Source organism: Sphingomonas sp. Tas61C01, from assembly GCF_052567495.1.
The window spans coordinates 3,594,523-3,808,993 of sequence record NZ_CP199583.1 but is presented as its reverse complement, the minus strand read 5'-3'; the positions used below and the strand labels follow the sequence as shown (position 1 = coordinate 3,808,993).

The window sequence follows — 214,471 nt, the reverse complement described above, 5'->3', positions numbered from 1 at the left end:
ATCCGGCAGTCCCGGCTTTCGCCGAAACGACGACCCGTCTAAACGGGCCATCCACGCTTAACGTAATCGACGGTGTCGATCCGCAAGCGCGATTGGGATTTCAAACCCACCGTGGATCGCTTCCGCGATAGCCTTCGAGAGGCGGTGGGCAACCAGCGAACAGTCGGCAGCGCCGCGTCCGTTGGTTCGCCCCATATGTTGGAAGAGCACCGGAGCGTCAACACCTTTTTTCACTTTTTTCGCCCGTCCGACTAGCGGCGGGCCGCGATCGAGAAAGCTTCGGATGCAGCCAGTTAGCCAGGAAACAATGCGGATCGGCCGCGTTGGTCTGGCACCTTCTTCCCCCGAAGGCGACGTAGAGGAATGACCGAATGGCTATCAAATTTGCCGGCACATTGAACGCGATCAACCGTGGTTTGGACGGCGCCAAGCCCGCCAAGGGCGCGGAGATGATCGAGGATTGGGAGGCGGCCCTGTCCGATCTGGACGTTACCGGTTCCAAGGGCATCCTTCGCGATCTCGCCTCGCTCCGCAAGCAGCTCGAGCGCGACGAACCCGATGCCGATCGCGTCCATGCCCTGCTCCACCGGCTCGGCGTTGCGACCACCAAGATCGCTGAGCGCGCCGACAAATCGCAGGACAAGCTGACGTCGCTCGGCGAAGCGCTGACCGAGGCCGGCGAGGATTCGCCGGACGAGGAAGAGGACAAGGAAGCCGCCGCCAACCCGAAGCGCGCGCGCAAGAAGTAACGTCCAGGAGGAGGAGGTCGCCCCGCGCCCTCCTCCCCTCCCCCAAGGCTACATCGGCGGCATCGCCGGATAAGCCAGGGGCGGCACCTCGGCGCCGGGCGAATCGATCGTGACCGCGTCGTACAGCGCGAGACCCACCGGACTGTAGGCGATGAGGCTCATCGCGATCTGCGCGCCGGCGATGGCGCCGATCCCCCACCACCAGCCCGGATGGACCTGTCCGATTGCGCGGTGATCGCGGATCGCACCGGCGATCGGGAACAGCATCACCGCGACGAACACCGCCCAGCTCGCATAGGGGATCAGCAGCGGCATCGGCAGCAATCGCCCGAACCCCGGTCCGATCAGCGCCGCCATCGCGCAGAACAGCAGCCGGCGGTGATATTGTGTCTGGCGACGCAATCTGATGCCGGCCGTGGTCAGCGCCGCGAAGGTGAGGATGTTGATCGGGTTCATCACCAGGAAATAGGCGGGCACGAACACGAACGGCACCGCCCCCCGGCGGACCATCGCGACGGTGACCCAGACCCCCATCACCACCATCGCCGGCGCCCAGATCGCGGCGAACCAGCCGAGCCGCCGATGGGTGGCGACCGAGCCGGTCGACGCCAGCGCCGTCTGCAGCACGTAGAACGCCGCCCAGCCGAAGAACAACACCGCATGGACATGGATGATCGGCGGTACGGCGAAGCTCGATCGACCCGCCACCAGCTGCATCGAAAAGCCGAGCACCAGCACCGCCATCATCAGCAGCGCGCCGATCAGGTAGAAGCGCGCATCCGGCAACACCCGCGGCCGTGCCTGCACCCTCGTCGCCATCACCCGCCCCCATTGCCGTCCGTCCGAGCGAAATCGGGTATCACCACGGCATTCGAGGCGATTGTACGGAAGCGACGCGAATCGCCCGTGACTCCGTCCGCGGTGCGACGGTAGACAGCGGCGACCTTGGAGAGGATCACCATGCGCGCTTCGTTCTTGCTCACCACCGCCCTCGCCTGCGCGCTTGCCGGGAGCGCGATCGCGGCGCCGGGCGATCCGCTGGCGTGGAAGAACCGCGCGCTGACCGCCGACGCGCGCGCCGATCTGCTGGTGAAGGCCATGACCGAGGATGAGAAGCTGGTGGTGATCACCGGGTTCTTCGGCACCCAGCAGGAATGGAACAAGTTCCGCTATCCCGAGGCGCGGCTGCAATCGGCGGGGTTCGTCCCGGGCGTGCCGCGGCTCGGCTTCACCCCGCAGTGGCAGAGCGATGCTGGCAGCGGCGTCGCCACCCAGGGTGAGGCGACACCGGCGCTGGAGCGCACCGTGCTGCCGTCGGGCATCCTCACCGCATCGAGCTGGGACCCGGGCGCAGCCTATGCGGGCGGCAAGATGGTCGGTGCCGAGGCGCGCGCATCGGGTTTCAACGTCCAGCTGGCGGGCGGCGTCGACCTCGATCGCGATCCCGGCAACGGCCGCAACTTCGAATATGCGGGCGAGGATCCGCTGCTCGCGGGGATGATGGTCGGCGCGTTCATGCGCGGCATCCAGTCGAACGGGATCGTCACCACGGTCAAGCACTACGCGCTCAACGACCAGGAGACCGGGCGAAGCACGATCAACGTCCTGATCGACGAGGGCGCGGCACGGACCTCGGACCTGCTCGCCTTTCAATTTGCGATCGAACAGGGCGATCCGGGGTCGGTCATGTGTTCGTACAACCTCGTCAACGGCAAGCATGCTTGCCAAAACGACTGGCTGCTCAACACCGTGCTGAAGCGCGACTGGGGCTATCGCGGTTATGTGATGTCGGATTGGGGCGCGGCGCACGACACCGTCGAGAATGCGCTCGGCGGGCTCGATCAGGAGACGGGCGTCTCGAATGCCGACAATTACGTGTGGCGCGACAAGCTGAAGGCGGCGATCGCGAAGGGCAGCGTTCCGATCGCGGTGATCGACGACAAGGTGCGGCGGATCGCGCGGGCGCTGATCGCCAGCGGCGCGATCGATCGCCCGGTCGCCCTCGGATCGATCGACTTCGCCGCACACGCGACCGTCGCACAGGCCGCGGCCGAGAACGGCATCGTGCTGCTGAAGAACGATGCCGATATCCTGCCGCTGGCGCGCACCGCCAAGCGGATCGCGGTGATCGGCGGCCATGCCGATGTCGGCGTGCTGACCGGAGGCGGTTCGGCGCAGGTCTATGCGCCCGGCGGCAATGCGGTTCGCGGCCTGGGCCCGAAGAACTGGCCGGGCCCGGTGGTCTACGCCAAATCGTCACCGCTCGAAGCGCTGCGCAAGGAGCGCCCCGACGCCGCCGTCGGCTACGAGGCCGGCACCGATCTAGCCGCTGCCGCCGCCGCGGCGAAAGCGGCCGAGGTGGCAATCGTGTTCGTGACGCAGTGGACCGCGGAGTCGCTCGATTTTCCGCTGACGCTACCCGACGACCAGGATGCGCTGATCGCGGCGGTCGCGGCGGCCAATCCCAACACGATCGTCGTGCTGGAGACCGGCGGCGCGGTAACCATGCCGTGGCTCGGCAAGGTCCGCGGCGTCGTCGAGGCCTGGTATCCCGGCAGCCGCGGCGGCCCCGCGATCGCGCGGGTGCTGACCGGCGCGGTCAACCCGTCCGGCCATCTGCCGATCACCTTCCCGCAATCGCCCGACCAGTTCCCGCGCGCCGAGATCCCCGGCAAGGGCCTGCCCGAGAAGCAGGTCTTCGACGTCCGCTACAGTGAGGGTGCGGCGGTCGGGTACAAATGGTTCGACCGCAACCGCACGCGCCCGCTTTTCCCGTTCGGGCACGGCCTCAGCTACGGCACCTCGGCGCTGGACGGATTGCAGGCCCGCGCGGTCGGCAGCGATCTGCATATCGGCTTCCGCGTGCGCAACACCGGCAAGGTCGCGGGCAAGTTCCTCGGCCAGGTCTATGTCTCGCCGGGCGCAGGAAACTGGGAAGCCCCCAAGCGGCTCGCAGGCTTCCGCAAGCTGGCCTTGTCGCCAGGCCAGGCCGAGACGGTGTCGATGGTCGTCGACCCCCGGCTGCTCGCGACCTGGGATCAGGGACGGCATCAATGGCACGTCGCGGCGGGCAGCTACACCGTGACGCTGGCGAGCTCCGCTGCGGATGAGGGGCGCAAGGTTAGCGTAAAGCTGCCCGAGCGCTGGCTACCCGTCGGGTCGCTCGCGCCGCAGCGGTGAGCGGCGAAACCTTGTGCCCCCGCGATCGCGCGGACCCAGTACTGGGCTCCCGCCTTCGCGGGAGCACAAGCGGCGGCGAGCGCGCTCGCACATGTCTGATGCTCGCTAGCGCCTAAACCACCACCTCGTCTCCGCTTTCCAGGTGCCGCAGGTCGCCGCCGCGCGTCTCGCGCCCGAACCAGGCGATCAGTCCCATCGCGAGCGCCACCGGCACCAGGATCAGCAGCGCGACCGCGCCCATCGCGGGCACCAGCGCCGTGATCGACAGAGCTTGCGCGGCGACCCCGCCGGCCTTGGTGCAGGCGGCGACCCAGCCGGTGGCGCGGCCGCGGACGCGCATCGGGAAGCTTTCCGCCGCGTAGGGGAGCAGCACCGACAGCACGCCGTTCGATCCGACGATCAGCAACGCGACCGGCAGCACGGGGCTGCCGGTGCCCGCCACCTCGAGCCGCAACACGAGCACGAGGCCCAGCATGGTGATGCCGAGCATCGTCACCAGCGACCATTTGCTGCTCCAGCGGCTATAGATCAGCGCGCAGAGAAACACCGTCGGGAACGCGATGAGCGCCGATTTCGCGAGCAGCGTGCTCGATAGCGCGATCGAATAGCCTTTCTCCTGGAGATCGCCCGGCAGCCACAGCAGCAGCCCGAAGTTGATCAGCCCCCATGCCAGTGCTGCGATCGACAGTGCGGTGAGCTTGCCCGCGAGATGCATGCCCTGCAGCGCGCCGCGCGACGTCGTCGCCCCGCGCGGGACCGCGGTTGCGCGGCGGGCGATCGCGCCGAAACGGCGCATCACCGCGGCGGCATCGTCGGTCCGCCCGCGGGCCAGCAGGAACTTGGCGGATTCGGGGATGAACGCGCCGAGGATCACCAGCAGCAATCCGGTCGGCAGGTTGAGCAGGAACAACACGCGCCAACTGTAGATCGGCTGCAATACCGCCGCCGCGGCGCTCGCCGCGAAATAACCGCCGACCCCGCCCAGGCCACCGACCAGGACGAGGCTCCAGCCCCGGTGCCGCGTCGGCATCATCTCGGCGAGCAGCGCATAGGTGACCGGCAGCATCCCCCCGGCCGCGGCGCCCATCATGAAGCACATCGCGACGTTCCACGCGAAGGACGGCATCGCGCCGCAGATCGCGGTACCGACGAAGAACACCGCCGACAGCAGGATCGTCGCCTTGCGGCCATAGATGTCGGCCAGCACGCCCCAGGCGACCGATCCGCACACCGTGCCGACCAGCGCGAAGAACGGCAGCAGCGCGCCGGTCGCTTTGCTCACGCCATATTCGCGGCTCAATTCGGGCACCGCGAAGCCGAGCGCCGCCGGCTTCATCACGTCGATCACCAGCGCCAGGACGAGCACCACCATCAGCCCCCAGTGCGCGGGGCCGAGCGCGGCGTCCTCGGGTGCGGCGACTACCAAGTCCACGCTCGCGGCGCGCTGCCCGGCGATGTCGGTCGGCAGCAGCCCCCATGCGGCGACGAACAGCCCGCCGACGATCAGCGCCATGCCGAGATACATGTCCGCCGCCATCGGCATGCCGGCGAGCCGATAGTGCATCCCGCGGCCCATCATGAACATCGGCAGGTGCATCAGCACCCCCGCCGTTACCCCCGCACAACCGAGCCCGAAGGCCCAGGCCGCCTGGCGACCCGAGAGCGTCTTTGCGAACTGCACCGATCTTCCCCTGCCCGCACCCGCCCCGGCGGGTACGCTGTATTCGGGATCAAGTTAGCGGGATCGGTCGCTGCCGGCCAGCGTCGGGGGCGACCAAGGCGGTCAGTTCGTACAGCACGAGGTCGGTGGTGGCCGAGGCGTTGCCGATCGTCACGGTCATCGGTCCGGTGCCCGCCGTCTTCGGCAGCGGCAGATCGACGAAGCGGAATGCCGCCTGCTTGGCATCGTCGCTTCTGACAGTGCCGATCGCGACGCCGTCGACGCTCACCGTCGCCGCCTGTCCGGCATCCTCGCCCCAATAGCCGAGCCGCAGCAGCATCGGCGACGCGCGGCGCGCCAGCCGCAGGGTCATGCTGCCGCCCTTGCGCAGCCGCCGCCCGCTGCGGCCGTTGAGTTGGACCCGCTCGCTGGCGGTGCTGGTGACGCCGTGGTCGACCTCCGGCTGCTGCTCGCCCAGGAAGACCACGTCGACCGTGCGTTCGGCCAGGTCGATGCGCGCGCGTTCGGCGGCCTGGTAGGCGGGGCCTTCCTGCCGCCATCTCTCCGGCGTGAAGGTCGGGAAATAGACCGCGGTGCGACGGTCGTATTGCGCGAAGAAGGGCGAGAGGGTCAGCGCCCCGCCCTGCAGCGAAGTGGCCTCGTAGCGGTGCAGCGCGCCCGCCGGCCGCGGCACGCCGCGCTTGCCGCTTCCTAGCACCGGCGCGGGCGATGCGAACGGCTTGTCGGCCGCGCCGAGATCGGCGGCGAGCACCAGCGGGCCGCTGAGGAACGCCACCATAGCCGGATCGTCGGGGGTGGGCTCGGCCCGCAGCGTCATCGGCAGCGTCAGTGTCACCACGTCGCCCGCAGCCCAGCGCCGCTGCAGGACCGCATAGCCGTCGCGTCGCTCGAACGCTGCCGCCCGGCCGTTCAGCGCAACGGCCGGCGCTGCGCACCAGCCCGGCAGGCGGATCGCCAGGCCGAAGCTGCCGCGCGGCGCCTTTGCGATCGTCAGCCGCACCGTCTCGTCCGCGGGATAGGCGGTGTCCATTTCGAGCCGCAGCCCGCGATCGGGCTCGTCGAGCGTCGAGGCGATGAACAGGTTCACGTAGAGGTCGCGATCGTCGCGCCAGTAGATCGAATCACTGTGCTTGGCGTGGCTCTCCATCCCCGATCCGACGCAGCACCAGAAGCTGTCGGCCAGAGTCGAATAGCTGCGCCGCGCGCCGGACGAGAGCGGCATGAAATAAACGAACCGCCCGGTGTCGGGCCGCTGGTGCGCGAGGATGTGGTTGAGCTGGGTACGTTCGTAGCCGTCGAACCAGGCCGCCTGCGGATCCCAGGCGTAGAGATGCCGCGTCAGCTTCAGCATGTTGTAGCTGTTGCACGCCTCGCACGTCGTCTCCGCGATGTGCGCGGCGATCTCGCCCGGCGCGCTGAAATGCTCGCGGTTGGAATTGCCGCCGATCACGTAGCTGTGGCGATCGGTGACGGTGCGGTGGAAGAATCTGGCGGTCGCGGCGTAGCCCGCCTCGCCGGTCAGTTCGTGAAGCCGCGCGAGCCCGATGACCTTCGGAATTTGGGTATTGGCGTGTTTGCCCGCCAGCTCGTCGCGCCCTTCCGCCAGCGGTTGCAGGATCGCGCGGTGGTACAGCCGGCGCGAGACGCGAAGCCAGCGCGGATCGCCGGTGATCGCGTGGAGCTCGGCGAAGCTCTCGTTGAGGCCGCCATGTTCCGACGCCAGCATCGCCTGAACCTGATCGTCGTCGAGCTTGTCGAAAGTGTCGGCAAGGTAGGTCGACAGCGCGACCGCGACGGTCAGCGCGTGCGGCGTTGCGGCGAGCTGGTGCGCCGCGATCAGCCCGGCATGAACCTTGTGCATCGTGTAGAGCGGCACCCAGCCATCATTGAGGCTAAACCCCGTGGCGCGCACGCTGCCACGGCGCAGTTCGTCGTACACCGTCTTGCCGTCAATGCGGTCGATCTGATCCCAGGTCGTCGTGCCACCGAGGTAGCCGTCCCCCCCGGCGACCTGCGCGCGTCGCAACTCGGCGACGGTGTAGGCCAACCGCCCGCGGATCAGCGGATCGCCGGTGTTCGCGACCAGCAGCGCGCAGGCGGTGAGGTAATGCCCCATGATGTGGCCCGAAATGCTCTGTGCTTCCCAGCCGCCATAGACCTCGCCCTTAGCGGGCAGGCCGGCGGCGCGGACGAAGCGGTTGAGCAGGCGATCGGGCTCGATCGACACGAGATAGGCGCGGTCGGCGCGCTGCGCGTCGGCGAACACCGACGGCTTCAGCCGGACACGATCCATCGCTACGGGCCTGATCCCGGCGTCCGGCTTTGCAGCCAAACCCGGCGTCGAGGCCAGCAACGCGGCGGCTCCCGAACCCGCCAGTAATCCGCGTCTGTCGATCTCCATATCGGATCCTTGCCGTTTCCCGCCCGAGCCGTACGCCAAAGTAAATGTACATCAACTCGTCTGTTGGAATCCACGCTAGTATCGCCTTGAAAACGAACGAAGCACCGATAGATTGTTGCCGAACTGGGGCACCTCCGAGGAATTGATGAGCGGCGATACCAACGATGCCTTCGGAGCATTGGTCCGGAAGCTGGACCATTTGGCGACACTCGACGATGCCGACAAACAGGCGATCGCGGCGCTACCCTTCAGGATCACGACGGCATGCGCGGGGGCGCATCTCGTGCGCGAAGGCGACCGGATCGTCGAATGCTGCCTGCTGCTGCGCGGCTTTGCATTCCGCTACAAGCTGTCCGCCAACGGCAATCGCCAAATCGTGTCGTTTCATCTGCCGGCGGACGTCCTCGATCTGCAGCACCTGCTGCTGCCGGTCGCAGATCACGGCGTCCAGACGCTCGGCGAGGCGAAGGTCGCCTGGATCCCGGTTGCTGCGCTCAAATCGCTGATCGAACAGCGCCCGGCGATCGGCGAGGCGATGTGGCGCGATACGCTGATCGACGCGTCTATCTTCCGCGAATGGGTGTTGAACGTCGGCCAGCGCGATGCCCGTGCGCGGATCGCGCACATGTTGTGCGAATTCGCGATCCGGCGGCAGGCGGCGGGGCTCGGCACGCCCGAGCGCTTCGAACTGCCGATGACGCAGGAACATATCGCCGACGCGACCGGGCTGACCGCGGTGCACGTCAACCGCATGCTGATGTCGCTCGCCAACGACGGCATCATCGAGCGCGAGAAACGCGAGATCAGGATAGCGGATTGGGACCGCATGCGCCGCGTGGCCGACTTCCAGACCGGTTATCTGCACATGGCCGCATAATGCCGGTGTCGTTCCAGGAGGTCAGCTTGGACACCGGCGACGATGACGACCGAGCGGTGCTGGTGATGCGCGATGGCCGCCTCGCCGCCGTGCTGACCCTGCTGAGCGACATGCACGAGGGGATGGCTGGCCAGTGGTTCGTCGAGGCGCTGTTCGCGCCAGCACCGGACACGCGGCGCCGCGTCTTCGCCGATCCCAATGCGTTCGTCGCCTGGCTCGATGGCCTGACCGACTAACGGATCAGCCCAGGTCGCAGCGCTGAAACGCGTGAAGCACGGCGCTGCGATCGAACGGCTTGCTCAACACCGGCTGCACCGGCTCGTTCGGGTGGCAGGCCGACGGCGTTCCCGTGATGTACACTACCGGGATCGCTCCGAGCGCCTCGTGGATCGCGAAGATCGCCTGCGGCCCGGTCCCTTCCGCCAGCTTGACGTCGGAGGTGATGAAGGAGGGCGGTTGCGCCAACGCCATTAAGACCGCTTCGGCCTCCGACTGCGCGAACGCGAACGACGTCGCTCCGACCGATCCGAGCAGCCATTCCAGCTCCAGCGCGACCATCGGTTCGTCTTCGATAATGAGCACGTGGCACATGGAGCAAGCCTTCTTGATCCACATTAACCCTTCGTGACGCGCTTCGGGCCCCTTCAAACTGGGTTTTTGTTCGACGATCGCGGCTAGCCGGCCACTTTTCTTTGCAGCCGACGGCCTCTAGGCAAGGGGCAAGGATGTGGAGAGCATATGGTGACGGAGGAGGACCTGCTCGACGAGGAGGCGGCGTCGGACGGTCGGCGGTACAAGGCGCCGGCGCTGGAGAAAGGGCTCGACGTGCTCGAGCTGCTGTCGACCACCAGCGAGGCGCTGACGCTCACCGCGATCGTGACGCGGCTCGGGCGCAGCCATGGCGAGCTGTTCCGGATGGTGCAGGTGCTGCAGTTCCGCGGCTATCTGAAGCAGGATCCCGCGACCGACGGCTATCGGCTGACCGACCGGCTGTTCTCGCTCGGAATGCAGCAGCCGCGGACGATGGGGCTGGTCGAGGCGGCCCTGCCGATCATGCGCCAGCTGGCGGTCGATGCCGGCCAGTCGTGCCATCTGGCGCTGCATTCGCGGGGCGAGATGGTTGTCGTGGCGCGGATGGAATCGAGCGAGCAGCTCGGCTTCTCGGTGCGCGTTGGCTATCGCCGGCCGTTGAGCCAGGCGGCGTCCGGCGTGGTGCTCTATGCGTTCCAACCGGTCGATGTGCAGCGACGTTGGGAGAGGCTGTTCGCGCCGCCGCTGTCGCGGAGCGAGCTCGCGGCGTTTCGTGCGCATGCCGAGGAAGTTCGCCAGCGCGAGGTGGAACTGACGCCGAGCCGCTTCGTCGGCGGGGTGACGGACATCTCCGCGCCGGTCCTGCGCGGGGGGGCGGCGGCGGCGGCGTTGACGATGCCCTATCTCATCACGCTCGATCCCGCGGTAAGCATCGAGGTCGCAGCGGACGCGGTGAAGGCGGCAGCCGGGCGTATCTCTACCCAGTTGATCGCGGCGGACAGCAGGCTCTGACAGGGTACGCCCCGGTTCACGTCAAGCGGACTATTTACATGTAAAAAGGTCACGTGCAGGTAAATCGCAAAGCTTGCGGACGAATCGGGGGAGCAACGTTGACGACGATCACCCGGCTCGAGGTTCTCGACGTTCGGTTCCCGACATCCAGGTTCCTCGACGGATCGGATGCGATGAATCCCGATCCCGATTATTCCGCCGCCTATTGCATCCTCCACACCGACGATCCCGCGCTGACGGGTCACGGGCTGACCTTCACGATCGGTCGCGGGAACGAGATCTGCTGCGCCGCGATCCGCGCACTGGCGCCGCTGATCGAGGGGCTCGAACTTCACTGGATACAAGCGGACGGCGGGCGGTTCTGGCGACATGTGACGGGCGACAGCCAGTTGCGGTGGATCGGCCCCGAAAAAGGCGTGATCCATCTCGCGACCGGGGCGGTGGTGAACGCGGTATGGGACCTGCTCGCCAAGGCGGCGGGGAAACCGCTGTGGCGCTACGTCGCGGACATGTCGCCCGCGGAGATCGTCCGCTGCATCGACTTCCGGTACATGACCGACGCGGTCACGCCCGACGAGGCGCTGGCGTTGCTGACCGCCCGACAGGCGGGTCTGGCGGATCGGATCGCCGCGCTCGAGGCGCGCGGCTATCCCTGCTATACCACCTCGGCTGGGTGGCTCGGCTATTCGGACGAAAAGCTCGCGGCGCGGTGTCGCGAGGCGGTCGCGGCGGGGTTCCGCCACGTCAAGCTGAAGGTCGGCCGCGACGCCGTCGAGGACATCCGCCGGCTCAGCGTGGCGCGTGCGGCGATCGGCCCCGACGTCGCGCTGATGATCGATGCCAACCAGGTCTGGGAGGTCGACGAGGCGATCGAGCGGGTGCGTGCGCTGGCCTTCGCCGACCCGTGGTTCATCGAGGAGCCGACCAGCCCCGACGACGTGGCGGGTCACCGTGCGATCCGCGCCGCGATCGCACCGATCGGCGTCGCGACCGGCGAGATGTGCCAGAACCGGGTGTTGTTCAAACAGTTCATCGTCGGCGGCGCGCTGGATGTCGTGCAGCTCGATGCGTGCCGGCTCGGCGGGGTCAACGAAGTGCTCGCGGTGCTGTTGCTTGCGGCGAAGTACGATGTGCCGGTGTGCCCGCACGCGGGCGGGGTCGGGCTGTGCGAGTACGTCCAGCATCTGTCGATGATCGACTTTCTCTGCTTCTCGGGCACGACCGAGGGGCGGGTCGCGGAATATGTCGATCACCTGCACGAGCATTTCGTCGAGCCGTGCGTGGTAGTCGATGGAGCATATCGGCCGCCGACCGCGCCGGGCTATTCGATCGAGATGCATGCGCGATCGTTGGCTGACTATGCGCACCGGGCCGACAACCCTCCCCCGCCAGAGGGCGGTGACATCCGTTAGGCCGACGGAGGCAGAGGTAATTTGGCCTGCGTTTGCGGCGACGCCTCTTCCGCCGCTCGCTCCGCGAGCGATCGACCTCCCCCGCTGAAGCGAGGAAGTATTTGCATCCGCAGCACGCGGTCGGACGAAGTCATGAACAGCGTCTTGCCTTGTTCGCCGAGGGCGCAATTGGCGATCGGGCCGTTGGCTTCGACCAGACCGAGCGGGGTCGCGTCGGCGGTCAGGATCATCAGCCCGCCCGGCACCGAACAGAACATCGTGCCGTCGGGCGCGATCTTCATTCCGTCTGGCAGGCCCTTGGCGCCGGGCAGCTGCAGCGGCTTGGCGTCGAGCCAGACGCGCGAGCGGATCGGCATTCCCCGGCGGTCGAGGTCATAGACCATGATCCGCGGTGCGGCCTCGTCGGAGACCGAGACGAACAGGCGGCGCTCGTCGGGTGACAGGGCGATGCCGTTCGGGCGGGTGAGCGTGCCGTCGATCAGGACCGGCTGCTGTCCGTCCACCCAACGATAGACGCCGTTGGCCGGCTGTTCCTTCAACGGCGAGGCGTCGCCCTCGGTCAAGCCATAGGGCGGATCGGTGAAGTAGATCGCCCCGCTTCGGGCGACGTGCATGTCGTTGGGGCTGTTGAAGCGCCGACCCTCGTAGCGACCGACCAGCACGGTGCGCGCGCCGGTGCGCAGGTCGACGCGGTCGATGCTCCGCCCGCCGCTATTGGCGATCAGCAGGCGACCCGATCGGTCGAGCGCGAGGCCGTTGGCGCCGGGCTCGCGGATCTGCCTGGGATCGGTGCCGGGTGCGCCCGACGGCGTCAGGAACACGCTCGTGCCCCCGGCCCGACGCCAGCGACGGATGACGTTGGCGGGGGGATCGGTGAACAGCAACGCGCGCTGCGACGGCACCCACAAGGGACCCTCGGCCCATTTGATGCCGGTGGCGATCACCTCCACTGCCGTGCCCGGCGCGACGATCCGATCCAGCCCGGGCGACAGCCGTCGCAGCCGCGGAGCCCTGTCCGCGGCGAGCGCCGGCGCCGCCACCAGCAGCGCAACCGCCGCGAGCACCGCCCGCCTGCCGATCGACCCGTCGTCACCCATCGCCCGCGCTCCTACAGGCGGACGCTATACAGGGCGTGATGTGCGAGAATGAAGAGGGTGCGCTTGTCCGCGCCGCCGACGATCAGCTGCAACGGGCGTTCGGGCACGTCGATCCGCCCCAGCTCGCGGCCGTCGGCGGAATAGACGAACACCTGCCCGTCCGCGACGAACACCCTTCCCTCGCCGTCCACCGCGACGCTTTCGCCACCGCGATCGGCGAACGGCTTGAGATCGATCAGCTGCCCGCGGTCGCCGACAAGCGCGCTATAGGTCTTGTCCTCGGATTCGTTGCTGACGAACAGCCGCGCGCCCGGCCTCGCCGCGGCGAGGCCATAGCTGTCGAGCGCGTCCGAGAAGCGCCAGCCCTGGAACGTCGCCGGCCCCTGCTGGAAGGTACGATAAGCCGGCATCGCCACGCTGCCATCGGGGGAGAGGTACTCGCGTCCCTTCGCCAACGCCACGTCGCGCGCAAACATCTCGGCGAGCGTGGTGAAGCGATAGGTGTCGGGATCGAGCTGGTCCTTGAACTCGCCATTGTTCCAGTAATTGACCGGCAGCGCGGTCAGCGCGCCGGGATGATCGGAGGCCGGCGTCGCAGGGATCAGGGTCAGCTCGGTCTCGGGGCTGCCGGGCTTGAAGCTGTAGACGGTCCCCTCACGGCCCGCCGACGACAGCACCATCAGCGCGCCCGATCGGTCCGCGACCAGGCTGACCGGGTCGAGCGTGTTCTCGCGCACGATCTCCAGCTTGCGCGCCGAGGACCAGCCATAGATGCGCTGGCGCCAGCGATCGACGAAGTAGAGCTTGCCTGCAGCGTCGACGGTCGCGCCGCCGATCGAGTAGAAGCCGTCGGCGAGCTTCTCGACCTTGCCGTCGCCGAAGGTCGCCGGCTTTACCGGCTGCACTGTGGTGCCGATGTCGAGCGCGGCGAATTCCCGCTCGCGGACCTCCAGCCCGCTGGTCACGTCCTGGATCGCATTCTCGTACGGGAACTTGCTGACCCTCAGATAGGTCCCGCAGCCATTCTCGTCGCAGGTGCCGAGCCCGCTTTCGGCGTTCACATGGACGTTGCGGAACCGGATGTTCTGCGAATTGTAGAGCCGCACCGCCGCAGGCGCGGGCTTCAGCGAGCGGGTGACGCGATAGCCGTGATAATTGGCGATCAGGATGTCGCGGCTGTCGCGGATCTCCAGCGACACCGTCTCCTGGCCCTCGCCCGCCTCTTCCTCGGTCTGGGGCGCCAGGAACTCCCAATTGGAGACCCGGTTGAGCGCGATCTCGGTGCGAACGTGATGCTCGGCCGACATCTCGTATACATGCCCCGGCGTGCTGGTGTCGGAGACGTAGAGACCCGCCTGCGCATAGGTGTTGGGCGTCCAGATATTGTTGAAGGTGCCGCCGCCGCCCCGCGTCACCCACATGCTCGGATATTGCGCGTCCCACCGCTTGGCGGGATCGGCGTCGCCGGTGTGATTGGCGTTGTAGGGATCGAAGCGGGCGCCGTCGCCGAGATCGGTGCCATGCCCGCCCTGGAACTTGACGTCGTCGACCAGCGAATTCGCGCCCGCGGTCCATAGTAGCGCGGTCGCGCGCGGGTTGATGCCGCCGGTGAACAAGCCGAGCCCGGAGACGATCGCGTCGCCGCCGTCGGCGGATTGGACCAACGCCTTGGGCGCGCCGACACCCTGATAGGCGGGGGTGCCGTCGGGGAGGATGATCTGGGTGAGGCTCGGATGCAGCGCCACCAGCACGGTGTCGGCGCGGAGCCGCAACGTGTCCGACACTACATAGCGACCGGCGGGGAAGTAGACGACGTGGTGCATGTCGATCGCACGCTGGATCGCGGCGGTGTCGTCGGTCCTGTCATCGCCCTTCGCGCCGCCCTCGCGGACGTCGTACCAGGCGGTGGTCGCGGGCAGCGCCCGGATCGCGGGCGCACGGCGCGCGGGCAGCGCAGGGAGCGCGACGATTCTAGCGTCGGTCGCGACCTTGCCCGTCCGCCCGAGCGCGGGGATGGTCAGGCCGTGCGTGAAGGCGCCGACGCGGTACGCGCGACCCTTCCCCGCCACCGTCTTGCCGCTCTCGCGGAACCGGGCGAACACCGGCGTGTCGCTGGCGATCGCGTTTTCGAAGCCGACCTGGGTATAGGCGCTGTTCTCGTTCGAGATCACGACGCCGGCCCGCGCGATGCTTTCGAAGCGGACGTCCTTGCCCCACAGCCAGTCGCCATAGCCCTCGTCGATCTCGATCCCGATCGGCGCGTTGCGGAATGCGACGTTGACCAGCGTCAGCCCGGCCTCGTGTTCTCGGATCGCGGCGTCACGCTGGCCGTCGAAGGTCGAGTCGAGCAACGTGAACTGCCACGCCGGCGATGGCTTCTCGGCGAGGATGCCGTAGCGCCCACCGCGGAAGTGCAGGTCCTGCCCGACATTGGCGACATGGTAGAGCCCGGCGAGGCCTGAACCGATATGGAAGTCCATGTGGCTGACATAGGCATGCTGCGCAGCATGGAAGCGGATCGCGGCGGCGGCGGGGTTGCCCGCGCCGATCGCAAAATCGACGTTGCTCATCGCCGAATAGAAGGTGCCGGGATTGGCGTCGGCGATCTTGTCGTCGAACGGTACGCTGCCCGGAGGCGGGAACGGCACCCGCCGCGACGGATCACGCTTGGCACCCGCGAAGATCACCATGTTGGCGACGCCGCGCTGGAATCCGGGGGTCGCGTCGGGCAACATCAACAGCGGCCGTGTCGCGCCGACCCCGAACACGCGCACGCCGGGCCATATGAAGACGGTGCGGGTGATCCGGTAACGTCCCGAGGGGATGAAGACGATCCCGCCGCCGCCCTTCGCCGCCGCGGCGTCGATCGCGCGCTGGATCGCGGCGCTGTCGTCGCTGCGCCCGTCCCGCCGCCCCTGCACGGTCACCGCGCGCGGATCCTTCGGCGCGGTGACGAAGGCCGAGGTGGAGGCGATCGCCGGCGTGCTCGCGAGGAAGGTGGTGCCGACGATCGCTGCGATGCCGGACCAGAGGCTGCGCTGCATGGGAGACACTCCGTCTTCAAGAAAAAAGTCCCGGCGGTTAAGCCGGGACAGTGGGGACCGTGGATAGGGTAGCGGGGCGGGCCGCCGCAATCAGACCTGCACCGCGTAGAGCGAATGATGGGTCAGGATGAAGAGGGTGCGCCCGTCGGGGCCGCCGAGCAGCAATTGCTGCGGGCGTTCGGGAACGTCGATCCGGCCGATCTCACGGCCGTCGGGCGCGTAGACATAGACCTGGCCGTTGGCGACATAGACCCGCCCGCGAGCGTCGGCCGCGACGCTCTCGCCGCCGCGATCCGCGAAATGCTGCAGGTCGGTCAGCGTGCCGCCGGCGCCGATCCGCGCGCGATAGGTGATGTTCTCCGATCCGTTGGTGACGAAGACCGGCTCGCCCGGCTTGGCGCCGACCAGCCCGATCGCCTGCAGCGTGTGCGACCAGCGCCAGCCGACATGGTCGGTGGGGCCCTGCTGCAGCACGCGGAAGGCCGGCAGCACCAGGCTGCCGTCGGGCGAGACGTATTCGCGCGACTTGGGCGCGGAGACGTCGCGGAGAAACAGTTCGCCCAGCGTCGTGAAATGATCGCGGGCGGGATCATATTGGTCGCGAAACTCGCCATTGACCCACCAATTGCCGGGTACCAGCGTGCGCGCGTCGGGATGCGGTACGGTCGCCGTCGCAGCGATCGGCGTGACGTCGGTTTTCGGGCCCGACGGATCGATCGAATAGACGCTGCCCTCGGCCCCGAGCGACGACTGCACCAGCAGCTTGCCCGAACGATCGATCGCGAGATTGACCGGGTCGAGCGAGTGATCGCTGACGACCTCCAGCCCCTTCGCCTTGGTCCAACGATAGATGCGCTGGAAGCGATGTTCGATGAAGTAGAGCGCGCCCTTCGCGTCGACCGCCCCGCCCGAGATCGAGAAGAAGCCGCTTTCGATCTGCTTGACCGGAGTGCCCATCGTCGCGGAAGCGACCGGCGCCGGCGCGGTGCTGCCGATGTCCAGCGTCGCGAATTCGCGTTCGCGGATTTCGAGGCCGTTGGTCCGGTCCTGGATCGCGTTCTCGAACGGGAACTTGCTGGCGCGCAGGAAGGTCGCGCAGCCATTGTCGTCGCAGGTCGCGAAACCGCTCTCCGCGTTCACATGGACGTTGCGGAAGCGGATGTCCGACGAGTTGAACAGCTTCACCGCGCTGACCGCGGGGTGATAATTCCGCGTGACGCGGTAGCCGTGATAATTGGCGAACAGGATGTTGCGCGAGTTGCGGATCTCCAGCGACACCGCGTCCATGCCCTCGCCGACCTCCTGCTCGGTCTGCGGTGCCAGGAACTCCCAGTTCTGGACGTTGTCGAGCACGAATTCGTTGCGGACGTGGTGCTCGACCGACATCTCGTAGACATGCCCGGGGGTGTCGGTGTCGGACACGTAGAAGCCGGATTGCGCGAAGGTGTTGGGGCTCCACACGTCGGCGAAGGTGCCGCCGCCGCCGTCGGTCACCCAGATGCTGGGATATTGCGCATCCCAGTGATTGTCCGCGACCGGATCGCCGCTGCGCCCGGTCAGCGAATTGAGCGGCTTGGCGTCCGAGGTCGGGGTGCCGCCGCCGCCCATGATCTTGACGTCGTCGACCAGGCTGGTCGCGCCCGAGCGCCACAACAGTGCGCTCGCCCGCGGGTTGATGCGGCCGGTGAACAGGCCGAGCCCGGAGAGGATGTTGTCGCCCCCGCGCGGCGTCTCGAGGATCGGCATGACCGCGCCGACCCCGGCATGTGCGGGATTATTGTCGGGGATCACCAGTTGCGTCGTCGCAGGGTGGAGGCCGAGCAACACGGTGTCGGGCTTCAGCCGGAGCGTGCCGGTGACCATGTAGAAGCCGCTGGGAAAATAGAGCACGCGGTGCGTGTCGATCGCGCGCTGGATCGCGGCGGTGTCGTCGGTCTGCGCGTCGCCCTTCGCGCCGAGCGTGCGGACGTTGGTCCATTCGCCGACCGCGGGCAGCGTACGGATCGCGGGCGCACGCGGCGCGGGCAGCGACGGCAACGCGGCGATCTCGACGTTGGTCGCGACCTTGCCCATCTGGCCGAGTGCGGGGATCGCGATGCCGTGGTTGAAGGCGGCGACGCGGTACGCCGCGCCCTTGCCCTTCACGGTGCGGCCGCTGTCGCGGAAGCGGGCGAACACCGGCGTGTTGCTCGCCAGTGCGTTCTCGAAGCCGATCTGGGTGAAGACGCTCTTTTCGTTGGAGACGACCACGCCGGCCCGCGCGATGTTTTCGAAACGGACGTCCTTGCCCCACAGCGAGTCGCTGTAGCCGCCGTCGATCTCGATCCCGACCGGCGCGTTGCGCATCGTCACGTTGACGAGGGTGAGATCGACCTCGTGTTCGCGGATCGCGGCGCTGCGCTGTCCGTCGAAGGTCGAATCGATCAGCGTGAACTGCCAGGCGGGGGACGTCTTCTCGGTGACGATGCCGTAGCGGCCGCCCTGGAAGTGGACGTCCTCCATGACGTTGCCGGCCTGATAGACACCGGCGAAGGCCGAGCCGAGGCGGAAGTTCATGTGCGACAGGAACGCATGCTGCGCCATGCGGAAGCGCACTGCCGCCGCCGCCGGGTTGCCCGCGCCGATCTCGACATCGACGTTCGCCATCGACGAATAGAAGGTGCCCGAATTGGCGTCGCGGACCTGCTGGTCGCGCGGCACCACCGTCGGCACCGGGACCGGGATCTTGCCGACCTGGTACTGATCGCCGCCGGTGAAGACGATCAGCGTGCCGACGCCCTGCTGAAAGCCGGGCGTCGCGTCACCGAGCAGGATCACCGGGCGGGTCGGTCCGACGCCGAAGATGCGGACGCCGGGCGGCACCAGGATGCTGCGGGTCAGGCGGTAGCGGCCGGAGGGCAGGAAGACGATGCCATGCCCGGTCTTGTCGCGCGCCGCATCGATCGCGCGCTGGATTGCGGCGGTATCATCGGCGCGGCCGTCGCCCTTGGCCTTCACCGTCACTGCGCGGGGATCGGCGGGCGCGGACAGCAAGGTCGATGCGCCGCCCGGTTGCGCCGCGGCCGGGGTCACGAGGAACGCGATCAGCGCGGTTGCCGACCCTAAGTGCATCTTGATGCTCACGCTTGTTCCTTCCCGTAGCCGCCCATGGGCTGCCCTGGCGCTGAACTACGGCGGTAGCGTTACCACGACATCCTCGACGAAGGTCGTAGTTCCCCGGTTCCCTCACCCCGGTTAAGCCTGCGCCGCTGGATCGGGGCATGATCCGGCGCATGCCGCATCCGCCGAGCGAAACGTGACGGGGACCTTGTTTGCTGCCGCCAGACCAATCATCCGGGCTCGCGCCGATGGTCGTCATCGTGATGGGCGTCAGCGGCAGCGGCAAATCGACGCTGGGGGCGGCCCTGGCGACGGCTCTCGACCGGCCGTTCCTGGAGGGCGACGCCTATCACGATGCCAGTTCGGTCGCGAAGATGCGGTCGGGGGAGCCGCTCTGCGACGAGGATCGCTGGCCGTGGCTCGACCGGCTCGGCGCGGCGGTGAGCGCGACCGTGGCGGAGCGCGGGATCGCGGTGGTCGCCTGTTCGGCGCTCAAGCGACGCTACCGCGAGCGGCTGATCGCGGCGATCGCGGCGCCGGTGCGGTTCGTACTACTCGACAACAGCCGCGAGGAACTGGAACGCCGGCTTGCCGGCCGGGCGCGCCACTACATGCCGCCGAGCCTGCTCGACAGCCAGCTGGCGACGCTCGAACGCCCCGCCCCCGACGAAGCCGCGGCCAGCTTCGATGCCGGCGCGCCGCTGGACCAGCTGTGCGAACAGACGCTGGCGTGGCTGAGGACCGCCTGACCCGCTAAGGCATCAGCCGCTTGCGGCCTTCGGAGAGATGCCAGCGCATCGCGAGGGCGGCGCCGTCGGCGTCCTGCGCGCGGATCGCGTCGACGATCATCTCGTGTTCGCGCATCATCGCGCCGATCACCTCGGGCGGGCGGGACCGCGAGATGTCGACCCCGGCGCGCATGATCCGGTCGATGTCAGCGGCGAGCGCGGCGAAGGCGACCTCGAAGGCGGGGTTCGCGGTCGCCAGCACGATGCGGCGGTGGAGCTCCATGTCCTCGTCATGCGCGGGGGCGCTCGACAGCAAGGCGGCGCGCAAGCGGACGAGGCCGTCGTCGATCGAGGCCATCTGGTCGGCCGAGCGGCGAACCGCGGCGAGACGCGCGCTTTCCGCCTCCAGCACGAAGCGGACCTCGTAGCTGCCGAGCGTGGTCGACAGATCGGCGAGCTTCATGTGCGCCGACAGCCGGTCCGACGGCCGGCCCTTCACGAAAGAGCCGGCGCCGCGGCGTGGTTCGGTAAAGCCGTCCGACGCCAGCCGCACCAGCGCCTCGCGGATGATCGTCCGCGAGACCCCCACCATCTCCGCCAGCCGCGCCTCCGACGGCAACCGATCGCCGATCTCCAGCCGGTCGACGTTGATCAATTCGACGATGCTCGCATAGGCGCGATCCGCCTGGCGTTCCTCCACCAAGAACCCGTCCTCCCCCTCAGATCGGCCGGCTTAGCACCCGGACCGGCACCGTCTCCAGTACCGATCAGCGATCGACCGTCCCGATCACCCACAAAGCTGTAGGACAGATCCTAGGTTTGATCCACTCCATTGCAGCTGGCACCCATCTATTTCGAAAGTTTCGCTTGAATCTGTCGTACCAATCTCCCTAAACTGCGGTCAGCGAGAGTCGGCGAAGACCGGCAGCAATCGAGGGAGAGATGGCCATGACGAGCACTCAGCAGCATGACGTAATCGGCGACGCGACGTGGTCGACACCGGTGGCGGCGCACCTGACGCCGACCCAGATCAAGGTTTTGGCAGGGGTCCATTCGGGCCTGCTCAACAAGCAGATCGCGTTCGACCTCGGTATCGCGGAGGCAACGGTTAAGGCGCACATGACCGCGCTGATGCGTAAGCTGAACGTCCGCAACCGTACGCAAGTCGCGATCGTTGCCCAAGCGATGACCGCGCATTCGGCCGGGATCGCCTACTGACGTCATGCTCGCCACTCCGATCCGGGGCGGCACAACGAGGAAGCGCTGATGGAACTCGGACGACGCGACCTGCTGGTCTCCGCCGCGGCGCTGGTCGCCGGATCGACCGGCATCGCCAGGGCGGCGACTGGACGCAAGCTCGGCTATGCGATCGTAGGGCTCGGCAATTACGGGCTCGGGCGGATCATCCCCCAATTGCGTGACTGCGAGCATAGCCGGCTGGTCGCGGTCGTGACCGGCGACGCCACCAAGGGCGCGCGGGTCGCTGCAGAGCACGGCCTCGCGCCGGGATCGGTCTATTCCTATGCCGATTTCGACCGGATCCGCGACAATCCCGCGATCGACATCGTCTATGTGTGCCTGCCCAATTCGCAGCATGCCGACTTCGTGATCCGTGCCGCGCGCGCGGGCAAGCACGTGATGTGCGAGAAGCCGATGGCGGTGTCGGTCGCCGAATGCGAGGCGATGATCGCGGCCTGCAAGAAGGCGAACCGCAAGCTGATGATCGGATACCGGATTCACTTCGAGGCGTATAACCGCGAGGCGATCCGGCTCGCGCGGAGCGGCGCGGTCGGCAAGATCCGCTACGTCCAGTCGGAACACGGCTTCGTCCAGCGCGATCCCGAGGCGTGGCGGCTGAAGAAGGCGCTGTCGGGTGGCGGTTCGCTGATGGACATGGGCATCTACAGTCTGCAGGCGGCGCGCTACATGACCGGCGAGGAGCCGATCGCGGTCACCGCTCGCGAATCCACCAATCGCAAGGACCCGCGTTTCCGCGAGGTCGAGGACATGATCGAATGGACGCTGGAGTTCCCATCGGGTGCGATGGCGATGTGCCAGTCGATGTACAGCGCCAACCAGAACCGCGTGCTGACGATGGGCGAGACCGGGCGGATCGAGCTTGAGCCGGCGACGCGCTACGACGGGCAGAAGATGTGGACCGGCAAGGACGGCCGCGAGGACATGGTGACCCCGCCGCCGACGCGCTGGAAGAACCAGTTCGTCGGGCAACTCGATCACCTTCCCGACTGCATCGCCAGCGGCCGCGAACCGATCGTGTCGGGCGAGGAAGGGTTGCGCGACATGCGGATCGTGGAGGCCATATATCGGTCTGCGCGCGAAGGCCGAACGATCCGGCTGGGCGGCCGAGCATGACCGCAATATGGTGCATCGGGCTCACGCTGCTGCTGGCCTCGGCTGGCGCGGGCGCGCAGGAGCCGACGGCCGATCCGACCAGCTTCGCCGCCTCGGCCGAGGTCCGTGCGCAGGTCGTCGCGATGGCGCGGGCGATGAAGCCGGGTCAGGGCTTCGCGTGGCAGCCACTGGTTCGCGACGGCAAGAACATCGCCGCGCTGGAATATTGGAAGAAGCCGGGGCGACCGGCGATCCATCCCGATCAGGCCGAGTACGCGATCGTCATCGAAGGCCGCGGCACGCTGATCAGCGGCGGCACGATGCCCGACGCGGTCACTAGCAAGCCCGACCTGGTGGAGGGCAGCCGCATCGTCGGCGGCAAGACCCGGACGCTGGCGCCGGGCGACGTGATGCTAATCCCCGCCGGCGTACCGCATTATTTCGGGATCACCGGCGACCGGCTGGTGCTGCTGGGCATCAAGCTGCCCGCCGGGCGCTAGAGTCTCGCGGCGGAGCAACGACCGGCCGATGTGTTGCCGCTTCAAAAACTCCTTCGTCATCCCGGACCCTTCGACTTCGCTCGGGAGAGCCTTGTTCCGGGATCCAGCGTTCCGCAGGAGCATAAGCCTTCGATTTCGCGGCACCGTAGACCCCGGAACGAACCCGGGGTGACGACCTGATTTGGTGAAGTCGGCTACCTCCGCGGAGGTCGGCCCGTCGGTGAGCACGGGTTTCGGGCCGGCCGCCCCGTCCGTTTGCGATTGCCCTTCGCGCGTCGGCGCGCCAGAGGGTCGCCCCGCGACTGACCGGAAGCTCATCATGAAGACGATCATCGGCACCGCCCTCGCCGCGGTCGCCAGCCTGTCTACGCCGGCCGCGGCGCAGGACAGCGCCGACCAAGGCGACATCGTCGTCACCGGGCGCGGGTTCGATGCGTCGCCGGCGGACCGGGTCGCGACGGTGGTGACGATCGACCGCGATCGGATCACCGCCAATGCCAGCAGCCGACTGGAAAGCGTGCTCGCCGACGTCGCCGGGCTCCAGCAGTTCCGCCGGTCGGATTCGCGATCGGCCAATCCGACCAGCCAGGGGCTCTCGCTGCGCGGGATCGGCGGCAATGCGTCGAGCCGGGCGCTGCTGATCCTCGACGGGGTGCCGCAGACCGATCCATTCGGCGGCTGGGTGGCCTTTCCCGCCTATGCGACCGACCGGCTGGGGTTGATCCGCATCACCCGCGGCGGCGGCAGCGGCTATTATGGGCCGGGTGCACTCGCAGGCACGATCGAGCTGGAGAGCGCGACGCCGTCACAGCTCAACGCCGTGGACGGCAGGGTGTCGTACGGCAGCCGCGACGCGGTGGAGGCGCAGGGATCCGCCGCGCTGGTCCGGGGGGCGGGGTTCGCGACGCTGTCCGGCGCCTATTCGCGCGGGGACGGGTTCGTACCGACGGTCCCCGAGAGCCGCGGCAGCGCCGATCGCGCCGCGCCCTACGAACAGGCATCCGGCGCGATCCGGGCGGCGATCCGCGTCGCGCCGGACACCGAGCTGCAGGCCAACGTCGCCGCCTTTGCCGACCGGCGCGCTCGCGGCACCGCGTTCACTGCGAACCGCAGCGAGGGCGCGGATGCGAGCGTGCGGCTGGTGGGTCGCGGTCGTTGGGGCTGGTCCGCGCTCGCCTATCTGCAGACCCGCGCCTTCGCGTCGAGCTTCGCGAGCGTCAACGCCGCGCGGACCGCCGCCACCCAGACGCTCGACCAGTACAACACCCCTGCGACCGGCGCCGGCGCACGGCTGGAGATCGTCCCGCCGTTGGGCGAGCATGTCGCGCTGCGGTTCGGCGCCGATCTGCGCGACGTCAGCGGGCGGACGCAGGAGAACTTCACCTATGTCGCCGCAGCGCCGACCCGGCGGCGGCTCGCAGGCGGGGAGAGCGCGACCTATGGCGTGTTCGCCGACGGCAGCGTCGAACTCGGCGCGGTCACGCTGGCGCTGGGCGGGCGGGTCGATCATTGGCGGATCGGCGACAGCTTCCTGAACGAACGCCCGATCGCCGGCGGCGCCGCGCTCACCGATCTGCGTTTCGCGGACCGCAGCGGCGACGAGGTCACGGGGCGCGCCGGACTGGCGTGGCGGGTCGCGGCACCGCTAACGCTACGTACCGCGGCGTATCGCGGATGGCGGCTGCCGACGCTCAATGAATTGTACAGGCCGTTCCGGGTCGGTGCCGACGCAACCGCCGCCAATGCGGCGCTCAGCCCGGAGCGGCTGTGGGGCTATGAGATCGGCGCGACGCTGGCACCCGCTGCCGGAGTCGGCGTCAGCGCCACCTGGTTCGACAACCGGCTCGACGATGCGATCGCCAATGTCACGCTGGGGCACGGCGCGGGGACCTTCCCCGGAGTCGGCTTCGTCGCGGCGGGCGGCGCGTACCGAGTTCGCCAGAACCTCGACGCGGTGCGTGCGCGGGGGTTCGAGATCGACGCCGACGCCGCGCATGGTGACGGGTTCGCGCGGGCGTCGTGGAGCCATGTCGCCGCACGGGTCGTGGCGTCGAGTACTGCGGCGCCGCTGGACGGGCTGGCGCCGGCACAGACGCCACGCGACCAGCTGTCGGGCACGCTCGGGTGGCGGCACGACGGCGCGACGGCCTCGGCAACGCTTCGCCATGTCGCGCGGCAGTTCGACGACGATCAGAACAGCAGCAGCCTCGCGCCGGCCACCACGATCGATGCCTATGCCGCGATCCCCATCGCGACCGGTGTCGCAATCGAGGCGCGGGCGGAGAATATCGGCAACGAGCGGGTCGAAGCGGGGATCAGCGGCGCCGAGATCGTCGAGCGCGCGACCCCGCGGACCCTATGGATCGGCGTGCGCTTCGGGGGCGGCTGACCCGCGGCGCTACTTGCCGCGCCGCCACAGGCCCGGATGCGCGTCGACATAGGTGGCGACGGTCTGCGCGATCCGCTCGTCGTCGGCGACCGACGGATGCGCGTGGCAGCCGGACAGCGCGAGCCCGGCAATGGGCGTGAAGGCGATGTTCGCCATCCCCTCACCGCGCAGCCGATCGACCGTGCGCTTCGCTTCGGCCGCGATCTCACCGTCCGCCATGTCGGTCGCCCAGACCAGGATGTGCGCGGCGGGGCTGTGCGCGCGCAATCGCCGAAGGAAGGCGGCGTAGGTCGTCTCGAAATCTGCGTGCAGCGCATCGCGGCTCGCCCATTTCTCGCCGGCGTGCAGCAGTGTCGTGAAGTCGTTTGTACCGAGCGCGACGACGTAGAGCTGCGGGCGCCAGTGGCGGTCCTCGGCGCGGTCGGCCTTGTCGAACAGGATGTGGGGATAGGCTTCGGGCAGCTTGTCCGCCGCGAACCCGTCATAGTTGCGGACGACGCCGCGGCCGGAGATCGCGTTGACGCGGTAGTCGGCATCGTAGCGCCGCCCGGTGATGCCCGCGATGCCCTTCGAGGTGTCGGTGGACGCCCAGACCTCGGCATCGGTGCAGTCGCTCTTGGCGGACACATCGCCGTAGCCGACGGTGTGCGAATCCCCGACGAACTCGATCTGCCGCACCCGCGCCGGGGTTGGCAGCGCCGCGGTCGCGAAGAAGCCGCCGAACACGGTCGGCGCGGCCTGGCTTTCGCTCGCCACCTCGACGCGGAGGCGATGGGCGCCGGCGGCGAGGTCGCCGATCCGGTAGAGGCCGGGCTTGGGCTTGACGAGGGTCGTCACGAGTCGCCCGTCGACCAGCACGTGGAGCGTGACGTCGCCCGCGCCGAGCTTCATCAGCGCCTCGCGTCCGCGGAACGACGCCTCGAAATAGCTGCCGGGCCATTGCCGCTTCAGGCCCTCGGCCGAGGCGACCACCCTGCCCCCGACATGCAGCGGCAGCCGCTTGGCGGAGCCGACGCCCGCGGTGGCGGGCGTCACCGTGGCCGCTGGCGCCGCAGCGGTCACGCTCAGCGCCAGCAGCAGCGCGGCGGTCCTCATGCCTTGATCCATGCCGGCAGTTCGTCCTTGGTGATGTAGCGATCCGACGCGAAATAGCGCTTGAGCAACTCGGGGGTGTTCTGGTCGCGCCCGGTCAGCCAGCGCGTGTGCCAGGTCATGAACCACAGCCAGTCCGCCTCCGGCCCGAGCAGCGCGGGGTCTGGCACCGGTCCGTTCTCGTGCAGGCAGATCGGCACGCTGTCGCCGACGATCGCCTTCACCTGCGCAAACATCGGCGCGAGGTTGCCGTGATCCTTGGCGTAGATGTCGGCGCCCGCGATATCGACCATGGCCCGGCCGGGATACCAGGCGGGGTCGACATTCTGCCCCGCCCACCCGCAGACCCAGATCAGATTGTCGAGCCCGTGGACGCGGGTGTAGCGGTCGTACATCATCGCCCAGAGCGCCTTCAGCGCGTCCGGCCCGTGCTTGCCCCACCAGAACCAGTCGCCGCTGAATTCGTGGAATGGCCGCCACAGCACCGGCACGCGCCGATCGCGCAGGACGGTGAGCAATCCGGCGACATGATCCAGGTCGCGCATCATCGCGAGGTTGGCGGCGGTGCCGGGCTTCAGCGCGGCGGCGACGTCGAAATCCTTCTTCGAATTGTCGTAGCCGGTGCCGATATCGGGGGCGCCCCAGTGCCAGCAGATGCTGACGACCCCGCCGGATCGCCACCAGGAGGTAGCGCGATCGTTGACCGCGTCCTGATCGCGCGGTTCGATATAGTCGAACCCGACCAGCGCAGGCTGTTCGCCGGTCACCCGCTGCAGATAGTCGAGCTCGACACGCGCACCCGCCGTGGTGAAGTTCTGCTCCTGCTGTCCGGTCAGCGTCTTGCTGCCGTATTGGCTGCACAGATAGGCGTAGAGCCGCTGCGCCTCGCGGCTGGCGCGCGGGTTGCTGAGCGTGTGTGCGGCGAGCGGAGCAGCGCCGGCTGGCAGGGCCAGCGTCGCGGCGGCGCCGGCGATGGCCGTGATGGTGTCGCGTCTGGTCAGCATGTCGATGATCCCGTCACTTGCCGTCACGCTGCGTCATAGGCCGCGACGGCAATTTATGTCGACAGATTACGTTGGACATCAATTGTTTGCACCCAATCGCGTTCTGCCCCGTTACTACACTTACAGGAGAACGATGATGCCCGCACCGTCGATCGAAAAGCCGCTGCACGTCGAAGCCTATGAGGGCATGGTCCTGGTCGACAGCGAAAGCGGCGTCGCCTTCACAATGACCGGCGAGGCCGCGGTGGAGCTCTCCGAACGCCTGACCGAAACTGGACTGCGCGCGATCGGCCAGCGCAAGCAGGCCGAATGGAAGCTGGGCGGACGTGGCGCCTGAAGCGACGCCGCATCGTGGGTGAGTAGTGATTGCCACTGATCTCGCTCAACGCGAATACATTGGGAGCGATACATAAATCATAGCGTGCCCGCGCGGCCCCGTTAGCTTCTTGCCGGGGAGAACGACCATGAACGAGTCGAACACGGGCAGCTATTTCGCCAAGCGCGAACAGAAGGAGCGGGAGCAAGCCGCCAGTGCCGCGGATCCGCGAGCCGCGGCGATCCACACGAAGCTAGCCGACGATTACGCGCAACTGGCGCGGCAACGGACCCGCCCTCGCCTCAGCATCGTCTGATTCAGCCGCGTCATTCGGTCGGGAAGCCGCGCTTCTCCAGCAGCGCCTTCACGTCCGGATCGCGGCCGCGGAACTGCCGATAGGCTTCGGCGCGATCGGACGAGTTGCCTGGCGCCAAGATGTACTTGCGCAGCTTGGCGGCGACGACCGGGTCATAGGGGTTGCCGGTTTCGGTAAACGCGGCGCCAGTGTCTGCGGCCATCGTGTCGGACCACAGGTAGCTGTAATAGCCCGCCGAATAGGCGTCGCTCGAGAACAGGTGGTTGAACTGCGGCAGGCGGTGCCGCATCGCCACCTCGCGCGGCATCCCGATCTCCGCGAGAGTCTCGCGTTCGAACTTGTCGGGGTCGATCACACCGTCGGGCACCAGGTGCATCTTCATGTCGACGATCGCGGACGACAGATATTCGGCGGTGGCGTAGCCCTGGTTGAACTTGGCCGCTGCCTCGACCTTCTTGAGCAGCGCGGCCGGCATCGGTTGCCCGGTCTTGTAGTGCTTGGCGAAGCGGTCGAGCACCGGCCGCGTCAGCACCCAATATTCGTTCACCTGGCTCGGATATTCGACATAGTCGCGCGGGGTGCCGCCGAGCCCGGGATATTTCACCTCCGACAGCAGCGCATGCAATGCGTGGCCGAATTCGTGAAACAGCGTCTGCGCATCGTCGAGCGAGATCAGCACCGGCTCGCCGGGCGCGCCGCGCACGAAATTGTTGTTGTTCGAGCTGAGCACGGTCTTCGTCCCGTCGAACGTCTCGTGGCCGCGATAGGCGTTCGCCCAGGCGCCGGAACGCTTGCCGCCGCTGGCGAAATCGTCGCGGTAGAACAGGCCGCGGAACGCGCCGGTCGCTTTGTCCTTCACCTCCCAGACGCGGACGTCGGGATTGAAGGTCGGCACCTTGCCGGTGATCTCGGTGAAGGTGATGCCGTAGAGCTGCTCGGCGGACCAATAGGACGCCTGAATCATGTTGTTCAGCTCGAAATACGGCTTCAGCTCGTTCTGATCGAGGTCGTACTTCGCCTTGCGGACCTTCTCCGCGTAGTAGAGGTAGTCCCACGGTTCGATGGTCAGCTTGGTGCCGTCCTTGGCGGCGATCGCCTGCATGTCCACGACCTCCTCCCGTACCCGCGCGACGGTCGGCTTCCAGACTCTCAGCATCAGGTCCATCGCCTTGGCCGGATCCTTGGCCATCGTGTCGGCCATCCGCCAATGTGCGTGCGTCGGATAACCGAGCAGCCGGGCGCGGTCGGCGCGCAGCTTCATGATCGCGGCGATCTCGGCGTTGGTGTCGTTCGCGCCGCCGTTGTCGCCGCGATTCTTGAACGCCTTCCACACCTTTTCACGCAACGCGCGGTCCGAAGCGAAGGTCAGGAACGGATCGACGCTGGAGCGGGTGTTGACGATCACCCATTTGCCCGCGAGCCCGCGCTTGTCCGCCGCCGCGCGGGACGATGCCTTCTGGCTGTCCGAAAGCCCGGCGAGCTGTGCCTCGTCGGTGATGGTGATGAAGCTGTTCTCGTCCGCCAGCACCTTCGCCGAGAAGCCGGTGAACAGCGACGCGAGCTGCTGGTTGTACTGGCCGAGCTGCGCCTTCTGCGCGGGGTCGAGCCGCGCGCCTTGGCGAATATAGCTGTCGTAGATCCGCTCGGTCAGTCGCGCCTGTTCGGGATCGAGCCTGGTGCGATCCTTGTAGACCGCCTCGATGCGCGCGAAGAGAGGCTTGTCGAAGGTGATCTCGTCGCTGGCCGCCGCCAGCTTGGGCGACCATAACTTGTCGAGCGATTGGTAGGCGGGGGTCGTCATGTTCGACGTCATCACCCCGAACAGCGTGGCGACGCGCTGCAGGTCGCGGCCCGCGCGCTGCATCGGCACGATGGTGTTGTCGAAGGTCGGCGCGGCGGGGTTCGCGGTGATTTTCGCATACTCGGCACGACGCAGCACGATCGCTTGCGTGAAGGCGGCCGGGAACTGTTCGGGCTTCAGCTGATCCCAGGGCGGCACCCCGCCATAGGCGCCCTTCCATGGCGCGATCGCCGGGTTGGTGGCGTCCGCCGCGGTCGTGCTTGCCTTGTCCTGCGCGATCACACCCGCCGTGGGCAGGAGGAAGCCGACCGCGGCAGCGGTGGCGAGGAAGATGGTGCGCATGATGGCTCCGGAGTCGAGTGCATGGTCGACGCCTTGGTAGGACCTTGCCGCGCCGATGCAAACGCCGGTGTCAGCCCGGCGGCGATCGGCGCAGGTCGGCCGAGCCGAGATGCCAGCGCAATTGGCCGGACGAGGCGCCGTCGACGTCGTTGACCCGGCGGACGGTATAGCGGCCGGCGAAGCGCTGACGCGTACCGTCGTCGAGCGTCGCGTCGACGGTGACCGGCACCGGCTGGTAAATCGATCCCATCGCCGCATCGCCCGGCTCCAGCGGGCCGATCGTCACGCGGACCGCCTTGGTATGCGCGAAGCCTGCGGCGAACGCGTCGTAGCTCTGCCCGGGACGCCCGTCGTCGCCCCACATCTGCCACGCGGTGGCGAAATCGCGCGCGTTGATCGCCGCATAATACCGGCGGACGACGTCGGCGGCGGCGGCGGGGCTCTTCGGCGCCGGTGTGCAGCCGCTGTCGTCGAACAGCGCGCAGCTGCGGGCGATCTCGTCGTCGATCATCGCGCAGCTGTTCGCGACGTTGCAGGGCGGGTGCGTGGCGGGCGACACATTGCGGCAGATGGCGACCCGCTTGGCCGCAGCATCGGCGCCGATGTCCGTCGCGCAGGATATCCGCGACAAGGTAGGTGAGGGCATCGGCTTCGGTGCCGCCGCGACCGTCGTCGGCGCGGGCGACGGTGCCGTCCGGCTGACGGTTGCGGTTTCCGCCGCGCGGTCGGGCGCTTGCCCGCATGCGCCCAGGATCGATGTCACCGCCACCACGGCACAGGTCAGGATCGCTCTCGTCATGCGATCATCATAGCGCCCCGACCTGTACCCGCCATTGCCGTTATCGCGATCAGAAGCCGACGCTGATCGTGCCGAACACCTGCCGCGGCGCCACCGGGAACTGATTGAAGGTCCCCGACGCCGCACCGATGCTGAGCGTCGACGCCGCGCGCTTGTTGGTGATGTTGGTGACGTTGAGGCTGACGGTGGCGGTACGCAGCAGGCCGCCGTCGTCTAGCGGAATCTTCGCACCGATCCGCCCCGACATGGTGAAGTAGCTCGGCACCGACAGGTCGTTGGTGTAGGTCGCGTAGCGCTTGCCGATGTAATCGCCGACTAGCTGGGCGTCGAAAATGCCGTAGTTGGCGGTCGCGACGACCTTGTTGAGCCAGTCGGGCGATCCGGGCACGTTCTTGCCCGCGGTTGCGACCGTAGCGGTGCCGGTCGCGTAATTGTCCTGATAGCGCGAGCGGTTGTACGACACCGCATCGTAGATCGAGAAATGCTCGCCGAAACGCAGCGTGCCGGCGATGTCGATGCCGTCCGTCTTCACGTCGCCGACGTTGGAGAGCAGCGCCGCGCCGCTGACGATGGAGGTGATCACCGGCGTCGGGCTGGTGCCCAGCAGGCGGTTGCTGAAATCGACGTGATAGGCGCTGATCTGCCCGTCGAACCCGGTGATCGGGCCGAGCTGGACGCTGCGGCGGGTGCGCAGGCCGGCTTCGTAGGTCCAGCTGGTTTCGGGTTTCACGTCGCGCTTGAACAGGTCGAACGCGGCCTGGCTGCCGAGCGCGAAGGGTGACAGGCCCGCGGCGGCGCTGGTCTGGAACTGGCGGATGTTCTGCTGCGCATTGGCGAATATCTCCTCGCTGTCGGTGGCGTTCCACAGCAAACCGACCTGCGGCAGGAAATATTTATGGGTGTCGATCGCGCCGACCGGCAGCGCCACCGATCCGGTGAACGATCCGGGGATCGGCTGCACCGGCACCCGCTGCCGCGCATTCTGAAAGGTCGATTTGAACCCTGCGGTCACCGCCAGCGTCGGCAGCACCTGCCAATTGTCCTGGATGTGGGTCTGATATTCGTCGACCCGGATCTCGCTGTGATATTGCGTGATCAGCGGCGTCAGATTGTCGCGGGGGCGCTGGTAGGGCGTCGACGGATCGTTGACCGGCAGCGGATACCAGCGGCGATAGGCGGCCGAGCTCTGCCGTTCGTACCAGGCGCCGAATTCGATCTTGTGGTTGCCGAGATCGAGCTGGAGGTTCGACACCAGTCCGCCGCGATCGATCCGGTATTCGGTGGTGCGGGTCGCGAAGCCGGAGCCGCCGAACACCTGGCTCAACCGCGCGAGGTTCGCGGCCGAGGTCGGGCTGCCGCCGGTGCCGGGGAAGTAGAAGGAGAAGAGCTGCGGCAGGCCGGCGACGTCGATCGGCCCCGCGACCACGCCGACGCCGTCGTCATGATGATAATAGGCCTGGTTGCTCCACGTCACCTTGTCGTCGACGCGCCAGTCGTACTTGGCATAGCCGAGATAATCGGTGCGCTGCGCATCGCTGTAATAATTGCGATAGTTCGAACCCGCGGCCTTGTAGGCGCCCAACGACAGATACTGCAACGCGCCCGCGAAATCGGGATAGAGGAACGGCCGGGCATAGGGCGCGGTGGCGCGGTTGGCGACGGTGATGACGGTCGCGTCCTCGTTCGGTTCGACCTTGTCGGAAAACGCCGCGTAGAGCGTCAGCTTGCCGTTGCTGTCGTCGTGGACGAACTTCGCATTCGCCTGATAGCCGCCCTGGATGCCGTCGAAGTCCCATGCCTTCGCCTTCTGGCGCAGCCCAGCGACGTAGAGCGAATTACCGTTGCCGAAGGTCCCGGTATCGAGCCGCGCGAACAGGCGCGAGGTAGAATAGCTGCCGAGCGTCTGCTGCACCTCGCCACCCGCCTCGGTCCGCGGATCGCTGGAGAAGGTGTCGATCGTGCCGCCGAGATTGCTGGTCGATGCGGTGCCGAGATCGCCCGCGCCGCTTGCCAGCGTCACGCGCCCGACATTCTCCGAGATGATCGCACGTTGCGGCGAAAGGCCGTTGTAATTGCCGTATTGCTGGTCGCCGAGCGGCACGCCGTCGAGCGTGTAGCCGAGCTGTTGCGCGTTGAAGCCGTGGATGAACAGGGAGATATTCTGTTCGTTGTTGCCCCACGGGTCGGCGGTCAGGAAGGTGACGCCGGGCAAGGTCTGCAACGCCTTCAGCGGGCTGACGCCGGGCAGGATCTTCTGGATCTCGATGCCGGTCACCTGGGTGACCGATCGTGTCGTGGTGCCGGTGACGACGATGTCGCTCTGGTTCTCGTCGCCTTCCTCGGCAGCGATCGGCGCGGCGCGATCGGGCGCGGGCGCGACGACGTCGGAGGGCCCCGCCTGCGCGGACGCCGCGGTGGCGTGCGACAGGCACAGGACGGCGGCGGCGGACGACAGGCCCGCGAGCAGTTTCGAGCGCAACTTCATCGGATTTCCCCTGGATGGCGCCCTTGGTGAGCGTCCATGACCAGGCTGCGCCTAGGCAGGCGATGCTACTCGCCGGTGACAGCGGCGTGTCAGTTAGAAGACATCGTCATCAAGCTTCCAGTTCTAGGTGCCCGTTCAACGGCGCCGTTCTGTCCGGTGCGCCGATCGCGCCGGCGCGCAGCCATGATCGACCCATCGTCGCGTCGAGTTCGGGCGGATCGAACCGGTCGAGGCCGGATCCGGGATAGAAGCATATCTCCCCGAACAGGGGCCGTTCCGCAGGCTGGTAGAAATCCACCCGAGCGAACCCGAAGCCGCGCGCCATCTCGCGTGCTGCGTCGATCATCGCGGGCAGCGCCGAAGGTTTCGGCACGACCGCCGCGCCGCCCGACACCGGCCGAAAATCGATGTCGTGAACGATCCAGCGATGATGCGCACCGCGGTCGAGGTGCACTTGCACATGGGTGACCTCACCATCGAAGACGTAGAATTTATAGTCGACCGGCAGCGTGCCTCCTTCGCCGACGAATGGCTCGATCAGCAGGCCGCGCGGGATCTGCGTGTAGAGCCATTCGTCGAGCCACCGCCCATAGGGCCGGCGCAGCCATGCCGCCGCAACATCGCGTATCGATCGCCAGTCCGGAGCAGCGTCGGGAACGAAGATGTTCTGGTTGCACCCGTGCCGCGACTTGACGACCACCGGGCCTTGCAAGGCCGGTTCGTGCGGCAGATCCATCCCGGACCACAGCGTCGGCACTACCCAGTCAGTTCCCAGCCGGTCCGCGACGATCGCCTTGATCGCGATCTTGTCCGCCATGATCGGCATCCGCACGTCGCGGTCGTAGAGCTTGCGTAGTTGGACCAGCTCGGTGAACAGATGCGGGTCGCGCAGGTCAGGCCAGCGCCCGTGTCGCCATCGATAAGCGAGATGGATTCGGAGCAGCGCACCCGGCGCGGGCATCATCGTCGACCGTAACGCATACATGCTCGACCAAGCCACTGGCCACGACGATTGTTCCACCTGCGGATCGATCGCAACATCTTCCGGGGGCGGACGGGCAAGGAACGCTCCTGTCGCTGCTGCGCTATAGCCCCGCCGGGCCGCTCCGGCGCGAGGATCGTGATCATGCCCGACGCCAACAACGCCACTCTGTACCGGATGGTCCTGCCGGATCACGTCTGCCCGTTCGGCGTCCGCGCCAAGGAGATGCTCGAACGCGCGGGCTATGCCGTCGACGATCGCGTGCTGACGTCGCGCGAGGAAGTCGACGCGTTCGAGGAGAAGGAGGGCGTCGCGACGACTCCGCAGGTATTCATCGACGGCGAACGGATCGGCGGCAGCGACGACCTCGAACGCTATCTGGCGGCATGAGCGCGCCGGCGAAGGGGCTGTCGCGCGGCTGGGCGCTCGCGGCGGTGGCGGGCGTGCTCGGCGCGAGTGCGTTGCTCGGACGGCGGAACGCGCCCGATCCGTCGCATCCGGGCATCCGCCGCTGGTACAAGAAGCTCGACAAGCCGAACTATACGCCGCCCGACGCGGTGTTCGGCGCGGTGTGGCCGGTGCTGGAGACGGGGCTGGCGGTGGGCGGCTACCGGCTGCTGCGCCAGCCCGCCGATCGGTCGCGCAACGTCGCGGTCGGGCTGTGGCTACTCAACACCGCGATGATCGGCGGCTGGACCGAATTGTTCTTCCGCAAGCGCGTGCTCGGGCCGAGCGCGGTGGCGTCGGGCGCGATGATCGCGAGCGGCGCGGGCTATGTCGCCGCCGCCGCGCGGGTCGATCGTACCGCGGCCGCGACGGCGGTGCCGTTCGTCGCCTGGCTCGGCTTCGCGACGCTGCTGGCCGAGCAGATCTGGGCGCGCAACCCTGCCCCCGACGATCGCGGCGCATGACCGAACTCACGGTCTGGCATGATGGCGCGTGTCCGCTCTGTCGGCGTGAGATCGCGCTGATGCGGCGGCTCGACCGTGCGGGTGCGATCAACTTCGTCGATGCGAGCGAGCCGGGCTCGGCCTGCCCCGCCGATCGCGACGCGTTGCTGGCGCGGTTCCATGCGCGTGAGGACGGCCGGATGCTGTCAGGTGCGGCGGCGTTCGCGGCGATGTGGCGCGCCATTCCGGTGCTGCGCCCACTGGGGCTCGCCGCACGCAGTCCGCTGGTGCTGGCGGGGCTCGAGCGCGCCTATCGCGTGTTCCTGCGCCTCCGGCCGTCGCTCCAGGCGGTCGCGCGCAAGCTGGAGCGAACGGCATGAGGCCGGTGGCGCCCGATCCGGTCGCGCCGGGACAGGAAAGCGTGTGGGATTTTCCACGCCCGGCGATCGCGGCGCCGAGCCGCCGCCGCATCACGATCGAACACCACGGCATCGTGCTGGCCGATACCCGCAACGCGGTGCGCACGCTCGAGACCAGCCATCCGCCCAGCTACTATCTTCCGCAGTCCGACATCCTGATGTCCGCGTTGCGACGATCCGATCGCGCGTCGTTCTGCGAGTGGAAGGGTCACGCAATTTATTACGACGTCGAGATTGCGGGCGACGTGTTCCGCGACGTAGCGTGGAGCTATCCGGCACCGAGCGCCACGTTCTTGAGCCTGCGCGATCATATCGCGTTCTACGCCGCGCCGTTCGACGCGTGTCTGGTCGACGGCGAACGGGTGACGCCGCAGCCCGGCGGCTTCTACGGCGGCTGGATCACCACCGACCTTGCGGGTCCGTTCAAGGGCATCCCCGGCAGCCGCTACTGGTAATCGGGGCAAGGCGAGCCGCTGGCCCGCCCTGCCCCTATCGATCACTGCGCTGCGGCGGGCGGCGCCACCGGCGCCGGGGCGGCGGCGTCACGGGGTGCGGGCATCGGTGCCGGCCCATAGCGGTCGGGCCCGCGATCGTCGCCGCGCGGGCCTGGACCATGCGGCCCGTGGTGCGGTCCGCCGATCGGCCCGAGCGCGGTGATCTTGTTGCCCGGCGCGACCAGGAACGCCGCGTGGACGACGCCGCGATCGAAGCGACCCTGAACGGTCACCGGCTCGCCGATGGTGACGAGCTTGCCGTCCGCGCCCTCGCGGCCGGTCTCGACCAGCGCTCGGCCGCTGCCGTCTGCCATGACGAACTTGTCGCCGTAGATCTCGGCGACGCGGCCGCGGATGGTGACGATCTCGTCCGACGCCAGCGCCCGGATCGCGATCGGCTGCACCGGCGCCATGGTCACCGATGGACGGGTCTCGGCCATCATCACCGCGCCCGCCGCGCCGCCGAGCGCGAGCAACCCGGCGCCGACGAGGGCGAGCTTGCCGCTGCCGCCGAGCCGGAAGGAACGGCGGGTTGGTTCGTTGTGGTTGATGCTATCGGTCATCGATGATCTCCTCTTGGTGTCGATACGGTGCGTTCTACGCCGCCGCGCCACCGCCTCGCTGAACGTCGCCGTTCAGCTTGCATTGGGGGTCGCGGGATAGGGTCGATGGCGAAGGGACGACGGGTTGCGAATTTTGCTGGTCGAGGACGATGCGACGCTCGCCGACGGCATCGCACGCGCGCTGCGCGCCGAACGCTTCGCGGTCGACGTCGCGGTGAACGGTGAGGACGGCGCGCATCTCGGCGCGACCGAGCACTACGACGTCGCGGTGCTCGATCTCGGCCTGCCGAAGAAGGACGGGGTCACCGTGCTGCGCGAATGGCGGGCGGCGAGCGTGCGGCTGCCGGTGCTGATCCTCACCGCACGCGACGGCTGGTCGGAAAAGGTCGCCGGCTTCAAGGCTGGCGCGGACGATTACCTGACCAAGTCATTCCGGGTCGAGGAGCTGATCATGCGGCTGCGTGCGCTGGTGCGGCGCGCGGCGGGCCATGCCGGAGCGGTCGTCACCTGCGGTCGGCTGGCGTTCGATGCGCAGCTCGGCACCTTCGAGCTCGACGGCCTGCCGCTGAAGCTGACCGCGCTCGAATGGCGGGTGCTGTCCGCGCTGATGCTGCGGGCCGAGATCGTGATCGATCGCGGCGAGCTGATCGAGCGGGTGTACGAAGGCGATGCCGACGTCGATTCCAATTCGGTCGAGGTGATCATCGGCCGGCTGCGCAAGAAGATCGGCGCGACGATGATCGAGACCGCACGCGGGCGGGGCTACCGCGTCACCGCCGGCGAGCCGTGACCATCGTTCCACGCTCGTTGTTCGGGCGGCTGCTGGCGCTGTCGACGCTGACCACGCTCGCCGCGCTGCTGTTCGCGGCGGTCGGCATCGGGCAGGTGCTGGAGCGCTTCGTGATCCGCGGGCTCGACCAGCAGCTCGATGCCGAACTGTCGATGCTGGCACGGGCGCTGCGTCCCGATGCCACGCTGGACCCCGCGCGGGTCGTCGAGCTGCCGGCCTTTGCAGACGGTGAAGCCGGCTGGGGCTGGCGCGTGCAGAGCGTGGCGGGCTCGTGGACCGGGGGCGACCCGATCACGCTGCGCGAGTCCGCGCCCGACCGGCATCACCGCGGCCCGCATCCAAAGCCGCGCGAGGGCGCCGCCGCCTCGGGCGAACCGCTCCACCTGCGCGAAATCACGGTGAACACCGACGCCGGCCCGGCGCTGATCGTCGCCAGCGGCCCGCGCCGCGTTGCGCTGGCGCCGCTGCGCGAGGCGATGACGCCGCTGCTCGGCTCGCTTGCGGTGCTCGGCATCGCCCTGGCGCTGGCGACGGGCTTGCAATTGCGCGTCGGTCTCCGCCCGCTGCGCGCGATGCGGACGTCGCTGGCCGATGTGCGCGAGGGGCGCGCGCGTCATATCCCTGTCGATCAGCCATCAGAACTCGCGCCGCTCGCGCGCGAGCTGAACGCGTTGATCGACCAGAACGAGGCGGGGCTGGCGCATGCGCGCGGGCATGTGGCCAATCTGGCGCACGGGTTGAAGACGCCATTGGCGGCGCTCGGACTGCGGTTGGCGGAGGGCGAGAGCGATCCGGACGGTAGCCTGGGCGTGATGGTTGCCGAGATCGATCGGCGAATCCGGCACCATCTGGGTCGCGCCCGCGCCGCGGCACCCGGTGGATCGACTCGGATGCGCACGCCGGTCGCGGCGGCGGTCGGCGATCTGGTGGCGGTAATGCAGCGGATCCATGCAGAGGCGGCGCTCGGGGTGACCGTCGCGATTCCGCCAAACGCGATCGTGACGGTCGATGCGCAGGATCTGGACGAGATGATCGGCAATCTGCTCGACAATGCGTGGCGCCATGCACGCTCGACGATCGTGGTGAGCACGGCCGTCGCCGGGCCCTCCGTGGAGATCCGCATCGAGGACGATGGGCCCGGCGTGCCGGAGACCGACCGGCTAAAGGCGCTCGCCCCCGGGCGGCGGCTCGACGAGCGCGGGGAGGGTTACGGGTTCGGGCTGTCGATCACCCGCGAACTGGCGGAGCTGAGCGGCGGCACCCTGGCGCTGGCGGAGTCGAGCAAGCTGGGCGGGCTCGCAGCGACGCTGCTCCTGCCGGGCGGTGCCGGCTAGAGCTTCTCCGCATGGGCGTCGGCCCATTTCTTGCCGGCGTCGCCGCCCCAAAGCAGCCATGCGATAAAGCCCGCGGAGGGATCGTCGTCCGAATCCCATTGGTGCGCTGCGCCATCCTTGTCGACCGCGTGACGCGCGAAATAGCTGTGCATCGATTTGACATCGGAGTCGTCGAGATCGTCGCCGTCGACGAGCTGCTTGGCGCGCCGCACGCCGACATCGGTGCCGCCACGCCCGAACTTCTCGCGCAGCTTCAGCCCGCGCTTGGCCGCCGCCGCCATCTGCTGGTTGGGTTTGAAGGTCGCTTTCGCCACGATATGCTCCGTCATTGTCCTGTGACTGCCAACGGCTGCGTCCGGCGAAGGTTTCCGGTGTGCAGGATCAGGAACCCCGCGGGCATCGCGCGGTTGGTTCGTTGTCTCATCGAAAGGCAGGATCATGACCGAGAAGAAGGGCCACGGCAGCGCCACGGCGCAGAAGGCGAACGCCAAGGCGGCGAAAGATGGCGAGAAGAACCCACGCAAGTCCTCTTCCGCGCAGGCCGAGCTCGGCAAGAAGGGCGGCAAGGCTGCCGCGAAGAAATAGGGCAGAAAAAGCGGCGCCCGCCGCAGAACGCTACGCGCGGCGGGCGCCAGTACTAGGACGATCCGGTTGCAGTCGGACCGCCCCGCCCCGCTAAGCCCTGAAGCCTTAACGGTAAGTGCCATCATCGTTCATGGTGGGTTGTTCTTGTCCGATTTCACCGGACCCGGGACAGTCGCTATGATAGAACGCAGCTATGTTCTTCGATTCCACGCTGTGGCCTCCGGCACCAGACGGCGATCCGCCGCCGGAACCGCAGCCGGCGAAGCTGACCGCGCGGCAAGAGCGGCTGATGATGCGGATCGTCGGGTTGTTGCTGCTGGTGCTGTTCCTGGGGCCGTTCGCGGGATCCTCGGTGATCTCCGCCGCGGTCGCGCTGACGCGCTAGAAGCGCACCGCGACGTCGACCCCGCCGCCGCCCGGCATCGACCAGGGGGTGAGGCGAACGCGATCGTCGTGGCGGCTCGTCAGCAACAGCCCGCTCGCGCTGCCGATCACCGCGCCGGCGACGACGTCGTGGACATAGTGTTTGTCGGCACGGACCCGCGCCAGCCCGACGAAGCTCGCCACCGCCAGCGCCGGCAAGCCGACCTGCCAGCCATAGCGCTTTTCCAGCGTCGTGGCCGCGGCGAAGGAGACGGAGGTATGGCCCGACGGAAAGCTGCGGTCGTCACTGCGGTCGGGGCGCCGTTCGTGCACCAGCTCCTTCAGCACGAAGGTCGCGCCGCCTGCCGCCACGATGCTGCCTGCGGCCTGGAGATCGCCGCGCCAATCGCCCTGCACCGCGGGAACGCCGAGCGCCGCGACGACCAGCAGATCGCGCCCCGCACTGCTCGCCCTGCCCCAGCCATGCTTGCTGGCAAACGCTGGCGCCGGTGCGGTAAGTAGAACCATCAACATCGCAGCGGTCGGACATGCTTTCAACGTACGGGATCCTTCTTCATCGGAACCGATCGACGTGAACGTCTACACGATTTCTCGGGTCGCGCATGCGTGCAACCGGTGTGCGTGCGCTGCGATCCGCGACGAAGCGGTCGGCGCGATCGGCCACCGTCGCTGCGGTTGGTAATCGGACTGCCGCTCCGCTGCAACGGACGCGACGACCATCCGTTATCCGCCACGGCAACGAACCGAGGATGACGAATGACCGAACGCGCGCATGTCGATTTTTATGACGTCGTCCTCAAGCCCGATCCCTCCCGCACCGTCGTACGTCCCTTCGAACCAGGCTATCCGCGCGGGTTCGACCATGGCCGCACGCGCACGTCGGAGACGATCGAGATGATCTTGGGGCTCGACGAGGACGAATTGCAGCGCCAATTGACCGGCGTTACCGCATCGCTCGACGAGAACCATCGCGACGTCGATGCGACGCTGCAACGCCGCTTCGACGAGATCGCGCCCCAGGTGCCTGAGGGCTTGTCGCTGTCGGCGGAGCAGCAACGCCTGATCGGCGCCTATTTCAGCCAGGAATATGCGTACGAGGCCGCGGCCCTGTTCAACCCGAGCGCGGTGCCGCATCCCGACCAGAGCGGCGTGGCGGAAGGCGCGGTGCGCTTCGTGCTGGCGCTGCGCGGCGTCGGCGAAGGCCATGTGTCTTCGGTGACGTTCCGGACGGGCGTGTGGGCGCCCGGCGGCGACCTCACGATCGACGATCCGGGCACTACCTCGGTCCCGCCGGTGATCGCCAAGGGCGGCGGCACCGACGATGCCGTGCGGCTCGATTGCGGCGGATCACGCAGCATTTCGGAGACGGTGCTGTTCCCGATCCTGCCGAGCCAGCGTCAGGGGATCGAGGACATGCGCCTCGTCCGCTTCGTCGACGACGACGGCAGCGTCGCCTATCACGGCACCTACACCGCGTTCAGCGGCGCGGAGGCGCGGTCGGAACTGCTGACCACCACCGACTTCAAGTCGTTCCAGATGCGCGCGCTGCGCGGCGACGTTGCGAGTGCCAAGGGCATGGCGATCTTCCCGCGGCGGATCGACGGCCGGTACGTCACGCTCGGGCGGCAGGACAACAAGAACATCTGGCTCAACACGTCCGACGAGCTGCTCCATTGGGACGGCGGCGCCAAGCTGATCGAGCCGCATTTCCCGTGGGAGTTCGTGCAGATGGGCAATTGCGGGTCGCCGATCGAGATCGATGAGGGCTGGCTGGTGCTGACCCACGGCGTGGGCACGGTGCGCAACTATTGCATCGGCGCCTGCCTGCTCGACAAGCGGGACCCGTCGAAGCTGCTGGCGCGCACCCCCCGCCCGGTGCTGGCGCCGAGCCCGCACGAGCGCGACGGCTATGTCCCCAACGTGGTCTATAGCTGCGGCGCGCTGGTCGAGGGGCGGACGATGCTGCTGCCCTATGCGGTCGCCGACAGCTTCTCGGCATTAGGCACGCTGTCGGTGGATAATCTGCTCGGCTGCATGGCGTAGGTTCGCGCTTGCCGGATCGGTGCCAGCGCGCGACACTGCACCGGATAGCAGGAGGACCGATCGTATGCGGATTAGCTGGGCTTCGACGATCGCCTGCGCGCTCGGTGCGTCGTTGATCGCCACCGCGGCGGTGCCGCAGGATGTCGCTGCGCCGGTCGCGTCGCGGCCGGCCGGGCCGCTGCTGGTGGCCGCGGACCTGCGCGAGGCGACCAGTCTCGACGGGCCGTGGCATTATTCCATCGATCCGTTCCGATCGGGCAATGCCGGCTTCCACGGCGATGCGCCCAATCCGAGCGAGCGCCGGTGGTCCGACGTCGACGTCTCGGCAGAGATGCGCAAGGGCAATGGCGCGCTGTTCGAATACGACATGGCGGCGGCGCCGGTCACGACCCTGCCATCGGCATGGCTGATGCACGCCCCCGAGATGCGCCATTATCAGGGGCTGGTCTGGTATCGGCGCGATTTCGTGAAGGTCGCGACACCGGGCAAACGCGCCTTCCTGCGGTTCGGCGCGGCCAATTACCTCGCCAAGGTCTATCTCAACGGCCAGCTGCTCGGCACCCACGAAGGCGGGTTCACGCCATTCGCGTTCGAGGTCACAGGCAAGCTGCGTGGCGGCACCAACCAGGTCACCGTCGGCGTGGATTCGGTCGTCACCGATGCCAGCGTGCCGCCGCCCGTCACCGACTGGGAGAATTACGGCGGCATTACCCGCGACATCACGCTGATCGAGACCCCCATTACCTATGTCGACGATGCGTGGATCAGGCTGAATGCCGACGGCACGATCGCGATCGATGCGCAGCTCGACGGCAAGTCGGCGGGCGGGCAGGCGATCACCTTCGCGATCCCCGCGCTGAAGCTGACCCTTGCCGGCCGCACCGACGCCACCGGCCATTGGCGCGCGAGCGTCACGGCACCGGCGGGAATGGCGCGATGGTCGCCCGATTCGCCGCGCCTCTACGACGTGACGATCGCCGCAGGGCAGGACCGCTGGCGCGATCGCATCGGCTTTCGCACCATCGCGCGGCGCGGCAACCAGATCCTGCTCAACGGCCGTCCGATCTTCCTTCGCGGGATCAGCATCCACGAAGAGGAGTTCGGCGTCGCACCTGCCCGCGCGATGACGCCGCCCGCCGCCCGCGCGTTGCTGACGGAAGCCAAGCAGGGGCTGCACGCGAACTTCGTTCGGCTCGCACACTATCCGCATGGCGAGGTGACGACGCGGCTGGCGGACGAACTGGGGCTGATCGTGTGGAGCGAGGTACCGGTCTATTGGCGGGTGGCGTGGGACAACCCCACGACGCTCGCGACTGCACGCCGAATGATCGCCGAGAACATCCTGCGTGACCGCAACCGCGCCTCCATCGCGATCTGGAGCATCGCCAACGAGACCCCGATCACCGACGCGCGCAACCTGTTCCTGACCACCCTCGCGAACGACGTCCGCGCTCTCGACGACACCCGGCTGGTCGGCGCCGCATTGCTGACCGAGCGGACCACCGAGCAAGGCCACCCGGTGATGACGATGAACGACCCGCTCGCCGCCCGGCTCGATGTGATGGGGATCAACACCTATAATGGCTGGTACGGCAACGATCGGCTGGCGGACGTCGCCGCGATCCGCTGGCGGGTGCCCGACGACAAGCCGCTGATCCTGTCCGAGTTCGGCGCCGGTGCGAAGGCGGGATTCCACGACGACCGCGCGTCGCCGCAGAAATTTTCCGAGGAATATCAGGCCGAATATTTCCGCCAGACGCTGAAGATGGCCGACGCCATTCCGACGCTGCGCGGCATGTCGCCCTGGCTGCTGAAGGATTTCCGCTCGCCACGCCGACAGAACGAATTCCAGCAGGGGTGGAACCGCAAGGGGCTGGTGTCGGAAACCGGACAGCGGAAACAGGCGTTCGGCGTGCTCGCGGACTATTACGGCGCCCGGGAAACACGCGATCGGTGATCGGTCGCGTGGGTCCGGTGCCCCGCCTCAAGGAGCTTGCCCGATGGCCGATCGCATCCTCGTCTTCTACGGATCGTACCGACGCGATCGGCAGGGCATCCGGCTGGCGCGCTACATCGTTCGCGCGTTGGCCGAACGCGGCGCCGAGGTCGAGCTGATCGACGCCAAGGCGCTCGACCTGCCGATACTCGATCGCATGTACAAGGAGTATCCCGCTGGCGAGGCCCCGCCTGTGCTGGAGGAACTCGCGGACAAGATCCGCGGCGCACACGCCTTCGTCTTCGTCGCGGGCGAATATAATTGGAGCGTCCAGCCCGGCCTGAAGAACCTGACCGATCATTTCCTCGAGGAATGGTTCTGGCGACCCGCGGCGATCGCGAGCTATTCGGCGGGGCGGGTCGGCGGCGCGCGGTCCGGGCTCGCCTGGCACGGCATCCTGTCGGAAATGGGGATGGTCGTGATCTCCAGCACGATCCTGGTCGGTGGCATCGGCCACGCGCTCGACGAGGATGCGCAACCGGTCGGCGACGGCGGCGCCGCGCTCGACAAGAGCTTTCCGCGCTTCGCCGACGACCTGGCCTGGTGGACCGAAGCCGCGCGCGCCCAGCGCGAGCGGCGGCCCGTGCCCTACTAAACCGCTCGAGCGCGTTCCTCGACGATGCGCTCCAGCATCGAGAGCGGCATCGCGCCCGATTCGAGCACGTCGTGGAACTGCTTGAGGTCGAACCGTGCGCCGGCGATGCGGCGTGCGTTGTCGCGCGCGCGGAGCCAGGCGGCGTGGCCGATCTTGTAGCTGCAGGCCTGGCCCGGCGAGACGCAGTAGCGCTCGATCTCGCGCTGCGACCGGCCCTGCGCGAAGCCCACGGTGTCGACCATGTAGCGGGTCGCCTGATCGTGGGTCCAGCGCTTGGTGTGGATGCCGGTGTCGACCACCAGCCGCGCGGCGCGGAACAGGAAGGACTGGAGATAGCCCGCGCGCTCGACCGGCGAGGCATAGCCGCCGAGTTCGTCGGCGAGCTGTTCGGCATAGAGCGCCCAGCCCTCCAGATACGCGTTGAAGAACGCAATCTTGCGCAGCGTATGGGTCGGGGCGCGCTGCGCGGTGGAGATCTGGAGGTGATGCCCGGGCACGCCTTCGTGATAGGTCAGGCTCGGCAGCGTGTATTTGGGCCAGTCGTTCACGCTCTTCAGGTTGATCCAGTAGATCGCCGCGCGCGACCCATCGAGCGGCGCGCGGAAGTAATAGCCATTGGGGGCGCCGTCCTGGATATCGGGTGCGACGCGACGAATCTCTAGCGGTGCGTTGGGCGGATTGGTGAAGGCCTGGGGCAGCTTCGCCTGCATCGATCGGACGCCGGCGTTGAGGCTGGCGATCAGCGCCGCGCGCCCGGCATCGGTGTCGGCGAACAGCTGTGCCGGCTGGCGGTTGAGCTGGTTCAATCGCGCGCCGACGCTGCCCTGGGTCAGCCCCTGACCGCGCAGGATCGGATCGAGCTGCGCGGAGAGCTCCGCCACCTGTTGCAGGCCCATCCGGTGGACCTCGTCTGGCGACAGAGTCGTCGTGGTCGCCTGAGCGAGCGCGGCGGCGTAGATCGCCTCGCCCTCGGGGATCGCCCAGACGCCCGCCGCGGCGCGCGCGGCCGGACGCAGCGTCTTCACATAGGCGATCTGGCGATCGAGCGCGGGATAGACCTGGGTCTCGACGATGCGCGCGGCGCGCGTGCCCCAGTCGCCGGCGATCCCCGCCGCGGTAGCGCGACGGGTGAGCGACTCGACGAGCTGGCTCTCCGCCGCCGCGGGGGCGCGCAGCTTGGCCAATTGGCCGAGCGCGAGATCGAGCGAGAAATCGGGGGCGACCTGCCCCTTGGCGGCGGCGCGGCGCTGGCCCGCGGTCTCGTTGTCGAGCTGCCGGCCCATCAGCGACAGCCGATCGAGATACGCCTCGGCATCTGCAGCGGTCTTCACCGGGTGGGTCGAGTCGAGGAAGTCGGGCAGCGAAAAATAGATGCCGTCCTGCTGGGTGATCAGATACGGCCCCTGTGGCGAACTGACGCCGAAGCGCGACGGCCCGACCATCTTCGAATCGATATTGTAGAGCACGACCTCGCGATCGATCCGTGCCTGGGCGGAGAGCGTCGCGGGGTCGACCCGGGCGATCGTGGCGCGTGCAGCGCGGTGGTGCGCCAGATCGGCCGCGATCGCGCCTTCGCCGTTATCGTCGAGCAGGTGGCGTAGATCGGCGTTCTTGCCGGTGTCCAGCCCCAGCGAGGTCGCAGTTTCGGGCTCGGCGCGGATGTCGGCTTCGAGCACCCGGTCGAACGCCGCGGTGAGACGGGCATCGCCGGGGGCGGCCTTCGCCGCCTGCGCGAACCCGGCCCGCTCGCCGGTCAGGGTCAGCCCGGCCGCAGCGGCGCCGGACATGAGAAAGAGCCGACGATCCATGCGCTTGATCCTTGCTTGCGACGATTTGCGACAACGCTTGGCCGGGTCGACGCAGCTTCGCAAGCCTGGGGCACGATATGCCTGCATATGATCGGCCTGGCCGATCGCGGTCGGAACAGCAGCCGCCACCGGCCGTTCAACCCGCGACAATCAGGACAGGAGACGATCATGCCGAGCGACCAGGAAATCGAAGCCAAGTTCTGGAAGGCGTTGCGATCGGACCGCACGATCATGCTCGGGCTCGACGGGGTCGAGGACGGCCACGCCCGGCCGATGACCGCGCTGGTCGACGGCGACGAGAACCACGGGCCGCTCTACGTTTTCGCGTCAAAGGACAACGCCCTGATCGACCTGCTCGCGCAGAACGACCGCGCGATCGCGACCTTCGTATCAAAGGGGCATGACGTCTGGGCGACGATCCACGGATCGCTGTCGGTGCACAATGATCGCGCGACGATCGACCGCCTCTGGAACCCCTATGTCGCGGCCTGGTACGAGGGCGGCAAGGACGATCCCAAGCTGGCGCTGCTGCGGCTCGAAACCGAGAAGGCGGAGATCTGGTTGGACGGATCGAGCCTGGTCGCCGGGGTGAAGGCGCTGCTCGGGGTCGACCCGAAAAAGGATTACCGCGACAACATCGCCGAAGTGACCCTGTAAGGCCGACCACCGCTCCTGGCCGCTAAGCCGCGGTTCAGGAGCGGCGCGGTACGTCGGACCATGTTCAAGACATTGCTCCTCACGGCAGCGTTGGTTGCCTCCCCCGCCCTCGCCGCGCGCGACGATCCCGACACCCAGCTGCGCAAGGCGCTCGCCGGACGGATCGCGGGTACGCCGACGGATTGCATCAGCCTGCCGAACACGCAGTCGAGCCAGATCATTCCCGGCAGGGCGATCATCTACCGCAGCGGCAGCCGGCTCTACGTCAACGAACCCCGGTCGGGGGCCAAGTCACTCCACGACGACGATATCTTGGTGACGCGCGTGACGGGCTCGCAACTGTGCAGCATCGATACGGTGAACCTGATCGACCGCGCGTCGCAAGTGCAACACGGGTTCGTGATCCTGGGTAAGTTCGTGCCGTATTCGCGGCCGGCCAAGGCGAACTAGACCCCTTCTTACCCGTCCATCGACCGAGCTTTTTTGCTGCCACTTACCATTCGCCGGCGCATATAGGCGGTGATGCTGGTCGGTCGCCTGAAGCGGTTCTTCGTCGAGGAAGATTGGACGTTCGCCGAACATGAGCGGCCGGCGCTGCCGGGATCGCCCGCGTCGCCCGAGCATCCGGTCGCTCGCCGCATCGCCTATGCCGCGATCGGCACGCTGCTGGGGATCACGGGGGGGCTCGGCACCGCCCTCGTTTCGGTCAACACCACCGCGCTGCAGGGGTCGCTCGGGCTCGATCCCGCGGAGATTGCGTGGCTGCCGACCGCCTATGTGATGACCAACGTGTCGGTGAACCTGCTGCTGATCAAGTTCCGGCAGCAGTTCGGACTGCGGCCGTTCGCGATGATCTTCCTCGGTATCTATGCCGCGCTGACGCTGGCGCATCTGTTCGTCCACGGCTTCGGATCGGCGATCGCGGTGCGGGCCGCGAGCGGCATGGCGGGCGCCGCGGTGTCGAGCCTGGCGCTCTACTACATCATGCAGGCGCTACCCGCGAAGTGGCGGCTGAAGGGCGTGGTGATCGGCATCGGCATTCCGCAATGCGCGACGCCGCTGGCGCGGCTGTTCTCGCCGGACCTGCTCGCCGCGTCAGAATGGCGGACGCTCTATCTGTTCGAATTCGGGCTGGCGCTGCTCTGCTTCGCCGCGGTCAGCCTGCTGCGCCTGCCCCCGGCGGAACGCCGCGCCGCCTTCGAACCGCTAGATTTCGTCACCTTCGCGCTGTTCGCGGGCGCGCTGGCGCTGGTTGCGGCGGTGCTCGGCCAGGGGCGGATCCTGTGGTGGACCGAGGCGTCGTGGCTCGGCTGGGCGCTGGTCCTCGCGATCCCGATGCTCGCCGCGGCGCTGGTGATCGAGCATGGCCGCGCCAATCCGCTGCTCAACACCCGGTGGCTGGGCAGTGCCGATATCGTGCGGTTCACGATCGTGACGATCATGGCGCGGGTGGTGCTGTCCGAACAGACTTATGCCGCGGTCGGCCTGCTCAACGTGCTCGGGCAGAACAACGATCAGCTGCGGCCGCTGTTCACGATCATCCTGCTGGCCTCGATCGTCGGCGTCGCCGCCAGCGCGATCACGCTCAACGTCGAGAAGCTCGCGCATCCGGTGATGCTGTCGATCGGGCTGGTCGCGATCGCGGCGTTCGTCGACTCGCATTCGACCAGCCTCACCCGGGCACCGGAGCTCTACGTCACCCAGGCGCTGATCGCGTTTGCGGCGACCTTCTTCCTCGGGCCGTCGCTGCTGTTCGGCATGACCCGCGCGCTGCAGCAGGGATCGGGCCACATCATCAGCTTCATCGCGCTGTTCGGCATGATCAATTCGATCGGCGGGCTCGGCGGGTCGGCGCTGCTCGGCACCTATCAGAGCATCCGCGAGAAGGCGCACAGCGCGGCGATCGTACAGACCATCGACCCGACCGATCCGATCGTGACCCAGCGACTCGCCGCCGGTAGCGCCGCGGTCGGCCGCGTCGTCGGCGACCCGGCGCTGCGCAGCGCGGAGGGCGGCGCGCTATTGTCGCAGACCGCGACGCGCGAGGCCAATGTGCTCGCCTTCGACGACACCTTCCGCCTGATCGCGCTTCTCGCTGCGGCGACCACCGCCTATCTGCTGTTCCTTCTGATCCGCAGGGGCTGGCGCGAACGGCGCGCTGCCGCCGCTGGAGTGCCCGCATGACCGATACCGCTGCCTCGTCCGCCCCCACCTCCCCGGTCGCCGCAACCCCCGCGACCGAGGAGCGGCTGGCCGAGGTGGCGCCCATGCCGCCGGTCGCATCGGGATGGCGCCCGCCGGTGCCCGGGCGAACCGCGCTGATCCTCGTACTGCTGCTGACGCTGGCCGGGGTCGCCGCGGTGCTCGCGGCGTGGCAGCTGCCGCCGTTCACGACCGCGCAGCAGCAGACCGACAACGCCTATGTCCGCGGACGGACCACGGTAATCAGCCCGCAGGTCAGCGGCTATGTCGCCAAGGTGCTGGTGCGCGACTTCGATACCGTCGCGGTGGGCCAGCCGCTGGTGGCGATCGACGACCGGATCTACCGGCAGCGGATCGACCAGGCGGCGGCGCAGGTCGCGTCTCAGGAAGCGACGCTGGCCAACACCGCGCAAACCGCGCGATCGCGCACCGCGTCGCTGGCGGTGCAGGACGCCGCGGTGGCGAACGCCCGCGCGCAGCTGATGCGCGCGCAGGCCGACATGAACCGGGTCGACGATCTCGTCACCGACGGATCGGTCTCGCTTCGCGAGCGCGACCAGACGCTGGCGGCCCTGCGTCAGGCGCAGGCGCAGGTGCTGCAGGCGCAGGCCGCGCGCGAGATCGCGCGCCAGGACATTCGTACCGTGCAGGTCGGGCGCGGCGGGCAACAGGCCGCGGTGTCGGGCGCGGAGGCGGCGCGGCGGCTGGCGGAGATCGACCTCGCCAACACCGTCATACGCGCACCGGAGGGCGGGCGGCTGAGCGAGATCGGGGTCCGCGTCGGCCAATATGTCACCGCCGGATCGCAGCTGATGTTCCTGGTGCCGGCCGAAACCTGGGTGATCGCGAACTTCAAGGAGGCCCAGACCGCGCGGATGACGGTCGGCCAACCTGCCTCGTTCACCGTCGATGCGCTCGCCAACGAACGGCTGACCGGACGGGTCGAGCGGATCTCGCCCGCCGCGGGTTCCGAATTCGCGGTGCTGAAGCCCGACAACGCGACCGGCAACTTCACCAAGGTGCCGCAGCGGATCGCGGTGCGTATCCGCATCGATCCCGGGCAGCCGCTCGCCCAGAGGCTGCGCCCGGGCATGTCGGTGCAGGCGCGGGTGGACACCGCGGCGCGATGACCAATACGCGGACAGGCGTTGCGGCGATCGCGCTGCTGGCGGCGTCGGGTTGCGCAGGCCCACGCCCCGCTGCGCCCGCCGCCGCGGGCGTGACTCCACCGCCGGCGTGGCGGACGTCGCTTGCGGCGGGGCAACCGGTGACCGCCGACTGGTGGCGGTCGTTCGGCGACCCGGTGCTCGCCGCGCTGATCGAACGCGCGCTTGCCAACAATGTCGACATCGCGGTCGCCGCGGCGCGGGTCGAGGAGGCGCGCGCTACCGAGCGGCTCGCCCGCGCGCAGCTGTCCCCGCAGATCGGCGGCGCGCTGCCGACCGCGGACGGGCGCGCGCTCAACCCGTTCGGGGTTGCCACCACCAACCTCGCCAGCCAGCCCGCGCTGACCGCAAGCTACGATCTCGACCTGTTCGGGCGCCTCCGCCTGGCGAGCGAGGCGGCGCGTGCGCAGACGCTGGCGACCGCTTCGGCGCGCGACACCGTGCGGCTCGGCATCGTCGGCAGCGTCGCCAGCGGCTACATCACCCTGCGCGCGCTCGACGCCCGGCTGCTCGTCGCGCGCGAGACGCTGGCGGCGCGGGCGGAGGCGCTGCGGATCGCCCGCCGACGCGCGGAGACCGGCTATACCTCGATGCTCGAACTGCATCAGGCGGAGGGCGAATACCGCGCCACCGCGCAGCTCGTGCCGCAGGCGGAGCTCGCGATCACCCGGCAGGAGGATGCGCTCGGCGTGCTGGTCGGCGACAATCCCGGTCCGGTCGCGCACGGGCTGGCGCTCGCCGCGATCGCCGCGCCGCCGATCCCCGCCGGCATGCCCGCCGACCTGCTGCGCCGCCGCCCCGACATCGCGCAAGCCGAACAGACGCTGGTCGCCGCAGACCGATCGCTGGACAGCGCGCGCGCGGCGTTCCTGCCCAACCTCGCGCTGACCGGATCGGCGGGGCTGGTGCTGTCGACCGCGCTGTCCAATCCGGTCGGCGTCTTCTCGCTCGGCGGCAGCGTGCTCGCGCCGCTGTTCGACGGCGGACGGCTGCGCGCACAGGCGGATGCGGCGGCGGCGCGGCGCGACCAGGCGGCGTTCGGCTATCGCCGCGCCGCGCTCAACGCCTTCCGCGAGGTCGACGACAATCTCGCGGGAGTGGTGCGCACCGGCGAGCAGGAGGCCGCGATCGCCGGCCAGCGCGACGCGCTCGCCGCCGCGCTGCGCAACGCCGCGAATCGATATCGCGCGGGCTATTCCTCCTATCTCGACCAGCTCGACACCCAGCGCGGCCTGCTCACCGCCGAACTCGCGCTGGTGCAGGCCCGCGCGGACCGGCTCAACGCCTATGTCGGCCTCTACCAGGCGCTGGGCGGCGGCTGGTCCCCCACAGAGATCGCCGCCACACGGCGCTGACGCTCTCGTTGTTTGGCGAAATCGGATGGCGGCGGTTACAGTAAGCCTACGAATAACCGATGTCGGTCGACTTCCCCTTCCAGAATAATACAGGCCGGGGCTGCGCCGTACTTGACTCTCGATCAAGTTAACGCTTCATTAACTCTTAATGACATCCGAGAGATGTTGAGCGTTACGGGGGTTAGCATGCGCACTAAACTTATAATTACATGGGCAATACTTCTCAGCATGTATGGTTCGCCATCTTATGCTTTGGGCAGCGTACAATCCGGCACGGGTCCGAACGGCCTGAAGTGGACCGCCACCAGCACGATCATCGGCCAGACCTCGACCGGGACGACGCCACCGGACGGCTCTCCCAGTTCGATCGCCGGCGGTGGTGACCCGATCTACCTGGCGCCGAACGGCAACGGCTTCGGCGGCGTCGTCGGCGTGCGAATGAACCTGCGCGGGGGCGGATCCTTCAGCTGCTCGGGGACGCTGGTCGGCGATCGGTCGGTCGTCACCGCGGCCCATTGCCTCAGCGAGGGCAAGGGCCTGGTGGACTATATCGTCAGCACTCAGGTCTTCTTCCAGAATGACGCCAGCAGCGAAGCGGACGAACGGGTCTTCGGCGGCTGGTACGGCGACCTCCCAGCCGGGGTCGATGTGATCCAGGTCTCCGACTACGCGGTCAATGCCGCCTATTCGGGCGCGGCCATCGACCAGAACGATATCGCCGTCGTGACCCTCGCCGAGGCAGCACCCGCCTATGCGACCCGGTACGGCATCTATGAGGGCAACCTGATGGGCGAGCGTTTCACCCTCGCCGGCTATGGCCTACGCTCGAGCTACGGCGGCAAATATGGCGAGAACGAGGTAGGCGGTTTCCGCCGACAGGGCGAAAACATCTTCGATTTATCCTGGGGCGACGACGCGTTCGCCGGCTTCTTCACCAACGAGGATGACGAGGATTGGTTTATCGGCCCAGCCGACATGGTCAGCAATTCGTTTATCGCGGATTTCGACAATGGCGACTGGCAGCAGGACATAAACTGCCGGCTCGCTCAGGTGTCGGGCCTCAGCGGGGCCGCGGCGGATGCGGCTGGCTTCTGCAATCGCGGCGTCGGCGACCTCGAAGCGAACATCGGCAGCGGCGATTCCGGGGGCAGCGCGTTTATCGGCGGCAAACTTGCCGGGGTGATCTCATACGGGATCTCAGTCGGATACGAATATGGTGATTACTCGGGCGGGAATTATCCAGACGGCGGCTGGGGCGAGGGCGCCGGTTACGTGCCGATCTTCCTCCACGGCGACTTCATCCGCAGCGCGATCGCCGCGGTGCCGGAACCCGCGACGTGGGCGCAGATGCTGCTCGGCTTCGGCCTGATCGGCATGGCCACCCGTCGCCGCCGGCGCACCGTCGTCGTTCTCGCCTGATCCGATCCGGCCTCCGCGTCGCCTGTGTTGCGGAGGCCGTCCAGGGTATCTTCACCGTGGTGGTGATGCCCCAGGTCGCCGATCGATCGCTGACTGTCGATCGGACCGCTGCGCGACTGACGTACGGTTCCGGTTTCGGCGATCGGCGACCGCCTTCCCATCATCACCAACGACGCCGGCGCAACGGCCGTGCGATCAAGGGGGCCAACCATGCACATCAAATCGCTGGTCGTATCGACCATGTTTCTCGTGGCCTATGCCGTGCCGTCCCAAGCGGCGCGAACGGTCCAGTCGGGCGTCGGCGCCAACGGGATGAAGTGGACCGCCACCGCCCAGATCGTCGGCGTCACATCGACCGGCAGCACGCCGGCAGAGGGATCGCCGGCCACCGCGTCGGGCGGCGGCAACCCGATCTATCTGGCACCGAACCGCGCCGGCTACAGCGGCGTCGTCGGCTTGTTGATGACGCTCCGTGATGGCTCGATGGACGCTTGTTCGGGGACGCTGGTCGGCAACCGTTCGGTGGTGACCGCCGCCCACTGCGTCAGCGAAGGTGACGGTGTTCAGGCCGACATCGTCCGAACCCAGGTGTTCTTCTACGACGACGCCAGCAGCGATCGGGATCAGCGTTTCTACGATGAATGGACCGGCGACCCCACCCCCGGCGTTACCGCGATCGACGTCTCGAACTACACCATTGCTCCGGGGTATGAAGGCAGATTGTCCGTCGATCAGAACGATATCGCGGTGTTGACCCTCGCCGAAGCCGCGCCGTTGTTCGCCGAGCGATACGGCATCTATGACGTGGACGGCAACGGCGACACGGTCGGAAGCCTGAAGGGCAAGCAGTTCAACGTCGCCGGCTATGGCTACCGGTCCGACAGCGGCGGAGACAATGGCATCACGGGGCCGCACCGTTCGTCGACCGGCTTTCGACGTCAGGGGGATAACGTGTTCGACTTCGCCTGGGGCGACGAGGTGTTCGACGGTTTCCTGATCGACGAAATGGCGGCTTCGGGATCCTACGGGGTCGAATATTCCTATATGGCGGATATGGACAACGGGTTGGCGGCCCAGGACGGATCCTGCGCCTTCGTACAATACTTCAGCCCGCTCAGCGCGGTCGAGGCCCAGGCGCAAGGTTTCTGCACCACCGGCGTCGGCGAACGCGAAGTGAACACCGCTCCTGGCGATTCGGGCGGTGGCGGCTTCATCGACGGCAAGCTCGCGTCGGTGACCTCCTACGGCATGACCATGGCTTCGAGCGACCTGAACGGCGACATCAATTCCGGTTTCGGCGAACTCGCCGGTTTCGTGCCCACCTTCATCCACGCCAAGTTCATCCGCAGCGCGATCGCCGCGGTGCCGGAGCCGGCGACCTGGGCGCAGATGCTGCTCGGCTTCGGCCTGATCGGCATCGCCACCCGCCGCCACCGGCGGGGGGCGGTCGTCGCCGCCTGACCGCACTACGCGACGTCGTTGCTGCACGAAGTCGAAGCAGGAAAGACGGATGTTCTCGCCGAGCAAGCGATGATGCGACCTGTTCATGACGCAGTTCAAGTGCGTTGCGAGCGTGCGTTCCCGACAAAGATCGCCAGGCGAATGACTAGTCTGCAAACACCACTCTCGATTACTCACGCCAGTCAGCAATCTTGTTGACTCTTTTCAAAATCAAGGCATCATTAATGTTGAATTAAGATGTCAATGTTCGTCAACAAAGAGGGCTATCTATGCGTACCAGTCTGCTGATGTCATCGGCTGTTCTTCTATCGATGTATAGTTCGCCATCTAATGCTCTGGGTAACGTACAGTCCGGTATCGGTTCTGACGGAAGGACCTGGACCGCCACGAGTAACGTAATCGGGCGGACGCCGACGGCCGATGGTCAGCAGTACGACGTCCCCTATACGACGCGGGGCGGCGGCAACCCGATCTACATGGCACCGAACAGCAAGGGTTTCAGCGGCGTCGTCGGTATCCAGGTGGAGACCACCTTTGGCTTCACCTATAATTGCTCCGGCACGCTGGTCGGCAACCGGTCGGTCGTCACGGCCGCCCACTGCATCGGCCGCGGCGGCGGCGTCGTGGCGGGGGGCGTCGGCCGGACCCGGGTATATTTTCAGGACGATGCCGCCAGCCTGCGCGACGAGAGGATATATGGCGACTGGAAAGACGCGCTGCCGACCGGGGTGACCGCAATCGATGTGTCCAACTACGCGGTCAATCCCGCGTGGGACGGCTGGGCGGTCGTCGACCAGAACGACATCGCCGTCCTGACCCTTGCACAAGCCGCGCCGGCCTATGCGACGCGATACGAGATCTATGAGGATGAACTCCAAGGAAAGCAGTTCACCCTTGCCGGCTATGGCGGGCGATCGACCGTCGGCGGGGCACAGGGTGATAATGCGGTCTTGGGATATCGCCGCCAGGGCGAGAATGTCTTCGATCTGGCCTGGGGCGATCCTGCGTTCAACGGCTACTTCACCGACAGAGCAGCGAGCAACGGCGACTGGTACGTGGGCCCGTACGACCTGACCAGACATTCCTATATCGCGGACTTCGACGATGGCACGAAGGAACGAGACTCGTCCTGTCGTCTCGTCCAGCTGTCGGGCCTCAGCGACGCCGCCGCGACTGCCAACGGGTTCTGCGGGCTTGGGGTCGGCCCCCTCGAATCGGCGACTGCCGGCGGCGACTCGGGTGGTTCCACCTTCATCGACGGAAAATTCGCGGCCGTCATCTCATATGGGCTATCGTTCGGCGGAGAAGTGGGAGATTTGCCAGGTGACGGCGCCTTCGGCCAGGTCTCCGGATTCGTGCCGACGTCCCTCCACGCCAAGTTCATCCGCGACGCGATCGCGGCGGTGCCGGAGCCGGCGACCTGGGCGCAGATGCTGCTCGGCTTCAGCCTGATCGGCGTGGCGACCCGGCGGCGGTCGCGGCGGGCGGGCGCGCTCGCCTGATCCGGACTGCCGGGGCATGGGCGGCGCGCGTAGCGCTCGCGCCCGCCCGCCCCGATAGAAGGGAGGGCGCCGCAATGGGCGCCCTCCGGCCGTTCAGCGGCAGACCGTCACGCGACGATGGTGACGGAACTCGACATGGCAACGGTCGCGATGGCCACGGCCGTTGCGCCAGCCGTTATGACGGCCATTGTCGCGGCGATAATCATGCCGGTCGTAGCGATCGTTGTCGCGGTAGCCGCGATGATCCGAATAGCCACGGTGCTCCGAATAGCCGCCGCGATCGCGGTAGTTCTGCGCATCGGCGGCGGTCGACGAGACCAGGCCGGCGACGATCAGACCGACAGCGGCGAACATGGGTGCGATCTTCATCTCAGGTCCTTTCACCCGGGTATCGGGCATGCACCCGATCTACGCTCGCCGAGCAACATGGGTTCTGAACCGCATTGTAGGGCTGCGTACATCTTACCGTCGGTGGTGACGCGTGGCATCAGCGCAGGCGGCGCGCGGCCGGCTCGATCGCCGCCAATGCCTTCCCCACCGCCCGCGCCGCCGCGACCCGCCATACCGTGTTGCCGGTGTCGTCCGCGACCAGCAGCGCACCGGTCCGGTCGACGCCGACCCCGACCGGCCGACCCCGCACCTTGCCGTCCTTCACGAAGCCGGTGAGGAAATCCTGCACCATGCCCGCAGGACGCGCATCGGCGAAGGGCACGAAGGCGACCTTGTAGCCGTTCAGCTCGTCGCGGTCCCAGCTACCATGTTCGCCGATGAACGCGCCGCCGCGATAACGCTGCGGCAGGTTCGCGCCGGTGTAGAAGGTCAGCCCGAGCGCGGCGACGTGGCTGCTGAGCGCATAGTCGGGCGGGATCGCGCGCGCGACCAGGTCCGGGCGCTGCGGCATCACCCGCGGATCGACGTGACGGCCGTAATAGCTGTACGGCCAGCCATAGAAACCGCCGTCGCGCACCGAGGTCAGGTAATCAGGCACGAGGTTGGGCCCGAGCTCGTCGCGTTCGTTGACTACGACCCAGAGCGTGTTCGTGCCCGGATAGAAGGTCGGGCTGTTGGGGTTGCGCAGCCCCGATCCGAACACCCGCGACCGCCCGGTCGCGCGATCCACTTCCCACACCGCGGCACGGTCCTTTTCCGCCTCCATGCCGTTTTCGGTAATGTTGCTGTTCGATCCGACGGTCGCATAGAGCAGCTTGCCGTCGGGGCTCAGCGTCAGGCTCTTGGTCCAGTGGTGGTCGATCGGGCCGCCGGGAAGTTCGGTCAGTCGCACCGGCGGCGCGGTGATCCGGGTCTGGCCAGGCGTGAACGGGTAGCGCAGGATCGCGTCGGTCGCGGCGACGTAGAGGTAATCGTCCGCGAACGCGACGCCGAACGGCGCGTTGAGCTTGGCGATCAGCACGCTTCGCGTTTCGGGCACGCCGTCGCCATCGGCGTCCCGCAACAGCGTGATCTGGTTGGTGGGGCCGCTCGGCTTGGCGCCGCTCTGCCCGGTCGCGCGCTTCTGGACGAAGGACACGATCGGGTCCTTGGGGCGGGTGACGGGATCGAGGTTCGGGCCCTGCGACTCCACGACGAGCACGTCGCCGTTCGGCAACAGGACGACGTTGCGCGGGTGGTTGAGGTCGCGCGCGAACGCCTGGACCTGCAGGCCGGCGGGCGCGGTCGGGGTCTCGTTCGTGCCCCAGCCGACGACTTCCGCGACGTGAATCGGCGGCACCAGATATTGCTGCGGTGCCGGGAGTACCGGATGCGGCCCGATCTGCGTCCGCCGGTCGAACCTGGCGCCGCCGTCGTCGCACGCCGCAATCGACAGTGCCAAGCCCATCGCCGCGACGCCGTGGTGAACGCGGCTCAAGGCCGCACCCCGACGCGGTGCTTGTATACCAACGATCCGCCAAGCCAAGCGCTGACCAGCAGCAAGACCACCGAGATCACCGACAGCGTCAGCCCGGTCGGCACCACGCTGGTCCACCCGTCGCGACTGTGGACGAAGGCATTGAACAGCTCGATCACGAACACGCTGAGGTTGATGATCATGTGCGGCGTCGCCGGTCGCGCCTCGCGGACGCGTTTGTCGCCGGCATAGTCGATGATCCCGGTCAGCGCAGCGAGTCCACCCAACACCAGCCCCGCGGTGATCAGCCAGATCGAGAAGTTGCTCCACATGATGTTCGCCGACCCGACATAGGCGAGATCGGTCAGTAGCGCGCCGATGAAGCAGGTGATCGGAAACGGCACCAGCATCGGGTGGATCGGGTGCCCGAACAGCGTGGCGGTCGAGCGCGGATTGCCGGGCCGCGTCGCGTCGCGGGCGGACCTCGTATCTTGGTTCATGGTGGTTAAGCGAGCCGATCGCGTCTCTGTTCCCGTGGGATCCGATAGCTTGCTAAATGGTCGCATGCGGCTGAAGCAGGTTGCCTCGACCGTGTCCGACAGGGCAAGGTCGCTGCTGATGGCGAGCCGCACGAGCTCGCCCGAAGCGAAGAGGGCCCGATGCAGCGAACGACCTTGGCGACACGGGTATCGGCAACGGCGATAGCGCTATCACTTTTCGGAGCAGCGCCGGTTGGCGCCCAGCAGCAGGGCGGCGCTGCCGTCGCACTCACGATCGATACCGGCACGCCGGGTCCGACGATCGACCGCAACATCTTCGGCCAGTTCGCCGAGCATCTCGGCCACGGCATCTACGACGGTATCTGGGTCGGCGCGAACCCCGCCATTCCCAACGTCCGCGGCATCCGCAGCGACGTCGTGAAGGCGTTGCGCGACATCAAGGTGCCCAACGTCCGTTGGCCGGGCGGCTGCTTCGGTGACGATTACCACTGGCGCGACGGCATCGGCCCCGCCGCCAAGCGACCCTCGCGCCTCAACGCGGCGTGGGGCGGCGTGATCGAACCCAACAGCTTCGGCACGCACGAATTCATGGACTTCGCCGACCAGCTCGGCGCCGACGTGTTCGTCTCGGTCAATGTCGGATCGGGGACGGTGCAGGAGGCCGCCGACTGGCTCGAATATCTCACCGCGGACAAGCCGACGACGCTGGCGCAGGAGCGCGCCCGCAACGGCCACCCGGCACCGTACAAGATCAAGTATCTCGGGCTCGGCAACGAGAATTGGGGCTGCGGCGGCGCGATGTCGCCCGATCACTATGTCGAGGCGATGAAGCAGTTCGCGCATTATTCGCGCAACCTGAACACTGCGCAGGTCGGGGCGCAGGCGATGCAGCGCGTCGCGGTCGGTTGGGACAGCGGCAAGAGCGACTATACCGATGCGGTGATGAAGGCGTGGAAGGAAAAGGTCTGGAGCTGGGACATTGAGGGCCTGTCGCTTCACGCCTACACCATCCCCAATAGCTGGGAGAAGAAGGGCCCGAGCGTCGACTTCGGCACCGACGACTATGCCAAGGCGGTGAAGGCGACGCTGCAGATGGAAGGCTGGATCGGCAAGCAGAGCGCGATCATGGACCGCTATGATCCGGGCAAGAAGGTCGGGCTGTTCGTCGACGAATGGGGATTGTGGGCGGATCCCACGCCCGGAACCAATCCCGGCTTCCTCCAGCAGCAGAACACCCTGCGCGACGGCATCCTCGCCGCGCTCAATATCAACATCTTCATGCGCCATGCCGATCGCGTGCGCGGCACCAACATCGCGCAGATGATCAACGTGCTCCAGTCGATGATCCTGACCGACGGTCCGCGAATGGTGCTGACCCCGACCTACCATGTCTATCGCCTGTTCGTGCCGTTCCACGATGCGACGCTGGTGCCGGTCCGCTTCGATGCCGGAACGATCGAGACCGCGGGGGTGAAGCTGCCGCGGGTCGATGCTGCCGCCGCGCGCGATGCGCAGGGCAGGCTGTGGCTGTCGCTGGTCAACGTCGACCCCGATCGTCCGGCGAGTATCCGCACCGCGATCGCGGGCACGTCGGCGCGCACCGCGACCGGGCAGATCCTGACCGGCGCGAAGGTCGACAGCCACAACGACTTCGCGCATCCGAACGAGGTGGCGCCAACGTCGTTCGCCGGGCGCGTGGCCGGCGATCAGCTGCAGTTCGATCTGCCGCCGCGGTCGGTGGCGGTGGTCCAGGTTCGATAGCGGGTAGCGCCCGGCGGTCGAACGCTCAGGCCGATCGGGATCGATCGGGTTCGTGGCCGTCGATGTCGATCTGCAGGCGATCCGCCAGCGCGCCCAGCGCCACCGCATAGGCGTCGCGGTGCTCGGCGTAGCGGCGCCGCGAGGCTGCGACATCTTCCACCAGGTCGAAGCCGGCGGCCGCAAGTCGCTGGCGGTGTTCGTCTAACCGGGCGTGGTCGGGCTCGTCGCGATCCGCGGTGGCGCGGAACTGGCCGCCGACATCGGTGACCAGCCGGGTGCCCGTGCGCAGGAAGAAGTGCGCCCCGGCCCGCGCGCCGCCGGGCGGATCGGCGACCGCGGCGTCGAGCAGCGCCGCGGCATCGAGCACCGCGCCAAGTGCCGCCAGCCATTCGCACCGGCTATCGTTAGAACGGAAGAACACCAGGATCGGGAAGGCCCGATGGCTGATCGCGACCTCCGCGGCCCATTGCTCCCACGCGTCGAAGAACGCGCCGAGCCGCTCGACCACCCGTTCGCGCGCGAAGGTCTCGAGGATCGCGACTCCGGTCGGCGGCAGCGGCACATGCGCCTCCAGCCGCAGCACCATCGCTTCGCGACGCCCGAGTCCGCTCTGCAGCGAGATCAGGAATGTCGCGACCACGGTGACGATGGCGAGCCCGCTGATCGAGCAGACCAGGACCATGAAGCGGGTCAACGGCTCGCGCACCTCGTTGACGATGCCGAGCGTCGAGAAGGCCGATCCGGACGCGTAGATCGCGTCGCCCAGGGTCTTGAAGTGCGGTGTGAAGTTGGCGCGATCGGCCCAGAACACCAGGCCGAAGCCGAGGATCAGCAGCGTCGCCCAGATCACCAGCAGCAGCACCAGCATCAGCGGCGCGAGGCTCGCCCGCATCGTCTGCCGCAGCTGCCGATCGCCGATCCGGCTCGCCGTCGCATGCCAGCCGCCGAACAGCGCGTAGGTCAGCAGCGGCCCGACCCGCAGCCAACGCGCGCTGGCCCGCGGCACCAGCAGCGACCGGAAGATGTCGAGCGCGACGACGGTGACGATCGCTGCGCCGAGGACACCGATGACGCGATCAGGCACGGACGCTCAGCTCCGCCAGCCGCGCGCCATCGCAGACATCCGCAGCCTCGCCTTCCGCATAGCGGAACCAGGCGAAATCCGCCGACAGGCCGGTCCCCGCCATATCCTGGCATGCCATGCCGACGAAGGTGCCGGTGAAGTTCGGCAGCCCCGGCAGGGTCGCCTCGTCGGAGAGGATGCTGGCATCGAAGCACTCCTCGATCCATCGCCAGTGCGGCTCGCCCTCGATCCGGAAGGCGAAGCGTAGCGCCCCGTCGTCGACGTCGACACGCAGTTCGACGGGACCGGGCCCGATCGGCACGCGATCGGTCAGGACGCTGCTTCCCAGCTCCTGAGGGTAGGTCGACAGGACCTGGATCTGCCGGCCACCCTCCCCGTCCGCGGTGACCTGCAGGAAGTGGAACTTGGTGCTGTTGTAATAGCAGACCAGTCCCGCCGCCTGCTGGAAATTGGCGGGCGCGAAATCGAGCGCGGTCGACGCGGTGAAGCGGAACGCCTGCTGCCGCCGCGCGACCAGCGACTGGCAGAATTGACTGCCGATCGATTCGCGACCGAACAGGCGCAAATGGCCCTGCCGCGCCGACAGGCTGAAGAGATCGTCCGGATAGGGAGTACGCAGCCATTGAAATGCCGGCGGCAGCGTCGCCCCGTCAAAGGCGTAATGCTCGTCGACGGGCTGGTCGTTGGACGTCGCGCCGGCAACTTCGAACTCGAGTGTCGGATCGCCGCTTCCGTCGATCGTCCGCAGCCAGCCGTCCCCGCCCCAGCGCATCGGCTGGATCGCGGTCTCGCGCCCCATGATGCAGCGGTCGCTGCCCGGCAGCGGACGGCCGCACAGATAGACCATCCAGGTCTCGCCCGACGGCGTGTCGACGAGGTCGCCATGCCCCGTCCTTACCAGCGGCGTGCCCTGCTTGCCGCGGGCGGTCAGCACGACCTCGTCGGGGTGCACCGCATAGGGGCCGAACAACGCGCGCGATCGTGCCATCACCACGGCATGCTCGCGACCGGTGCCGCCCTCCGCAACCATCAGGTGATACCAGCCGTCGCGCTTGTAGAGGTGCGGGCCTTCGGTGAAGCCGAGCGGCGTGCCTTCGAAGATCACGCGGCGTTCGCCGAGCAGCCGACCGGTCCGCAGGTCCATCTCCTGCGCGACGATCCCGGCGAAGCGGCGCCGGCCCGGCCGGTGATCCCACAGCATGTTGAGCAGCCAACTGCGCCCGTCGTCGTCGTGGAACAACGCTGGGTCGAAGCCGCTGCTGTTCAGATGGACGGGATCGGACCAGTCGCCGTCGATCCGGTCGCTCCACACCCAGTAATTGTGGAAGTCGCGCAACGACATGCCCGACTGGCCGTCGGCGGTGGTGCGGCCATAGCGCTTCACATCGGTGTAGATGAGGTGGAAGCGGCCATCGGCATAGGTGAGATCGGGTGCCCAGACGCCGCAGGAATCGGGATTGCCGCGCATGTCGAGCTGGCTGGCGCGCTCCAGCGGCCGCTTGACCAGCGTCCAGTCGGCGAGATCGCGCGAATGGTGGATCTGCACGCCGGGAAACCATTCGAACGTCGACGTCGCGAGGTAATAGTCGGCCCCGACCCGCACGATCGAGGGATCGGGGTTGAAGCCACGGAGGATGGGGTTGCGCAGCGTCATGCGGGCTTACGGATCATCGTCCAGAGTAAAGCCGCGCCGACCAGATCGAGCAGCCCCAGCAGGATGAAAAACGGTTGGTAACCAACCTGATCGACGAACCTGCCGAGTACCAGCGTCAAGATCAGCACGCCGAGGTTAGCCGCGGTGCCGCCGATCCCGGTGGCGGTGGCGACCTGATCCTGCGGGAACAGATCGGACGACATCGTGATCACCGTCACCGACAAGGTCTGGTGCGCGAAGCCGCCGAGGCAAAGCAGCGCGACCGCGGCGACCGGGCTGGTGGCGCTGCCGACGAACATCATGCCCGTCATCAGCACCGCACCGAGGGTGAAGGCGGCGCGGCGTGCGTCGAGCAGGTGCAGCCCGCGACGCTGCAACGCCGCCGCGACCGCCGGCCCGAACAGGCAGCCCACATCCGCCGCCAGGAACGGCAGCCACGCGAACAACGCGATCTGCGTCAGGTCGAAATGCCGCACCTGGACGAGGTAGAGCGGCATCCACAACGACAGCATTCCCCACACTGGATCAGCGAGGAACCGTGCCGACGCGATCGCCCAGAGATCGCGGCGGGCGAGCAGTTCCTTCAGCGGTGGGCGACCGCGATGCTTGGCGAGGTTCTGTTCCTGGCCCGACAGGATCAGGTCGCGCTCGGCCTCCCCCAGCGCGCGGTGCCGGCGCGGGGGCGCGTACCAGATCACCCATGCGACCAGCCACGCCAGCCCCAGCAATCCAGCGACGAAGAACGCCGCACGCCAATCATGGTTGAGGACCGCCCAGGCCACCAGCGGCGGCGCGAACACCGCGCCGAGCGACGCGCCGATATTGTAGATGCCGCCCGCGGTGCCGCGTTCGCGCGCGGGAAACCACTCGGCGACCACCTTCATCCCCGCCGGCTGTGCCGATCCCTCGACCAGCCCGAGCGCGCCGCGCAGCCCGGCGAATGCGAACCAGCCGGTGGCCAATCCGTGCGCCATCGTCAGCAGCGACCAGACCGCCACGAACAGGCCGAAACCGAGCTTGAGCCCGATTACGTCGAGCACATAGCCGCATACCGGCTGCAACATGACGCCGAGCTGGAAGGCCCCGGTGATCCAGGAATATTGCGCCGACGAAATATGCTGTTCGGCCATGATCGTCGGCGCCGCCACCCCCAGTACGCTGCGGGTCAGGTAGTTGATGATCATCGCGCCGACGAACAGGCCGATGATCGTCCACCGGACATAAGGAAACCGCTTCACCTGCCCCCGGCGCCATTGTTATCGTTACCACCGATCTGGCAGCTTTCGCCGAACAGGGCAACTTGCGTTGCGATGTCGATCATCTAGCAAGGTCGCCGGGGCATGAACGGGAGCATATCGTGAGTAGAGCCGGCGGACGCGCACGCGGCGCGACGATCATCGATGTCGCCGCGCATGCGGGGGTTTCGCCGATGACGGTGTCGCGCGTGATCAACGGACGTCCCGGCGTTCGTCCGGCGTCGCAGGCGGCGGTGCTCGCGGCGATCGAGGCGCTCGCCTACACGCCCAATTTCGCCGCGCGCAGTCTCGTCACCTCCTCCGAACTCAAGATCGGAGTGATCTATTCGAACCCGAGTGCGGCGTTCATGAGCGAATTTCTGACCGGGGTGTTCGAGGAAGCGTCGGCGCGCGGCGCGCGGCTGGTCCTGCTAAAGGGCGCAGACGGGAAGCCGCCATCGGACGCGGCGATCGAGGACCTGGTCGCTTCGGGTATTTCCGGGCTGATCCTCACCCCGCCGCTCGGCGAATCGCCCGCGCTGCTGCGGGTGTTGCGCAAGGCCGGGCTGCCGATGGCGGCGGTCGGCGCCTATGCGTCGGCGGATGCGATCTGCGTGCGGATCGACGATCGCCAGGCGGCCTACGAAACGACACGGCACCTGCTCGACCTCGGCCACCGCCGGATCGGCTTCATCGTCGGCAACCCGGATCAGACCGCGACCTCGGAGCGGATGGCGGGCTTCTACGCCGCGATTCGCGAGGTCGAGGGCGCGGAGGCGACGGTCGCGCAGGGGGATTTCAGCTACGGATCGGGCCTCACGGCGGGTGAACAATTGCTGGGCAACGATCCTGCACCGACCGCGATCTTCGCGAGCAACGACGACATGGCCGCCGCGGTGGTGTCGGTCGCGCATCGTCGCCAGCTCGACGTGCCGCGCGAACTCACCGTCGCCGGGTTCGACGACACGACCGCTGCGGTGATGCTCTGGCCGCCGCTGACCACCGTGCACCAGCCGGTCCGCGATCTCGCCGCAGAGGCCCTGCGCCTGCTCGCTGCGGAGATCGCATCGCGCGCCGCCCCCGCCGATCGCCCGCACGATCACGTGCTCGCGCATCGCCTGATTGAGCGCCAATCCACCGCGCGTTGCCCCTGAAACCCAGCTTTCCGTAATGAAGCTTACGACCTTAGTCGTATATGGTAACGATACCAAAACAGCTAGAACCGTCCTGCCGACAATGGGCCGAGCCGACATACGGCGGCCCGCGTACAACAGGGGAGACGGATGATGGGCATGGCAATGGGCGACCAAGGGGGCAACCACGGGGCCGACCAGGGCACGCTGCGGGTTCTCCGCAGGAGCGCGGTCAGCCTGGCCGTACTAGCGACCGCACTGGCGACGAGCACCGCGGTGGCGCAGACGACCACGCCCGCACCCGATGTCCCCGCCTCGACCCGGTCCGCCGATCCCGCCGCACCCGATCAGGCGATCCAGCCGCAGACCACCGTCGACGGCGTCGCCGGCGACAGCCAGCAACAGTCGAACGGCCCGGAGATCATCGTCACCGGTTCGCGGATCACCTCCAGCGGCTTCAACGCGCCGACACCGACCACCGTGATCGGCGAAGACCAGATCCTCAAGAACGCGCAACCGAACATCTTCAACGCGATCGCGCAGCTGCCGTCGCTGCAGGGGTCCACGGGCGCCGCGACGGGCACGTTCAGCACGTCGAGCGGCACTCAGGGCCTCAGCTCCTTTTCGCTGCGTGGCCTCGGCACGATCCGCACCCTGACGCTGCTCGACGGCCAGCGCGTCGTCGGCGCGAACGTCACCGGCGTTCCCGACATCAGCATGTTCCCGCAGCTGCTGGTCAAGCGCGTCGACGTGGTCACCGGGGGCGCGTCCGCATCCTATGGGTCGGATGCGGTCGGCGGGGTGGTCAACTTCATCACCGACACCCGCTTCACCGGCTTCCGCGCCAACGTGCAGGGCGGCATCACCAACTATGGCGACGATCAGCAGGCGCTGGTCCAGGCGGCCTATGGCACCGCGCTGCTGAACGACCGGCTGCACGTGATCGTCAGCGGCGAATATGATCATGAGGACGGCGTCGGCCCGGGCGATTTCGGCACCGATCTGGCGAAGGGCCGCGACTGGTATCGCGCGACCACGCTGCTCAACACCGGCCAGACCAACAACGGGCTGCCGCAATTCAACTATCGCGACTATGCTCAGCCTTACCAATATTCGCGCTTCGGCCTGATCAACAACGGCCCGCTGCAGGGCATCGCGTTCGACCAGAACGGCACGCCCTTCAACTTCAACTATGGGTCGAACGGCACGCCGACGGGCACCGGCCGCGTCACCAACTGTTTCCCGGGCAACAGCTTCTGCGTCGGCGGCGACCTGTCGGGCGCTCCCGGTTCGGGCGCGTCGCTGAAATCGGCGCTGGAGCGCATCAACGGCTTCAGCCGCGTCGGCTTCGACTTCGCCGAGAACAACGAGGCCTATGTCACCGTCAACGTGGCGCAGGTAAAGACCAACAACCAGCCGAGCCCGGGCTACAACCGCCCGAACCTGACGGTGCAGTGCGCCAATCCGTTCCTGCCCCAGCTGATCCGCGACCGGTGCACCACCGCGGGCATCACCCAGTTCAACTTCGGCACCAGCAACGGCAACTTCCCGGATCCGCGCGTCTACACCGACCGCCGGCAGTATCGCTATGTCGGCGGGCTGAAGGGCCGGTTCGATGTCGGCGGCACGCCCTGGACCTATGACGCCTATTACGAACACGGCATCACCAAGGTGGCGATCGACGTCGAGAACACCGTCCTGCAGAACCGTTACGTCGCCGCGGCCAATGCGATCACGCTGAACGGCGCGATCGTCTGCGCCGATGCGGGCGCACGCGCCGCGGGCTGCCAGCCGATCAACATCTTCGGCGGCACCCCGCCCTCCTCGGCGGCGCTCGCCTATGTGACCCCAGTCAACGGCCCGCTCCAGCGCACGACGCTGAAGCAGGACGTCGCCAGCCTCAACTTCTCGGGCGAGCCGCTCAGCCTGTGGGCGGGGCCGCTCGCAGTCGCGTTCGGTGGCGAATATCGTCGAGAATATTACCGCGTGCACGGCGACCCTTATGGCGCCGGCGTCACACCGCAGAGCCCGAACAGCGCCGCGTATCCGGCGGATCCGCTGCTCAATTCGACGCTCGGCAGCAACTGGGCGGCGGGCAACTACAAGAACGGTCGCGGCAAGTACGACGTGGTCGAGGGCTTCCTTGAGCTCAACCTGCCGCTGTTCGACGGCGGCGGCATCGGCCGCGCCAACCTCAACGGTGCGGGCCGCGTGACGCATTACAGCACCTCGGGCACGATCTGGGCCTGGAAGGTCGGCGGCACCTGGGACACGCCGCTGTCGGGCGTGCGGCTGCGCGCGGTGACATCGCGCGACGTCCGCGCGCCGAACCTGTCGGAGCTGTTCGCGGCACCGACCGTGACGACGTTACCGAACTTCGCCAATCCGTTTCCCCCGGGTGGTGCGGTCCAGGCGTTCCAGAACACCGTCGGCAACCCGAACCTGCAGCCCGAAGTCGCGCGCAACACCGAACTCGGCATCGTGCTGTCGCACCCGTCGTGGCTGCCGGGTCTCGGCCTGTCGTTCGATTACTACCACATCAAGCTGGACGGCGTGGTCTCGACCCTGTCGGCCGACCAGATTGTGCGGTTCTGCTTCGAAGGCAACCAAGCGTTCTGCGGCGGCTTCGAGCTCAACAGCCCGGTCCAAGGCGGCAATTTCATCAACGTCCAGCCGTTCAACCTGGCGTCGTGGAAGACCAGCGGCTTCGACATCGAGGCGAGCTACCAGTGGAAGTCGCCGCTCGGCTTGCCGGGCAACTTCACGGTCCGCGCTCTCGGCACCCATGTCAGCAAGTTCCTGGTCAATGCGGGCATCGCCGGGGTGGCGACTGTCGATCAGGCCGGAGCCAACAACGGCGCAACGCCCGACTGGAAGTGGCTGGCGACGCAGAGCTACGACAACGACACCTTCAGCATCAACTTTCAGCAGCGCTGGTTCTCCGACGGCAATTTCGGCAATCAATACGTCGTTTGCCAGACGGGCTGCCCGGCATCGACCGCCAACAACCCGACGATCGATTTCAACCGGATGAAGGGCGCCTTCTACTTCGACGTCGGCGGATCGGTGAACATGACCAAGCAGGTCAGCCTGTTCTTCAAGGTCGACAATCTGTTCGATCACGATCCGGAGCCGGCGCCGCAGACCAACACCGGTCTCGACGTCAACCCGGCCCTCTACGATACACTCGGCCGCTTCTACCGGATCGGGATGCGCGCGCGCTTCTGATCACGGCTGCACGGACGACAGGAACCCGGCGCGCTCGCCAAGAGCGTCAGCCGGGTTCCGCCATTGCGGGGGTCGCCATGCCGCTGTCGGCGGCCTCGCCTTGCGGCCGCGCGGTGTCGAACAGCCGGGTCTTCCGCCAATTGCCGAACAGATAGTAGAGCGCGGTGAGCACGCTCGACATGATCGTCCCCAGCGGAAAGCTCCACCAGATCGCGTCTGCGCCGAAGCGGGGGATCAGGACCTGCGCGAACGGGATGCGGATCAGGAACATCGCGACGATCAGGATGATCAGCGGCGGCCACACCGCGCCGGTCGATCGCACCACGCCCGACAGCGCGAAGGTTACGCTGAACAGCACGAACGACCACAGCACGATGTTGTTGATGTGGCGCGCGACCGGCAGCGCAATCGATCCGGGCGGCAGGAAGATGTGGAGGCTGAGGTCGCCGAGCAGGTAGATCACGGCCGCGACCGCGCCGGTGATCGCCAGCCCGCTCAACACCCCCGATCGCGCGACCTTGGCGACCCGGTCCCAGCGCCCGGCCCCGACGTTCTGCGCCGCCATCGACGAGACCGCCGCGCCGAGCGCCATCGCGGGCATCTGGATATAGGTCCAGACCTGCGACGCCGCGGTGTAGGCGGCGGCGGTGACGGCGCCGTAGCTGTTGACGAAGCCGATCATCACCATCGCAGCACCCGACATCACCAGGATCTGCAAGCCCATCGGCAGACCGCGCAGGATCAGCGCCTTCAGGATACCGCGATCGGGCTTCAGCAGGTGGAACTCGCCGGGCCGCAGCATCAGCGGACTGCCGCGGCGGTAGAGCAGCAGGATCAGGCAGAACAGGCTCACCCCCTGCCCGATCAGCGTGGAGGTCGCCGATCCCGCGATCGCGAGGCGCGGGAACGGCCCGAGCCCGCGGATCAGCATCGGGTTGAGGATGATGTCGAGCAGCACCGCGAGTAGCATGAAGTAGAATGGCGTGCGGCTGTCGCCGATCCCCCGCTGCGCCATCTGCAGGAAGGCGAAGAAGTAGAGGAAGGGCATCGAGAGGAAGACGATGCGTAGATATGCCTCCGCCTCCGCGACCGAATCCGCCGGCGTACCCATCAGCGCCAGGATGTGCGGCGACAGGCCGTAGCCGAGCGCGGCGACGCCGAGCGCCAGGATCGCGAAGAAGGTGATCGAGGTGCCCATCACCTTCTTCACCGTCGCCAGATCGCCCGATCCAACGCTCTGCCCGATCAGGATGTTGGCGGCCATGCTGACGCCGAAGATCGCGCCGAGCATCAGCATCATCACGATGTTGGCGTTGCCGATCGCGGTGATCGCGGTGACCCCGAGCGAATGGCTCACCCAAAACTGGTTGACGCTGCCGTTGAGCGATTGCAGCGCGTTGCCGCCGAGCACGGGTAGCGAGAAGACCAGCAGCGTGCGGGTGATCGGGCCCTGAGTGAGGTCACGGTTCTGCGCCGCGGGTCGCTTGATCATCGTCCGCTCTCCGTTGCCCGTGGTTCGGTCATGAACAGCAGCAACGCCGCGATCGACAGCACGGCGCCGACCGCCGCGGTCGCGGTCCAGCCGCCATAATCGAGGCTGACGGTCGCGAGCGTCGAACCGAGCGCGCCGGCGAGGAAGACCATGGTCATGTAGACGGCGTTGATCCGCCCCCGCGCTTCAGGGATGATCGAGAACAGCACGCGCTGGCCGAGCACCTGGTTGAGCTGGGTCGCCGCGTCGAGCAGCACCGCCGCCACCGCGAGCAGCAGCAGCGCGTGCACCGCCGCCGCCCAGTCCGCGATCAGGAACGCCGCCAGCGCGGACGCCAGCGCCACCGCGGTGCCCGCACGGATGTGGCCGCGGTCGCCGATGCGTCCGGCGAGCGGCGCCGCCAGCGCTCCGCCCGCACCCGCCAGCGCAAACAGCGCGATGCCCGCCTGCCCCAACCCGAACTGCGTCCCTAGCAGCAGCGGCACCGCGGTCCAGAACAGGTTGAACGCCGCGAACATCGCCGCTTGGTACGCGGTCCGTCGCCGGATTGTTGGGGTCGTCACCAGCAGCGTCAGGCTCGACCGCAACAGCGCGCCATAACTTAGGCCGGTGGTCGGCCGGCGTTCGGGGATCGCGCGCAGGACGAGCAGCGCCAGCACCGCCATGCCGACCGCCGACACCCCGAAGATCGCACGCCACCCCGCCACCGCCGCCAGCCCGTTCGCCAACGGCCGGGCGAGCATGATGCCCGCGATCAGCCCGCCCATGATGTTGCCGACCACTTGGCCGCGGCGCTCCTCCGGGGCGAGATGCGCGGCGAGCGGGACCATGATCTGCGCGCCGACCGAACAGAAGCCGGTCATGAAGGAGAACAGCAGGAAGCTCGTCGCGCCGGTCGCCATCCAGGTGCCGAACTGGCCCAGGCACGCGCCAACGATCAGCAGCACGATCAGCCGCTTGTTCTCCACCCGGTCGGCGAGCGAGACGACGAAGAACAGGCCGGCGCCGTAGCCGAGTTGGGTCAGCGTGACGAGCAGCCCCGCGATACCGCCGCGCAGGCCCAGCGCGGGCGCGATCTCGCCGATCAGCGCCTGCGCGTAATAGAGGTTCGCGACCATCACGCCGCACGCGACCGAGAACACCGCGGTGAGGCCGGGCCCGATGCCGGGTGCATGCTTGCTGCTGCTCATCGTCGCCGCTTACCGCCTCCCGATCGATGCGTCGCCTGATCGTTGAACGATCATATCCGGCGTCGGCAACGATCCCCGGTCGGCGACGTTGACGGACGGACAGCTAGCGCCGTTGCTCAGCAGCGGACGCCCGGGGAAGGTGCGCGGGGGATCCGATGCGTAGACGGCCAGCATCGACACGGACGGGGGCGAGCCTGGTGCTCGCCGGCGCCGTTGCGGCGTGCGCGCCGGCCAGCGTCCTCGCGCCTGCGGGGCCGATCGCCGCCGCCAACCGGACGATCCTCCTCAATTCGCTGACGATCATGCTCGCGATCGTCATCCCGACGATCGTCGCGACCCTGGTGTTCGCCTGGTGGTTCCGGGCCGGCAATACCAAGGCGCGCTACCGACCCGACTTCGTCTATTCGGGTCGAATCGAGATGATCGTGTGGTCGATCCCGATCCTCGTCATCCTGTTCCTCGGGGCGATCATCTGGGTCGGCAGCCACGATCTCGATCCGCGCCGCCCGATCGCGTCGCGAACTCCGCCGCTCGAGGTGCAGGTGGTGTCGCTCGACTGGAAATGGCTGTTCATCTACCCGCGGCAGGGGATCGCCACGGTCAACACGCTGGTGCTGCCGGTCGGCGTGCCGGTGCGATTTCGCCTGACGTCGGCGAGCGTGATGAACAGCTTCTTCGTGCCGCGGCTCGGCTCGCAGATCTACACCATGAACGGCATGGAGACGCAGCTGAACCTGCGCGCGGACAAGGTCGGGCAAGTCTATGGCCAGTCGTCGATGTACAGCGGCGACGGCTTTTCGGACATGAACTTCGCAGTGCGCACCGTGCCGGTGCAGGCGTTCGGCCAATGGGCGGGGCGTGCGCGCGCGAACGGCCCCGTGCTCGACGCGCCCGGCTATGTCGCGCTCGCCAGGCAGAGCCAGGACGTTCGCCCCTACAGCTATCGCGCAGTCCAGCCCAAGCTGTTCGAGGCGATCGTCGCCCAGCGTCTCAAGCCAGCGGCCGGGCCCAAGCAAGGCCGCGGCGGCGACGCGCACGTGTCCCCCGGCACCCCGGAGATCTGAACATGCTCGGCAAGCTCGATTGGTCGGCGATCCCGTTCGACCAGCCCATCCCGCTGATTGCCGCCGGGGTGGTGCTGCTCGTCGTTCTGGGGACGCTCGGCTGGATCACCAGGCGCGGCCATTGGCCGTATCTGTGGGAGGAGTGGATCACGAGCGTCGATCACAAGCGGATCGGCATTATGTACACGATGCTCGCGCTGGCGATGCTGATCCGCGGCTTCGTCGACGCGATCATGATGCGCACCCAACAGTCGATCGCGACCGGCGGATCGCAGGGGTATCTGCCGCCAGAACACTACGACCAGCTCTTCTCCGCGCACGGCACGATCATGATCTTCTTCGGCGCGATGCCGTTAGTCATCGGGCTGATGAATTTCGTCGTGCCGCTGCAGCTGGGCGTCCGCGACGTCGCCTTTCCGACGCTCAATTCCGTGAGCTTCTGGCTGACCGCCTCGGGCGCGCTGCTGGTCAATATCAGTCTCGTCATCGGCGAATTCGCGCGGACCGGCTGGCTGCCTTACGCCCCGCTCAGCGAGACGCCCTATTCGCCGGGGGTCGGTGTCGATTACTATCTCTGGGCGATCCAGATCGCGGGCGTCGGCACGCTGATGTCGGGGATCAACCTGGTCACGACGATCCTCAAGATGCGCGCGCCCGGCATGGCGTATCTGCGCATGCCGATGTTCTGCTGGACGGCGCTCGGATCGAACATGCTGATCGTCGCCGCCTTCCCGATCCTCACCGCGACGCTCGCGATGCTGACGCTCGACCGCTATCTCGGCTTCCACTTCTTCACCAACGATGCCGGCGGCAACATGATGATGTTCATGAACCTCATCTGGGCTTGGGGGCATCCGGAGGTGTACATCCTGATCCTGCCCGCGTTCGGGATATTTTCGGAGATCTTCTCGACCTTCTCGGGCAAGCCGCTGTTCGGCTACCGGTCGATGGTCGCGGCGACGCTGTTCATCGTCGTGGTGTCGTTCTTCGTGTGGCTCCACCATTTCTTCACGATGGGCGCGGGCGCGGACGTCAACGCCTTCTTCGGGATCGCGACCTCGGTGATCGCGGTCGGCACCGGCGTGAAGGTCTACAACTGGCTGTTCACGATGTTCGGCGGGCGCATCCGCTTCCCGACGCCGATGCTGTGGTCACTGGCGTTCCTGGTCGTCTTCGTGATCGGCGGCATGACCGGGGTGCTGCTCGCGGTGCCGCCCGCGGACTTCATGCTCCACAATTCGATGTTCCTGGTGGCGCATTTCCACAATGTCATCGTCGGCGGCGTCGTGTTCGGCGCGATCGCTGGATACACCTTCTGGTTCCCGAAGGCGTTCGGCTTCCAGCTCGACGAGCGCTGGGGCAAGATCGCGTTCTGGCCGTCGCTGTTCGGCTTCGTGCTGACCTTCGGATCGCTCTACGCGGTCGGGCTGGAGGGGATGACCCGCCGGCTCCAGCATACCGAAGTCGAGGAATGGGTGCCGTGGCTGCACGTCGCGCTGGCGGGGGTCGGCTTCATGCTGATCGGCGTCGTCGCGCAGGTCACCCAGCTGGTCGTCAGCATCCGCGACCGCGACCGGCTGCGCGACGTCACCGGCGATCCGTGGGACGGGCGCAGCCTTGAATGGTCGACCGCGTCGCCGCCGCCTGCGTTCAACTTCGCGGTGATGCCCGACGTGCACGGCGAGGAGGCGTATTGGGGCGTCAAGCAGCGCGCGATCGATTCGCAGAGCATCGGGCCCGAACCCGAATACGAGGCGATCGAGATGCCGCGTAATTCACCGACCGGCTTTATCACCGCGTTCTTCGCCTCGCTGATCGGCTTCGCGCTGATCTGGCACATCTGGTGGCTGGCGGCGCTCGGCTTCGTCGGCGCCTATGCGACCTTCGTCGTCTTCGCGTGGCGCGACGAGGAGGACTATCAGATCAGCGCCGACGAGGTCGCGCGGATCGATCGGGCGCGACGGAACGCGCGCGCGGCATGGCTCGCCGAGCGTGGGGAGCAGCCGGCATGACCGCCGCCGCGAAGCCGACCGATCACAGCGCCCGCGCCGACCCGGACGACCCCTACGCGCTGGGCCGCCGCGACAGGAACGGCGGCGACCATGGCGACGCCACCGGTCGTGGCGAAGGCGGCCCCGCATCCAAGCGGATCATCGTCGGCTACGGCTTCTGGATCTACCTGCTGTCGGACATCGTCATGTTCTCCGCCTTCTTCGCCGCCTATGCGGTGCTGGCGCGTGAAACCGCGGGCGGGCCGACCGGCGCCGAGATCTTCGGCCGCGGCCGCGTCGCGATCGAGACGGTCTGCCTGTTGCTGTCGAGCTACGCCTGCGGCCTCGCCAGCATCGCCGCCGCGCGCAAGGAGATGGCAGGCACGCTGCGCTGGCTCGCGGTGACCGGCGTGCTCGGGCTGCTGTTCCTCGGCATCGAGATACAGGAGTTCGCGTCGCTGATCGCCGAGGGCGCGGGCCCGCAGCGCAGCGCCTTCCTTACCAGCTTCTTCGCGCTGGTCGGGCTCCACGGGCTGCACGTGGCGGTCGGCCTACTGTGGCTGGCGACGATGATGGCGCAGATCGTCGTGAAGGGGTTCCGCCCCAATATCGAGCGGCGGCTGCTTTGCTTCACCCTGTTCTGGCACGCACTCGACATCATCTGGGTCGGCGTGTTCTCGATCGTCTACCTGCTGGGGAACCTCGGATGAGCCGCCACGACGAAAGCGACAGCGGCGACGCCGCACCCGGCGAGGAAAGCGTCGGCGAACACGAGCCGATTACCGGCGCCCGCGGCTATACGCTGGGGCTCGGCATCGCGCTGCTGCTGACCGCCGCCGCGTTCTGGGTGTCGACCACCAATCTGGTCTGGGGGCCGGTGGTGCCCGCCGCGATCGTGGTGCTGGCGGTCGCGCAGATGGGCGTCCACCTGGTCTTCTTCCTCCACGTCACGACCGGCCCCGACAACACCAACAACGTCATAGCGCTCGCGTTCGGCGTACTGATCGTGCTGCTGGTGATCGTCGGGTCCATCTGGATCATGGGCCATCTGAATCATAACATGATGATGAGCCCCGACGAGATGGCGCAGCGAATGCGGTAGGCATCGGAAGATCGAGCCGTAGGCCCCTCAGCGCAGCGTCTGCAGTTCGATGTTGCGGAACTCGACGCCGTGGCCCTCGCTCTGCAGTGCGATGTACCCGCGGCGCAATTCCAGCGCCCCGCCTGCGGCGGCAATCACCGGTTGCGCGTCCTTGTCCGCGGGGTCCATCTCGGCGCCGCTGTAGCGCAGCACCGCCTTGCCATCGATGAAGTGCGTGATCTGTCCGTTGGGCAGCACCTCCACCGCCGCATGAACCCAGCGCCCGACCGGCAGCAGCGGCGACGTCGATAGGATGCAATGCCGCGGATCGCGCTTGCCCTCGTAGATCACGATGGTGCCCGGCGTGCAGAGGTTGCCGGTCGGTTCGCGCGTCGGCCGCGGCACGCCGAGCAGCTGCATCTCGAGGCTGACCGGAAACGCCTGGTCGCGGGTCATCGTCGCCGGCGCCTGAGCGTGGAGCATCAGCCCGGAATTGCTGGTCTGCCATTCCTTGATCCCCGGCAGGGGATCGCCAAACAGCCGATAGTCGAAGCGGACCCGGTACGCCGTCAGCGGCGTCTTCCAGAAAAGATGCCCGAACTCGCCGGTGAAGCTCGGATAGCGGGCATAGGAAACCCGGATCGCCCCGTTCGCGACCGTGAACATGTGCAGCGGGTCCTCACCCGCCGCCCGTCCGGTGATCTTGGGGGTCCAGCCCGCAAGCGTCTTGCCGTCGAAGATGCGCTGCCATTTCGGCTCGGCCGCTGGGCCGGCACCGATCAGCAGCAGCATCGGCAGTATCAGCAGCTTCACTGGCCCCTCCTGACGAATGGGGAGGAGCCTGGTCGCCCCTCCCCGTCCGATCAGAAGTTTATCGCGGCCCGCGCATAAAGGAAGCGGCCGTTGAACCCGAACGGCGAGAAGCCGCTGTACGGCAGGAACTGGTAGGTCGCCGGATAGCTGCCGCCGACCGTCGCCGGGCGCAGGCCGAACGGCCGGCGATCGGGATAGACGTCGAACGCGTTGTCGACGCCGAGGGTCAGCTGCACGCCCTGCAGTTCGTAGCTGATCGAGAAGTCGGTCACCCATTTCGGGCTCAGCTTCTGGTCGTCGGGGCCGAGCGCGGTCAGGCTGGTCGCGTCGGCGCCCAGCGGTGCGGTCGTCTCCGGCGAGATCACCGAGCCGTAGCGCGTCGTGCGCGCCGACACGCCGAACCCGGCGATCTTGCCGTCGGTGGCGAGCACCACCTTGCTCTTCGGCTGGCCGCGTTCAAAGCGGATGCCCTCGACCCGGCCGAACAACGCCAGCCCCGGGATCGTCGCCAGCGGGCCGAGATTGTTCAGCCGCTTGTCGATCTTGTTCTGGGTGTAGTTGTACGCCGCCGACAGGTTCCACGCACCGAGCCCGCCGAGGTTGGCGCGGTAGGTCGCCACCGCGTCGACACCCTGCGTCGTGGTGTCGAGCCCGTTGATGAAGAAGCGGGCCGCGCCGACATTGCTGAAGCCGTTCGCCGCCAGCACCGCCTGCACCGCCGCGTTCTGTGCCGCAGTGCCGACGCCCGCCGCACCGAGGTTCTCGGACAGCACGACGCGGTCCTTGATCTTGATGTGGAAGTAATCGACCGTCAGGTTGAAGCCGCGGAAGGGGTTGAGCGTCGCGCCGCCCGACAGGTTGAGCGACTTTTCCGGATCGAGCGGCTGCGAACCGAGCGCGCGGGCGACCGGGCTGCTGACCGGCACCGTCGACACGTCGACCGGCACGCCCGCCAGGAAGTTGGTCGAGGTCGTGGTGAAATATTGCTGGTGCAGCGACGGCGCCCGGAAGCCGTTGGAGACGGAGCCGCGCAGCGCGAAGCCCTGCGCGATCTCGTAGCGCAGCGCGAGCTTGCCGTTCAGCGTGTCGCCGAAGTCGCTATAATGTTCGTAGCGCCCCGCCGCGGTGGCGGTGAGCCCCGTGAACAGGTCCGCGTCGAACTCGATATAACCCGCGAAGCTGTCGCGATTGACGTTGGTGCGCGCCGATTCCGGCAATCCGCCGAAGCCCTGTGCACCCGCCGCCGCGGCGCGACCCGGGAAGGAGCAGATGCCGGTCGTGGCGTTGTAGACGCCGCCGAGCACGGTGCAGTTCGCCGCGGTGGTCGCGCGCGACGGCGTGAAGAACGGCCCGGTCTGGTAGGACTGCGGATCGCCCGGCTTGATCTGGTAAATCTCGTGGCGATATTCGCCGCCGAACGCGAACGAGAGCGGCCCCGCCAGCCCGGCGTCGAACTGCCGCGACAGATCGGCGTTGGCGAGGATCTGCGAGAAGGCGAGATGCCCCGCGTCGAACGACCGCTGGCTGTTCGGCCCGAACGACACGTTGACGCTGTCCTCGGTCCGATAGCTCAGCTCGTTGCGGCCAAAGCCCAGCGAGAAATCGCCCTTGAAGCCCGCGATCTCGGCACGGACGCCGCTGGTCGCGGCCATGTCGTCGATGTTCGACTGAATCTTGGGCAGATAGCCGTCCGGGGTCAGGCCGACGAAATTGCCGTTGGTCGGCGAGGTGCCGGGCAGGAGCGTCGAGAAGTCGCGATTGGTCGCCGCCGATTGCTGGCGGAAGTTCGCCGCCGACAAGCCGTCGCGATGCCCGTAGGTCGCGAACGCGTAGAACTCGGCGGTGCCGAGCGGGACCGCGGTGTTGATCAGGAAGTTGAAGTCTTCGGTTTTCGCGTCGCCGTAGCGGAAGTCGAGCCGGTTGAAGCTCGCCTCACGCGGATCGAAGGTCGTCGTCGACGGGCGGATGTAGTTGGGCCGCAGGTCGTAACCCTGCCGGTTGGTGTAGTTGCGGTCGCGATACTCGCCGGTGAAATTGAAATAGCCGCCTTCGCCGACCGGCAGGCCGACATTGACGCCGAACGTCGTGTAGATGCCGTCGCGCGCCTTGCGCTCGCCCGAACCGGTCGCCTGCAGGTAACGCGGGTCGGTGGTGTCGAGCGCGGGCTGGCCGCCGGTCAGGCCGAGCCCGTCGAAGTCGGACGCGCCGTCGAGCGTGGTCACGTACTTGCCATAGCTGACCTGCGCGCGACCGCCCGAATCCGCGGTCTTGAGCTGGACGTTGATCACGCCCGCAATCGCGTCCGAGCCATATTGCGACGACGCACCGTCGCGCAGCACCTCGATCCGCTCGATCGCCAGCGCCGGGATCATGTTCATGTCGACCGCCGCGGCGCCGCGCCCGACCGTGCCGTTGATGTTCAGCAGCGCCGACACGTGGCGGCGCTTGCCGTTGACGAGCACCAGCGTCTGATCGGGATTGAGGCCGCGCAGCGTCGCCGGGCGGGTGACGTCCGATCCATCGGCGATCGACGGCTGCGGAAAGTTGAACGACGGCACGAGCTGGTTGAGCGCCTTGTTGAGCTCGCCCGTGCCCGAAGCCTGCAGCGCGCTACCGCTGATGACGTCGATCGGAACGGGGCTGTCGGAGACGGTGCGGTTGGCGACGCGGCTGCCGATGATGACGATCTGCTCGCCCGGATCCTCGCTTGCCACATCCTGGGTGTCGGTGGTGGTTTCCTGGCTAGGCGCGGACTGCGTCGTTTGCGCCACGGCCGGTGTGGCGATCGCCAGGATCAGGACCGGCAACGACATGCCGGCGAGCAAGCTTGCACGCTTCATAGATTTACCCCTGTTTCGAGCGGCTTCCCCTGCCGCTACGTTGGGGCCGTTGTGATGCGCACGTGGTGAGCCCGCAAGTATGCGAGCGGATGTTACGGATGTTTACCGGGCGCTGTTGCGGCGCGGCAACAGGAGGCGGGTGTCGCTCGGCGGGATAGCGGCGCCGTCGGAACCGGCCGCCACTATCCCGATCAAGCAATCAGCGCGTCCGGGCGCTGAACGACAGACCGATCACCCGAGGCTCGTTGAACACCGCGGCCATGTAGTTCTCGATCACGCCCTTCAGGTTCTTCTGGTTGGTGATGTTGCGGCCGAACAGCGCGATCTCGAACCGGTCGTCCGGGGTGACGTAGCCGAGCTTCACACCGGCTTCGTGGTTGCCGTTCGCGGTGAACTCCTTGGTCCGGTACAGCACGAACTGCGTGTAGCCCTGGATGTTGAAGTCGCCCGCGACGAACGCCTTGCCGCCATTGCCCAGCGGCTGATCGTAGCGTGCGGTGACGTCGACATTGTATTCGGGTGCGTTCGGCAGCGGCTCGCCGTTGATCTGCGCAAAGGTGTTGGTGCCGACCTTGATCGTCGGGTTCTCGACCGTGCACACGACGACGCCGTTCAGCGCACACACCTGCGCGAAGACGCGCGGGTCCTTGATCTCGCTATGCAGCAACGACAGCCCGACGCCGAATGCTAGATTGGGGATCGGGCGCCAATCGGCCTCCGCCTCCAGTCCGTAGGCCCGCGCCTTGTCGGCATTGAACAGCACGCCGTTGCCGTTCACGTCGTTGCCGTTCAGCTGGATGTCCTTCACCGTGTAGGTGAAGGCGCTGGCGTTGAAGCGCAGCGTGTTGTCGAACAGCTGCGACTTGAACCCCGCCTCCCAGCTGACGTTGGTTTCGGATTCCGCGGTGGTGAAGTCGGAATTGAACACCGCCGACCGCCCCTGGATGGTCGGCCCGCGGAAGCCGCGCGCGACGCGGGCGTACAGGTTCAGCGAAGGCGTCGCTTCGTACAAGGCCGACACGTCCCAGCTCGGCTGGGTGTCCGACAGCGACACGTCGGTGCGCCCGCGATAGGTGATAGCGCCCGCGGCGGTATCCGCGGTCTTGATCAGCCGGGTGCGCTTGTCGTCCTCGGTAACGCGGCCGCCGGCGGTTAGCGTCAGTGCCGGGGTGAAACGGTAGCTCGCTTGGCCGAACACCGCATAGCTCGTGTTGACGTTGCGCAGTCGCACCCAATTGTTCGGATTGCGCGCCGCGGTGGTGAGGAAATAGGCACGCTGATAGAAGTCGGTGGTGTCGCGGCTGTCGAACAGGAAGCCGCCGAACTGCCATTTGAAGTCGGTGTCGCCGTTCGACGCGACGCGCAGCTCCTGCGTCCATTGATCGAGATCGCGCAGATTGCCCTGGCTCTCGCCGAAGCCGTTCGGGACGCCGTTGACCGGGAAGTTCGCCGCCGCGCCGCCGTCGGTATCGCCGCGGCTGTAGCCGTGCGCGGTCTCGTAGGCGGTGATCGAGGTGATCGTCGCGAGATCGAGATCGTAGGCGATGTGCGCCGACCCGCCATAGCTCTTGTAGCGCTGCGGGTTGTTCTGCGCCTCGTCATAGGCGACCTGCCCCCGCGGCTCGGCCGACACGTCGTTGGAGCCCTTCTTCAGCGCCGCACGGTGGAACAGCGTCGAGGTGCCGTCATAGTCGCGGGCGCGGCCCGACAGCAGGATCGACAGCCGGTCGACCGGCGTGGCGAGCAGTTGGAGTCGCACGTCGCGCTCGTCGAAGCCGCCCATCGCGTTCTTCTTGGGGGTCACGGTGCCGTCGGCGCTGGTGCCGGCGAAGACGTTGTCCACCCAGTCGTCGCGGTGCTGGTAGAGCCCCGAGACGCGGAAGGAGAGCTTGTCGGCGATGATCGGCCCACCCACGCCGGCGTCGAAGGTGACGGTATCGAAGCTGCCGTAGGAGCCGGCGGCACGGGCCTGGAACTCTTCGCTCGGCCGGATCGTGTCGAACTTGATGATGCCGGCAGTGGTGTTGCGGCCGAACAGCGACCCCTGCGGCCCGCGCAGTACCTCGGTTTGCGCGACGTCGAACACCGGGTTCGACTTCAAAACGACATGTTCGAGCACGACGTCGTCCTGCACGATCGACACCGGCTGCGACGCGCCGAGATAGAAATCGATGTTGCCGAGACCACGAATGTAGAAGCGCGGGAAGATTCGACCGGTGGTGGTCTCGACGTACAGCCCAGGAACGCGACCCGACAGCGCCAGGATGTCGTCGCCACCCGCCTGGAAGCTGCGCAGATCCTCGCCACGTACGGCCGACACGGACAACGGCACGCGCTGGATGCTTTCCGATCGGCGTTCGGCGGTGACGACGATGTCGCCCAGGCCGTTCTCGTCGGTGGAGGCGGTCGCGGCGCCGGTCACGCCCTGGTCGGACGAGGCCGCAGCGGTGGTCGGCGCGGCGGCGGCGGGGTTCGCCGACGGCGTGGTGTCCTGCGCAGCGGCGGGAACGGCGAAGACGAGGGCGGCACTGGCGAGCAGCGCGCGACGCGAAGCGAAGACGATCAAGATTTTTCCCCAAAACGGCTGTCGTGGCGCTCCGCCTCGTCGGGTCGTTGCCCGCCAAGCGGACGATACGCGTCCACGTCCCAGCTCCCTGGCGACGCCGTTATGCGCCAATGGTGACAGGATTGTGACGCCCGCGCGAAACCGGCGCGCGGCTATTTGCCGGGCGCGGGGGCCAGCGGGGTGGTCGGCAGTTCGCGGCCACGCTCGTCGAGGTCGGTGGTGGGCACTTCGGACATCGGGCTGGAGCTGCCGGTGCCGCGGCCGCGCAGATGGTCGATCTCAGCCTGCCGCCGCCGCAGGTAGAAGCGGCGGGTGTTGGCATAGGGATCGGCGGCGTTGTCGTGGAGCTTGTGCAGCGTCCCGTCGAATTCGGATCGGTGGTCGAGCGCGCCGAGCACCCCCAGTGGTATCGCCACCTCGGGCCGGGTGATACGGCCGCCGAAGGCGATCGGCAGGATCAGGCGATCGATCGTGCCGCCGAACAGATCCCGCACCGTCGTCGGTCCGACGATCGGCAGGAACATGAACGGCCCGTTCGGCACGCCGTAGAAGCCGAGCGTGTCGGCGAATCCGTTGCCGCGCCGCGGCAGCCTGAACGGCTTGCGCTTGGCGATGTCGAACAGCCCGGCAACACCGATCGTGGTGTTGATCGCGAAGCGTCCGACGGTCTCCGCCGCCTTGCCGATCTTGTGCTGCAACAGGAAGTTGACGAACACCACCGGCTCGCGAAGATTGTAGAGGACGTTGTGGACGCCGCTGCGGAACGGCCGCGGTGCCGCCTTGGCATAGGCGCGCGCGAGCGGCCCGACGATCGCGCCGTCGACCGCCTGGGTCGCCTTGAACGAGGTCTCGTTGATCGCGCGCATCGGATCCGGCGCGATCGTCTCGTTGCGCCCGGTCACGACGATGTCGCTCTCGACGACCCCAGCCTCGGCCACCCCGGTCTCGGCTACCCCGGTCTCGGGCTGGGCGGACTCGGGGGGACGCACCCCCCGCATCCGGTCGGGGATCGGCGGCGGGGTCGAGACGATCACCAGCGGCGGCGCGGCTTCGACGCCGGCCTGGCTCTCCATCGTAAGTGATTGCGTTTCCACGACGGTCGGCGGCGTCGCCGTCGTGGCAGCATACGCGGCCACGGCCGTCCACAGCATCAAACTCAAGCGTCCATCCCCATCACCCGCCCGCCTCGCGCTGCTTGGACCAAGCGGATGCGGCTGGGAAGCCGTGTAGCTGGACGCCCGTTACGATTACGACAATGGCGGACCGGCATGGAGCCGGCCCGCCACCGCGATTACAACCCGACGGTGAGCTTCAGATAGCCGAACTGGCCGGGGACATCGTAGGTCGTGGGATCGAAGTTGTTGAGGCTGCAGGTGATGCAGGCCGGCGGATCGGAGTTGAACACGTTGTTGACGCCGGCCGAGATGCCGAAGCGCTTGCCCATGAACAACGGCGTCAGACGGACCTGCACGTCGCCGTAGAAGCGGCTGTTGAGCCGGTTGTCGGCCCCGCTCTCGACGACCCCGTCGATATAGCGGCCGGTGAACGAGGCACCCAGCCAGCCCGACTGCCAATCGATCGTCGCGTTGCCCTTGTACTTCGGGAACGCCTGGTCGGGGCTGCCCCGCTCGGTGCCCTTGCGGTCGAGGACAATAAAGCCGTTCGACGCAGACAGCACGTACTTCAGCAGCCGTGTCGCGTTGAGCGACACGCCGAAGCTGCCGATTCCGGTTTCGGGGGTCCGGTAGTTGGCAGTCAGATCGATGCCGCGGGTGTGGATGCTGTCGAGGTTCTGCAGCGTGCCGGTGATCTGGTTGATGAAGCCGTTCGCGGTACGCACCACCAGCGCGCAGCTCGCCGCGTCGCCGTTCAGCGCGCAGTTGTTAAGCGTCACGTTGGGGTCGAATGCCGCGATCGCGTTGCGGACGCGGATGTCGTAGTAATTGGCCTCGACGTTGAACAGGCTCGCAAAGCCGCCGTTGCGCGCCCATTGCGGCGAATAGACGACCCCAGCGGTGATGTTGCGCGACTTCTCGGGATCGAGATCACGATTGCCCTGGGTCAGCACCGGCAGCTGTCCCGGATCCTCGGCATAGCTGCCGTTGGCGGGCACGCCGTCCGCGATGCAGTTGGCGCGGACCGTCGCGTTGGTCTGGAACTGGCCGGTCGCCGCGCTTGAGCACGGATCGGTGACCGGCAGATCGAAGCGCGACCGGCCGCCGAACAGCTCGCCCAGGCTCGGGGCGCGGAAGCCGGTGGTGTACGACCCGCGGATCAGCAGGTCGGCAACCGGCTTCCACAGGCCGGTGCCGGTGTAGGTCGTGCTGCTGCCGCTGAGCGAATAGCTCGCGTGCCGCACGGCGCCGTCGACCTCGAGCGAGGCGAAGAACGGAACGTCCTTCAACAAGGGCACGCGAAGCTCGGCATAGATTTCGTCGGAATTGTAGCGGCCACGCGCCGGCTGCGCGGGGATGTCCGCGCCTAGACCGGCGGAGACGATCGGATCGGGGGTGAAGCTCGCGCTCTGGATGCGATGCTCGTACCCGACCGCGACCGCGACCGCGCCGCCCGGCAGGTCGAACAGCTCGCCGCTGACGTTGAGGGTGTAGTCCCAGAGATGCTGGTCGCTCTTGTCGCGTTCGGTGAAGCCGATGTAGTTCAGCATCGCCGGGGTGATCGACCCTGCCCCGCCGAACAGGTTCAGCGGCACGCATCCGCCGGTGCAGTTGGCGACCGGACCGATCGCCAGCGCGACGAGATCGGCGCGGACGTTGCCGGTGAAGCTCTGGTGCGCATCGTTGACGCCCAGCGACGCGTTGGCATCCCAGTAGAATTTGCGGGTGCGGACGTTGAACGCGCCGTCCAGCGTGGCGGTGGCCGCGAAGGTATCGACCTGCTGGTTGAAGGTACGCTGCCCGGCCTCGACCAGGCGGCGGGCGATGAAGGAATAATTGGCGGCGCGGCCGTTCGGGGTGCCGTCCGGATTGACCCCGGACTCCAGCGTAACGCCATAAGGATTGAACGGATTGGTCCGGTCGATGCTCAGCGTGTCGAACAGGCTGCCCGCGCCATTACCCGCATCGGGGCCGATGAACAGCGGCTCGAACGCGGCCTGGTTCTGCGAATTGCGTCGGTTGTACGATGCCTTCACGCGCAGGTTGGTGCCGCCGCCGAGCTCCTGCCGGAAGCTCATCCACGCGCCGTAGCGCTCGGACGGGGTCAGCAGATAGTTGAACGGCGCGAAGTTGAACCGGTCCGCGGCGGTGAACGGCCGCAGTTCGGCAAGCGTCGGGGTCGCATCGGGCGGCCCGCTGATCGTCTGGTTGCCGAAGCTGGTCAGGAACCGGCCGTTGACCGCGGCGCTGCTGCACCCGCCGACCGGGTCGGTGCAGGCGGTCTGCCCCGGATTGGGGAATTGCGAGATCCGGCGATCGCCCGAGCGCACCGCCTTCTGGTTCACATAGCTGGCGCCGAACACGACGCTGGTGCCGCTGCTCCGGCTCTGGATGCCGTAGCTCGCATCGAGATTGTAGGTATGGCCGTCGCCCGCGCGGAACGTGCCGAACTGCCCCGACAGGCGAAGCCCCTCCTGCCGCTGCTTGGTGATGACGTTGACCACGCCCGCGATCGCGTCCGACCCGTAGAGCGGCGATGCGCCGGCCTGCAGCACCTCGATCCGGTCGATCATGCTGGCAGGAATGGTGTTGAGATCCACCGTCGACGGAATGCCGCTGCCGCTGGTGCCGTTGACGTAGCGCAGGCCGTCGACCAGCACGAGCGTCCGCTTCGCACTCAGGTAACGCAGGTCGATCTCCGCCGCGCCCGCGCCGACACCGCCGCCGTCGGGCGGATTGCCGAGATTGCCCGAATTGTTGACCTTGGTGTTGAGCCCGCCTGATGCGCTCGGCAGGCGCTGCAGGACGTCGGCGACCGAGGTCAGGCCGGTGCGCTGGATCGCCGCGTCGTCGACGGTGATCACGGGCGACGTCTGCTCGAGCGGATCGCGGCGGATACGCGACCCGGTGATCACGATCTCCTCGCCCGGCTCTTCCGACTGGGTCGCCTGGGTCAACACCGCGCCGGATTCCTGGACGCCGCCGCCCTGCCCGTTCGCGTCCTGCGCGAAGGCCGGCGCGCTCGCCAGCGCAATGCTCAACGCGGCGATCGCGATCCCCGATTGTAGAAGCTTCGCATCGCGCATCATAAAATCCCCCGATAGTCTCGCTGCGAACTGTCCGCTCGCGTCACATTTTGAGACAATCAGGCAATCGCATCGCAAACAAGCCGTTCCGGCTCCGCTACGATAGTGGCGCGGCAGTTTCGAGCCACAGTGTTGCGCGAAGGCGACAGGTCTCAGTCGCGGAACGCTGCGCGCTGTTGCGAAATCATGGTGAAGGCCAGCGAGACGACGATGCACCCCGCGCCGAACCACAGCACCATGCCGACCCGGTCGTCATGCACCAGCAGCGAGGCGAGGAACGGGCCTGCGCTCGATCCGACCAACTGGGCACCACCGACCAGCGCCGCGGCACGGCGGGTAGGGTCGGCCGCGATCACCAGCGGCACCTGGAACGGCATTGCGAACAGCCAGAGGAAGCCGAATGCAGCGGTCGCGGTCACGAAGATCGCAGGCGCCGTGGTGACGCCCATCACCGCCAGGACGATCAGGCTCCCCGCGCTTGCCGCGAGCAGCGTCGGGAAGGACGGCAGGCGCCCCGCGAGTATCGAAGCGGCGCCGGCGCCCAGCACCTGCATCGCCAGCGACAGCGGCGCGATCGCGGCGATCGCGCCCGGTGACACGCCTTGTTCGTGCGCGAGCGGCTCGACATAGACCCACACCGCGACCTCGAAGGCGAGGAACAGCACCACCCCGATCAGTGCCAGCACCCCGCGTGCGGACGGCCGCCCGTCGGCCGCCTCCTCGTGCCCGTCGGCGTCAGTCAACGGCGCATAGGCGGCCGGCAGCCAGAGCAGCGCGATCAACGCCGCAAGGCTGAAAAGTCCCAGCGCCACGAACCCACCGGTGGAGCCGAACCGCGGCAGGATCGCAAAGCCGAAGGCGGTGGCCACCACCAGCTGCGCGAGCGTCTGCGTCATCAGGTAGATGCCCGACCAGCGCGCCGGGTTGGCGGTACGGACGATCATGCCGATCGCCACCCAGATCAGCACGCCCTCCGCCACCCCGGCACCAATCCGCGCGGCGAACAGCGCCGGCGCTCCCGCGCGCGCGGTCAGCACGTCACACGCCGCCGTCGCGATGATCGCGAGCGCGGCGACCAGGCGGACCTTGCCGATCGGCAGCACGAAGCCCGCCACGCCGGCGGCGACGCCCATCGCCAGCAGTTCGACCGTCGCGAGGTTGCCGAGCGCGCCGACCGACAGCCGCCCGTCCGCCGCCAGTGCGCCGAGCAGTTGCGGCTGGAGACCGGCGATCAGGACCCCGACGATGCCGACGGTCAGTACCGCGACGATCTCCGCTTTCGAGAACCGTTCAAGCGCCCTCAACGCGTGCGCCCGCGGGCGTCGACCGGCCACAGATCGACCAGCGTCTCGCCGCTGACGACATGATAATAATCGTAGAGGTTCACCGTCGGGTCGCAATGCGGCACGATCAGCGAGACGGGATCACCCGCGCCCAGCTTGCCGCCGATGCCGGGGCCGATCAGCGCGGCGTGCTCGTCGCCCATGAACGCGAAGTGGGTGGTGGCTGCGGCGCCGCGATGGACGCTGGCGGGGCCGCCGTCGGTCGACAACGATTTGAAGCCTGCATCGATCGTGACCAGCGCATCGTGGTTGGCGCTGACCACCCGCGCATCGACGAGCAACGCCGGCTCGAACGGCGGCGCCGGCGCGTCCGCGAGATCGCAATCGAGATACTGGCGATCCATGAACACGTAGGAGCCGGCCTGGAGTTCGGTGAAGACACCCAGTTCGAGATCGATGACGTGCGATCCGGTGCCCGATCCCGTGACGATCTCGGGCGCGAACCCCGCTGCGCCCAGCGCGGCGATCACGCCTTGCAGATACGCCGTCCGCTCCTCAATCGCGGCGCGGCGCTCGGCATAGGACTCGATATGCTGCTGGGCGCCGCAGTAGAATTGCACGCCACGCAGGCGTAGCTGCGGAAGGCCGGCGATGGTCTCGGCGAGCGCGACCGCGGCCTCGGCGGAGGCGACGCCGGTGCGACGGATGCCCGGGTCGACGTCGATGATCACGTCGAGCGTCGCATCGACCGCGTCCAGCGCGCGGGCGATGCGGATCGCGACCGCGTCGTTGTCCACCGTAGCCATCAGGCCTGACGATCGCCGCGCCAGATCGGCCAGTCGCTCGACTGCCTTGGGCGCCACCACCGGCGAGGTGATCAGCAGCCCGGCGATGCCGCCATCGGCGAGCACCTCCGCCTCGCCTATTTTTGCGCAGCATTGCCCGACCGCGCCGGCATCGATCTGGCGCCGCGCGATCGCGACGCTCTTGTGGGTCTTGGCATGCGGACGCAGCGCGACGCCGTGCCCGGCCGCGAGCGCCGCCATCCGCGCGATGTTGCGGTCGAGCGCGTCGATGTCCAGCACCAGCACAGGGGTGTTGAGCGAATCGCGCGAGCCCTGCTGGCCGATCAAATGCGCGTGGAGCGTGTGATCATCCATCAGGCGAACAATGCGCCGAGATGGTCGTTGAGGAAACGCCCTTCGGGATCGACCGAGCGCCGGACCGCGCGATATTGCTCGGCCTTGGGGTAGAGCATGTCGACATCTTCGCGTTTCAGGGTGTGCCGCTTCGCCCAGTGAGGGCGGCCACCATGGGCGCGGAACACCGCCTCGGCATCGGCGAACAGACCGCGCCAGGGCATGCGGTTGTACTGGTGCATCGAGATCGAGGCGACCGGCCCGGCGTTCATCGGGCTCATCCAGATATCGTCTTCGGCAACCACCCTGAATTCGAACGGGAACGACACCGGCAGCCGCCGCCGACGGATACGTTCGATCACCTCGTGCAGCGTGTCGAGCCCGACCGCGCGCGGCATCTCATATTCCATCTCTTCGAAGCGCAGCGTGCGATCTGACGGGAAGATGCTGTGCGCGGGCCCGCGCCGCCGGCCCTTCATCGGCGTCCGCATCATGAGGCGCTGCAGCGTCGGCACCATGAACGGTGCCAGATGACCGACGTTGAGGAAGCGGCGGAACGCGGTCTCCTCCATGTCGGTGCTCGAAGGCGGCGGGTCGCACGCATCGGTGTGGTCGAGGGTCTTGAGGATGACCTGGTCGGCATGCGGGAAGAACCAGAATTCGACATGCGCATGCGTATCGACCAGCGCGTCGAAGCTTTCGCGAACCTCCGCCCAGGGCTTCTTCTCGATGCGCTCGACCAGGTGGAAGGCGGGAACGACTGCAACTTCGATCTCGGTCGCGATTCCGAACAGGCCGAGCGACAGCCGCTGCGCCTGGTAGAGATCGGCGTTCTCGGTGTCGTCGCACCACATGATCCGGCCGTCCGCCAGCACCAGGCGAAAGCCGCGCGCGAAGGTCGACAGCGATCCCAGATCGCGCCCGGTGCCATGCGTGCCCGTGGCCATCGATCCCGCCAGCGACTGCGGATTGACGTCGCCCTGGTTGGCTAGCGCCAGCCCTTCGTCCCACAGCGCGGCGGTGAGATATTTCAGGCTCCAGCCGGCAGGCACCCGGACGGTGCCGCGGTCGGCCGCGACGGTCATGCTCCCCTGCATGTCGGCGAGCGAGACGATGACGTCGTCGCTGGCGCACAGCGGCATGAACGAATGCCCCGCCCCGGTGGCGCGCACCGTCGTCGCTTGCGCCACGATCCGCGCGAGCTCCTCCTCGTCGCGCGGCCGGCGGATGTCGGCTTCGGTTGCGACGACGCTGCCCGACCAGTTGGCCCAGCCCGACGCAACCGCGCGTTCCTTCGCACGCGTCGCCATCAGCTTCCGGCCACTGGCGGCGGCACGTCCTGCCGGTCGCAGCTGCCCTCGAGCTGCTTGATGTAACGGAGGATCAAGGCGACTCCTTCCTGGTGGACGAGACTGCGTCCTAGTTCGGGCATCATCTCGCCGGGATCGTCGCTCTGCAGGCGATAGGCGAGGATCGATGTCTCCGGGTGGCCCGGCACGACGTCGAACGGGCGATCGCCGGTGCCGCGCCCTGCCGCGACCGGCGGCTTGCACATCCCCCGGACGCGCGGATCCACAGTCTTGGCGTCGAGCCACAGGCCGGAGGTGCGCGCCGCCCCGGTGGCGTTGTGGCAATGGCTGCAATTAATATCGAGATAGGATCGTGCCTTCGCCGCATCGTCGGCATGTGGATCCTGCCAGTCGGCATTGTGCGGCACCGTGCCGCCCACCCCGGCGAGATACCCCAGCGCGACCAACCGGCGGAGCTGGTTGATCTCGCCGCCCTCGCCTGCGAACGCACGATCGAGATGCCGCGCCTTCAGGCCGATCGGCATCACCGCACGGGCCCTGAAATCCTGCACATGGCAACCGGCGCACTGGTTCTGGTTCGGCACCGAATAAACGAACCGTCGCGCGGTGGCGCCGTCGTGGAAGGTCAACGGCACCTCCGCGCCTGTTCGCTCCAGCGTCGCATCGGTGCCGTCGGCGTTCCAGACATAGGGCAGCGCGACCCAGCCCGCCGCGCGGCGCACCAGCAGCCGCGTCTCGATCAGCCGCACATGATCGAGCGTCAGCCCGGCGACGCCCGACTGGTAGCTGGCGGGGGTCATCTTCACGACGTCGCCGCTCGCTTGCGGCTGCGCGGCCTCGGTCGGGGTCGTGTAGTAAAAGGTCTTGGTGACGATGGTGCCGATCGGGAAGTCGAACGCGTCGTCGGGCCGATAGGTGGCGTGCACGCCCTTCGGCATCCACACCGTCCGCCATTTCTGCGCATAGTCGCTGAACAACGGCGCGTTCAACTCGTACGTCACCATGCCCGCATGCGGCAAGATCTTCCCGCCCGCGACCGTGAACAGCCCCCAGTCGGACAGCTTCTCGGGATTGTCGTCGGCATGGAAGACGACCTGTCCGGCGTCGCGCGCGCAGCCGAACAGGAGCAATGCCGCAAGCAGGACGAGACAGCGGTTGATCATGACGGCTTGCCGGTATCCTTCGTCATCGCGGCCGGCAGCACGATCGTCGGCAGGCGCATCTTGGGGGCGCAGTTCACCGCGGTGTCGATCCGTGCCTTGGCGAACTTGCCGGGACCGTCCGCGTTCAACGTCTTCGCGTCGCCGTTCTGCACGCAGATCCCGGGGCTCGGCCGCTTGGGATCGACGAAGCCGTCCCACAGCACCGCGGGCAGCGCCCCACCGGCGAGCTGCTTCAGCGCCGCGAAGCGGTTGCCCGGCGCGGTGCCGCCACCGGACAGGCGGTTGCCGGTCACGTAGATGTCCTGCGGGTAGGGATCATAGGCTTCCGACACCCCCCGCTTGGTGTCGAAACCGGTCGAATAATAGCTCGAGATGATGATGTTGGCGGTCTGGTTGTCCGCGATCTCGTTGTCGAAGATCTCGACCATGTCGTTCGAATTGACGATCACTCCGGATCCCGGCGGCACCGAGCTGACCGCGCTGCCCGCGGCGCCGAAATTGGCGTGGTTGTTCGCCTTGACGACGTTCTTGTACACCCGCGTCCGCGATCCCGGCACCGGCAAATTGGGCATGTTGAAGACCAGGATGCCCCCGGTGTTGCCGGTGGCGGTGTTGCCATAGACGTCGGCGCCGGTCGAATTCTCGATCTCGATCCCGGCGACGTTGCCCTCCGCGCGGTTGTTGCGGACGATGATGTTGGTCGACTGCCCGACATAGATGCCGGCGTCCGATGCGCCCTTCACGACACTGTCCTCGATCAGCACGTTGGTGACCTGGACCGGGTAGAGCCCGTACGCCCCATTAGAGCTTTTGCCGCCACCGCTCCATTCCGCGCGCACCCGGCGGATGACGGTGTTCTTGACGCCGTTTACCTTCAGCGCGTCGCCCTTGGTGTCCTCGATCGCGATGTCCTGCAGCGTGAAGTCGTCGCCGGTGACGAGCAACCCTTCCGCGCCCGAATTGGCGCGCGCGAACGACAGCACGGTCTTGCCCATCCCCGCGCCCTTTACGGTGACGCCGTTGGCGGCGAGGCTGAGACTGCGGCTGAGCGCGTACTTGCCCGCCGGGATCTCGATCACCGATCCCGGCTTCGCGTCGAGCAACTGCGCCTGGAGCTTCTTCTCGAAATCGGGATCGATGACGAAGCCCTGCTGGTCGGTCTTGGTGCCGCCGCACCCGGCGAGCAACGTCACCGCCGCTGTGGTCGCGAATAGCGCAAATCTGGTCATGCCTGTTCCCCTCGTCCCGCGCGGTTCAATATCGAAGCCCCAATTCGATGCCGTAGAAGGCCGGGCGATCGAGCCGCACATACGGCGTACCGAAGATCCCGGCCGAGATCGTGTTGAGCGTCCGCGGCCGCTGGCTGTCGAAGATGTTCTCGCCGAACACCGAGAAGGAGAAGCGATCCCCCGGCAGCCGCCAGCCGATCTTCGCATTGACGACGCTACGCGCGCTGCGCAGCTTTTGGAGCTTGGCGAAATCGACGTACTCGGCGATCTCGGCATCGCTGTCGCGGACCGCATCGTTGACCAGGATGCGCGAGGTGTAGCTCCAGCTCGCATCCGCGAACGGGGTGCCCACTCCCTCGATCTCGTGATCGAAATGCCCGCTCAGTACGCCACGGAAGCGCGGCTCGCCGGTCGGTTGCCCGGAGATGTCGATGTCGCGTTCGGTCCGCGTCGACCATTTGGAGTTGATCGCGCCCGCCACCGCCGACAGCGTCAGGTCGCGAGTGACCACGAACTGCGTCTCGATGTCGACGCCGTACGCCTCGGAATCGCCTGATCGGGTGATGTATTGCGGCAGCGATCCGCCGGTATCCTCCAGGCTGATCGACTGGCGGTTCTTGTACTTGAAATAATAGCCCGACGCGTTGAACCGCACCCGGCGGTCGAACAGCTCGGACTTCATGCCGGCTTCGTAGTTCCAGACATTCTCGGGCGAGAAGAACGAGTTGATTTCGACCGAGTTGAACCCGCCCGCCTTGTAGCCGCGGGTTGCCGACGCATAGACCAGCAGGTCGGGCGTATATTGATACTGGACCACGAAGCGCGGCGAGACGTCGTTGAACTTCGCCTTGCGGCGGACCAGCACGTTCTCCAGCGCGCCGGAATCGAAGATCAGGCCCGCGGGGCCGACCGTTGCGCGAAAGAAATCGGCTGCGCTGAGCTGCGTTCCCGCCGGGAACAGGTCGGCGCCGACGATCGCATTGTACAGCGCGCCCGGCGCGGTCGTGGTCTCCAGCCCGCCCGCGGTGAACCCGCCGTTGAGCCAGCTGAAGCGCTTGACGTCGTGCGTGTAGCGGATGCCGCCGATCAGGCTCAGCTGCGGCGTCACCGCGAAGGTCGCGTCACCGAACGCGGCGTAGCTGTCGTTCGCGGCGCGGTTGTTCATGTCCTCGCGGAATTGCTGGCCGAACACGTTGGGGATGCCGACGCTGTCGAGGATCGTGAAGATCGGAAAATCGGCGACCAACCCGAGCAGGTTGTCCACCGAGTCCGACAGCAACGTCACCGCGCTCGTCTGACGCCCGCGTTCGTGGAAATAGCTGACGCCGGCGATCGCGTTGACGATGCCGCGATCATAGCCGAGCCGCAGCTCCTGGTAGATGCTGCTGTTCTTCTCGATGTTCTCGGTATCGAGATACAGCCGCGGATTGGCGGTGCCGTCCTCGTCCTCGCGGTTGTGCGTTTCGAAATGCTTGAACGACGAGATGCTGGTGAAGGTCAGCGCGCCCGCCCGGTGGTTGGCGGTGAAGGTCACGCCGTTCAGCAGCCGGGTCTCCTTGTTGTCGATCACGTCGTTGGCGAACGGGCCGAACGGATCGAGGCTCAGCGCCGACGTGCTGATCCCCACCGCGGCAGGACCATCCTTGGCGGTGTCGTCGTGATCATAGGCAAGCGTGAAATCGGTCGAATCCGACGGTTCCCAGCGCAGCGCTGCGCGGCCCGAGGTGTTATGCTCCTGCTCGCGATCTTCCCCGCTCAGCGCATCGGTCAGGTAGCCGCGGCGGCGATTGTAGACGCCGTTCAGCCGCAGGAAGAGATTGGACGCGATCGGCAGGTTCACCGTGCCGTCGATCCGCGCCTTGTGGTAGTTGCCGAGCTGGACGGAGCCGATCGCCTCCAGCTTGTCGACCGGCTGGTTGGTCACGATCGAGATCGCACCCGCGGAGGTGTTGCGCCCGAACAACGTGCCCTGCGGCCCCTTCAGGACCTCGACCCGTGCGACGTCGTTGAAGAAGATAAGCGACGATCCCGAACGCCCCGAATAGACGCCGTCGATGAAGATGCCGACCGAAGGCTCAGTGCCGATGCCGAAATCGTCGGTCTGCACGCCGCGGATCGCATAGCTCGGCTGGGTCACCGACGAATCGTTGATCGTAAGGCCGGGTGTGAAGGTGTCGAGATCGCCGATCGTCTCCGCACTCAGCGCGCCCAGCGCCGCGGCGTTGAAGGCGTTGATGCTGATCGGAACGTCCTGCAGCGACTGCTGGCGTTTCTGCGCGGTGACGATGATGTCGTCGAGCGACAGATCGCCGCGCGTACCCTCGGTCGACGGCGGTGTCTGTACCTGCCCGTTGTCCGGCGCCACCGTCGCCGCGACCTGCGCCTGCACCGGCTGTACCGGCTGTACCGCCACCAGTGCGGTGCCTGCCAGTATCCCCTGTTTCCACCTGCCCATTGCGTGCCACCCCAATTGCCCGTGATGGTCAGAAGGTATCCCCAAAGGATATCTTTAGCTATTGTATATTTCGCACCCTATCTACTTCTGCTCGCGCGCTAGAATATTGCGCGCGATCAGTGGGATGACGGGGCGGACGGCCAGCCAGTCGTTTTGGGCGACTTGCCTTGCTGCGGCAGGTCGGGATCATCGGACGTCCGCCCGAGTCGGCAGGCGACGCACAGGACAGGAGCGACGATGCAGGACTATTCTTCGTACGACGCCACCGCCCTCGCCGCCTTGGTTCGCGACCGACACGTGACGCCGCTGGAACTCGTCGACGCCGCGATCGAACGCATCGAGCAGCTCGACGACCGGGTGAACGCGGTGGTATTCCGCAATTTCGAGCAGGCCAGGAAGATCGCGGCCACGCCGCTCCCGGCGGGCCCATTCACCGGCGTGCCGTTCCTGGTGAAGGACTTCGGCATCGGCGTGGAGGGATGGCCGCGGTCCAACGGCAGCCGGTTCTGCGCCGACGTGATCGACGCCGCGGACACCGGGCTGACCAGCCGCTACCGCGCGGCGGGCGTGGTCATGCTCGGGCGTGGATCGTCGTCCGAATACGGCATCGTCGGCAATGTCGAAACATCGCTGCACGGCGCCACCCGCAATCCTTGGAACCCGGCGCACATCGCCGGCGGTTCGTCGGGCGGCTCGGCGAGTGCGGTCGCGGCGGGCATGGTGCCGATGGCGCATGCGTCGGACGGGCTCGGATCGATCCGCATCCCCGCCGCCTGTTGCGGTCTCGTCGGGATGAAGCCGACCCGCGACCGCGTGCCGAACCTGCCCGACGGGTTCGACTATGCGATGGGCTTCTGCGTCGATCACGTCGTCACCCGCAGCGTGCGCGACAGCGCCGCGATGCTCGACGCGACCGGCACGCCCGAAGCGGGATCGCCCTATGCGGTGCCCGCCAAGGCGCGCCCCTATGCGGACGAGGTCGGCACGACGGTCGGGAAGCTGCGGATCGCCTGGTCGGCGGAGACGCCGTCGGGCGCACCGATCGATGCCGCGGTGCTCGCGGTGCTGGAGGCCACCGCGGCGACGCTGGCGGCGCTCGGTCACGACGTGCGGGAAGAAGGGCTCGGGGTCGATCACCGCGCGATCGCGCGGGCGCGGGCGCCGGTTTCCGCCGCCAACTTCGCCGCGGGGATGCGACGCGTCATCGACGAAGTCGGCCGCGAGCCGCGCGAGGACGAGCTGGAGCCGCTGACTTGGGCGGCGCTGCAGGGATCACGCGCGGTGACCGGCGAGCAGGCCTTCTGGGGTTATCAGGAGCTGCGCAAGCTAACTCGCACGGCGGTGCGTCGGTTCGACGATTTCGACGTCTTCCTGTGCCCGGTGATGACCGCGCCGCCGCCGCCGATCGGCTTCACCGATCCCGCACTGGTGCCCGCCGCCGAGATCGTCAAACGCCAGACCGCCTTGTTTCCGTTCGCCGCGCTGTTCAACTTCACTGGCCAGCCGTCGCTCTCGCTGCCGCTCGGGATGAGCGATCAGGGTCTGCCGATCGGCATGATGTTCACCGCCCGCTATGCCGACGAGGCGACCTTGTACCGGCTCGCGGGGCAGCTCGAACGCGAGATGCCATGGGCGCAACGTCGGCCTGTCATCTGGGCGTGACCGCGTCGTAGACGAACAGCGTCGAGGCGTCGTCGTCGGGGACGAAATAGGCGCGCAGCCCGGTCGCGGTTGGCTCGACCCAGAACGGGTTCTGGGTCATGCTGCGCCCCGAGGGTGCACGCATCGCGATCGGCACCTGCCAGACCGGGCGGTGGCTCGGCAGATCGACCAAGTCGATGCCGCCGAACGGGGACTCCTCGGCAGTGCCGGCGGCATAGTCCGCGACCCCGCTGCAGAGCATGGTGGGGCCACCCAGATAGTGGCAGTCCTGATAGTCGATATAGTTGTCGATATTGGCGATCGGATCGCTCAGCGACGCGCCGGGCATGGATCCGTCGCGCCGCACCGGCCAGTCGTAGAAGCGCCGCGATCCCCAGCTGATCCCGACGATTTGGCCGCGTGCGACGTCGTGCACCACCCCGCCGACGTGGTCGGCGACGGTCGCGACCTTCGTCGCGATCATCGTCGTGGGGGAAACGCGGTAGATGATCGCGCGGCTGTCCGGCCGGTATTCGGCGACCGGTACCCAGATCGAGACGCCGTCGTAATCGATGCCGCCGGGATGGTAGATCGGCCCCTCGCCGAGGATCAGGTCGGCGAGCAGCGTACCGTCGGCACCGATCTTGAAAAGATGCCCGACACCGATGCCGGCGTCGTAGGCGTGGCCGTCTACGGGGGCCGGCAGCTTCTTGGGAAGGGTCCTAATCTCGACCGACGACAGATAGATCTCGCCGCCGATCCGCACCATTCCCTGCGGGTGGAAGGTGCGGAAGCGGATCGGCGTCGCCGCGATCAGCGTCCATTTGGTGGCGCGGGTCAGCTTGGTCACCCGCTGCGCGACGACGTCGGCGGTCGGTGCGGCGGGGGATGCCAGAGCGAGCAGCAAGGATGCGAGGCGTATCATGCTGGTCTCCGTCAACTGGCTGCACCGGGTAATGGCGGCATTGTCTGCTATGAGTCGAGGGACCGCCGCCATAGGCCATGGTGCAGTTGGCCGCTCCGCCGTACTCCGGTCCACGCGCGCCAAATGCCCTGTAAACCATTCGAAATCCGGCTATGACCGTCGGTGAGAGGCACGATCATGACCAGCGCCGCCACCGCTCCGCGCAACCGTCCGAAGCAGGAACGCGCGCAGCAGACCTATGAACTGATCCTCGACGTCGCCGGCAATCTGCTTGCGGAGGTCGGGATCGATCGCATCTCGACCAACATGATTTGCGCGCGCGCGGGGATCTCGCCGCCCGCGCTCTACCGCTATTTCGTCGACAAATACGCGGTGCTCGAAGCACTCGGGCGGCGGCTGATGGCGCGGCAGAACGAAGCGCTCGACCGGTGGATCCAGCGCCACGAAGGCGGCGGCGCCGCGGCCCTGCGCAGCAACGTCGAGGATCTGCTCCGCTCGACCGCGGCGGTGACCGCGAGCGAACCCGGCGCGGTCTGGATCCTGCGCGCGCTTCACGCCTCGCCCAAGCTGGTCCATATTCGCCTGGAATCGCACCGCCACGTCACCGATCGGCTGACCGACGCCTACATCCGGCTTGGTTCGAAGCTGCCGCGCGAGGAGCTGTGGCGTCGCGTACGGCTGTCGGTCGAGATCGGCTTCGCGCTCGACGAGATGCTGCAGGAGGACACCGGCCTCTCCGAGGACGAGACCTTCGCCTATGCGGCGAATTTGATGCAGGCCGATCTCTCGCGATAAGTTGGATCGTCCGCGTGTTGATGATCAGTGCAAAATCGCTTCGATCGCGTTAAGCATCGAGCCTCGGCACGAGTCGTTGCGTGGTCGCATGGCGGGTAGATCTGGCACGGGGGATCATCTGTCGTTCCTTCCTTTCAGGAGCCGACATCATGCGTTTGACTCTTTCCTGCTGTTTATCGGCCGCCGCCCTCGCGATCGCCGCCCCCGCCGCCGCGCAGAACCTCGCCGTCAACGGCAGCTTCGAGACGCCGGACCAAGTTCCCACCGGCTACACCGACTATCTGGTCGGCAGCAGCGCCATCACCGGCTGGACGATCGTCGGCGTGCGGGGCACCTATGTGTCGCTGGTCGACAGCGCCTATGACGGCAACCCGGGTTTTGCCTTCCCCGCGCGAGACGGCACCCAGTGGCTCGACCTCGCCGGCTTTTCGGACAACGCTCCCAATGGCGTCCAGCAGGCGGTCGCCACCGAGATCGGTGCAAGCTACCTGCTGAGCTTCTACGTCGGCAACGTCAGCGGCGGGCCGGGCAATGCGTTCGGCACCCAGAGCAGCGTCGGGGTCGAGTTCGGCTCGGGCGGCACCGACTTCGCGTGCACCAACACCATCGCCGGGTCGACACTGACCTGGCAGCGGTGCAGCCAGCGGTTCGTGGCGTCGCAGGCCTCCACGCTGTTCACGTTGCGCAACCTGGACCCGACCAGCGACTTCTCCAACGCGGTCGACGATTTCTCGATCGTGCGGATCGTCGCCGGGGTTCCTGAACCGTCGACCTGGGCACTGCTGATCGCAGGCTTCGCGATGATCGGCAGCGCGTTGCGGCGCCGGCGACCGGCGGTGGTCGGCGGGCGGAACGCGCTGTTGCGCTAGCGCCCCGATCGGGCATGATCCGGGAAACTGCACCGAAGGATCATCGCTTGCGCCTCACCCTCGCCGTCCTGCTGCTCGCCGCCGCGCCGCTTTCCGCCCAGCAGCAGCCGAACGCCGCCCCGCCCGAGGGCCCGACCCGGCGCTTCACCGGGTCGGACCTGTTCGGCCTGTCGATTGCCGCCGACCCGCAGATCAGCCCCGACGGGCGCACCATCGTCTATGTCCGCCGCACCGGCGACGTGATGACCGATCGCATGCAGTCGTCGCTGTGGCTGATCGACGTGGCGAGCGGCAAACAATCGCCCTTCGCCACGCAGGGGTCGAACCCGCGCTGGTCGCCGGACGGCACCCGGATCGCCTATTCGGCGACCGACGGCGACCAGTCGCAGCTGTTCGTGCGCTGGCTGGCGACGGGCGCGAGCACGCGGGTGACGAGCCTGCCCGGCGATCCGCAGGCGCTCGCCTGGTCACCCGACGGCACCCGCCTCGCCTATGTCGCCACCACGCCGGGCGAAGCGACGACGCTGGGCAAGGCGCCGCCCAAGCCCGAGGGCGCGAAATGGGCGGAGCCGCTGACGGTCATCGACCGGGTCAACTACCGCAACGACGGGCCCGGTTACGTGAAGCCCGGGCGCGACCATCTGTTCGTGATCGGCGCGGACGGCGGTGCGGCGCGGCAGCTGACCTTCGGCGCGTTCGACGATGGCGGGCCGCTGTCGTGGACTCCCGATGGCCGCACGATCGTCTTCGCCACGATCCGCGGGCCGGAGGCGGAGCGGCAGGTGATGAATTCCGACGTGATCGCGGTCGACGTCGCCACTGCGGCAATGCGGACGCTCACCACGCGCGACGGCCCCGACGGGCAGCCCCGCGTATCCCCCGATGGCGCCCGCATCGCCTGGCTCGGCTTCGACGACAAGCGCCGCAGCTACGAGAACGCGCAGCTCTATGTCGGCGATCGCGACGCGGGCAGCCCACGTTCGATCACCGCACCGCTCGATCGCGGGATCGAGGACGCGGTCTGGGCGGCGGATGGGCGCAGCCTCTATGCGAGCTACGACGATCGCGGCGCGCGCCGGATCGCGCGGATCGGCCTGGACGGCCGCACCACGCCACTGATCGACAATGTCGAGGGCGGCGGGCTCGATCGGCCCTATACCGGCGGCGAGTTCTCGGTCTCCAAGGGCGGCACGATCGCCTACACTGGCGGTGATGCCGGAGCGCCCGCCGACGTATGGGTCTATAGCGGCGGCAAGCCGCGGCGGCTGACCCAGCTCAACGCGGTGATGACCGCCGCCAAGGCACTCGCGCCGGTCCGCAAAATTGCCGTCACCGCGCCCGACGGTCGCGCCATCGACGCCTGGCTGGCGACCCCGCCGGGCCATGTGCCGGGCAGCCGCGTGCCGCTCATCCTGGAGATCCATGGCGGCCCCAACAGCGCCTATGGCCCTAGCTTCGCCACCGATGTCCAGCTCTACGCCGCGGCGGGCTATGCGGTGCTGTGGACCAACCCGCGCGGCTCGACCTCCTATGGCGCCGCGTTCGCGAACCTGATCGACAAGGCCTACCCCTCCGCCGATTACGACGATCTGATCGCGGCGGTCGACGCGGCGATCGCGGACGGCACCGCGGACCCCGACAACCTTTTCGTGACCGGCGGATCGGGCGGCGGCGTGCTGACCGCATGGATCGTCGGCAAGACCGATCGCTTCAAGGCCGCGGCGACGCAGAAGCCCGTGATCAACTGGGTCAGCGAAGCGCTGACGATGGACAACACGCTGTTCACGTCGCGCTACTGGTTTGCCAAGCTGCCCTGGGAGGATCCGATGAGCTATTGGAATCGCTCGCCGCTCAGCCTGGTCGGCAACGTCAAGACCCCGACCCTGGTGGTGGTGGGGAGCGACGATTACCGCACGCCGGTAAGCGAATCCGAGCAATATTACGCCGCCCTGCAGATCCGCGGCGTGCCGACCGCCTTGGTGAAAGTACCCGGCGCCAGCCATGGCGGCTTCACCGCGCGGCCTTCGCAATCGGCGGCGAAGGCTTCGGCGATCCTCGCCTGGTTCGATCGCTATCGCAGCGGCGCGGCTGCTGCTCCTGCCGCGGGCGAATGACGGTTCCGCCCGATCGCGGAAAGGATACATACGGTGCGCAGCACGTTGTTACTTCCGCGACCGGGCTGCCGCCGCATCCTTGACTTCGAGTCGGAGGCGAGTGGTCGATCGTCGCTGAACGTAGAGGATGAGATCATGAGAATGTTCATCGCTACCACTGCCGCCGTCCTGATCGCAGGGTCGGCCGCGCATGCGGGCCAGACGGCGTACATGCCGCCCGGCGGCACGACCGCGCAGGGCGCAACCGGTGGTATACCGACGTCGCCCTCGGCGCTGAACGTCGGTGCGGCTTATGGCTATAGCTTTGGCGGCGGAAGCTGGCGCGTACCGGCCAACGCCGCGACGCCGGGTGACGTCAGGATTGGCTCGACGGTATATTCCGACGCCGGCCGGCTGATCGGCAAGGTCGCCTATGCCGATGGATCCGTCGCGGTCGTCCAGTCACGCAAGTCGGCGTTGAGGCTGCCGATCTACGCGTTCGGCACCCAGCAGAAGCGATTGCTGTTGCGGCTGTCGCCTTATCAGTTCGAGAAGCTCGCGACCCGCTACGGGGCGAAAAACGACTCCTAAGCCATCGATCTTGGCGGCCGAACCATGATCCATCTGCTCATCGACAGGCAGAGGGGCCATGCCGGGAATGCGGCGATCATCAGCACGGGGCCGGGCGGGATGCCGTCATGCAGCGCCTCGGCACGCCACCATGGCCAGGGCCAAGCGGCGTGTTGACCGAGCGCCAGGAACAGGATCGGCATCAGCGTGCCGACCACAAGGTATAGCCAATAAGGTGCGCTCCGGCCCGACCGGCAGATCCGGACCACAATCGCAAGGAAGGCGGTGAGCAGCGCCGCAACCAGCGCCGGCACGCCGTAGACGACGGCGACAAAGATGACGGGCACCATGTGCCGGTTAGAGCACCCCGCCCCGTTCGCGGCAACCAGTCGCAAGGTAACTTGATGCGGCGGCCGTTCGGAAAGAGAATGCAGCCAAACTACAAGGGAGATCACCGATGCGTAAGCTGACCGGCGCCGTGTTCGTCTCGCTCGACGGCGTGGTGCAAGCACCCGGCGGGCCGACCGAGGATCCGACCGGCGGGTTCGACCAGGGCGGCTGGGTGTTCGGCGTCGGCGACGAGGTGATCGACCCGGTACTGGGTGAGTTGTTCACCCCGCCCTATGCGCTGGTGCTCGGGCGCCGCACCTACGACATCTTCGCCGCGTACTGGCCCTATGCCGAGGGCGAAGTGGCGGCGATGGGCGAGGCGCTGACCGCGGCCGACAAGCATGTCCTGACCCATGGCGATCGACCGCTCGACTGGGCCAATAGCCACCGGCTCGACGACATCGACGCGGTCCGCGCACTGAAGGAGAGCGATGGGCCCGACCTGCTGATCCAGGGATCGTCGACGCTCTATCCCCCCTTGCTCGCTGCCGGGCTGATCGACGAGCTGGTGCTGATGACCTTCCCGATCGTCCTCGGCAACGGCAAGCGCCTGTTCGGCGACGGTACGCCGCCGGCCGCGTTCCGGCTGCTCGATCAATCGGTCGGCGCGAAGGGCGTGATCGTCACCCGGTGGGCGCCGGCCGGCGACATCCCCACCGCCGATCACCCGCAGCCGAGCACCAGCGCCGCCGAAGTCGAGCGCCAGCAACGGATGAACGACGGCAGCTGGTAGTCGGGGCTGCCCTCAAGCCCTGACCTTCTTCGCCTTGCCGTCGATCAGGACCGCTTGCTGCCACCGGCTCGGCGGCTTGTCGGTACGGTGGATGCAGCCCGCCCAGCAGCACGGCCGCTTCTTGCCCTCCAGCAATTCCTCGCGAGCCCGGACGATGCGGCGCTGGCGGGTCGCAGCCTGCTTGGCATCGTCGACCCAGCAAATGAATTCGTTGCGCCCGAGCGGCGTCAGCCCCTCCCAGAGTGCCAGCACCCCCGGATCGTCACGGATCGCGGCCTGCAGGTCGTCACCGGCGTCGTGCACGGTGCCATGAGCGAAGGCGTCGGCCACAGGATCTCCTCATGCTCGGCGGTCAGCCGACCGGCGTGATCGCCCGCCCCTCGTCGAACCAGGCGACGAGATTGTCGACCACCAGCGCCCCCATCGCGGCGCGGGTGTGCTGCGACGCCGAGCCGACATGCGGCAGCAGGACGACATTCTCCATCTCGCGGAGCGCGTCGGGGACGTTCGGCTCGTCCTCGAACACGTCGAGCCCCGCCGCCTGGATCGTGCCAGCCCGCAGCGCCGCCACCATCGCACGTTCGTCGACGACGCTGCCGCGCGACACGTTGATCAGCACGCCCTGCGGCCCGAGCGCCGCCAGCACCTCGGCATCCACGATGTGCCGTGTCGCCGCGCCGCCGGGCACGATCGCGATCAGCACGTCGCACGCCGCCGCCAGCGCGACCGGGCTGGCGTGATAGTCGTAGCCGATGTCGCGCTGACGGGTGCGGCGGTGGTAGGCGATCGGCACATCGAACCCGTCCAGCCGTCGCGCGATCGCCTGCCCGATCGCCCCGAATCCGAGCATCCCGATGCGCCGTCCGCGCAGCGTCGGGGATAGTGGGAACGGCCCGGACGGCCAGCGTCCCTCGCGCACGTAGCGGTCGGCCTGCGGCAGGCGGCGCAGCGTCGCCAGCAACAGCGCGACGGCCAGGTCGGCGACCTCGTCGTCGAGCACCCCGGGCGTGTTGGTCACGACGATCCCGCGCGCCCTCGCCTCCGCCGCATCGATATTGTCGTAGCCGACGCCGAAGTTCGCGACGATCTCCAGCGCGGGCAGCCGATCGAACAGCGTGCCGCCGATGCGCCCGGCCAGCGTGCTCGCCGCCACGCCGCGGATCGTCTGGCCGTGAGTGCGCAGATACGCATCGGCATCGGGTTGATCCCACAGCCGGTGCAGCACGAAGCGCTCGTCGAGCGCGGTGACGACGCTCGGCATCATCGGCGCGGGCATCAGGATGTCGGGCTTGGTCATGGCCCCGGCTATAGCGGCACGACCGCCGGCTGGGCATCGGCGGTCGATGCGCCGATCCGCGGGATCATCAGGTGGATCAGCGCCAGCGCGATCAGATAGGCGCTGCTCGCCCAGAGCAGCACCGGCCAGTAGGAGCCGATCGTCTCGAGGATGTGGCCGACATATTTGGCCATGATCATGCCCCCGATCGCTCCCGCGGCGCCGCCGATCCCCATCACCGACGCGATCGAGCTGCGCGGCACGGTGTCGGATACGATCGCGTAGAGGTTCGACGACCAGCCCTGGTGTGCCGCCGCCGCCAGGCCGAGGATCGCGACCGCGGTCCACAGGTTGGAGGCGCCCGCCGCGAAGAACACCGGCACCACGCACAGCGCGCAGACCAGCAGCGCGGTCTTGCGCGCGCGGTTGACGGTCCAGCCCAGCTTCATCAGCCGCGACGACAGCCAGCCGCCACCGATGCTGCCCGCGTCGGCGAGCAGGTAGATGACGATCAGCGGCGGGCCGAAGGTCTTGAGGTCGAGGCCGTATTGCTTCGACAGCAGGTCGGGCAGCCAGAACAGGAAGAGATACCAGACCGGGTCGGTCAGGAACTTCGCGGTCGCGAACGCCCAGGTCGGGCGCTGCCTGAACAACGTTCGCCACGGGGTGCGGACCGCCGGGTCGACCTCGGCATCCGCTTCGATATAGGCGAGCTCCGACGCCGAGACGCGGGGGTGGAGCGCCGGTGGGCGGTAGAAGCCGAGCCACGCCAGCAACCAGGCGAAGCCGAGCAGGCCCGTGACGATGAATGCCGCCTCCCAACCGAAATAGATCGTCAGCACCGGCACCACGATCGGCGTCGCCAGCGCACCGACATTGGCGCCGGCGTTGAGAATGCCCGCCGCCAGCGCGCGTTCGTGGCGGGGAAACCATTCGGCGACCGACTTGATCGCGGCGGGGAAGTTCGCGGCCTCGCCCAGCCCGAGCAGGAACCGCGCACCCGCGAACCCGAACGGGGTGCGCGCGAAGGCGTGGAGCATCGCGGCGAAGCTCCACAGCGCGATCGCGCCCGCATAGCCGAGCCGCGATCCGACCCGGTCGATCAGCGGCCCGCAGGCCAGCAGCCCGATCGCGTAGGCGGCCTGGAACCAGAAGACGATGTTGCCGTAATCGGTCTCGCTCCAGCCGAGCTCGCCCTGCAGCGTCGGCTTGAGGATGCCGATGATCTGGCGATCGATATAGTTGATCGTCGTCGCGAGGAATAGCAGCGCGCAGATCACCCAGCGCACGTTGCTGGCGGGGCGCGGCCTGATCAGCGCCGCCGTGCTTTCCTGCGTCGCCATCATCGTCCGTCCCCTTGTTGTCGTTATCCGTCGGGCACGCGGGTCAGCCGAGCGCGTGGACGATCCCGCGTTCCAGCCCGCGCAATTCGGCCAGCCCGCGCATCCGCCCCAGCAGCGAATAGCCCGGATTGGTCTGCCGCCCGAGATCGTCCATCATCTGGTGCCCATGGTCGGGCCGCATCGGGATCGATCGCCCCTCGGCGCGCTGCAGGCGCACCAGCGCCGCCACGACATCGGCCATCCGCGCGTCGCCTTCGAGGTGCGCGGCTTCGTGGAAGGATCCGTCGGGTTCGTGCGCGACCGAGCGGAGATGGACGAAACCGATGCGGTCGCCATGCCGTTCGACGATACCCGACAGGTCGTTGTCGCGGCGTGCGCCGAACGAACCGGTGCAGAAGCACAGGCCGTTCGAGGCGTTCGGCACCCGCGCGACCAGCGCGGCGATGTCGGCCTCGGTGCTGACCACACGTGGCAGGCCGAAGATCGGGAACGGCGGGTCGTCGGGATGCACCACCAGCCGGATGCCGAGCTCGTCCGCCACCGGGCAGACCGCCTCGAGGAAATAAGCGTGGTGCTCGCGCAGCCGATCGGAGTCGACCGCGCCATAGCCCTCGATCGCGCGCAGCAACTCGGCGGAGGTGAAGCTCTCCTCGCTGCCTGGCAGCCCGGCGATGATCGTGCGCTCCAGCCGGGCGCGGGCGTCGTCGTCCATCGCCGCGAAGTGTCGTGCCGCTGCCTCTCGAACCGCGTCGGCATAGTCGCCCTCGGCGCCCCGACGACCCAGGATGTGGAGGTCGTAGGCGGCGAGCGCGACCGGCTCGAACCGCAACGCCAGCGCGCCGTCGGGCATCGCCCATGCCAGGTCGGTGCGCGTCCAATCCAGCAACGGCATGAAATTGTAGGTGACTACGCTTACCCCACCCGCCGCGAGGTTGCGCAGGCTGGTGCGGTAATGATCGAGCAACCGGTCGCGATCGGCTGCGCCGAGCTTGATCGCCTCGTGCACCGGCAGGCTCTCGACGACGGTCCAACCGAGGCCCGCGCGTTCGATGTCGGCGCGGCGCCCGGCGATCGCGTCGGCGGTCCAGACCTCGCCATTCGGGACATCGTGGAGCGCGGTGACGACCTCGGTTGCGCCCGCCTGCCGGATGCCGAGCAGCGACACCGGGTCGCTAGGCCCGAACCAGCGCATCGTCTGCGTCATCATCACGGACGCGGAAGCACGCGCAGCAACCGTCATCGTACCCCCTCCCCAGCTTGTACTTGCCTGGCCCTAGACGATGGTAAGGCCAAAAACAACGAATTGCCTTACAACTATGTGGCGCGTGTCGCTTTCGCCGTCGCGGTCAACACCAGCTCCGCTGCGAGCAACGCCTGCTCCTGATCCTGCGCGACCGAGGTCCGCTCGACCAGGTCGGTGACGAACTGCGGGCCGAACGGCAACGGCACGTTCGAACAATCCAGATAGCGGGTGCCCTTGCGATCGGCCACGAACAGGTGGTTGCCGCCGGGGCGCCCCGCGATATCCACATATTTGCGCAGCTCGATATAGCCTTCGGTGCCCAGGATGAAGAGCCGCCCGTCGCCCCAGGTAGGCAGTCCGTCCGGGGTGAACCAGTCGACCCGGACATAGCCGGCGCCGCCGTCCCCATGCACCATCATGTCGCCGAAATCCTGGAACTGCGGATGGTCCGGATGGCCGAAATTGCCGACCTGTGACGCGAGCACGGTCGCGCGCTTGCTGCCGGTCAGGTACAGGAACTGGTCGGCCTGATGGCTGCCGACATCGGTGAGGATACCGCCGTTGCGCACGGGATCCCAGAACCAGTCGGGGCGCGACGGCGCGGAGGCACGATGCGGCGCGAGGTTGATCGTCTGGATGACGCGGCCGATCGCGCCGTCATGCACCATCTGCCCGGCCATCACCGCGGCGGGCACCTCGAGCCGTTCGGAATACATGATCCCGAACTTGCGCCGGGTCGCCTTGATCGTGGCGCGCACCTCGGCGAGCTGCTGCAGCGTGACCACTGCGGCCTTGTCGCTGAGATAGTCCTTGCCCGCGCGCATCACCTTGATCCCCAGCGGCGCGCGCTTGACGGGGATCGCGGCGCTGCACACCAGCTTGATCTTCGGATCGTCGATAATCTCGTCTTCGGACCGCGCCAGCCGGATGCCGGGATAGCGTTTCTGGAACGTCGCGACCTGCTTCGGGTCCGCCGCATAGAAGGCGGTGAGCACGCCGCCACCGCGGATCATCGCATCGGTGATCGCGTAGATGTGATTGTGATCCATCCCGATCACCGCAAACGGCACGCGGTACTTCGCCTCGGGCGCAGGGCGCGCGGGGGCGGTCTGCGTGGCGGCGTCGCCTCGCGTCGCGGACTGGGCGAGCGCGTCGGCGGTGAAGCCGGTGAGCCCGGCGGCGATGCCCAATCCGATCAGGTCGCGGCGGCTGGTGTCGGTCACAGGTCGTTCCTCATGTTGTCGGTTCAAACCGAAACCAGATCGCTCGGCCAGCGCAGCGCCTCGCCGCGGTCCATCGCCTGTTCCCCCAGCAGCGACGCGACGCTGGCGTTGTAGGCCTGCGTCAGCAGCCCGGGCAACGGCTTGCCCGCCCGCACCGCTTCCGCGAATCCCTCGAACTGGAGCAGGGTCTCGTCATATTCGCCCCACCCGAGCGAGTCGCCGGGCGTCGTCACCGGCAGCTCCGGGAACCAGGTCGCGCCGCCGATCGGCACGGTGCGCTTGGAGCCGCGCGCGACGTCCTGATGCATCCGCTGCAGCGCGAGCTGCTTGGGCGGCACCTCCTGATAGATCCGGCCGAGTTCGGGCTCGATCGTGCCCTTGCTCCCCTGGATCTGCTCCTCGCAGCCATAGCGCGCATTGTTGAGCAGCGAGGTGTAGATCACCTTCCGCCCGCCGCTATATTCGTAGATCAGCGCGACATGGTCGTAGACCTCGCGGCCATCCTTCCAGAAGCAAATGCTCCCGGATCCGATCACCTTGGTCGGCACTCCGTCGAGGAACCAGTTGCCGACCTGCAGCTGGTGGGTCGCCAGCTCGGTCATCAGCCCCGCCGATCGATCGCGGTACAGCCGCCAATTGATCTGCCGGTCGGGAACCCCGGCCGGCACCGGGCGGCGCCAGCTGTTGTTGCGGTGCCAGCTGGCGCGGACCTGGGTGATCTCGCCGATCTCGCCCGCCTTCACCCGCTTCAGCGCATTGAGATAGGTTGGGTGGAACATCCGCTGGTGGCCTATCTGCAGCACCTTGCGGCTCTCGCGGGCCTTCGCGACCATCGCGCCGCAATCGGCGATCGTCCGCGCCATCGCCTTCTCGCACCAGACGTGCAGCCCGGCGTCGAAGCTGGCGGCGGTGTGGCGCGCGTGCAGATCGAGCGGGGTCGCGATCACCACGGCATCGAGGCCCTTTTCGGCAAGCAGCGCGCGGTGATCCGCAAAGGCGGGTACGGTCGCGCCGGCGATCTCGCGCGCCTTGGCGAGGTGAGGCTCGTAATCGTCGCAGATCGCGGCGACGGTGCAGTTGCGCGTCTTCATGATGTTGCGGATCAGGGTGCGGCCGCGATCGCCGGTGCCGATGACGCCGAGCCGCACCCGCTGCCCGGTGGCGGGTGCGGCGCTTGCCGCTTCGGCAGCCGAGACCGCCCAGGGCGCCGCGCTGGCGACGCCCATCCCCGCGGTTGCGGTCAGCACACGATCGAGGAAGGTGCGGCGCGTCAGGTCGAACGGGGTATCGGTCATCTAGGCACACATCCCAAGGTCTTGCGCCGCGAGCGCGGCATCGAGGTCGAACCGGAAGCAAGGTCCGGCATGGTCGAGCATCAGGCGCGCGGCCTGCGCGGTGCCGGCGACCATCAGCGCGGTGCTCATCGCCTCCGCGGCGGCACCGGTCGCGGCGACCACGACCGTGCAGCGCGGCGCGGTCACCGCGATCCCGCGTCGGGGATCGATCAGCGCCATCCGCTCCGGCGCGGTGGTCCCGATTCCGATCGTGGCGGAGATCGACACCGCCCGCCTGCTACCGGCGTCATCGAGCTCGATTGCGGCGAGCGTCCCGTCGTCGACCAGCGGGTGCGGGATCGAGAACGGCCACGAACCGCCGAGCGGGTGATCGCCGACCACCGCGATCGAGCTTTCCCCCGCCGTCAATAGCGCCGACGCCACGCCGACGGTGCGCAATGCTGCGCTCGCGCGATCGAGCGCGAGGCCCTTGCCGATCCCGCCGAAATCGAGCGCAAGCGTCCGGCCGGCGGCGATCGTGCGCGCCGCACGGTCGAACCTCACCGCGGTCCAGCTTGCGCCGCTTCGCAGGTCCGCGGCGACGTCGAACAGCCCGAAGGTCGCGGCATGTGCATCCTCCGCCGCGACCAGCGCATCGAACAGGATGTCGTCGTCGATCGTTGCCGCCTGCCTTGCCAGCAATGCCGCATTGAGCGCAGTCGCCGCCGACGGCCGATGGATCGTCAGCGCGTCGTCGACCGCCTCGACCGCCCGACGCGCCTCTTCAAGCGCACCCGCCGGCACGTCGCCGAACAGGTGCAGCTCGACGCGCGTCCCCATGGCGGCGAACCGTTCGATCATCAGGCCTTGATCTCCCAGCCGGGCTGATAGTCGACCGACCAAAGCTTCATCGCCGCAGCCGACGCGGGCCGCCCGGTCTTCGGATCAATGGCGAGCACGGTGTTGGTGCGATACGCCATGTTGCCGAGGTGGCAGAGATTGGTGCTGACATGCGCCTCCGCGATCGGCGAATTGAGTGCGCTCGCCTTGCCGCGGATCACGTCGGCTAGGTTGCCGGCGTGATAGACGTCGAGGATCCCTTCGCCGACGGTCCCTGTCGTCTCCGAATCCGCCGCTGCCTTCACCACGCGGGTCTGCTTGCCGTCGAGATCGTACAGCTCGTAGCCGTTGCGATCGACCACCACCGATCCCTTGGTCCCGAGCAGCAGCACGCCGCGCCCGCGGCCGTAGCGCAGCATGGAATTGCCGCTCTGCCCGTCCCAGCGGATCACGCGATCGCCGTCATAGGCGAGCGTCAGATCCATCGAATCGTACATCTCCCAATCGTCGTCGTTGAAGAATTGCCGCGTTCCACGCGCGACAACCTGCTTGGGATAGGTGAGCCCCATCAGCCACCGCGCGACGTCGATCTCGTGCATGCCGTTGTTGCAGATCTCGCCGGTGCCGTACTGCCACACCCAATGCCAATTATAGGGCGCGAGGTTGGAACGGTACGGCGCGCGCGGTCGCGGGCCTTGCCACATGTCCCAATCGAGCGTGGCGGGCGCCGGCATCTGCTTGCCGTGCCCGATCGGCTTGCGCGCATTGGCGTACCATGTCTGTGCTTCGTACACATGGCCGAGCCCGCCACCCTGGACCAGCGCCAGCAGCTGGCGTGTCTCCGGGCTGGAACGCTGCTGATTGCCGATCTGGAGGTGTCGGCGGGTGCGCTTCTGCACCGCGATCATCGCTTCGCCCTCAGCAGGCGCGATGCCGACCGGCTTCTCGCAATAGACGTGGTGCCCCGCGTTCATCGCGTCTGTAGCGACCTTCACGTGGCTGAAATCGGGCGTGGCGACGGTGATTATGTCGACGGCGCGGCGATCGAGCAGGCGGCGGTAATCGCCTTCGGTCTGCACCGCGGCGTTGCCGCGTGCTGCCCAGGCCGCCGCGCGCTTCGCCAGCACGGCGCTGTCGCAGTCGACGAAGTGGGTCACGGCGACGCCTGGCACCTTGGAAAACGCGGCCATGTGCGCCTGCCCGCGGCTGTTCACCCCGACGACCGCGACCCGTAGGCGATCGTTCGCGCCCTTGATCGCGGCATAGCTTTTCGCAGTGATCGCGGTGCCGATCGCCGCGGTGGCGCCCTTGATGATCGTACGACGGTCCATCATCGACCCAGTCTCCCTTAGAATTTGCGTAGCTTGATCGAGCGGAAATCGACGTGGTCGCCGTGATCCTGCAGCAGGATCGGACTTTCCGGCCATTCGCCGAAGCCGGCGACGTTCGCGAACTTGCTCTGCGAGACCGCGGCGCGGAAGGCCGGCGATCCGCGCTCGAACGCCACCATCTTGAAGCCGTTGAGCCAATGCTCGACATGATTTCCGCGGACGACGATCACCGCGCGGTTCCACTCACCGGGCGGATTGATTCGTTTGCCGGGGCTCGCCGGATCCAGCAGATTGCTGGCCGGAATCAGATCGTAGAGCGAGGCGAGTGTGCGATTGCCGTCACGGCCCATCTTCGCATCGGGATGGCGCGCGTCGTCGAGCAGCTGGTATTCCAGCCCGATACCCGATCCGTCGGGTGCGATGCGGTATTTGATGCCGCTGTTGGCGCCCTCGGCGATGCGGAAATCGACCGACAATTCGAAGTTGCGATAGGGGGTCGCGGTAACGATGTCGCCGCCGCCACCGGTCACCGACAGCGCGCCGTTGGCGATCGACCAACCCTTGGTGGGAAACGCACCGCCCTTGGCGCTGCGCCAGCCGGCGCCGGTGCGTCCGTCCCACAGCAGCGTCCACCCCGCCTTGCGCTCGCGGTCGCCGAGCCGGTTGGCCAACCAGCCCTGCTGTTCCAGCCCGGTCTCGGGCATCGCAAACCGTTGCGGCCGATCGGTGATCACCCGGATGTTGCGAAAGCGTGCCTCGGGGTGACGCGCAGCATCGCGATCGGGGATGGCGTGGACCTGGAAAGCGATGAAGCCTGCCGCGTCAGTGTCGTCGACCACGTCGGTCGCGGGCACGCCGTTGATCCAGGTCCGCAATCGGTTGCCGATCGCCTCGATCCGGTAATGATTCCAGTCGCCCGATCGGAAGGTGCTCCGCGCTGCGTCGTTGCGCCCGAGCGAGTAGAGCCACTGCCGGCGCTGCTCGTCGTACATGCCGCCGCTCCACGCGCGTGGGCTCGGGTCGATTTCCGCCTGATAGCCGTGCACGACGCCGTTTCGGTAATCGGGACGGCTCTGGCCGCGGACCATGACGCCGGAGTTCAGCAGCGGATCGGTCTTGGCGTCGAATTCCATGATGTAATCGCCGAATCGCGCATCGGAGACCAGCCAGCTGTTCGTCTTGCCCACCATGGCACGGCCGACCAACTCGCCGTCGACGACATCGTAGGTGGCTGCCCCACCGGTCGTCCGCCAACCGCTCAACCCGGACTTGGGGGTGATGTCCTGCCAAGGCGCCGTGTCCTGCGCGGCGCTGGCCGCGCTCAGCGGCGAGGTGGAGACGGTGGCGAGCGCGAGGGCGAGCGCCACCCCATAAGAGGCACCGTGCCAAGGTTCGAATTTAGACGACTTCATCGCATCCTCATCCCCACTGCGCATCGATCGATGTCGATGCATCATTACTGATCGCATGGGGTACTCATTGGTCCGACCACATGCAAGCATACTGTCAGACATTTCTGGTAGATGATCGTCGGTGGCGTATGGCATAGGCTAGCCGTGGCACCGCTGGCGGAAAACCCGTAAGGGGCCGACGACGCAGGCTCCTTGCGGCGTCGATCGATTGGATGGAACGAGATGTCAGAGCAGGGCGGTGGCAAGCTATATCGGAAGATCGTCCACGCGATCGTCGCGGATATCGCCGCCGGCAAATACCCGATCGGCGCTCGCCTCCCCGCCGAGCGCGACCTTACCGAGCGCTTCGGCGTCAGCCGGCCGACGATCCGCGAGGCGATGATCGCGCTCGAGATGCAGGGTCTCGTCGAGGCGCGCAAAGGATCGGGCGTCTTCGTCCTCGCGACGTCGAGCAGTTCGGGTGACGAAGAACTCGATATCGGCGCGTTCGAGATCACCGAGGCACGCCGGTTGATTGAGGGCGAGGTTGCGGCGGTCGCGGCGACCGACATCGACGAGGATCAGCTGGTCGAGTTGCGCACGTTGCTTGCCGCGATGGCGCAGGACGACGATGCCGCGGCCGAGGACGCCGATCGCCGCTTCCATATCGCGATCGCGGAGGCGACCGGCAACGCGATGCTGATCTCGGCGGTGACCGATGCCTGGGACATGCGATTCCGCTCGCCGCTCGCGCGGCAGGTCCTCGCCAAGGCCGGCAGCCTCGGCACCAAGGAACGGATGGAGGAGCATGGCCGCATCCTCCGCGCGCTCGAGGCCCGCAACCCGGTCGAGGCGCGACTCGCGATGCGCGACCATCTGTCGCGTGTCATCGACCATCTCCTGCACGTCGACGAGACCGAGGCCGTCGAACGCGCCCGTGCGGTGACCGCGCAACGCCGCCGCGCGTTGGCCCGCCGCGCCGTTTAACGAGCTGACACCGCCACGATCGTTCGGTGCGGGAGCTCGGCTGCCCTCACTCGCCACGTCCATTTGCCTGCCAACCTGATAGCTATAGTGCCCTACCACTTTGCAGCTCATTGTCAGGTAGGTTTACCAGTGTTAGAGACGCCCAGGAACCAACGTCCGGAAATTAGAACGGCTGACGGGGCAACCCCGCTGCCACATCCGGAATAAACAGGGGGAGAGGGGCATGAAGCTTACCACGACGAGCAAGATGCGGCTGCTGGTGTCCACCAGTGTCGCGGCGACGCTGTTCGCGACCGGCGCGATCGCAGAGACGCAGCCCTTGGCCGTACAGGACACGAGTGGTCAGGCCACGACGCCGCAAGAAGCAGCGCCCGGCGCCACCGACCAGACCGGCGCCCCGGCAGCGGTTCCGCAGGAACGCACCGAGGATTCGCAGGACATCGTCGTCACCGGATTCCGAGCGTCGCTGAACAGCGCGTTGGCGGTGAAGCGCAACGAGACCGCTGCAGTCGACAGCATCGTCGCCGAAGACATCGGCAAGTTCCCCGACTCCAACCTCGCCGAATCGATGCAGCGCATTCCCGGCGTCGCGCTGTCACGCGGTGACGGTGGCGAAGGCCGCAACATCTCGGTCCGCGGCCTCGGGGCACAGTTCACGCGGGTTCGGATCAACGGCATGGAAGGCGTGTCGCAGGTTAGCGGCAGCGACATTCGCGGCGGCGTCGCGACCGGACGTTCCTTCGACTTCGTCACCTTCCCGACCGAGATCTTTTCCAGCCTGTCGGTGCGCAAGACGCTCTCCGCCGACGTGGAGGAAGGTTCGCTCGGCGCCACCGTGGATCTGCGCGCGCCGAAGCCGTTCGACCAGAAGGGCGACTTCGTCGTCTCCGCCACCGCGCGCGGCATCTACAACGACATCCGCAAGGACGTCGATCCGCGCGTCTCCGCGCTCGTCTCCAAGAAGCTCGGTGACACCTTCGGTATCCTCGGCAGCATTGCCTATTCGAAGCGCCATATCGACGAATACGCCTATTCCGCGGTCGATATCCTGCCGAGCTATGTGGCGGGTCAATCGCGACCGGTGACGCTGCCCGGTACGACTACCCCGACCAACATCATCTTCCCGTACTGCACCCCTATCGGCTACACCTACCAGGGTGTTGCGGTGCAGAGCCCGGCGACCGGGTACGCCAACGGCGGCACGCCGGTCGGCGCCGATGCGAACAATTGCAGCACCGGCAATCCGCGCACCAGCACCCAGGCGGCCTACGACTATGTCATGAGCCGCACCGGCGCTTCGGGTCGGCCGGGCGGCGGCGTGTTCCTGCCGCGCCTGCCGCGCCCGGTGAAGGGCAGCCAGGATCAGGACCGCCTCGCCGGATCCCTGACGCTGCAGTGGAAGCCGTCGTCGAACACGGACATCTCGATCGACGGGATCTATTCGCGCTTCAAGGTCGACCGCCTCGATACCCAGTTCGATGCGCGATCGATGGGGCGCACCGCATCGAACAACGGCCAACCGATGATGTCGATCAAGGACATTCAGGTCGATGACAACGGCTCGCTGATCTACGGTCTGTGGGACGGCGTCGATCTGCGTTCCGAGATGCAGCAGGAGAAGTTCACCTCGACCTTCCGTCAGGTCAATCTCAACTTCGATCAGCGCTTTTCGGACACGTTCCGCGTCTACGGCCTTGCCGGCATCAACGATTCCCGGCTGCATGTGAATCGCCTGCAGGTCGCCATGGACTCGAACGACACCGATAATTTCTCGATCGATTTCCGCGACAATCCCGACGTGCCGAAGATCAGCTACGGCATCGACACCACCAATCCCGGCAACTTCGCCTATGGGCCGCCGCTGCCCGACGGCTCGCAGCGCGGACAGCTGTCGAACTTCATCCGCGACAATACCATCGTCAGCAAGACCTTCGAGCTGAACGGTGAGTGGGAAGCCGCGCCGAACTTCACCGTCTTGGTCGGCGGGCAGTACCGCACCAACGAGTACAAGGCGCGCGAACGGCAGCTCGCCACCAACACGCCACTGGCGCTGCCCGCCGGCGTGTCGCTGTCGGACATCACCTTCGTTACCAAGGGCGTCGGCAGCAATCTCGACGGCCAGATGCAGGATTTCGCGGCCATCGATCCCGACAAGTTCCGCAAGGCGGTGAACTTCGACAACTACGTCTATTGCAGCATCGAATGCGCCAAGGGCACGTTCGGCGGCGTCCGCGAGAAATACGGTTCGGGCTATCTCATGGTGAAGGCAAACACCGAGGATGTGTTGCCGTTCACGCTGCGCGGCGATGCAGGCGTCCGCTACGTCCACACCAGCCTCGACACATACGGCCCAATCCCCGCGGCGGCCCCGGCCGGGTCGGCCTATCCGTCGGTGTTCCTGATCTCCAACGTCAAGCGGTCCTACGAGGATTGGCTGCCGTCGATGAACCTGGCGCTCGACGTTACCAGCAACCTGATCGCGCGCATCTCGGCCGCCCGGGTGATGTCCCGCCCGGCCTATGGCCAGCTGATCCCGAGCGGCAGCGCCAACATCGTGATCCGCACCGCATCGATCACCAATCCGTTCCTCAATCCGATCCGCGCCAACACCTTCGACGCGTCGCTCGAATGGTATTTCGCGCCGGGTTCGTTGCTGTCGGTCGCGTATTTCCAGAAGAACATCGAAACCTACATTCAGAATACCGTCCAGCTGGTGCCGTTCCGCGAACTCGGCCTGCCGCTGTCGCTGCTCGAGGGCACCGGCACCGGCGTCACGCCCGACGAGCTGTTCAGCGTCACCCGCAGCACCAACACCCCCGGCGGTCCGCTCCGAGGCGTCGAGGTCAACGTACAGCTGCCGTTCCGCTTCCTGCCGGGTGCGCTCAGCAACTTCGGCGCGCTCGCCAACTTCACGCGGGTGCGGTCGAATATCGACTATATCATCTCGCCGACGGTTACACGGACCGCGGCGCTCGTCGGCTTATCGCCGGAGACCGCTAGCGGAACGCTCTACTACGAGGACAGCAAGTTCAGCATCCGTTCGACGATCAACTATCGCTCGGGCTTCCTGACCGGCGTGCCCGGCCCGACGGACAGCGACGCGAACGGCAACGCCAGCTCGATCTTCGTCGACGCCTCCGCCTCGTACAACCTCAACGAACACATCAAGTTGATCGCGGAAGTGTCGAACATCACCAACGAGACCAACCGTCTGTTCACCGACACGACGCGGCAGGACCCGCTCTACACCGCGTATTTCGGCCGCACCTACGCGCTGGCAGTCAACTTCCAGTTCTGATCCACCACCTCCCCCGTGGGGCCGTCGTTCCAACAGGAGCGGCGGCCTCTTTTTTTGGCCTAGCCCCCGGCGCTGCCAGCCGCAGGAGCCGCCTCCCATCCCCCGCCGAGTGCCTTGAACAGCGCCGCGCTGTACTGGCGCAGTTCGGCATCGCTCGCCGCGAGCTGCTCGCGCGCCTGCATCACCTGGGTCTCCGCATCGAGCAGCGAATCCTGCGCGACGAAGCCGGTGCGATACTGCGCCTCGCGCGCCTTCGCGGTCGCCTCCGCATCGACGATCGCGCGGGCCAGTGCGGCGTGCCGGCGCTGCTCCGCATCGATCCGAGTCAGCGCATCCTCGGTATCGCGCAGCGCCCGCAGCACCACCGACCGATAGCGTTGATACGCCTGCTCGCGATCCTCCTCGCGGATCTTCACGGTCGCACGCCTGGTGCCCCAATCGAGGATCGGGAACATCGCCGCACCGGTACCGGTCAGCTGCAGGCTGTCGCCCGAGAACAGGTTGCCGAGCGCGCTGGAGATCAGCTGCGCCATCCCGGTCAGGCTGAAGCGCGGGTAGAGATCGGCTACCGCCACGCCGATGTCGGCCGATGCCGCGGCGAGTTCGCGCTCCGCCGCGCGGATGTCCGGCCGCCGCCGCAGCAGGTCCGACGGCAAACCGGCGGGGATCGGCGGCGCCGCGCCGAGCGGGCGCATCGGCGCGATCTCCGCCCGGAACGCGGTCGGCGCCTGCCCCAGCAGGATCCCGAGCGCATGGATGCGGACATCGACGTCCGCCCGAATCGGCTCCAGCCGCGCCTCGGTCGCGGTGATCGAAGCGCGCTGCTGGGTAGTGTCGGCCTGCGGCACCAGCCCGACCTGGGCGACATGCTCCGCGATCTGGAGGATGCGGCGCTGGCGCACCAGCTCGTCGTCGATGATCGCGACCTGCGCCTGATCTAGCCGAAGCGCGAAATAGGCCTGCGCCACCTCCGCAGCGAGCGTGACCGCAGCGTCGCGCCCGCTCCATTCGCTGGCGGCAGTCCGCGCGGTCGCCGCCTCGACCTGGCGCCGTCCGCCGCCGAACAGATCGAGCTCCCAACTGGCGTCGAACCCGGCCGCATAGGTGGTGATGCCGCTGCCGGGCAGCGCGATGCCCGATCCGCCGGTGCTCCCCGACCCTCCCGTCTCGCCGCCGCCGCCCCCGCCGAACAGCCGCGCCAGCGAGGCAAAGCCCGCATTCTTGCTGAACTCCACATGCGTGACGTTGGCGGCCGCGTCGATCGTCGGCCGCCCGGTCGCGCGCGCCGCGATCTCCTGCAGCCGCGCCTGGCGGACCCGCGACGCCGCCACCGCGATATCGGGATTATCCTTCAGCGCGATCGCGATCAGCCGGTCCAGCTCGGGGTCGCCGAACGCGGTCCACCAATGCGCGGGATCAACCGAGGCGCCCGCCGGCTGCGGCCCCGCGAAGGCCGCCGGCACCGGCACCTCCGCAGGCGCGTAATTGGGGCCGACGGTGCACCCCGCGAGCAGGCTCGCGACCAGCGCGGCGGATACGAAACGGCGGATCAATGCATTCCTCCCTGGGAGCCGCCACCGGTCTTGCCCGATCGCATGAACAGCACGAGCGGCGCGACGATGAGCACCACGATCATCAACGTGCGGAACACGTCGAGGAACGCGAGCATCGAGGCCTGCCGCTGGACTTGGCTGTAGAGCACCGCGAGTGGCGTGATCGACGGATCGCCCTGCCCTGCGAACTGCCCGCCCGCCTTGGCGAGCCAGTCGTTGTAGTTGGGGTCGAGCGGGTTGAGCTTCTGGACCAGTTCGGACTGGTGACGTTGCAGCCCGCTCGCGAGCAGCGTCTGCGCGACCGAGATGCCGAGCGTCCCGCCCAGATTGCGCGCGACGTTGAGCAGGCTCGACGCCTGCGCGGTCTGGTCCTGCCGCAGCCCGACATAAGCGATGGCGTTGATCGGCACGAACAGGAACGGCAACGCGATCGCCTGATACACGCGCGCGACGCCCGCATCGAGAAAGGTGATGTCGGCGTTGAGATTGGCCATGTTCCATAGCGCCGCGGCCTGCACCAGCAGCGCGGGGAACAGCAGCATCCTGACGTCGACCTTGCCGGTCAGCCGCCCCGCGAACGGCACCGCCAGCAGCGTCGCGACCCCGCCGAAGGTCAGCGCCAGCCCCGCGTCGAGCGAGCTGTAGCCGAGCACCTGTTGCAGCATCTGCGGGATCAGCTGGGTGGTGCCGAACAGGATCATGCCGGTGATCGCCATCACCCCAAGCGTCAGCGAGAAGTTGCGGCTCTTCATCAGCCGCAGGTCGACCACCGGATCGTCATGGTTCAGCTCCCAGAACACCAGCGCGATCAGCGAGGTGGCCGAGATGATCGCACTGGCGATGATCAGCGGGCTCGCGAACCAATCCTCGCGCTGCCCGCGATCGAAGGTGATCTCCAGGAAGCCGAGCCCCAGCGCGACGAGCAGCACGCCGATATAATCGATCCGCAGCCCCTTCTTCATCTTCTTGGCGCGGTCGTCCTGCACCGCCTTCGGCTCGTCGACGAAGATGTCGGCCAGGAAGAAGGCGGCGATGCCGATCGGCACGTTGATCAGGAACACCCAATGCCAGCTGGCATATTCGACGATATAGCCGCCGAGCGTCGGCCCGAGCACCGGGCCGACCACGACGACGATCGCGAACGCCGCGAACGCCATGCCGCGCTTTTCGGGCGGAAACGTGTCCGCGAGGATCGACTGTTCGACCGGCGCGAGGCCACCGCCCGCGATCCCCTGCAGGACGCGGGCGAGCACCAGCGTGGTCAGGTTCGGCGACAGGCCGCACATCAGCGACGCCAGCGTGAACAGCGCGATCGAGATCAGGAAATAGCGCTTGCGGCCGATCGCATCGCTCAGCCAGCCCGAGATCGGGATGACGATCGCGTTGGCGACCAGATAGCTGGTCAGCACCCAGGTCGCCTGGTCAGCGGAGACGGAGAGCCCGCCCGCGATATGATCGAGCGCGACGTTTGCGATCGAGGTGTCGAGCACCTCCATGAAGGTCGGGATCGAGATGATCGCGACGATCAGCCACGGGCTGTATCGCCCCGCCGCGGATCGGCTGTCGGACCAACCGCCGCCGGCCGACGCGGCCGATGCCACCTCAGCGCACCTTTACCGTCGGCACCACCGACATGCCGGGGCCGAGCGGATAGCGTCGCGGATCGGGATCGCCGTCGCGGTGATCGAATTCGATCCGCACCGGCACCCGCTGGACGACCTTCACGTAATTGCCGGTCGCGTTCTGCGGCGGCAGGAGCGCGAACGCCTGCCCAGCGCCACGCTGGACCGAATCCAAGTGACCCCTGAACTCGATGTCGGGATAGGCATCGACCTTGATCGACACCGGCTGCCCGCGGCGCATCAGCCGCAGCTGGGTTTCCTTGAAGTTGGCGGTGATCCACACCCGGTCGGGCACGATCGCCATCAGCTGGGTGCCCGGCGACACGTAGGAACCTAAATTGACCTGGCGGTTGACCACCTGCCCCGCCACCGGAGCGGTGAGCCGCAGGTTGCCGAGCGTGACGTTCGCCTGGCTGACCGCCGCGCGGCGGGCGCCGACGACCGCTTCGGCGGCGCCGACCTGACGCCTGGCGACCGTCACCTGGGCGTCCGCGGTGTCGATCTCGCGCCGTGCGGCGGCGGCTTCCGCGGCGGTCGAGCGGGCGGTCGCGCGCGCCTGATCGAGCTGCTGCCCCGCGACCGCGTTGGGATCAAGCCGGCGCAGCGCTTCGTAGCGGGCGAGGTCCTGCTGCGCCTTCACCGCGGTGGCAAGTGGCGCGCGTGCCTGCTGCGCCGCCTGCGCACGCGTGGCGAGCGCGGCCGACACCTGGCCGAGCGCCTGCTGCACCTGCGCTTGTGCCTGCGCGACATTGGCCTGTGCCTCGGCAAGCTGCGCTTCGGGGCCCGATGGTTGGATCACCGCGAGCAATCGCCCGGCGGGAACGTGCCGGTTGTCGATGTCGGCGACCTGCACGAGTTGCCCCGCCGATTGCGCCGCGATCCGGACGATGTGCGCGTCGACGAAGGCGTCGTCGGTGGACTCGTACTTGCGTGCATGCAGATAATAGAGCGTGCCGCCGATCACCAGCGTCGCGACCACCGCGACCAGGATGATCCAGAACAGCGGCTTGCGGAACAGCGACGGCTTCTTCTCGTCGTCGTCGCCCTTCTCGTCACCGTCGCCGCCCCCGTCGCCACCCTCGTCGCCACTGGCATCACGGTTATTCCGGCTGCCGGGTTCCTCGTGCTCGTCGTCCGGCTTCCTGGCGTCGTCGCGCTGCTGGTCGTCTTGCGTGTCGCTCATTGCAGTTCCTCAGCGATCATCCGGTCGAGGATGGCGTCGATATTGGCGTGGATGCGGGCCTTCAGCGTGGCGGTGGTCTCGGCGTCGAGTTCGGCAACCTCGAGCAGTCGCAACATCGCCGCGCGCGAGGTGCGCACCGTCAGCGCCTGCCCGAGCAGCGTCACCGTCGCGATCCGCGCCGCCCGTTGGTCGCGACCGGTCGCGACCGCGACGAAGCCGACGAGCGTGCGGATCATCTGCTCCATGACGCCGGCGTAGATGCGGTCGAACGCCGGACCGGGATTCAGCTGTTCGCGCAGGATGAACAGCGCGCGGTCGGCGGTGACGTCGTTCGCCATCTTGTCGACGAAGCGCTCGACCAGCACATGGATCGCCGCGCGGGCCGCGGGCGGATCCTCCGTCGCGGGCGCCGCGTCGAAGTTCATTTCCGCAGCCATCTCGGCGGCGATGTGATCGGCGGCGGCGTGGTACAGCCCTTCCTTGCCGCCGTAATGATAGGTGATCGCGGACATCGCCGTCCCCGCTGCCGCCGCGATCCCGCGCGTGCTCGCGCCCTGCAGCCCCTTCCGGCCGAACTCGCCGATCGCGATTTCCATCAGCCGGTCCTGTGACATGCACGCGCATTAGTTCGTTCGAACGAACATGGCAATAGCTGACGGCGGCGATGGGCCGGGAAGCGTTACGGCCAAGCTTTCGGCAATCCTTCAGTGTTAGGGGCTAGTATAAACAACGGATTGCCGCGCACCGGCGCCAGCGCGACTAATCTGAATTAGTTTTTAGTCAGCTGCAGATTAACAGCGTATCGAAATGGTCACTCGATCTGTCGACATCTTCATCACCAGTGTCTTGTCGTTGGCGATCGTCTTGCAACGAAGCCGCTCCGTCTTCGTTCGATCTCCACTGGCATTCAGGAGTTCGCGTCCCCCACGAAGGAGATGAACGATGAAGCATTTTGAGATCTGGGCCTTGGCCGCGGCGCTCGCCGCCCTCGTTCCGACAGCAGCAAGCGCCGAACCGACCGGCCTGTTCGGTCAGGAGCGGCCGGTGTCCGGCGAGATCCTGGCCGGTGTTCGCGGGGGCAGCGCCATGCTCGCGACGATGTCGATCGGGCGACTGACGACGATGACGGAAGCCTATGCCCGCAGCGACTCCCATGTCTATGGCGCGACCGGCCAGTACCAGATGGATATCTGGTGGAGCACGACCGGGTCGGAGATCATTGCGGAGAATGTACGCGCCGCCACCGGCGCGCCATAAGGCGGGATCGTTCCGCCACAGAAAGCCCCGCGCATGACGCTGCAAGACCTTGTCGTACCCACCTATGTGCAGATGCTCGGCGCGCTAACGAACTGGCTGAGCAAGGCCGAGACGCAGCGGCCGGACGGCGAGGCGGAACCGCTGCTCGCCGCACGCCTGGCGCCCGACATGTTCCCGCTGGCGACGCAGGTCCGCTTCGCCTGCCGCCAGGCGCAGGAAGGCGTTTTTCGGCTGACCGCGCAAGCGTTCCCGGCATCGCTGCAAGCGCTGCTCGACGAGGGACGCAACGCGGGCGAACACCCCGGCAGTCTCGCCGATGCGCAGGCCCGGATCGCGGAGACGATCGGAGTAGTCGAAGCCGTGGCCGCCGAAGGATCCTGGATCGATCCCGCCGCGCCGATCGTGCACGCGCTGCCCAACGGCATGACGCTCGACCTGACCGCGGAACGCTACGCCCGCGACTGGGCGCTGCCGCAATTCTACTTCCACGTCGTAGCCGCCTATTCGATCATCCGTGCGCAAGGAGTCGAACTCGGTAAGGCCGATTATGCCGCGCACATGATCGGCTTTTTCCGCCCTCCCGCCGCCTGACGGTGCCGGGCGCTACCGATGCGACTACCGGATCTCGCCGATCCGGACCGCGTCCAGCCCCAGCCACGACGCCATCCGTTCGAGCTCGCCCAGCAATCGCGGCACGGCATCGGGCGGTGCCGCGGGCTCCAGCGTGATGCGGTGGGCGAGCAGCACGCCGGCGTGGCGGTCGGCCTTCAGGTCCACCCGCGCCACGAGCGCCTCGTCCATCAGGAACGGCAGCACGTAATAGCCGTGGGTGCGCTTGTCCTGCGGCACGTAGATCTCGATGCGGTAATGGAACCCGAACAGGCGTTCGGCACGGCTGCGTTCCCAGATCAGCGGATCGAACGGCGCCAGCAGCGCCTCGCCGCATACCCGCCGCGGTGCCCGCGCATCGCGGTGCATCCACGCCTTCTGGCTCCACCCCTCGACCCGCACCGGCACCAGAACTCCGGCGTCCGCCTGGGCCGCGATCGCGTGATCCGCCTCGTCTGGCTTCAGCCGGTAATAGTCGCGAAGATCGGCGGCGGTAGCGACGCCGAGCGCGCGGGCGCTGCGCTCGATCAGCGTGCGTTGCGCGGTCGCGACGTCGGGAGTCGGCAGATCCAGCACCGCCTTCGGCAGCACGCGTCCGGGCAGGTCGTAGACCCGCGCGAAGCTGCCCCGCCGCGTCGCGGTGGTGATCTTGCCCGACCAGAACAGCCATTCGAGCGCGTGCTTGGTATGGCTCCATTCCCACCATCCGCTCCTGCTCGCGCCGTTTTCGAAATCGGCGGCGGTCAATGGCCCCTCCCCCGCGATCCGGTCGAGCACCGCCTGCGCCTGCGGCCGCAGTTCGTCGGCGAAGCGGCGCAGGCCGCGATAGCCGATCTCGCCACGATCGGCGCGCGCCATCCGCCACCGAAGCAGCGGATGCAGATCGAGCGGCAGCAGCGACGCCTCGTGCGCCCAATATTCGAACAGCCGCCGCTGCCGGCGCGGCCCCCAGGCGGCTCGCTCCAGCAAGGTGCGGTCGAAGCTTCCCAGCCGGGAGAAGCCGGGCAGATAATGTGCCCGCGCGAGCACGTTGACGCTGTCGATCTGCAGCAGCCCGAGCCGGTCGATCGTCCGCTGCAGATGGCCCGCGCCGGCGGTCGTGGGCCGGGCACCGAAGCCCTGCGCCGCGAGCGTCACGCGGCGGGCATCCTTCAGGGAGAGGCTGGTGATCACGCCGCGGCTTGGCGTGCACAGCGGATAAAGGTCAACCGCCAACCGGACCGATGGGGGCGCGAGCCTCATTCTCGACACAAGCCGCCGCCAGAAGCAGCCGATCGTGAGATATCGTCGTCCGCTCCAGCCAAGCTTCATGTCGCACCTCCCCCGCCTGCTCGGTGTCCTCGCCCTCGTCGCACTCGCGTCTGGCTCCCGCGCGGCGCCGTCGCCGTTCGATCTCGTCGGTCCGCGGCTCGACGTCGCGGTGACGCGCAACGGGACGACGCTGCCGATCGATTGGGTGCCGAACCTGGCGGAGGGCGACCTGATCTCGATCCAGCTCGACCAGCCCCCCTCGGGCGACGAACGCTTCCGGATGGTCGCCACCTTCCTGCGCGGCGCGGTGGCGCGGCCGCCCAATGGCTGGTTCCACGACACCGTCAGCGGCACCAGGAAGGGTGGCAAGCTGTCGCTCGTCGTGCCGAAAGGTGCGCAGCAGCTCGCGTTGTTCGTCCTGCCCGAGAAGGGAGGCGGCGCCAATGCAATCGCCAGCGCGGTCCGCAAGCAGCCTGGCGCGTTCGTGCGCGCGGTCCAGGAACTCAACCAGGCATCGCTCGATCGCGCCCGGCTCGACACCTATCTCGACACGCTGCTGAAGGTCGAGCGCGACGATCCCGGCAGCGTCGGCGGCGCCTCGCAGGTGCTCACCCGCAGCCTCGCGATCAAGCTGAAGGCGGAATGCCTGCAACAGCCCGCCGAGTTGCAGGCGGCCTGCCTGACCGGCGACCGCGAGACGCTGCTGTTCGCGGATACCCACAGTTCGGCGCTGGCGGACACCCTCACTGGCACGCCGACCGATCTCGCCTTCCAGCTGAGCGCGACGCCACAGGCGGGCTATGGTTCGTACAGCTCGTATATTGGCGTGGTGCGGGACCTGTTCCGCCTGTTCGGCGCGTTCCAGTCCACTCAGCTGCAATTCGTCCCCGCCCTCGCGAAGCTCGGCGACGGGCGCGTGACGCTGCTGCTCAACACCCCGCTGTCGTTCGGCAAACCGGCGTCGGTAATGGTGATCGGCCTGCCAGCGATCGAAGCGCCCAAGCCGCCGCCGCTTCGTCGCCCCGACGATGCGCAGACGCGCTGCGGGATGGCCGGCGCGGTGCTGCCGGTGGAGGGGGCGCCGCTCGTCTATGCGACCCGCTATGCGCACAACGTCGTGGTGCGGGCGGTGCGCACCGACGGAACGACGCTCGATCTGCCCGCGCATGCCGATCCGCGCCGTGGCGGCTATGTACTCGATCGTGGCTTGCCCACCGACGGCGTCGGCCCGCTGGTCGAGGCACGGCTGCACGGCGACTGGGGCTTCAGCTCCTTTGCCGGCCCGCATTTCGACCTGTCGAACCCGCAGCTCAACAAGTGGCAAGCGGCATCCAACGAGTCGTTGGTCATCGGGCGTACCAATTCGCTGACGCTCGCCGGCGCTGGTGAAGGCTGCATCGCCAGGATCGAGATGCAGGCCGGTGGCGCCGCGCCGCGGACGCTGGACTGGAAACCGGCCGGCCCCGGCCGGATCGCGGTCGACGTGCCGCTCGAGAAGGCAGCGCCCGGGCCGGTCACCCTGACGATCACCAGCGCCGCGCAGGCCGTCCCGGCGAGCGTGACGCTGCCGGCATTGCAGGAACTCGGACGCGTCGACGGCCTCCTGGTCGCTTCGGGCGACGAGGAAGCCGTCCTGATCGGCTCCCGCCTCGATCAGGTGCGCGCGGTGACGCTCGGCGACGTCGCGCTGCGGCCCGCCGACCTGACCCGCGCAGACGGCACCGATCGTCTGCGCCTGCTCGCCGCCGATCCCGCCGCGCTGGCGTCGCTGACCGCGGGCAGCCGGCTGGTCGCCGACGTCGGCTTCACCGGCAACCGACACAAGACGGTCACCGCCACGGTGGCGCAGCGCCCGGCGACGCCCACGCTGCTCCATCGCAGCGTCGCGTCCCCGGTGCGACCAGGCGCGATCGGGATCGAGCTGCGCCCGGACGACGTCTTCGCGCAGGACGCCCGCGTCACCTTCGCCTTCCGGCTCGACCCGTCGGCGCCGCTCGACGGCAGGGAGACCGTCGAGGTCGCCACCACCGATGGCACCGCGTCCGCGTCGCTAACGAGCGGCAAGGGCTACGACCTGCAGGACGCCACGACCGGCATCGCGACCCTCGTGCCCGGCGAACTCCTGGGATCGCTAGCGCGCGGCCCGCTGCGCTTCCGCATCGTGAAGGACGGCGTCGCATCGCGTTGGGCGGCCGTCGGCAGTGCGGTCCGCTTGCCGGCGATCCGTGCGGCGGTGTGCGCGACCGCCGACCGCTGCACGATTACCGGCGACCGCCTCTTTCTAATCCGCGCGGTCGCAACCGACGAACGCTTCGCCACGGCGCAGCCGATCGCCGACGGCTTCACCGCCACCACGATCGACCTGCCCCGACCGCCCGCAGCACCCGCGCGCCTCTACCTGCGCATGCGCGACGCGCCGGACGCGGTCGGCATCATCGCCACCGGGACGTTGCCGGACTGATCTCGCCCGATTGCGTCCCGCCGACGACGAGGACGGTCACTCGGCCAGGGTCGGCAGCAGCGCGTCCAGCTGGTCGAGTTGCGTCGGCAATCCGGCCGCAGACCCGTTCATCGCCTCGTCGAGCTCTTCCTTGGACGGATAGATCTCGTGGAACGTCAGCAGCGTCTTGCCGCCCTGATCCTCGAAGGTCACCGTAGTGACGGCGCCTTTGCCCCCTTCTTCGTTCGTCCAGACGATGCGCTGATCGGGTACGACCTCGAGATACTTGCCGTAGAAGGCCATCGTCTCGGTCCCGCCGGTGCCGAATTCTAGCCGGTACGTGCCGCCGGTGCGAATGTCCATGTCGCAGGCGACGAGCGCGATGCCCGCGCCCTCCGGCACCCACCAGCGGCGGAACAGTGCAGCCTCCGCCCAGGCGCGGAAGACGATCCGCGGCGGCGCGTCGAAGGTCCGCGTGACGACGAGCTCGCGGTCGGACTTGCGCATGACGGCCGTGCGGCCCTGCGCGACGGGGTGATCACCGGCTTGCTGCTCCATCTTCTTCCTCCTGCTTGATCTCGAGAATGATCCGGTCGAGCGCGTCGAACCGCGCCGCAAAGAGCGCGCGATGCGCTTCGATCCACTGTGCTTCGGCTTCCAGATCGCGTGCGCCGAGCCGGCAGGTCCGTACCCGCCCCGCCTTCGCGGTCACGACGAGACCGGCGCGCTCCAGCACCGCGACATGCTTCTTCATGCCGGTCAGCGTCATCTGGAACGTGTCGGCGAGACTGGTGATCGACGCGTCCGCGCGACCGAGCTGCTCCAACACCCCGCGCCGAGTCGCGTCCGACAAGGCCGCGAACGAGAGGTCGAGTGAAGGCGATAACTGAACCATATGGTTCAGTGTTACGACACCAGCGCCCTCGTCGCAATAGCCCTCGCTTGGTCGCGATCGAGTGGGTCGTGTCGGGGACCGCTAGAGCACATGGTGATGGTACGAGATCACCAAATCGCTCCCCTCGAGGGGAGGGGTTGGGGCGGAGCCTGTCCTCGAACGCTAGCGCCCGTGCATAGGCCCTACCCGCGACCCCTCCCCTGAATGGGCGGGTGAATCGGTACGGAGATAAACTGCTCTATGGTCGCGTCTTCAGCAGAACTGGTCCCGCGTCGACAGCCCCTTTTGGCCGGCGCCGCCGCAGCGCCGCGCCGATCAGCGCCATGCCCAGGATCAGCGTCATCCAGGTCGCCGGCTCCGGCACCGCCAGCGGCGAATAGGTGCCGCGATAATTCACCGGCCCCTGCCCGTCCGGAAGAGCGGGGAACGGATCGCTGGCGAGGTTGAAGGCGAAGGGAACTTCGAACGCGTCGTATTCGCGGTTGATCAGTTCGACCGGATCGCCGATCGCGTCGGCGCCGGTGCCGCGCGCGAAGGTGCGCACGCTGCCGTTGTTGCGCGGATCGCCGAACACCACCTGCACGCCACCGCACGCAAGAATGTCGCTGCACTCGTCGAACGACGTCGCGAAATAGGTCGCCTTATATACGACCTCGATCGTGGCACCGGCAGCGAGCGAGCCCAGCCCTAGGTTCAGCGGGGTGGTGTCCCAATCCAGCACGTTGCCGCGCCCGTCCGGCAGCACATACTTGCGTTGCCCGGTAAACGGCGAGGGCGTGTTGCCGGGACCCGAAACCGACACGTTGCCCGCGTTGCCGGAGACCTGGTAGAGTGTGGTGATCTCGTCGGAATCGCTCGGCCGCTGGGTCACCGAGAAGTCGAAGCCGCCGCGCGCGCCGGCCGTGCCGTTGACCTGCGCCAGGTGACCGGGCGTGATCAGCGAATCGAATCGGAGATCGACCGCCGTGTCGCCGTCGTTGGTGACCGTGAAAGTGATCACCGTTGACGACGCCGTGCTGCACCCGCCGACACAATAGTCATTGTGAAGAAAGAAGAATGATCCCTTGCCGGCTTGGCCGACATAGTCGATCCCGAGGTCCGACTCGGGTGTCGGGGCGCGCTGTTCCAGGAACACCGTCTGCTTTTCGCCGCCCTCGAACTTGTCGACGCTGCCGCCGCCCACGAAATTATAGCCGAAGGTGTTGGTGACGCTAACCGTCTCGACCAGCGCGGCATTTGCGGGCGCGGCGGCGAACAACAGTGCGGCAGCGGCGACGCCGCCCAGAGCAAAAGTCTTCATGTCTGATCCCCCAAGAATCTTGACAGCTTACTAACTAATTTCTGGCTGCCGGAAAATGGAGAAAATAGCGAAGACTCACGTTGCCGTGATGGCGGCGCAAGACTGTTGGACAGGCCGCACTGCTGCGTCGCCGGGATCGATGCGACGCTGCAACGCCAGCGCGGCGCGACACGCCTCGGCCGCCGGCGCCGCCCGCTTCCCCGATGCCAGAACCCGCGCACGGAGCAGCAGCAACTCGACCTGATCCGGGTCCTTCTGACCATAGGCTTCGTCGTAGATCGACTTCGTCGCGGCGATCCGGCGCAGCGCGGCGTCGGTTTGGCCCTTCCCCGCTTCGGCTTCCGCGGCATAGAATTGCGCGTCGCCGACCGCAGGCGCGTTCTTGCCGTAGAGCCGGCCATAGACCGCGACGGCGCGATCGAACGCCGCCAGCGCCCCGTCGAAATCCTTGTTCGCGGTGCGGATCCGCCCGGTCATGATCAACGCGGCGGCGACGCGCGGGTGATCGGGTTCGAGCACGTGATCGTAGATCCGCAGCACCTGGACCATGCGCCGCTCGGCGCGCGCGATGCGTCCGCTCTCGAAATCGGCGAATGCCTGGTTCTGGATCGCCTTCGCGGTGAGCACATGGTCGATCCCGAATTTGGATGCGAAGACCGCAGCGGACCGCGAGAACAACGGGTCGGCCTCGGCGTAGCGGTGCAGGCTGACCAGCGAGATCGCCTGATTCATCCACGCATTGCCGAGCGCCTCGCGCTGATCGCCCGGCAGCGCGGCCCGGCGCCGCGCGGCTTCGGCGAAATCGCTGGCCGACCTGGCATAGTCGCCGCTCGACACGTTCGCCTGCCCGCGGGCCTCTGCCAGATCGGCCGCCAGCGCGGGTTCATAATGCGCGCCGCGCTTGATCGCGCGGGTTGCCGCCTCGATCGACCGCCGGCTCGCCGCGGTATCGCCGCGATCGGAGGCCAGCCGCGCCATCCGCAACTCGGTCAACGCGCGCTGTTCGCCCATCTGCGGCAACCGGGCCAGCGCCGCGCGATAATCGCGCTCCGCCGCCCGCGGCAGGCCGAGATTGGCGTAGATCTCGCCGGTCGCGCGCAACAGCCGCGCTCCGACCGCAGGCTCGTCGCCGAGGTCGGTCCGGGCGCTGCGGCTGGCACGCGTCAGCACCGTCAGCGCGGTGATCGTCCGAGGATTCTCGGTCGCCGGATTGGCGATGTTGAAGGTGCCGATCAGGAAATCGAGGCTGCGGTCGGCGAGCCGGCGCTGCTGCTCGGCGACGCGGCGTTGCCCTTCCGCATAGATGGCGAGCCCGACGGTGAAGACCGCCACCGCGACCGCGACGGTGGTGATCCAGATCAGCCGGCGTTGCCGCCGCGCGGCGTCGCGTCGCGCCAGCGCGTCGAGCGGCACGCCCGCGACCCCGGCGATGAGCTTGAGCAGCGCCAGCCGCCGACCGTCCTTGCCGGGCCGCAGGTCCGCCGCGATCGGCTCGGCGGCGACATCGCTGAGCTGACCGTCCTCCCCCAGCCGGAAACGCAATGCCGGGGGGAAGCATTCGTCATCGCCGTCGCCGGGCTCCCCCGCGACGATCAGCGCCAGCACGCGGTTTTCGCCGTGCAGCCGCTTGAAGCTCAGTATCTCCTCGTTGACCCAGCGCGATCGCGCCGCGGCCGGGCTGCACACCACGATCAGCGATTCCGCCGCACCCAGCGCATTGCGCAGCTCGCCGCCGAGATCGCCGCTCGCGGGTAGCTCGTCGCGATCGCGGAAGATCGGCGGCAGCCGGCGCGGCAACGGGCCGAACGCGGTCTCGGTGCCGACCAGCGCGCGCGGCATCCGGTAGGTCTCGAGCCGGTTGTGCAGCCACGCCACGTGCGCCGCATCCGCATGGCTGTAGCTGATGAAGGCGGCGTATCGGTTCATGAAGCCCTGGCGAGATCGTGCGATGCGGCGACGTGGCACGCGTCGCGCGAACAGCCAACCCGATCTTCGCCGCGCGCGAAACCCCCAAATGATCGCGACGGCGCGCGAAAACCCGCGGTAATCGACGCGCCCAATCGCAAAGCCGGCGCGTTGCAAGACGATACCGATAAGGACCTACGCCTTGCCGCGCTTCTTCTTCCACCTGCACGACTGCGGAAATTTCACTCCCGACGAAGAGGGTCGCGAGCTCGCCGACATGGACGCCGCGGTCGCGGTCGCCCTGCACGAGGCACGCGAACTGCTCGCCGCCGAGATCGCCGAGGGCAAGCTATGCCTCGGCTGCCGAATCGAGGTGGTCGAGGAACATAGCGATCGCGCGATGATCGTGCCCTTCAGCTCGACGGTGCAGATCGAAAGCGCAGTGGTCGAGAAGCCGCCCGCGGTTTGAGCGTCGGCGCTCGGCGTCGCGCGGTTCAGGGCAGCTTGCCGTCCTTGAACTCGATCCTGACCGCGACGAACGGCGCCGTCCCACGGTTCCTGACGGCATGCAGCGCCTCCGGCTCGCCCTTCACGGTCTCGGACTTCGGGAAGGCCGGGGCGTCGACCCGCCCGGTCTCGACCGGCTTGGCGTCGACCAGTTTGTACATGATGTAGGTGATCGGCTGGGGCTGTTCGAAATACATCACGCTCGGCCAGCGGTGATCGTGGACGGGCTCGGTCGCACCCGGCGCCACCTCGACCCGCAGCACCCGGATCTTGTCGTCTTCCAGCAGGATGCGGTGGCTGCCCGGCGCCGCCGCGACCGCATCGAAGCTCGCAGGCGCCGCCTGGATCGCCAGCAGAAGCATATAGATCATCGCGTCCCCCGTTCCCGACCGACGCTGTCACCGATCCACCACCGCCGCAAGCACCCGCGCGTCGGCTAGCTCGCTGGCCGGCGCCGCCGCGCGTACATCGCCGCACCGACGGCGGGCGAATGAATCGGCGCGACCCAGGTGAAGAGCTCCGCCTCCTCGGCTGCCGCGATCAGCGCGTTCCGCACCCGCTGTTCACCCGCCAGCACGCCACCCGATCCGGACAGCCGCGCCACCTCGTCGGCTGCATAGCCGAGCCGATCACGAAGGGCGTGCGCCATCGCCAACAGCTCCGCGGCGGCGTCGTCGAGGATCGCCGCCGCGGCGCGATCGCCGGCGGCGGCGGCCTCGGACACGATCGGCGCCAGCCCTGCGATCTGGTCGCGCGTATAGGCGTCCTCGCCCATGATCCGTGCGCAGAGGTCGAGATCCTGGTCGAGGCTTAGCGCCGCCGCCAGCCGCCCGTGGAGCGGCCCGGCCGGCAGGCGCCCGTCGCTCATCCTGCTGAACGCGTTCAACCCACGGATCGCGATCCAGTATGCCGAGCCCTCGTCGCTGAATATCTCGCCCCAGCCGCCCGATCGGGCGCCGATGCCGGCGCGTTCGCCATAGGCGATCGATCCGGTGCCCGCGACCAGGTTGATCCCGTCCTCGCAGCCGAGCGACCCGGCCCATCCGCAGACCATGTCGTTGCCGCAGGAGTAGCGATCGTGGCCCAGGATCTCGCCGCAGGCGGCGGCGAGCTGTACGTCGACCGGTGCGTCCTCGCCATAGGCGGGCAGGCCGAAGAAGACTTGGGTCAGCCCGGCAGGGCCGACCCCAAGCTTGCCGCACACCGCGCCGACGCCGTCGGCCAGCCGCGCCCGCGCACCCTCGAGCCCGGCCTGCGGGTGGTAGGTCGTTCCCGTGAACGCCTGCGCCAGCACGTGCCCGTCCCCGTCGATGCAGACGAACTCGGTCTTGGTGCCGCCGCCGTCGACGCCCAGGAACAGGTCGGTCATGCGTTCGGCGCGTGGATGCGAACGCCTTGCACGACCCGGTTGACCATGCCGCTGGCGTTCGGCCGATCCGGCGTCAGCCCCAGCGCGAGCGAGACCTTCAGCCCGAACAGCTGCGCGGGAACGACATACGGAAACAGCAGGTCGACATCGTCGGCGCCGTCCATCCCCTGCATGACAATAGACCGGCCATCGACCGGGCGTGCCGCGATCGCGAGCACCGCGCCGGCCCGCCCGTCGGCGCGCAGCTCCTCGACGATGTCGAGGTCGTAGCGCCGCGTCAGCCGATCGTTCGATACGAACACCACCACCAGCGTCTCCGCGGTGACGATCGTCTTGGGACCGTGGCGAAAGCCCATCGGCGTGTCGAACGCGGTGACGATGGCGCCGTCGCTCAATTCCATGAGCTTGAGCGCCGCCTCGCGCGACAGGCCCTTGAACACGCCGCTGCCGAGATAGACCACGCGCTCGAACCCGCGCCCCGCGAGCAGGCCGACATCCGCTTCGGCCCGCGCGAGCATGTCCGCGACGCCCGCCGAGATCCGCTCGGCACGCGGCGCCATCGCCGCGATCCCGGTGAAGATCGCGAGCGCCGCATAGGTCATCGCGGTGAAGCTCGACGTCATCGCGAAGCCGCGGTCGTGGGTCTCCTCCGGCAGCACCACTACGCAGCTATTGTCGCCCTGCGCACCCGCCAGGTCACCCTCGGGATTGCAGGTGATGATGAGGTGATGGACCGTCGCGACCCGCGCATCGGCGAGCTCGACCGCGGCCTTGCTTTCGGGGCTGCTGCCCGACCGCCCGAACGACACCAGCAGCGTCGGCTCGTCGGCGCGCAGCATCAGGTCCGGCGCGCTGACGATGTCGGTGGTCGAGATCGCCTCGACGCCGCGCCCCAACGTCTTGGACAGCCACGGCGCCAGGCTCTCGCCGATGAACGCCGAGGTGCCCGCTCCGGTCAGGACGACGCGCAGCGCGGATTGCGCCAGCAACGGCGCCAGGAACGCCTCGATCCGCGCCCGGTCCGCCTCCAGCCCGCGCTGGGTTTCCAGCAGGCTCGCAGGTTGTTGAAGAATCTCGCGATAGGTCCACGATCCGTCGACCGGCGCCGCTGTGGATTGGGCAAGCATTGACTCAGTCATGTGGATGACAGGCTCCATGATAGGCATCGAGAGTGGCGCCGACATGCGCGACGATCAGGTCGATCGGGTCCAGCGTCGCGCGTCCGTCGCGCACCGCCGCATACGCGATCGGGAGATACTGGCTGACCAGCGGCAGCGACGGCGGCGTCGCGCGCAGATTGGCGAACAGCCGTTCCTGCGCCGCGACGATCTCGGCATCCGGCCAATAATAACGGATGCGGTCGCTCAGGCTGTATTGCAGCTGGCGTTCCAGATCGTCGCCGGCGGCATGGTAGTAACGCTGCCAGTTCGCCGGCTCCGCCTGCATGCGGCCGAGCGTGACGGCGCGAAGGTTCGCCCTCTCCGCGGCGTCGATCAGCTCCGCCTCGATCGCATCGAGCGCCCACAACGCCTCGCGCAGCGCGAAGGTCACCCCCGGCCCCACTTTTAGGATCGCGAAATGATCGCGAACCAGCGCGGCGAGTGCGGGCGCGGTCTGATAGTCGGTCGAATGCGCCTCGTAGACGATCCGCTCGTCGCCTTCGATCGCGCGGCTCAGCGCGACCGCCTTGTCGGGACGGTAATCTAGCACCTTCTCGTGATCGAACTCGACTCCCGGCTGGACGACGGTGGCGATCACCCGCTCCCACGCCGCAGCCAGGCCCTTGTCGGCGAACAACCGTCGATGCAGCGCGACGGTCGCCAGCGCATCCTCGGGTGTCGTCAGCGCGAGCTCGTGCAGGTCCTCCGCCGCTCCGCCCGGCACCGGCACCTCGGTGCCGATCACATAGACCGGCGCATCGTCGGGGCTGCCGTCATGCGCCCGCTCGGCAGCGGCGCACAGCGTTGCGGCACGGTCGGCGATGGTTCGTTCGGGCAATGGCACCGGATCGTCCGCGCAGCTCATCGAACAATCGAGATGGATCTTGCGGAACCCGGCGCCGACATAGTCGGCGACCATCACCTCCGCCTTGGCCATCGCCTCGGCGGCAGGCAGGCGCGTCCAGGCATTGGGACCAAGATGGTCGCCGCCGAGCACGATCCGATCGGCCGCGAAGCCGGCGCGTTCCGCGATGCCGTGGACGAAGTCGCGAAACTCGGAAGGCACCATGCCGGTATAGCCGCCATCCTGGTTGACCTGGTTCGACGTCGCCTCGATCAGCACGATCGGCGTGGCGCGACGATCGGCATGGCGCAGCGTCGCCTCGATCACCAGCGGGTGCGCGGAGCAGACCGAGGTGATGCCGATCGCTTCCCCCGCCTTGTGCCTGGCAACGACGTCTCGAATGGTTTGCACGTGAGGTTCCTTGTGTCCGCACTTCACTAACAGCTTGCAGTGACAACGACAACATAAAGAATGAAAACGAAACTACGCCGGTTGCGTAACTGCCGTCTTGTCGGCGCTGTCCGGCTCGATCGCGAGCAGCAGCGACGCGAGCAGCGCAAGCCCGATACCGACCGTCTTCAGCGGTCCGGGAACGACGCCGAGCACGACCAGCGAGATGATCGAGGTCGCGAGCGGTGCCCCCGCATTGGTTAGCGGAGCGACGATGATCGCCTTGCCATATCGAAACGCGAACACCAGCGTCAGCGCGCCGATCGCGTTCAGCACCTGGATCCCGGCCGCCAGCCACGGACCACTCGGCCCCCAGTTGATCGGCTTGGCGAAGTCGGTCATCGCATAGGCCACCGGCATCAGCAGCAGCGCGGTCACCGCCATGTAGGAAAAAATGCTTTCCGCCGACATGACGTTGTTCGCCGACTTCATGAAATAGGCCTGTACGCCCCAGCACAGCATCACGAGCAGCGCGGGGATCAGCCATGCCACGCCCTGCCCCGACGAACTCGCCCCGGGCGCGAAGTCGAAGGTCGGCAGCGCCGCCAGCGCCAGCAGGATGCCGAGCGCCCCCAGCTTGCCGGTGCGTTCGCGCATGAACAGGAACGACAGCGCGATCGTCACCACCGGCGACAGCGAGATGATCGGGAAGATCAGATAGGCCGGCCCGCGCGCGACCGCGTAGAAGAGCAGCATCTGCCCGGCCGCTCCGAGCAACCCGACCGCCGCGCCATGCGCGATCGCGGTAGGGCTGACGTCGAGCTTCCAGCCGACCTGCGCCAATACCACCAGCATCGGCGGGATCATCGTCAGCGCCCAGACGCAATAGACCAGCGTTTCCGGAAACCCATATTGCGGCGACAACCCGGAGAACGCGCCCCAGATGCCCCAGAGCACGACCGTGGTGATCGCGTTGAGCAGCCATGCCCGCCCGATCGGTGACGTCGCGGTCACGCCGCCGCCCCGGCGTCGACCGGCGTCGCCTCGACGAGCAGGAACCGGTCGAACTTGGCCGGGATGGTGCTGCGCGCCTGGCTCGCCATGCCGAGCGAGGTGCCGGTGAAGGCGTTCTTCAGCGCGTAGCGGCCCTTCCCCAGCCCGCGCAGCGTGACGTCGCCGCTCCAGCTGTCGGCATAGAAGGCGTAATGGATCTTCCCGCCCTTCGCTACGGCATGCGCCTCCGGCTTGTCGAAGCCGATATCGTAGAGGCCGCCGAGATACTCGCCCTCCGCCAGCATGTTCTGGCGATAGAGCGCGATCCACTTGCGCCACAGCACCTCCTTGTCGGCGGTCAGGACGAAGCCGCCGGCCGGTAGCTTCTCGCTCGGGTTCGCGGAGTCGCGCGGCCAGGTGAACTTGGTCGAAGGGATGCCGCCGATGCCGTAGGTCGAGGCGAAATCGTCGCTGCGGTCGCTGAGTTCGACATGATCGCCGGCGAAAGGCGCCGCGGGACCCATCAGCGCCTTGAAGGTCTTGCCCTTCAGCCGCACCTGCCACGACGAGGTCGGGTCCGATGCCGGGGTGTGGTTCATCGCCGGGATGTTGTGGAACGCGAAGCTGTCGCCGCAGGGGCAGATCTCGACGATCGCCTCCGGGTTGGCGGCGATCGCCTCGTCGTACAGCGCCTTCCAGAAATCCTGCAGCTTCTCGAACGACTCCTCCGGTCGGGCATGCCGATGCGCGGGATTGTAGCAGGGGGCGACGCCGTTCAAATGCTGGCCGTCGAGCTTCAGCCCCTCATACCCCCATTCGCCGATGATCTGCCGCACCTGCTTGCGGAACAGGTCGATCGTCGGTTGGTAGGCCGGGCACATGGTGAAGCTGTTCCACCAGGACACGTTCTGCGCGGCGCCCTGGCGATCGAGCAGCAGCATGTCGGCATGGTCGCGCAGCAGATCGGTGCCGGGATCGACCGCGAGCGGCGCCAGCCACAGCCGCGGCTTCATCCCTGCGGCTTTGACGCGATCAGCGAACGCCTTCATGTCGGCGTCGCCGCGCGGGAATTTCTTGCGGTCGACCTTCCAGTCGCCTTCCGACGTCTGCCACCCGTCGTCGAGCACCGCCCATTCGAGGCCCACCTCTTTCGCCTTCGGCAGCGCGGCGTAGATCTCTTCGGTCGTGAAGTTGCGCTCATAGCCCCAGGCGCACCAGATCGGCGCATAGCTGGACGCCGGGATCCGAGGGGCGGCCAACCCGCGCTCCGCCATCAGCCGCCGGTACGCGTCCAGGGGCGCGAAGTGATCGCCTTCGTGCGTCATGATCAGCGTGGTCGGCAGATCCAGCGTCGCGCCGGGCTGGATCAGCGTTGCCTCGTCGCCCGACATGCCGATCCGCGTGCCGCCGGGTTGCGCCGCCACCGGCAACGACACCAGCCGTGGCACCGGCTCGACATGGCCGACCGCGAGCCCGACGTCGCGCCGCCATACCGACGCGACCGGCGTCCCGCCGCCATAGTCGGATCCGTTCATGCCCATGAAGTTGCGCTGTTCGAAGCCCGGCGCGACCTTCTGCACCCAATCGCGTCGATCGGGGTAGGACGCGCCCGCGAAGCTCCAGGCGCCGTCGCGATGGGCGAGCAGGTCGTGGGTCGCGGTGCGCCAGCCAGCGACGCCGATCGGACGATCGCCGACATTGCGGTAGCTGACATCGAGCAGCGCCAGCCCCGGGTAGCGATCGAGAAAGCTGATCGACAGTCGCTTTTCCAGAAGCCCGTCCGATGTTCCGCGCAGGTCGTGGCGCCGCCCCGATCCGTGCTGTCCCGATAGCGGCCGATCGGTGACGTCGATCAGGACGAACCGGTCCAAGGTGCTGCCATCGGTGAGCCGCACCGCTTCGCTGACGTCCATGCCGGTCATCGCCAGCTTGCCGCGCGAAATCCGCGTCCGCATGCCGGTGTCGACCTCAATGCCGATCGTGCCGTCGGTCAAACGCGCGCCGGACCGGGTCGCCGCCCAGACCCGCGACGGGGTCAGTCCGGCACCCGCGACAGTCGCTGCGCCGGCCATCAGTCGCGCGATCGCCTGGCGTCGCGAAAGGGGCTGAAGCGTCATCCGGAGATCTCCTGTGAATCTTTCCAGTGACGCGTGCGCCCTGGTCGGAAAAAACTTGAACCAAGCTGCGAGCGGATGCAAACCAAAACGCAACGTTATAGCGCGTTTTGTTTCGATGTTTGGAGAAGACACGATGGCCGGGTTTGCGACTGCTCTGACGACGCCCCTTGTCCTGATGCTGCTGACCAGCGCGGCGATGCCCGGCCAGGCTCCCGCCCCGGCGCCGTCCTCGACCTACAGCGAGGCCGATTTCGCGCAGGTGAAGAAGTTCGACGCGCATGTTCATGCCAATCTCGACGATCCCGCTTTTCTCGCGGTGGCCAGGCGCGATGGCTTCGAGCTGCTGTCGATCAACGTCGACTATCCCGATTTCCCGCCGCTCGCGGACCAGGCACGCATCGCGGAGAAGATGCACAAGATCGATCCCGTCCGCTTCCACTACGCGACCACCTTCACGATGAAGGGCTTCGGCACTCCCGGCTGGGCGGAGCGCACCGACAAGGCGCTCGATGCCGCGTTCGCCAAGGGTGCGGTCGGCGTGAAGGTGTGGAAGAACATCGGCATGGTCGAACGCGATCCGGCCGGTAAGCGCGTCTTCCTCGACGATCCGCGCTTCGATCCGGTGATGGCGCACATCCAGTCGAAGGGCGTGCCGCTGATCGCGCATCAGGGCGAGCCGAAAAATTGCTGGCTGCCGCTCGATCAGATGACGACCGAGAACGACCGCAGCTACTTCAAGGCCCACCCCGAATACTACATGTATCTGCACCCAGAGGAGCCGCGCTACGAGTTCCTGATGGCGGCTCGCGACCGCTTCGTCGAACGCCACCCCAAGCTCGCCTTCGACGGCGCGCATATGGCCAGCCTCGAATGGAGCGTCGACGAACTAGCGCGCTTCTTCGATCGCCATCCGAATGCCGTCGTCGATATCGCGGCGCGGATCACGCAGGTGCAGAGCCAGTCGACCGCCGACCGCGACAAGGTCCGCGCCTTCTTCATCAAGTACCAGGATCGGCTGATGTACGGCACCGATCTGACGCAGAGCCCGCCAGATCCGAAAGCGCGCGCGCAGAACCCGCCGGTCACCGACGATTTCGGTGCGGAGGCCGACCGCGTTTGGCGCTCCGACTGGCGGTATCTGGCGACGCCGCTGGCGCAGCGGGTCGATGCGATCGGCGCCGACGCGGCGGGGCTAGCGCTGCCGAAGCAGGTGATCGACAAGCTCTACTACGCGAACGCCCGGCGCTTCTTCCACCTCGACGCCTGATCTCAGGCGAGGTGGATCCGGAAGCCGAGGCGCTCGCTCGCGGACTGCACCTCGTCGGTGACCGCCTCGTCGGTGACGAGGTGGTCGATTTCCTCGACATTGATGATGCGGTGCAGGCAGACCCGGCCGAACTTGGACCGATCGGTCACCGCGATGACGCTGCGCGCGGCCTGTACCATCTTGCGGTTCAGCATCGCCTCGGGTTCGAAATGGGTGGTGATGCCGCGTTCGATGTCGAGCCCGTCGACCCCGAGGAACAGCTTGTCGACATGCAGGTCGTCGAGCGACGCGACCGTCTGCGCGCCGTAAAAGGCCATGTTCTTCCGGCGCAGCGTGCCGCCGAGCATCACGACGTTGATCCGTTCCTTGCGCGACAGCGCGGCGCCGATTTCCAGGTCGTTGGTCAGGACGGTGATGTCCTCGTCGTCGCGCAGCGCCAGCGCGATCTGCAGCGTGGTGGTTCCGGAATCGAGCACGATCGACTCGCCCGGCATCACCATCGCCGCCGCCAGCGCGCCGATCCGCGCCTTTTCGTCGGTATGGATCGACCGTTTGGTTTCGACCGGCGCCTCCGCGACGACGTTGACCGCGTCCGCCGCGATCGCGCCGCCATAGGCCCGCTCGGCGACGCCGCGTTCCTGCAGATAGTGGAGGTCCTTGCGGATGGTCTGTACCGACACGCCGAACCGGCGCGCCAGCGGCGTGACCTGGACGCTGCCCCGTTCGCGTACCATCGCACTGATCTGCTGACGACGTTCACTGGTATCGCGGACTGCGGCCAAGATCGGCTCCCCTGTTTCGATCTGTTTATCAGCCGCCAATCATACCGGCAACTTGGGCGGCGATTTCGTTTCCGCGCTGTTCGCCCTATCCATGCTATTGGTCATGTGCTTGCGCAACATATCGCGCGGACACGAAGTGGCATATGGTGGGTCAAGGTATGATGATGGGGAAACCGGCCGAGATCGCGTCGATCGACGCACCCGACGTGACGACCTATCTGCGCGACATCGTGCCGCAGCATCGTCCCGTGGTGATGCGCGGCCTCGTCGCTCGCTGGCCGATCGTCGCCGCTGGTCGCGCCGGCCCCGCGGCGATAGCGACGTATCTGAAGGCGATCGACAGCGGCCAGCCGACGACGCTGTTCACCGCTGCCCCCGACATCGGCGGGCGGTTCTTCTATTCGAACGACCTGCGTGGGCTCAACTTCAAGTCGCATCCGATCGCGCTGAGCGACCTGCTCGACCGCCTGGTCGCGCTCGTCGGCACACCCGATCCACCGTCGCTCTACGCGGGCGCGACCCCCGCCGCGCAGAGTGCGACGGCGTTCGCCGCGGCCAATCCGCTGCCGCTGCCGACGCCCGGTGGCGAGCCGCGGATCTGGATCGGCAACGCGACGCAGACCGCGACCCATTACGACGGGTCGCACAATGTCGCCTGTGTCGTCGGCGGCGCCCGGCGCTTCATCCTCTTTCCGCCCGAACAGGTCGCGAACCTCTACATCGGCCCGGTCGATCGCACGCCAGCCGGCCAGCCGGTCAGCATGGTCGATCCGCTCGCCCCCGATCTCGCCCGCTACCCACGCTTCGCCGAGGCGTGGAAGCATGCGCAATATGCCGAGCTCGTGCCCGGCGACGCGCTCTTCATCCCCTCGCTGTGGTGGCACCACGTCCAGTCGACCGAGCCGCTCAACGTGATGGTCAACTACTGGTATCGCGACGGCCCGAACACGATGCCGTTCGCCGCGATGATGCATGGCGTCGCGTCGATCCGCGACCTGCCGCTAGCCGAACGCACCGCGTGGCGGGCGTGGTTCGATCATTACGTGTTCTCCGCCGATGCCGTCGCGGCGGTGGCGCACCTGCCCGATCATGCCCAGGGCGTGCTCGCCCCGCCCTCTCCCGGCCGCAACCAGATGATCAAGGCCTATCTGATGAAGATCCTCTCACGCCTGTGAGCGGGCGCCGCGGCGCGCGGATCGAGGCAGGAACGCAGGAACGCCTCGTGCGGCGGGAAGCTGCCGACCCGCGCATCGACCGCGTCCCTGATCCGCGTGGCGAGCGCCACCGCCTCGCTATGCGGGGTCATCCCCGCGAGTGCTGGATAGCGCGCCGGCCGCAATCCCTGGCCGAGCAGCACCGCATGCCAGCTCGCCTCCTTGAACAGATCGTCCGGGTGATCGACGACCAGCCCGTCATCCGCGAACAGGCGTAGACGCTCCACCAGCCGATCCGGCCGATCCTGGGTACGGCAATGCCGCCAGAACGGCGTGTCGTCGCGCTCCGTCACGGTATAATGCGCGACGATGAAATCGCGGACGAAGCCATATTCGTCCGCCATCGCCCGGTTGAACCTGTCCACTAAATTGGGGCTGATCGGATCGCTCGGGAAAAACGCCATCAGCTTCATGATCGCGGCCTGGACGAGATAGATCGCGGTCGACTCCAGCGGCTCGATGAACCCGCCCGCGAGCCCCATCGCGACGACGTTGTTCCGCCAGAACACGGTGCGATGCCCGGTCGTGAACCGCAGCAGCCGCGGTTCCGCGGTCGGCGGGCTCGGCAGGTTCGCGAGCAACTCCGCGCGCGCCGCCTCCTCGCTCTGAAAGGCAGAGGAAAAGACATAGCCGTTGCCGGTGCGGTGCTGCAGCGGAATGCGCCACTGCCAGCCCGACGACCGCGCACTCGCCCGGGTATAGGGCGGGATCGGGTTCAACGGCGCGCTCGGCACCGCCCAGGCGCGATCGCACGGCAGCCACTTACTCCAGTCGTCATAGCCGACCTTCAGCGTCTCCCCGATCAGCAGCGCGCGAAAGCCCGAACAGTCGATGAAGAGATCGCCCTCGATCGCGCGGCCATCCTCCAGCGTGACCGCCGCGACATCGCCGCTGGCGGCGTCCTGCCGGACATCGACGACCCGTCCCTCGATCCGTTCGACCCCATGCGCCTCGGCGAAGTCGCGCAGCAGCGCGGCGTAGAGCGTAGCGTCGAATTGATAGGCATGGTTGATCGCGGGGCCGTCCGCGGTGGTCGGCGGCATCAGCGTGAACCGCCCGCTCCGTGCGGCCATGGTTTCCAGGTTGAAGCGTCCATGATCGAGCAACCCGTTATCGGCGTTCAGCCGCAGCCAATGCCGCATGAAGCTGATCCCGGCATGATCGACGCCGTATTTGCCGAACGGGTGGAAGTAGGAGGCGCCGATCCGCTGCCAGTCGTCGAAGCGGATGCCGAGCTTGAACGTCGCCTGCGTGTGGCGGACGATGTCGAGCGGGCTCAGGCCGAGCACCCGGTGGAAGGTGTCGATGATCGGGATCGTCGCCTCGCCGACCCCGATCGTGCCGATCGCGTCGGATTCGACCAGCGTGATCCGCGCGCTTCGCCCGATCGTCTTGCCGAACGCGGCAGCGGCCATCCAGCCGGATGTGCCGCCGCCGACGATCACCAGTCTTCGTGCCGCCGGCTTACTCATCCATCTCACCCGTCCAGTGCGCGACGACCTGCGATCGTCACGCCCGGCACGTGCTTAGAGCTTGAACCGCACGCCCGCCAGGATTCGGCGATCGGTCTCGAAGATGCTGCCCGGCAGGAACAGCGATTTCTGGTTCGGATCCTCGTCGGTGGGCCCGCGCACCTGCGCCTCGGTGCGGATCTTCGTACCGAGCAGGTTGGATCCCTGGATGTTGAACTCGATCCGCCGCGTGAGCGCGAAGCGCACCGAGGAATCGAGGAAGCCTTCCGACGTATGCCAGACCGGAAAGCCCAGGCAGCAGTCGTTGACCGAATCCAGATACCGTGACCGCCAATTATACGCCACACGGACGCCGACCGGGCCCTTTTCGTACAGCAACACCGCGTTGAACGCGTCGTCGGACAATTGCTCGAGCTTGCCCGGGTTGATCCGCCCCGGCTGCGCCGACAACGCGGTGGCGGTGCCGCCGCCATCGGGGTTGGTCTCGACGACGAGATTGGTGTTCTTCACCCCCGAATTCCAGACATGGGTGTAATTCATCTGCACGCCCAGCCCGTCGAACGGCGCCGGCAGGAAGTTGAAGTAGCGCTGGTATGCCAGTTCCATGCCGTAGACCGACGCGCCGTCGCCGTTGACCGGCCCCACCGCAACGATCTCGCGGGTCACGCCATTGTTGGTGATCGGGACCGAGAAGGTGCCGTTCTGAATATAATCGAAGAATTTCTTGTAGAACACCGTGGCGCTGAAGCTGCCACCCTTGGCGGAATAATGCTCGATCGCGAGGTCGAACTGATTAGCCGAAATCGGCTTCAGCCGCGGGTTGGTGATCTGCGCCGAATAGTCGAAATTATAGCTCACCGGCCGGCCCTGCGCGTCGAGCACCAGCTTGGGATTGCCTTGCACGATGTCGGATTGCACCAGCGAATCGCGCTGGATGATCGTGAAGTTCTTCAACAGCCCGATATCGGGTTTCGATATCGCCCGCGATGCCGCGAACCGGACCAGCCAGCTGCGGTCGAGATCAAGCACGAGGTTGAAGCTCGGCAGGAAGTTGGTGTGCTTGGTGTTGACCGTGGAGGTGACGAAGTCCCCGCTGGAAAAGGCGATGTCGTCCGCCGATGCCTTGGCCAGGCAGGCCGGCGTGATCAGATAGGGATTCTGGGCGAGCGCCGCCGCCTGCGCCGCGGTCAACGGCAGGCAGTTGGTGGCGGAGGCGTCGAACGGCTGTGCGAAGGTGGTCGCGCCGCCGCTACGGATCTCGTTTTCGACCCAGCGCAGGCCGAAATTGCCGCGTACCCCGACCTTGTCGAACAGCCGCGCGTCGGGCCCGCCGAACTTCACCATCGCATAGGCGGATTTGGTGCGTTCGCGCACGTTCAGCATCTCGCCGGGGGTGAAGCAGCTGTCCTCCGCCTCCTGCGGACGATCACAGATCGCGTTCCACAACGAAGACGCGGTGCCGCCCTGGTCGGTCTGTCCCTGGACGCTGAAGCGCTTCTTCAGCTCCTCCTTGCTCGACGTCACCGCATCGGTCGGGAAGATGAACTGGTCATGGTCGATGATGTCGCCGGTCAGGATGTTCCGCCCGAACGACTTGGTCTCGTAGAATCCCGGCTCGTACCCCTGGAACAGGATCGTCCCGTCCGGATTGTAGGATGGTCCGCTGTCGACGAAATAGCTGGCGGCGGGATTGGCCGTCCAGTCGGCGGAGATCGCCTGCCAATTGTACGCCGACCAGTTATGCTGCTGCCGCCGATTGGCGTAGCGGCCACCGACGCGGATCTCATCGAGCCAGGTTGAGCCGATCTTGTACGATAGGTCGCCGCGGAACGCGTCGAGCTGCCCGTCGCTGTCGGTGATGTGGTCCATGATCGATTCGGGGCTGTAGTTCGCCGAATTCGACAGCGGATCCGATCCGAACGTGTTGTAGCCCGAAGGCGGCAACAGGCTCACCGACGGGTATTCGCCCTCGAGATCCAGGTCGATGTCGGCATAGGTGCGAAGGTTGAACGTGGTGTCGTCGGACCGCGAATGCGCGTTGACGTGCTGATAGTCGACCGTCGCCGACAGCCGGTCGGTCGGCTTCCACTTCAGGTTGAACGACATGTCCGCGACCCGGCGGCGCTCGCCGATATAGCGAGTCGTGGTATTGATCGGCACGCCGAGCCGGCAGGGCACCCCTCCATTGGCGGTGAAGTTGCAGGGCTGGATGTAGGGTTGGCCACTCGGCAGCACGCCGAAGATATTGGTGGATGTCGGGATGTACGCGCCGTTCGCGTCGACCGATCCATAACCCCCCTGACCCAGCGACGTGGTCACGGTGCCGCTCTGGAACCGACCGTCGGGCGCGAAGACGAAGGGTGCGCCGCCGCGCGGCGGGGCGATGAACGTCGGATCGGTGAAGATCTGGGTCTGCGGCGTGGTCTGCGGGACATAGGCCCAATAGCTGGTGAAGCTGTTTTCGTACGCGATGTTGTTGTATTGCGAGCGATTATACTGGGCGGTGAACAGCAATGTCTCGTCGGTACTCTGCCACTGGAATGCCGCCGACGCGCCCTTGCGCTCACGGTCGTAGCGCGACCGGGTCTCCAGGAAGCCATTGGGGATGTAGGTCGGCTCGGGTCCGTACACACCCGCCGCGAACGGCACGTAGCGGGTGACGAGCGCCCCTTGCGAGATCGTCTTGATCTGCGAGTACGCGCCGCTCGCCATCAGCCCGAACTCGCCGATATCGGTGCTGATCCGCGTGGAGACGAGGCCCGACACGTCGGGCGTGAACTTCTTGCTGAGCGTGCCGTAATTGGCCGTGCCGGTCAGCGAGAACAGCGTGCCCTGCTGGTCGAACGGCAGCCGCGTCCGCAGGTCGATCGTGCCGGCGATCCCGCCCTCGATCATGTCCGCCGACTGGTTCTTGTAGGTATCGACCGCGGCGAGCAGATCGGGCGAGATGTCGGCGAAGTTCAGGCCATAGCCCGCCGAGGCGGAGAAGGAGTCTCGGCCGTTGATCTCCGAACGCACCTGCGTCAGCCCGCGGATGATCACCGCGGACGGCTCGGCGGGATAATGGGTCGCATCGCCCTGGTTGGTGCGCGCAACCGTAACGCCGGGGACGCGCTGCAACGCCTCCGCGACCGACTTGTCCGGGAAGGCGCCGATATCGGTCGCGGTGATCGAATCGACGAAGGTGTCGGCATTGCGCTTGCGCTCCGCCGCTGCCTGCAGTGCCGCGCGGACGCCGACCACGACGATATCGTCGCCGTCGGTTTCGGTCGGGGCGACGCCGTCCTGGTCGGCGGGTGTCGCTGCGGCGCCGGCGGAAACCGCCTGCCCGACCGCGGGCGCTGCCCAGGTCAATGACGCCAACGCGGTGGAGGCGATAAGCCGAACCCTGATTGAAGCGCCCATGATACCCCTTTAGCTTTCGGTTTATATTTTCTGGCATCACTTTATCGTCGTTTTGTTGCTGCGCAAGCCACAACGAAACTTTATGTTGCCGATTGTCGGCCAGGGGACGATCATTGCGGCGGTCGTGCCGACAGCGCAGGGAGTGTCGGGCGGACGCGGACGCGACGACCGAACGATCAGAAGGGGAACGGATCGGTGATACATCTTCCACTGCCGGCGACATCGTTCGGCCGCATGCGTCCATGACCGGCCCGATCGATCGCATCGTCATCGTCGGCGGCGGCACCGCCGGCTGGATGACCGCCGCCTCGCTGGCCAAGCAGTTCGTCGATCAACCGGTTTCGGTGACCCTGATCGAATCCGACGAGATCGGTACGATCGGCGTCGGCGAGGCGACCGTGCCGCACATCCGATTCTTCAACGCGCGGCTGGGCATCGACGAGGCCGATTTCATGCGTCGCACCCAGGCGACCTTCAAGCTCGGCATCGAATTCCGCGACTGGGCGCGGATCGGCGACAGCTACATCCATCCCTTCGGCCGTTTCGGCGAGGACCTCGACGGCATCGCCTTCCATCATCACTGGGCTCGCCTGCGTCGCGATGGCCGCGGCGAGGATCCCGACCGCTATTCGCTCGCGGCGATGGCAGCCCGGCAGAACCGCTTTGCGCACCCTACGGGCGATCCCGACAGCGTCGCCGGCAGCTATTCCTACGCCTTCCAATTCGATGCCGGGCGCTACGCCCGCTACCTGCGCAGCTATGCCGAGGCACGCGGTGTCGTCCGGCGCGAAGGAAGGATCGTCGACGTGGCGACGGACGGGGAAACCGGCCACGTGGCTTCGGTGACGCTCGGCAGCGGCGAGGCGGTGGCGGGAACGCTGTTCATCGATTGCTCGGGGTTCCGCGCCTTGCTGATCGGCGAAAGGGAACCGTTCGAGCGATGGGGCCACTGGCTGCCCTGCGACCGTGCGGTCGCGGTACAGTGCGACGGCGGCGCGGCGCTGGAGCCCTATACGCGTGCGACCGCGGGCACGGCGGGCTGGCGTTGGCGCATCCCGTTGCAGCACCGCGTCGGCAATGGCCATGTCTATTCGAGCGCGCATCTCGGCGACGACGACGCGGCCGCCGACCTTCTCGCTGGACTGGAAGGCGAGCCGCTCGGCGCGGTCCGCCAGCTCCGCTTCCAGGCGGGGGTGCGCCGGCGGCAATGGGTCGGCAACGTCGTCGCGATCGGGCTGGCGGCCGGGTTCCTGGAGCCGCTCGAATCGACCAGCATCCACCTCATCCAGCTCGCAATCGGCCGGCTGCTCGGTCTGTTCCCGGATCGACGCTGGCAGCCGGCGCTCGCCGCCGAATTCAACCGCTCGATGGGCCTCGAGTACGAACGGATCAGGGACTTCCTGATCCTCCATTACCACGCCACCGAGCGCGACGATTCGGCGTTCTGGAACGACATGCGGACGCTGGACATTCCGGCGTCGCTGGCGGAGCGGCTCGACGCGTTCCGCAGCCGCGGCCTCGTCGTCAACTACCGCGAGGGCATGTTCCTCGATGCGAGCTGGGTGGCGGTGCTGCTCGGCCAGCGCGTGCTGCCCGCGCACCTCGATCCCCTGGCCGCACGCCAGCCGCTGGACGACGTCGCCCGGTCGCTCGCCACCCTCAATGCGCGCTACTGTGACGCCGCGCACGCGATGCCGTCGCAAGCGGATTATCTCGACAGGATCGGTGCCCGTGCCGCTTGAACGCATCGTGATCGTCGGCAACGACGACATCGCCTGGCTCGCAGCCGACCTGCTGTCCCGCGCGGTGCGGCCGCCGTTCATCGCCGTGCAGATCATCCGGCCGACCGACCCCGTCAGCCCCTGGGCGACGCTCGCACGTGGCGCGACGATCTCCCCCGAGGCTGCCGCGATCTGGGACGCGGCCGGCGCCGACGAGCTCGATTTGCTCCGCCGGGCTCGCGGCAACTTCACGGTCGGCACCGTGCTGCAGGGCTGGGCAGCGCATGGCGCGGGCTTCCTTCCCTTCGGGTCGATCGGCGATCCGGCTGCGCAGATCGCCATCCAGCATGTGGTCGCCCGCCACACCCGCGATCAGGCCGCGCTGCCGCTCACCGCGTTCATGGGCGGCGCCCTCAGCGCCCGCGCCCAGCGCTTCGCACCCCCACGCGCCGCCGATGCCAGCGCGCAAGCGGCCTTCGACTACGGCCTCCATGTCGATGGCGCGCTCCAGGCTGCGGCATCCGCAGCCTCGGCGGTGGCGCGGGGCACCGAGGTGGTGGAGGCCGGCATCGCCTTCGTCTCGCGGGACGACGCCGGGCTGATCGCATCGGTGACGCTGGACGACGGCACGATGGTAACGGCCGACCTGTTCGTCGATTGCGGCAACTGGCTCGACGACGAACCAGCGGTGATCGACTGGAGCGCATGGCTCCCCTGCAACCGGCTGGCCTGCATGACGCGCGACGTCGCCACTGCCCCGTCTGTATCGGCGACGCTCGCCGCGCACGCCTCCGGCTGGCAACGCCAGGCATCGTTGCGCGGCGCGGTGATCGACAGCTTTGCCTATTGCGACGCGGCGCCGGGCGATCGGCCGGCAGACGCGGTCGCCTACCGCCCAGGGCGTGCCGCTTCTCCCTGGCGAGCCAATTGCGTGTCGATCGGCGACGGCGCGGTAATCCTCGATCCGATCGGCGACATGCGGCAGAACCTTGCGGTGTCGGCGATTGCACGGCTCGCGGCGTCGCTGCCCGGCGATCGCGCCTCTACGGTCGAGGCACGCGAATATAATCGTCGAACCGTCGCCGAACTCGACGATGCGCGCGACTTCGCGATCGCGCATTATCGGCTGAACGGCCGGGTCGGCGATCCGTTCTGGGATCAATGCCGTACGATGGTAGCACCCGACACGCTGCAGGCGCGCATCGAGCTCTATCGCGATTGCGGCCGCGTGGCCGCGGTCGACGACGAAGCGCATGGCGCCCCGGCGTGGATCGCGCTGTTCGACGCGCTGGGCTGGCGCCCACTCCAGTACGACTCGCTCGCCGACCTGCTGGCGCCCGACGAGGTCGACCGCCAGCTACGCGGTATCCGTGACCACCTGGTCGCGCACGTCGCCGCGATGCCGCCCTATGCCGAAACGGCGAGGATCATCGGCCAGGGGTGATCGCCCGCCTAACGGACGGTGATCGTCGTGCCGAGGGCGAATGCGCCGAGGGATGGGTCCCAGCCCTGCCGCCGCGCCTTGTCGTCGGCATTGGCGAAGCGAATGGTATAGCGCGGATCGTGCGCCAGCCGCGGATCGGCGTCGGGCAGCGCCAGGAGCACGTCGTATGCGCCCGGGGCGAGATCGGTCGGCAGGCGCGTCGTCAGCGCTTCGGACGATGGCGTCCCCGGCAACCAGCGGCGCGGATCGACTCCGCCCGCCTCCAGCTCGCGGACGGCGTCGGTGCCATGCGCGCGCAGCGCCAACCGGACGCCGCGCGAATTGTAGATCCGCGCCCAGCCGTCGTTGCGAAGCTGGACGTGGACGATCAGCTTCCCGCCCCTCACGACCGATGCGGGATGCGACGCGCCCGTCATCACGATGCTGTACCCCATCCTGCGCGTCACCTCGCTGATGCAGCCTTCGCGGGTCCATCGATCGTGGAATAGCCGGCGGTAGTAGGAGGCGTTCAGATAGGTGAGATTGAACCGCGCGCCGTCCGCTCGAATGTCCGCACAGCTCGTACGCGGCGTCGCGCCCGCATCGTCCGCGGGGTTGCATGTCTCGCCCCCGAACGGCGCGAGATCACCCAGCCGGTCGATATAAGCCTGCTGCGATCGGCGCCGCGCCGGATCTTCGTCATAGGTGCCGACATCGGTCCGGCTGGCCAGGAAACAGTCGTTGTGGAACCCGATCCGGAACCGACCCGCGATCGCGCTCTCGATGCCCGGCAGCCGGGGCGTCCAATCGATCAGATAAGGCGGATAGCGGAACTGGACGAAGCGGTCCTCCGGTGCGGCCGCCAGCAACGCGTCGCGGATCCGCGTGCGCGGCCCGGGCGCGGTCAGGCCGTTCGAGGAGGTATGCCACTCGCCCCACGCACCGATCATCCCGGCCTGTACGAAGGCGATTACGTCGCCGTTACGCTTCCACACCGGCGCCAGCGACGCGAGGTGGTCGAGCACCCGAGCGAGCGGCGCATCCTGTGCCTGCTGGTAGCCGGTCTCGCCCCGCGGTTCGTTGTACGAGGCGCGAATGATCAGCTTAACCCCTTCGTGCCGCGCGACGGCAAAGGCGGCCTCGAGCCGGTCGAGGAGCGCGGTCGGCAATGCCGTGTCGCGATAGGGCTCGAGATCGATGCGCACATAGATCAAACGATAGCCCTTGGCGTAGGCGTCGGCGACCTCGCGCCGCGACAGGCTGGCCAGGTCCGTCTGTACCGGCAGGTAGAAGCCGCGCTCCGGATTGGGGAAACCGGTGGGCGCCGGACGGAAAGTCGTCCGAACGATGGATGCAGCTGGTTCGTAAGAACGATCAGCCGGCGGCACAGCATCGCGCTGCACAGGCGTTGCAGCCAATAGGGCCACGACCGAGGCGAGAAGCGTGATCGACATACGGGCTCCAGCGAAAGATAACGAACCTTGCAGGCTGGTCGCCTATATCGGAGCTGCTGGCAAGCTCCGATGCTCTTAGTGACAGCTATAAAGAAGCGTTTCGCTTGTTTGCTGTTTGACAGTTCGGCAACGCGACGGTTACAAAGTCGAAAGATATCGCGCCCAGCACGAAGACGAGCGGGCCGCCGGGGTTTGGGAGTGATCATGATGCGCACACGCGACATTCGTATTTGGATGCTGGTCGGGACCAGCGTCACGGCGATGCTGCTCGCCTCCCCCGCCACGGCGCAAACCGCTCAAGACGCACCCGCCGACGGCCGCGCCAACGCGACCCCGACCAATCAGGACCGGTCTTCCCCGATCGCGGACGGGCTCGATCCTGCAGCGGTGCTCGGCGATCCCGCCCAGCAACCCGGCGACACCGGCGAACCGGCAGGGCAGGCCGACACCCAGGACATCGTCATCCGCGGCGTCCGCGGCAGCCTGCTTCGCTCGATTCAGGCGAAACGCGATGCAGCGACGATCGTCGATGCGATCTCGTCGGAGGAACTCGGCAAATTCCCGAACCGGAACGTCGCCGAAGCACTCGCCAACATCCCCGGCGTGACCGTCGGTCGCGATGGCCGTGGCGAGGGTCGCAACATCACCGTTCGCGGGCTCGGCCAGGATTTCGCGCTGACGACGCTGAACGGCCGGATATTGCCGACCGACGGCGCCGACCGCTCGTTCGCCTTCGACGTCCTTCCGTCCGAGATCATCTCCGGCGCCGAGGTCCAGAAGGCGGTGCGATCGTCCGAGCTGGAGGGCAGCATCGGCGGGATCGTCGATCTGCGCACCGCGCGCCCGCTCGACCGCACGGGCTTCCACGCCTCCGCCTCGATCGAGGGGCAGTATAACGATCTGCCGAAGAAGGGCGGCTACAAGGCCAGCGGCGTGATCAGCGACACCTTCGCCGACGACACCATCGGCGTCCTTCTCGCGGGCAGCTACACCAAGTACAAGTTCCGCACCGACAATCTCGGCGAATACTCGCTCACCGACGGGACCGAGGCCGCGTATGGTGTCGATTTCAACCAGGATGGACGGATCAACCCCGACGCCAACGGCCCCGCCTTCATCTGGCCGGACTATTACAGCGTCGGCTATGTCGAGGGCGAGCGGGAACGGATCGGCGGCGCCGGCGCGATCCAGTGGAAGCCCTCGAGCGCCTTCGCCCTGACGATCGACGGCCTCTACAGCCGCTACACCGTCACCCAGCATAACTACCGATCGTCCAACTACCTCAATCCGCTCGGCGACGACGGCTCGCAGCGCTGGATCCCGGGATCGATCGCGGTCGACAAGAACAACGTCGTCACCGGCTTCAAGATCAACGATCTGGTATCGGAGGTGCTGACCACCGACGAACCGCGCAAGAGCCAGACCTACCAGATCGGTGGCCATCTCGATTGGCAGGCGAGCGACCGGCTGAAGCTCGGCATCGACGGCTATTACGGCAAGGCGCAGGACGACACCGGCGGGCAGAACCGCTTCGTCGTCGCCGGCATTCCTGGTGCGTCCGCGACCTTCGCGACGCGGAACGGCGGGCTGCCCGATCTCGCCATCCGCCTGCCCGGCGGCCGTACGCTTGACCAGGCGACCAACGACGATTTCCGCGCGCACTATATCGGCATTCAGGGCCAGAACATCGACGACCGGATCGAGAGCGCGAAGCTCGACGGCGAGTACCGCGTCGACAATGGCCACTTCAAATCGATCACGTTCGGCGCGGCCTGGACCGACCGCAAGAAGACGGTCGAGCAGATCGACAATCAATACACCACGTCGTGCAACTATTGCGGCTATCCCTTCTCGTTCGGCGACATCGACGCTCAGGTGGTACGGCCGCCGGCCAAGGGAGAGATCCTGTCGAAGCTGAAGGGCGATTTCCCGCGCCGCCTGCCCTATTTCGACATCGACACCTATCTTGGCGCCCTGTCGCGGGCGGACAACAATCCCGCGATCCTCAACCCCAACAGCTGCCTCGACGCCACCGGCACCCCGATCGAGGGCTGTTCGCTGTCGCCCTATCCCGCCGGCTATTCGAACCAGATCATTCAGGACGATCTTCCCGCCTCCTATCGGATCGGCGAGCGGACCTGGGCGGGCTATTTCCAGTTCAACCTGGAGGGGCCGAAATGGCGTGCGGATCTCGGCGCGCGCCTGGTGTCGACCAAGGTCTCGTCGGTCGGCTACGGTGCCAGCATCGCTAGCATCATCCCGCGCGTCGGGACGCAGGACAATGCGGTCTCGTTCAACGACGTCGAGGCGATCAACGGCGGCGGCAATTATACGCGCCTGCTGCCCGCCGCGAACTTCGCCTACGACATCGCCGACGGCCTCCGCCTCCGCCTTGCCGCCTCGCAGGCGATCGCACGGCCGACCTTCGGCCAGCTCTCGCCCGCCAAGGACGCCACCTCGGCGCAGTCGGGCACCTACATCATCTACGATGCCGGCAATCCCGATCTGAAGCCGACCGAAGCGGACCAGCTCGACGTATCGGTGGAATATTACCCGTCGAACCGGCTGGCGCTGACCGCGGCAGCGTTCTTCAAACACATCACCAACTTCGTATCGACCATCCCGGTCGACGTGGTGATCACGCCCACCGCGCAGCCGGCCAACCAGCAGCAGAATTTCGATTTCGTCGAATATCAGGTCAGCAACGGCGACAGCGCCAACGTCTATGGCGTCGAGATCGGCGGCCAGTATTTCCTCGACAATGGCTTCGGCATCCAGGCGAACGCCACCTACAACCGGTCGCGCGCGAAATCGGGCGACATCACCACCGATCTCCCGGGTGCGATCCCATTCTCGGCGAATGGCAAGCTGTTCTACGAAAACCACGGCATCGGCGCGCAGGTTTCCTACAGCTTCCAGTCGCGATTCACCTATGCGCAGGCGGGCAACCTCAGCTACCTGCCGATCAAGGAAGACCCTTATCACGAGGTCTCCGCCAGCCTGTCCTACGATCTGACCAAGAACCTGTCGGTCTACGTGCAGGGATCGAACCTGCTGGGGTCGGCGACCAAGCGGTTCAACGATTATCGCAACCTGCCCAATTTCTACGAATATTCGGGCCGGTCGTTCTTCTTCGGGCTGCGCGGCCGGCTATAGGCCCGATGCTTCGGCAGCGGCGATCGGGGCAATGGCGAACACGCCCCGGCGACCGCCAGGATTATGAGGACCGCGCATGAGATTGTTTCTTCTGGCCACCAGCGCCGCGTTGGCGCTGACCTCCGCCGCAAGCGCACGCGAGATCGATCCGCTGGCGCCGAGCGGTCGCTGGTCCGCCAACACCGCCGGCCAGGCGCAGACGCCGCCGATGGGCTGGAACAGCTGGAACGCGTTCTTCACCGACGTCGACGAGGAAAAGGTCGTCGCGTCGGCCAAAATCATGGTCGACAGCGGCCTCGCGGCGAAGGGCTATCGCTACGTCAATCTCGACGAGGGCTGGTGGGATCACCGGCGCGCCGACGGGCGGATGCTGGTGCGCACCGACAAGTTCGGCTCGGCAAGGACCGCGGATGGCGCCACCTCGTTCAAGCCGTTCACCAATCGGATCCACGCGATGGGGCTGAAGGCGGGGATCTACACCGATCTCGGCCGCAACACCTGCGCCCAGGCATATGGCCCCAACGAACCCAATCTGCCGCGCGGCAGCGTCACCGAGCGGGAGGTCGGGCTGTGGGGCCACATCGATGGCGACATCCGGCTCTACTTCGCGGACTGGGGCTTCGACTATATCAAGATCGATGGCTGCGGCCTGCGGGCCTATGGCCCCGACAGCGATACGGTTCGATCGGGCAAGTATCGTGCGCTGGCGCCGCTGCTCGATCTCGACACCGTCAGCCGATCGAACATCCCCGCGGTGCGCAGGCAGTTCGCCGCGGTCGCAGCCGCACTGGCGCGTTACAATCCCGACGGCGACTTCCTGTTGTCGCTGTGCATCTGGGGGTCGGCCAACGTCCGTGCCTGGGCGAAGGACGTCGGCAACATTTCGCGCACCAGCGACGACATTACCCCGGACTGGGGCCGAATGCTCACCAACTTCGATACCAGCGCGAAGCGTGCGCTCTATGCGCATCCCGGCTCGTGGAACGATCCCGACATGCTGTTCATCGGCAAGGGCGATTTCGACGCCGATCACCTGACCGAGGCTCGCTCCCATTTCGCGCTCTGGGCGATGATCAACGCGCCGCTGCTGATCGGCAGCGACCTGCGAAAGACGCCCAAGCCGCTGATGGACATCTTCGGCAACGCCGCGCTGATCGCGGTCAACCAGGATCCGGGCGGACACCAGGCGGTGGTCGCCTACGACACCGACGACCTCCAGATCTTCGTGAAGACCCTGGCGGACGGCACCAAGGCGGTGGCGCTGCTCAACCGTTCCTCGCAGCCGCTGAAGGCGACGCTCACCGCGGCGCACCTGGCATTTCGGGCCGATGCGGCGGTCGAGCTGACCGACCTGTGGACCGCCAGACGATCCAGCTTCACGCGCGAGACCAGCCTCGCGATCCAGCCGCGCGAGACGCTCGTGTTCCGCGCCTCGGGCAAGCGCGAGCTGGCCGACGGCATGTACCTGTCCGAACTGCCCGGCGACGTGAACCCCGCGGTCGACGGCGTCACCGATCCGATCGCGGACCCCACGATCCACCGCGCGATCTCGCCATGGGAAGGCACCCATGGCGGCGGTTCGCGCCCGATCTACGCCGGCTGGGGCGGCGCACAGGCCGATGCCACGCCGTTCGGTCGTCAGCTGCAGATCGCGGGGCAACGCTACGCCCACGGGCTCGGCGTCCTCGCCAATTCACGGCTCGAGGTCCGCAACCACAACTACCGGCGATTCACCGTCACGGTCGGCATCGACGATTCCGCCACGGAGGCCAAGCGACCGGTGACCTTCGCGGTCTATGGCGACGGCCGCCTCCTCGCGACCAGCAAGCCGATCGGCCGCGGCGCCTCGCAGCGCCTCGACGCGCCGATCGCGGCCGTCCGCATCCTCGAACTCGTCGCCACCTCCCCCGGCGCAACCAACGAGCGCCTTCCGATCGCCTGGGCGGACGCGCAGCTGCGTTGACGCGCCGCCCCCGCGGAACCATCACGCCGGACCGGGGGTAAGGACGGGGGAGCGGGCCGCGCGTCGCCGGCTGCCGGAGGCGACTGCATGGAAGCGAGCGAGGCCCCGCGAGTGGCAGGAGCGGCCCCGCTGCTCGACGTCCGCGATATGGGCAAGTCGGTGCCGGGCCCGCGGCGACTGTTCCGGCATCTCGCGCTGCAGGTCCGCGCCGGCGAGCTGGTCGCGATCATCGGCGAATCCGGGGTCGGCAAGTCGACGCTGCTCAACATCCTCGCCGGGCTGGACGACGCCGACGAGGGCAGCGTCGCGATCGACGGGGTCGATCTCGGCGGGCTCGACGAGACCGCCCGCACCAGGCTCCGGCGCGAGCGCATCGGCTTCGTCTTCCAGGCCTTCCACATCCTGCCCTACCTGACGCTGCGGCAGAACGTCGCGCTGCCGCTCGCGCTGGTGTCGCCGGATGCCGCTGCGGCGGAGCGCCGTGCCGACGCGATGCTCGACGCGGTCGGCCTCACCGCGCGCGGCGACGGCTATGCGCGCGACCTCTCCGGGGGCGAATTGCAGCGCGTCGCGATCGCGCGCGCGCTGGTCCATCGCCCCGCGCTGATCCTCGCCGACGAGCCGACCGGGAACCTCGATCCCGACACCGCGGCGCGTGTGCTGGCGCTGTTCGCGGCGGCGGTGCGCGACAATGGCGCGGCCGGTGTGATGGTGACGCATTCCGCGGCGAGCGCGGCGATCGCCGATCGCGTGCTGACGCTCGGTGCGGACGGCCTGGTCGATCGGCGTGGCTGATCGCGCCGGGCCGGTCACGGGCAGGTTGGCGCTCGGCTGGCTGATCGGCGGCGAGTGGCGCTTCCACCCAGCACGCTTCCTGACGACCGCGGTGGCGATCGCGGTCGGTGTCGCGCTGGGGTTCGCGGTGCACCTCGTCAACGGATCGGCACTCGCCTCGTTCGACGGTGCGATGCGCGGCGTCAGCGGCGCGGCCGAGCTGTCGGTCCGCGCGACCAGCCCGCTCGGCTTCGACGAGCGCGTCTATCCGCGGGTCGCGATCGCCAGCGGCGTTGCCGACGCCAGCCCGGTGGTCAGCCTGGACGCGCGGATCGGCCGCAGCCGCCTGACGCTGCTCGGGGTCGACGTCATCCGCGCCGCCGCGGTGACGCCGTCGCTGATCGGCTTGCGCGCGTCCGGCCCGGACACGTCGAACGATGCGGTGTTCGACGAAGCAGCGCTGTTCCTATCGCGTCGTGCCTTGGCCGATAATGGCGCGCGGGTCGGCGCGATCGTGCCGGTGGTCGCCAATGGCCGCACCGTGCCCCTGCGTGTCACCGGTACGCTGCCCGCCACCGACGCCGCGATCGGTGTCGTCGACATCGCGGCGGCGCAGTGGCGGTTCGGCAGGCTGGGCCGGATCGATCGCCTCGATCTCGCGCTCACGGATCGCATTGCGGCGGAGGCATCGCTCCGCGCGCTGCTGCCGGCGGACGCGGTGCTATCGACCGCGGCGGCGCAGAACGCGCAGGGCGACTCGCTGTCGCGGGCCTATCGCGTGAACCTCGACATGCTCGCGCTGGTGGCGCTGCTCACCGGCGGCTTTCTGGTCTATTCGGCGCAGTCGCTGTCGGTGGTCCGCCGTCAGCGCGCCTTCGCGTTGCTCAGGACGCTCGGCATGCCGCGCGGCGGGGTGGTCGCCGCGGTGGTGACGGAGGGATTTGCGATCGGGATCATCGGATCGGCCGCGGGCCTGGTCGCGGGCTACGGCCTCGCTTGGGCGGCGCTCCACTGGTTCGGCGGCGATCTCGGTGCGGGCTATTTCGCGGGTGGCAACGCACGAGTCGTCTTCCAGCCGGCGGCGGCGACCAGCTTCTTCGCGCTCGGCCTGCTGGCGGCGATCCTCGGCAGCGCGATCCCCGCTCGCGCCGCGGCGCGGGCGGCGCCGGCGGCGGCGCTGAAGAACGCCGGCGACGTGCTCGATCCGCGCCGCCGCGTGGCCTGGTGGCCAGCCGCGGCGCTTCTCCTCGTCGGCGCGGCAACGGCGCTGTTGCCTGCGATCGACGGTTTGCCGCTGTTCGGCTTTGCGGGAATGGCGCTGATCCTCGCCGGTGGTGTCGCTGGCGTGCCCTGGTTCGCGCGCGCCCTGCTCGCACCGCTGGCGCGACGTAGCATCGGCGGCGTGCCGCGGATGCTGGCGGTACGGCATCTTCACGGCGCGCCCGGTGAGGCCGCGACCGCGCTGTGCGGCATCGTCGCGTCGACCGCGCTGATGATCGCGATGGCGACGATGGTGACGAGCTTCCGTGGGGCGGTCGACGACTGGCTCGGCGACGTGCTGGGCGCGGACATCTATGCGCGGACTACCGCCGGCGCCTCGTTCGAACCCGCGACCCGCGCGCGCCTGTCCGCCACGCCCGGCATCGCGCGGGTGGCGTTCAGCCGTCAGCTGCCGTTGACGATCGCGGCCGATCGCCCGCCCATCAGCCTGATCGCAAGGCCCGAGCGCGACGGGCGCGACCCGCTGCTCGTCTTGATCGATCGGGCGCCGCCGCTGCCGGCCGGTGCGCTTCCGGTGTGGGTGTCGGAGCCGGCGCAGCGACTCTACGGCTGGGACCCGGGCGAGACGGTTGAGCTGCCGATCGCAGGCCGCACCCGCTTCTACGTCGCAGGAGTCTGGCGCGACTATGGCCGGCAGGCCGGCGCGGTGCTGATCGACGAACGCGATTATCAGCGGCTCACCGGCGACGAGGGCCGCGACGAGATTTCCGCGAGCGTCGCGCCGGGGCAGGATGCGGACCGCGTCGCCGCCGCGCTCACCGCAAGGCTTCCCGCCGATCTCCGTGAACAGGTCGAGATCACGCGGCCCGCGACCTTGCGGCGGCTGGCTCTCACGCTGTTCGACCGCAGCTTCGCGGTGACCTATCTGCTGGAGGCGGTGGCGATCCTCGTCGGGCTGGCGGGCGTCGCCGCGACGATGTCCGCCCAGACGATCGCGCGCGAGCGGGAATTCGGCATGCTCCGCCACCTGGGGCTCACCCGCCGCCAGCTTGGCACGATGCTGGCGACCGAGGGCGCGATGGTCGGCCTGACCGGCGCCCTCGCGGGGATCGGGCTCGGGCTGGTGCTGGCGCAGGTGCTGATCCACGTGATCAATCCCCAGTCGTTCAACTGGACGATGTCGACGCGGGTCCCGATGGGCACGCTGATCGCGGTCGCCGCCGCGCTCACCGGGGCAGCGGCGGTCACTGCGGTGCTGGCGGGGCGACGCGCCACCGCACGCAGCGCGATCACGTCGGTTCGGGAGGATTGGTGATGCGTCGGACCGCGAAGATCTGGCTCGGGCTCGCCGCCGTTGCAGTGGCATCGCCCGCCGCCACGCCATATCCGAAGGTCCGCCCCGGCATCGCGCTGCGCTTCCCCGCAGACCATGGCGCTCACCCGGATTTCAGAACCGAATGGTGGTACGTCACCGGCTGGCTGAAGACCGCAGATGGCAAGGATCTCGGCTTCCAGGTCACCTTCTTCCGTACCCGCCCGCCAGTCGACACGAGCAACCCCAGCCGCTTCGCCGCCGGGCAGGTGATCTTCGCGCACGCCGCCCTGTCCGATCCGGCTACCAGCCGCCTGCTCCACGGCGAACGCGCGGCGCGGCAGGGCTTCGGCCTGGCGTCGGCGAAGACCGGCGATGCCGACGTCGCGATCCGCGACTGGCGGCTGCGGCGCGATGCCGACGGGCGCTGGACCACGACGGTCGCCGCCGACGGCTTCCAGCTCGCGCTCGCGTTCCGCCCCACCCAGCCGCCGCTGGCGCAAGGCCGCGGTGGCTATAGCCGCAAGGGTCCCCGACCGGAGGAGGCAAGCTACTATTACTCGATCCCGCATCTGCGCGTCGCCGGCTCGGTCACCCGCGCCGGTCGATCGATCCCGGTGACCGGTGAGGCGTGGCTCGATCGCGAATGGTCGTCCAACTATCTCGCGCCGACCGCGCAGGGGTGGGACTGGACCGGTCTCAACCTCGACGACGGCTCGGCGCTGATGGCGTTCCGTATCCGGCGCAAGGGCGGCGGCACGCTCTGGGCGGGCGGATCATGGCGGCGGCCGGACGGGCGGATCGCGGTGCTCGGCCCCGACGACGTGCGCTTCCGCCCGGTGGCGACGTGGCGGAGCAAGACCACCGGGGCGGTCTACCCGGTGATGCAGGACCTCGGCGTCCGCGTCGACGGCCGCACGAGGACGCTCAGACTGACGCCGATGTTCGCCGCGCAGGAACTCGATGCCCGGCGCAGTGGCCTGCCGGTCTATTGGGAGGGCGCGGTGCGGGTGCCCGGCGGACGCGGCTATCTCGAACTCACCGGCTACGACCGCGCGCTGGCGATGTAGCTGCAACGCGGATTGACGCCGCCCGCCAAGTGGAGCGAAGATGCGCAGGGGAATGGGGTCCCCGAAGCGGGGGGGAACTTACCATGGGCAAGTGGTTGATCGCGGCGACACTGTGTCTGCCCGCGGCGGTAATGGCGCAATCGGGCACGACCAACGGGCTGACCGACTTTCCCGAGATCCCCAAGGCCGAGCCGTTCCGGGAACAGGTCTTCGACGTCGCCATCGACGATCCCTACCGCTGGATGGAGAAGGCGGACCGGCGCGCCGATCTCGAGACCTGGGTCAACGCCTCCAGCCTGCACACCACCACCGAACTCGCCGCGCTGCCGGGACGTCAGGGATTGCTGAAGGAGATGGAGGCGCTGAGCCGCGCCAACAGCCGGTACTTCTCGGCGCAGGAGGCCGGCGGCAAGCTGTTCTTCGAGATGCTGGCTCCCGACAAGCAGGTCGCGGTGCTGATGGTGCGCGACGGCGGCAAGGACCGCGTGCTGCTCGATCCGATGGCCGGCACCGATGGCAAGACGCCGCGCGCGATCTCCAGCTATTCGGTATCGCCCGACGGCCGCTTCGCCGCGATCCATGTCGGCGAGGGCGGCGGGGAGACCGGCGCGATCCGGATCTACGATGTCGCGACCGGGCGACCGACCGCCGACACGCTGACCCCGGTCTGGGGAGAGTTCAGGGTCGGCTGGATCGACGATGCGACCGTGATCTACACCCGCCTCGCCTCCACCGCGGCGGGCGCCGACCAGATGAAGGGCATGGTCGCCTTCCTCCACCGCATGGGCACGTCGATCGACCAGGACGTCGCGGTGCTCGGCGGCACCGGGCCCGATCACGGCTTCAGGGTCGATCCCACCCAGTTCCCGATCGTCCTGCCCGATCCTACCTCACCCTGGGTCCTCGCCTATGCCGCCAACGCGCGCGCGGAGATCCCGCTGGCGGTGGGCCGGTTGAGCGACCTGCGCGCCGGAAGGCCCGCCTGGATCAAGCTTGCCGACTATGACGACCGCATCAATAGCGGCGATATCGTCGGCGACACGCTCTACTATCTGACCAGCAAGACCGACGAGAATGGCGAGCTTCGCGCGATCGACCTGGCCGACGGCACGCCCTCGCTGAACAGGAGCCGGGTGGTGATGCGATCGGAGAACCGCGTCCTGACCAGCATCGCCGCGACCGACAGCGGTCTCTACGTCACCACCACCCTGCCTTCCGCCGCGGCCGAATTGTGGTTCCTGCCCAAGGTGGGCGGCACCCCGCGCAAGCTGGCGCTGCCCGCCAGCCAGTCGATCGACGACATGGCGGTAACCCCGGACCGCCGCTCGGTCACCTTCAGCATGGGCGGCTATACCTCGACCGACGTCTATTACCGCGCGACCGCCGGGCAGGTCGTGCCGGTCGGCCTGGCGAACACCGCGCCACCGTCGGCCGCGCGACGCACCGTCGTCCAGGAAACCGCTACCAGCCGCGACGGCACGCGCGTGCCGCTCACCATCGTCTATTCGGGCGCGCGCAAAGGCCCCGGACCGACCGTGATCGAGGCCTATGGCAGCTACGGCGTATCCGGCCAGCCCTATTACTCGCCCGGCTGGGACATCTGGAACCAGCGGGGCGGCACCTATGCCTATTGCCACATCCGCGGCGGCGGCGAACTCGGCGAAGCGTGGCACCGCGGCGGGATGCAGGCCAACAAGGTCAACAGCCATGCCGACCTCACCGCCTGCGCGGAACGCCTGATCAAGCTCGGCTATGCGACCCCGCGAACGCTCGGCATCTTCGGTGCGAGCGCGGCGGGCCTGCTGGTGCCGCCCACCGCGATCAAGCGCCCCGATCTGTTCGCAGCGGTCGTGACCCGCGTGGGCATCGTCAATCCGATCCGTCTCGGGGCCGCGAACAACGGTCCCAACCAATATGGCGAAATGGGCGATCCGCAGACCAGGGACGGCTTCGCGGCCCTCGCGGCGCAGGATTCAACCCTGCTGCTGCCTAAGGCGAGCGGCGGCACCGACTACCTCTTCACCGTCGGGCTCAACGACAAGCGGGTCGATCCGTGGATGTCGGCGAAGCTCGCCGCGCTGATGCGGGCGAAATGGGGCGACCGCCATCTCGTGCTGATCCGCTCCGACGGCAAGGCCGGCCACGGCATCGGCTCGACCCGCGACCAGGGGCTGGAAGAACGAGCCGACATCTTCGCCTTCTTCCTCAACCGCTTCGGCGCACCCGGCTTCGTAAAATAGGTCGGACGGTTTCAGCCTAATGTGCTGCGGGTTCGTGTGTCCGCCCGCTCCGGCCAGCAGCGATCGTCCTGAAGGATAGACTTCCCGTCACGCCTTGCAGCTGCTTCTCGTATGATCGGGACGCGGACCGATCGCCCGATCGAGCCGCCGCCTGCATCGCGCCATGGAGTGACCAGAACCGGTTGGGCTCTTTTACCAGGCTGGCGCGGAACGCGGCCAGCGCCTCTCCCGGCTCGTTCCTCTCGAGCAACAGCTCGCCGAGCAATTCTCTTGCTGGCAGGAACGGGCCGGGCGTGACCGATGCAAGCTCGGTGCTGTCTTCCAGCAGGGCGACAGCACGAAGCCCCGCGATTGCCGCCGCCGCATCGCCGCGCGCATGCGCCCGTAACGCGGCGACCTCCTGCCGCTGGATCTCGACCTGACCTGCCCAATAATCGTCATGCGATCGGATCAGCTGCTCCCGCAGCCGGGCGAGCGCGTCGATCGCCCGGGTGGCGCCGGCCTCGTCGCGCAGATGCGCCGCACCGACACCGCGGGCGAAGTAGGAAATCGCGGTGGCGTTCGGGAACGGGCCCGCGACCACGTCTCGACGCGCCGCGTCCGCCCAGGCATGCCGCTCCAGATCATAGCGCGCCGGGATCGCGGCATGTGCATAGAAGGCCGCGGACGGCGGCGCCGCGCCGCTGGCATGCGCCGGATCGAACGTCGCGAACACCGCGGCGGATGTTTCGACCAGATCGGCCGCCAGCCTGTCCTGGCCGGTCTGCAGGTACGCGTAGACCAGATAGTCGCTCGCATGCAGCACGTCGGCGGGCTGACCGGCCGCCCGCGCCGCCGTGGCCGAGCCGCGATTGGCGGCGATCGATCCCTGCCAGTCACCCACGCGCGTGAAGGTGTGCGACGGCATGTGCAGCGCATGCGGCGTCGATGGCGCGATCGCGGCGTACCGCGCCGCCGCCTTCGCCGCGCGTCCCGCCAGCGCCGGCTCGTCATAGGCGTGGATGATGTAATGCGCCAACCCCGGATGATCGGGAAACCGCGCGAACAACCCCTCCAGCAACACCCCCGCCCCCAACTGTCGCGAATAGGTCTTGTCGCCGGGGTCGGCAGACGCCGCGAGGGCGAGCGCATAGAAGATCGTCGCCTCGGTGTCGGCCGGGTTAGCCGAAGCCAGCGCGGCCATCGCCGTCTCGTAAGCCTGCATTCGCGCCGGCTGAAGGAGGCGGGGATCTTCGGTATACAGCTGCGCGACAGCGTCGATATATCCCCGTTCACGCGCGGTCTTGCCGCCCACCGCCCGCGCCTGCCGAACCGCCGCAGCCCCTTGCGCCAGCTGCGCGGGCGTCTTGAAGCCGGCGAAGGGGTTGCCCCAGATGCTGATCGCGATGCCCCAATACGCGATCGCGCATCCGGGGTCGTCCTTCAGAATGACATTGAAGCCATCGATCGCGCGCCCGAACTGAAAGGAATGCATCAGCGCGACGGCGGTATCGAACCGACCCGCCACCGCCGGCGAACAGGAAGTCTCGAACGACACCGTGCCGAGCGTCTCGTTGGGTGCATGTTGATGCGCCTGAGCATCGATCGGGGACGTCGCCAGGCAGACGCTCGCGGTCAGGCAAAGTGCGGTCCGCATCAACATAACACCACTCTCATTGCTCGCCGCCGATCGTGCAAGATCTACGTGTCATGATCATCTCTCCGGCAGCATGGTTTCGAGGCGCTAATCGACCGATCGTTACGGCAGGAAGTTGCCGATCACCTTGCCCTTGTCGTTGGCGAGCGATCCGCCGCGGACGCCGGCCGGACAAGCGCCCTCGTGGCTGCCGACGACCGACCCGGTCATGGTCGACCCATCCGAGTTCTTCACGGTCAGATCGACACGCAACCGCTTGCCGAAGTCGCCCGCGATGGTGCCAGTCGATGCCATGGTGGTGTCCATCTCCTTGCAAACGGCGTCGAACGCCCATCCTGTCTTGGTGCGCTTGAATTCCTTCTTGCTGCAATCCTCGAACGGCACCAGCTGATCGTAGATGGAAAGCTTCTCCTCGGAACCCTGCCCGACGCAGACATATTGGGTGCCGGTGGCCACGCCGGCTTGATCGAGCCGGTCGATCTTCCACCAGCCATCGGCGCGGCGAGGATAGCCCTTGCTCGTCGTCGGCACGGTGGTCGGCGTGATCACGCGGGTATCGACGTCCCTTGCCGAACGCTCGCCAGCGCTGCCGTTGCCGGCGTCCGTGCCGCCGCATGCGGCAACACACGCACTGCCCAGCAGGATGGCGATGGCAGGCAAGGCTTTCATCCTGCTCGTCGCGAGCAGGACGCGAATGCCTGCCGCCAGATGCGTTGGCAATGAGGCTCTTGGACAAACGGCAAGACGCACCATGGTTAGCTCCCGACTTGGAGAGAAATGGCGGCGCTCGATCGGCGCTGATGCTCATTTTAGGGTGCGATCCCGATTGGAGATGTACCCGAATAGATGCGCCATGTCAGCCGGAATGAACCCACATGATCATCTTGCGCCATCGATAAAGCGGCGATCACGCGATCGGGTCGGGAGGCACTTGGCATCTTCGCGGAAGTAGCGCGCGATGCTTCTCCAGCGGGTTGCCCTCGTTGAGCAACTTGTGTTCCCAGTTCGTTCCTTCGTCGCTATGCCGCTGGCATGACCCTCGATCTCTTCGCCGCTCCTTTACTGCCGGGGCTCGGCACGCGACCCGACCTGATCGATCGGGCCGAGGAGCGGATGTTGATCGAGCGGATCGACGCCTCCGATCTCGCGCCCTTCCGCTTTCAGGGCTGGACCGGCAAGCGCCTGACCACGTCGTTCGGCTGGAGCTACGACTTCGAGGTGGGCAAGCCCAAGGAAGCGCCGCCCCTCCCCGATTGGCTGCGCCCGTTCCGCGATCGCGCTGCCGCCTTCGCGAGACTGAAGCCCGAGGACCTGATTCAGGCGCTGATGATCCGCTACGATCCGGGCGCAGGCATCGGTTGGCACCGCGACCGGCCGATCTACGGCCACGTCCTCGGCCTATCGCTCGGCGAGCCCGCAACGATGCGGTTTCGTCGGCGCCGACCCGGCGGGTTCGATCGCGCGTCGGTGCCGCTCGAACCACGCGCTGCCTATCACTTGGCCGGGCCTGCTCGTCATGACTGGGAACACAGCATCGTCGAGATGGAACGGCCGCGCTGGTCGATCACCTTCCGCAGCCTCGCAGGCCCGGCGTGACGCAACCCGCGACCGTTCCCGCCACCGCACCCGACTTCGTCGTGGTCGACGTGGAGACCGCCTGCTCGCGCGTCAGCAGCATCTGCCAGATCGGCATCGTCGGCTTCAAGGACGGCGTCGAGGTGTTCGCCTACGAGACGCTGGTAGACCCGCTCGATCATTTCTCGTCGTTCAACACCCGTATTCACGGCATCAGTTGCGACCATGTCGTCGGCGCGCCGACCTTCGGCGACATCCATGCCATCGTCGACGAGCATCTGGCCGGCCGCATCACCGTCGCGCATTCCTTCTTCGACAAGGGTGCGCTGGGCGCGGCGTGTGCGATCCACGAGCGCGCCGGAATCGAAACGACGTGGCTCGACAGCGTCCGGGTGGCGAAACGTGCGTGGCCCGAGCTGCCAAGCCACCGTCTCAACGTACTCACCAAGTTTCTCGGGGTCCGGCACAAGCATCATGATGCGCTGAGCGATGCGCGCGCGGCCGGCATGGTGATCGTCCGCGCGATCGAGCATACCGGCATCGAGCTCGCCGGCTGGCTCTCCCCGAACACCGCGCGGCGGGGACAGGCACCGAAGCCCGCCGCCAGCGGCCCGCTTAAGGGCGACCGCATCGCGATCCTCGGCGCGCCGCGCGATGGCACGCTCGCCCGGTATCTGGCCGCCGCCGGCGCGAGGATCATGTCGTCGGTGGGCACGACCACGACAAAGCTGGTCATCAGCGACGACCAGCCCTTCGGTCGCTTCGTCACCGCGCACGCGGACTGCCGCCAGGCGGAGGCGCTGCGGCTGGGCGGCGCGCCGATCGAGATCGTCGCCGAGCGCGATCTCCGTCGCAGGATGGGGCCGACCGACGGACACGGTTAGGCGGGTATCGCCCGTTAAGTACCCGCCGACGTGAACCAAGGCTGCCAAGCCTTTGCCGCTACCCGATTTCTACTAGATCGCCCGCTCCATCAGCACCACGGTCAACGCCTGTCCGTTCGGCAGCGGCGCTTGTTCCTCCCCGTGCGCGACATAGCCGTGGCGCGCGTAGAAGGGGACGCCCGTGAGCGTCGCGCCCATCGCCATGCGGGAAAAGCCGCGCCCGCGCGCGGCTGCCTCGCACGCGGCGAGGATCGCCGACGCGATGCCCTGGCGGGCATAAGCCGGGTCGACATAATAGGCGCGGATGCGCGCAGGGTCGGTGGCCGGGTCGATCCGCTCGCCGGTGTCGCCATGCGTATGCCCGCCATGGAGGGCGCGGCGATCGGACCAGCCGCCGGCACCGACCAGCTGGCCGGATCGGGTCTCCGCGACGAAATAGCTCCGATCGGCGATGAGCCCGTGGTCGGTCAGGAACACATGGCCGAGTGCCGCGTCCCGCTGGTCCTGCGAATAGTCGGCACGCTGCAGCCCGTGCACGGCCCGGACGATCAGCCCGTCGATTGCAGGCACGTCGTCGACGGTGGCGAGGCGGAGCGTCAGGTCGGGTGCCATGAAGGTAGACTACGACTTCGCATCGGCGATGGTCCAGCGGCATGCGACGATCGCGCGACGTCACGCCGGGCGCCTTCCGATCGCGGAGGCGCCCGGCGCGTGCCTCAGGCCGCAGCACCCCCGTCGATGTTGAGCGTTGTGCCGGTGATGTAGCTTGCATCCGGCCCGGCGAGGAACGCGACCGCGCCGGCGATCTCCTCGACCTTGCCGTAGCGGCCGAGCGGGATGAACCCCTTCATCTGCTGCGCGAAGTCGCCGTCGGCCGGGTTCATGTCGGTATCGATCGGGCCCGGCTGTACCGTGTTCACCAGGATGTTGCGCGTGGCGAGGTCCTTGGCCCAACCGCGGGCCAGCGCCGCCACCGCCGCCTTGGTCGCGCTGTAGACTGCGGTTGCGGGGAAGGCGAGTTCGCCCGAGACGCTACCGATCAGGATGATCCGCCCGCCGTCACCGATATGCGGCAGCGCGGCGCGCGTGCCGACATGCAGACCCTTCACATTGACTGCGAACTGGCGATCGAAGATCTCGTCGGTGTCGTCGGCGACGGCGGAGAATTCGGCGACGCCGGCATTGTGGACCAGGATGTCGATCGTGCCGAGCGCTGCCACGGCCTGTTCGACGCCGGCACGCTGCGACGCTGCGTCAGCTGCATCGGCCTGAAACGCGAAGGCCTTCCCGCCCGCGCTCTCGATCGCCGCGACGGTCGCGTCCGCGGCGGCCTTGTTGCCGGCATAGGTGATCGCGACGGAGGCGCCATCGGCGGCCAGCCGCTTCGCAATCGCCGCACCGATGCCGCGCGACCCGCCGGTGATTAGCGCCGTCTTGCCCTGAAGTGACATGGGAATTCTCCGAGATATGGCCCGCGATCACGCCATCGTGCGCTGTCGGCAGGGCAGAAGATGGGTGCTGGGTCAAACAGTTCAATATTCCCGAACTATTAAATTTATTGCGACTGCCTATATCTTGCCCATGCCTCGCTTCACGCATCCCCGGCTCGACGACGTCCCGCTCGATCTGGCGCTGCATGCGCTGGCCGATCCCAATCGGCTGGGCATGGTCGCGCGTCTCGCCGCGACCGAACGGCTGAGCTGCACCGACGCGGCCCCTTGCGACTCGATTCCCAAGAGCACGCTGTCCAACCACCTCAAGCTGCTCCGCGCGGCGGGGTTGATCGAGACGACACAGGCCGGGCGCGAGATGATCAACACGCTGCGACGCACCGATTTCGACGGGCGCTTTCCGGGGCTGCTCGACGCGGTGCTCGCCAATAGCAGGCGCGTCGCGGACAGCTGAGGCCGCAAACGCATCACCTCCGCCAACATGGCTATCCGCCCGCAGAGACGGATAGCCATGCGACGCACGTCAGCGGGTCAGCGGGCGGTTGCCGCCGATCCCCCCGACGCATGTCCGATCACGTTCAAGACGATGGTATCGCGATCTAAGGCAGATCGGACGGTTCGCCCCGCAGCCTCGCGGCGCATCGCGTCGATCTGCGCTTCATAGTCGTCCACCGACGTCGCGAAGACGATGTCGGCCCGGACCCGCTGCCGCTCCGCGACGTCGGTCGGCTTAGGGTAGGTATTCTTCATCCGTGCCACCCCCTGTAGCGCCGCTTTGTTCAGTTCCGCATAGGGGGATGGACGGACGAGTTGGATGACGGTCGGCGATCCGGCGCCATCCGCCACGAACGCGACAGACACGAGGCCCCTGGAGTCATGGCCGAACACCGGATGCGGGTATCTGATCGCCTTGTCGAGATTGCGACCGATTTGCTTGATCCACTGGGAACGAGTGGGCGCGGCGACGACGACGATCGACTTATCCTTCGGCGCTGCCGGGGTAGAGAGCAGCGCGGTGATGACCACGAACACGAACGACATGACTTTGCGCATGACGATCTCCTGATGTGAGGACGATCGGCCATTGTTGACGTGTGCTTACGATCGCGGCCCAGAACACATTCTTGCGTCACTGGTCGAAGGGGGATGGCGTGCGTTCTGCGGACCAAGCGCTGTCCCAAAACGAGAATGCGACTCCCGAACCCCGGTGTCAACCAGCCGACACACCCTCAAATGGGGTGGATCTCGCAACGCGATCGCTTCGCCCGATCCGTAACGATTGCTCAAACCGCTTAAGCTTGCATCAACGGACCGGCATGGGTGGGGAAGCGATTCGCTGCGATTTCTGGCGTTCGCGTTTGCTGTCTTCACGCCCGTGCCGGCTGCCTTCGTACAGATCAACCCGACACTGACCGAAGCGGAACGCGGGATCCGACTAGACGATGCGCCTGCGACCCACCTTAAGATCGACGCACTCGATATCGGCGTTCATCTCGTCGGCCGCATCGCCGACGTAAGGGTCGAGATGCTGATCGGCTCGGATGATGTCCATAGCTACGAGGCGAGCCTCTCTTACATCCTCCCTGCCGATGCGATCGTCACCGGCTACGCGCTGGACGTCGACGGCAAGATGATCCCCGGCCAGTTGATCGAGGCGCCCAAAGCCCGCAACGTTTACGAGGACGAAGTACGCGCCGCATCGATTCCGGGCTGGCAGAGGTGGCCGGCAACCGCTTTACGACCCGCATCTTCCCGATCGTCGCCAGCCATCCCCGCCGCTTCCGCCTGCATTTCGCTGCATCGTTCGATCCCTCGATCGGGCTCGTTCTCCCCATCGCGCGCGAGGCCTCGATGCGCTCCCGCTGCTTCCGGCAAGCCCGACGGTTCAGGCAGGCGTTCCCGTCACCACGTCGCCACCGCCGTTGGTGCGCTTGGGAGTCGCCGGGGGCAACTGGGCAGCTTCTGTTGCAGGCGCGTCGACCGGATTGGCGCTGCCGGCGAGCATGCCGTTGAGCGAGCCGCCCGCCATGCCGAGTTCTGCCATCAGGCCATCGATCAGCGGTCCGCCGACGCGGTAGCGCATCGCCGCGGCGACAGCAGCATCGGCCAAGTTGCCCTGGCTGCCACTGGCCCCGTCCTTGCCGACATCGCCATGCAGCCCACGCGCGTCGAGTATGCTGATCTTGTCGATGTTCTCCATCGGCTTGGCGGCCGCGGCGATGATCGCGGGCAGCGCCTCCAGCATCGCCTTGCGCACCAGCAACGCGGTCTGCGCGTCGCTCAGGATGTTGGTCGCCTCGTTCAGCGACGCCTGGCCCGCAGCATCGACCTTGAACGCCGCCTCGCGTCCCTCGGCGCGCGCCTTCTCGGCATCGGCTTCCGCCGTGGCTTCGGTACGCAGTGCGCTCGCCCGGGCTTCGGCCGCTTCCTTCTCGGCGGTGGCGGCGACGGTGATGCCGACCGCCTCCTCCTGCGCTCGCTGCGTAGCGGCGATCACCGCGACGTTCTTGTTGCGGTTGGCGATCTCGGTCGCTTTCGCGGTCGCGACACTCTCTTCTGCACGCACCGCCAGCGCGCGCGCTTCGTTGGCCGCCGCGGTGGCGGTCGATTCTTCTTCAGACTTCTGCGCGGTCTGCACCGCGGTGGTGATCCGCGCGATCTCGATCGTACGATCGCGCTCGATCGTCGCGGTCTGGATCGCGCCGTCGCGCGCGATCGTCGCGGTCTGGATCACCTTGTCGGCCTCCGTCTGGGCGACGGTCTGCGCCTGGCCGGCGGTGATACGCGCGATCTCGGCGAGGCGGGTCTGCTCTGCCTCGGCGGTGGCGATCGCGGTCGCCTGCTCCGCCCGCCGAGCCGACAGCGTCTGCTCCTGCGTCAGCCTGGCCTGTTCGGCCGCCTGCGCGATCTCGAGCGACTGGTTGTTCGCCTCCAGGTTGCGCTGTTCGATCTCGACCCGGTTGGTCGCGACGATGTCGTTGCGGATCTTCTTGCGCTCTTCGATCGTGCGGGTCAGCACGGTCAGGCCCTCGGCATCGAACGCGTTGTTCTCGTTGAAATGCTCGAACGCGGTCTGATCGAAATGGGTGATGCTGACCGATTCCAGCTGAAACCCGTTCATGTCGAGATCGGTCATCAGCGCTTCTTGCACCTTCTGGATGAAGTCGGCGCGGTTGGCGTGGAGATGCTCCATCGTCATCGTCGCCGCGACCGATCGCAGCGCGGACACGAGCTTGCCATCGAGCAAAGACTTAACCGCATCGGGGCTGTTGACCGAATCGCCGAGCGTCTGCGCCGCGGCGGCGATCGATTCGGCATCCGGCTTCACCTTGATGTGGAACAGGCCGACCACATCGACGCGCAGCTTGTCGAGCGTGATCAGCGCATCCTTGTTGAGGCGCGAAACCTCCAGCTTCACCGTCGTCAGGCGCACCTGCATCAGTTCGTGCAGCACCGGAATGACCATGATGCCGCCGTTGAGCACGACCTTCTCGCCCCCGAAGCCGGTCCGGATCAGCGCAACGTCCTTGGTCGCCCGCCGGTAGAGGCGGGTAAGGATGATGCCGATGACGAGAAGCGAAAACAGGACGATGCCTGCGTAGATAAGCACATTCAGAATCGATGCAGGCACTTAACCCTCCCCGGTCAATTGCCTCGATCTGTATCAGATAGATTGAAGAAGAGTATTGGCTTCTGGAAGCCCGTAGAACAGCGTGCCCTCGCGACGAACCAGCAATGTCGTGCCGCCGGCCGGCAGCGTGTCGGCATCGTCATGTGGTTCGACCATGATGAAATGCGCCTGGCCGTGCCGGTCGACGACCTTCGCGCGGGCCGGCGCTCCCCGGCGCGCCGTGCCCTCGAGGATCGTGCCCCGATACCGGAGCAGATCATCGGTGTGGATGATCGTGGTTTCGAAGCGCGGAAGGATCCGGGCGAGACCGTTCGCCGCGATCGTGTTCAGCAATCCTCCGATGACGAGCGCGATCGAGGATGCCAGCCACCAGGACAATGGCGCCCCGGCGATCGCGGTAGCGGTCTGCTGCGCGGCCAAGCCCGTCAGGGTGAAGCAAGCGAGGAGCGACGTCAGCCAGACGAGGATCGGCAGCTCGTTGCCGAGCCCCAGCCAATCGAGCAACCCGTCATGTGCATCGGCCCCGAGATCGGCATGGACGTCGAGATGCCCCAGCCCTAACCCGATCGCTTCGATCAATCCGATCCCGATCATCACCGTGAACGCGATCGCGAACGGAAGATAAGGCAGCGTCAGGATCTCGGCGATCATCGGACGGACGTAGCACGCGGGCGCGGCATCCGGAACCGGCGGCGACTGTCTGGATAAATGGACGACCGGCACCATACGACAGTAGCGCCGCGCAGCGGATTAGATCTTTTTTGAAAAATAACTCAAGAATATGCATCTTTTCTCCCAGCAGAACGTGACGTTGATCCGCACTAGACTTTCGCTGAACAGACGTATTTGAACTAGTCGATAATAGATTGTACACTTCACACTCTTCTTGTAGCGCTATCGGCGAGAACAAGACGAGCCGACAGGCTCAAGGAGAGAAGCTATGTTATCGATCCGCACGCTTACCCTGGCGGCAAGCTTGATGGCGAGCCCCGTCATGGCCGCCGACGTTGTCACGGTCACCCCCGCGAACCCGCCATCCGGTCAGGCGCAGGGTCCTGCGCCGTTCACCTATCGCGGCACCGCGGGCAGCCGCACGCAGCAGGTCTACGCATCGAGCTTCTTCACCACGGCGCAGAACATCACCAGCCTGGCGTTCCGATCGACGCCGGGTTTCCTCAATGGCGCGAACTACGCCAATGTCGGCATCACGCTATCGACGACGAACTTCGGCGACGAAACCGGAACGCCGCTCAGCTCGGTCTTCGCCGACAACATCGGTGCCGACGCAGTGTCGGTGTACCAGGGCGCGCTTTCGTTCGCCGCACCGGCGACGGGCGGCTTCGACTATGTGGTCAGTTTCATGACCCCGTTCCTTTACGATCCGACGAAGGGCAACCTGCTGCTGGACGTGCTGCTGCCGAACGGCACGGTTGTCGACGGATCGAGTTTCTTCCTCGCCTCCTACGACACCGCGAACGCGTTCGACGATGGCGTCTACAGCGTCAATTCGGTCTTCGATGGCAGCGCGACGAGCGGCTTTGCCAACACCGCAGCGGCGATCACGCAGTTCACCGGCACCAGCGTCGCTGCCGTGCCCGAACCCGCCACCTGGTCGATGATGCTCGTCGGCTTCGGCATGATGGGCGCTGCGGTGCGCTATCGTCGGCGTTCGACCAAGACCGCCTACGCATAACATCCGCCAGTGATATGACGAGGAATCCGCCGGCAAGACGCCGGCGGCTTCTTTGCGTGTGTCGCAATCACGTCGGATCGATTGCACCCTTCATCGCCGCCGCGCGCGTGGAGAGCGGAACCGATGCAGGGAGCAGGGTCAGCACATGCGCGGCGAGCGGCACGGTGCCGAGATTGGCGGCAAAGGTGAGCAACTCGCCCTGGAACGCCACCTCCAGATTGACGGTGCCGGTGGCTATTCGAAGATCGACGCAGGCGATCCGGTCGTACCGATGGAACTGCGTCCGGATGACTCGAACACGTAGCCCGGCCCGCTCGACGACCAGCAGCGGCTTGGCGTTGTTGATCGCGACCGCGTACCACCACGGCAGGCCACGTAGCCCGGCAAAGGTGGCGAGCACAGGGATCGTCGCCGCCCCCGCCGCATCGACCCTGACGTTGCCGATCGTCGCCCGTTCGAGCTTGTGCCGCATCATCCATCGCGAAAGACGGGTCATACCCGCAACCATGCCGTACAGCACCGCGAAGAACGCCGCCCACCGTGCAAGGCCGCTGATGATAGGCCCGAGCGCGATCGCTCAGTCTTCCCTGGCGTCGGATCGGCCATCCTGCCGTTCGAACATCATCCTGTCACCCTCGCGCTCGAACGACGGCGTTCCGGCGGTCACGGTGACACGCGCGTTCCAGAGATCGACGACGCCGATGTCGTCAGGAGTCAGGATGTACCTGACCGCATCCGCGTTGCGGACGTCGACCATGAAGCGGGACGAGGTCAGCTGCCGAAGATGGCGAGCAGCGGCACGAAGCCCAGGATCGCGACCGGGATCGACCAATATTCCATGCGAATCCAGAACAGCTTGTGGAGCCGGTGGAGCACGACCTGCTGGTTGGTCGCCGGATCGACCAGGACGCGCGGCTCCGAGGCGTTCATCCGCTTGCCGATGAACCAGTTCGCCGCGGCCCCCGCGAAGATCCCCGCGCTGATCGCCAGATAGGTCAGATCGGCATGGCCGGCGGCGGCGAGCAGCGCCTGCAGGATGCCCCCGACCACGATCGACGTGCCGATGACGATCGGGATCGTCAGAAAACCCCAGCGCGTCCAGATCAGAAAAATCATGCACTATCCTCTTGTTCGATCTGTGGTCTTCAACTCGGTTCGGTACAGCGCTAGCCACATGTCGCGGTCGCCCCCGCAGCGCTGCTGCCACTCGAATGTGGCGAGCCTAAACGTCGCGCCGTCGAACGCCCATTCGGTACGGCTGCCGCAATCGGCCATGCCGCGGCCCTTGCTGAATTCGGCCAGCGTCGACCGTGCTGGATCGAACACCAGCTCGACATACTCGCCCGCAGTATTCGGCTCGCTCGGCTGATCGATGATGGGTGGCTGCGGTAGCACCAGCAAGCGCGCGCTGCGTGGATTGCCGGGATCACCGACGAAGGCCAGCGAGCTGGTCTGGTACGCGAACCGGCCGCAACCGATCACGACCAGCGCCTTGCCGTTTGGGAGCAGATCGGCGCCGTCGCCGATCCCGGGATCCATGTCGCATTCGTGCGCTTTCAGCAGCGCCGATTGCCCCCGACGCACCGCCGCAGCGAAGACGGCGCCGCCCGGCATCGCCGACGAACGACGCACGGTGATCACGGGGAGCGGCACGACGCGCGGCGTCGCGCCCGACGGCTTGGGACCGACGCGCACGATCGCGCTTCGGTTGCCGAGCCGCCCTTGCACCTCGTCTATCGCCAGCAGCACCGCGGTCAGCCCCTTCAGCGACACCGATTGCCGACGCGTCTTAGCCGGCACCGTCAGTTCATGCGCCGCGGCGATCCCGCGCAGGAACCGCAGCGCCGCATCGTCGACCGCCTTTGCGCCGTCACGATCGGCGCTCCCGACCCACGCCACCCTGGGCGCGGCCCGCCCGTCGACCAGCATCGCGTCGGCCCGCAGCGAGCCGATGCCGCTCAGCCCGATCTGCAGCCCGATCGGCCCCTCTTCGCGAACGATCGTCATGCCGAAGACGTCGCCGTTGTCATCGCCTTGCAGCGCGCCGTCTTCCTCGGGCACATAACGCGCGACGCAGCGACGAGTGTTGTCGCACCCCAACAGCCAGTCGCCGATCTCGCGATAGACCGGTAACACCGCCGTCCCCGCCGGCCAGCCGGCGGCCGCTCGGCCACCAGCATCCCGATCGCACACAGGCACGCCATCGAGCGCCAACCAACCGCCATCGTCATCGCCCTTTCGGTTTCGGGAAGGGCCTGTCGAGTGCCGCCGGGAAGGTCGTAGCATCCTACGTCGCGACGTCACAGTGCTCGCGTAGAGTCGTCCGCTACAAGCGACCCTGCTCGCAAGGTTCGCGGTCGGCTACGAGATCCCCTCGCAGTTACCCGCGAATAGCGCCGCCTGTTCGGCGCTCCGCCACGCCGGGACATCGAACGCCTCCACGCCGCGCCGGTCGCGACGATGGCGCTCTAGAATAGACCTACGCCGTTCGAGAAGCGAACCCGACATCCCGCACCCTCGCCCGAGGGCGACGTAGCGCCCAAGCAACGGCTCCAAGCCCGGCGATCATCATCACCCAGTTACTCGTCTCGGGAACCGCGGAGATGGCGACCCGCAGCGATGTCGGGGCCAAGCCGCCCAATGCGAAACGCCCGTCGCCAAATGCCACGAAGAAACTCGAAGGGTTTGCGGATCGCAGGTCCGCCGCCCGATCGAAGCTACCGCTCCAGGTCCCGGCACTCTCCAGGCCAGCGGGAAATGCGTTGGTGGCGTCGAATAAGTTGGTGGCAGCCGTGAAGATCACACCCGGCCGCGAGAAATCGAACACGTCGAAGGTCCGTTCGCCGGTGCCGGCGCTCACCAGCCCGAGCGAAATGCCCTCGAACGACACGGTCGTGCCGCCGATCGTGAGTGCCGCGCGCCCGAATGCGGCCGAGGGGGCCGGCGACCATGCCCCGCCCAACAGTTGGACCGCCGGCGAGAACGGCCCGGGCACAGACCCCGCGAACGTGGCATCATCGAGGTCGAAGCTATAGGCCACGCTGAACACCTGGCCGCCAAGCAGTTGGAAATCGCTGGAAAAGACGCCGATGTCGAAAGCACTATCGCCATTGGCCTGCGCGATTACAGTACCGCTCACCGTCGCCGTCAAAACGGCCGCTCCGGCCGGCGACGCCAACGCCAACAGGCCCACCGCGCCCGTCATGGCGATCGCAATTCGTGTGTTCATGATGCCCCCCCGGATCCTTCGCGGAAAAGCTAACATTGAAGCTAGCCTATGGTAAGCTGCGCGAACGCTTTATTTGCTGAAGGCGTGGCTTGGCATCATCGCGTCGGACCACGATTGAAGTACATCACGCATTTGTCGCCTTCCAGGCGGCCCGAAAACTCCAGCACGGTCGCGCCTTCCGCCAGCGACAGCAGCGGCGACGAATAGTTAGGGCATGGATGGTCGCGCGCGCCGGGGACGCCGACCGGCGCGGCGATCGTCGTCCATGGTCCGGCCGGGTTTCCGCTGGCGCTCTTGAAGATCGTCGTGCCGTTGCCTGCGGCGACGGTGCCGTCTGCCTTCATCAGCATCTGTCCCACGACGAGGAGCGGGCCGCTGGACAATACGGTGTTGTACGGCGCGTGTACGAAATGACGGCCGTCTGGCAGGCGGATGGCGGTTCCGGCCTGGGTGGCGTTACCCCAGTTCCAGCCATCGTTCGACGTCTTTAAGAAGGTCGCGCAGGCGGCGGGGCCGCACAGCTCGTAGGTCATGAAGCGCGTGCCGCGAGCCAAACGGGACACCACGGCCATGCCGGGGCGATCGGCGCGCACCGTGCTGGCGACGAGGTCCTTGGTGTCCTGCCACCGCGCGCCATCATAGCTGCGCGTCGCGACGAGCTTCTGATCCCAAATCGAGCGGTTGGTTTCGTCGGAATACATCATGACCAGCGCGCCGTCCTCGGCGACGGAGAGTTCGGGTTCCCATAGCCCGCCGGCATTGAGCGAAGCGATCGCGGACAGGAAGCGCCACGTCCGGCCATCGTCGGCACTCATGTAGATCTTGATCGTCATGCGCCGATCGATGCCGCCATCCTGGCCGATCGATCCCGACCACAGCAGCGTGCCGGCGGGCAGCTTGCCGATCGCCCTCGGCAACTGGAAGATCGTGCCGCAGCACAGCCCCGTCCCGAAATCGGGGTCGGTGATCCGCGACAGAGGGCGGAAGGTCACGCCAGCGTCGGCGCTGACATACACATCGATGTGCTTGCCCCCGGCAAAGCCGGTCATCGCCGCCAGGATCTCACCATTGGCGAGTTGCCGGGCGCGCGCATACATTGACGGATCGGTGGTCAAGCGCGTCTGAGTCTGCGTCGTGCCGATCGACCCCGACAGCGCAACCAGGGCCGCCACTACCATGCCGACGTACTTCGCAAGGATCATGCGGCTTTCTCCGTATCGATCGCTCGGAGCGGCCGCCCTACGACGTCGGAGCTGACGCATGGGGGTGACCAGCCGCCCGCCGGGACGAGCGGACCGTGGCGGCTGATCATGCCTAAGACGGAGCGGATCCACCCCAACCTTGGCATAAGGCGAGCGCCACTCCTCACTCGGTCTCGCGCACCCAGATCGACCGGAAGCTGATCGGCGTGCTGGGATCGCCATGATCCTGCAGCTTGATCGGCGATGCGCCGTGCGTGGTGTAGCGCGGCTGCCCGACGTAAACGGTCTCTCCCTTCAGCGCGACATGGTCCTGCACCAGCACGCCGTTCCACAACACGGTGACGTACGCCGGCGCTTTCAGCGCGCCGTCCACCGCAAATACGGGGGCCGTCCACACGACGTCGTAGGTCTGCCACATACCCGGCTTGCGCGCTGCGTTCACCAGCGGCGCATGCTGCTTGTAGATGCTGCCCGCCTGGCCGTTGACATAGGTCTTGTTGCCGAAGCTATCGAGGATCTGGAGCTCGTACCCGGCATCGCCGTTGCCGGTCGAGGCGAGGAACAACCCGCTATTGCCGCGCGCCTGCCCCTCGCCGGCGATCCCCGGCGGGATGCGCCATTCCAAATGCAGCTGATAGTTGCGGAAACGGCGTTTGGTCTCGATGTTGCCGGTGCCCTTGCGCACCGTCACGGCGCCCTCCCCCACGGTCCAGCGCGCAGGCGACTTGTCGTTGGTCGCGACCCATTCGTCGAGGGTGCGGCCGTCGAACAGGACGACGGCATCGGTGGGCGCCGCAGCGGGCGTCGCCGCAGCCGGCGCAGGCGTCACGACGCGCGGCTCAGGGCTCCATACCTCGGTATCCTCGGGCTTGGCCGCGGGTGCTGCTTGCACGAGCAGCGCTGTGACGACCGCGGCGATCACAGCGTCCACCCCGCACGGTATTCGCGATCGAGAAATCGGTTCGCGTCCGCCACGTTGGTGACCCGCCCGGTGGCGCCGTCATACTCGATCGGCTGGTCCGCCCGCAGCGCGACCATCCCCAGGATCATCGTCTCGTTGAGCGGCACGGCGACCGAGAAGGGCGAGGAGATCGCCTCCTCCCCACGAATGGCACGAATCCAGTTCATCTCGTGCGCATCGCGGCCGCCGGCGATGCGCGGCAGGGACACGGGCACCGCCGCGGCCCGCGCGTCGACGCCGTCGCCGATCAGTACCGGCTTCTCGCCATAGGTGTCGTGCATCATCATGCCGCGATCGCCGACATAGAGCACGCCCCCGTCCGGGTTCATCCGCGCACTCGCCGGCATCGCGGCGGGCGTCGGCGGCATCAGCCCGCCGTCGTACCAGGTCAGCGTCAACGGGCCACCGGGCGCGTTGCCGAACCGATAGGTGGTGATCGTCGCGAGCGGGTAGCTACCGAGGTCGACGGGCGGCCTTCCGTCCCACACATCGGTGTCGCCGCCCCAGCGACTGTGCCGCGTCTCGATCCGGGTCGGGAGCCCGGGCTGCAACGCCCAGACCGGAAAGTCGATCAGGTGCGCGCCCATGTCGCCGAGCGAGCCGATCCCGAACGGCACCCACCCCCTCCAGTTGAAGTGCGCATAATCGGGGTTGTAGCCCCAGTCGACGGCTGCGGGCCCGCGCCACAGATCCCAGTCGAGCGTCGCGGGCTTCGCCACCGGGCCAGGACGCGCTTCGCCCTGCGGCCAGATCGGACGATTGGTCCAGGCATGCACCTCGCGCACCCGGCCGATCACGCCGCCGCGGATCAGTTCCACCGCGCGGCGGCCGTCGTCGCCCGAATGGCCCTGGTTGCCCATCTGGGTGACCAGCTTCGGGTTGCGGTTGGCGAGATCGAGCAGCACCCTGCCTTCGCGTACCGTGTAGGTCAGCGGCTTCTGCACATAGACGTGCAGGCCGCGCTCCATCGCGTTCTTCGCGGCGATCGCGTGGTGATGATCGGGGGTCGCGATCACGACCGCATCGATGTCCTTGCGGCTGTCGAACATCCGCCGGTAATCGGCGTGCTTCGCGGCGCGATCGTACGACGCCTTCAGCGCGGCACGATCGGCGCGGGCCTGGCCCTTGTCGTCGGTGAACGACTTGGCGACGTGCGCGAAGTCGACATCGGCGAGCGCGACGATGTTCTGGCTGGTCAGCTTGGCCATGTTCTGCGCGCCCATGCCGCCCGCGCCGATCACGGCGACGTTGACCCGATCGCTCGGCGCGATGCTGCGTGCAGCGGCTGCAACTCTCGGCAGCGCGAGCAGCCCGGCGCCAGCAGCGGTGCCGCCGAGCCAGTCGCGGCGGGTCATGCCCCCGCTCACGCGGGCATACCGGGTTCGGTGCGGGCCACGCGATGGCCGTCATCGGAACGTGCCGGCTTGGACATCGGAATACTCTCCTCTTTGGTTGCCGAAGCTGACAGCGCCGCCTGCGTTCGACAAGCGTCATCTCTTGTCACGATCGATGCTCGACGCCGTCCCCCGGCCGACCGGTTGCGTTTAGCGAATGACGCTGCTCTATTCCGGCAACTCACCGGCGACGGTGCTGTGACTGACGGGGAAGAGACAGCGCGCATGCTCGAAATCGCGGACCTCACGCACATCTACGCCAACGGGACGCGCGCGCTGGACGGCGTGAGCCTGTCGATCCCGACCGGCATGTTCGGGCTGCTCGGGCCCAACGGCGCCGGCAAATCGACCCTGATGCGCACCATCGCGACCCTGCAGAGCCCGACCAGCGGCCGGATCGTCTTCGGCGACCTCGACGTGATCGCCGAGCCCGAGCAATTGCGCCGCACGCTCGGCTATCTGCCGCAGGATTTCGGCGTGTACCCGCGGGTGTCGGCCTACGACATGCTCGATCACATGGCGGTGCTGAAGGGCGTGAGCGGCCGCGGCGATCGCAAGGACACCGTCGAGCGCCTGCTGCAACAGGTCAATCTGTGGCCGGTGCGCAAGAAAGCGCTCGCGGGCTTCTCCGGCGGCATGCGCCAGCGCTTCGGGATCGCGCAGGCGCTGATCGGCAATCCGCGGCTGATCATCGTCGACGAACCAACCGCCGGCCTCGATCCCGAGGAACGCAACCGCTTCCTCAATCTGCTGGGCGAAATCGGCGACAACGTCGTCGTCATCCTGTCCACCCACATTGTCGAGGATGTGGCGGACCTGTGCCCGCGCATGGCGGTGCTGGCCGGCGGCCGCATCCTGCTTGAAGGCGCGCCGCTCGCGCTGATCGACGAAACCCGCGGGCGCGTGTGGCAGAAGACGATCGAGCGCGACGAGTTGGAGCGATACCGCGCCGACCACCGCGTGATCTCGACCCGGCTGTTCGCGGGCAAGACCGTCATCCACGTCGCCGCGGATCACAGCCCCGGCGACGGCTTCACGCCGGTCGCGGGCGGGCTCGAGGACGTCTATTTCTCGACGCTCGATGCGTCGCGTCGCGCAGCCTGAGCGGGATGCGCTGACAATGTTCGCCGGCATCCTCGGCTTCGAGCTTCGCTACCAGCTCAAGAACCCGGTCTTCTGGGTCGCGGTGGTGATCTTCTTCCTGCTCGCGTTCGGCGCGACGACGGTGGACCAGATCTCGATCGGGTCCGGCGGCAACGTCCACAAGAACGCGCCGTTCGCGATCGCGCAGATGATGCTGATCCTCAGCCTCTTCTACATGTTCGTATCGACTGCGTTCGTCGCCAACGTGATCGTGCGCGACGATGATTCGGGCTTCGGCTCGATCATCCGGGCGACCCGGATCACCCGCTCGAGCTATCTGTTCGGTCGGTACTGGGGTGCGTTCCTGGCTGCAGCGATCGGCTTCCTCGCGATCCCGCTGGCGGTGTGGATCGGCAGCATGATGCCGTGGCTCGATCCCGATCAGGTCGGCGCGAACGGCCTGGGCTTCTATCTCCAACCCTATCTTTGGCTGGCGCTGCCCGACCTGTTCATGACGTCGGCGATCTTCTTCGCGCTCGCTACGTCGACGCGATCGATGATGGCCAGCTATATCGGCGCCGTCGTCTTCCTGATCCTGTGGACGCTCGCCACCGTCGTGCTCGACAAGAACCCCGCCTATGAAGTCGCGGGTGCTTATGGCGAGCCGCTGGGCTTCGGCGCGGTGAGCTACATGACCAAATACTGGACTGCTGCCGAGCGCAACACGCTGCTGCTGCCGCTCGATGGCATGCTGCTGTGGAACCGGTTGCTCGCGATCGCGATCGGCGCGGTCGGCCTCGTCGCCGCGTTCGCCACGTTCCGCTTCGCCGAGAAACCGTCGCGCAAGCAGCGCAAGGCCGCAAAACTCGCGGAGGCCGCGGAAGCCTCCGCTGCGCCCGCGCCGATCGCGATCCTGCCGTCGCCGCGCTTCGATCGCTCGACGTCGCTGGCCCAGCTCGGCCTGCGTACCCGGTTCGAGATGGGGCAGGTGTTCAAGAGTCCCGCCTTCTTCGTGCTGATGGCGCTCGGCCTGTTCAACGCGATGGGTTCGCTCGTCGATCTCAGCGAAGCGTTCGGCACGCCGGTCTACCCGGTGACGCGGGTCGTCATCTCGCTGATGGTCGGAACCTTCGGGTTCATCCCGGTCATCGTCGCGATCTATTATGCCGGCGAGATCGTCTGGCGCGAACGCGATCGCAAGACCCACGAGATCATCGACGCCAGCGCGATCCCCGACTGGGCCTATGTGCTGCCGAAGGCGCTGGCGGTCACGCTCGTGCTGTTCTGCACCCTGGCGATCAGCGTCGTCGGCGGCATGCTGATGCAGCTGTTCCACGGCTACGACCAATTCGAACTCGGCAAGTATCTGGTCTGGTACGTGCTGCCGCTGACCGTCAATTTCACGCTGATGGCGGTGCTGGCGGTGTTCCTGCAGGCGCTCAGCCCGCACAAGTTCGTCGGCTGGGGCCTGATGGTGATCTACCTGATCACCACGGTGACCTTCCGCAATCTCGGCTTCGGCGACGTTCTCTACAATTACTCGCAGGCGCCCGAGCTGCGGACCAGCGACATGAATGGCCTCGGCAAGTTCTGGATCGGCTCCTGGACCGTGAAGGCCTATTGGACCGCCTTCGCGGTGCTGCTGCTAGTCCTCGCCCACGCGCTATGGCGACGCGGGACGGAGACGCGGCTGATGCCGCGCCTGCGCCGGCTGCCAAGGCGGCTCGCGGGCGGCGCGGGGGTGATCGCGGGCATGGCCGCCCTTGCCTTTGTCGGGCTCGGCGCCTGGATCTACACCAACACCCATGTGTGGAATGAATACCGCACCACGGTCGGCGACGACGACTTCCTCGCCGACTACGAAAAGGCGCTGCTGCCTTATGCCACCCTGCCGCAGCCGTCGGTACGGGCGGTGAGGATCGCGCTCGATATCCACCCCCATCAGCCGAAGATGGTGGCGACCGGTGTCATGCAGCTCGTCAACCTTACCGACGCGCCGATCCGCGACCTCCACATCCGCCTGCCCGATCGGAGCACCCGGCTCGCCGCGCTCGGGGTGCCGGGGGCGCGGCTGGTGCGAGATTACCCGCGCTACCAATACCGCATCTACCGGCTCGCCCGGCCGCTCGCCCCCGGCGGCGCCACCAGCATCTCGTTCCGCACCGAACGCGGGCAGCGTGGCTTCCGCAATTCCAGCAACGACACCCGGCTGGTCGACAACGGGACGTTCCTCGACAACACTGAATTCTCGCCGCAGATCGGCATGAACCGCAACGGCATGCTGCAGGATCGCGTCAAGCGGCGCAAACATGGCCTGCCGTCCGAACTGCGCCCGCCCAAGCTGGAGGACGTCGCCGCGACGCGCCACAACGGCTACGCCTTCGACTGGATCCGCACCGACATCACCGTCACCACTGACGCCGATCAGACGCCGATCGCCCCCGGCTACAAGGTGTCCGACACCAGCGCCGCTGGTCGCCGAACCGCGCGCTTCGTGGTCGGTGCACCGATCCTCAACTTCTATTCCGTCCAGTCCGCGCGCTACCGGGAGGCGCACCGGCGTCATGACGGGATCGATCTGGCGGTCTATTACGACCCGATCCATTCGACCAACGTGAACCGCATGCTCGCCGCGTTCGGCCATGCCCTGGACTATTATCAGCCCGCGTTCGGTCCATACCAGTTCCGACAGGCTCGGATCATCGAATTCCCCGATTATGCCAGGTTCGCACAGGCCTTTGCCGGCACGATGCCCTATTCGGAAGGGATCGGCTTCATCGCCGACCTCTCCGATCCCGACAAGATCGACTATGTGACCTATGTCGCCGCGCACGAAATGGGGCATCAATGGTGGGCACATCAGGCGGTCGGCGCCGATGTCCAGGGCTCGACCATGTTGACCGAGACGCTGGCGCAATATTCCGCGCTGATGGTGATGGAGAAGCTGTACGGCCGCGACCAGATCCGCCGCTTCCTGAAGTTCGAGCTCGACAATTACCTGAAGGCGCGGGGCGGCGAGGCGATCGAGGAACTGCCGCTCGACCGGGTCGAGGACCAGCCCTACATCCATTACCGCAAGGGCTCGCTGGTGATGTACCGGCTGAAGGACCAACTCGGCGAAGCGCGCGTCAACGCCGCGCTGAAACGCTACGTCACCCGCTACAGGTTCAAAGGTGCGCCCTATCCTCGCAGCCTGGACCTCATCGCGGAGTTCAGGAAAGGCGCGACCGCGTCCGAAAATGCGCTGATCACCGATCTGTTCGACCGTATTACCCTCTACGACATCAAGACCAAGTCAGCCGCATCGGCCAAACGCCCGGACGGCCGCTGGCAGACGGTGCTGACGGTCGAGGCGCACAAGCTCTACGCCGACGGTCGCGGCAAGGAGCATGAGGCGCCGCTGAACGAGACGACCGAGATCGGGCTGTTCACCGCGATGCCGGGTCGCGGCAAGTTCGCGGCGAGCGATGTGCTGCTGCTCGACCGGGTTCCGATCCGGTCCGGGGTCCAGACGGTGACGTTGGTCAGCAAGGCCAAACCCGCCTTCGCCGGCGCGGACCCGTACAACACGCGGATCGACCGCAACTCGGACGACAATGTGATCGCCACGAACTGATCGGTTCGTAGGGCCGTCGGCGCAGACCTGCCTGTTGTTGTCGCGAGGAGCGTGACGGCAGCCGAGCACCGATGCCCTCAGGCTGCGTCTCTTCGGACTATTGATAGATCTACCTACTCACCCCTCCTTCAGGAGAGACGTTTCATGAATTCGTAGGCTCATTACCGCTTTCGTCCCGTGATGACACAAGTTGTACCGATACTAGACAGGATGCATACGATCACCGTCGGAATCTACGTAGCCACTGTTTAGAAATTGTTCATCTTGCATTCAGCACCGAATCACGGCGCAGCCATCAATAGGGGGCAGGATAAATGAACGTCAAAAAGCTTGTTGCGACCACCGCGCTGATCACTTCTGCCTTCGTGGCAGTTCCAGCTTCGGCTGCAACGTATCTCGTGACCGTCCTCGAAGCCTCGATCGGCAAACAATTCGACGCCACTCTCGCCAGCTCGTTTAATTTCCTGACCAAGCCGGATCTGTCGACGGCGGTTTTCACCTATACTGGCCCGCTGTCCTTCAGCAACACCAACCCGCAGTCTAGCAGCAATACCGGCGACATTACTTCGACGTTCTTCGGCGCGAATGCCGCGGGCATCAGCAACTATGTCGGTGTCGGGCCTGCCTCGGTGGCCTATGGCGCCAACGGCGCGAACTTCAGAACGCTGGCCGGTTTCCTGGCGACCAGCGGCAGCGCCGCGAACTTCGCGTACGGCTCGCTCTATACCTTCACGACGATCGGCAACTTCAACGATCTCGAACTCTCGATCACGCATGACGACGGCGTCAGCCTCTATGCGGACGGCATTCGCCTTTCCGGGCTGACCGCGGGTCCGACCTCGGCAATCACCGAGAAGGTCCGCCTGCCGAACGGCACCAAGGCCTACACGCTGGTCTATGGCCGCGCGAACGGCTCGCCGTCGATCCTGAACGTCGCTGCGGTGCCGGAGCCCGCCACCTGGGCGATGATGCTGGTCGGCTTCGGCATGATGGGCGCGGCGATCCGCTACCGCCGGCGCAACGCCACGGTCGTCTACGCCTGATCTTTCGCGTCACTGTCGATGGGGGAAGCCGCAGCTCGCAAGGGCCGCGGCTTTTGCCGTTCCCGGCGAAATCGTGGCTTCTGTTCCGCCTACCCAGCGCCTGAAGCATCGCGGATGCTCGTCGCGACAGTCTCTATCCTCGGGCACGCTCGGGCGCGGCCCCAGTCGATCCAGGGCATCCGGACTGTCGCGGCCCCAACCGGACAGCAACTCTACCGGCTCGACGAAGCTCCCTCCCCCAATCCGTCAGGCGGTACTCGACCATTCGCGGCATCGAACTCTGGACGGTTGGGGTCAGCAGCCCTGTCGAGGGCGGCGATGGATGGTGCCGGCTAGAATCGTCGCGCCGGCGTGCCTAGATTCCAGACCAACGAGGAGACGAAAATGGCGAAGACGGCATTGGTGGTCGGCGCGAGCGGCATTGTCGGCGGCGCGACCGCAGACCTTCTGGCAGCCAACGGCTGGACGGTGCATGGCCTCGCCCGGCGGCCAACCGACCGGCCTGGCGTGGAGCCGGTCGCAGCGGACCTACAGGACGCGAGCGCGACCGAGGCGGCGTTGCGTGGCATCGACCCCGACGCGGTCTTCATCACGACGTGGCTGCGACAGGACAGCGAGGCCGAGAACATCCGTGTCAACGCGGCGATGGTACGCAACCTGCTCGACGGCCTGGCGAAGCCAACCGAGCCGCGTCATGTCGCGCTCGTCACCGGCCTCAAACACTATCTCGGGCCGTTCGAGGCTTACGGCAAAGGCACGTTGCCGCAGACGCCGTTCCGCGAGGAGCAGGGCAGGCTCGACGTTGAGAACTTCTACTACGCGCAAGAGGACGAGCTGTTCGCCGCCGCGGCGCGCGACGGCTTCACCTGGAGCGTCCATCGCCCCCACACCGTGATCGGGCTGGCGGTCGGCAACGCCATGAACATGGGCACGACGCTGGCCGTCTATGCGACGCTCTGCCGCGAGACAGGCAGACCCTTCACCTTCCCCGGCTCTGCGGCGCAGTGGTCCGGGCTGACCGACATGACCGATGCCGGTCAGCTGGCCCACCACATGATGTGGGCCGCAGAAACCGAGGCGGCGCACGACGCGGCGTTCAACGTCGTCAATGGCGACGTCTTCCGCTGGCAATGGATGTGGAGCCGCATCGCCGCCTGGTTCGGTCTCGACGCGGCGGCGTTCGACGGCACCGTCCGGCCGTTGGAACAGCAGATGAAGGACGATGCGCGGCTCTGGCACGAGATCGCGACGCGGGAGGGGCTGGCGGAAGCTGACCTCGGTCGGCTGGCATCGCCGTGGCACACCGATGCCGATCTCGGCCGTCCCATCGAAGTCGTCACGGACATGAGCAAGAGTCGGCGACTCGGCTTCACCGGATACCAGCCGACCGACGACGCGTTCTTCGCGCTCTTCGAACGGCTGCGTGCCGGCCGTTTCATTCCCTAGGGCGTACCGGCGCTGACCGACGTCAGCTATGCAGTTGGAGGAGTTGCTCCTTCAGCGCGACGCTGGTGTCGCCGAGCGCCTCCGGCACGAACGACGCGCGTGCCTCGACCAGCTTGCGGCCCTGAACGTAATCCTTGACGGCGTTGACGCAGTCGAGCGCGATGACGACGCCGTCGCGGCCATAGACCACCGAGAAGGCGCGATCGGCCGGGTCGCCGCGGATCACGCAGGCGTCGAAGCCGATCGACAGCCCGACGGTCTGGAGCTTCAGGTCGTACTGGTTCGACCAGAACCACGGCGTCGTCGCATAGGGCGCCGGATCTCGCCCGGCGATGACGCCGGCGACGAGCGCAGCTTGATCGTTGGCATTCTGCACCGATTCCAGCCGCAGCGCAGCGCCGGCGCCGTAGCGATTGTGATGTGACGCGCAGTCGCCGATCGCGTAGACGCCGGCCAGGCTGGTGCGGCAATGGCCGTCGACGTCGATACCGTTGGTGCCGGCAGCACCTGCCTCGCGGAGCGGCTCGACCTCGGGGAGGATACCGATGCCGACGATCACCGCGTCCGCCGCGATACGCTCGCCGGTCGCGAGCAGCACCGAGGTCACCTGCCCGTCGTCGCCGAGGATGCAGTCGACCGTCGTCTCGAGACGGACCTCGACGCCGTGTGCACGGTGCTCCGCCTCGAAGAAGCGTGACAACGGCTCGCCGGCGACGCGCGCGAGGACCCTGTCGAGCGCCTCCAGCACGATCACGCGCTTGCCGAGCTTCGACAGCACCGCCGCCGCCTCCAGCCCGATATAGCCGCCGCCGATCACGACGACGGTGCGGATCGCGGCCAGCTCGCCCTCCAGCCGATCGACGTCCGCGCGGGTGCGGACGGTATGCACGCCGCGCAGGTCGGCGCCGCCACAGCTCAGCCGCCGCGCCCGCCCGCCCGCCGCCCAGACCAAATCGTCATAGTCGAAGGTCTCACCCGCCGTCGTGGTGAGCACGCGAGCCTCGGCATCGACCGCACCCACGCGGGTGCCGAGATGGAGATCGATCGCGCGCTCCCCCCAGAAGCCGGACGGGCGGATCAGCAGCCGATCGAACGTCTTGCCGCCCGACAAATAATCCTTCGACAGCGGCGGACGCTCATAGGGTGGATCGGGCTCGTCGCCGATCAACGCGATCGACCCGGCGAAACCCTGCTGGCGCAGCGCGATCGCGCACGCCGCACCGGCATGCCCCGCCCCCACGATCACGACGTCATAATGGCGCATCAATCCTCCGGTGCGATCGTCTTGTGTACGGCGCCGAACGCGGGCGTGAACGCGAGCCGGCACGATAGCGGAGATCCGGCTTCATGCCAGGTGGCGCTATCGTTGATAAGCCGCACTGGTGTCGATGAGCCAAGCTCATTGACCGAACCTCCACCCGATGCGTTGTCGATGTAGAAGGAGAAGCAGCCGTGAAGATCACCCGCAACGCGTCGACCGCCTCCATGACTGGCCGAACGCCCGACAACTTCAGCGGCGCGGTCCGCGTAGACAATCTCAGCAACGGCGCTCCGCCCAGCCGCGTCGGCACCGGAGTCGTCACCTTCTCGCCTGGCGCCCGGACCGTCTGGCATACCCATCCTGCGGGCCAGACGATCATCATCACAGCCGGCAAGGGTTGGGTGCAGCGCGAAGGCGGTCCGCGCGACGAGGTCGGCCCCGGCGATACCGTCTTCTTCGACGCCGACGAACGGCATTGGCACGGCGCCACGGCGGACACCGGCATGACGCACATCGCGATAACCGAGATGGTGGACGGCAAGAACGTCGACTGGCTCGATCCGGTCACCGACGATCAATATGCCGGGTGAGGCGGAGCGATGAGTGGATGCGCCGGTGTCTTCGCGCCTGGCTGACGAGGGGATTGAGATGCCTGCAAGCCGGTCGGATGTCGCCGACTTCACCTATTTCCTCGCGATCGCCCGGCATCGCAGCTTTCGTCGCGCTGGGCTGGAGGTCGGTGTCAGTGCCTCAGGATTGAGCCATGCGCTGAAGGGCCTGGAGACCCGCCTCGGCGTTCGGCTGTTCAACCGCACCAACCGATCCGTCACGCTGACGGCGGCAGGCGAACAACTTCATACGGCCATCAGGCAGCCGTTCGAGGCGATCGGCGATGCCGTGGAATCCCTCAACCTCTACCGCGACACGCCGGCCGGCCGCATCAGGATCAACGTCGTCTCCGATGCCGCTACGTTGCTCCTCGGCCCGATCCTGCCGGAATTCGCCGAACGCTATCCCGATGTCGAGCTCGACATCGTCGCGACCAACCGCATGGTCGATATCGTCGGCGAGGGGTTCGATGCCGGCATCCGCTATGGCGGCACCGTTCCGGAGGACATGATCGCGCTACGGCTTTCCGCCGACGTCCGCTGGGTCGTGGCCGGTTCGCCGGCGTATCTCGAACGTCACGGCGTGCCGGCGACACCGATGGATCTGCAGCATCATCGGTGCCTGGGCGTACGCCTCGGCAACGACAGCATCTATCGTTGGGAGTTTGACGGCGAAGGCGGCGAGTTCTCGATCGCGGTGCCTAGCCGGATCACCGTCAACGACGCCGCAGCGATGGTGATCATGGCAGTCGGCGGAACGGCGCTGATGTACGGCATCGAACCCTTGATCGCGCCGTACGTCGCAGCCGGAACGCTTGATTTCGTGCTGAAGGATTTCGCCACCTCGGGGCCTGGCTTCCATCTCTATTATTCCAGCCGTCGCCAGGTTCCGACTGCGTTGCGGCTGCTGTCCGATCTCATTCGCGAGAGGCGTCCGCTGGGCCTGCAGTGATCGTGGCTCACTGCTGCATGGACTTGCAAGCGCCTAATCGATGCCGACCCGACAACCTATGTCTGCCCGACCGGAAGCGTTCTGGCGCCTTCTGATCGGCCGAAGGATAATGGATGACGACTGCCGCACTGACGCAAGTCGACGACGGGATCGACAGGGCCGATGCTCCGGCGTGGAGCGCGGTCTATGCGATGACGCTCTGCACCTTCGTGCTGGTGGCGTCGGAATTCATGCCGGTCAGCCTGCTCAGCCCGATCGCGACCGATCTCGACCTGACCGACGGTCAGGCGGGGCGCGCCATCGCGATCTCCGGCTTGTCCGCGATGATCGCCAGCCTTTCGATCGGCAGGCTCATCGCGCGCACGGATCGGCGTTTGGTGCTCCTCGGCCTGACCGCGCTGCTGATCGTCTCGGGAGCATTGGTGTCGTCCGCGCCCGGTTACGCCATGCTCATGGTCGGCCGGGCCGTCCTCGGTGTCGCGATCGGCGGGTTCTGGTCGATGTCCGCGGCGATCGTCACGCGCCTCGTGCCCGCCCGGTCGGTGCCGAAGGCGCTCGCCATCCTGAACGGCGGCAACGCGGTCGCTACCGTCGTCGGCGCGCCGCTGGGCAGCTTCCTCGGAGGCATCATCGGTTGGCGCGGTGCGTTCTTCTGCGTGGTGCCGATCGCGATCGCGGCGACGATATGGCAGGCCTTTGCGCTGCCCGCGCTTCCGGCACGGCGCCGCGAGGGTGGAAGCGGAATGCGATCGTTGCTGCAGCGAAAGGCCGTGCTGGTCGGCTTGGCCGGCGTCGGCCTGCTCTTCTTGGGCCAGTTCGCGCTCTACACGTATCTGCGCCCGTTCCTCGAACAGGTTACCCATGTCGGCCTGGGGATGCTGTCGGGCTTGCTGCTCGTCATCGGAGTGTCCGGCTTCATCGGCACGACGTTGATCGGCAACCTAATCGGCCGGAGTCTCCACATCCTGCTGGCGATGATTGCTGCAGCGATGGCGGGCGTGGCCGTCGGGCTGGCGGTGTTCGGCGGCTCGTTGGCCGTTGTCGCTATACTGCTCGCACTCTGGGGGCTTCTGGGCACCGCGGCGCCGGTCGGCTGGTGGACATGGGTCACGCGCGCCGCGCCGGATCATGCGGAGGCGGGTGGCGGGCTGATGGTCGCCGTCGTTCAGTTCGCGATCATGGCCGGGGCAACCATCGGTGGGGTTGCCTATGACCTGGCCGGGCCACGTACCGAATTCCTCGGAAGCGCCGCAATCTTGGCCTTTGCAGCATTCGCCGCGTTGGGTTGCAGCACCGACCGAGCGCCCTTCGCCCGTTCACAAGGAGAAACCTGATGACCGACGAACCGACCAATGCTCGCAAGTCCTTTGGTGACATCGCGCCGAAGCTGGCCGAACTTACCGACAAGGTGCAGTTCGGCGACGTCTGGGTCGATGACACGCTGTCGCCACGCGACCGCAGCCTCGTCACGATCGTGAACCTCGCTGCACTCTATCGGCACAACGAGATCGGCTTCCACCTCAAGAAGGGACTGGAGAACGGCCTGACTAAGGACGAGATCGTCGCCGCGATCACGCACACCGCCTTCTACGCGGGCTGGCCCACCGCCATGACGGCAATCAACGCCGCGCGTGAAGCGTTCAAGGACGCGTGATGCCGCACGTGATCGTCAAGATGTACGCTGGTCGCAGCGATGCCGACAAGCAGCGGCTCGCGGACCGGCTGACGACGGCGGTGGCGGATACGCTGAACTATGGCGACAATGCCGTCTCGGTCGCGATCGAGGATGTCGCACCGGCCGACTGGATGAACGAGGTTTACGGGCCTGATATCCAGTCGAGTGCGGGCACTTTGTTCAAACGGCCGGGTTACGGACCGCTTCGACGGATCTCATGACGGTGAGGTCGGTGTAACCCGCCTCACCGTCGCGGTGCCCAGCCGCTTCAGGCCACCTCGGGCAAGTGATCGAGATGCTTGTCGAGCGTGATCGGATATTCGCGAACCCTCACGCCGGTCGCGTTGTAGATCGCGTTGGCGATGGCGGGAGCGACGCCGGTCAGCCCCAGCTCGCCCACCCCCTTTGCCTTCACGGGCGAGATCGTCGGATCGACCTCGTCGATGAAATAGGCGTCGAGATGCGGGATATCGGCATGGACCGGGACTTCGTACCCCGCGAGGTCGTGATTGACGAAGAAGCCGAACCGCTGGTCGATCGCCATCTCCTCCATCAACGCCGCACCGACGCCCATCACCATCCCGCCGATGACTTGGCTGCGCGCCGTCTTGGCGTTGAGGATGCGACCAGCCGCACAGACCGCGAGCATGCGCCGCACACGGACCTCACCCGTATAGGCGTCGACCGCGACTTCGGCGAAATGCGCGCCGAACGTCTGCTGCTGGAATTGATCGGCCATCTTGGCGAACTCCATCACGTCCTCGACCACCAGCTCGCCGTCCTTTGCAGCATCGGCCAGCGGGACGGTCCGGTTGCCGCTTCGGACCTGGCCGGCGACGAAATCGACGGCGGCCGTATTGAAGCCGAGCCGCTGCGCCACCGTTTCTCGCAGCTTCATGCACGCGGCGTACACCCCCGCTGTCACTGAGGGCGCGCCCTGCTGACCACCTGAGCCAGGGGTTTCGGGAAAGGTGGAATCGCCGAGCTTGACGACGATCCGGTCCGGCGCGACCCCCATCATCTCGGCCGCGGTCTGCTGGACGATGGTATAGCTGCCGGTGCCGATATCGGTCATGTCGGTCTCGATCGTGACCACGCCGTTCTTGCCCAGTCGAGCGCGTGCCCCGGCCTTGGCGATCTTACCGCCGCGGATGGCGCCGGCCATCCCGGTGCCGATCAGCCATCGGCCTTCGCGAACCTGGCCCGCTTTCGGGTTGCGCTTGGCCCAGCCGAAGCGCTCGGCGCCTTCCTGAAGGCACTGGACGAATGCCCGGGTCGAGAACGGTTTCGACGCGTTTTCCGGATCGACCTGCGTGTCGTTGACGATCCTGAGCTGCACCGGATCCATGCGCAGCTTTTCCGCCAATTCGTCCATGGCGACTTCGAGCGCCATCAGGCCCGGCGCCTCGCCGGGCGCGCGCATGGCGTTGCCTTCGGCCAGATCGAGCGTCGCCAATCGCATCCGGGTCAACCGGTTTGCCCCGGCGTAGAGCGTCCGGGTCGATGTAACGGTCGGCTCGGTCCGACCGCCCGGCAGGTTGCCCGACCAGCTTTCATGACCGATCGCCGTCAATCTGCCATCCTTGCCCGCGCCCAGGCGCACGCGCTGGATCGTCTTGGGCCGATGAATGGTGGTGTTGAACATCAGCGGGCGCTGGAGCGCGATCTTGACCGGGCGGCCGACGACCCGCGCGGCGATCGCCGCGAGCGCAAGATCGATCTGCACCGTTCCCTTTCCCCCGAAGCCGCCGCCGATATACGGCGAGATCAAGCGGACATTAGCCTTCGGAATGCCGAGGATCAGGCCGAGGTCTCGCGTGCCCCAGTTCATCTGCTGGATCGAAGTCCAGCACGTCACGCGGTCGCCGTCCCACTTTGCGATTGAAGCGTGCGGCTCCATCATCGCGTGGGCCTGATCGGGGACGGTGTAGGTCTCGTCGACCTTGACCGGGGCGGCGGCGAACGCCTTGGTAAAGTCGCCTACCGCCTTCTCGTTCGGCCCACCGAATTCGCCTTCTGGGGGGACTGGCGCCGTAGCCGTTTGCGCGGCGAGATCATAGCGACCCTGCGTCCGATCGTAGACGACGCGGATCATGGCCGATGCCGCGCGGGCCTGCTCGAACGTTCCGGCGACGACGACGGCGACCGGCTGGTGGTAGTGATCCACCTCCGGGGCAGCGAGCATCTTCTGGACGTAGAACTTGCCGACGCCGGGCTTGCCCGCGTTCAGATAAGTGACGACGCCGACGACGCCCGGCGCCCGGGCCGCCTCGGTCGTGTCGATCGACGCGATGCGCCCCTTGGCGACGGCCGCACCCAGGATATAGCCATAGGCAAAACCGGGCGCGACGTCCTGCCACTCATAGGCATAGGTCGCGGTGCCGGTCGTCTTCAGCCGCGCCTCGTAGCGATCGAGCGGCTTGCCGAGCACCTTCATTCGGTCGGTCGGGTTGGCACCTGCGGGTGTATCGAACTTCATGCGTTCTTCCCTTCGGCGATTACAGCGGCGAGCGTTCGCATCGCGAGCTTCACCTTGAAGCCATTGTCGGACGTCGGCTTGGCCCCCGCGAATACGGCATCCGCAACGGCCTTGGCACCTCGCGGCATCGCTGCCTCGGCCGCTTCGATACGCCATGGCTTCGGCGCAACCCCGCCGAAGGCCACCCGGCCGCTGCCGTCCGTCCGGATCACCGCGGCAACCGAGACGAGTGCGAAGGCGTAGGACGCGCGGTCCCGCACCTTCTGGTAGATGTGTGTGCCGCCGATCGGGCGAGGCAACGTCACCGCGGTGATCAACTCACCGGGCGCCAGCGCATGGTCGATCGTCGGTGTCGATCCCGGCAGCCGGTGAAAATCGGCGATCGGGATCGTGCGCGTCTGCCCGGCGGCGTCGACGGTTTCGATCGTCGCGTCGAGCACCCGCATCGCCACCGCCATGTCGCCGGGATAGGTCGCGATGCACTGATCGCTGCCGCCGATGACGGCCAGTTGCCGCGCATAGCCGCCGATCGCCGCACATCCCGAGCCGGGCTTGCGCTTGTTGCAGGGTTGATTGGTGTCGTAAAAATATGGGCAGCGCGTGCGTTGAAGCAGATTGCCGGCGGTCGTTGCCTTGTTGCGGAGCTGTCCACTGGCCCCGGCGACGATGGCGCGAGTCAGCACGCCGTAGTCGCGCCGCACTCGCTCGTCCGCCGCAAGCCTGGTGTTGCTGACGAACGCACCGATCCGCAGCCCGCCTTCGCCGGTCGCTTCGATCCGGTCTAGCTTCAGATCCTGCACATCGACCAAGTGCGTCGGGGTTTCTATCTCGAGTTTCATCAAATCGAGGATGTTGGTGCCGCCCGCCAGGAACTTGGCGCCGCTGGTCCGCGCGACCGATGCCGCGGCGTCGGCGGGTGTCCTTGCCCGCTCGTAGGTGAAGCTCCTCATGCTTTCTCCCCCGCGACGTGCGCGATCGCTGCCGCGATGTTCGAATAGGCGCCGCACCGGCAGATGTTGCCGCTCATCCGCTCGCGTAGTTCGGCACCGGTCGGCTGCATCCGTGCCGAAAGATCGCCGGTGACATGGCTGGGAACACCCGCCTCGATCTCCTTCAGCACCGACACCGCGGAACAGATCTGGCCGGGCGTGCAATAGCCGCACTGATAGCCGTCATGCTCGACGAACGCCGCCTGCATCGGGTGCAGCTCATCGGCCCTGCCTAGGCCCTCGATCGTCGTGACCGAGTCACCGTCATGCTGTAGCGCCAGGCTCAGACAAGAATTGATCCGCTCGCCATTGACGATGACCGTGCAAGCTCCGCACTGCCCGTGATCGCACCCTTTCTTTGTGCCCGTCAGATGCAGATGCTCGCGCAACGCATCCAGCAGCGTCGTCCGAGGATCCAGATCGAGCGCGCGACGCTCGCCATTGACGTCGATCGAGACCGGCATCGTCGCCACCGTCCGCATCCCGCTACCGTTCCCAACCCCGCCCGGCGACACCACTATCGCTGCCGCGGCCACGCCACCACCGATGACACCGCGCCTCGAAATTCGTGATTCATCGCTGACATCCATGATGCTGTCCCTCGAGGCGGGCCCCGTCCGGCGGGCAGTGATCGAACACTGGTCCAAGGGCTTGCCAAGTCGGGATTTAACGCGGGCGGGCGGACAATGTTACGTAGGGTTCACTCATCGAGCCGGTGAGCCAGCGTCATCGTTCGTATGAACCGGCACACCGACCTGCCGAGCCGCGCGGTAATCGCGGCTACGGCAAGCGTCCCGGTGCGCTAGACAGGACACGACCCCGGCGCGCTAAAAGCTTCGATACTGGCGAACGGTTTGCAGCAGCGCCGAACCTAGAAGGTCGGCCCACCTTCGTTGACCGTCGCCCGTTGCGATCAGATCCTGCCGGACTTCCAGCTCGGCATAGGGTAGCCGCCGCTCATACGCGTGGAGCGGAACCGTGTAGTCGATCAGGTCCATGCGATACGGCTCGTTATCACCGACCGTCAGCGCGTCATCGGCGCGCAGTCGATCGAGCAATCCGACCGCAAAACGCGGATCGCCGCCATCGTGCAACACGCCGACCTCCCACGGACGCGGTGTGCCGTCGCGAAGCGCGGGCGTGAAGCTGTGGAGAGACACCAGTATCGTTTGTCGGCCGGCAGCGGCGCGCCGTGAGATCACGGCGGCGATCGCTTGTTGATAGGGTTCGTGGATCGCGGCGATCCGCGCCGCGCGATCGAAGTCGTTCAACCCCATATTGGCCGGGATCGCGGTGGCATCGCTGGCCGACGGCATTGCGTCCGCCGCGGTCGGCGCCCGATTGCAGTCGACCACGAGCCGCGAATAGGTCTGGCTGATGAAGGTTGCGTCCAGCAAGGGGGCGAGCAGAGCACCCAGACCCGCGACGCCGATGTCCCACGCTATGTGCCGCGTGCGATCGGCATCGGCCAGCCCCATATCGCCAAGCGAAGAAGGGATGACATTGCCGGCGTGATCGCCGATGAGAAGAAACGGCGACGACCCGTCCGGGTTGAGGAAAGTCACCGGTGCCGGATCGGCAGCGGTGAGAAGCGGAGGCACAAGGCCATGACCGTTCGATGCCATTCCTGAACCTCTCGCACGTCACGACCTATACGTACAGGCAGCCGGTCTCCTTCGGCGAACATCGCATCATGGTTCGCCCGCGCGAAAGCTACGATCAACACCTGCTTGCAGCCACCCTGCACATCGATCCCGAGCCCGTCGAATTGCGCTGGTTGCAGGACGTGTTCGGTAACTCCGTCGCGATCGCAACCTTCGATCGGCAAGCGACGCGACTGTCGTTCGACAGCCGCATCCATCTGCACCACGCCCCGGCGGAAATCGAGCACGTCGATATCGAGGATTACGCCAGGAGCTATCCCTTTACCTATTCGTCGGAGGACATGCCCGACCTACTGCGCTCGATCGAGCGCCAGCACCTGGATCCACTGCGGCAGATCGACGGCTGGGCACGACGCTTCCTGCAGGATGGGCGCACCGACACGCTGGCGCTGCTGACCGAGATGACGACCGCGATCCGACGCGAGTTCACCTATGTCCCGCGCGCTGAGAAGGGTACGCAGACGCCGATCGAGACGCTGAGCCGCCGCAAGGGCACGTGCCGCGACTATGCCATGCTGATGATCGAGGCGGTACGCGCGCTCGGCTTCGCGGCACGCTTCGTATCGGGCTACGTATACGATCCGGCCGGCTCGGGCAGATCGTCGGGGGTGGTCGGCGGCGGCAACACGCATGCCTGGGTGCGGGTATACCTGCCGGGCTCCGGCTGGGTCGAATTCGATCCTACCAACGGCATCATCGGCAGCCGCGGACTGATCAGGGTCGCGATCGCGCGCGACATCTACCAAGCGGTGCCGATCTCGGGAACCTGGAGCGGCTTTCCCGGCAGCTTCATCGACATGGACGTCGCCGTCGTCGTCGACACCGCACCGACCCAGATCGACCATGCCGCGCCTGCGGGAACCATGATGGAGGAACCTGCCTGATGCTGATCCGAGCCGGCTTCGACATCCGCTACGATACGGAAGTGTCGGTTCCGATGATGACGATGCTCAGCATCCATCCGTCCCGAAACAAGGACCTGCGCAGTGCCCACCGCATCGTCGCGTCCCCCGAGATCCCGATCTACGATTATCTCGATGCGTTCGGAAACGTCTGCACGCGCGTCATCGTCCCACCGGGCGGGCTGACCCTCTCGTGCGACTTCGCGATCGAAGACGATGGTCTGCCCGACGCCCATGCTCCGGACGCGGTGCAGCACGCGATCGAGGATCTGCCCGACGACATTCTCGTGTACCTTCTCGGTAGCCGCTACTGCGAGACCGATCGCCTGTCCGAGACGGCCTGGTCGCTGTTCGGCCATGTGCCCCCCGGCTGGGGGCGCGTGCAGGCGATCGTCGACTTCACGTATCGCCACATCGAGTTCGGCTATCACCATGCCCGCGCGACCAAGACGGCGTGGGATGCGCATCAGGAGCGCTCAGGCGTCTGTCGCGACTTCGCGCACCTTGCCGTGACCCTGTGCCGATGCATGAACATTCCGGCCCGCTATTGCACGGGCTACCTCGGCGACATCGGCGTCCCGTTGAGCGATGCCGCCATGGACTTTTCGGCTTGGTTCGACGTCTATCTGGGCGGCGCCTGGCACACTTTCGACGCTCGTCACAATCAACGGCGGATCGGTCGCATCCTGATGGCCCGCGGACGCGACGCTACCGATACGGCGCTGACCACCGTCTTCGGCCCGGCAACGCTGACCGGCTTCAAGGTGCATACCGACGAGGTCGACGTGGCGCCTTGAACACCGGGGAATTTAGCGCTCTCTCTTTCCTGGCAATCTCGGCGTTCTTGCTGGTTTCAACGCCATGTACCGGCTTGCTGCAGTAAGTCGTTTAGAATCAGCTCACGATAAGATGCAGCGTCTGCGCGGCAGGGCCTAGCGTCACACCCTGCCCCCAATCGAACGCGATGAAATCCTGCTCGATCCCGTCGGCGAAGATCACCCCGCCATCGTTCATGCGGGAAGTTACCTGGAGTCCCGCCTGGTCCAGCTTGCCGGCGCGCAAGGCGGTCCCCGTCGCCACGCTGGGAAAAGGTTCGCGCACGAAGAAGGCGACCGCACGCTCCTGCGGATCGAGCGGCAGGGCCTCATGCGTTGCCTCCATGATCGAGCGGGCCCACCCGGTGGCGCCGGTGCCCGACGACACGATCAGCCCGCTCGACGAATGGTCCTCGGCATGATCGGGTGTCGCGATATGGTAGCGCGCCGACTGGTGGCTATAGTGGCCGACGAACACCTCGTTCAGCGCAAGCAGCCGTTGGCCGGTGTCGAGCCGCGCCTCCACCATCGTGCGGCGCTCGGCAGGCGCGGCACCAGCGACGCTGGCGGGCAGGAGTTCGGGCAAGCGGCCGAGCGGCACCCGGACGAGCACGCCGTCATAGAGGTCTGGAGCAGGATTGAGGCCGAGCACCGGTTGGCCGTCGAGATATTTGGCCACGTTGGCGACCAGCCCGTCCTGCCCCACCACCACGATGACGTCCTCCGGACCGAACAGAAACCGGTCGAGGTCCGCCCGCAAGACCGCTGCCTGCCGCCAGTCGGCCGGGGCGGCGGCACGACCCGCCTGAACCGTCGCATGAAGCCGACGATGTCGGTCCTCGAGCAGGTCGATGTCCTGCCCGCGCGTCTCCAGGAAGAATTTGGCCTGGCCGCGGGTGGCGTGCCGCGCCAGCAGCAATTCATAGTCCGTCTCGCGGGTGACGAACACCGCGCGCGGGCTGATCGTCGCCATCGGTCCGCGTCAGCGCGGCGGGAGCGGTGCGGCCTCGCGCCGGAACGCACCCAAGACGGTGGCGAGCAGGTCCGGCGTGACGTTCAGATGCTCGATCGTGTCGAGCTTGCCTGCCATCTCGCGCGCGGCGAGCCCCAGCATGACCGAAGGCGGCAGATCGCGATAGATCATCATGCGGGTCTGTTCGGTCTCCGCCTTGGCACTCTCGACGGTACGGATCCTCTCCGCCTCGGCCGATGCTTCGACCTGCTGCGCCTCGGCCAGGCCGGTCGCGCGGTTGCGTGCGTTCTCCGCCTCCTGGGTAATGAGGGTCATTTCCCGCCGCGCCAGCTCGGTCCGGTTGGCAAGCTCGTTCTCGGCGATCGCCCGCTCCTTCTCCACCGCGAGCGCCCGACGTTCGAAGGTCGCCTGATCCGCCTTCTGCTGCAACGCTTCGAAGGTCGGCGTCTGCAGCGCCCGCTCCAACTCGCTGGATGGCGCCAGGTTGGTCAGGCGGACGGCGGTTACGGCGATGCCGATCTCGCCCAGGCCGGAGTCGGCAGCGAGCACCGCATCGAGTTGATGGCGTAGCGGCTCGGGCCCGGCATCGAGCAACGTGCGCACCGGGGATTGCGCCAAATATTGCAGGGCGGCCTGGTTGACGAGCCCTGCCAGCCGCGTCTCGATCCGCTGAATCGGCTCGCTCTTATAGGCGCCGGTGACCAGTCCGAGGCTGAAATCGACACGCGCGGCGAGCAACTCGGGATCGACCACGTGCCAGGTCAAAACGCCCTGGATGGCGATCGACTGGAAATCCTGGCTGCGCCCCTTCACGAAGATCGCCATCTCGCGATCATCCATCGGCAGCTCCGCGATACTGGCGGTCTCCGGCCGAAACCAGAACACCAGACCGCGGCCGCTCTGCCGGATCTTGCCGTTGCGATAGCGGATCACGTGGTTGCTAGCATCGCTGCGCAGCTGCGCGACGAAGCCCAGGTTCTTGATCGAAGCCATCGCGACGCTCCTCTAAGCTTGGATTAAACAGCGCAGACCGGGTTCCGCCTTGCTCGCTGTGCGTCGAACCGAGCACGGCCACGCCATCGCTGATCATCGCTGACCTGACAAGCAGGATGGGCGCCGAGATGCGAACGCGGCTTGGACCGTTGCCGGCCTTGATGGCCAAGGCTAGGCTGATAAACTCGAATGTCAGACTTGCGCATTTCTGACGTCACTTGCCGCCAACAATGGGACACGGCGTCGTCGACGAGAAATTCAGGACGCGCCGTTCCCTTCTGACGATACAAAGCCCCCGAATCGGAAGAGCGGTTAAGTGCCAATAGGCAGTGCCGCGTTCACCTTGTACACCGGGCGTATGCTTATTGCCCGGCTACTTGTTGCACTCATCGCATGCTTCGCAACGCCGTCGGCCTTAGCCGAATGCCGCCCCGCGGTGCTGTCGACCTTGCCCGAACGTGGAGCGCTTCACTTGCCGGTCGAGCCTTCCGCAGCGCCCATGCCGCTGCTGCTGCTGCTGCACGGCAGCACGAGCACGGGCGCCGACATGCTTCGCGAGAGCCGCCTTGCGCAGACGGCCGATCGGCGCGGGTTCATCGTCTTCGCGCCAGACGGCGGGATCGCGGCGCCGGGCGGGTTCGTGTGGAACATCCCGGGCGTGCAGACCGTCACCGGCGCTTTGCCTCCCCGGGATGCGCGCGACGACGTTGCGTATCTTCTGGGATTAGTCGATCGGCTGGTGGCGAGCGGATGCGTCGACAAGAGGCGTGTATACGCAACCGGGCTTTCCGGCGGCGGGCGGATGGTTTCCTGGCTCGGCTGCGTTGCGCCGCGCCGCTTCGCCGCGATCGCGCCGGTCGTGGGATTGCGTGCGGGGCGCCCGTCGACGATCGATCCGAGCCGCGTCGATCCTTCGACGTGCAGGCCAGCCGTGCCGATACCGGTGCTGGCGTTTGCCGGGAATGCCGACACGACCAATCCGATCGACGGCGGCGGCGCGCCGTACTGGCGATATTCGCAGTCGGCGGCGTTGCAACGCTGGGCAACGCTCAACGGGTGTTCGGAATCCTATGTGCGCGCGGTTTCGGCGAGCGTGTACGAACAGGGCTACGCCCGCTGCGCGGCGGGCGCCGCCGTTGCGGTGCGCGTTACACGTGGCGGAAAGCATAGTTGGTCGGTCGTCGACAACGACGCGATGTGGGCGTTTTTTTCGCGCCATGCACGATGATCCGGCAGCTTTGTCGAGCGACCGGATTGGCACCTGTCGCAAGTCGTGCATATAGCCAGCCCATGCCATTCATCTCGCACACCTCGTCCCGCCTCCTCCTCCTCGCGGCGACCCTGCCGCTGACCATTGCCCTGCTGCCGGCGGGAGCGGCGACGCCCCGACAGAAGCCACGGGCGCCCGCCTCGGTGAAGACGGACAATGCGATCATCGCGCTGCCGCTGAACCCGGTGGTGCCGGCCGGCCAGCGGCTGTGTGCAACGACGACCGCGTCCGGCCTGGGATCGACGACGCTGCGCCCCGGCTCAGGGGCCAAGCCGGCTGCGAGCGATGTCGTGCTGGTAAACTATATCGGCTACCTTGCGGCGACGGGGGTGGTGTTCGATCAGGGCATGCGGTCGCCCCTGCCCGTAAACGCGGTGATCCCGGGGTTCTCGCAAGGATTGCAGACGATGGCGCGCGGCGGTGTGACGCGCTTCTGCATCCCCGCGGCATTGGGGTATGGCGCACAGGCATCGGGGCCGATCCCTGCCAATTCCGATCTCGTCTTCCAGGTCGAGTTGCTGGACTTCAAGACCGCGGCGGAGGTCGAAAGCATGGATCCTGCGGCGGCGAAAGACGCGCCGCCCAAGCCATAGCGCAGGAGCCGCTGAATGACCGACCATGCGGTAACCAGACAGCGGATCGGCAGCGAAGGCGAGCCGTTGGTCGTCATCGACGGGTTCGCCGCCAACCCGGATGCTCTCCGCGCGGACGCGATCGCCGGATCCTACGATCCCGCAGGTCACCACTATCCCGGCATCCGCGCGGCGTTGCCGGATCGGTATCTGCGCGACCAACTGCCGGTGATCGCGCGGGCGCTGGGCCGGGAGTTCGGATCGTATAGACGGATCCACGTCGTCGATGCGCGCTTCTCGATCGTCACGACCGCGCCGGATGCGCTCGATGTCCGGCAGCGGCTGCCGCATGTCGACGCCTATGGCCGCGATCGCATCGCGCTGGTGCACTACCTGTCTGCCTCGAACCGTGGCGGCACCGCCTTCTTCCGCCACCGCGCGACCGGGTTCGAGACGATCGACGAGGCGCGAGCGCCGATCTTCTTCGATACGCTACGTCGCGAAGTAGAGGCCGCACCCCCGGCGGGCTACATCGTCGTGGAAACCGCGACGCGGTCGGCCGGGCCTTGGTGCAACAGCGGCAACACGCAAGGCGCGAGCGCCAGCGGCTCGAGATGGCGCAGCGCGTCCAGGCATCGATCGACAAGCTCGGTTACGTGCCTTCGATCGCGGCGCAGCGGCTCGGCGGATCGCGCTCCTATCTGATCCTCGCGCTCAACGACCGCAAACGCACCATCGCCGACTGGCGCGCGCGACAGGGTACCGAGTGGGTCGACCAGATGCTGCTCGGCGGCATGCTGACCTGCGCCGAACATGGCTATCGGCTGATCGTCGAGCTGGTCGACACGTACGGCGACCATATCGAGCGCGAGCTGCTCGCCGCGATCGCCGCGCTCCAGCCCGACGGCGTGATCTTGACCCCGCCGCATTCGGGCACACCCCGATCATCCGAGTGGCGCACCCCGCCATCGCCCAGCCCATCGCTGAGGTGACGGCGCACCGTCAGCCTGATCATCGCCGATCTCGGCGGGGGCTCGGCCGGGCATGAGGCGGTCGTGGTTCCCCCGCAACTGGTGGTTCGCATCTCGACGTGCGCACCGTCAACGTAGCCGCCGAAGCTCCGCGCTTCTCAAGCCAATTTAGACTCGTCGGAACCATAGACGACTGCGTTTGCCGGCATCGGCAAGCCACTTCACTCTCACGGCCGCGCTTTCAGCACCCGAGTGAACGGCATTCGCTGCGACCTTCAGCCGAAGCCCTTCAGCGCATCCTTCAATGCTTCGCGGTCGCGCCCACGTCACCTTTAGCGTAGCCGAACTTGCGATTTGCCCAGGCGATGAAGTGCGTCATGTTCGGCGCATCGGTGTGGCCGCCGCCATGTTGCCGCCACGCGAGTTCGCCGTCGAGCAGGTCGGTGCCTTGGCGCGGCATTGTCGCTTCTCGAAAATTGTCGCCACGGCCGAGATCGTGCTTGCCGAGCAGCGTCCAGGCAGGCCCGGCGGCGATCGTCGCCATGTAGCTACCCTGCTGATCGAGCCAGTTGGCATTACCCTGCTCCGGCACGCCATAACTGACAAAGGCCAGTCGCGGCGCGACAAGAGCCAACAATTCGTGCGAGTCAACAGGAAGATCGCCTGCCGTCTTGCGCCCGAAGCGTCCTTGCTCGGTTCCATATTTAAGGAAGTTGCCGGCCATCCAGTGGTAGCCGCCGGTGCCCGTGAGATTCTCGACCTGTTCACCAAAATTGCGCCGGTGCGGCTTGACGCCGCCCTCGCCCGACGAGCCGATCAGCACCATCGCGAAGCGCTCGTCGAACGCGGCCGTCACCAGGGCCGCCTTCCCCCAACGGGAAACCCCTTCGATGCCGACGTGAAACGCGTCGACTTCCGAGCGCGTTTCAAGATAATCCAGCAGCCTGCTCGCGCCCCACCCCCACGCGCGCAGGGCGCCCCACTGCTCGGGCGTGCGGGGCGCACCCTTGTTGGCGAGACCGATGATCCCCGCGCGTAACCCCGCGCCATCATCAGGCTGAATGCTGGCGGTGTCGAGCAGCGCCACCCCCCAGCCGGCGGCGATCAGGTCGGTGACCCGGCTGTCGTCCGGCGGCGGTGTGACGAAGCCCCCGGGCTTGACGAATTCAAACCCCGGATGGGCGGCGAAGACCGACGCGAAGGAAGGATCGCGCGTGATCAGGACTGCCTTCAGTGCCGCGTCGAGCCGCGCCGCTTCGATCGCCTTAGGTTGGCTCGGCGACGGGTAGCGCGCTGGTGCGAACATCACCAAGAGGGGCACTTGCCCGTTCGCCTTGGCCGGCAGGACCAGGGTCGCCCGGATGTCCACCGCGATCAGCGGCGCGGCACGATTGTCGACATGGCCGACGAGCTGCTGCGCCACGACAGGCTTCCCCGCGAAAAACTCGTGATCCGCCGAGACGATCCGCCATGTCACGCGCGGCACGCCGGCAGGGATGCGGCCATAGACCTCCCGTTCGAACAAGCCGATCAGTTCGGGCCGCCGCTGCTGCTTCCACATCGCCGCGTTAGTCACGGGTCGACCGTTCGCCATCTTCAGCAGGTCGGGCCACACAGGATAGGGGTCCGCCTTGGCCGGGTCGTAATTGGCCGGATCCGGCGCCGACGGATCCCCGCTCGCGCCGGGGTGTAGCTGCACGATGCCGAGCTGGCGCATCATGTCGGCATGGTCCTGCTCGGCCGTCCAAGGAACGGCACCCCATGCCGTCGATGCGAGAAGAGTCCCCGCGACTGCGGAGATGTATCGTTTGCCGTTCAAAGCCACCCCTCCAGCGCTGCGTCGCCTGCAACGACGTCGTTCGTCGAAATCAACCAGCTGTCGACCGCTGGCAGGCCGGTACAAGAAGAATTGCTGCCCTGCATGAGGATGTGAGTAGCCGCCAACGGCACCTCATCAGCCGACATCTCGCTATTCACCAACAACGCCAACGACAAACGCAATATCATCTCGCAGGCCCTGCTGGCGGCACCGTCGGGAGCTGGCGAAACGGCGTATCTGGGCCGGACGGTAAACTAACCCCCCCCGGCACGATACGGCGTGACGCTCCGAGCCAAATAGTGACAATTCAGGCAGTACCCAATTCCCGATCAGGTTCGACTAGAAGTGCCCGTCCCGTCTGGAGGCGGGACGGGCCTCGATCAGAACCGCCCTCGGACGCCCACCAGAACCGTGCGACCCGGATTATACTCGTTGAAGGTCGCGTTCGGGAATTGGAAGTAGCTGCTCTGCGCTTCCTTGTTGATGTTGATGACGTTGACCACCAGCGTCGGCAGGTAATCGTTGTCGAGGATCTTGCCGAGATCGATGTTCCCCGAAAAATCGAGCTGCCCGTAATCACGGCCGAAGATCGCCGCCGAGGGGATGCCGTTTTGGTTGAGGCCGGAGTTCTGCGAGCCTTCGTTGTAGGTGTAGGTAAGCCGGGCCGAGATGCCGTGGCCTTCGTAATAGCCGGTCGCGGTGTAGGTGGTCGGCGCCACGCCCAGCGCGATCGCCGGTGCGCCGGTGCCTTCGCCCTTTTGGTCGATGAAGGTGAGGTTGCCTTGGAAGCCGAAGCCGCGGACACCGATATACTGGGTGACGAAGTCGAGCGGCTGGGTCAGCTGGAATTCGAGCCCGTTGACCTTCAGCTTGCCGTCGGCGTTGACCTGCTGCTGGAGCTGGATGAGCGCCTGTTCCGGCGCCACCCCGGTGCCGGCGACCCGCGCCCGCAGCGCGTCCTGCTGCGCCTGGGTCAGCGACGCGAAGGTGATGCCGAACGGCTCCAGCGTCGAAAAGGGCACGGTGTTGATGCCGTTGACGGTGAACCCGGTGATCGACTTGCGGAACGCCGCGAACGCGATCACCCCCTCGCCGCCGGTGTAATATTCGAAGCCCAGGTCGATGTTATCCGACAGGTACGGATTGAGCGCGTTGTTGCCCAACGTCCCGACATCCGCCGACGGCTGCACGAAGCTCGCGCCCGGCAACAGCTGGTTGGGATCGGGGCGCGTCAACGTCCGTGAAATCGACGCCCGCGCCACCGCCTTGCGACCGAAGCTGTAGGCCACGTTCGCAGAAGGCAGGAAGTTGGAATAGAGCCGGTTGGTCGTGGTGAAGCTGGTCAACACGGGATAGCAGGAGCCGTCCAGCGCGAAGGTCGGGCTGACCCCGGGGCAGGTCACGCCACCGCGAGTATTGCGCGGATCGGGGATGCTGGTGCGGCCACCGACGATCTGCTGGGTGCGGACATAGCGGACGCCGCCGTTCAAACGGATCGTATCGTCGTCGCCGACGTCGATGATGCCGTTCATCTCGGCGAAGGTGCCGGTCACCTTCTCGCGGATCAGGCCGCCATTGGCGCCGCTGCTGCCCGCACCGGTCTCGGTGGCGCCGGCGAGCAGCTGATCGTAGCTGGTGGCGGCCTTGAACTTGTTCCAGTCGACGGTGATGAACCCGCCGGGGCCAGGCAGCAGGAAGCCCGGCACCGCGGCGGTCGGGACCACCGAGCCGCCATACACCAGCGGCGGCGCGCCGGCGGAGAAGCCGGTGCCGTAGGCGGCATAGGTCGGGTAGCCGGGGGGCGCGACGGTGCCGGGCAGGTTGGCGCCGTCGCAGATCGGCTGCCGGTTGGGGCCGGGCAGCACGACGTTCGGATTGTTGCCGCAGATCAGCGCCTGCCACGGATTGGTGTTGTCGAACGGCGTGATCCGCCGGCTGGTGTCGTCGAAAGCTCCACCGACGCGGACGCTGAATCGCTTCTCGTCGCCGAACAGCAGGCTGCCGCGGATGCCCTTGGTCTTGGTGTCGCGCTCCTCGCCGTTGAGGTTGACGCGGCCGCCGCCGGCCCAACCGAAATTCGCCGGATCGTTGAGGTCGATATTGGCGGCGATCGTCGGGATGCCGCCGTTGTTGGTGTAATCGACGGTCACGCCGCTGCTCGGCGGGGTGATCACCAGCACCGTCGGGCTTTCGCGACGGAAATGGCTCTTTGTGTAGTTCGCCTGGATGTCGCCCTTGATGAAGTCGTTGATCACGAATTCGGCGCCGGGATTGACCCCCCAATAATCCTGACGGTCGCGGTATGGACGATATTCGAGGAAGAATTGCGAATTGGCGAAGGTGCCCCCGGTCACGGTGCAGCCGGCGGTGCAATCGGTCTTGTCGTAGGTGGTGTTGAGCGGGATCGCGGCGCCGTTCCGCACCACCCAGTTCATCGACGTCCGCGTGAAATCGGTTTCGCGCTTGGCGTACATGCCGTCGACGTAGAAATGGAACGCGTCGCTCGGCCGGTATTCGAACGAGGCGAGGCCGTTATAGCGGGTGCGCTCGCCGATCTCGGTACGTGGCCGGCCGAGCCGCGGTAGCAGGCCGTTGTCGATCTGGTCGATCGTCGCGCCGGGGTTGCGACCCAGCAGGAACGCCTCGTCGATCACGGTGCCGGTGGTCAGGCCGTTGCCGGCGTTGGCGGGCACCGTGCCCGGAATCGTGAAGTTGCCGCCGCCGGTTCCGTTGCGGGTGCCGGTGGTGCGCTGCGCCGCCGTCAGATTGGGGTTGGTCCAGCCGATGGTCTCGAAGCCGTCGACCCGGAACCGGTTCTTGACCGCCGCGCCGCCGATCAGCAGCCCGAAGTCGCCGAACGTCGCGCTCGCCAGCGCATAGCCGCGATAGCCCCATTTGTCGGCCTTGCTGACCTTCGATCCCTGGAAGCCGTAGCTGACATAGGGCTTTGGGTTGTCGAACGGACGCGCGGAACGCAGGTTCACGGTGCCGGCGGCGCCGCCCTCGACCTGGCTGGCGGTCGGCGATTTGCTGACGGTCAGCTGGGTGAAGAGCTCGGTCGGGATCAGATCGAGATCCACCTCGCGGTTGGTGCTCTGCGCGTCGAACCGCACCGATGCGATCGCGACCGGCGCGCCGTTGAGCAGGACGCGGGTGAAGTTGGTGCCGAGCCCGCGGATCGCGACGTTCGATCCTTCGCCGGTGACCTCGCGCGCGATCGTGACGCCGGGGATGCGGTTGACCGATTCCGCGATGTTGGTGTCGGGAAACTTGCCGATGTCCTCGGCGAAGATGGTGTCGGTGAAGCCGACGGAATCGCGCTTGGCATTGGCCTGGCTCTCCAGCGAGGCGCGGTAACCGGTGACGACGATGTCGCCGTTGCCGGTCGCCGATGGATCGGCGGGGGCTTGCGCGGTATCGTCGATCTGGGTCGGCTGAGTGGCGCCGGCACCCTGCGCCGTCGGCGCGCTCTGGTCCTCAGAAGTGGCGTTGGCGGACGCGGACGGAACGGCCTGTTCCGAACTCTGCGCCAGCGCAGGCCAGGCAGAGCCGCACAGCAGCACCGCGGTGATCAACGCGCCAGAGCGCACCCGACGTGACGAAAGCTCCATCTCATCCTCCCTGTGATCGCCCGTAGGCACCCGAGTGTTCCCGGTAACATCGCAACTTGACCCGAGCCGGCAAAGATTGTCAATTGCCACTTTCCGCGGCGTACGATTGCGTCGCGGCCCTCGCGGATAGCGACAAGGATGGAATGACGACGCGGGACATGACGGTGCTTCGCAGTCCGACCATTCGTGACGTCGCCCGCCATGCCGGGGTTTCGCACATGACGGTGTCGCGCGTGATCAACGGCGATCGCGCGGTCCGGCACGCCACGCGCGCATCGGTAGAGGCATCGATCGAGGCGCTGCGCTTCTCCCCCAACCTCGCGGCGCGCGCGCTCTCGGGCGCGCGGCAGGTCCGTGTCGCGCTCCTGCACCGGTTTCCCAATCCCGGTTCGTTGGGCGAGTTCCTGATCTGCCTCTCGCAGGCGGCGAGCCGCGCGCATGCGATTCTAACCTTCTGCGAAGTGACGGGAGCGGAACCGGATGGCGCAATAGTCGACGACCTGGTCGCGCGCGGGATCCAGGGGGTGATCCTCGCGCCGCCGCTCGGAGATGTCGTCGATCTGGTGGCCGCGTTGCGTCGGGCGGGGATGGCGATCGTCGCGACCGGCTCGACCCATGGCAACCTGGGCGTCCGCTCGATCGGGATCGACGATTGCGCGGCCGCTAAGGAGATGACGGCGCATCTGCTGAAGCTCGGGCATCGCCGGATCGGCTTCGTGAAAGGGCGGGAAACCCACGCGTCGAGCAGGTACCGGCTACAGGGCTATCGGGATGCGCTGCACGCGGGCGGTGTCGCGCCCGACGATGCGCTGATCGTGGACGGCAACTATGATTATCAATCGGGCATGCAGGCAGCGGACAAGCTTCTCGCGCTATCGGACCCGCCGACCGCTATCTTCGCGAGCAACGACGACATGGCGGCGGCCGCGGTGTCGGTGGCGCATCGCCGCGGCATCGACGTGCCGTCGGATCTGTCGATCTGCGGTTTCGATGATACGTCGCTGGCGACCACCATCTGGCCAACCCTCACGACGGTACGTCGACCGACCGCCGACCTTACCGAGGTGGCATTCAGGCTCGTCGTGCAAGTGATCGCGAGCGATCGACCAAGCGCAAAGCCGGACAACGTCGTTCTCGAACACGTGATCGTCCTGCGCGAATCCCACGGTCCGCCGCGTAACGCGCACGATGGGTCGGCGGGTCTCCGCTAAATGGGCACACAGCCAAACGCCGCCTCGTGCGGCATCGCGCGCACAACGAACAAATGAGGATGTCCATGCGAGATCTGCTTCCCGCAATCGGCCTGATGCTGACGACCCTCACGACTGCGTTGGTCGGCAGCGCCGATGCGCAGACGTCGCCGGCACCTCGCCTGGAACGTCGTGGCGAGGCGACCCAGTTGATCGTGGCCGGCAAGCCGTTCCTCGTGCTCGGCGGCGAGACCCACAATTCGAGCAGCAGCGACTTGGCCTACATGGCGCCGATTTGGCCCAAACTGAAGGCGATGAACCTCAACACGGTCCTCGTTCCCGTGGCTTGGGAGACGATCGAGCCGCACGAAGGACGCTTCGATTTCAGCAACGTCGACGGCCTGCTGAAAGGCGCGCGCGAGCACGATCTTCGCCTCGTCATCCTTTGGTTCGGCACGTGGAAGAACACGTATTCGAGCTATGTACCAGCGTGGGTCAAGCGCGATCAGGCGCGGTTCGAACGCGTTCAGACGAGCGACGGACGCGGGACCGAACGATTGTCGCCCTTCTCTGCCGCTTCGCGCGATGCCGACGCGCGCGCCTTCGCGCAGCTGATGCGGCACCTGCGGGCGGTGGACGGTGCACGCCAGACGGTCTTGTTCGTCCAGGTCGAGAATGAAGTCGGGATCATCCCGGAATCGCGGGACCATTCCGCCCCCGCGGAAGCCGCCTTCGCTGCCCCCGTTCCCGAGGCATTGATCCGGCACTTGGGGCAGCATCGCACTACCCTTCATCCGCAACTGCGCGCGGCATGGGAAGCGGCCGGTGCGCGGACTGCCGGATCATGGCAAGAGGTCTTCGGCACCGGCAGTGCGACCGACGCGCTGTTCATGTCGTGGTGGTATGCGACCTATATCGAGAAGGTGACCGCCGCGGGGAAGGCCGAATACGCACTTCCCATGTTCACCAACGCGGCATTGATTCGGCCGAATTACGAACCGGGCCAATATAATTCGGGCGGCCCGCTGCCGATCTCGCTCGACATCTGGAAGGCGGGGGCGCCGTCGCTCGATTTCCTCGCGCCGGACATCTACTTCGAGGATTACGCCCACTGGGCGTCCGAGTACCGTCGAGCGGACAACCCGTTGTTCGTACCGGAGGCGCGCGGCCGCGCCGGCGGCGCCGCCAATGCGCTCTACACGATCGGCGCGATGAAGGGGCTCGGCTTTTCCCCGTTCGGCGTCGACGGCCAGGGCGTCGTGCTGGCCGGCGACGTGAGCGTCGGCCTTGATGCGGGCGCTGCCGGTGACGTGGCGATGACCGCGATCTACGGCCAATTGGCGCGCCTTGCACCGCTCGTGCTCCAGAAGCAGGCCGAGGGGAAGATCGAAACCGTGATCATGGAAGGATCGGCACAGCGCGCCGGCCGAGTCCGGATCGGCGATTACATCGCGACCATCACGCGCGCGAACGGCTCCAGCGGCGATATCGACCAGGCCAGCCGCATCGCCGCCATGTTCCTCCAGTCCGGTCCTGACGAGTTCCTCGTGGTAGGCAGCGGAGACGGGCAGATCAGCTTTACGAGCGACGGGGGCGCCCGCACGATCGTCGGGATCGAGAGCATCGACGAGCAGATCCTGCGCGATGCCGGTGCGGTGACCGGCCGCCGCCTCAACGGCGACGAAACCGGCCAGGGCCAATCGCTGCGGCTGTTCGCGGCCGATGCTGCCGACCACAAGGTGTACCGCGTTCGTCTCTATCGGTATCGATGACCGTTGTCCGGGTTGCGCGGAGATGAGGGTAGGTGGAACATCAGCCGGTCGAGGCTGGCCTAACTTGCTGCCAGCGCACACGCCCTGATTAGCTGATACTAGCTGGACCCGGGCGCCATGTGCTACGCCTCCATAAGGTGGACCGTCCCCGCGATAATTGAGGTCTAATAAGCGTTGCGACGGACCAATAGCGGCCGGAAGCTATGGCGTCCGCTACCGGGTGTGATGGCGTCCACCTATCAAGCTTCACCGGCACCGGCTTTTGGCCCTTGTTTGTCATCCCTCGTCGAAAGTGGCTCGATGCCCATTGCTACTCACCATCGGGGGGAGCGGCACGTTTAGCTGGTCCATATCGAAAGCTGGCGAGGGCCTTTCAAGCCTGCCCGCTAGGTGATTGGCTAGGACCAAGGCGGCACGTTCGCGCATGGCGGCAAACTTCGGCCCGTCAGCGATGGCGTCCAGTAGCTGGTTAGGGAGGTTGGTTATGGTCATGATCATACAGCTATGTTCCCCGTTCGTTCAGATTAAATCAAGAGCTGCTTCTCGACGGCGAAAATGAGGAAGGCCCGCCCGGTCGGACAAAGGCCGTGGCAAGGGTGCGAGCACTTACGTCAACAAACACAAGCGTTTATTAGATAAGTTATTGCCCGTGTCCGCCTTTGACCATTAATCTCGGTTATCAGATACGATTAATCATGGTTTGATCGATCCACGCCCAAGAGGCCTTATGAAAAACTTCATCACAGCATTCATGTCGCTGACTGCCGCGCCAGCGGTTGCAGAGACAATTGATTTCACGCCACTCGCCTATAGTGGCGATTCTACCATTCCCGATCGGAAATATAGTTCGGTCGTCGGGGGTGACTATGAATTCACGGCGCTAGAGCCAGCCTTTATACCGTTGATTGTTCGTCCAAGCAACAACCCCAACAATGCAGACCTTGGTGGCGCAACATTGGGAATAAGTACATTCGGTCAAGCACTTGGCTTCTCATTCTCTCGGGGGCGACCGTAACGGCCGCTTACCTTTATCAGTCCAACAGCAATGTTAATGGTGACCAGCCAGTCTCGTTCAGCGGAACCGACCTAACGTTCTCGTCGAACATCGTTAATCCTAGCGCGACGTTCCTGAACTCATCCCGTGCCGATGTAACGTCGATCGTTGCGTCGATTGTGAACAGCGGCCTTGGTGGAACCTATGATTTCACCGTTGGGAAGGGGGGCGTCCGGCGTAACCGATGGTACGGCGCTTGTCGTGGTTTACAGCCTCGCTTCATTGGCGGCGCAAACGGTCACGGGATTATGAAGCAGATGGATATCGTACTTCACTGTCCATTCCCCATTCGACCGTCGGAACACGGATGGTGTTAAACGCCATATATCCCATAATGTTTGAGTATCGATGCTAAGTTTCATACATTCTGTTTCAGGTTTTGCATGATCTAAGACAATGTACTGGAATGGTGTATAGCGTGCTGCCCGGTCACCGTACGCTCGCACCTTGGAACTGCTTTTGCACCGCGTCACGCGCGTACGGTTCAACTAGCGGACCAAGCCGCACCGGCTCACCGTCTCTGTTGTAATCCATTCGTCTCCCCACGCGGCATCATTGCCCGACACCGCCGGCGTCGCAACGTGATTTCATGTTGTAGGTTGGCTTGTGGGTCGCGGATGCGATCGCACGGAAAACCGTGCGATTACAGCGGTCTATAAGGGAAAGTGGCGGAGAGGGTGGGATTCGAACCCACGGTACCCGCGAGGGCACGCCGCATTTCGAGTGCGGTACATTCGACCACTCTGCCACCTCTCCGCGAGGACGATCGCCCTCCTTGTGCAGGGGGGCGGGCCAGTCGAGGGCGGGCTCCTATCGCAGACGATCTCGGTGCGCAAGCGGCTCGGCTTGTGCGGCGCGAAACAACCACTAGATTGATGCGATGCCACGTCACGACCCAACGACCCCGGCCAAGGCCGCCCAGATCGCCGCCGCGCCGTCGATCGCCCATGCGCGCTTCTCGATCGGCGAAATTGTGCGCCACCGGATGTTCGATTTCCGCGGGGTGATCTTCGACGTCGATCCGGTGTTCGCGAACACCGACGAATGGTACGACGCGATCCCCGAGGGCGTGCGCCCCAAGAAGGACCAGCCCTTCTACCACCTGCTCGCCGAGAACGCCGAATCGAGCTATGTCGCCTATGTCAGCCAGCAAAATCTGGTGCCCGACGACAGCGACGAGCCGATCGATCACCCTGCGATCGCCGGCTTGTTCACCAACTTCGCCGACGGCCGCTACGCATTGAAGCGCGAGCACCGCCACTAGCAGCCGCTGCGAGTGCGCGGGCGCCGACGAAAACCGGGCGCGCGGGGCGCTTGGCGGTTGACAGCGGCGGTGCCCTCTTATAGCTGCCGCCGCTCATCTCGCCGGGCTTGCCCGTGCGGGCGACTGTATTTTGGGAAGTGACTAGAGCCATGTTCGCGATCGTGCGCACGGGCGGCAAGCAGTATCGCGTCGCCGCCGGAGACAAGATCGTCGTCGAGAAGATCGACGGCGAAGCAGGAGCGTCGGTGACGCTCGGCGACGTCCTGCTCGCGGGCGAAGGCTCCGAGCTTCGGTCGGTCGAGGGGTTCACCGTCGCCGCCGAGATCATCGCTCAGGCGAAGGCCGACAAGGTCATCGTCTTCAAGAAGCGTCGCCGCCACAATTATCGCCGCAAGAACGGCCATCGCCAGCAGCACACGATCCTGAAGATCGTCAGCCTCGGTGGTGAGCAGTCCAAGTCCTCCGCGGGCAACGCCCCGGCGGCCCAGGCGTAAGGAGTAGTTTCAGATGGCACATAAGAAAGCAGGCGGCTCCTCGCGCAACGGTCGCGATTCGGCCGGCCGTCGCCTCGGGGTCAAGAAGTTCGGTGGCCA

The 214,471-nt window shown here is 67.1% G+C and carries 178 protein-coding genes, 1 tRNA gene and 4 pseudogenes (1 of these 183 cut by a window edge); 89 read left to right on the top strand and 94 right to left on the bottom strand.

All coding sequences use genetic code 11. The features are described 5' to 3' along the window. The first annotated feature begins 72 nt into the window (after window positions 1–72). Entirely contained in the window at window positions 73–255 is a 183-nt protein-coding gene (locus ACT009_RS17745; protein WP_445192373.1) for a hypothetical protein, read from the top strand. 116 nt (window positions 256–371) lie between these two features. Then, window positions 372–749, top strand: a complete 378-nt coding sequence (locus ACT009_RS17740; RefSeq protein WP_445192372.1) for a hypothetical protein — start codon at window positions 372–374, stop codon at window positions 747–749. Between the two features lie 48 nt (window positions 750–797). Here ACT009_RS17740 and ACT009_RS17735 read toward each other — a convergent pair whose 3' ends face one another. Continuing rightward, a complete protein-coding gene (locus ACT009_RS17735; protein ID WP_445192371.1) occupies window positions 798–1,568 on the bottom strand; it encodes a hypothetical protein in 771 nt (256 codons plus the stop codon). 141 nt (window positions 1,569–1,709) lie between these two features. Between ACT009_RS17735 and ACT009_RS17730 the strand changes: the two genes are divergently transcribed. After that, window positions 1,710–3,929 carry a beta-glucosidase gene (locus ACT009_RS17730; protein ID WP_445192370.1) on the top strand — a complete coding sequence of 740 codons (2,220 nt, stop codon included), beginning with the start codon at window positions 1,710–1,712 and terminating at the stop codon, window positions 3,927–3,929. A 112-nt stretch (window positions 3,930–4,041) separates the two neighbouring features. Here the strand turns inward: ACT009_RS17730 and ACT009_RS17725 are convergent, their stop codons facing one another. Beyond that, complete coding sequence (locus tag ACT009_RS17725; protein ID WP_445192369.1) at window positions 4,042–5,610, bottom strand: MFS transporter; 1,569 nt, start codon at window positions 5,608–5,610, stop codon at window positions 4,042–4,044. A gap of 49 nt (window positions 5,611–5,659) precedes the next feature. Then, complete coding sequence (locus tag ACT009_RS17720; protein ID WP_445192368.1) at window positions 5,660–8,011, bottom strand: beta-L-arabinofuranosidase domain-containing protein; 2,352 nt, start codon at window positions 8,009–8,011, stop codon at window positions 5,660–5,662. A 115-nt stretch (window positions 8,012–8,126) separates the two neighbouring features. Between ACT009_RS17720 and ACT009_RS17715 the strand changes: the two genes are divergently transcribed. Both ACT009_RS17715 and ACT009_RS17710 read left to right on the top strand, forming a co-directional pair. Next, window positions 8,127–8,888: a Crp/Fnr family transcriptional regulator gene (locus tag ACT009_RS17715; RefSeq protein WP_445192367.1), complete on the top strand. Its 762-nt coding sequence runs from the start codon at window positions 8,127–8,129 to the stop codon at window positions 8,886–8,888. A 26-nt stretch (window positions 8,889–8,914) separates the two neighbouring features. Then, complete coding sequence (locus ACT009_RS17710; RefSeq protein WP_445192366.1) at window positions 8,915–9,124, top strand: hypothetical protein; 210 nt, start codon at window positions 8,915–8,917, stop codon at window positions 9,122–9,124. Window positions 9,125–9,128: 4 nt separating this feature from the next. On the opposite strand, the gene ACT009_RS17705 is transcribed toward ACT009_RS17710, so the two are convergent. Next, window positions 9,129–9,503 (bottom strand): response regulator, encoded by a 375-nt coding sequence (locus tag ACT009_RS17705; RefSeq protein ID WP_445192365.1) that lies wholly within the window; start codon window positions 9,501–9,503, stop codon window positions 9,129–9,131. A gap of 123 nt (window positions 9,504–9,626) precedes the next feature. On the opposite strand from ACT009_RS17705, the gene ACT009_RS17700 reads away from it, so the two are divergent. Both ACT009_RS17700 and ACT009_RS17695 read left to right on the top strand, forming a co-directional pair. Further along, window positions 9,627–10,430 (top strand): IclR family transcriptional regulator, encoded by an 804-nt coding sequence (locus tag ACT009_RS17700; protein WP_445192364.1) that lies wholly within the window; start codon window positions 9,627–9,629, stop codon window positions 10,428–10,430. 98 nt (window positions 10,431–10,528) lie between these two features. Then, entirely contained in the window at window positions 10,529–11,842 is a 1,314-nt protein-coding gene (locus ACT009_RS17695; protein ID WP_445192363.1) for an L-fuconate dehydratase, read from the top strand. Here the strand turns inward: ACT009_RS17695 and ACT009_RS17690 are convergent. The 3 genes from ACT009_RS17690 to ACT009_RS17680 all read right to left on the bottom strand — a co-directional run bounded on the left by ACT009_RS17690 (window position 11,839) and on the right by ACT009_RS17680 (window position 19,094). Further along, complete coding sequence (locus tag ACT009_RS17690; protein ID WP_445192362.1) at window positions 11,839–12,939, bottom strand: SMP-30/gluconolactonase/LRE family protein; 1,101 nt, start codon at window positions 12,937–12,939, stop codon at window positions 11,839–11,841. The genes ACT009_RS17695 and ACT009_RS17690 overlap by 4 nt on opposite strands. Window positions 12,940–12,950: 11 nt before the next feature. Continuing rightward, a complete protein-coding gene (locus tag ACT009_RS17685; protein ID WP_445192361.1) occupies window positions 12,951–15,983 on the bottom strand; it encodes a glycosyl hydrolase family 28-related protein in 3,033 nt (1,010 codons plus the stop codon). Between the two features lie 90 nt (window positions 15,984–16,073). Next, on the bottom strand, window positions 16,074–19,094 hold the full coding sequence (locus ACT009_RS17680) for a glycosyl hydrolase family 28-related protein (RefSeq protein WP_445194133.1): 3,021 nt from the start codon (window positions 19,092–19,094) through the stop codon (window positions 16,074–16,076). Window positions 19,095–19,330: 236 nt separating this feature from the next. Here ACT009_RS17680 and ACT009_RS17675 point away from each other — a divergent pair, with 236 nt between their 5' ends. Beyond that, window positions 19,331–19,831 carry a gluconokinase gene (locus tag ACT009_RS17675; RefSeq protein WP_445192360.1) on the top strand — a complete coding sequence of 167 codons (501 nt, stop codon included), beginning with the start codon at window positions 19,331–19,333 and terminating at the stop codon, window positions 19,829–19,831. Window positions 19,832–19,835: 4 nt separating this feature from the next. On the opposite strand, the gene ACT009_RS17670 is transcribed toward ACT009_RS17675, so the two are convergent. Then, a complete protein-coding gene (locus ACT009_RS17670; RefSeq protein WP_445192359.1) occupies window positions 19,836–20,513 on the bottom strand; it encodes a FadR/GntR family transcriptional regulator in 678 nt (225 codons plus the stop codon). A 245-nt stretch (window positions 20,514–20,758) separates the two neighbouring features. On the opposite strand from ACT009_RS17670, the gene ACT009_RS17665 reads away from it, so the two are divergent. The 4 genes from ACT009_RS17665 to ACT009_RS17650 all read left to right on the top strand — a co-directional run bounded on the left by ACT009_RS17665 (window position 20,759) and on the right by ACT009_RS17650 (window position 25,051). Then, complete coding sequence (locus tag ACT009_RS17665; RefSeq protein WP_445192358.1) at window positions 20,759–21,028, top strand: helix-turn-helix domain-containing protein; 270 nt, start codon at window positions 20,759–20,761, stop codon at window positions 21,026–21,028. Window positions 21,029–21,076: 48 nt separating this feature from the next. Then, window positions 21,077–22,183: a Gfo/Idh/MocA family protein gene (locus ACT009_RS17660; RefSeq protein WP_445192357.1), complete on the top strand. Its 1,107-nt coding sequence runs from the start codon at window positions 21,077–21,079 to the stop codon at window positions 22,181–22,183. Then, entirely contained in the window at window positions 22,180–22,662 is a 483-nt protein-coding gene (locus tag ACT009_RS17655; protein WP_445192356.1) for a cupin domain-containing protein, read from the top strand. Before ACT009_RS17660 ends, ACT009_RS17655 begins: the two co-directional genes overlap by 4 nt. 319 nt (window positions 22,663–22,981) lie before the next feature. After that, on the top strand, window positions 22,982–25,051 hold the full coding sequence (locus ACT009_RS17650) for a TonB-dependent receptor (protein WP_445192355.1): 2,070 nt from the start codon (window positions 22,982–22,984) through the stop codon (window positions 25,049–25,051). A gap of 9 nt (window positions 25,052–25,060) precedes the next feature. On the opposite strand, the gene ACT009_RS17645 is transcribed toward ACT009_RS17650, so the two are convergent. Together ACT009_RS17645 and ACT009_RS17640 are read right to left on the bottom strand one after the other, a co-directional pair. Continuing rightward, on the bottom strand, window positions 25,061–26,146 hold the full coding sequence (locus ACT009_RS17645) for a GDSL-type esterase/lipase family protein (protein WP_445192354.1): 1,086 nt from the start codon (window positions 26,144–26,146) through the stop codon (window positions 25,061–25,063). Further along, a complete protein-coding gene (locus tag ACT009_RS17640; RefSeq protein WP_445192353.1) occupies window positions 26,143–27,174 on the bottom strand; it encodes a glycosyl hydrolase in 1,032 nt (343 codons plus the stop codon). The genes ACT009_RS17645 and ACT009_RS17640 overlap by 4 nt, the downstream gene beginning before the upstream one ends. Window positions 27,175–27,280: 106 nt before the next feature. On the opposite strand from ACT009_RS17640, the gene ACT009_RS17635 reads away from it, so the two are divergent. Together ACT009_RS17635 and ACT009_RS17630 are read left to right on the top strand one after the other, a co-directional pair. Continuing rightward, entirely contained in the window at window positions 27,281–27,484 is a 204-nt protein-coding gene (locus ACT009_RS17635) for a hypothetical protein (RefSeq protein ID WP_445192352.1), read from the top strand. A 127-nt stretch (window positions 27,485–27,611) separates the two neighbouring features. After that, on the top strand, window positions 27,612–27,779 hold the full coding sequence (locus tag ACT009_RS17630; protein WP_445192351.1) for a hypothetical protein: 168 nt from the start codon (window positions 27,612–27,614) through the stop codon (window positions 27,777–27,779). A gap of 10 nt (window positions 27,780–27,789) precedes the next feature. On the opposite strand, the gene ACT009_RS17625 is transcribed toward ACT009_RS17630, so the two are convergent. From ACT009_RS17625 to ACT009_RS17610, 4 genes are all read right to left on the bottom strand, one after another. Then, window positions 27,790–29,922: a M3 family metallopeptidase gene (locus tag ACT009_RS17625; RefSeq protein ID WP_445192350.1), complete on the bottom strand. Its 2,133-nt coding sequence runs from the start codon at window positions 29,920–29,922 to the stop codon at window positions 27,790–27,792. A gap of 70 nt (window positions 29,923–29,992) precedes the next feature. Beyond that, window positions 29,993–30,721: a hypothetical protein gene (locus tag ACT009_RS17620; protein ID WP_445192349.1), complete on the bottom strand. Its 729-nt coding sequence runs from the start codon at window positions 30,719–30,721 to the stop codon at window positions 29,993–29,995. A 49-nt stretch (window positions 30,722–30,770) separates the two neighbouring features. Beyond that, the gene (locus ACT009_RS17615; protein ID WP_445192348.1) at window positions 30,771–33,206 is read right to left on the bottom strand and encodes a TonB-dependent receptor; all 2,436 of its coding nucleotides are present in this window, start codon (window positions 33,204–33,206) and stop codon (window positions 30,771–30,773) included. 109 nt (window positions 33,207–33,315) lie between these two features. After that, a complete protein-coding gene (locus tag ACT009_RS17610) occupies window positions 33,316–34,170 on the bottom strand; it encodes an ATP-grasp fold amidoligase family protein (RefSeq protein WP_445192347.1) in 855 nt (284 codons plus the stop codon). Between the two features lie 162 nt (window positions 34,171–34,332). Here ACT009_RS17610 and ACT009_RS17605 point away from each other — a divergent pair, with 162 nt between their 5' ends. From ACT009_RS17605 to ACT009_RS17590, 4 genes are read left to right on the top strand one after another with little or no spacing between them, the layout of a single operon-like run. Then, entirely contained in the window at window positions 34,333–34,578 is a 246-nt protein-coding gene (locus ACT009_RS17605; protein ID WP_445192346.1) for a glutaredoxin domain-containing protein, read from the top strand. Continuing rightward, entirely contained in the window at window positions 34,575–35,099 is a 525-nt protein-coding gene (locus tag ACT009_RS17600) for a TspO/MBR family protein (RefSeq protein WP_445192345.1), read from the top strand. The genes ACT009_RS17605 and ACT009_RS17600 overlap by 4 nt, the downstream gene beginning before the upstream one ends. After that, the gene (locus tag ACT009_RS17595) at window positions 35,096–35,458 is read left to right on the top strand and encodes a thiol-disulfide oxidoreductase DCC family protein (protein ID WP_445192344.1); all 363 of its coding nucleotides are present in this window, start codon (window positions 35,096–35,098) and stop codon (window positions 35,456–35,458) included. Before ACT009_RS17600 ends, ACT009_RS17595 begins: the two co-directional genes overlap by 4 nt. Beyond that, window positions 35,455–35,952, top strand: coding sequence for a DUF427 domain-containing protein (locus tag ACT009_RS17590; protein WP_445192343.1), 498 nt, complete (start codon window positions 35,455–35,457; stop codon window positions 35,950–35,952). The genes ACT009_RS17595 and ACT009_RS17590 overlap by 4 nt, the downstream gene beginning before the upstream one ends. Before the next feature lie 41 nt (window positions 35,953–35,993). Here ACT009_RS17590 and ACT009_RS17585 read toward each other — a convergent pair whose 3' ends face one another. After that, window positions 35,994–36,554, bottom strand: coding sequence for a hypothetical protein (locus ACT009_RS17585; RefSeq protein ID WP_445192342.1), 561 nt, complete (start codon window positions 36,552–36,554; stop codon window positions 35,994–35,996). A 124-nt stretch (window positions 36,555–36,678) separates the two neighbouring features. On the opposite strand from ACT009_RS17585, the gene ACT009_RS17580 reads away from it, so the two are divergent. Together ACT009_RS17580 and ACT009_RS17575 are read left to right on the top strand one after the other, a co-directional pair. Beyond that, the gene (locus ACT009_RS17580) at window positions 36,679–37,344 is read left to right on the top strand and encodes a response regulator (RefSeq protein WP_445192341.1); all 666 of its coding nucleotides are present in this window, start codon (window positions 36,679–36,681) and stop codon (window positions 37,342–37,344) included. After that, the gene (locus tag ACT009_RS17575; protein WP_445192340.1) at window positions 37,341–38,678 is read left to right on the top strand and encodes a sensor histidine kinase; all 1,338 of its coding nucleotides are present in this window, start codon (window positions 37,341–37,343) and stop codon (window positions 38,676–38,678) included. Before ACT009_RS17580 ends, ACT009_RS17575 begins: the two co-directional genes overlap by 4 nt. On the opposite strand, the gene ACT009_RS17570 is transcribed toward ACT009_RS17575, so the two are convergent. Continuing rightward, on the bottom strand, window positions 38,675–38,992 hold the full coding sequence (locus ACT009_RS17570) for a hypothetical protein (RefSeq protein WP_445192339.1): 318 nt from the start codon (window positions 38,990–38,992) through the stop codon (window positions 38,675–38,677). The genes ACT009_RS17575 and ACT009_RS17570 overlap by 4 nt on opposite strands. A gap of 124 nt (window positions 38,993–39,116) precedes the next feature. Here ACT009_RS17570 and ACT009_RS17565 point away from each other — a divergent pair, with 124 nt between their 5' ends. Together ACT009_RS17565 and ACT009_RS17560 are read left to right on the top strand one after the other, a co-directional pair. Next, window positions 39,117–39,263, top strand: a complete 147-nt coding sequence (locus tag ACT009_RS17565; protein ID WP_445192338.1) for a hypothetical protein — start codon at window positions 39,117–39,119, stop codon at window positions 39,261–39,263. Between the two features lie 193 nt (window positions 39,264–39,456). Beyond that, a complete protein-coding gene (locus tag ACT009_RS17560; protein WP_445192337.1) occupies window positions 39,457–39,648 on the top strand; it encodes a hypothetical protein in 192 nt (63 codons plus the stop codon). Here ACT009_RS17560 and ACT009_RS17555 read toward each other — a convergent pair. Next, window positions 39,645–40,160, bottom strand: coding sequence for a phosphatase PAP2 family protein (locus ACT009_RS17555; protein ID WP_445192336.1), 516 nt, complete (start codon window positions 40,158–40,160; stop codon window positions 39,645–39,647). The genes ACT009_RS17560 and ACT009_RS17555 overlap by 4 nt on opposite strands. A 243-nt stretch (window positions 40,161–40,403) precedes the next feature. Here ACT009_RS17555 and ACT009_RS17550 point away from each other — a divergent pair, with 243 nt between their 5' ends. The 3 genes from ACT009_RS17550 to ACT009_RS17540 all read left to right on the top strand — a co-directional run bounded on the left by ACT009_RS17550 (window position 40,404) and on the right by ACT009_RS17540 (window position 44,281). Beyond that, window positions 40,404–41,690 (top strand): glycoside hydrolase family 130 protein, encoded by a 1,287-nt coding sequence (locus ACT009_RS17550; protein ID WP_445192335.1) that lies wholly within the window; start codon window positions 40,404–40,406, stop codon window positions 41,688–41,690. A gap of 64 nt (window positions 41,691–41,754) precedes the next feature. Beyond that, window positions 41,755–43,647, top strand: coding sequence for a glycoside hydrolase family 2 protein (locus ACT009_RS17545; protein WP_445192334.1), 1,893 nt, complete (start codon window positions 41,755–41,757; stop codon window positions 43,645–43,647). A gap of 43 nt (window positions 43,648–43,690) precedes the next feature. Further along, window positions 43,691–44,281 carry an NADPH-dependent FMN reductase gene (locus ACT009_RS17540; RefSeq protein ID WP_445192333.1) on the top strand — a complete coding sequence of 197 codons (591 nt, stop codon included), beginning with the start codon at window positions 43,691–43,693 and terminating at the stop codon, window positions 44,279–44,281. On the opposite strand, the gene ACT009_RS17535 is transcribed toward ACT009_RS17540, so the two are convergent. Next, the gene (locus tag ACT009_RS17535; RefSeq protein WP_445192332.1) at window positions 44,278–46,089 is read right to left on the bottom strand and encodes a DUF885 domain-containing protein; all 1,812 of its coding nucleotides are present in this window, start codon (window positions 46,087–46,089) and stop codon (window positions 44,278–44,280) included. The two genes, ACT009_RS17540 and ACT009_RS17535, sit on opposite strands and share 4 nt — an antisense overlap. An 87-nt stretch (window positions 46,090–46,176) precedes the next feature. Here ACT009_RS17535 and ACT009_RS17530 point away from each other — a divergent pair, with 87 nt between their 5' ends. The 9 genes and pseudogenes from ACT009_RS17530 to ACT009_RS17490 all read left to right on the top strand — a co-directional run bounded on the left by ACT009_RS17530 (window position 46,177) and on the right by ACT009_RS17490 (window position 55,851). Then, on the top strand, window positions 46,177–46,746 hold the full coding sequence (locus ACT009_RS17530) for a pyridoxamine 5'-phosphate oxidase family protein (protein ID WP_445192331.1): 570 nt from the start codon (window positions 46,177–46,179) through the stop codon (window positions 46,744–46,746). Between the two features lie 60 nt (window positions 46,747–46,806). After that, window positions 46,807–47,196 carry a hypothetical protein gene (locus ACT009_RS17525; RefSeq protein ID WP_445192330.1) on the top strand — a complete coding sequence of 130 codons (390 nt, stop codon included), beginning with the start codon at window positions 46,807–46,809 and terminating at the stop codon, window positions 47,194–47,196. Window positions 47,197–47,268: 72 nt separating this feature from the next. Further along, window positions 47,269–48,930, top strand: coding sequence for an MFS transporter (locus ACT009_RS17520; RefSeq protein WP_445192329.1), 1,662 nt, complete (start codon window positions 47,269–47,271; stop codon window positions 48,928–48,930). After that, window positions 48,927–50,078: an HlyD family secretion protein gene (locus ACT009_RS17515; protein WP_445192328.1), complete on the top strand. Its 1,152-nt coding sequence runs from the start codon at window positions 48,927–48,929 to the stop codon at window positions 50,076–50,078. Before ACT009_RS17520 ends, ACT009_RS17515 begins: the two co-directional genes overlap by 4 nt. Beyond that, window positions 50,075–51,469, top strand: coding sequence for an efflux transporter outer membrane subunit (locus tag ACT009_RS17510; protein WP_445192327.1), 1,395 nt, complete (start codon window positions 50,075–50,077; stop codon window positions 51,467–51,469). The genes ACT009_RS17515 and ACT009_RS17510 overlap by 4 nt, the downstream gene beginning before the upstream one ends. A gap of 162 nt (window positions 51,470–51,631) precedes the next feature. Then, window positions 51,632–52,288: pseudogene (locus tag ACT009_RS17505) on the top strand (trypsin-like serine peptidase); the annotation flags it as partial. A 489-nt stretch (window positions 52,289–52,777) separates the two neighbouring features. Then, window positions 52,778–52,888, top strand: a pseudogene (locus tag ACT009_RS17500) (PEPxxWA-CTERM sorting domain-containing protein); the annotation flags it as partial. 210 nt (window positions 52,889–53,098) lie between these two features. Then, window positions 53,099–54,349 carry a PEPxxWA-CTERM sorting domain-containing protein gene (locus ACT009_RS17495; RefSeq protein WP_445192326.1) on the top strand — a complete coding sequence of 417 codons (1,251 nt, stop codon included), beginning with the start codon at window positions 53,099–53,101 and terminating at the stop codon, window positions 54,347–54,349. Between the two features lie 476 nt (window positions 54,350–54,825). Next, window positions 54,826–55,851: a PEPxxWA-CTERM sorting domain-containing protein gene (locus ACT009_RS17490; protein ID WP_445192325.1), complete on the top strand. Its 1,026-nt coding sequence runs from the start codon at window positions 54,826–54,828 to the stop codon at window positions 55,849–55,851. A gap of 93 nt (window positions 55,852–55,944) precedes the next feature. Here the strand turns inward: ACT009_RS17490 and ACT009_RS17485 are convergent, their stop codons facing one another. From ACT009_RS17485 to ACT009_RS17475, 3 genes are all read right to left on the bottom strand, one after another. Further along, complete coding sequence (locus ACT009_RS17485) at window positions 55,945–56,220, bottom strand: hypothetical protein (protein WP_445192324.1); 276 nt, start codon at window positions 56,218–56,220, stop codon at window positions 55,945–55,947. Between the two features lie 118 nt (window positions 56,221–56,338). Further along, a complete protein-coding gene (locus tag ACT009_RS17480) occupies window positions 56,339–57,688 on the bottom strand; it encodes a PQQ-dependent sugar dehydrogenase (protein ID WP_445194132.1) in 1,350 nt (449 codons plus the stop codon). 26 nt (window positions 57,689–57,714) lie between these two features. Then, window positions 57,715–58,197, bottom strand: coding sequence for a DUF2231 domain-containing protein (locus ACT009_RS17475; RefSeq protein ID WP_445192323.1), 483 nt, complete (start codon window positions 58,195–58,197; stop codon window positions 57,715–57,717). A 159-nt stretch (window positions 58,198–58,356) separates the two neighbouring features. Here ACT009_RS17475 and ACT009_RS17470 point away from each other — a divergent pair, with 159 nt between their 5' ends. Further along, window positions 58,357–59,958 (top strand): alpha-N-arabinofuranosidase, encoded by a 1,602-nt coding sequence (locus tag ACT009_RS17470; protein ID WP_445192322.1) that lies wholly within the window; start codon window positions 58,357–58,359, stop codon window positions 59,956–59,958. 25 nt (window positions 59,959–59,983) lie between these two features. On the opposite strand, the gene ACT009_RS17465 is transcribed toward ACT009_RS17470, so the two are convergent. From ACT009_RS17465 to ACT009_RS17455, 3 genes are read right to left on the bottom strand one after another with little or no spacing between them, the layout of a single operon-like run. Beyond that, window positions 59,984–61,042 (bottom strand): hypothetical protein, encoded by a 1,059-nt coding sequence (locus ACT009_RS17465; protein ID WP_445192321.1) that lies wholly within the window; start codon window positions 61,040–61,042, stop codon window positions 59,984–59,986. Next, window positions 61,035–62,696: a glycoside hydrolase family 43 protein gene (locus ACT009_RS17460; protein WP_445192320.1), complete on the bottom strand. Its 1,662-nt coding sequence runs from the start codon at window positions 62,694–62,696 to the stop codon at window positions 61,035–61,037. Before ACT009_RS17460 ends, ACT009_RS17465 begins: the two co-directional genes overlap by 8 nt. After that, window positions 62,693–63,934, bottom strand: coding sequence for an MFS transporter (locus ACT009_RS17455; RefSeq protein ID WP_445192319.1), 1,242 nt, complete (start codon window positions 63,932–63,934; stop codon window positions 62,693–62,695). The genes ACT009_RS17460 and ACT009_RS17455 overlap by 4 nt, the downstream gene beginning before the upstream one ends. Before the next feature lie 116 nt (window positions 63,935–64,050). Here ACT009_RS17455 and ACT009_RS17450 point away from each other — a divergent pair, with 116 nt between their 5' ends. Beyond that, window positions 64,051–65,085, top strand: a complete 1,035-nt coding sequence (locus ACT009_RS17450; RefSeq protein WP_445194131.1) for a LacI family DNA-binding transcriptional regulator — start codon at window positions 64,051–64,053, stop codon at window positions 65,083–65,085. 138 nt (window positions 65,086–65,223) lie between these two features. Beyond that, on the top strand, window positions 65,224–68,292 hold the full coding sequence (locus tag ACT009_RS17445) for a TonB-dependent receptor plug domain-containing protein (protein WP_445192318.1): 3,069 nt from the start codon (window positions 65,224–65,226) through the stop codon (window positions 68,290–68,292). A 46-nt stretch (window positions 68,293–68,338) separates the two neighbouring features. Here ACT009_RS17445 and ACT009_RS17440 read toward each other — a convergent pair whose 3' ends face one another. Together ACT009_RS17440 and ACT009_RS17435 are read right to left on the bottom strand one after the other, a co-directional pair. Then, window positions 68,339–69,784: an MATE family efflux transporter gene (locus ACT009_RS17440; RefSeq protein WP_445192317.1), complete on the bottom strand. Its 1,446-nt coding sequence runs from the start codon at window positions 69,782–69,784 to the stop codon at window positions 68,339–68,341. Continuing rightward, window positions 69,781–70,974 (bottom strand): MFS transporter, encoded by a 1,194-nt coding sequence (locus ACT009_RS17435; RefSeq protein ID WP_445192316.1) that lies wholly within the window; start codon window positions 70,972–70,974, stop codon window positions 69,781–69,783. Before ACT009_RS17435 ends, ACT009_RS17440 begins: the two co-directional genes overlap by 4 nt. Window positions 70,975–71,129: 155 nt before the next feature. On the opposite strand from ACT009_RS17435, the gene cyoA reads away from it, so the two are divergent. The 4 genes from cyoA to cyoD are packed head-to-tail and all read left to right on the top strand — an operon-like array spanning window position 71,130 to window position 75,131. After that, on the top strand, window positions 71,130–72,038 hold the full coding sequence (cyoA, locus tag ACT009_RS17430) for a ubiquinol oxidase subunit II (protein WP_445192315.1): 909 nt from the start codon (window positions 71,130–71,132) through the stop codon (window positions 72,036–72,038). Window positions 72,039–72,040: 2 nt separating this feature from the next. After that, window positions 72,041–74,050: a cytochrome o ubiquinol oxidase subunit I gene (cyoB, locus tag ACT009_RS17425; RefSeq protein WP_445192314.1), complete on the top strand. Its 2,010-nt coding sequence runs from the start codon at window positions 72,041–72,043 to the stop codon at window positions 74,048–74,050. Further along, entirely contained in the window at window positions 74,047–74,739 is a 693-nt protein-coding gene (cyoC, locus tag ACT009_RS17420) for a cytochrome o ubiquinol oxidase subunit III (RefSeq protein ID WP_445192313.1), read from the top strand. Before cyoB ends, cyoC begins: the two co-directional genes overlap by 4 nt. After that, complete coding sequence (gene cyoD / locus ACT009_RS17415; RefSeq protein ID WP_445192312.1) at window positions 74,736–75,131, top strand: cytochrome o ubiquinol oxidase subunit IV; 396 nt, start codon at window positions 74,736–74,738, stop codon at window positions 75,129–75,131. Before cyoC ends, cyoD begins: the two co-directional genes overlap by 4 nt. Window positions 75,132–75,158: 27 nt before the next feature. Here cyoD and ACT009_RS17410 read toward each other — a convergent pair whose 3' ends face one another. From ACT009_RS17410 to ACT009_RS17360, 11 genes are all read right to left on the bottom strand, one after another. Continuing rightward, complete coding sequence (locus ACT009_RS17410) at window positions 75,159–75,923, bottom strand: 3-keto-disaccharide hydrolase (RefSeq protein ID WP_445192311.1); 765 nt, start codon at window positions 75,921–75,923, stop codon at window positions 75,159–75,161. Window positions 75,924–75,973: 50 nt separating this feature from the next. Then, the gene (locus ACT009_RS17405; protein WP_445192310.1) at window positions 75,974–78,763 is read right to left on the bottom strand and encodes a TonB-dependent receptor plug domain-containing protein; all 2,790 of its coding nucleotides are present in this window, start codon (window positions 78,761–78,763) and stop codon (window positions 75,974–75,976) included. 199 nt (window positions 78,764–78,962) lie between these two features. Beyond that, entirely contained in the window at window positions 78,963–81,329 is a 2,367-nt protein-coding gene (locus ACT009_RS17400; protein ID WP_445192309.1) for a TonB-dependent receptor, read from the bottom strand. 152 nt (window positions 81,330–81,481) lie between these two features. Further along, window positions 81,482–82,465, bottom strand: coding sequence for an MlaA family lipoprotein (locus ACT009_RS17395; RefSeq protein ID WP_445192308.1), 984 nt, complete (start codon window positions 82,463–82,465; stop codon window positions 81,482–81,484). A 155-nt stretch (window positions 82,466–82,620) separates the two neighbouring features. Continuing rightward, window positions 82,621–85,533, bottom strand: coding sequence for a TonB-dependent receptor plug domain-containing protein (locus tag ACT009_RS17390; RefSeq protein ID WP_445192307.1), 2,913 nt, complete (start codon window positions 85,531–85,533; stop codon window positions 82,621–82,623). A gap of 149 nt (window positions 85,534–85,682) precedes the next feature. Beyond that, entirely contained in the window at window positions 85,683–86,834 is a 1,152-nt protein-coding gene (locus ACT009_RS17385) for an MFS transporter (protein ID WP_445192306.1), read from the bottom strand. Further along, entirely contained in the window at window positions 86,831–87,973 is a 1,143-nt protein-coding gene (locus ACT009_RS17380) for a DSD1 family PLP-dependent enzyme (RefSeq protein ID WP_445192305.1), read from the bottom strand. The genes ACT009_RS17385 and ACT009_RS17380 overlap by 4 nt, the downstream gene beginning before the upstream one ends. Then, window positions 87,973–89,262, bottom strand: coding sequence for a D-arabinono-1,4-lactone oxidase (locus ACT009_RS17375; protein WP_445192304.1), 1,290 nt, complete (start codon window positions 89,260–89,262; stop codon window positions 87,973–87,975). The genes ACT009_RS17380 and ACT009_RS17375 overlap by 1 nt, the downstream gene beginning before the upstream one ends. Next, entirely contained in the window at window positions 89,262–90,425 is a 1,164-nt protein-coding gene (locus tag ACT009_RS17370) for an SO2930 family diheme c-type cytochrome (protein ID WP_445192303.1), read from the bottom strand. Before ACT009_RS17370 ends, ACT009_RS17375 begins: the two co-directional genes overlap by 1 nt. Then, complete coding sequence (locus tag ACT009_RS17365; RefSeq protein WP_445192302.1) at window positions 90,422–91,654, bottom strand: parallel beta-helix domain-containing protein; 1,233 nt, start codon at window positions 91,652–91,654, stop codon at window positions 90,422–90,424. The genes ACT009_RS17370 and ACT009_RS17365 overlap by 4 nt, the downstream gene beginning before the upstream one ends. Window positions 91,655–91,679: 25 nt before the next feature. Then, window positions 91,680–94,109 (bottom strand): TonB-dependent receptor, encoded by a 2,430-nt coding sequence (locus tag ACT009_RS17360; RefSeq protein WP_445192301.1) that lies wholly within the window; start codon window positions 94,107–94,109, stop codon window positions 91,680–91,682. 237 nt (window positions 94,110–94,346) lie between these two features. On the opposite strand from ACT009_RS17360, the gene ACT009_RS17355 reads away from it, so the two are divergent. Then, complete coding sequence (locus ACT009_RS17355) at window positions 94,347–95,771, top strand: amidase (protein WP_445192300.1); 1,425 nt, start codon at window positions 94,347–94,349, stop codon at window positions 95,769–95,771. Here ACT009_RS17355 and ACT009_RS17350 read toward each other — a convergent pair. Then, window positions 95,758–96,675 carry a DUF6454 family protein gene (locus tag ACT009_RS17350; protein ID WP_445192299.1) on the bottom strand — a complete coding sequence of 306 codons (918 nt, stop codon included), beginning with the start codon at window positions 96,673–96,675 and terminating at the stop codon, window positions 95,758–95,760. The two genes, ACT009_RS17355 and ACT009_RS17350, sit on opposite strands and share 14 nt — an antisense overlap. A gap of 177 nt (window positions 96,676–96,852) precedes the next feature. Here ACT009_RS17350 and ACT009_RS17345 point away from each other — a divergent pair, with 177 nt between their 5' ends. The 4 genes from ACT009_RS17345 to ACT009_RS17330 all read left to right on the top strand — a co-directional run bounded on the left by ACT009_RS17345 (window position 96,853) and on the right by ACT009_RS17330 (window position 101,023). Further along, entirely contained in the window at window positions 96,853–97,470 is a 618-nt protein-coding gene (locus tag ACT009_RS17345) for a TetR/AcrR family transcriptional regulator (RefSeq protein WP_445192298.1), read from the top strand. Between the two features lie 149 nt (window positions 97,471–97,619). Further along, complete coding sequence (locus ACT009_RS17340) at window positions 97,620–98,339, top strand: PEPxxWA-CTERM sorting domain-containing protein (RefSeq protein ID WP_445192297.1); 720 nt, start codon at window positions 97,620–97,622, stop codon at window positions 98,337–98,339. A gap of 14 nt (window positions 98,340–98,353) precedes the next feature. Further along, on the top strand, window positions 98,354–100,453 hold the full coding sequence (locus ACT009_RS17335) for a prolyl oligopeptidase family serine peptidase (RefSeq protein WP_445192296.1): 2,100 nt from the start codon (window positions 98,354–98,356) through the stop codon (window positions 100,451–100,453). Window positions 100,454–100,588: 135 nt separating this feature from the next. After that, window positions 100,589–101,023, top strand: a complete 435-nt coding sequence (locus ACT009_RS17330; RefSeq protein ID WP_445192295.1) for a hypothetical protein — start codon at window positions 100,589–100,591, stop codon at window positions 101,021–101,023. Here the strand turns inward: ACT009_RS17330 and ACT009_RS17325 are convergent. Beyond that, a complete protein-coding gene (locus ACT009_RS17325) occupies window positions 101,020–101,352 on the bottom strand; it encodes a hypothetical protein (RefSeq protein ID WP_445192294.1) in 333 nt (110 codons plus the stop codon). The two genes, ACT009_RS17330 and ACT009_RS17325, sit on opposite strands and share 4 nt — an antisense overlap. A gap of 107 nt (window positions 101,353–101,459) precedes the next feature. On the opposite strand from ACT009_RS17325, the gene ACT009_RS17320 reads away from it, so the two are divergent. Then, window positions 101,460–102,125 carry a dihydrofolate reductase family protein gene (locus ACT009_RS17320; protein WP_445192293.1) on the top strand — a complete coding sequence of 222 codons (666 nt, stop codon included), beginning with the start codon at window positions 101,460–101,462 and terminating at the stop codon, window positions 102,123–102,125. Window positions 102,126–102,137: 12 nt separating this feature from the next. Here the strand turns inward: ACT009_RS17320 and ACT009_RS17315 are convergent, their stop codons facing one another. The 9 genes from ACT009_RS17315 to ACT009_RS17275 form a co-directional block, all read right to left on the bottom strand. Beyond that, a complete protein-coding gene (locus ACT009_RS17315) occupies window positions 102,138–102,455 on the bottom strand; it encodes a YdeI/OmpD-associated family protein (RefSeq protein WP_445192292.1) in 318 nt (105 codons plus the stop codon). Between the two features lie 22 nt (window positions 102,456–102,477). Then, window positions 102,478–103,422: a 2-hydroxyacid dehydrogenase gene (locus ACT009_RS17310; RefSeq protein ID WP_445192291.1), complete on the bottom strand. Its 945-nt coding sequence runs from the start codon at window positions 103,420–103,422 to the stop codon at window positions 102,478–102,480. 8 nt (window positions 103,423–103,430) lie between these two features. Next, window positions 103,431–104,747, bottom strand: a complete 1,317-nt coding sequence (locus ACT009_RS17305) for an MFS transporter (RefSeq protein WP_445192290.1) — start codon at window positions 104,745–104,747, stop codon at window positions 103,431–103,433. A 40-nt stretch (window positions 104,748–104,787) separates the two neighbouring features. After that, the gene (gene uxuA / locus ACT009_RS17300; protein ID WP_445192289.1) at window positions 104,788–105,951 is read right to left on the bottom strand and encodes a mannonate dehydratase; all 1,164 of its coding nucleotides are present in this window, start codon (window positions 105,949–105,951) and stop codon (window positions 104,788–104,790) included. 107 nt (window positions 105,952–106,058) lie between these two features. Beyond that, window positions 106,059–107,210 (bottom strand): Gfo/Idh/MocA family protein, encoded by a 1,152-nt coding sequence (locus ACT009_RS17295; protein ID WP_445192288.1) that lies wholly within the window; start codon window positions 107,208–107,210, stop codon window positions 106,059–106,061. A 23-nt stretch (window positions 107,211–107,233) separates the two neighbouring features. After that, window positions 107,234–108,505, bottom strand: coding sequence for a Gfo/Idh/MocA family protein (locus tag ACT009_RS17290; protein WP_445192287.1), 1,272 nt, complete (start codon window positions 108,503–108,505; stop codon window positions 107,234–107,236). Continuing rightward, window positions 108,506–109,345 carry an FAD:protein FMN transferase gene (locus ACT009_RS17285; RefSeq protein WP_445192286.1) on the bottom strand — a complete coding sequence of 280 codons (840 nt, stop codon included), beginning with the start codon at window positions 109,343–109,345 and terminating at the stop codon, window positions 108,506–108,508. It lies immediately after the preceding gene. Continuing rightward, window positions 109,345–110,658: a Gfo/Idh/MocA family protein gene (locus ACT009_RS17280; protein WP_445192285.1), complete on the bottom strand. Its 1,314-nt coding sequence runs from the start codon at window positions 110,656–110,658 to the stop codon at window positions 109,345–109,347. The genes ACT009_RS17285 and ACT009_RS17280 overlap by 1 nt, the downstream gene beginning before the upstream one ends. A 14-nt stretch (window positions 110,659–110,672) precedes the next feature. Continuing rightward, a complete protein-coding gene (locus ACT009_RS17275) occupies window positions 110,673–112,067 on the bottom strand; it encodes a 3-keto-disaccharide hydrolase (RefSeq protein WP_445192284.1) in 1,395 nt (464 codons plus the stop codon). Window positions 112,068–112,289: 222 nt separating this feature from the next. On the opposite strand from ACT009_RS17275, the gene ACT009_RS17270 reads away from it, so the two are divergent. Beyond that, the gene (locus ACT009_RS17270; RefSeq protein ID WP_445192283.1) at window positions 112,290–113,033 is read left to right on the top strand and encodes a FadR/GntR family transcriptional regulator; all 744 of its coding nucleotides are present in this window, start codon (window positions 112,290–112,292) and stop codon (window positions 113,031–113,033) included. 223 nt (window positions 113,034–113,256) lie between these two features. Next, the gene (locus tag ACT009_RS17265) at window positions 113,257–116,331 is read left to right on the top strand and encodes a TonB-dependent receptor (protein ID WP_445192282.1); all 3,075 of its coding nucleotides are present in this window, start codon (window positions 113,257–113,259) and stop codon (window positions 116,329–116,331) included. 59 nt (window positions 116,332–116,390) lie between these two features. Here ACT009_RS17265 and ACT009_RS17260 read toward each other — a convergent pair whose 3' ends face one another. Genes ACT009_RS17260 through ACT009_RS17245 form a run of 4 tightly spaced genes read right to left on the bottom strand, consistent with a single transcriptional unit; the run spans window position 116,391 to window position 121,303 of the window. Continuing rightward, complete coding sequence (locus tag ACT009_RS17260) at window positions 116,391–117,884, bottom strand: efflux transporter outer membrane subunit (protein WP_445192281.1); 1,494 nt, start codon at window positions 117,882–117,884, stop codon at window positions 116,391–116,393. Continuing rightward, window positions 117,881–119,485, bottom strand: a complete 1,605-nt coding sequence (locus tag ACT009_RS17255; protein WP_445192280.1) for a DHA2 family efflux MFS transporter permease subunit — start codon at window positions 119,483–119,485, stop codon at window positions 117,881–117,883. Before ACT009_RS17255 ends, ACT009_RS17260 begins: the two co-directional genes overlap by 4 nt. Window position 119,486: 1 nt before the next feature. Then, on the bottom strand, window positions 119,487–120,689 hold the full coding sequence (locus tag ACT009_RS17250; protein WP_445192279.1) for an HlyD family secretion protein: 1,203 nt from the start codon (window positions 120,687–120,689) through the stop codon (window positions 119,487–119,489). Then, a complete protein-coding gene (locus ACT009_RS17245; RefSeq protein ID WP_445192278.1) occupies window positions 120,686–121,303 on the bottom strand; it encodes a CerR family C-terminal domain-containing protein in 618 nt (205 codons plus the stop codon). The genes ACT009_RS17250 and ACT009_RS17245 overlap by 4 nt, the downstream gene beginning before the upstream one ends. Window positions 121,304–121,631: 328 nt before the next feature. Here ACT009_RS17245 and ACT009_RS17240 point away from each other — a divergent pair, with 328 nt between their 5' ends. Then, window positions 121,632–121,946 carry a hypothetical protein gene (locus ACT009_RS17240; RefSeq protein WP_445192277.1) on the top strand — a complete coding sequence of 105 codons (315 nt, stop codon included), beginning with the start codon at window positions 121,632–121,634 and terminating at the stop codon, window positions 121,944–121,946. Between the two features lie 33 nt (window positions 121,947–121,979). After that, complete coding sequence (locus ACT009_RS17235) at window positions 121,980–122,537, top strand: DUF1993 domain-containing protein (protein ID WP_445192276.1); 558 nt, start codon at window positions 121,980–121,982, stop codon at window positions 122,535–122,537. A gap of 24 nt (window positions 122,538–122,561) precedes the next feature. On the opposite strand, the gene ACT009_RS17230 is transcribed toward ACT009_RS17235, so the two are convergent. After that, entirely contained in the window at window positions 122,562–123,770 is a 1,209-nt protein-coding gene (locus ACT009_RS17230) for a winged helix-turn-helix domain-containing protein (RefSeq protein WP_445192275.1), read from the bottom strand. Window positions 123,771–123,864: 94 nt separating this feature from the next. On the opposite strand from ACT009_RS17230, the gene ACT009_RS17225 reads away from it, so the two are divergent. Continuing rightward, window positions 123,865–126,267 carry a hypothetical protein gene (locus tag ACT009_RS17225; protein ID WP_445192274.1) on the top strand — a complete coding sequence of 801 codons (2,403 nt, stop codon included), beginning with the start codon at window positions 123,865–123,867 and terminating at the stop codon, window positions 126,265–126,267. Between the two features lie 36 nt (window positions 126,268–126,303). Here the strand turns inward: ACT009_RS17225 and ACT009_RS17220 are convergent, their stop codons facing one another. The 4 genes from ACT009_RS17220 to ACT009_RS17205 form a co-directional block, all read right to left on the bottom strand. Next, window positions 126,304–126,804: an SRPBCC family protein gene (locus ACT009_RS17220; protein ID WP_445192273.1), complete on the bottom strand. Its 501-nt coding sequence runs from the start codon at window positions 126,802–126,804 to the stop codon at window positions 126,304–126,306. Beyond that, window positions 126,785–127,141 carry an ArsR/SmtB family transcription factor gene (locus tag ACT009_RS17215; protein ID WP_445192272.1) on the bottom strand — a complete coding sequence of 119 codons (357 nt, stop codon included), beginning with the start codon at window positions 127,139–127,141 and terminating at the stop codon, window positions 126,785–126,787. The genes ACT009_RS17220 and ACT009_RS17215 overlap by 20 nt, the downstream gene beginning before the upstream one ends. Window positions 127,142–127,379: 238 nt before the next feature. Further along, entirely contained in the window at window positions 127,380–128,441 is a 1,062-nt protein-coding gene (locus ACT009_RS17210) for a PEPxxWA-CTERM sorting domain-containing protein (protein ID WP_445192271.1), read from the bottom strand. Window positions 128,442–128,516: 75 nt separating this feature from the next. Beyond that, on the bottom strand, window positions 128,517–130,367 hold the full coding sequence (locus ACT009_RS17205) for a toll/interleukin-1 receptor domain-containing protein (protein WP_445192270.1): 1,851 nt from the start codon (window positions 130,365–130,367) through the stop codon (window positions 128,517–128,519). 181 nt (window positions 130,368–130,548) lie between these two features. Between ACT009_RS17205 and ACT009_RS17200 the strand changes: the two genes are divergently transcribed. Beyond that, window positions 130,549–130,815, top strand: a complete 267-nt coding sequence (locus ACT009_RS17200; protein ID WP_445192269.1) for a DUF6894 family protein — start codon at window positions 130,549–130,551, stop codon at window positions 130,813–130,815. A gap of 25 nt (window positions 130,816–130,840) precedes the next feature. Here the strand turns inward: ACT009_RS17200 and ACT009_RS17195 are convergent, their stop codons facing one another. From ACT009_RS17195 to ACT009_RS17170, 6 genes are all read right to left on the bottom strand, one after another. Further along, on the bottom strand, window positions 130,841–131,224 hold the full coding sequence (locus ACT009_RS17195; RefSeq protein ID WP_445192268.1) for a hypothetical protein: 384 nt from the start codon (window positions 131,222–131,224) through the stop codon (window positions 130,841–130,843). Between the two features lie 65 nt (window positions 131,225–131,289). Beyond that, complete coding sequence (locus ACT009_RS17190; RefSeq protein ID WP_445192267.1) at window positions 131,290–132,222, bottom strand: N-acetylglucosamine kinase; 933 nt, start codon at window positions 132,220–132,222, stop codon at window positions 131,290–131,292. Continuing rightward, window positions 132,219–133,361, bottom strand: coding sequence for an SIS domain-containing protein (locus ACT009_RS17185; RefSeq protein WP_445192266.1), 1,143 nt, complete (start codon window positions 133,359–133,361; stop codon window positions 132,219–132,221). The genes ACT009_RS17190 and ACT009_RS17185 overlap by 4 nt, the downstream gene beginning before the upstream one ends. Then, window positions 133,354–134,637 (bottom strand): D-tagatose-bisphosphate aldolase, class II, non-catalytic subunit, encoded by a 1,284-nt coding sequence (locus ACT009_RS17180; protein ID WP_445192265.1) that lies wholly within the window; start codon window positions 134,635–134,637, stop codon window positions 133,354–133,356. The genes ACT009_RS17185 and ACT009_RS17180 overlap by 8 nt, the downstream gene beginning before the upstream one ends. A gap of 72 nt (window positions 134,638–134,709) precedes the next feature. Further along, window positions 134,710–135,630 carry an EamA family transporter gene (locus tag ACT009_RS17175; RefSeq protein ID WP_445192264.1) on the bottom strand — a complete coding sequence of 307 codons (921 nt, stop codon included), beginning with the start codon at window positions 135,628–135,630 and terminating at the stop codon, window positions 134,710–134,712. After that, complete coding sequence (locus tag ACT009_RS17170) at window positions 135,627–137,726, bottom strand: glycoside hydrolase family 36 protein (protein WP_445192263.1); 2,100 nt, start codon at window positions 137,724–137,726, stop codon at window positions 135,627–135,629. The genes ACT009_RS17175 and ACT009_RS17170 overlap by 4 nt, the downstream gene beginning before the upstream one ends. A 133-nt stretch (window positions 137,727–137,859) precedes the next feature. On the opposite strand from ACT009_RS17170, the gene ACT009_RS17165 reads away from it, so the two are divergent. Next, on the top strand, window positions 137,860–138,993 hold the full coding sequence (locus ACT009_RS17165; protein ID WP_445192262.1) for an amidohydrolase family protein: 1,134 nt from the start codon (window positions 137,860–137,862) through the stop codon (window positions 138,991–138,993). Window positions 138,994–138,995: 2 nt separating this feature from the next. On the opposite strand, the gene agaR is transcribed toward ACT009_RS17165, so the two are convergent. Then, a complete protein-coding gene (agaR, locus tag ACT009_RS17160; protein WP_445192261.1) occupies window positions 138,996–139,775 on the bottom strand; it encodes a transcriptional repressor AgaR in 780 nt (259 codons plus the stop codon). A gap of 158 nt (window positions 139,776–139,933) precedes the next feature. Between agaR and ACT009_RS17155 the strand changes: the two genes are divergently transcribed. Continuing rightward, window positions 139,934–140,950 carry a cupin-like domain-containing protein gene (locus ACT009_RS17155; RefSeq protein ID WP_445192260.1) on the top strand — a complete coding sequence of 339 codons (1,017 nt, stop codon included), beginning with the start codon at window positions 139,934–139,936 and terminating at the stop codon, window positions 140,948–140,950. On the opposite strand, the gene ACT009_RS17150 is transcribed toward ACT009_RS17155, so the two are convergent. Both ACT009_RS17150 and ACT009_RS17145 read right to left on the bottom strand, forming a co-directional pair. Further along, window positions 140,920–142,461 (bottom strand): tryptophan halogenase family protein, encoded by a 1,542-nt coding sequence (locus ACT009_RS17150; protein WP_445192259.1) that lies wholly within the window; start codon window positions 142,459–142,461, stop codon window positions 140,920–140,922. The genes ACT009_RS17155 and ACT009_RS17150 overlap by 31 nt on opposite strands. A 54-nt stretch (window positions 142,462–142,515) precedes the next feature. Beyond that, window positions 142,516–145,824, bottom strand: a complete 3,309-nt coding sequence (locus tag ACT009_RS17145; RefSeq protein ID WP_445192258.1) for a TonB-dependent receptor — start codon at window positions 145,822–145,824, stop codon at window positions 142,516–142,518. 284 nt (window positions 145,825–146,108) lie between these two features. Here ACT009_RS17145 and ACT009_RS17140 point away from each other — a divergent pair, with 284 nt between their 5' ends. Continuing rightward, a complete protein-coding gene (locus ACT009_RS17140) occupies window positions 146,109–147,608 on the top strand; it encodes a tryptophan halogenase family protein (protein ID WP_445192257.1) in 1,500 nt (499 codons plus the stop codon). After that, window positions 147,598–149,031: a tryptophan 7-halogenase gene (locus tag ACT009_RS17135; protein ID WP_445192256.1), complete on the top strand. Its 1,434-nt coding sequence runs from the start codon at window positions 147,598–147,600 to the stop codon at window positions 149,029–149,031. The genes ACT009_RS17140 and ACT009_RS17135 overlap by 11 nt, the downstream gene beginning before the upstream one ends. A gap of 8 nt (window positions 149,032–149,039) precedes the next feature. Here ACT009_RS17135 and ACT009_RS17130 read toward each other — a convergent pair whose 3' ends face one another. Then, window positions 149,040–150,464, bottom strand: coding sequence for a DUF4832 domain-containing protein (locus ACT009_RS17130; protein ID WP_445192255.1), 1,425 nt, complete (start codon window positions 150,462–150,464; stop codon window positions 149,040–149,042). 204 nt (window positions 150,465–150,668) lie between these two features. Between ACT009_RS17130 and ACT009_RS17125 the strand changes: the two genes are divergently transcribed. The 6 genes from ACT009_RS17125 to ACT009_RS17100 all read left to right on the top strand — a co-directional run bounded on the left by ACT009_RS17125 (window position 150,669) and on the right by ACT009_RS17100 (window position 162,200). Continuing rightward, on the top strand, window positions 150,669–153,620 hold the full coding sequence (locus ACT009_RS17125; RefSeq protein WP_445192254.1) for a TonB-dependent receptor: 2,952 nt from the start codon (window positions 150,669–150,671) through the stop codon (window positions 153,618–153,620). Window positions 153,621–153,696: 76 nt separating this feature from the next. Further along, on the top strand, window positions 153,697–155,583 hold the full coding sequence (locus ACT009_RS17120) for an NPCBM/NEW2 domain-containing protein (RefSeq protein WP_445192253.1): 1,887 nt from the start codon (window positions 153,697–153,699) through the stop codon (window positions 155,581–155,583). Between the two features lie 111 nt (window positions 155,584–155,694). After that, window positions 155,695–156,378: an ABC transporter ATP-binding protein gene (locus tag ACT009_RS17115; protein ID WP_445192252.1), complete on the top strand. Its 684-nt coding sequence runs from the start codon at window positions 155,695–155,697 to the stop codon at window positions 156,376–156,378. Next, window positions 156,347–158,893, top strand: a complete 2,547-nt coding sequence (locus tag ACT009_RS17110) for an FtsX-like permease family protein (protein WP_445192251.1) — start codon at window positions 156,347–156,349, stop codon at window positions 158,891–158,893. The genes ACT009_RS17115 and ACT009_RS17110 overlap by 32 nt, the downstream gene beginning before the upstream one ends. Further along, complete coding sequence (locus ACT009_RS17105) at window positions 158,893–159,960, top strand: lipocalin-like domain-containing protein (RefSeq protein ID WP_445192250.1); 1,068 nt, start codon at window positions 158,893–158,895, stop codon at window positions 159,958–159,960. Before ACT009_RS17110 ends, ACT009_RS17105 begins: the two co-directional genes overlap by 1 nt. 83 nt (window positions 159,961–160,043) lie before the next feature. Further along, window positions 160,044–162,200 carry a prolyl oligopeptidase family serine peptidase gene (locus ACT009_RS17100; RefSeq protein WP_445192249.1) on the top strand — a complete coding sequence of 719 codons (2,157 nt, stop codon included), beginning with the start codon at window positions 160,044–160,046 and terminating at the stop codon, window positions 162,198–162,200. 16 nt (window positions 162,201–162,216) lie between these two features. Here ACT009_RS17100 and ACT009_RS17095 read toward each other — a convergent pair whose 3' ends face one another. Together ACT009_RS17095 and ACT009_RS17090 are read right to left on the bottom strand one after the other, a co-directional pair. Next, on the bottom strand, window positions 162,217–163,836 hold the full coding sequence (locus ACT009_RS17095) for a hypothetical protein (RefSeq protein ID WP_445192248.1): 1,620 nt from the start codon (window positions 163,834–163,836) through the stop codon (window positions 162,217–162,219). Between the two features lie 102 nt (window positions 163,837–163,938). Beyond that, on the bottom strand, window positions 163,939–164,589 hold the full coding sequence (locus tag ACT009_RS17090; RefSeq protein WP_445192247.1) for a DUF3617 domain-containing protein: 651 nt from the start codon (window positions 164,587–164,589) through the stop codon (window positions 163,939–163,941). 279 nt (window positions 164,590–164,868) lie between these two features. On the opposite strand from ACT009_RS17090, the gene ACT009_RS17085 reads away from it, so the two are divergent. Beyond that, the gene (locus ACT009_RS17085; protein ID WP_445192246.1) at window positions 164,869–165,432 is read left to right on the top strand and encodes an alpha-ketoglutarate-dependent dioxygenase AlkB; all 564 of its coding nucleotides are present in this window, start codon (window positions 164,869–164,871) and stop codon (window positions 165,430–165,432) included. Beyond that, window positions 165,429–166,295 (top strand): exonuclease domain-containing protein, encoded by an 867-nt coding sequence (locus ACT009_RS17080; protein ID WP_445192245.1) that lies wholly within the window; start codon window positions 165,429–165,431, stop codon window positions 166,293–166,295. The genes ACT009_RS17085 and ACT009_RS17080 overlap by 4 nt, the downstream gene beginning before the upstream one ends. Window positions 166,296–166,367: 72 nt before the next feature. Here ACT009_RS17080 and ACT009_RS17075 read toward each other — a convergent pair whose 3' ends face one another. Together ACT009_RS17075 and ACT009_RS17070 are read right to left on the bottom strand one after the other, a co-directional pair. After that, window positions 166,368–166,907 carry a GNAT family N-acetyltransferase gene (locus tag ACT009_RS17075; protein ID WP_445192244.1) on the bottom strand — a complete coding sequence of 180 codons (540 nt, stop codon included), beginning with the start codon at window positions 166,905–166,907 and terminating at the stop codon, window positions 166,368–166,370. Window positions 166,908–167,011: 104 nt separating this feature from the next. After that, window positions 167,012–167,746 (bottom strand): SDR family oxidoreductase, encoded by a 735-nt coding sequence (locus ACT009_RS17070; RefSeq protein WP_445192243.1) that lies wholly within the window; start codon window positions 167,744–167,746, stop codon window positions 167,012–167,014. A 130-nt stretch (window positions 167,747–167,876) separates the two neighbouring features. On the opposite strand from ACT009_RS17070, the gene ACT009_RS17065 reads away from it, so the two are divergent. After that, complete coding sequence (locus tag ACT009_RS17065) at window positions 167,877–168,200, top strand: ArsR/SmtB family transcription factor (RefSeq protein WP_445192242.1); 324 nt, start codon at window positions 167,877–167,879, stop codon at window positions 168,198–168,200. A 77-nt stretch (window positions 168,201–168,277) separates the two neighbouring features. Here ACT009_RS17065 and ACT009_RS17060 read toward each other — a convergent pair whose 3' ends face one another. Continuing rightward, on the bottom strand, window positions 168,278–168,799 hold the full coding sequence (locus ACT009_RS17060; protein ID WP_445192241.1) for an energy transducer TonB family protein: 522 nt from the start codon (window positions 168,797–168,799) through the stop codon (window positions 168,278–168,280). 472 nt (window positions 168,800–169,271) lie between these two features. On the opposite strand from ACT009_RS17060, the pseudogene ACT009_RS17055 reads away from it, so the two are divergent. After that, window positions 169,272–169,382 (top strand): annotated as a pseudogene (locus ACT009_RS17055) (hypothetical protein); the annotation flags it as partial. 249 nt (window positions 169,383–169,631) lie between these two features. Here the strand turns inward: ACT009_RS17055 and ACT009_RS17050 are convergent. After that, on the bottom strand, window positions 169,632–171,377 hold the full coding sequence (locus tag ACT009_RS17050) for a flotillin family protein (RefSeq protein ID WP_445192240.1): 1,746 nt from the start codon (window positions 171,375–171,377) through the stop codon (window positions 169,632–169,634). A 33-nt stretch (window positions 171,378–171,410) separates the two neighbouring features. After that, complete coding sequence (locus ACT009_RS17045; protein ID WP_445192239.1) at window positions 171,411–172,028, bottom strand: OB-fold-containig protein; 618 nt, start codon at window positions 172,026–172,028, stop codon at window positions 171,411–171,413. A gap of 289 nt (window positions 172,029–172,317) precedes the next feature. Here ACT009_RS17045 and ACT009_RS17040 point away from each other — a divergent pair, with 289 nt between their 5' ends. Beyond that, on the top strand, window positions 172,318–173,070 hold the full coding sequence (locus ACT009_RS17040; protein ID WP_445192238.1) for a PEPxxWA-CTERM sorting domain-containing protein: 753 nt from the start codon (window positions 172,318–172,320) through the stop codon (window positions 173,068–173,070). 67 nt (window positions 173,071–173,137) lie between these two features. On the opposite strand, the gene ACT009_RS17035 is transcribed toward ACT009_RS17040, so the two are convergent. From ACT009_RS17035 to ACT009_RS17000, 8 genes are all read right to left on the bottom strand, one after another. Further along, the gene (locus ACT009_RS17035) at window positions 173,138–173,566 is read right to left on the bottom strand and encodes a hypothetical protein (protein ID WP_445192237.1); all 429 of its coding nucleotides are present in this window, start codon (window positions 173,564–173,566) and stop codon (window positions 173,138–173,140) included. Between the two features lie 81 nt (window positions 173,567–173,647). Continuing rightward, a complete protein-coding gene (locus tag ACT009_RS17030) occupies window positions 173,648–173,827 on the bottom strand; it encodes a hypothetical protein (RefSeq protein ID WP_445192236.1) in 180 nt (59 codons plus the stop codon). 14 nt (window positions 173,828–173,841) lie between these two features. Continuing rightward, window positions 173,842–174,186: a hypothetical protein gene (locus tag ACT009_RS17025; RefSeq protein WP_445192235.1), complete on the bottom strand. Its 345-nt coding sequence runs from the start codon at window positions 174,184–174,186 to the stop codon at window positions 173,842–173,844. 3 nt (window positions 174,187–174,189) lie between these two features. Further along, the gene (locus ACT009_RS17020; RefSeq protein WP_445192234.1) at window positions 174,190–175,206 is read right to left on the bottom strand and encodes a DUF1176 domain-containing protein; all 1,017 of its coding nucleotides are present in this window, start codon (window positions 175,204–175,206) and stop codon (window positions 174,190–174,192) included. Window positions 175,207–175,549: 343 nt separating this feature from the next. Next, window positions 175,550–176,299, bottom strand: a complete 750-nt coding sequence (locus tag ACT009_RS17015; protein ID WP_445192233.1) for a hypothetical protein — start codon at window positions 176,297–176,299, stop codon at window positions 175,550–175,552. A 95-nt stretch (window positions 176,300–176,394) separates the two neighbouring features. After that, a complete protein-coding gene (locus ACT009_RS17010; protein ID WP_445192232.1) occupies window positions 176,395–177,633 on the bottom strand; it encodes a sialidase family protein in 1,239 nt (412 codons plus the stop codon). Between the two features lie 31 nt (window positions 177,634–177,664). Next, complete coding sequence (locus ACT009_RS17005) at window positions 177,665–178,432, bottom strand: 3-keto-disaccharide hydrolase (RefSeq protein WP_445192231.1); 768 nt, start codon at window positions 178,430–178,432, stop codon at window positions 177,665–177,667. Next, a complete protein-coding gene (locus ACT009_RS17000) occupies window positions 178,420–179,817 on the bottom strand; it encodes a Gfo/Idh/MocA family protein (protein WP_445192230.1) in 1,398 nt (465 codons plus the stop codon). Before ACT009_RS17000 ends, ACT009_RS17005 begins: the two co-directional genes overlap by 13 nt. Before the next feature lie 69 nt (window positions 179,818–179,886). On the opposite strand from ACT009_RS17000, the gene ACT009_RS16995 reads away from it, so the two are divergent. From ACT009_RS16995 to ACT009_RS16980, 4 genes are all read left to right on the top strand, one after another. Beyond that, a complete protein-coding gene (locus tag ACT009_RS16995; RefSeq protein ID WP_445192229.1) occupies window positions 179,887–180,960 on the top strand; it encodes an ABC transporter ATP-binding protein in 1,074 nt (357 codons plus the stop codon). Next, window positions 180,938–184,555 carry a M1 family aminopeptidase gene (locus ACT009_RS16990; RefSeq protein WP_445192228.1) on the top strand — a complete coding sequence of 1,206 codons (3,618 nt, stop codon included), beginning with the start codon at window positions 180,938–180,940 and terminating at the stop codon, window positions 184,553–184,555. The genes ACT009_RS16995 and ACT009_RS16990 overlap by 23 nt, the downstream gene beginning before the upstream one ends. Window positions 184,556–184,869: 314 nt before the next feature. Continuing rightward, window positions 184,870–185,598, top strand: a complete 729-nt coding sequence (locus tag ACT009_RS16985; RefSeq protein WP_445192227.1) for a PEPxxWA-CTERM sorting domain-containing protein — start codon at window positions 184,870–184,872, stop codon at window positions 185,596–185,598. Window positions 185,599–185,982: 384 nt separating this feature from the next. After that, the gene (locus ACT009_RS16980) at window positions 185,983–187,044 is read left to right on the top strand and encodes an SDR family oxidoreductase (protein ID WP_445192226.1); all 1,062 of its coding nucleotides are present in this window, start codon (window positions 185,983–185,985) and stop codon (window positions 187,042–187,044) included. A 22-nt stretch (window positions 187,045–187,066) separates the two neighbouring features. Here ACT009_RS16980 and ACT009_RS16975 read toward each other — a convergent pair whose 3' ends face one another. Then, window positions 187,067–188,308, bottom strand: coding sequence for an NAD(P)/FAD-dependent oxidoreductase (locus tag ACT009_RS16975; RefSeq protein WP_445192225.1), 1,242 nt, complete (start codon window positions 188,306–188,308; stop codon window positions 187,067–187,069). 188 nt (window positions 188,309–188,496) lie between these two features. Between ACT009_RS16975 and ACT009_RS16970 the strand changes: the two genes are divergently transcribed. The 5 genes from ACT009_RS16970 to ACT009_RS16950 all read left to right on the top strand — a co-directional run bounded on the left by ACT009_RS16970 (window position 188,497) and on the right by ACT009_RS16950 (window position 191,761). Further along, complete coding sequence (locus ACT009_RS16970; RefSeq protein WP_445192224.1) at window positions 188,497–188,895, top strand: (R)-mandelonitrile lyase; 399 nt, start codon at window positions 188,497–188,499, stop codon at window positions 188,893–188,895. Between the two features lie 58 nt (window positions 188,896–188,953). After that, window positions 188,954–189,865 carry a LysR family transcriptional regulator gene (locus ACT009_RS16965; RefSeq protein ID WP_445192223.1) on the top strand — a complete coding sequence of 304 codons (912 nt, stop codon included), beginning with the start codon at window positions 188,954–188,956 and terminating at the stop codon, window positions 189,863–189,865. Window positions 189,866–189,978: 113 nt separating this feature from the next. Beyond that, window positions 189,979–191,199 carry an MFS transporter gene (locus ACT009_RS16960; RefSeq protein ID WP_445192222.1) on the top strand — a complete coding sequence of 407 codons (1,221 nt, stop codon included), beginning with the start codon at window positions 189,979–189,981 and terminating at the stop codon, window positions 191,197–191,199. Then, window positions 191,199–191,519, top strand: coding sequence for a carboxymuconolactone decarboxylase family protein (locus tag ACT009_RS16955; RefSeq protein WP_445192221.1), 321 nt, complete (start codon window positions 191,199–191,201; stop codon window positions 191,517–191,519). Before ACT009_RS16960 ends, ACT009_RS16955 begins: the two co-directional genes overlap by 1 nt. Further along, on the top strand, window positions 191,519–191,761 hold the full coding sequence (locus tag ACT009_RS16950; protein ID WP_445192220.1) for a tautomerase family protein: 243 nt from the start codon (window positions 191,519–191,521) through the stop codon (window positions 191,759–191,761). Before ACT009_RS16955 ends, ACT009_RS16950 begins: the two co-directional genes overlap by 1 nt. A gap of 47 nt (window positions 191,762–191,808) precedes the next feature. Here ACT009_RS16950 and paoC read toward each other — a convergent pair whose 3' ends face one another. From paoC to ACT009_RS16930, 4 genes are all read right to left on the bottom strand, one after another. Beyond that, on the bottom strand, window positions 191,809–194,019 hold the full coding sequence (paoC, locus tag ACT009_RS16945) for an aldehyde oxidoreductase molybdenum-binding subunit PaoC (protein ID WP_445192219.1): 2,211 nt from the start codon (window positions 194,017–194,019) through the stop codon (window positions 191,809–191,811). Next, window positions 194,016–194,969 carry an FAD binding domain-containing protein gene (locus ACT009_RS16940; RefSeq protein WP_445192218.1) on the bottom strand — a complete coding sequence of 318 codons (954 nt, stop codon included), beginning with the start codon at window positions 194,967–194,969 and terminating at the stop codon, window positions 194,016–194,018. Before ACT009_RS16940 ends, paoC begins: the two co-directional genes overlap by 4 nt. Continuing rightward, window positions 194,966–195,598 carry an aldehyde dehydrogenase iron-sulfur subunit PaoA gene (gene paoA, locus ACT009_RS16935; protein WP_445192217.1) on the bottom strand — a complete coding sequence of 211 codons (633 nt, stop codon included), beginning with the start codon at window positions 195,596–195,598 and terminating at the stop codon, window positions 194,966–194,968. The genes ACT009_RS16940 and paoA overlap by 4 nt, the downstream gene beginning before the upstream one ends. A gap of 237 nt (window positions 195,599–195,835) precedes the next feature. Then, window positions 195,836–196,633, bottom strand: coding sequence for an N-formylglutamate amidohydrolase (locus tag ACT009_RS16930; protein ID WP_445192216.1), 798 nt, complete (start codon window positions 196,631–196,633; stop codon window positions 195,836–195,838). On the opposite strand from ACT009_RS16930, the gene ACT009_RS16925 reads away from it, so the two are divergent. Then, complete coding sequence (locus ACT009_RS16925) at window positions 196,627–197,556, top strand: transglutaminase family protein (protein WP_445192215.1); 930 nt, start codon at window positions 196,627–196,629, stop codon at window positions 197,554–197,556. The two genes, ACT009_RS16930 and ACT009_RS16925, sit on opposite strands and share 7 nt — an antisense overlap. After that, on the top strand, window positions 197,556–198,371 hold the full coding sequence (locus ACT009_RS16920) for a transglutaminase-like domain-containing protein (protein ID WP_445192214.1): 816 nt from the start codon (window positions 197,556–197,558) through the stop codon (window positions 198,369–198,371). Before ACT009_RS16925 ends, ACT009_RS16920 begins: the two co-directional genes overlap by 1 nt. 97 nt (window positions 198,372–198,468) lie before the next feature. On the opposite strand, the gene ACT009_RS16915 is transcribed toward ACT009_RS16920, so the two are convergent. Together ACT009_RS16915 and ACT009_RS16910 are read right to left on the bottom strand one after the other, a co-directional pair. Next, a complete protein-coding gene (locus ACT009_RS16915; RefSeq protein ID WP_445192213.1) occupies window positions 198,469–199,362 on the bottom strand; it encodes a hypothetical protein in 894 nt (297 codons plus the stop codon). A 9-nt stretch (window positions 199,363–199,371) separates the two neighbouring features. Further along, the gene (locus ACT009_RS16910) at window positions 199,372–200,355 is read right to left on the bottom strand and encodes an SPFH domain-containing protein (protein ID WP_445192212.1); all 984 of its coding nucleotides are present in this window, start codon (window positions 200,353–200,355) and stop codon (window positions 199,372–199,374) included. Window positions 200,356–200,698: 343 nt separating this feature from the next. Between ACT009_RS16910 and ACT009_RS16905 the strand changes: the two genes are divergently transcribed. The 4 genes and pseudogenes from ACT009_RS16905 to ACT009_RS16890 form a co-directional block, all read left to right on the top strand. Further along, the gene (locus ACT009_RS16905; protein ID WP_445192211.1) at window positions 200,699–201,583 is read left to right on the top strand and encodes an alpha/beta hydrolase family esterase; all 885 of its coding nucleotides are present in this window, start codon (window positions 200,699–200,701) and stop codon (window positions 201,581–201,583) included. A 62-nt stretch (window positions 201,584–201,645) separates the two neighbouring features. Further along, entirely contained in the window at window positions 201,646–202,218 is a 573-nt protein-coding gene (locus tag ACT009_RS16900) for an FKBP-type peptidyl-prolyl cis-trans isomerase (RefSeq protein ID WP_445192210.1), read from the top strand. Window positions 202,219–202,233: 15 nt separating this feature from the next. Continuing rightward, window positions 202,234–202,902 carry a DUF6445 family protein gene (locus tag ACT009_RS16895; RefSeq protein WP_445192209.1) on the top strand — a complete coding sequence of 223 codons (669 nt, stop codon included), beginning with the start codon at window positions 202,234–202,236 and terminating at the stop codon, window positions 202,900–202,902. Then, window positions 202,803–203,138, top strand: a pseudogene (locus ACT009_RS16890) (LacI family transcriptional regulator); the annotation flags it as partial. The gene ACT009_RS16895 and the pseudogene ACT009_RS16890, both read left to right, overlap by 100 nt. A 331-nt stretch (window positions 203,139–203,469) precedes the next feature. Here the strand turns inward: ACT009_RS16890 and ACT009_RS16885 are convergent. From ACT009_RS16885 to ACT009_RS16875, 3 genes are all read right to left on the bottom strand, one after another. After that, a complete protein-coding gene (locus tag ACT009_RS16885; protein WP_445192208.1) occupies window positions 203,470–204,888 on the bottom strand; it encodes a glucuronyl esterase domain-containing protein in 1,419 nt (472 codons plus the stop codon). A 95-nt stretch (window positions 204,889–204,983) separates the two neighbouring features. After that, complete coding sequence (locus ACT009_RS16880) at window positions 204,984–205,145, bottom strand: hypothetical protein (protein WP_445192207.1); 162 nt, start codon at window positions 205,143–205,145, stop codon at window positions 204,984–204,986. Window positions 205,146–205,367: 222 nt separating this feature from the next. Then, the gene (locus tag ACT009_RS16875) at window positions 205,368–208,598 is read right to left on the bottom strand and encodes a TonB-dependent receptor (protein WP_445192206.1); all 3,231 of its coding nucleotides are present in this window, start codon (window positions 208,596–208,598) and stop codon (window positions 205,368–205,370) included. A gap of 143 nt (window positions 208,599–208,741) precedes the next feature. On the opposite strand from ACT009_RS16875, the gene ACT009_RS16870 reads away from it, so the two are divergent. Both ACT009_RS16870 and ACT009_RS16865 read left to right on the top strand, forming a co-directional pair. After that, a complete protein-coding gene (locus tag ACT009_RS16870; RefSeq protein ID WP_445192205.1) occupies window positions 208,742–209,809 on the top strand; it encodes a LacI family DNA-binding transcriptional regulator in 1,068 nt (355 codons plus the stop codon). Window positions 209,810–209,874: 65 nt separating this feature from the next. Then, window positions 209,875–211,560, top strand: a complete 1,686-nt coding sequence (locus ACT009_RS16865) for a GH35 family beta-galactosidase (RefSeq protein ID WP_445192204.1) — start codon at window positions 209,875–209,877, stop codon at window positions 211,558–211,560. Between the two features lie 276 nt (window positions 211,561–211,836). Here ACT009_RS16865 and ACT009_RS16860 read toward each other — a convergent pair whose 3' ends face one another. Next, a complete protein-coding gene (locus tag ACT009_RS16860; protein WP_445194130.1) occupies window positions 211,837–211,986 on the bottom strand; it encodes a DUF6771 family protein in 150 nt (49 codons plus the stop codon). A gap of 301 nt (window positions 211,987–212,287) precedes the next feature. Here ACT009_RS16860 and ACT009_RS16855 point away from each other — a divergent pair, with 301 nt between their 5' ends. After that, complete coding sequence (locus ACT009_RS16855) at window positions 212,288–212,575, top strand: hypothetical protein (protein ID WP_445192203.1); 288 nt, start codon at window positions 212,288–212,290, stop codon at window positions 212,573–212,575. A 705-nt stretch (window positions 212,576–213,280) separates the two neighbouring features. Here ACT009_RS16855 and ACT009_RS16850 read toward each other — a convergent pair. Beyond that, window positions 213,281–213,370: transfer RNA gene (locus tag ACT009_RS16850), tRNA-Ser, on the bottom strand. Between the two features lie 124 nt (window positions 213,371–213,494). On the opposite strand from ACT009_RS16850, the gene hspQ reads away from it, so the two are divergent. From hspQ to rpmA, 3 genes are all read left to right on the top strand, one after another. Then, window positions 213,495–213,878 (top strand): heat shock protein HspQ, encoded by a 384-nt coding sequence (gene hspQ / locus ACT009_RS16845; RefSeq protein WP_445192202.1) that lies wholly within the window; start codon window positions 213,495–213,497, stop codon window positions 213,876–213,878. Between the two features lie 149 nt (window positions 213,879–214,027). Then, window positions 214,028–214,372, top strand: coding sequence for a 50S ribosomal protein L21 (rplU, locus tag ACT009_RS16840; RefSeq protein WP_445192201.1), 345 nt, complete (start codon window positions 214,028–214,030; stop codon window positions 214,370–214,372). A 13-nt stretch (window positions 214,373–214,385) separates the two neighbouring features. Continuing rightward, a protein-coding gene (gene rpmA / locus ACT009_RS16835; protein ID WP_445192200.1) for a 50S ribosomal protein L27 crosses the window boundary here: on the top strand, window positions 214,386–214,471 show its 5' end (the start). It continues 181 nt past the right edge of the window; 86 of the gene's 267 nt are visible here — the first part of the coding sequence; its start codon is at window positions 214,386–214,388; its stop codon lies beyond the right edge, outside the window.

Bases quoted from the DNA above. Each gene is read 5' to 3' on its own strand.
- ACT009_RS17680 (WP_445194133.1), bottom strand. From the start codon at position 19,094: ATGCACTTAGGGTCGGCAACCGCGCTGATCGCGTTCCTCGTGACCCCG.
- ACT009_RS17205 (WP_445192270.1), bottom strand. From the start codon at position 130,367: ATGAACCGATACGCCGCCTTCATCAGCTACAGCCATGCGGATGCGGCG.
- ACT009_RS17355 (WP_445192300.1), top strand. From the start codon at position 94,347: ATGCAGGACTATTCTTCGTACGACGCCACCGCCCTCGCCGCCTTGGTT.
- ACT009_RS17310 (WP_445192291.1), bottom strand. From the start codon at position 103,422: ATGACCAAGCCCGACATCCTGATGCCCGCGCCGATGATGCCGAGCGTC.
- ACT009_RS16955 (WP_445192221.1), top strand. From the start codon at position 191,199: ATGACCGACGAACCGACCAATGCTCGCAAGTCCTTTGGTGACATCGCG.
- paoC (WP_445192219.1), bottom strand. From the start codon at position 194,019: ATGAAGTTCGATACACCCGCAGGTGCCAACCCGACCGACCGAATGAAG.
- ACT009_RS17475 (WP_445192323.1), bottom strand. From the start codon at position 58,197: ATGAACCAAGATACGAGGTCCGCCCGCGACGCGACGCGGCCCGGCAAT.
- ACT009_RS17320 (WP_445192293.1), top strand. From the start codon at position 101,460: ATGCGTAAGCTGACCGGCGCCGTGTTCGTCTCGCTCGACGGCGTGGTG.
- ACT009_RS17030 (WP_445192236.1), bottom strand. From the start codon at position 173,827: ATGGTCGACGTCCGCAACGCGGATGCGGTCAGGTACATCCTGACTCCT.
- ACT009_RS17090 (WP_445192247.1), bottom strand. From the start codon at position 164,589: ATGGTGCGTCTTGCCGTTTGTCCAAGAGCCTCATTGCCAACGCATCTG.
- ACT009_RS16915 (WP_445192213.1), bottom strand. From the start codon at position 199,362: ATGGCGACGATCAGCCCGCGCGCGGTGTTCGTCACCCGCGAGACGGAC.
- ACT009_RS17435 (WP_445192316.1), bottom strand. From the start codon at position 70,974: ATGAGCAGCAGCAAGCATGCACCCGGCATCGGGCCCGGCCTCACCGCG.
- ACT009_RS17740 (WP_445192372.1), top strand. From the start codon at position 372: ATGGCTATCAAATTTGCCGGCACATTGAACGCGATCAACCGTGGTTTG.
- ACT009_RS17560 (WP_445192337.1), top strand. From the start codon at position 39,457: ATGTTCTTCGATTCCACGCTGTGGCCTCCGGCACCAGACGGCGATCCG.
- ACT009_RS17485 (WP_445192324.1), bottom strand. From the start codon at position 56,220: ATGAAGATCGCACCCATGTTCGCCGCTGTCGGTCTGATCGTCGCCGGC.
- ACT009_RS17065 (WP_445192242.1), top strand. From the start codon at position 167,877: ATGCCTCGCTTCACGCATCCCCGGCTCGACGACGTCCCGCTCGATCTG.
- ACT009_RS17675 (WP_445192360.1), top strand. From the start codon at position 19,331: ATGGTCGTCATCGTGATGGGCGTCAGCGGCAGCGGCAAATCGACGCTG.
- ACT009_RS17470 (WP_445192322.1), top strand. From the start codon at position 58,357: ATGCAGCGAACGACCTTGGCGACACGGGTATCGGCAACGGCGATAGCG.
- ACT009_RS17460 (WP_445192320.1), bottom strand. From the start codon at position 62,696: ATGACGCTGCGCAACCCCATCCTCCGTGGCTTCAACCCCGATCCCTCG.
- ACT009_RS17390 (WP_445192307.1), bottom strand. From the start codon at position 85,533: ATGATGCGCGATGCGAAGCTTCTACAATCGGGGATCGCGATCGCCGCG.
- ACT009_RS17150 (WP_445192259.1), bottom strand. From the start codon at position 142,461: ATGAGTAAGCCGGCGGCACGAAGACTGGTGATCGTCGGCGGCGGCACA.
- ACT009_RS17105 (WP_445192250.1), top strand. From the start codon at position 158,893: ATGCGTCGGACCGCGAAGATCTGGCTCGGGCTCGCCGCCGTTGCAGTG.
- ACT009_RS17240 (WP_445192277.1), top strand. From the start codon at position 121,632: ATGAAGCATTTTGAGATCTGGGCCTTGGCCGCGGCGCTCGCCGCCCTC.
- ACT009_RS17335 (WP_445192296.1), top strand. From the start codon at position 98,354: ATGATCCGGGAAACTGCACCGAAGGATCATCGCTTGCGCCTCACCCTC.
- ACT009_RS17540 (WP_445192333.1), top strand. From the start codon at position 43,691: ATGGCCGATCGCATCCTCGTCTTCTACGGATCGTACCGACGCGATCGG.
- ACT009_RS17665 (WP_445192358.1), top strand. From the start codon at position 20,759: ATGACGAGCACTCAGCAGCATGACGTAATCGGCGACGCGACGTGGTCG.
- ACT009_RS17380 (WP_445192305.1), bottom strand. From the start codon at position 87,973: ATGGATGATCACACGCTCCACGCGCATTTGATCGGCCAGCAGGGCTCG.
- ACT009_RS17605 (WP_445192346.1), top strand. From the start codon at position 34,333: ATGCCCGACGCCAACAACGCCACTCTGTACCGGATGGTCCTGCCGGAT.
- ACT009_RS17290 (WP_445192287.1), bottom strand. From the start codon at position 108,505: ATGACCGATACCCCGTTCGACCTGACGCGCCGCACCTTCCTCGATCGT.
- ACT009_RS17100 (WP_445192249.1), top strand. From the start codon at position 160,044: ATGGGCAAGTGGTTGATCGCGGCGACACTGTGTCTGCCCGCGGCGGTA.
- ACT009_RS17045 (WP_445192239.1), bottom strand. From the start codon at position 172,028: ATGATCGCCGAGATCCTGACGCTGCCTTATCTTCCGTTCGCGATCGCG.
- ACT009_RS17440 (WP_445192317.1), bottom strand. From the start codon at position 69,784: ATGATCAAGCGACCCGCGGCGCAGAACCGTGACCTCACTCAGGGCCCG.
- ACT009_RS17625 (WP_445192350.1), bottom strand. From the start codon at position 29,922: ATGCGCACCATCTTCCTCGCCACCGCTGCCGCGGTCGGCTTCCTCCTG.
- ACT009_RS17655 (WP_445192356.1), top strand. From the start codon at position 22,180: ATGACCGCAATATGGTGCATCGGGCTCACGCTGCTGCTGGCCTCGGCT.
- ACT009_RS17190 (WP_445192267.1), bottom strand. From the start codon at position 132,222: ATGACCGACCTGTTCCTGGGCGTCGACGGCGGCGGCACCAAGACCGAG.
- ACT009_RS17035 (WP_445192237.1), bottom strand. From the start codon at position 173,566: ATGACCCGTCTTTCGCGATGGATGATGCGGCACAAGCTCGAACGGGCG.
- ACT009_RS17140 (WP_445192257.1), top strand. From the start codon at position 146,109: ATGACCGGCCCGATCGATCGCATCGTCATCGTCGGCGGCGGCACCGCC.
- ACT009_RS17075 (WP_445192244.1), bottom strand. From the start codon at position 166,907: ATGGCACCCGACCTGACGCTCCGCCTCGCCACCGTCGACGACGTGCCT.
- ACT009_RS16960 (WP_445192222.1), top strand. From the start codon at position 189,979: ATGACGACTGCCGCACTGACGCAAGTCGACGACGGGATCGACAGGGCC.
- ACT009_RS17510 (WP_445192327.1), top strand. From the start codon at position 50,075: ATGACCAATACGCGGACAGGCGTTGCGGCGATCGCGCTGCTGGCGGCG.
- cyoC (WP_445192313.1), top strand. From the start codon at position 74,047: ATGACCGCCGCCGCGAAGCCGACCGATCACAGCGCCCGCGCCGACCCG.
- ACT009_RS17520 (WP_445192329.1), top strand. From the start codon at position 47,269: ATGCTGGTCGGTCGCCTGAAGCGGTTCTTCGTCGAGGAAGATTGGACG.
- ACT009_RS17550 (WP_445192335.1), top strand. From the start codon at position 40,404: ATGACCGAACGCGCGCATGTCGATTTTTATGACGTCGTCCTCAAGCCC.
- ACT009_RS17270 (WP_445192283.1), top strand. From the start codon at position 112,290: ATGTCAGAGCAGGGCGGTGGCAAGCTATATCGGAAGATCGTCCACGCG.
- ACT009_RS16975 (WP_445192225.1), bottom strand. From the start codon at position 188,308: ATGCGCCATTATGACGTCGTGATCGTGGGGGCGGGGCATGCCGGTGCG.
- ACT009_RS17630 (WP_445192351.1), top strand. From the start codon at position 27,612: ATGAACGAGTCGAACACGGGCAGCTATTTCGCCAAGCGCGAACAGAAG.
- ACT009_RS16900 (WP_445192210.1), top strand. From the start codon at position 201,646: ATGCCATTCATCTCGCACACCTCGTCCCGCCTCCTCCTCCTCGCGGCG.
- ACT009_RS17170 (WP_445192263.1), bottom strand. From the start codon at position 137,726: ATGACGCTTCAGCCCCTTTCGCGACGCCAGGCGATCGCGCGACTGATG.
- cyoD (WP_445192312.1), top strand. From the start codon at position 74,736: ATGAGCCGCCACGACGAAAGCGACAGCGGCGACGCCGCACCCGGCGAG.
- cyoB (WP_445192314.1), top strand. From the start codon at position 72,041: ATGCTCGGCAAGCTCGATTGGTCGGCGATCCCGTTCGACCAGCCCATC.
- ACT009_RS17490 (WP_445192325.1), top strand. From the start codon at position 54,826: ATGGCACCGAACAGCAAGGGTTTCAGCGGCGTCGTCGGTATCCAGGTG.
- ACT009_RS16940 (WP_445192218.1), bottom strand. From the start codon at position 194,969: ATGAGGAGCTTCACCTACGAGCGGGCAAGGACACCCGCCGACGCCGCG.
- rplU (WP_445192201.1), top strand. From the start codon at position 214,028: ATGTTCGCGATCGTGCGCACGGGCGGCAAGCAGTATCGCGTCGCCGCC.
- ACT009_RS17350 (WP_445192299.1), bottom strand. From the start codon at position 96,675: ATGATACGCCTCGCATCCTTGCTGCTCGCTCTGGCATCCCCCGCCGCA.
- ACT009_RS17535 (WP_445192332.1), bottom strand. From the start codon at position 46,089: ATGGATCGTCGGCTCTTTCTCATGTCCGGCGCCGCTGCGGCCGGGCTG.
- ACT009_RS17610 (WP_445192347.1), bottom strand. From the start codon at position 34,170: ATGATGCCCGCGCCGGGTGCGCTGCTCCGAATCCATCTCGCTTATCGA.
- ACT009_RS17590 (WP_445192343.1), top strand. From the start codon at position 35,455: ATGAGGCCGGTGGCGCCCGATCCGGTCGCGCCGGGACAGGAAAGCGTG.
- uxuA (WP_445192289.1), bottom strand. From the start codon at position 105,951: ATGATGACGCAGACGATGCGCTGGTTCGGGCCTAGCGACCCGGTGTCG.
- ACT009_RS17040 (WP_445192238.1), top strand. From the start codon at position 172,318: ATGTTATCGATCCGCACGCTTACCCTGGCGGCAAGCTTGATGGCGAGC.
- ACT009_RS17085 (WP_445192246.1), top strand. From the start codon at position 164,869: ATGACCCTCGATCTCTTCGCCGCTCCTTTACTGCCGGGGCTCGGCACG.
- paoA (WP_445192217.1), bottom strand. From the start codon at position 195,598: ATGGATGTCAGCGATGAATCACGAATTTCGAGGCGCGGTGTCATCGGT.
- ACT009_RS17645 (WP_445192354.1), bottom strand. From the start codon at position 26,146: ATGAGGACCGCCGCGCTGCTGCTGGCGCTGAGCGTGACCGCTGCGGCG.
- ACT009_RS17530 (WP_445192331.1), top strand. From the start codon at position 46,177: ATGATCGGCCTGGCCGATCGCGGTCGGAACAGCAGCCGCCACCGGCCG.
- ACT009_RS17370 (WP_445192303.1), bottom strand. From the start codon at position 90,425: ATGATCAACCGCTGTCTCGTCCTGCTTGCGGCATTGCTCCTGTTCGGC.
- ACT009_RS17070 (WP_445192243.1), bottom strand. From the start codon at position 167,746: ATGTCACTTCAGGGCAAGACGGCGCTAATCACCGGCGGGTCGCGCGGC.
- ACT009_RS17000 (WP_445192230.1), bottom strand. From the start codon at position 179,817: ATGACCCGCCGCGACTGGCTCGGCGGCACCGCTGCTGGCGCCGGGCTG.
- ACT009_RS16930 (WP_445192216.1), bottom strand. From the start codon at position 196,633: ATGGCATCGAACGGTCATGGCCTTGTGCCTCCGCTTCTCACCGCTGCC.
- ACT009_RS17325 (WP_445192294.1), bottom strand. From the start codon at position 101,352: ATGGTGCCCGTCATCTTTGTCGCCGTCGTCTACGGCGTGCCGGCGCTG.
- ACT009_RS17265 (WP_445192282.1), top strand. From the start codon at position 113,257: ATGAAGCTTACCACGACGAGCAAGATGCGGCTGCTGGTGTCCACCAGT.
- ACT009_RS17235 (WP_445192276.1), top strand. From the start codon at position 121,980: ATGACGCTGCAAGACCTTGTCGTACCCACCTATGTGCAGATGCTCGGC.
- ACT009_RS16925 (WP_445192215.1), top strand. From the start codon at position 196,627: ATGCCATTCCTGAACCTCTCGCACGTCACGACCTATACGTACAGGCAG.
- ACT009_RS16965 (WP_445192223.1), top strand. From the start codon at position 188,954: ATGCCTGCAAGCCGGTCGGATGTCGCCGACTTCACCTATTTCCTCGCG.
- ACT009_RS16920 (WP_445192214.1), top strand. From the start codon at position 197,556: ATGCTGATCCGAGCCGGCTTCGACATCCGCTACGATACGGAAGTGTCG.
- ACT009_RS17245 (WP_445192278.1), bottom strand. From the start codon at position 121,303: ATGTCACAGGACCGGCTGATGGAAATCGCGATCGGCGAGTTCGGCCGG.
- ACT009_RS17275 (WP_445192284.1), bottom strand. From the start codon at position 112,067: ATGAAGTCGTCTAAATTCGAACCTTGGCACGGTGCCTCTTATGGGGTG.
- ACT009_RS17330 (WP_445192295.1), top strand. From the start codon at position 100,589: ATGAGAATGTTCATCGCTACCACTGCCGCCGTCCTGATCGCAGGGTCG.
- ACT009_RS17445 (WP_445192318.1), top strand. From the start codon at position 65,224: ATGGCAATGGGCGACCAAGGGGGCAACCACGGGGCCGACCAGGGCACG.
- ACT009_RS16855 (WP_445192203.1), top strand. From the start codon at position 212,288: ATGAAAAACTTCATCACAGCATTCATGTCGCTGACTGCCGCGCCAGCG.
- ACT009_RS16870 (WP_445192205.1), top strand. From the start codon at position 208,742: ATGACGACGCGGGACATGACGGTGCTTCGCAGTCCGACCATTCGTGAC.
- ACT009_RS17555 (WP_445192336.1), bottom strand. From the start codon at position 40,160: ATGTTGATGGTTCTACTTACCGCACCGGCGCCAGCGTTTGCCAGCAAG.
- ACT009_RS17495 (WP_445192326.1), top strand. From the start codon at position 53,099: ATGCACATCAAATCGCTGGTCGTATCGACCATGTTTCTCGTGGCCTAT.
- ACT009_RS16910 (WP_445192212.1), bottom strand. From the start codon at position 200,355: ATGGCTTCGATCAAGAACCTGGGCTTCGTCGCGCAGCTGCGCAGCGAT.
- ACT009_RS17720 (WP_445192368.1), bottom strand. From the start codon at position 8,011: ATGGAGATCGACAGACGCGGATTACTGGCGGGTTCGGGAGCCGCCGCG.
- ACT009_RS17650 (WP_445192355.1), top strand. From the start codon at position 22,982: ATGAAGACGATCATCGGCACCGCCCTCGCCGCGGTCGCCAGCCTGTCT.
- ACT009_RS17220 (WP_445192273.1), bottom strand. From the start codon at position 126,804: ATGGAGCAGCAAGCCGGTGATCACCCCGTCGCGCAGGGCCGCACGGCC.
- ACT009_RS17600 (WP_445192345.1), top strand. From the start codon at position 34,575: ATGAGCGCGCCGGCGAAGGGGCTGTCGCGCGGCTGGGCGCTCGCGGCG.
- ACT009_RS17250 (WP_445192279.1), bottom strand. From the start codon at position 120,689: ATGAGCGACACGCAAGACGACCAGCAGCGCGACGACGCCAGGAAGCCG.
- ACT009_RS16865 (WP_445192204.1), top strand. From the start codon at position 209,875: ATGCGAGATCTGCTTCCCGCAATCGGCCTGATGCTGACGACCCTCACG.
- ACT009_RS17285 (WP_445192286.1), bottom strand. From the start codon at position 109,345: ATGATCGAACGGTTCGCCGCCATGGGGACGCGCGTCGAGCTGCACCTG.
- ACT009_RS17360 (WP_445192301.1), bottom strand. From the start codon at position 94,109: ATGGGCAGGTGGAAACAGGGGATACTGGCAGGCACCGCACTGGTGGCG.
- ACT009_RS17730 (WP_445192370.1), top strand. From the start codon at position 1,710: ATGCGCGCTTCGTTCTTGCTCACCACCGCCCTCGCCTGCGCGCTTGCC.
- ACT009_RS17280 (WP_445192285.1), bottom strand. From the start codon at position 110,658: ATGATGGACCGTCGTACGATCATCAAGGGCGCCACCGCGGCGATCGGC.
- ACT009_RS17195 (WP_445192268.1), bottom strand. From the start codon at position 131,224: ATGATCTATATGCTTCTGCTGGCGATCCAGGCGGCGCCTGCGAGCTTC.
- ACT009_RS17735 (WP_445192371.1), bottom strand. From the start codon at position 1,568: ATGGCGACGAGGGTGCAGGCACGGCCGCGGGTGTTGCCGGATGCGCGC.
- ACT009_RS17660 (WP_445192357.1), top strand. From the start codon at position 21,077: ATGGAACTCGGACGACGCGACCTGCTGGTCTCCGCCGCGGCGCTGGTC.
- ACT009_RS17215 (WP_445192272.1), bottom strand. From the start codon at position 127,141: ATGGTTCAGTTATCGCCTTCACTCGACCTCTCGTTCGCGGCCTTGTCG.
- ACT009_RS17225 (WP_445192274.1), top strand. From the start codon at position 123,865: ATGTCGCACCTCCCCCGCCTGCTCGGTGTCCTCGCCCTCGTCGCACTC.
- ACT009_RS17130 (WP_445192255.1), bottom strand. From the start codon at position 150,464: ATGTCGATCACGCTTCTCGCCTCGGTCGTGGCCCTATTGGCTGCAACG.
- ACT009_RS16885 (WP_445192208.1), bottom strand. From the start codon at position 204,888: ATGATGCGCCAGCTCGGCATCGTGCAGCTACACCCCGGCGCGAGCGGG.
- ACT009_RS17340 (WP_445192297.1), top strand. From the start codon at position 97,620: ATGCGTTTGACTCTTTCCTGCTGTTTATCGGCCGCCGCCCTCGCGATC.
- ACT009_RS17705 (WP_445192365.1), bottom strand. From the start codon at position 9,503: ATGTGGATCAAGAAGGCTTGCTCCATGTGCCACGTGCTCATTATCGAA.
- ACT009_RS17685 (WP_445192361.1), bottom strand. From the start codon at position 15,983: ATGCAGCGCAGCCTCTGGTCCGGCATCGCAGCGATCGTCGGCACCACC.
- ACT009_RS17305 (WP_445192290.1), bottom strand. From the start codon at position 104,747: ATGATGGCGACGCAGGAAAGCACGGCGGCGCTGATCAGGCCGCGCCCC.
- ACT009_RS17515 (WP_445192328.1), top strand. From the start codon at position 48,927: ATGACCGATACCGCTGCCTCGTCCGCCCCCACCTCCCCGGTCGCCGCA.
- ACT009_RS17405 (WP_445192310.1), bottom strand. From the start codon at position 78,763: ATGAAGCGTGCAAGCTTGCTCGCCGGCATGTCGTTGCCGGTCCTGATC.
- ACT009_RS17615 (WP_445192348.1), bottom strand. From the start codon at position 33,206: ATGAAGTTGCGCTCGAAACTGCTCGCGGGCCTGTCGTCCGCCGCCGCC.
- ACT009_RS17545 (WP_445192334.1), top strand. From the start codon at position 41,755: ATGCGGATTAGCTGGGCTTCGACGATCGCCTGCGCGCTCGGTGCGTCG.
- ACT009_RS17525 (WP_445192330.1), top strand. From the start codon at position 46,807: ATGTTCAAGACATTGCTCCTCACGGCAGCGTTGGTTGCCTCCCCCGCC.
- ACT009_RS17365 (WP_445192302.1), bottom strand. From the start codon at position 91,654: ATGACCAGATTTGCGCTATTCGCGACCACAGCGGCGGTGACGTTGCTC.
- ACT009_RS17690 (WP_445192362.1), bottom strand. From the start codon at position 12,939: ATGGGTGACGACGGGTCGATCGGCAGGCGGGCGGTGCTCGCGGCGGTT.
- ACT009_RS17165 (WP_445192262.1), top strand. From the start codon at position 137,860: ATGGCCGGGTTTGCGACTGCTCTGACGACGCCCCTTGTCCTGATGCTG.
- ACT009_RS17480 (WP_445194132.1), bottom strand. From the start codon at position 57,688: ATGGGCTTGGCACTGTCGATTGCGGCGTGCGACGACGGCGGCGCCAGG.
- ACT009_RS17210 (WP_445192271.1), bottom strand. From the start codon at position 128,441: ATGAAGACTTTTGCTCTGGGCGGCGTCGCCGCTGCCGCACTGTTGTTC.
- ACT009_RS17120 (WP_445192253.1), top strand. From the start codon at position 153,697: ATGAGATTGTTTCTTCTGGCCACCAGCGCCGCGTTGGCGCTGACCTCC.
- ACT009_RS17025 (WP_445192235.1), bottom strand. From the start codon at position 174,186: ATGATTTTTCTGATCTGGACGCGCTGGGGTTTTCTGACGATCCCGATC.
- ACT009_RS16860 (WP_445194130.1), bottom strand. From the start codon at position 211,986: ATGCGCGAACGTGCCGCCTTGGTCCTAGCCAATCACCTAGCGGGCAGG.
- ACT009_RS17375 (WP_445192304.1), bottom strand. From the start codon at position 89,262: ATGGCGACGCGTGCGAAGGAACGCGCGGTTGCGTCGGGCTGGGCCAAC.
- ACT009_RS17185 (WP_445192266.1), bottom strand. From the start codon at position 133,361: ATGACTGAGTCAATGCTTGCCCAATCCACAGCGGCGCCGGTCGACGGA.
- ACT009_RS16980 (WP_445192226.1), top strand. From the start codon at position 185,983: ATGGCGAAGACGGCATTGGTGGTCGGCGCGAGCGGCATTGTCGGCGGC.
- ACT009_RS17620 (WP_445192349.1), bottom strand. From the start codon at position 30,721: ATGACGAGAGCGATCCTGACCTGTGCCGTGGTGGCGGTGACATCGATC.
- ACT009_RS17125 (WP_445192254.1), top strand. From the start codon at position 150,669: ATGATGCGCACACGCGACATTCGTATTTGGATGCTGGTCGGGACCAGC.
- ACT009_RS16895 (WP_445192209.1), top strand. From the start codon at position 202,234: ATGACCGACCATGCGGTAACCAGACAGCGGATCGGCAGCGAAGGCGAG.
- ACT009_RS16985 (WP_445192227.1), top strand. From the start codon at position 184,870: ATGAACGTCAAAAAGCTTGTTGCGACCACCGCGCTGATCACTTCTGCC.
- cyoA (WP_445192315.1), top strand. From the start codon at position 71,130: ATGCGTAGACGGCCAGCATCGACACGGACGGGGGCGAGCCTGGTGCTC.
- ACT009_RS17015 (WP_445192233.1), bottom strand. From the start codon at position 176,299: ATGAACACACGAATTGCGATCGCCATGACGGGCGCGGTGGGCCTGTTG.
- ACT009_RS17345 (WP_445192298.1), top strand. From the start codon at position 96,853: ATGACCAGCGCCGCCACCGCTCCGCGCAACCGTCCGAAGCAGGAACGC.
- ACT009_RS17635 (WP_445192352.1), top strand. From the start codon at position 27,281: ATGATGCCCGCACCGTCGATCGAAAAGCCGCTGCACGTCGAAGCCTAT.
- ACT009_RS17700 (WP_445192364.1), top strand. From the start codon at position 9,627: ATGGTGACGGAGGAGGACCTGCTCGACGAGGAGGCGGCGTCGGACGGT.
- ACT009_RS16990 (WP_445192228.1), top strand. From the start codon at position 180,938: ATGCGTCGCGTCGCGCAGCCTGAGCGGGATGCGCTGACAATGTTCGCC.
- hspQ (WP_445192202.1), top strand. From the start codon at position 213,495: ATGCCACGTCACGACCCAACGACCCCGGCCAAGGCCGCCCAGATCGCC.
- ACT009_RS17595 (WP_445192344.1), top strand. From the start codon at position 35,096: ATGACCGAACTCACGGTCTGGCATGATGGCGCGTGTCCGCTCTGTCGG.
- ACT009_RS16875 (WP_445192206.1), bottom strand. From the start codon at position 208,598: ATGGAGCTTTCGTCACGTCGGGTGCGCTCTGGCGCGTTGATCACCGCG.
- ACT009_RS17060 (WP_445192241.1), bottom strand. From the start codon at position 168,799: ATGCGCAAAGTCATGTCGTTCGTGTTCGTGGTCATCACCGCGCTGCTC.
- ACT009_RS17565 (WP_445192338.1), top strand. From the start codon at position 39,117: ATGACCGAGAAGAAGGGCCACGGCAGCGCCACGGCGCAGAAGGCGAAC.
- ACT009_RS17585 (WP_445192342.1), bottom strand. From the start codon at position 36,554: ATGACCGATAGCATCAACCACAACGAACCAACCCGCCGTTCCTTCCGG.
- ACT009_RS17095 (WP_445192248.1), bottom strand. From the start codon at position 163,836: ATGCGGACCGCACTTTGCCTGACCGCGAGCGTCTGCCTGGCGACGTCC.
- ACT009_RS16950 (WP_445192220.1), top strand. From the start codon at position 191,519: ATGCCGCACGTGATCGTCAAGATGTACGCTGGTCGCAGCGATGCCGAC.
- ACT009_RS17155 (WP_445192260.1), top strand. From the start codon at position 139,934: ATGATGATGGGGAAACCGGCCGAGATCGCGTCGATCGACGCACCCGAC.